Below are 227362 nucleotides of genomic sequence, written 5' to 3' on the forward strand. Positions count from 1 at the left end.
CACGGCCATGGCCGGTATCGATTCGCTGGGTCTCATCATGATGGCCATGGTCGTGCTCGCCGTGATGGTGATCATCACCTTGCTCGAACTTGAACATCTGCTCACCGCGCCAGGTACGCCACAGCATCCACAGAGCAATCACGATGATCAGTACCGACGATGCAAGCTGGAAATACGGCTCACTGGTTTGTGCGTCCAGGCCTTGGCCCAAGTACATGCCGCCGATGGCAGCCAACCACACCACGGCGGTGTGCGACAGCGTCGCGGCCAAGCCCAACAGTACGGCCTGTTTTACAGAGCCACGGATGGCCACAATGAAGGCCGCCATCATGGTTTTTGAATGGCCTGGTTCCAGTCCATGCAAGGCACCGAGCACAATAGCGCTCGGGAAATACAGCCAGGCATGAGCCCCGCCTTGTTGCAGCAGTTCAGCGAAGTTGGGCATGTCAGGCCTAGAGGTACTTGGTGATTTGTTTGAAGGCTTCCAGTGGTGCGCGCTCGCCATTGTTCAACGCCGAGACGGTGTCCTCCAGGCAATGATCAATGTGATCCTGGATGAGTGTGCGTTTGGCCTGACACACTGCCTTTTCAACTGCGTGCAGCTGCTGAGCAATGTCCACGCACTGACGACCCTCTTCGATCATGGTGATGATGCCGCGTAAATGGCCATCCGCCCGCTTGAGGCGCTTGATGATCGCCTCGTGACTTTGGTGGGTATGGGGATGGCTGTGTTCGTGTTCTTGCTCACTCATGACTTGAGCCTCGGGCCTCAATGAATTACGCTGGCATCCTATCCCCCCTAGGGGGATATGGTCAAACGTATCGCGCCCACAACGAACGATTTAGAAACTCCGGACACTATGCTCAGCAGATCCCTGACAACCACAGTGGTATTCGTACTTGTTCTCGCCATGTTTGTGGCTTGGGCCGGGCATACCTATACGTTGTCAGTGACATCGAAACAGCCAGCCTGGGAGATTGCGCAAGACGCCCATCACTCCCATGAAGAGCAAGCCGAGATGTCGTGTGCGAGCTGCTCAGATCACTATCACTCGCCGTTGACCCCTGATCATCAGCACGAAACGCCACAGCTCACGTCCGCGTTGAGTTTGGCCGAGCAGCCTAAGTTCGCTATGCGGGTCGATGCACCACGCTATTCCGTTCCCCGTCCGCCGATTTTCCTGATCGAGCGGCCACCCCGTCCAACGTTCGCATCCTGACCATGGCCGCACTGCGGCCTTTGATCCCTGCAACGTAGGATTGACCTATGCATTGGCACTCGATGAGCGGTGTTATCGCATTCACTGCGCCAACGCACCGCCCGCTATTGCTGTTGTTTTTACTTGTCGCTGCACTTTTCCTCGGGATGCCCGAGGCGATGGCTCACGCCGTCGCGGAAGGTGACAAGGGCTTTATCCAGGAAAGTTCCGGCGTCATGTTGCTGCCCTTCATCTACATGGGCGCTAAGCACATGATGACGGGCTACGACCACCTGCTGTTTCTGTTCGGGGTGATCTTCTTCCTCTACCGCCTGAAGGACGTGGGGCTCTACGTCACGCTATTCGCCGTAGGCCACTCGGTCACGCTGCTGCTGGGCGTGCTGACCGAGATCAGCATCAGCTCCTACATCATCGACGCCATCATCGGTTTCTCGGTGGTGTACAAGGCGCTCGATAACCTGGGTGCCTTCCAGCGCTGGTTCGGTTTCCAACCCAACACCAAAGTGGCCACGCTGATCTTCGGCCTGCTCCATGGTTTCGGTCTAGCCACCAAGATCCAGGAGTACGAAATCTCGCCTGATGGCCTGATTCCGAATCTGATCGCCTTCAACGTCGGCGTAGAGATCGGCCAATTGCTGGCCCTTAGCGCGATTCTCATTCTGATGGGGTATTGGCGGCGCACCGGCGGTTTCTGGCGCCACGCCTATACCGCCAACGTCGCCATGATGAGTGCCGGCTTCCTGCTGATGGGTTACCAGATCACCGGCCTGTTTGTCTCCGCGTAAGGAATTTTGACCATGTTTAATACTCCACTTCCAACTGTCAACGAATTGCCCAGCACCCGCAAACTGGTGCGCTCGACTGTCATTGCACTGCTGACTGCGGTTGGCCTGTTGGTGACTGTTGTCATGCCTTCAGAATATGCCGTTGATCCTACAGGTGTGGGCCGCGCACTGGGACTGACCCAGATGGGCGAATTGAAGATCACCCTTGCCCAAGAAGCGTTGGCGGACGCAGCCCCGCCGCAAGCAGCAGCTCCGGCTCCGCAGGTTGCAAAAGTCCAACCTATTGCGAAACCTGTTGCTCAACTTGTGACGACTCCTAACCCTGCCCTGAAAACGAATCAAATGACCGTCACGCTCAAGCCCGGTGAAGGGACAGAAATAAAACTGGAAGTGCTGAAGAACAAGACTGTTAGCTATGAATGGACAGCGGCTGGTGGGCCCGTGAACTACGACACCCATGGCGAGCCCTACAACGGTGAAAAGGGTTACTTCCACAGCTACAACAAGGGCAAGCAGGTCAAAAGTGATAAAGGTGAATTCACCGCCATTTTTGACGGCACCCATGGTTGGTTTTGGCGTAACCGCAGCAACAACGACGTGACCATCTCACTCAAAACAACTGGCGATTACTTGGGCGTCAAACAGTAGTCCGAAACAGCGATGGCTGTCCTGCCGCCGAAAATGCGCTGCTCAACCTGACCACAGACCATTTATTTCATCCATTTTTTGAAGAGTCTTCCCATGAAAACCCCTACAACTCTGATCCGTTCGATGATCTTGGTCTGCTTACTTGGCCTGATGACGGCATGCGGAGGCGGTGAAAAAGGCACCACCTCCGAAAGCGCTAAGCACGGGCATTCACACGAATAACCCCGTGTAAAAAAAGAGGCCGCAATCGCGGCCTCGTTTTTTGCATCATTGTTTACGCAACAAAACCCTCGTTACGCGGCGCTCTTCGACCTCGACAACGGTCATGCTCCACTCCTGCCAAGTAAGCTTGTCTCCAATGGTCGGCAGACGATCCAGCATGCTCATGACTAACCCCGCGAGCGTTTGATAGTCATCAGTCGCTTGCGCTTGGAAGCCGATGTGTTCGCGAATCTGGCTGAGATTCAGCGCACCGCTGACGAGGAAACCTCCATCTGTTGCCGCTGACCCAAAACTGACCTGTAACGGTTGAGTATACGTTTTAGACATCAAGAGGGGCTTTGCATAAGGCGGACACATGGCATGTTCCTTGCTCCAACAAACATGAAAGAAAATTCATCGTTTGTCTCTGAACGAGTCAGCGCGACAGCGCGTCTGCCGAGTGTTTCTACCCGCGAGACTTGGAAAGTAGGAGCTAGAAATGGATGCGTCTGCGAAGCTGGATCGAATCGATTTGAGTATTCTCGTGCAGTTGCAAAAGGACGGGAGGATGACCAACGTCAGCCTTGCCGAAGCCGTTGGCTTATCCCCCAGCCCCTGCCTGCAGCGGGTCAAGCGGTTGGAGACGGCAGGATACATCAGCGGGTATGAGGCCCATGTGGACCTAGCAAAATTTGCGAGCTCGGTGACGGTTTTCACCGAGATCACCTTGAACGACCACAAGCGTGCTGACTTCGTGAAATTCGAAGCCGCCATTCGAGGGTTAGATGAGGTGCTCGAGTGCCATCTCATCAGCGGCGGATATGACTACCTGGTGAGGTTCCTGACCAGCAGCATTCAGTCTTATCAAGAGTTGATGGAGAGCATTCTCGACAGGGAAATCGGCATCGAAAAGTATTTCAGCTACATCGTGATCAAGACTCCCGTGGTCAAGAGCGCTGCGCCGCTGCGCAGCTTGGTCAAGCTCTGACCTACCGATAGAGCACTGAGCGGGCGCGAGTCTCGCTGCTTTAATTCTCGTCATCCCCCACCGCAACGGCAGGGGGAGTGGACTTGCCCCTACCAAACCGGACACCAACTCCCCGTTAAATTGATGCTGCCGCTAAGCGCCTGAACTCCCTCGGTGAACGATATTTCAAGGCGCTGTGCGGATGCTGCTCGTTGTAATGCTCGAAGGCAATTGCCAGGTTGTGCAGCGCCGTTTCTCGATCCGGCTTGGGCATATGCGCCACATAATCGCGCTTGATCGTCTTCACGAAGCTCTCTGCCATACCATTGCTCTGAGGGCTGCGCACTGGAGTGGTCACCGGCTGCAAACCGATCTGTCGAGCAAACAGGCGTGTCTGTTCGGCGGTGTACGCCGAGCCGTTGTCGCTTAGCCATTGCACCGGCGTTGCAGGCAGTTGATCACCGAAGCGTTTCTCTACGCTCTCCAGCATCAAGTCGCGGATGTCATCGCCGCTGTACCCGGTCGGACTCGCGACCCAGCCGATGGCTTCGCGGTCACAGCAATCCAGGGCGAAGGTCACGCTCAGTTTGGCGCCGTCCTCACAGCGGAACTCAAAGCCGTCCGAGCACCAACGCGTATCACTGGTTTCCACGGCAATACGGCCTTCGTGCCGACGCGGCACGCCGGGCTGTTTGATCCGGCGTTCAAGCAAAAGGTTGTGGTCACGCATCACCCGGTAAACCCGCTTCACGTTGATCGCCGGCAGCGACCGCTTTTCACGGGCGCGACGCAGCAATCCCCAAACACGACGGTAGCCATAGCTGGGCAGCTCGCTGATCTGTTGCTGGATTTCAACCACCAGATCAGCGTCGTTCAGGGCCCTGCTTCGCCGGACTTTGGGCGATACCGATTGCTTGATTCGAACCGTTAATTGCGAGCGCGCCACACCGAGACATTCGCTGACCAGTTTCACTGGTCGTCCCCCGGCAACAAGGGTGAGTGCGCAATCCATTTTCGCGACCGGGCGATCTCCACCGCCTCTTTGAGGATTTCCGCTTCCATCGTCTTCTTGCCGAGCATCCGTTGCAGTTCACGGATCTGCTTGAGCGCATCGCTCAGCTCCGAGGCGGGCACAACGGCTTCACCGGCACTGACCGCCGACAGACTGCCGTCCTGATATAACTTGCGCCATAGGAACAGCTGGTTGGCATTGATGCCGTTGCGTCGAGCGACCACCGAAACGCTTTGCCCGGGCTCAAGGCTCTCGCGAACCATGGCCAGTTTTTGCTCCGGACTCCAGCGCCGTCGCCGCTCCTGGCCCAAAAGCTCCCCACTCTTGTCGTTGCTATTAGTCATAAACATAACCGTTTGCCTATCCCTTATCGTAAGGGGGAAACGGTGTCCTGTCTTCCATGGGGCTCGTTCAGGGAGCAACGTTTTCTCTCTTGCTCGCCCCCCACTGAATGCATTTTGCGCGTTATTTCTCACGTATCGACAGCTCGTTTTTCACCTGCCGTCTGCACCAAAACGAGTCGAGGCAGACAAAACCTGCTGTTATTGCTCCAGCCATGTGCAGGCGGCATAAAACACTGTCTCCCTCCTTAAAAAGACAGATTGTTACGCTGCGAAGTGCCATTTCAGCGAAAACGTCGCAACCGATGGTGCTGTAATTTCAACGGCCCTGACACAGCGTGAACCGCCGCAGAGTAATGCTTTGAGCAGCATGCTCACCGCTGTCAGCTATTTAAGAACGCGCAATGGCGCATCATCCAAACGTATGAAGTCTTAAGGAAGCCGTAATGAAGAAAGTAACCCAATTGGTAGCGGGCTCCGCTTTGATATTGGCCGCTGGCGTTACCCAAGCGCACCAGATTTGGTTTGAGCAGGCCCCTAACAGCAGTACCGTGACTTTCTATTATGGTGAGTACGACAACAATATGTTGGAAGTGACGCCAGGAGGCATGGACCGCTTTAAAGAGCTGCAGGGCGAGTGGTTGAAAAAATCCGGTGTCGCGCCGCTAACCATGAAGCTGAATCGTGACAACTTCTCCGTCGCAGAAAAGCCTGCCAAGGGCGACTCACTGTTGGCGGTAGATAAAAAGTACCCCATCTTCCAGGTCAAGGACGAGGGTAAGACAGTTGATGCTTACTGGACCCCGGCTACTCGTTGGGTCAGCGATTTTAGTGCACGTAAACCGGAACTCGATCTCGATCTCGTTCCAACCGGCGTGGTCAAGGGCGATCAAGTTGAGTTTCAAGTTTTGTACTTGAAAGATCCGCTCAGTAACGTACCTGTGACAATGTCTTCCGGTTCCGGCTGGGTACGCCTGGCGAAAACCGACGGTGAAGGAAAAGTGGCCTTCAAACTGCCATGGAAAGATACCTATGTACTGGGCATCGAATATCGCGAGCGTAATGGCGGTGGTGAGCGTGTAGACGTGAATGGCGCAAAAGAGAAATACGACATTCTTGCCTATAGCACTACGTTGTCGTTCCGCAAAGATTCCGGTGCCTCGCCGATGGTTCGTGCCGATTCCAGTCTGCCCGCCTCGGAAATCGCGCGTCTGAACAAGAAGTGATTCATTCCGCAGGACAACGCAGGAGAAACACCATGAAGACGATCACCCGAACTCTTTTGACCGCAGCTGTATTGCTGTTGGGGGCCAAGGCATCAGCGCATGGAATCCCTCAGCCTCAGCATGGCGGCCTGATTGACGATGCCGGCCTGGTGGCCATCGAGATGGTCACCAAAGGCAATACCGTTGAGCTGTACTTGACCGATGATGACCAGCCCGTGAGCGCGAGTAACGTCAAGGGTGTCCTCATTGTGACCTCCGGTGACGATCGCAAGCAACTGGATATCGTTCCCGTAACTGGCAATCAACTCAAGAGCAGCGGTATTACCGTGGCACCAGGTGCGCGCGTCAGTGCACTGCTGACGTTGGCTGACGGCCAGACTAAAGTCAGTGCTCGGTTTAAAATTCCGCAGTAACTTTCGTCACGTTCCTCGCCATCGTAGTGAACAACTCTTCTAGAGAGAGTCGTTCTCTACGATTGCGAGCATCTATTCGGAAACTATCATGAAAGACGGATTAACATCTGTTCTGCTGCGCGGAGCGCTTGCCCGCTGCTTGAAAGGGTTTTTGCTCGTAGTATGCGCTTTCGCCGCCGGCGGTGCTTATGCGCACGGGGTTTCAGAGGGCGACCAAAGCTTCGTCGAAAGTGCTCGGGGAGTAAATATAGTTCCCTATATGTACCTAGGCGCCAAGCACATGGTCACTGGGTATGATCACCTGCTGTTCCTGTTTGGGGTCATTTTTTTCCTGTATCGTCTGAAAGATGTAGGGAAGTATGTAACGTTGTTTGCAATTGGCCATAGCGTCACTTTGCTTGCCGGTGTAATGCTCGATATCAAGGCCAATGCCTTTATTATTGATGCGATTATTGGGCTCTCAGTAGTCTATAAAGCCCTCGATAACCTGGGCGCCTTCAAAACTGTACTTGGTTTCGAGCCGAATCCTAAAGTGGCCGTGCTGGTGTTTGGTTTCTTTCATGGTTTCGGATTGGCGACCAAGATTCAAGAGCTCAGTATTTCCAAAGATGGCCTGTTCACCAATCTGGTGTCATTCAACATCGGTGTTGAGTTCGGTCAATTGTTAGCGCTTAGCCTGATTTTACTGGTCATGACCCTGTGGCGGCAAACCGCAAGTTTTCAACGAAGTGCCATTTTCGCTAATGGCGTACTAATGACGGCTGGCTTAGTGCTCGCCGGGTGGCAATTGTCCGGGTACTTTTATCCAGGAGTGTGAATGATGGAAGCAACGTATCAAGTTTCTTCACAAACATTAACCAAAGCGACACTGTCAGCGGCCATTGCAGCTGCGGTCATTTTGGCTTTGTTTGTATTGCCAGCCGAGCGCGGTATCGATATCACCGGCCTTGGCAAAGCGATCGGCTTGACGCGTATGGCCCAACCGGCTGAGGAGCAGGTCACGGTTGCTAGCGCCAGTCCCACGGCAGCAAGTGACCTTCCCATCCCCGACAAACAGAGCATCGTCAAGACATCGGCATACCGTGCGGACGAAATGACGCTGGTGTTGCAACCTAATGCGGGTGTCGAGATCAAGGCACAAATGCTCGCGGGAGACCACTACGTCTTTCGCTGGGAGTCCTCGGGACCGCTGACGGTAGACATGCATGGCGAAAAACCTCACGCCGGCAAGGCTTTCACTCGTTATTGGAAGGAGGCAGATCAGACCTCCGCGCAGGGTTCTTTCACCGCACCTTTCGCTGGCACTCACGGCTGGTACTGGCGCAACCGCGGCGAAGAACCCGTGACCATTACTGTCAAGACCGACGGATTCTACGAGCGCCTGTTCAACCCAGGCGCTTGAGTTTACTGCTCGACACACCACTTCACACATCAGGGGATCTTTATGGCTAGCACGTCAGGCACGTCAGGCACGTTGCGGCAGGCGGGAGCAATTCCGGTTGCCGGGGCGGTCAGCGCGGTAAAAGCGCGGACCAGGATGTTGGCGATCGATGCATTGCGTGGCTTTGTCATGCTGTGCATGTTGGTCGACCATGTTCGAGAAACGTTTTATTTGCACCGTCAGGTATCGGATCCCATGGATCCCATGACCACACCGCCCGAGCTATTTTTCACTCGAATGGTCAGTGAAATCTGTGCCCCGGCGTTCATCTTCCTTACAGGTCTCTCCGCTTATCTGTACGGTCAATCCCACACCATGAAAGAGACTTCAGCGTTTCTGTTCAAACGTGGTCTGTTCTTGATCGTATTGGAAGTCACTGTGGTCTGCTTCGCGTGGACCTTTGAGTTTCCGCCCAGCACGCTGTGGCTGCAGGTTATCTGGTGCATAGGCATCTGTATGCTGTCCCTGGCCGTGTTGTTGCATCTGCCTCGGCGCTGGTTGGTGATTGGCGGAGTGGCCATTGTCGCGCTGCACAACCTCACTGATGGCATCGTTATCGGTCCGGATTCGCCATTGTTCGTGCCATGGTCAATTCTCCATCAACGAGTCTTTATTGACTTGGGCGGTATCACTCGCGCACGTACCACCTATCCGGTGTTGCCTTGGATCGGCGTCATCATGCTCGGTTATGCAATGGGGCCGTGGTTTTCCAAAGAAGTCGATTCGCCGACACGTATCAAGCGTCTGGTGCAAGTGGGTGGCGGCTTGATTGTCGGCTTCCTGATGATCCGCTACCTCAACTTCTACGGTGAAAAACCTTGGGTTCATACCGGGCAATCGCTGCAGACGTTCATGAGCTTCCTGTGCGCTCGCAAGTATCCCCCTTCGCTGATGTTCCTGATGCCAACCATCGGTCTGTCTATCTTGCTAATGGCGTTGTTCGAGAAGATCGAGGCGTCGAAGGCAACGGCGGCGTTGGCTGTACTGGGCGGGGCGCCGATGTTCTTTTACATCCTCCACCTGTACGTGCTGAAGATCATGTACCTGATCGCGTTGGCAGTATGGGGGCCTAACTATGGCCAGTTATACGGGTTCGACGGGTTGGCCGGAATCTGGATGTGGTGGCTGATTCTGGCTGTTACGCTGTATTTCCCGGCGGCCTGGTTCGCCCGCTTGAAGCAGCGTCGTCGTGACCTGACCTGGCTCAGGTATTTCTGAAGGCTTGCGCTTAGACATCAAACCCCGCCCGGCGAGAGCCTGGCGGGTAATGAGATGGTCTCCCCGACACCCTGCGAAGGCTACGCTTTCGCAGGGTGTTTTTAATTCGGAGACCATCACCATGAGCGATTTGGCATTGGTCGGTATCGACATCGGCAAACACACCTTCCATCTGCACGGCCAGGATAAAGCCGGCCGCGAGCTGTTTCGCAAGAAGCTCTCACGACAGCAGATGATGCGGTTCTTTGCCAACCTGCCTACCTGCACCGTGGTGATGGAGGCGTGCACCGGAGCGCATTTCGTCGCTCGCGAACTGACCGCCATGGGCCATCAGGCCAAGCTGATTTCCCCGCAATTCGTTAAGCCCTTCGTCAAAGCCAACAAAAACGACTTCATCGATGCGCAAGCTATCTGCGAGGCAGCTTCGCGCCCGACGATGCGCTTTGTGTCGCCCAAGACCGAAGCCCAGCAAACCCTTTAAGTATTGCATCGTATGCGCGAGTCGCTGATCCGCGACCGCACCAAGGCCGTCAATCAGATGCATGGCTTTTTAGTTCGGCATCAGCCTGCCGCAAGGACTGACAGTCATGAAGCGCCTGTCCACCGTTCTGGCGGAGTACGAGTTGCCTGTTCGGTTAACAGTGCTACTGCAGCGTTTGCACGATCATTTCGTTTATCTGGACGAGCAGATCAGGCGCTCGATAAAGAGCTGGCCGGCCAACTGGCCGACGATGATCTGGGTCGTCGTTTGCTGAGCATGCCTTGTGTGGGGCCGATCACCGCCAGCCTGTTGGCTGTAGAAATAGGCGATGGCCAGCAATACGGTTGCAGCCGCGATTTCTCGGCATCCGTCGGGCTGGTGCCCAGACAATACAGCACAGGTGAACGGGCGAATTTGTTGGGTATAAGCAAGCGGGGAGACAAGAATCTCAGGCGTCTGCTGGTGCAGTGCGCCAGGGTTTACATGCAACATTTGGAGCTGCAGAAAGGGGCCCTGACTGACTGGGTCCGGATGCTGTTGACGCGGCGCCACTCCAATGTGGTGGCCTGTGTCTTGGCGAACAAATTAGCTCGGATAGCCTGGGCGATTGCCGCACACCATACCCAATACGAGACAGGGCCAGGCGCCTTAAACGCCTGACCCTGCGGTTGTTGCTGTACCACGATTCACCTTTCAGGTTTGCGATAACTGAGCAACAGATGAAATGAACGGCCTACCGGCCTGACGATCCTTAAAAATCAGGCTCAAGAAACCGAGCGTTTTTTTAAGGATCGTCAGGCGCGACTCTCATCGTGGCGCGGGGCTTGCCCCAATTTGACGCCGGATAGATTTACGCAAGCCAACCACTTCATCCGTTAATCGGTATTGCAAAAAATGGGGTTACCATAGATTTTTATCGCCTGCGCAACGTGTATCCAGCATGCGTAAAAAAAGCCCCACACTCGGCGGGGCTCTGGCGTTAGCTGAGCTATCGAGCTACCACTTGCCACCCAGCGGGTATTCGATGGCAAGGCGGATCTGGTCGGCGTCCAGCTCGGCCTGCGCGGTATTGCCGCGATGCACCGCATGCCTCAGGGTTAAAGCGAGGTTCTTGAAGGTTCCGGATTGCACCACATACTTGCCCTGAATATCGCGTTCCCAGTGCTTGCCGTTGTCGCCATAGCCCAGCCACCCGTATCCGCCGCTGGCGTCCATATGGGTGCCGTCGATATCGCTGCCGCGCACATAAAGGGCCATGAAGGTCAATCCCGGCACGCCGTAGGGTGCCATGTTGAGGTCATAACGCAGTTGCCATGAGGCTTCTTCTGGCCCGTTGAAATCGGAAAGCGCGACGGCGTTGCTCAGGAATATTGCCCCCCGCGTGACGTAGTCGAAGGGAGTATCGCCATCAACCTTCTGGTAGCCCAGTCCCAAGCTATGAGCGCCGACGGTATAGGTCCCCATCAAGCTGAAAGTAGTATTGTCGATTCGGCCCGAAAGCGCTCGGCCGGTGTCTTGGGTGTGATACAGGTTGAGGTCGGCTATCAGCGATTGATTGTCCGATAGGGTCCAGGTATAGGTGCTACCTAGATATTGCTCACGCCAAGTATCTTCGTAGAGCGCCGAAAATAAGCTAATGCTTAGGTTTTTCAAACCGGTGTATTTGCCACCGACAAAGTCGAATGCGTTACCTTGCGTGGCGTTGGAATAATTGACCACAAACCCTCGATCATGGCTGGTAGCGTTGCGGTCGGTACTTTCGGTGAAGTGGCCCCCATAAAGGGTCGTACGACTGATTTCTCGGCTGGTGAGTAGCCATCCGGTAGCAGTCTCTGGCAGTAGCCGACTGTCAGAGGAACCAAATACCGGCGTCTTTACCCGTTGTTCGCCATAGCGCAGTTCAGTCGACGATACCCTTAACTTCAGTAGTGCCCCGCCGCGGCTGAACTGATCCTTGGGGTAACCCTCGTTATCGATCGGTAGCAACCGCGCCTTGCCTGCCCGTCCTCCACCACTGTCCAGTTGCTGTCCCGCGTAAACGTGCGCATCAGCTCCGACGCCCACCGTACCGGTGGTGTAACCCGAGACAAAGTCCGCCATCAGTCCGTAGGCATATTCCTCTGCCAAGTCACTACGCTGAACACGTGGTTTGTAAGCATTTCGTGCGCCATTACTCAGCGAACCATGTTGGTAGGCTCTGCGGTCGTATAGCACACGGTTGAAAAGTGTCCATTGGCTTCCTTCCAAGAAACCAGTTGCCGAATCCTGATCGCCAGCAGTTGCCATAAGGCATGTGCTGCCCAGCGTCAGTAATAGACTGCCTTTTGCTATTCTTTTCAAAATGATTGCCCCCAGTATTCGGCAGCCACGACCGAGCGCCACGTTGATAAACGCGTGGCTCTTGGAAGGGCAGTGATTCGGAAAGGTTGTAGTGCAAGAAGAATTACACCACTGCGATGGGTGCGGGATCTGTTGAAATCAAAGGGGGTAGGGAGATTTAAGTTGTTTTATGGAGATAAAACAGTGTGATCTGCTGAGTGCACTGCATAGGGCCTGCAACTTGGCCGATGACCATTTCCAGTGCGTTTCAGAGGCCATTCAGGGCGTTCCCGCCAGGAGTTTTTTCAGGGGTACGGCGTCTTTCATTACCGGTGATTTGATGACGATGTAGCTGAAGTACTTAACGATACCGGTGTTCTTGTCCAGGATGCTTTCCATGACTTCCTGGTAGTGCTGAATGCTGCGAGTCATGAAGCGTACCAGGTAGTCGTAGCCGCCACTGATAAGGTGACATTCGAGTACCTCGTCGACATTGCGAATGCTGGCCTCGAAATGGGCGAAGTCTTCCCGTCGATGATGCTCGAACGTCACTTCGGTAAAGACAGTGACCGACTCACTGATTTTGGAAAGATTGATCTGCGCTTTATAGCTCATGATGTAGCCCGATGCTTCGAGCCGCTTGACCCTCTGCAAGCAGGGGCTGGCAGAGAGCCCGACGGCATCGGCCAGGCTGACATTTGTCATGCGCCCGTCTTTCTGCAGTTCGCTGAGAATACGAATGTCTATTCGGTCCAGCTTTATTGTCTCTGCCATGCAACCTCCAGCGTTTTTGGTGACCAAATCAAGACTGGCGTAGCGAGCTCTGATGCTGACTCACCAAATCGGCGAGGCTGTCCGCGCATACGGGCGCGCTGCATTCCCAGAGCAGTCCTTCCTGTTCGCGGCGCAAATGGCAGAGATCGAAAGGTTCGCCCGGCTCTGCAGCTTTAGTACTCACCCTCAGCACTCTATGAGCTTGAATTTCACGCTCTGCCAGCCAGTCTGAAAGCTCCCCCTGATTGAACATGTCCTGTTCATCGAGGCCCAACTTTGTGGTCAGCTCAACACGGTCCTCCGTCCCTCGGTCACTGAGTACCGCAACCTGGTAGAACTTGCGCATGTACTGCACCGCTCCCGGCGCGTCTTCGAACAGTGGCCAATTTTGGGCCGTACGGGAGAACTCGAGGCTGTCGTCCCAACTCACTTCGAGCCCCAGAGCCTTCGACAAATTACGATGCGCAAAGCAAAGCCGCCCACTGAAGCCGAGGTCCTCGGGTGATGCCTCTAATCGTGTCTGTTCAGCGTAGAAGCGCGACAGCATGGTACTGCGATCAGGGGCGATATCGGCTTCGCCGAGCAGGGTCTGAAGGGTTGCCCAGAGCCCACTGTCGCTGTCCACCAATACCCCGTCGCATTCGAAGATCAATACCTGATAATCCGTCAGGGCCATGAGTCCTTCCTCTGGTTGTCTGTTAGGGGGGGGCATTCGGGAGATCCGCCATTCAATACGCTGCCGCGCGTTCTAGCGCCTGACCAAGAATATGCAGCGCTTCCTGGACCTGTGCCTGTGTGGTCACCAGTGGTGCCAGAAAGCGCACTACGTTACGTTGCACGCCGCATTTGATGACCAGCAGGCCGCCTTGGCGGCATTCGTTGATCACCCGTTGCGCCAGGTCAGCGTCGGGCATGGCGCCTTCACCGGCTGCGACCATTTCCATCGCCACCATGAAGCCGACCCCGCGCACGTCACCGATGCACTCATGTCGCCGTTGCAATTCCTGTAGCCCGGCCCTCAGTTGCTCGCCGAGGGCATTGGCCCGATCCAGCAGGTTCTCGCTCTCGAACAGATCGAGAATGGACAGGGCGGCTGCGCAGGCAAGGGCGTTGCCGCCATAGGTACCGCCAAGACCACCTGGTAACGGTGCATCCATCATCTCGCTGCGCCCGACCACGCCGGACAGCGGCAGGCCACCGGCAAGGCTCTTGGCGACGGTGACGAGATCTGGCTGGATACCCGAATGTTCGTAGCCGAACCACTTGCCGCTGCGTCCGAAGCCTGCCTGAATTTCGTCGAGGATCAGCACGATGCCGTACCGGTCGGCGAGGGCCCGTAGCGCTTGCAGGAACTCTGCTGGAGCGGAGAGAAAGCCGCCATCGCCCTGAATGGGTTCGATAATGATCGCTGCCACGCGGTCAGCACTGATACGGGTATCGAACAGTTCCTGCATGGCATTCAGCGCATCTTGCGAAGAAATGCCGCGGTAACTGTTCGGGTAGACACTGTGATAGACCTCGGGCGCGAAGGGGCCGAAGTTCTGCTTGTAGGGTTGGCTCATGCCGGTCAGCGTGGTACCGAGCAGCGTGCGCCCATGGAAGCCGCCTTGAAAACTGATGATTGCCGGGCGGCCGGTGTGGGCACGGGCAATCTTCACCGCGTTCTCTACTGCTTCGGCGCCGGAGGTGAAAAAGGCCGCTTTATAGGGGGTATCGGCCCCGATCCGTTGGCACAGGCGCTGAGCCAATTCCACATAGGGCGTATACGCCATTACCTGAAAGCAGGGATGGGCAATTTTTTCCAGTTGAGCGTGGACGGCTGCAACGACCTGCGGATGATTGTGACCGACGTTGAGTACGCCGATGCCACCGACGAAATCCAGATAGCGCTTGCCATCAACATCCCAGATCTCCGAGCCTTGCGCACGGTCAACCACCACTGGGTGAGCCGTGACGATGCCTTGTGCAACGTACTGTTCACGTTGCTTCAGAATACGAGCGGTCTCGTTGACCTTGCTGTTCATTAGTCCTCTCCAGAATCTTGCAACCCAGGCAGTGGTCGCGTCAGAAATAGAGTACGGCGTTCGCAAAAATGACGACGCCGAAGTTCCCCTTTCCTTTGAACGGATAAACTGTTTTGAGGTGCACAAACGGCAGAATCGACCTGTGGGTTTGACGCACCATGGGCAGGGTCAAATAACTGTGGGAGAGACGCCGGGTGGCCCTGCTTTACAAAGCCGATATGCAACGCGGGCGCGAGTGGCAGCGCCTTTTTCAAGCCCTGGCGGCGGACATAGAGGTACGCTTGTGGCCCGACATAGGTGATCCGGCACAGATACGGTACCTCGCTGCATGGGAAGCCCCCCATGCGCTGGATATTCTGTTGCCCAACGTGCAAGTGCTGTTCGCAACTTCTGCCGGGATCGACCATATGGCGTTGGAGCGGTTACCTGCCGAACTGCAAGTGGTGCGCATGCTGGACCCTGGCATCACCCGCGGCATGTGCGAGTTCGTTGCCATGCCGTACTCACGCTGCATCACGACAATGTTGCTGTATGGCGAACAACAGCGGGTACGCCTGTGGCAGGTTCACCCCGTGCACAGTGCGGCGAAACGCTGAGTCTGGGTCATGGGCCCGGGCGAGCAGGGAAAGCGGGTCCTGGCTGCCTTGAAGCCGTTCGGGTTTGAGTCGCTGGGCTGGGCGGGCAGCCGATACGAGATGGAGGGTGTGCAGTGCTATGCCGGGGAGCCCGAGCGGGAAATGTTCTTGCGCCAATGTGACATTCTGCTGCGCATGTTGCCGTTGACCCGGGTAACGCGTGGGATCTTGGATGAGAACCTGTTTGCCTGTCTTCCCCAAGGTGCCGCGCTGATCAACATGGGGCGTGGTGCCCACCTGGTGGAAGAGGATCTGATTCCGGCGCTCTACAGCGGCCAACTGGCCGGCGCAATTCTGGATGTACTGCAGGATGAACCGCCGGCGTCGGACTATCCCTTCTGGGACCATCCGCGCATCCGACTCACCCCGCACATCGCTGCCATGACCCAGACCGAGAGTGCATTCGAGGTGTTGCTGGCCAACATCCGGCGTCATCAACGTGGTGAGCCAATGAATGGCCTGGTCGATCGCCGCAGAGGCTATTGAAAAGGGCGCAGCGCGCTCCATTCCGTTACAGGCCACCCATGTGGAAGGCTTTGATTTCTAGATACTCATCGATGCCCTGGCTGGCGCCTTCACGGCCAAGCCCGGATTGCTTGATACCTCCAAACGGCGCCACCTCCATGGATACAGAACCGGTATTCAAACCCACCATGCCAAATTCTAGTGCCTCGCCCACTCGCCAGGCGCGGGCGATATCCGTAGTGAAGAAGTAGGCCGCCAAGCCATAAGGCGTAGCGTTGGCGATGTCCAGCGCCTGTTGCTCTGTGTCGAATTTGAACAGTGGCAATAGAGGCCCGAAAGTCTCTTCCTTGGCCAGGCGCATTTCGGTAGTGGCCCCGCCAACCACCGTGGGAGGCACGAACTGCGATCCCGGGGCTGCCTCTTGGCCAAACAGAACCTGCGCGCCTTTGGCAACGGCATCCTTCAGATGTGCAGTGACCTTCTGCGCCGCCGCAAGATTGATCAGTGGCCCGATCGTGGTGCCCTGTTCCAGCCCCGGACCGACCTTCAACGCTTGCACCCTTGGCAGCAGCGCCGCGATGAAGCGATCGTGGATCCCCGCCTGTACCAGCACGCGGTTGGCACACACGCACGTTTGCCCGGCGTTGCGGAACTTGCTCTGCATCACACCTTCGACTGCCAGATCGATATCGGCATCATCGAACACGATAAAGGGCGCGTTACCGCCCAGCTCCAGGCTCAGACGCTTGATATCGTCTGCCGATTGCTTCATGAGTAGGCGGCCTACGGCCGTCGACCCGGTAAACGAGATCTTGCGCACGGTCGGGTTGGCCGTCAGTTCGTCACCGATGGCTTTAGGCAAACCGGTCACAACGTTGAACACCCCGGCAGGTAAGCCAGCACGTTCGGCCAGTTCCGCCAATGCCAGCGCCGATAATGGCGTCAGCTCCGAAGGTTTGACGATGATGGTGCAGCCCGCAGCCAACGCCGGTGCGCATTTGCGCGTGATCATGGCGATCGGGAAGTTCCAGGGGGTAATCGCAGCGCACACGCCTACCGGCTGCTTTAGCGTGAGGATCCGGCGGTCGTTTGCAGGTGAAGGAATGGTCTGGCCATAAGTGCGACGGCCTTCCTCCGCGAACCATTTGATAAAGCCAGCGCCATAGCGCACCTCGCCTTTGGCTTCGGCTAGCGGCTTGCCTTGCTCGGCGGTCATGATCAGTGCGAGGTCGTCCTGGTGCTCGACGACCAGTTGATACCATCGCTCCAGGATTTCGCAACGGTTGGCAGCGGACATAGCGCGCCATGCTGGCCATGCACGGTCGGCGGCGGCGATGGCGCCACGTACCTCCGCCGTTTGCAGCAGCGGAATCGATGCTATGGCCAAGCCACTGGACGGGTCGGTCACGGCCAGAGTCTGACCATCGTCAGCCGCTATCCATTGGCCGTCGACGTAAGCCTGTTGGCGCAGCAGGGAAGGGTCTTTGAGCAGTTCTTTTAGCATGAACGGTGTCCTGTTTACAGCGCAAATATGGCTTAGCATAGCGACTGAGCAAGCTTGGCGAGAAAGTCCTCGCAAGCCTTCAGCTGGCTGATCTCTACGTATTCATCGGGTTTGTGTGCCTGTTCGATCGAGCCCGGCCCGCACACCACCACGGGTACGCCTAGCCGTTCGCTGATCATTCCGCCTTCGGTGCCGAAGGCGACCTTGATGCGCCGCGTGCTCGGAGGTACGAAGCGCTCCAGCAGCCGGACGGCGTCCAGCGTGGGTGAGGTATCCAGGCCAGGATAGTCGTTGAGCGTTTCGATATGCACGGCGGACACGGGAGAAAGCGTACGGGCCTCTTTGGCAATGGACTCGGCGAGGCTTTCCAGGTGGTCCAGTAAAGGTTGCGGGTCGTCCGCGGGCAGGTTGCGGATTTCAAAGTCCAACGTGCACAGGTTCGGTACGATGTTCAGAGCCTTGCCGCCGTTGATGGTGCCGACATGCAAAGTGGTGTAGGGTACGTCGTACTCGGCGTCTCGGGCCCCCGCGCTGGCTAGGCGCTGTTGTTCGCGGCGCAAACCACTGACGAAGTCGCTGGCCAGGTGAATGGCGTTGGTTGCCAAGGGCGACAACGACGAATGCGCCTCCTGCCCATGGCAATGCACGCGGCACGACGTCTTGCCTTTGTGCCCCACCGCGAACTGCATCATCGTCGGCTCACCGACTACGCAGAGAAATGGCTGCCTCGGGGATTTTTCCAGCAGGTCAAGCAGGCGTCGTACGCCCACACAGCCGATTTCCTCATCGTAGGACAGCGCCAACTGCAGAGGCCGCTTGAGTGGTAGGTTTTTAGCTGTGAGCAGGGTATCAATCGCCACGGCAATGAAACCCTTCATATCGCAAGTGCCCCGACCATAGATGCGTCCATCGGCCTGGGTTGCCTTGAAGGGGGCTACAGTCCATGCTTGGCCGGCCGCAGGGACCACGTCGGTATGTCCGGAAAGGAGAATGCCGGGAACCCCCTCAGGCCCAACGCTGGCGAACAGGTTGGCTTTACTGCCGGTTTCATCTTTGACCAAAGTCGACTCGATGCCGTGTGCCGACAGCATCAGGCGAACGTATTCGATCAGGTCAAGATTAGAGTTCACTGAGACGGTATCGAAGGCGATCAGTCGATCAAGCAGTTGCTGCACGCGGGTATTCATCACACCTGGCTCCATAGCGAGGGGGTGGGGGCAAATCTGCGGATGTGGAAGGGTTCGATCAAGGTCGAGGTGCTGCCGGTGCTGATCAGTTCTGCCATGACGTCACCCACTCCAGGCCCTAGCTGGAAGCCATGGCCGCAAAAGCCGAAGGCGTAGAAGAGCCCATCCGTGGTAAAGCTTGGCCCCATGATCGGCAGGGAATCGGGCAGGTAGCTTTCAATACCGCTCCACGCCCTGATGATGTTCAGATGGGCCAGCCCAGGGGCTAGCTCGCGCATCTGCTCGATCTGGTTAAGAATGCTGCGCGGCTCGACATGGGCGCGGCGGCGGTCCATATCCGGCTTGCTGCGATAGCCGCCGCCGATGACGATGTTGCCGCGGGCAATCTGGCGGAAGTAGATCACTTCCTCGGGGATCTTGGTGTAGACGCCGATCACGGTCTTGAGCGCATAGGGAACGGGCTCGGTGACCGCCATTTGCGGGCCGTGGGTGTCCAGGGGAACCGGTTCACCGAACTGCGCGGAAAGGCGATCACCCCAGGCCCCTGCGGTCACCAGCAGAGTGGCCGCGCGATAGACGGCGCCTGTGGTGGTGGTCACGCGAAAGCCGTCGCCGACCTTCTCCACGTGCTCGACTTCTATGTGCTCTTCGACCGACGCGCCGGCGCGTACGGCGGCGCGGGCGAAAGCGGGCGCGGCAAGGCGTGGGTTGGCATGGCCATCATGTGGCGCGTAAGACCCTCCCGTTACCCGAGGCCCCAGAAACGGAAAGCGCTCGTGCAGTTCGCGACCGGTGTAGATCTGTAGATCCAGTTCACGCGCCTCGGGGCGAGCGGCGTAGGCACGCAGCTCCTCGATCTCGTCTTCGCGGTAGCAAACGCGCATGTGGCCGCTAGGTAGAAACTCCAGGTCGTCGTCGATCAGCTCGGGCAGGCGTTTCCACAGGGCGAACGAGCGGTTGGCGAGCTCCAGCTGGCCGAGAAAGCGACCCTGGCGCCGAACATTGCCGAAATTCACACCGCTGGCGTACTGACCCACCAGATCGCGTTCCAGCAAGGTTACCGATTGGCCGCGCTGGCGCAGGAAGAAGGCTGAAGCGGCGCCCATCAGGCCGCCACCGATGATCAGTACGTCACTCTGACGCTCGTTCATTGGGGGCTCCGGATCAGGTCCATCGTCAGGGGTTTTACCGGGGCTTGGCCGCGCTGGCGGCCGACCTCGACGACATCGATCCCCGCGGCGTCGGCGATGATCTGCGCGCCCGCCTGGGAACAGTAGCGGCCTTGGCAGCGGCCCATGCCGACGCGGCTGAAGGCCTTGGCACGGTTGACTTCGCAGGCGCCTTTGGCGCGCACCGCATCGCGCAGCTCGCCGGCGCTGATCATTTCGCAGCGGCACACTATGGCATCGTCGGGTAGGGGGTCCAGCCGTTGTGCCGGCCAGGGAAAGGCCTGCGCCAGGCCTTCACGAAACCTGTCCATCTGCACCATTTCACCCAATAGCTGTGCTTTCAGCCCGGGATCATGGGGTTTGCGCAAATCCTCCAGCACCGCCAGCGCCGCGATTCGCCCAGCCCGCTGTGCACCGTCGGCGCCCCGGACGCGTGCGCCATCGCCGGCGGCATAGATGCCAGGCACCGAAGTACGGCCGTCGGCATCGAGTTCCAGCACCCACTGGCCCTGCACGGTGTCGAAGCTGAAGGCGCAGCCGGCGAGGTCGGCCAGCTGGGTTTCCGGCCGCAGGTGGTAGCCCATGGCGACGGCATCGCAGGTAATGGTCTGCACAGCGCCCTGGGCGGTCTTGAAGCGCACGGCGCTGACACCGGAAATCGGGTCGCCCTGCACCTCGTTCAGCTCCACCCCGAAATGCACGGGTACCCTGGCCGCATACAAGGCCGCCAACAACCCCATGCCGTTGGCCACCAGGGCCGGGCGTGCCAGCAACTTTGGCATGGCCCTGACACGGTTGAAGAACGGTGAAGTATCGAGTACCGTCGCGACCCGCGCGCCCGCCTTGACGTATTGGCTGGCCACCAGATAAAGCAGCGGCCCGGTCCCCATGAATACCACCGCGCGGCCAATGGACACTGCCTGGGCCTTGAGTGCAATCTGCGCGCCGCCCAGGCTGTAGCAGCCGGCGAGCTGCCAGCCTTTGACCGGCATCAGCCGATCCGTGGCGCCGGTACACAGCACCAGGCGGTCAAAGGCGATGCTGCTGTGCTGCCCGTCGCTCGCGCAATGCAGTTCGCCTTCGGCCAGGTTCCACACGGTAGTGTCGGGTCGGTAATCCACCCTTAGCCGCAGCGCATCGAAGCATTGGTGCAGCGCCTTGGCATTGTCCGCCTCGGCACCGTAGAGCTGCTCGTAGGAACGACGGAAATGCACCGGTTGGCGACGATAGATCTGCCCGCCATCACGGCTGCCCTCATTGACGAGCACCGGCTGGATGCCGTACTCCACCAGCATCTCGGCGCAACGTATACCCGCGGGGCCCGCGCCGACTATCACTACGCGTGGGTTGGCCATGTCAGCTCCGGTTGTGAAGTGATGATGTCCAGCCCGTCGCGCACTTCCACCGAGCAAGCGCGCAGCCGTTCGCCGCTGCGGGTCCACACCCAGCAGTCCTGGCAGGCAGCCATCAGACAGAAACCGGCGCGTTTGCCACTATCGAATTCGGAGGTGCGCAACGCGCTGCCTTGGGTCAGCAAGGCGACCATCAAGGTGTCGCCAGCTAGGCCCTGTACGTCTTGGCCGTCGACGGTAAACGCCACCGTTGGCCGGTCCAGTTCGGCAAGGCGGATAAATCTTGCGGTCATGCCGGTACTCCTTCTGTCGCTTGTGCTTTGGTCCGTTGTCCTTCGAGCAGTTGATCGCTGTCCAGATGGCATAGCACCTGGCTGCCGCCGGCGATAAAACGCAGCCCTGGGGCCGTGCGGTTGCACAATCCCTCGACGCGCATCGGGCAACGGTCAAGGAAGGTGCACAGCTCCCCATGGGTCGACGCCGCGGAAACGGTCGGCAAGGTCTGGACGATATCGGTGGCTTCCAGCCATCCCTGGCGCAATTGCGGCACCGAGTGCACCAGCAGGTGGGTGTAGGGGTGGAACGGTGATTGTGCCAACGCGGCCTTGGGACCGGACTCGACGCGATGGCCGCTGTACATCACCACCACCTCATCGCACAAAGCGCGGACGGTGGAGATGTCGTGGCTGATAAACAGATATGACACGCCAAGTTTCTTGCGCAGGTCCTCAAGTAACTCGAGAATCGCGGCGCCAACCACCGTATCCAGAGCGGAGGTCACTTCGTCGCAGAGGATGAGGTCTGGTTCTGCGGCGAGCGCGCGGGCGAGGTTGATCCGCTGTTTCTGGCCGCCGGACAGCTCGCTAGGCCGGCGCTCGGCCAAGGCCTGTGGCAGCTTGACCAGGTCCAGTAGCTCGTCGATTCGCTGTGCACGCGCACGGCCTTTTAGCCCGTGGTAAGCCTGCAAAGGACGGCCCAGGATGCGCGCGACGGTGTGCATGGGATTGAGCGCCGTATCGGCATTCTGAAACACCATCTGGATCCGCCGGAACTGGTCCGGCGTACGCTCTTCCAGCCTGCCGCTCAGGGGCGAACCTTGAAAAGTGACAGTGCCGCGGGCCGGTTCCAGCAGTCCGGAAACGACGCGGGCAAGGGTTGACTTGCCCGACCCAGACTCGCCAATTACACCGATTGCCTGGCCACGACCGATCACCAGGTCGACATCCTCCAGCACCCGTATCGAGGGCAAGCCCTTCATGTCTCGTGGGCCGTAGCCTGCAATCAAGCCTTCGATCTTCAGCAGGGGCGCGGTGTTATCGCCGGTAGCGATGTAGTCGTGATCGCCGGTTGCTTCGTGCCGTGCAGCGGCAATCAGGCTGCGGGTGTATTCATGGCTGGGGGCGTCGAGGATCTGTGCGGTGGTGCAGTGCTCCATGACCTGACCACCCTTAAGTACCACGATCTGATCAGCCATCTGCGCCACGACCGCCAAGTCATGGCTGACGTAGACCGCGGTAGCGCCGCGTTCTCGCACAACTTTCTTGAAGGCGATCAAGACGTCGATCTGAGTGGTAACGTCCAACGCAGTGGTGGGTTCGTCCAACACTACCAGCAGCGGATCGCTGATCAGCGCCATGGCCGCCATGACCCGCTGCAACTGCCCGCCAGACACCTGGTGCGGATAGCGCTGGCCGATATTCTCCGGATCGGGCAGCGCTAGGTCACGAAACAGCGCGATGGCCTTGGCTTCCAGCGCCTTGCGCGACCCCAACTGGTGGATCATTGCCCCTTCGACCACCTGGTCGATCAGGCGCTGTGCTGGATTGAACGCGGCCGCCGCGCTTTGGGCGATGTAGGACACGCGATTGCCACGCAGCATACGCAAGCCATCCTCACCGAGCGCGAGGAGATCTGTACCGTCGACCTTTACCTGGCCGCCAGCGATGCGGCACCCCTGGCGGGCATAGCCCAGCAACGAAAGGGCGATGGTTGTTTTGCCCGAACCCGACTCACCAATCAACGCCAACACTTCGCCTTTACGCAGGCTAAAACTGACGTTCTTGACGATTTCCACTTCACCGTCGTTTGTCGTCGCATTGACCCGTAGATGGCTAACCTGTATGAGCTCGCTCATTCAATGACCTCCGCCACGCTTGCCGCGCCGATTGGAAAGACTGTCGATCAGTAGGTTGATACCCACCGTCAGAGAACCGATGGCCAGCGCCGGAATCACCAATGCAGGAGCCCCTTGGCTCAGGCCGCCGATGTTTTCGCGCACCAGCGAGCCGAGGTCGGCATCCGGTGGTTGTACGCCCAGCCCCAGGAAGCTCAGGCCACTGAGCAGCAACACGATCAGACCAAAACGCACACCGAGGTCGGTGAGTACCGGGTTGAGCATGTTTGGCAGGATCTCGACCAGTGCGATATACAACCGGGGTTCGCCACGGGTCCTGGCGACTTGTACGTACTCCAGCGCTTCGATGTTGGCCGCTAGGCTGCGCGAGATGCGAAAGGCGCCCGGCGTGAAACTTAATACCGCCGTCGCAATCAACAAAGGCACTGAGGATCCGAACGCCGATACCAGCACCAGCGCAAGCATCTTGCTTGGAATTGAAATCAACGCGTCCATCAGACGGCTGACGACGTCATCCATCCAGCGCGGCGACACCACGGCAAACAAGGCAAGAGTGGCGCCTATGCTGCTGGCCAGCAATGCGGCGACTAGCGCCAGAGTCACGGTGAAGCGCGCGCCCACCAATACTCGGCTGAGCATGTCGCGGCCCAGATAATCCGTACCCAGCAGGTAGCTGACGCTGAGCCCGTCGAAGACATTGTCGGAGACCACGGCCCCCACTTGATGGGGCGCCAGCATGCTGCCAAACAAGGCGATGAACAGCCAGAACACGCAGAGCACTGCGCCGATCATGCCGGATACGGATAGCCCTAGACGCCAACGTGAGGCTCGGGGACGGGAGGCTGCCAGCACCGGCGGCGACTTTTCCATGATCTTGTTCATCGCAGTCTGAGCCTCGGGTTGGAAAGGATGGCGCAGAGATCGGCGACCAGCACCAATAGCAGATACGCCGCGCAGAACAGCATGGTGCAGGCCTGGACCAGTGCCATGTCGCGGTTGGTCACGGCATCGACCATCAGGCTGGCGATCCCTGGGTAATTGAAGATGGTCTCGACGATTACCACGCCACCCAGCAGGTACGACAAGCTCAACGCCACGGCGTTGGCAATCGGCCCGATGGCATTGGGCAGTGCATGGCGCAGCACGATCCGGCTCAGCGACACGCCCTTTAGGCGAGCCATTTCGACGTAGGGGCTGTCCAGTTGATCAATGATGGCTGAACGCGTCATCCGCGCCATTTGCGCGACGATCACGCAGCACAGGGTCATTACTGGCAGCGCGTAGATGCGCAGAAACTCAAGCGGCGTACTGACGCCGCTGGAGTATGACAACGCCGAAAGCCAGCCGAGCTTGACCGCGAAAACCAGCACCGCCAAGGTGGCGACCAGAAACTCCGGCACGGCGACCAGTGTCAGCGTCCCGACGTTGATGACCGCATCCAGTCGCCCGCCGCGGCGCATGGCCGACAGCGTAGCGAGCGTCAGCGCAACGGGCACCGAAACCGCCGCAGTTACTCCGGCGAGCATCAGTGTGTTAGGCATCCTGCCAGCCATCATCTCGCTGACCGGCATGGCGTTGGTCACCGAGTTGCCCAAGTGACCAGTGAACACGCCGAGCAGCCAATGGCCGTAACGCACTATCGCTGGCTGGTCCAGGCCCAGTTGGATACGCAAGGCCGCGACCTGTTCTGGCGTCGCAAACTGCCCGAGCACCTGCTGCGCAGCGTCGCCAGGTAGTACCGCGGTAATGGCGAAAACGACGATGGAGACGATCAACAGTGTCACCACCGAAGTCCCCAAGCGTTTGGCAATCAACCAAAACATCTTGTTATGCATCGAAGCTCTCCCGCCCTTGATACCAACGCGTCACGCATCCAGCCAGATTTTCTCGGCGAACATGTAGCCCATGAAACCGCCCAGCGGGTTGCTGCCGTAGCCCTTGATGCGCTGGTCGACGCCGTCGATATTGCTGATGAACACTGGCACGCCAATGCCCGAGTGCTCATGAACCAGGGTCTGCATGTCCGCGTACATTTTTGCGCGCTTGGCATCATCAGTCTCGCCACGGGCGAGCATCAGCAGTTGGTCGAACTGCTCGTTCTTCCAGGCCGATTCGTTCCAGGGCGCAGTGGACTGGAAAAATTGCGAGAAGACGATGTCGGCGTTCGGGCGCGGGTTGATGTTGCCGAAGCTGATCGGGTGCTTCATCCAGTGGTTGGACCAGTAGCCGTCGCTTGGCAGCCGGTTGACGGTAAGGTCCAGGCCGGCCTGCTTGGCCGATTGCTGCAGCAGTACAGCGATATCCACCGAGCCAGTGGCGGCGGGCGAGGCCACCAATGGCATCTTGATGTCGGACATCCCGGCCTTCTTCAGCAGGAACTTGGCTTTCTCCGGATCGTAGGCGCGCTGTGGCAGGTCGGCGTTGAAATAGCGTGAGCCAGGGGAAATCGGATGGTCGTTGCCGACCACCGCGAAGCCGCGGAATACCGCGGATTTCACCTGCTCGCGATCAAGCAGGTACTTCATGGCCATGCTGAAGTCGGCGTTCTGCCCGGGCATCTGATCTTGACGGATGATCAGGTCGGTGTAGTTGCCCGACGGCGCGTCGACGAAATAGTGCTTGGGGCTCGACTTGATGCGAGCGGTCGAGCGCGGGTTCACCTCGTTGATCAGATGCACGTCGCCCGACAGCAGGGCGTTGACGCGCGAGGGCTCATCGGAAATGGCGATGAACTCGATTTCATCGAGGTAGGGCAGGCCTGGCTTCCAGTAGCTCTCGTTGCGTGCCGAGATCGAGCGCACCCCCGGACGGAACTCCTTGACCTTGAATGGGCCGGTACCGATGCCTTGGCTGAAGTCGGTAGTCCCCTGGGGAACGATCATCAAATGCGACACCGCCAGGATGGAAGGCAGCTCGGCGTTGGGCGCGGTCAGGCGGATGGTGACCTCACTGGCCCCGGTAGCCTTGATTTCCGCGAACTGCGCCATCAGCGGCATGACCTTGGAGCCGGTGGCCGGGTCCTTGTGACGGCTCAGGGAGAACACCACATCGTCGGCGGTCAACGGCTTGCCGTTATGGAAGGTAACGCCTTTGCGCAAGGTGATAATCCACTGGCTGGCGTCGGTGTGCTCGATGCGCTCGGCCAGTTCGAGTTGCGGTACCAGGTGGCTGTCGAACTTGGTCAGGCCGTTGTAGAACATGAAATGGCGGACATAATCGGTCGACAGTGCGCCTTTGGCTGGGTCGAGCGTGTCAGCGGTCGATGAGGACATGCCGGCAACGCGAATTTTACCGCCGCGTTTGCCTACTACCGGGCCATCGCTTTCGGCGGCGAAGGCTGATGCACCACCGCCGAGCAGTGCGCCACTACTGGCCGCCACCACGCCAACTACCCCGAGCATGCGCAACGCATCGCGGCGCGACATGCCTTTGTTGAGGCCTTCGAACACGCGCATGCTTTCTTGACCGCTCACCAGCAAAGACTCGTCTCGTTTGTCCGTCATATCCATTCACCCGTCGATAATCATTGAAAGCCACCCCGTGGGCGAGGTGGCGTGAAAAGCAAAAAGGTGTTGCGGGCAGTTAATGAAGCAGGTCCTGCAGCCGGTACCAGGCACCTACCGCTGGGAGGAACCAGGGCTTGCCGAAGTGGCCGGGAATAGCGGGCCAGTCCAGGTCGCGCCAAGGGTTAAGTTGGCCCTGGCCGTCCATTACCTCGGCCATGACCTGGCCCATGTGCACGGACATCTGCACGCCGTGGCCGCTGTAACCCATGGAGTGGAAGATGTCGTCGTGTTCGCCAGCTCTGGGTAGGCGATCGGCGGTCATGTCGACCAGGCCGCCCCAGCAGTAGTCGATCTTGGCGTCGCGCAACTGCGGAAACATCTTTTCCAGGGCGGTTTGCAGGATCTTTCCGCTTTTCAGATCGCTGCGTCCATCCGACATGGCGAAACGCGCCCGCCCGCCAAACAGCAGGCGATTGTCCGGCGTTACGCGGAAGTAATTGCCGATGATCCGGCTCGTGACATAGGAGCGCTGGTGAGGGAATAGCTGGGCAACCTGCGCGGCTGTCAACGGCTCGGTGGCGATGATGAAGCTGCCCACTGGCACCATACGGCGACGATACCAATTGAGCGCACCTACCTGTGATGCACCGGACGCAAGGAGAACCTGCTTGGCCTGGATCACGCCACGCGAGGTTTCCACGCGATAGCCGGTGGCGTTGCGCCGCCAGGTGCTGACCGCAGCATTCTCAAAAATCAGTGCGCCATTGCGCGCAGCCACATGGGCAAGCCCGACGCCGAAACGCCCGACATGCATCTGAATGCCATTGCGCTGCAGCAGGCCGCCATGAAACTGGTCGGAACCGACCTCGCTTCGCACTTGCTGTCTGTCGAGTAGCTCGATGTCCGGGTCCACTTCGCGTTTAATCAACTCGTAGGACTTGGCCAGTCCGTCATAGTGCTGTGGTTTGGCCGCCAGCTTAAGCTTGCCATTGCGGGAGAAATCACAGGCAATACCCGTTGTCTCGATCAAGCGCTGCACCGTTCCGACCGCGGCCTCATAGGCCAGGTAGTACTTGCGCGCCTGTTCGGGACCAACCTTGTTCATCAATGCCGCATAATCCTGTGCGACCCCCGTATTGCATTGGCCTCCGTTGCGCCCGGATGCCTCACCGATAATACGGCTGGCCTCCAGCACGGCGACGCTTGCCCCTTTGGCGGAAAGCGCTTGCGCTGCGGATAGCCCGGTAAAGCCGCCGCCGACGATGGCGACATCGACCATGCCTTCGACCGGCCCGATCTGCGCCGTATCAAACGCAGGTGCCGTATCCAGCCAGTATGATTCGCTGTGCATGTTGCTCTCCACCCAAGGGCAATAGACCGTCATGGCCTACCGCAGATAGTTGTCTTACAGCCCGACCAGTGCTGGCAGGCCGCCGATATCGTCGATCTGCTGATAGCTGTACGACGGGTGAGCTGGTTGCTCATGGTTGCGGGCCACGAACGCCTTGTTCTTGATACCCATGTCGTGGGCCGAGAACAGGTCGTAGCGAAAGCTCGAAGACACGTGCAGGACGTCTTCCGGGCCGCAACCAAGGTTGTCCAGCATGAACTCGAAGGCGGCTAGGCGCGGCTTGTAGATCTGCGCTTGCTCGGCAGTGAAGACTTTGTGGAACGGTACGCCGAGCTTGTCGACGTTGGACATGATCTGTGAGTCGCTGGCGTTGGAGAAAATCACCAAGGGGATCTTGTCGGCAATCTTCGACAGGCCTGCGGTCACGTCCGGATGCGGCCCCCAGGTGGGAACGGCATCGTAGTACGCTTGGCCTTCCGCTTCCTTGAAGGCGATGCCCCAGCGTTTGCAGGTGCGCTCGAGGGCGTTCTTCAGAACCACATCGTAGGGCTGCCAGGCGCCCATGACTTCGTCCATGCGGTAGGCCGAGAAGTCCTTGACGAACTGGTCCATGCGATCAGCCGGAACGCGGTCGGCAAACATTTCACGGGTCATGGTGCCCATATGAAAGTTGGTGAGGGTGCCATAGCAGTCGAAGGTGATGTACTTGGGGCGAATAATGCTCATTGGGCGGTCCATGTGGGTCATTGAAGTCGTGCGGCGTCAACGATGCCGGGGTCGGATCTGCTCGGCGGATCCAGTCATTCAGCGAACTCATTACACCATCGATGCCTCAGCACATGACGTTTAAAGCGCGACCTTGAAGAAACAAAACGCTGTTTTGCGAGGGCGTCACAGCACAGATTGCGGAGTGCGCGTCTATGGGGCAAAGGCCCGGTTTCTGCGCCTTTTCCGCGCTGGAAATACATGTTTCCAGGAGGGCGGCCGCAACCGCGCGGAATATCTCGCTGGAACCTTTCATCAACGAAAACGGCGTCTGGAGGCGCCGTCGCAGACTGTGGTAGGCCTCAAAGTTCGAAGTCGATCAGCACTGACTTGAAGCGCATGTTGGCTTCGAATGCTTCGCGGCCGAGGTCCTTGCCGATGCCGGAGCGCTTGAATCCTCCGGTGGGCAGAATATTGTCGTTGCTTCGCCCATACCGGTTGACCCATACCGTGCCCACTTCCAAGCGACGTACCATTCGCAGCGCGCGGTTGATGTCGCGGGTATGCACCCCGGCGGCGAGTCCGTAGATCGAGTGATTGGCGAGTTGCAACGCTTCTTCCTCGTTATCGAAGGTTTGCACGGTCAGCACGGGGCCAAAGATCTCTTCAACCACGGCAGGATTATCCGCTGTGACGCCCATCAACAGCGTTGGCTGATAATAAGCACCGCCCAGGCCTTCTATCAGGGTGCCGCCGGTGATCACTTCGGCGCCGGCCTTGACACTGCGTTTCACGATACTGTCGATTCGCAGCGCCTGCTGCTGCGAAATGATCGGCGACAGTGTGGTCTCAGCGCGCCAGGTTGGCCCGGCCACCAGGTTGATGAAATACGCCTCCAATAGCTGCATGAAGGGTTCGAGGATCGTGCGCTCGATGATCAAGCGCGAGCCGGCTACACATACCTGCCCGCCGTTACCGGTAATCGCCATGGCCACAGTGCGCGCGGTACGTTCGATATCAGGAACGTCGGCGAACACGATCTGCGGGCTTTTACCGCCCAGCTCCAGTGTCACAGGCTTCGGGCCGGTGAGGGCACAGGTGGACATGATGCTGGAGCCGGTCGCGGTGGAGCCGGTGAAGGTAACCTTGCCGATGCCCGGATGGCGGCACAGGGCATCTCCTGTTTGCCTGCCGTCGCCCTGAATAACGTTGAACATGCCAGCGGGCAATCCCGCCTGCACGGCCAGTTCGGCGAGGCGCAGGCTGGAGTAGGGCGTCATCTCCGAGGGTTTAAGCACCACGGCATTGCCAGCCGCCAGAGCGGGCGCGACCTTCCAATGGCCCATGCTCAGGGGGAAGTTCCAGGGGGCGATCGCACCGACCACCCCGTAAGGTTCAGCAATCTGCATACCCAAGCGATCAGCCTGAGTAGCGGCGACCTGGCCGCCATGCTTGTCCGCGAGCTCGGCGAAGAAGCGAATCCCTTCAGCGACATAGGGAATGTCCCAGCCGCAGACATCGCGTACTGGCCGCGTCGAGCCCACCGCCTCCAGCGGCGCCAGGGTCGCCTGATCCGCTTCTACCAGGTCGGCCCAACGCCGCATTACCCGTGCACGCTCGCGCGGAGGCCGGCTTGCCCAATCGCTTTGCACGAACGCCATGCGTGCGTTTTCAACGGCTTCGTCAACCTTGGTGGCATCTGCGATCGGCAACTCGGCATAAGCCTGTCCGTCTGAAGGTCGCTGCACGGCCATCTCGGCTTTATCGTCGCGGTATTGTCCACCGATGAAGTGGGCGCAGCGCCCTTTGATCTGTTGTGGTTCGAAGCTGTCCATCAAGGCCTATCTCCCAGGCATGCCAAATCACGAATAGCCGTGTTTCCAGATCTTCTATGTTAGGAAAAAACGCCCAGCATTTGCTGCCAACCTTCCGTGATGCCAGAGCACTATCTTTGGTCTCGAAGCCCTGCACTTGAGGTTTGTGCCGAATTTATTGGCGGGTCTTGAAGTCTCAGGGGTGAAGGTGGGATATAGGTGCCCGATGGCGCGTTATCAGCGCGAATCCACTCCTCATCACACTCGCTAACGAGGCGCCCGATGAACGTTGAAACCACGGCAGGCGAATGCACCATAAGGCCCATGACCCTTGATGATCTGGGAGCCGCGCACGAGCTTTCGCTGAACTTGAAATGGCCCCATCGCCTGGACGATTGGGCAATGATGCTGCGCCTGAGTCGTGGCTTTGTCGCCGAAGAAAGCGGCCAGGTAATTGGTACCGCCTTCGCGTGCCCGCAGGGCGCGTATGCCTCGATTGGCCTGGTGATCGTCAGCGATCGACATCAAGGTCGAGGCCTTGGACGGCGTCTGATGGACAGCGTATTAGCCGCCGCCGAGCCGGCGATCCCGGTGTTGACCGCGACAGTAGCAGGCAAGCCTCTTTACGAAAAACTCGGCTTTGTCGTTTATTCCGCGATTCACCAGCACCAGGGCGTATCTGGCCCTGTGGTGCCGGTGGGGCGGCTTGCTCCTGGTGAAAAGTTGCGTGAATTGACCGGCGAAGATCAGTTCGAACTGATGGCCCTGACGTCAGCTGCCTGTGGGATGGACCGGACCTGGCCAATCAGAGAGGTATTCGCTGTCGCCCAGCAAGGGGCGGTGATCGAGCGTGATGGCCGCGCTTGCGCGTTCGCCGCCCTGCGGCCTTTTGGCCGTGGGCTCAGTATCGGCCCGGTGATCGCCGAGAGCGCCGAACAGGCCAAGCGGCTCATTTCGACCCTGTTGGCTTCGGTGCCGGATGCATTCGTGCGCTTGGATGTAACGGCCAGCTGCGGCTTGAGCGCCTGGCTCACCAGTCTGAATCTTGCGCAAGTCGATACCGTGCAGCAGATGGCGCGCGGAGAATCACCGGTGCCGGCGGCCGAAGCCCGACAGTTCGTGCTGGTGACACAGGCCATCGGTTAACCCCCTCAACCCCTCACAGGAAAACAATATGCAAGACTCATCCGTAATAGTGATTTGTCGTGCCAACGGCGAAAGCGCTTACCAGGATCTACCATTGGGGAGCATTGAGGGACCAGACCCGCTGACGGGTATGCGCCGCCTCGTTCACTACCAGGAAGGCAGCTACGTCGCCGGGCTCGCGGATTTGAACAGACACGTCACTGTAGCGAGTTACCCCTATTCCGAGCTATTGGTAGTACACCGCGGGCGGCTGACTTTGTATGACGGCGACGCATGCCTTGAATTGCGTGCGGGCGATAGCGTAGTCATCGGTAAAAACAGTAATATCCAGCTGATTCCTGACGCTACCGTGCGCTTTGCGTTCTTTGTCCTCCTGGCAGAAAAGGTTAATCAGGCAGGCATTCGCCGTATTGATCCCCTGCTCGTTCTTCAACCCTCCGCACCACCGGCGATTGAAGTGTTGACCGGCGACGTGCCGAATTGCCGAGCGAAGGGCATCTTCGAAGCTGCGCCTGCGGTCAAGATAGGCATCTGGGATTCGACGCCCTACAGCCGTGTTGTGCGGCCACACAAATGCCACGAATGGATGCATTTACTGGATGGAACCGTTGTGCTGGGCAACGGGACTGACGATCGCATCAGGGTAGAGAAGGGCGATACGGTATTAGTAGTCCAGGATGCACCGTCTCAATGGGGCAGCGAAGTTTATGTACGCAAGGTATACGCGGTCATCTGAGGCGGCTTGGAATGGGGGAAAGAACTTCAAAATTACCGTAATATTGCGGCCCACGCGGGTGATCAGAAAAATTAATCCGCAGGACGCCATTGATCTACTGGATTTTGTCACGGTGATTTGTGAGTACGTTTTTGTGCTTACAGAAAAATTTGAAAATTTCATGGCTCGTTCAATAAGTTAAATAACAACTTGTACACAGTTCGCAGCGGCAATATTAAAGTTTCGCGTGAGCGGTAGTCATATTTTTTATCAACGAGACACTGATTATCGAAATTGGGTTCCGAGACACGTAAAAAGTTAAATTATCGCGCTCCATGCGGTGACTGCTTCTGGCCCAAGCTGTGTGAAAACTCCCGCGAGTACTCGACTGATTAAAAATCGATCTGAAAAGCGCGTCCCTACGTAAATTTCAGGTTGGGCTAGCCGCACTTTTTTCAGAATTGACGTAGGAGCGCGCACGTCGATTTTTGATATGCATTTTTACGCACTCTGGACCGATTGCTGCCGTACACGACTGACCGCTTTAGACCGATTTTGTTGAAAAGTCGGTTTTCCCAATCTGCCGGAACATTGGCCGATGAAAACACCTTTTTAGCACGCTGCTATATAAAATCTCAGCCCGACGAACTTTGCGAAGATTCAGGATTTCAATCTCGGACGCGTACTTTCTGCCATGAACGCATAGGTATCTACACATCTCCCGATCTTGGTCTATAAAGGGACGGCATGGATATCAAATGACTGGGCTAGATGCCCGACTGACAAAACGATACGACGAGTTGGTTATGGGACACAGTAATGGACTACCGGCGTTGGCCGCCGGGATGAAGGCATTGCCGCGCAGCGACAAGGCTTTTGCACAGACGTAGGCACTTTGGCGATTATTGAGTAATGACCGGGTTAGGCCCGTTGATCTGGTCAAGCCATTGCTGGCGCTGGCCCATGAAGGGTGCCTAGAGGATTGCGATGACTACGCCCTGGTCATGCATGACTGGTCCCGGCTCAATTACATGCATCATCAAAGCAAGATTGATCGCCTGCAAATGACCCACCGTGGCGATATCGGCTACGAGCTGCAAAGCAGCCTGCTGGTCACCGACCGTGATGGCGTCTCGATTTGTACGCCCGCGCAAAACCTGGCCACTCGGGACGGTGTGCTCAGTACCCGCACCGAGCAAGTGCTGGCTCATGACAAGCATCTGCATGAACTGACGCAGCGTATTGCCTGGCTGGAGCAGCAGGGTTTTGGTAAGCCACTCTTCCACGTAGTGGATCGAGAGGCCGACTCGGTGGGGCATTTGAGGCAGTGGCAAGCCGGCGGCCATCTTTGGCTGGTACGGGTCAAAGCCAACTCTACGGCCCATTATGAAGGCCGACCCAGGTCCATGAGCGAGATCGGTAGTGGCTTGACGTTCAGCGCAGTGCGCACAGTCCAGCACAAGGGCAAGCCCGCCACGCAGTGGTTGTCTGAAACGGCGGTAGTACTGACCCGCACAGCCAAACCATCAGCCAAGAACCCGCAGGCGCGTCGAGCACTGCGTCAATCTGGGGAGCCTCTGCCGGCGAGGCTGATCATTAGCCAAATCAGGGACGCAGACGACCGTTTGTTGGCAGAGTGGTATTTACTTAGCAATCTTGAGGCGAGCGTGCGGGTGAACGGTTGGCGCTTTGGTATTACTGGCGCTGGCGTATCGAGTCCTACTTCAAACTGCTCAAAGAGGGCGCTCATCAGTTGGAAAGCTGGCAGCAGGAAATCGGTAACCCCGTGTTCAAACGGCTTCTGATTGCCAGCCAGGCGTGCGCGGTGAGCTGGCGTCTAATGCGGGCAGAGGGTGAGTTTGCCGAGCAGACCCGAAGCTTTTTGGTCCGTTTATCGGGTCGGCAGATGAAGCGTTCGCAGCCAGTGACCGCCTCTGCGCTGCTGGCCGGGCTGTACATGCTTTTAGCGATGTGCGAGACATTGGAGCAGTACAACCCGAAGGAACTGGCGGCTTTTGCGAAAGAATCCATCGGCTGGTTACCCAGCCGAAGACTTTAGAGATGTGTAGATACCTATGGCTATGAAAGCCAAGGCCTACTTTTTCAACACAATCGACCCTGAACGGACATTCGCCGTACCGTGCAGATGGTGTTTTAGGATGCTGGTGGTGCATCCCCCCTCCGGCGTACCATCAAGCCCTTGCCACACCTGGGTGATCTGGACATTAAGGCACGTGATGAGCGTGTACTGACAATGTTGCAACAACTGGACCTGCAGTAAGGACATGCCCTGGCCGCCCTTGCGCTCGCGGATGATCACTATGATTGGGATTTTCAGAAGACTAACATCCAGCAGCCACGAAGGAATTACAAGGATTAGAGCATCCATGACCAGCGTAAACCCACTATCAGGTGGTATTCTCAAAGGAGTTCCAAGGCAACGAAGCTATCATGCATTTAGCTACAATGCCGCCAGAGCCCTTTAACAAAAAATTGACGTACTAGTGTCCACTTGGGCATACCCAAAGCCTTTTTGGCCACAAATCACCTTAATCACGCTTTCATAGCTGCTATGGCACTTGGTGACGCAGTCACCGAATTTCCCATGCCTGTAGTCTTCCTGCGCGGCCATGAACTTGGCGTTGGAGTTCAGAAAGGCGGGCTTTAGCAACAACTGAAGCGCAGGCTCTACCGCTGTCTCATGGATCACTTCACTGTCCTTCGGTATAATCTTGGCCTGCTCGCGAAGCCTCATACCCTGGCGAGCGTACCCGTTGTCATCCTCTTCCCAATGCTCCCATACGGGTTTGATGATGAAGTACGGTAGGTCATAAACCCGCAAAAACTCGTTTAGTCGCTCGATCGCGATTTCCTGCCGGCCATTGAGGTACCGCCAGGGGATTCTCAGGAAGCGTTTGAGGCCGGGCTTCTGCTGCGCTTGCAGGAGACACTGATCATGCGGCGTGAAGCCGCCACCTCTCAATCAGCCAACTCTGATGCTTGAGGCTGTACTTGACGTTTGAGATTTGCTTTTCCCGCCAAACCCTCCGATCCAGCGATCTTTGATCGCACCGATCGGAGGGTTCACTCGCTTTTTCTCGAAGCCAGCTCATTCCGCCCTCCTATTTCAAATTTGATTAGCGTTCAACGCCGTTGTTTACATGCCATTAATTGCACCGCGATCTCTATCGAGCGCAGTGCCGTTTCATTGTCAGAGCAAATCTTTTCGTGGGGCCATGGATGGAGGAGTGGCGACAGTGGCGACAGTGGCGACAACCCATGCAGAACGGGGTCTGGAGCATGGCGACAAAAGTGGCGATAGTCGCCACTTTTTGCACGCTTTGGCCGTGACGCTTGACCGCCTTTTCGAGTGAGTATAAAAATTGGCGCACGGATCGCTGTCGTTGACAGCACCTGCCCAGGTAGCCAGAACCTTTAAGGCTACGCCACTTGCGTGGTGGTTCTTCCGAAGTGCGATTAGCGTCCGGTGGCTCGCACGGTCACTCCCCAAGAGTGATGGATGCCTACTCGACTGATCTGTCCATAGCGGCAGACGATGGGCCTACCTCGCTGCGTTGCAGCAACCTCACCTCTCGGCACATCTCGCTGCGCCAAACCGCGCCCGTCTCTTTCTTCTGGAAAGAGACGGGCGCTCGTATCACTGCTGCAAGCCACGTCTTACAAGGCATTGCCGCAACTCTCCTCGTGATAATCGGCGTGACAACTCCGATGTGTCGCCATCCGCAACGACACGGGCACCGGTGCCGCAGCCTATGGACAGGCTGCACCTGACTGACAGTCAGGCATGCGCCAGGTGTTCATGTCGTTGCCTTCTCCCGCTCAGGATCTCCAGGTGCCGATCTCGTCAGTCGGCACAGTCTCCACCCGCCCGCATCTTCGGATGCGTCTAAGGAGGCCAGATTCATGGGTTCATGCCCTCGCTCCCGGTCGTAAGGAGCTGTGCGTTCCGCGTCAGTGAACACCTCACAGGCCGCAGGGGCCTTGATCCCTGATAACACTCAACAGCCGTGGCGGGACTACGTGAGGACAACCAGCAATGAACGAGGAGAGGGCCCATGCAGCAGTTAGATCCGAAGCTTGAACTACCACGATCCCCTCGACCGTTAATCGAGTCGAATCCGGAGGCCGAACCTTATCCGGTGCAGGCGCTGGGTGGAATTCTTGGACCTGCGGTGGAGCGCATGGCCGAAGTGATTGGCGTGCCCCATGCACTGGCCGCTCAGTCGGTGTTGGCCGCCTCAGCGCTGGCCACTCAAGGTCATGCGGGCTTACACCTCGATGGGAGAAGTTATCCCCTGTCGTTGTACCTGATCACGGTGGCCGCGTCTGGTGATCGCAAGACGGCGGCAGATCGATGTGCATTACTGCCTGCACGACAATGGGAGCGTGAACAGGGGCAGCGCTACCGCGAACAGCTTGCTCGGCACCGTGTCGCGCAGCGGCAGGCGCAGCGTATTAATCCTGCAGATCCCGAATCCTCGAACGGAATGCAGCTCGAAGCGGAGCCCTCAGCCCCTAGGCTGATCACCACGGACCCGACTATCGAAGCCCTGATCAAGGGACTCTGTTATGACTTACCGAGCATGGGACTGTTCTGTGACGAGGGCGGACAATTCCTCGGTAGCAGCACCATGAGTCGGGATAACCGTTTGAAAGCGGTCACGACCTTGTCGTCACTCTGGGACGGCAGCCCGATTGATCGTGCTCGCTCCATGGTTGGTGAAAGCTTACGAGCCTATGATAGGCGCGTGAGCTTGCACCTGATGCTGCAACCGTATTTGGCCATGCAGTTACTCAGTGATCCGTTGCTACAGGGGTAAGGCATTCTCGGTCGCTGTCTGATGACCTGGCCCTCCAGCCTGGCAGGGCAACGTAGCTATCAGGCTGTCGACTTGTCCAAAGACGCCGCCCTAAAGCGCTATCACCATCGTCTCTCCGCCCTGTTTCATCAGCCTTGGTCACTGTCTACTGATGGTGCTTTGCAGCTATCACCGCTGGCACTCAGTCCGTTGGCGCGCCGCCGCTGGATTGATCTGCATGACGCCATCGAAGCCCAGTTGGGTGAGTTTGGCGAACTGGCCAGCGTACGGCCCAGCGGATCGAAGGCCGCCGACAACCTGCTGCGCGTCGCCGGCATCCTGGCAGTTGTGGAGGAGAGCAGCGTCGTGGAGGTCGACCATATCCAACGGGCTTCGGCCTTAGTTGGATACTACCTCACCGAGATCCAGCGTTTGACTGAGCAGGAGGCAGTGTGTCGAATTAAGGAGGAGGCTGACCGGCTGTTGCGCTGGCTGCAGGTCAAGGATTGGAAGCGCTTCAGTATTCGCGACCTGAACCGCAACGGTCCCCGCTTTGCCCGCAAGAGCAGCCGTCATGCAGCCAAGCTGCTGGTCGAGTTGCTTGATCATCAGTGGTTGATTACCGATGGCCACACCTTTGAGGTGCGCCATGTTCAATCTTGATGAAGCGCTACGCAACCATCTGGCTCAGCGCCAAAAGGAGCCAAAAACGCGATTTGTCGCCGCGAGTGTCGCCACTTTGTCGCCACGCTCAAAGCCAGGCAGGGCAAGGGTTGTCGCCAGTGTCGCCGCTGTCGCCACCCTCCGTAAAACTATGATCTCGACGACAGCCATCCTTCAGTGGTTGAAAGAGGAGGGCGCGCACCTTTACGTCATCGACAACACGCTGTGTTTTCGCCCGACGGATTGGGCTCAGTTCGCTATCGTGAGCGCGCACTGGCGAGCCCTCTTGCATGATCTCACGGCAGTCGATCAGGAGCAGAAAAATGGCTCGGGTCGGTAAGCGAGCGGGGCGTAATTTTGGTTTCGGTCGCCAGCTTAGCTATGCCGGACCGCAAGCCCTGAAAGATCTATTTGGCGATGGCCATTTTGCTACCGTCAAAGCACACAGCGATCGCTGGCAGGCCTTCGTAAATTGGTGTCGATCCGATGAAGGGCCGAGGATGAATGACGCGCGACAGATCGACCGTGACATCCTCATGCGGTACGCCACTTATGTGCGGGAGCAGGTTGATCAGGGTAACGTCGGCATCGCCACCGCGCAGAACCGACTGTCCACAGTGAACCGAACGATGGCTGCGCTGCGCGGTGATCAGTACGTCAAAATCCCCAGTCCGAGCAAGGCGCTGGGTTTGCAGCGCTCAAGCGTGCGCGGGGAGGCCCCGCAAGGCCAAGATCGTGCTCAGATCGAGTTGATCGCACGCGCACTGTCAGAGCGAGGTCAGCAGCGAGTGGCCGCAATTGTGCATCTGGCCCGGGAGACTGGTATGCGCCTGCGTGAAGCGATCTTGGCGGACCTGCCCCGACTGCAACGTGAGGCCGGGCAACTGGGCAAGATCAACATTCAGGACGGCACTAAAGGCGGTCGATCAGGCGCGTCAGCACCGCGTTGGATAGCGATCACTGATCAAGCCCGCGTTGCCCTAGATAGGGCCAGCGAGGCCTCACCCTCTGGCAGTCGGAATCTGTTAAAACCCGATGAAAGCTACAGAGACTTTATGCAATCAGTCGTGCGGCCGGCACGGGACCTCCTGCATGAGCAGGGATTGAAAGGCTTTCATGAGCTGCGGGCGGCTTACGCCTGTGAGCGTTATGAGCAACTGACTGGCTTGAATACACCCGTCAATGGCGGTCGTGTTCATCGAGAAGATCGAGAGCTTGATCAGCGTGCGCGACAGCAGATCAGCCACGAATTGGGACATAACCGAATCGATGTAGTGAGTGCCTACATCGGAGGTCGGCGATGACGGCCGAGTCCGATATGGCGTTATTTGTCGGGTAGTCAGACGCGGTTACCCGCGTCCAACCCCCTAAGAACCGTGCATGCGAGTTTCCCAGCACACGGCTCAAGCCTCTACAAAGGCACTGTTAAGTACCCGGTTATACCTCTTTAACATTGGCGTACTGCTGATCTCTGGGGCAACGCAGGTGATAGATCTCAAGATTGACTGCGGCGTCCGTTCCCCCGTCGGCCAACTTTACGATGTGGCGACTATGCCACGGCGTATCTTTGGTAACGGGCTTATGACAAACAGAACATAGACCGCCTTGCTGTCGCCAGACGCGATAAAGCTTCGCTCGTCCCTTCGTTGATTTGAGCATTTTCTTGTCCCATCGGAACTCGAAATACTCATCCCAATTGGGGTCATGCGGGTTGGCAGCAGACTTGATCTTGATGTGCCGCACTATCGGCGTGTCCGATTCCTTCAGTAAGGTGTATTCCCTTACCTTACCGTCTGCGGATTTTTCAACGGTGGTGAACACCCACCGGCGCGATCCTCGGACTTTGAAATACCTGTCCTTGACCCACCGTGTTCCTTTGCGCGGGTGTCGTCTCACCGCCCAGCGCCAGAGCATTATCCAGACCTCGCTATCCACCTGATTGAAGACTTTCTTGGCGACCACGTGGCTATGATAGTTCGCCCATCCCCGCAAAATCGGGTTGAGCAGCCCGATCAAATTGACCTGTTTGATCGCCTTGTTGGTCTTGATCACTTCCCGCAGCTTGGCGAGGTGAGCCCTGATGTTCGCTTTCGATGGCTTGATCAGGAGCTTGCCGTTGTACTTGCGCAAGTTCCATCCAAGGAAGTCGAACCCGTCCCCTATGTGCGTTACTTTGGTTTTTTCCGGAGAGAGGACAAGTCCACGCTCTGCCAGAAACTCAACCACGGCGGGCCTGACTTCATTCTCCAGCCACTCTTTCGAACAGCCAGTGATGATGAAGTCATCTGCATAACGCACCACGCGCATCTTTCGAGCTGTCCACTTTGCATTGGGAAACTTCTTCGCCAGCATCGCTTCCAAACCATCCAGCGTCATGTTGGCCAACACCGGAGAAATGATGCCTCCCTGCGGGGTTCCGGTGTGGCTAGGGAATAGCTCATTCTGGTAGACGTAACCGGCTTTGAGCCATTTCTGCAAAATCGCTTTATCCATGGGGATGTTGGCGATCAACCAGTCATGGCTGATATTGTCGAAACAGCCTTGAATGTCGCCCTCTAACACCCACTCCGCGTTTGCTTTTCGTGACAGCACACCAAAGCACTGTGCGGCGGCATCCGCAGTTGAGCGTTCCGGCCTGAACCCATAAGAGTTCGGGTCACCGGTAGTTTCCGCTATCGGTTCCAGAGCCAGCAAATGAAGCGCCTGCATGGCCCGGCATTTCATCGCGGGAATTCCGAGAGGTCTCGTCTTGCCGTTTTTCTTCGGAATAAGCACCGCTCCGAAGCGGAAGCGGCGAGTAGCCTCGCCGCTTCAATGACGCTATCGCACCGATCTTGGCCCCCGGTGTATTCCAAGTGACCTTGTCCACACCGGGGGTATTCTTGCCTTTGTTTTCAGAGACCCGTTTCACGGCTAAAGCTTTGCCGCTAAACGAGTGAGTCAGCAGCCATTGCAGGGCTTTCGCCTTGTTATGCCTGCCGTCTTGTAAAGCCTTCACAATACGCGCTTGCAGCCCTCTTACACGACGTTGAGCGTTGGCCCAGTTGATGCCGTCCCACGACGTGCCGGAAGGTGCACACGCCAATGCTGCTGCGTTCATTTGCTCTCCTTCCGTTGAAAGGGTTCTACCTACTCTCTTGTGAAGAGAGACCATGAGGACGTCTGCTCGCTTTCGCGTGAAGTGATGTTTCAACTTCTATCCAGCCCGTTACAGGATGGCGTTCGCTTTTTCCTCGTTCCTTCGCCCGCACCGCCATGGGCCATTCTTACAAATGGCTTTCCCTAGGGGAGCGATACGGGATTTCCACGTTCCGCTTACTGAAGTACGTCAGGTTAGGTGCCTGCTATCGACCGGGAGGCATGTGGGTCACGAACGCGCGTGCAGAAAAACGCTGTTCCCACCTCCATTACCATTTTGGTTCGAGCGTATAAGCCATTTCCGCTCGTTCAACTTAACGATCTTTACGCAGGTTCACATGTGTTCACCATACCGACTATCTAGCCCTTGTCCGGCCATGGCTGCCAGAAGGGTACGCCTCTCACGATTAGTACCCAGCACCTTGCGATGCCTCGTCACATTGTCGAAGGCGCTCTTGATTCAGCCTTCTAGATTCACCCGGTGACACGGGTGGTTCCCTCAAAGGGGAACAACTTCTGTAAGCGACTTCGTGTCGCACTTAAGCCCTGTTATTAAAGGTGCGCATGCAACGCGGCAGCGGCATATCAGACAGGCAGAAAGGATGCACGAGGCGATTTGTGAGCGCTGGGGTTGTGCGACCCCCTGGTCCTGGAAGGAAAAGCACACTAGATGGTTTTTAGAGCACTATCTGCGTGACTCAGCACCTGCGACCGTCTACTACTACGAATTAACAGCAGGGTTGATCCGCCGCAGAAACGCGAAATTCGTGGTTGCCTGATAGACCTTTTAAGCGTGAGCCCCTGAGTATGGGAATGCGGAGCCTTCCATACTCAGGGGCTTGGCCGAAGAAGCGCAGGCATGCGACAGATTTAGCGACAGTCGTCACTTCTGTCGCCCTGCTGCACGACACGGATTGTCGCCGGCGTCGCCAACCTTTGGATGCTCAGCGTATCGGCACGACGTTGCGGTCCCTGGTTTGATTGATGGCAGACGCCGACAGGCTGCCGGTCGCCGCCTTCTGGATGTACTCGCTCCACCACGCCATCATCGGGCGCCGGCGGTCGATGTAGTCCGCTCGGTTGTAAGCGCTCCGAACTTCGTCCTTATCGACATGCGCTAACGCGACCTCAACCAGCTCCGGGTCCCAGCCATGCTCATTCAGGATGGTGCTCGCCATCGAGCGCAAGCCGTGGCTGACGAGACGGTCCTGAAAGCCCATGCGTTTTAACGCCATGTTGGCGGTCTGGCTATTGGCATGGGTACTCGGGTTTCTATCTGACGGGAATACGTATTCTCTTTGGCCGCTGTGGGGCTTGAGCGTCTCCAGCAACGAAAGTGCCTGATCGGTAAGCGGGATTGTGTGCGGCCTGCGCTTTTTCATGCGTTCTGGCGGGATGGTCCAAAGACGCTTGTCGAAGTCGATATCTGCCCATCGAGTGGTCGCCGCCTCGGCTGGGCGGGTCATGGTGTGTAGCTGCCATTCGATCAGGCAGCGGGTCGTGCGCTTGATGCTGGCGTTCGCGATTTCCATCATGAGCTCGGGAAGCTCCTCAGGTGGTAGCGCAGCCATGTTCTCTTTCTTGGGTTTCTTGAACACCGCCCGAATTCCATTTAGGGGGTTCGCAAATATCAGCCCGGAGTTGACCCCGTAGGTCATGATCTCGTTGAGTCGTTGGCTCAATCGTTTCACGGTTTCGAGGCTCCCTTTGGCCTCGATTGGGCGAAGGATCTTGATAACCATCGGAGCAGTGATTTGAGAGAGCGGCGTTGTTTTCATGCTTGGGAAAACATGGAGCGTCAGCGATCTCCAAATGTCTTCGGCGTAGGCTTTGGTTACGGAGTCTTTCTTCAGCTCGAACCAGGCAGTGGCCACTTTCTCGAAAGTGTGTTCAGTCTCAGCAAGTTTGGCTTGCCTTACCTCATCACGCTGGGTTTTGGGATCAGTGCCCAAAGCGAGCAACTCACGCGCCTCTGCGGCTTTCTTCCGGGCGTTGGCTAGCGAGAGGTCGGGGTATGGACCAAGCGCCATGTTGATACGGCTTCTGGTCAACGGCTCGCGGTAATTGAAATTCCACATCATTGAGCCGCTGGCGCGTACTCGAAGCTGTAAGCCATCGCCGTCGCTGAGGACGAAGTCTTTACCAGTTGCCTTGACTGCCTTGAGCTGGCGATCGGAGAGGCGGGTTGCGTTAGTAGGCATGAGGGCTACCTCCAGCACCGTTTTGGTATCCTGAAAATAGCATTTGGCAGTCCGGGATACCACCTGGGATACCAAAGCGCCTGGAACTCAGAAACCCTGCAAAGCCCCCACAAGCGCTGAAACCCCTGTATTCACTGGATTTCAGGCACAAAAAAAGACGTCCGTGGACGTCTTTAGATGATGAAGTGGTGGAGCCGGGGGGATTTGAACCCCCGTCCGCCAGTACTCCGCTGTCGGTACTACATGCGTAGCCGTGTCTATTAAGTTAACCCTCAGCGACCCGACGGGCAGGGTGCTTTGGGCGAGTTGTGTAAGTTTTAGCCGCTTCGTCCACAACGTACTGCACGGCGATTCTGTTCTATATGACAATCACTTTGGGTTTACAGACATCCCCTGATGATTGCTGGACCCGAAGGTACCAGGAGGGAAGGGCTAAGGCTGCTTACGCAGCGAGAGCGTATTCCCCGTAGGTTTCGTCATTGGCAACTATAAGAAGTTGCAACAGTGGATTTACGAGTTCTGTTACCAACTCGGCATGCACCTAAAGTTTCGCAACCGGCGTCGAATCCTAAACGGCCCCGAGCCTGTTGCTCTGTGAATCCAAGTGAGCAACAAGCCTGTGCAGTGTACGCTAACGTGGCTCAGAAGGCCAACCCGAAGGTTGGCCACCACAGATTATGGGTTGGGTTCGTTGCGCTGTTTGTCAGCGAGTGCCGATGCCTGGGTGGCCTCGGTGATGCATTTTTTGTCGTCCCCGGAAGCTTGGGAAGCTTCGGCGCTGGACATCAGTCTTTTGATCTCCATTGCGGTGTTGCTGGCGCTCGCCGGCAGTGAACTCACCTTACTTTTGAGCTCTTGCAGCTTGCTCGTACAAAGGTTGTTGTCCGCGGCAAATACGGGAGAGGCCAACATTGCAGCAGAAATGAACAGACCAGCGAGCGCGGTACGTTTCATGGATATCTCCTTGAACTGATGGTCTCGGTGCTGCCGTATGAACGTGCGGCTCGGCCGAGGTCGGAAAATAAGCCACGATTGATGAGGCCTATTTAAAAGACTACGACGCTGCGCAGGAATTCGGTTTTTGCAAAAATAGCTATGGGGAAACTTTTTAATAGAAGCAATGGCAGTAAAAAGGGGCGAGATTACCCCTTTCGCTGTGGCCTCTTCGCGGCAAGTCAGATCGCCGCACCGCTCGCTCCTGCGGGCTTCGCTCCTTCCGCGGATTTGGGCAAGGTGTCGAGCTTTTTACTCAGTGACGCGGGCGGCTCACACATGACCAAAGCCAGATGCAGCAAAACCCGCACTTGGCGGGTTTTGGATTGCTTCATATTGGGTGGCGCCGGAGGGAGCAGAAGGCCAACCCGAAGGTTGGCATTGTGCCGGGTTACTTCCCACCTTTGTTCGCGTTCTTGATTTGCTGGATAGTTTGTTCGGTCTCCGCGATGCAATCATTAGTCCCTTCCTTGGTGCCTTTTGCCTGATCGGCTTGGGCTTTCTTGACGCTGTCCATTACCTGATCAGTCATCTCCGGAGGAGTTTGTGCCTTGGCATTTTCGATGGTTTTCAAGTTGACCGCACAGAGGTCTTCGGCGGCAAACGAGGTGGACGCCATCAGCGAGACAGTAACGAACAGACCTAACAGTACAGAACGTTTCATGTGTATCTCCTTGACCTGAGGGTCCAGGCATTCGCTGGCCATCAGGACGGGCTGCCGAGTTTGGGTAAGGCCCGGCAATGTCCGGGCTTAATCTGTGGACTGCGGTGGCGCGTCAGGGTTCTATTTTTCTTCAGAGGGCCCTCGGCTGTGTGACCCTGTCCACCAGATAGACCAACCCGTGGTAGTCGATTCCACCGTGTCGCGTCAGACCAATCTCACAGGTGCGACTGGTAGAGATCCCCTCGCTGCACTCCTGCACCGCGTCCTTGAGCGTGCGCAGGGAATGAGCATTCAATTCCGGCGTGGTAAAGCCCTTGTCGCCAGCAAACCCACAGCAGTGAATGCCTTCAGGAACAACCACGTTTTTGCTGCACTTGCGCGCCAGATCGATCAACGCCTGGCTTTCCCCCAGGTGCTGGGTGCTGCACGTGACATGCACCGCGATTGGCGCTTCCTGCGGTGTGAATTCAAGCCGATCCATCAAATGCGTACGGATGAAACGCACCGGGTCGTACAGGTCCAGTCGAACTTCGCCCAGGTCCTGAACCAGTCGCAAGGTGCAGGGGCTGGTGTCGCAGTAGATCGGGTCAAGCCCGCCGCGGCTGGCGTGCAGCAATGCGCCGATCAGTTCCTGGCGTTTGTGTTCGGCCTGCTCGGCGTAGCCCTTGGAAGCGAACGGCTGACCGCAGCAGAGGCTGTCCTGATTGTCTGGGAAGACGACCTGGTAACCGGCTTTTTCCAGCAGCCCACGGGTTTTGTCGTACAGCGACATTTGCTCTTTATCGCCCGCTGCCGGGCCCATGACCCGCGACACACACGCCGCCAGGTACACCACCCGAGGACGTTCGTCCGACACTACCGGGCTGAAGCGAATGGCTTTTTCCGGCTGCGGCATGGCGTTGGTCCATTGCGGGACCTGGCCTTTGGACACGCGCGTCAGCGTCGCCGACAACTTCGCCAGACGCGGTGCCCCCAGCAGCATCCGCGCGCCGTTGGCCACGTGCAGGGTGAAGCGCGCGCCTTGCAGTGCAGTAGCGAAATTGCCTTCCAGCCAGTTGGCGGTTTTCGTATGAGTTGCGTTACGGCTACGGAGCTTTTTCACCAGCTCACCGGTGTTGATTCCTACAGGGCAACGTTGTGCGCAGAGGCCAGTGGCGGCGCAGGTGTCGATGCCCTGGTATTCGTAAGCGGCTTCGAGTTCGGTGGTGTCCACGCCGGCACGTTTCTTCGCCTGAATGTCCCGCCAGATCACGATGCGCTGGCGCGGGCTCAGGGTCAGCCCTTTTGACGGGCAGACCGGTTCGCAGAAGCCGCACTCGATGCACTTATCCACAATCTCGTCAGCGGCCGGCAACGGTTTCAGATGCTTGAGGTGGATCTGCGGATCGTCGCTGAGCACCACGTCCGGATTGAGAATGCCGTTAGGGTCGAGCAGGCGTTTGAGCTGCCACATCAACTGGTAGGCATCGCTGCCCCATTCCAGTTCGACGAAGGGCGCCATGTTGCGGCCCGTGCCATGTTCGGCCTTCAGCGAGCCGCCGAACTCCACGGCCACCAGTTGCGCCACGTCGTCCATGAACGCCTGATAGCGTGCGACTTCTTCCGGGTTGTTGAAGCCTTGAGTGAAGACGAAGTGCAGATTGCCTTCCAGGGCGTGTCCGAAAAGGATCGCTTCGTCGTAGTGATGCTTGTCGAACAGCTCGATCAGGCGGTTCACGCCGATCGCCAGTTGTTCCACCGGGAAGGTTACGTCTTCAATGATCACCGTGGTGCCGGTTTTGCGCACCGCGCCGACGGCGGGGAAGGTGTCCTTGCGGATCGCCCAGAGCCGGGCGTTTTCCACCGGGTCTTCGGTGAAATCGACTTGTTTTTCCACCGGAAAGGAGGTCAACGACGCCATGATCTGCGCCAGTTGTTCATGCAGCAAAGTGGACGATGCGGCGCGGGATTCGATCAGCAATGCGCAGGCATTATTCGACAGGTGTTGTACGAAAGCCGGCATGCCGGGCTTGTCCTGCACCGAGCGCAGACTGCGGCGGTCCAGCAGTTCAACGGCTGACACCGGTTGGCTTTTTAGCACGGTGACCGCGTTGCAGCAGGTTTCCACGTCCGGGAACACGATCAGCGCCGACGCCTTGTTCGGGTGGTCGATCACCGTGTCGTAAGTCACCGCACTGATGAACCCGAGGGTGCCTTCGGAACCCACCAGCAAGTGGCTCAAGATATCCACAGGCTCGTCGAAATCCACCAGGGCGTTGAGTGACAGGCCGGTGGTATTTTTCAGACGATATTTGTGGCGAATTTTTGCAGCCAGTTCGGTGTTTGCGCGGGTCTCGCGACCCAAAGTCGCCAAGCGTTCAAGCAGCGAAGCGTGGCTCTTACGAAACGCTGCAACACTCGCCGCCTCTTCGGTATCGAGACGGCTGCCGTCGGCCAGCACCAGACGAATGCCGGCCAGTGTGTGGTAGGTGTTTTGCGCAGTGCCGCAGCACATGCCGCTGGCATTGTTGGCGACGATGCCGCCGATTTTGCAGGCGTTGATCGAGGCTGGATCCGGGCCGATCTTGCGTCCGAACGGTGCCAGCCAGGCGTTGGCCTGCGCGCCGATCACGCCCGGTTGCAAACGGATTTGCGTACCTTGACCGCGGATCTCGCGACCGTTCCAGTTGTCCCCCAGGACGATCAGCACCGAATCGCTGATGGCCTGGCCGGACAGGCTGGTGCCAGCGGCGCGGAAGGTCACCGGGACCTGATCCCGTTGCGCGAGTTTGAGCAGCGCCACCACTTCATCTTCGGATTCGACGCGGATCACCAGTTTCGGAATCAGCCGGTAGAAACTCGCGTCAGTGCCGAAGGCCAGGGTCGACAGTGGGTCGTCGAAACGTCGCTCCTGGGGAATCAATTGCTGCGCATCACGCAGGAAAGCCGTCGGTAGACTCATTGGTCCTCCAGGATCAGAACCACCAGGTCTTTCGGGCCGTGGGCGCCGTAAGCCAGAACCTGCTCGATGTCGGCCGTCTTCGACGGGCCGGACACCAGCAAGGCGTTGGTCGGCATGCCCTGGGCCCATTTGAATTCCTGCTGTACCTGATAGAAGTTGTCGCGGATTTCACTGGCCTTGAGCAGGGCGAAATGCACCGGTGGTACCAGGCTCATCAGGCGCGGTTCTTCTCGCGTCGGCCAGAGAATCAGGCTACCTGTCGCGGCGATTGCACCGAGGGTCGAGGTCAGGCTGGCCGGGGTGTCGTTGAACAACTCGGCTTTCCATTCCTCAACCGGACGTTCGTAGGTTTTAAGCGCCGGCAGGCCAGGATTTTTCGCCCAGTGCTGAGTGACGCGTTGACCGTGTGGCGTAGTCGGTGCGATCAATACGCTCGGCAACTGACGATCATGCAGTAACTGAGCAAGCAACTCGGGCCAATCTTCGTTGGAGGTCAGATGGATTTCGGTGTGTACCGCTTCCATCAGTTTGCGCAGCTGCGGGATGCGTTGTTCGGGTGTGTAGGTGTAGGGCTGAGTCACCAGTTCGACGTTGAAATCGTCAGGCACCGGCGTTGTGCCCGTCAGGCTTTTGTGCAATTTGGCGAGGATATTTTGCTTGGCGCTCATCAACGGTCTCCCTGTTTGGCCAGATGCTCGCGGGCCATGTCATGCAGTGAGCGGACAGCGGGTTTGGGTGCGCTGTGGTTTTGCGTCCAGGGGCCGACGTTGTTCGGGGCGAGGGCACGCAAGCGAGTGGCGAAGAAACCGAACAGACGATACAGCGTCGGCGAGCTGTTGAGCTTGGCCCAGGCGTTCCAGATAAACTGCTCTTTGCGCGAGTACTTGCTGCCCTGGCCGCGCATCACTTGATGAGGGCTGTCCGGCGCTTTGACGTTCTCTTCCCGTAGGCGACGCAGCAAGGCGGGAATAGGAATTTTTACCGGGCAGACTTCGCCGCAGGCACCACACAGCGACGAAGCGCTCGGGTGATCCGGGACTTTCGCCAGGCCGACCATGTGCGGCGTGATGATTTTTCCGATAGGCCCGGGGTAAACCTCCCCATAGGCGTGGCCGCCGATTCGGGTGTAGACCGGGCAATGATTCATACACGCGCCGCAGCGGATGCAGTTCAGGGTCTGGCGCAATTCGCTGTCGGCAAAGGCCTGGCTGCGACCGTTGTCCAGCAGTACCAGGTGCACTTCCTGCGGGCCGTCGAGTTCATGCTCCTTGCGCGGGCCGGAGATCATGTTGACGTAGGTGGTGATCGGCTGGCCGAGCGCCGAGCGGGTCAGTAGCGACAAAAGAGGCACCACGTCGCGCAGGTTTTCCACGACTTTTTCGATGCCGGTGACAGCAATGTGCACGGGTGGAACCGTGGTGGTCATGCGGCCGTTGCCTTCGTTTTCCACCAGCAGGAGGGTGCCGGTTTCGGCCACGGCGAAGTTGACGCCGGAGACGCCGATGTCCGCTTCGAAGAATTTCTGCCGCAAGACCTTGCGACCGATCTGAATGAGTTGGTCAACGTCCTTGGTGTATTCCACGCCAAGTTTGTCGTGGAACAAGGACGCGACCTGACCGGCATTCTTGTGGATCGCCGGCATAATGATGTGTGAAGGCTTCTCGTGATCGAGCTGGACAATGTACTCACCCATGTCCGACTCCAGGCATTCAATGCCTTGAGCCGCGAGGACATGGTTCATCTCCATCTCTTCGCTGACCATCGATTTGCCCTTGATCACTTGCCGCCCCTCGTGAGCGCGGATGATCGAGAAGACGATGCCATTGGCCTCGTCCACCGTTTCCGCCCAGTGCACTGTCACACCGTTGCGGGTCAGGTTCTGTTCAAGTTGCTCGAGTAAATCAGGCAACTTGGATAACGCACGGGCGCGGACAGCATTGCCCAGCACTCGCAAATGTTCTCTTTCATGGGCATCGCTGAAGGACGCTGCCCGTTTTGTCATCAGTGAATCCATCGCAGTGCGAAAGTTATTTCGCAGTTGCTTGTCACCCAACGCCTCGTGAGCCCGGGTGCGGAAATCTTCTTCTACGGCAACCGTAGGAATAATCGCGGAAGCATTCATTGGGCGCCTCCGGTTCGCTGCCAGAGGAAACTGGCCAGGTGTTGGCCGCGCAACGCTTCCTTCTGTTTCTCCAGCGAGCCATTGATGTTCATCAGGCAACCACAGTCGGCACTGAGTACCTTGTGCGCGCCGGATTCCCTCAACGACCGGGTCTTGTCAGCCACCATCGCGCCGGAAATGTCTGGCATACGGACGCTGAAAGTCCCACCGAAGCCACAGCATTCGCTTTCGTGACTGTGATCGACTCGCTCCACGTTGCTCAGCTGCGACAACAACTCGCGGCCGTGCAGGTGGGTGTTCATTTCACGGCGTGCCGAGCACGATGTGTGCAACGCCACTTTCACCGGTGCACCGCCGTCCTTGAGCTGCACCTTGCAGACAAACAGCAGGAACTCGGCCAGTTCATAGGTCCGGGCGGCCAGCGCCTCAACCTGTTTCAACGTTTGCGGCTCGTCCTTGAACAAGTCGGCATAGTGTTCGCGCAGCATGCCTGCACACGATCCCGACGGCACCACCACCGGATAATCTTCGGCAAACAGCGCCAGTTGCGAGCGCGCCACGGTCCGGGCCTGTTCGGTGTAACCGGAGGTGTAGGCCGGTTGCCCGCAGCAGCTCTGCCCTTGTGGGTACTCGACACGGATGCCTTCGCGTTCCAGCAGGTGGATCGCGTCCATCCCGGCTTCGGGGTAGAACAAATCCACCACGCAGGTCCCGAACAGGTAGACCCGTGACGGTTTTTCGCTGGGGTATTGCCGAGGCTTGGGCAGTGGTGGGGCGACACGTGTCGCATTCGGCACGGCGTTGTAAAAAAGCTCGCTCATCAGGCGTGTCTCTCGGCCGGTTATCCGTCCGCTAAGGCTGCTGAATATAGAGAGGGACGCTTTCAGCAGACTTACAGACCGGGTTGTGAATAGCTGACGCCGGAATCGTGGTCCGGCGTCGATTTTTCTTGTGGTTCTTAGTGCACCAACATGCCGGTGAACCAATAGGCCTGAGCCAGGGTGATCAGCCCGACGATCGTTGCAAAGAATAGGCTGTGCTTGAGGGTGAAGCGGAACAGATCCGATTCCTTGCCCACCAGTCCGGTCGCGGCGCAGGCCACGGCGATCGATTGGGGCGAGATCATCTTGCCGGTCACGCCGCCACTGGTGTTCGCCGCTACCAGCAACACATCGCTCACGCCGATCTGGTGCGCGGTAGTCGCTTGCAACGAACTGAACAGCGCGTTGGACGAGGTATCGGAACCGGTCAGGAACACGCCAAGCCAGCCGAGGAACGGTGAGAAGAACGGGAATGCTGCACCGGTGCCTGCCAATACCAGCGCCATGGTCGACGACATGCCCGAGTAGTTGGTGACGAAGGCAAACGCCAGCACCATACCGATGGACAGAATCGGCCAGCGCAGCTCGTAGAAGGTCTCTTTCAAAGTGGTCAGACCAGTTTTGAGATTGATCTTCAGGACCAGCATCGAGATCAGCGCGGAGAAGAAAATCGCCGTGCCGGTCGCGGAGATCGGGTCGAGTTTGAACACGGCAGGAAGGGCGGTCGGGGCAGTCACGATCGGTGCGACCTTGATCACCAACTGATCCAGGTGCGGGATCGCGAAGTTGAACACCCAGCTGTACATCGAGCCGCCGGCGGTAAACATCGCCTTGAACGGTTTCAGGGTCCAGATGGTGACCAGTACGGTGAGGATCAGGAACGGCGACCAGGCTTTGAAAATTTCTACGAGGCTATAAGGCGACGCCACGCTGCTGCGCGGCTGGCCGAAACCGCCGGCGCTGGCGGTCACGACGGAGGCCGAGACGGCACCGGCGATGTGCTGGCCTGCGGCGCGCTGGGGCTGCCAGACTTTCAGGAACAGGGTCAGGGAAATCAGACTGGCCAGGGCCGAGGTGATGTCGGGCAGTTCAGGGCCGATGAAGTTCGAGGTGAAGTACTGGGTGATGGCAAAGCTCAAACCGGCTACCAACGCTGCCGGCCAGGTTTCCCGAACGCCGCGCAGGCCGTCCATCATGAACACCAGCCAGAACGGCACGAACAGTGACAGCAGCGGCAGTTGACGGCCCGTCATGGCGCCAATCTTGAACGCGTCGATACCGGTGACTTGCCCGGCCACGATGATCGGAATCCCCAAGGCACCGAAGGCCACCGGTGCGGTGTTGGCGATCAGGCACAAGCCAGCGGCGTACAGCGGGTTGAAGCCCAGGCCTACAAGCAGTGCGGCGGTAATCGCTACCGGCGCGCCGAAACCGGCTGCACCTTCCAGGAAGGCGCCGAAGCAGAAGCCGATCAGCAGCACTTGCAGGCGCTGGTCGTCGGTGATCGACAGCACCGAGCTGCGGATCACTTCGAACTGGCCACTCTTGACCGTCAGTTTGTAGAGGAACACGGCCGCGACGATGATCCATGCAATCGGCCACAAGCCGTACGCGAAGCCATACCCGGCGGCGGCAAAAGCCATGTCGACCGGCATCTGGAACGCGAAGATGGCGACCGCAATGGACAAGGCCAGCGTGATGCTGCCGGCCACATGGCCTTTGAGGCGAAACACGGCCAAAGCCAGGAAGAAAAACACGATAGGGATAACGGCCGCGAGTGCGGACCAGCCAAGACTGCCGAGCGGGGTATAGAGCTGTTGCCAGGTTTGCATATGGGGTGGCCCCTAATTGTTGTTGGTAGGCACTGATCAGCGTTCTGGATAATTGGTAATACCAATTTACAATCGCTGTTGGCTAGGGTAAAAGCCTTACAGGTGGCGTGTCAATTTGCCGCCCTAAAACTTTTGTCGAATACGCGCCGCAGCGGTCATCTGGACCGCTCGATCAAATGCTGTCTGGTAGGTGCTGGCGCAGCGCCGATAGGCCAGAATAGAGAGCCCGGCGAGCCGTCGGGATCGTGGAGAAGTGAGTTATGGGGTTTGATCAAATTCGTCAGCGCCGTTTGTCTGACGATATTGTCGAGCAGCTCGAGGGGATGATTCTCGAGGGCACGTTGAGGGCGGGTGAGCGCTTGCCGGCCGAGCGCGCGCTGGCCGAGCAGTTCGGTGTGTCACGCCCTTCGTTGCGCGAAGCCATTCAAAAACTGGCAGCCAAGGGCTTGCTGGTCAGTCGTCAGGGCGGCGGCAATTATGTGGTGGAATCACTGGGCACGACCTTCAGTGATCCGCTGTTGCATCTGTTGGAAAGCAATCCCGAGGCCCAGCGCGATCTGCTGGAGTTTCGCCACACCCTGGAAGCGTCTTGCGCCTATTACGCGGCGTTGCGTGCCACGGATGTAGATCGCGAGCGACTCACCGCAGCCTTCAACGAGTTGCAGGACTGCTACACGCGTCACGATGAAGTGAGCCGCGCGGAAGAGGGCGCGGCGGATGCGAAATTTCACTTGGCGATCGCCGAGGCCAGTCACAACGCGGTGTTGCTGCACACCATTCGCGGGCTGTTCGATTTGCTCAAGCGCAACGTGGTGACCAACATCGGCGGCATGTACAAGCAACGCACCGAAACCCGCGACATGCTGATCACACAGCATCGAGAGTTGTACCTGGCGATTATCGAAGGAAGGGCGGAACAGGCGCGGGAAGTCTCCAGTCGACACATTTTGTATGTGCAGGAGGTGCTGGAAGAAGTGCGTCAGGAAGTACAGCGCATGGCCCGGGCGGAGCGGCGCAAGGGGATGTAATCGCGTTCAAGCGCAAAAGATCGCAGCCTTCGGCAGCTCCTACAGGAAAATACAAAACCTGTAGGAGCTGCCGAAGGCTGCGATCTTTTCGCTAGCGCCACAACACTCAGGCTAGAAGATTAATCTTCCTTGCCCTTGTTGCGCACCGCACGCTGCAACTCACGACCGGCGTCGCGTTCGCGTTCGGTATCGCGCTTGTCGTATTCCTTCTTGCCCTTGCCCAGAGCGATCTCGCACTTGACCATGTGCTTGCTCCAGTACCAGGACAGGCACACGCAGGCGTAACCTTTTTGCTGCACGGCAGCGGCGAGTTTTTCCAGTTCGCGCCGGTTGAGCAGCAATTTTCGGGTACGGGTCGGATCAGCAATGACGTGGGTGCTGGCGGTCGTCAGGGGCGTGATGTGGCTGCCGAGCAGCCAGGCTTCGCCATCCTTGAGCAGTACATAACTGTCAACCAGTTGTAACTTGCTTGCCCGCAGACTTTTTACTTCCCAGCCGGCCAGGACCAGACCAGCCTCGAACTTATGCTCGATGAAGTAATCGTGTCGCGCTTTTTTGTTTTGCGCGATGGTCCCTGTTGGGTGTTTCTTCTGTTTAGCCATAGGGGCGGCATTATAGGGAGTTGCAAGCGAGTCGGCTACGGTATCGCTACGTGCTTGAGCAGGTTGATTGAATCCCGGACAATGCGCCCTCTTTTTTGAACGCTTGGGCGTGATAACGATGTCGACAGACAAGGTTTCTGTCCACGGCAGTTGGGCTAGCCGCTGGGTCTTCATACTCGCCGCGACCGGTTCGGCCGTGGGCTTGGGTAGTATCTGGAAATTCCCGTACATGGTCGGTGTTTACGGCGGCGGCGCTTTCGTGCTGATGTTCCTGGCCTGTATCGCGCTGATCGGTGTGCCGGTCATGCTGGCGGAAACCCTGATTGGCCGTCGCGCCCGGCAGAGCCCGGCCAACGCCTTGAAAGTGCTGGCGCTGGAGGCGGGGCATTCGGCGAAGTGGTCATGGGGTGCATTCGCCGGGATGATCACGGCGTTGCTGATCCTGTCTTTCTATAGTGTGGTCGGTGGTTGGTCGCTGGATTACATCATCGATATGGGGCGCGGCGACTTCCAGGGCGTGACAGCCGACAAGGTCGGCGCGTACTTCGGCAATGTGATCGCCGATCCATGGCGCCTGACACTTTGGCACACGATTTTCATGCTGCTGTCGGCCGTCGTGATTGCCAAGGGCGTCGTCGCTGGTCTGGAGCGCAGCCTGCGGATCATGATGCCGCTGCTGTTCGTGATGGTGATTGTCCTGCTGGGCTACAGCATGACCACCGGCCATTTCATGGACGGCGTACATTTCATGTTCGATTTCCACCCGGAAAAAGTCCTCGACGGCTTGTTGCCGGCCATGGGGCACGCGTTTTTTTCCCTGAGCGTGGGGGTGGGTTCGATCATGATCTACGGCGCTTATATGCCGAAGAATGCGTCGATTTCCGGCACCATCGTCGGTGTGGCGCTGCTCGATACCTTCGTTTCTCTCGTGGCCGGTTTGGCATTGTTTCCGATTGTGTTCGCCGCCGGCCTGAACCCGAGCGAAGGCCCAGGGCTGATGTTTGTGAGTCTGCCCTTTGCCTTTGGTAACGTGGCGTTCGGACAATTGATGGGCGTAGTGTTCTTCGTGCTGGTAGCGGTTGCTGCGTGGAGTTCGGCTATTTCCCTGCTTGAGCCGATGGTGGCTTACCTGGTTGAGCGGACAAAAGTCAGTCGTGCCTGGGTGACTTTCTGGTTGGCCTTCATTTGCTGGTTTGTGGGTCTGGGCACGGTATTTTCCTTCAATATCTGGAAGGAAGCCAAGTTTTTCGTGAACGAAGGCGGGATGTTCCATCTCTATCAATGGGGGGCGGCCGGTGGCCTGGACTTCTTTGGTGTGATCGACTTCTTCACCTCGCGGATCATGCTGCCACTCGGTGGTTTGTGTTTCGTGGTGTTTGCGGGCTGGGTGATGGGGCGTGAAACGGTGCGCGACGAATTGTCGATCCGCAGCCCTGTGTTGTTCGCCCTGTCCCTGTTCTTGATGCGCTATGTGGCGCCCATCGGCATTCTTGTAGTGTTTGCCGCCCAGCTGTGGAAGTGACGCTGACATGACGACACACATTCAACGTTCGGCCCTGCTGCCGTACCCGGCACAAGCGCTGTATGACCTGGTCAACGACGTGGCGCGTTATCCGGAGTTCCTGCCGTGGTGCTCGTCCGCGGAAGTCCTGGAAAGCTCTCCCGAGCATATGCGCGCCAGCGTCGGCGTGGCCAAGGGTGGCCTCAGCCAGCATTTCGTGACGCGTAATACGCTGGTGCCCGGCCATTCCATCGAGATGAACCTCGAGGAAGGTCCGTTCACCCAACTGCACGGTATCTGGGTATTCAAACCGTTGGGCGAAAAGGCCTGCAAGATCAGTCTGGACCTGTCGTTTGATTACGCCGGGCCGATTGTTCGCGCGACCTTGGGGCCGTTGTTCAATCAGGCAGCCAATACGCTGGTCGATGCGTTCTGCCAGCGTGCCAAGCAGATGCAGGGTTAAGGCCGTGATTGAGGTCGAGGTGGTATATGCCGCCGTTGATCGTCAGGTGCTGCTCTGCGTGACGGTGCCGACAGGCACGACAGTGCGGGTAGCGTTGCTGAAGTCGGGTGTAGATAAAGAGTTTCCGGAGCTGGATCTGGCCGATTGCCCCGTGGGGATTTTCGGCAAAGTGATTGTCGATGCGGACAGTCGCCCGGTTCAGGCGGGGGATCGCATCGAGATTTACCGGCCATTGCTGGCCGATCCGAAAGAGGTTCGCCGGTTACGCGCCGCCAAGGCTGCCGAGGCCAAGGCGCGGAATCAATGATTCGCTAACGCCAGACAATAAAAAACCCGGACATGCCGGGTTTTTTATTGCGTCGCAAATTATTGCGGCGAGGTTTCCAGCGGTTCTGGCGTCGGGACTGGAACGGTTTCTACACCGTCCACGTCCTTCTGGATCTGATCCAGCAACGAACCTGGCTTGACCGGTTTTTCCGGTTTCGGCTTCTCGGCGTTTTCAGCAGGCGCGGTCACGCTAGTGCCGCTGTCCTTGCCGAGAATGGCTTCGTCTCGGCTCACGCCTGGCATGAAATCACCAGAGAGGCTGACAAGTTGGTCATTTGGGTTGAAGATAACGCTAATGCGTTCCTGTTGGCGTTCACCGCCACCCGGTTGCAGGCTGTACAGATAATCCCAGCGATCGGCATGGAACGTGTCGGTCAGCAGAGGGTTGCCCATGATAAACCGTACTTGCCGACGGGTCATTCCCGGGCGTAACTGGTCTATCATGTCCTGCGTGACGACATTGCCCTGCTGGATGTCGATTTTGTAAACCCCGGGGAATGAACAACCGGCGAGTGCGAGCAGTCCCACAAAGGTGAAACTGGTTAGCAAGAGCTTGGTGTTTTGCATCGGTGGGCGACTTCCACTATCTTGGCTGGGACAACGTAAACGCCGATCATACCCGCATTAAGAGAAGCTGCGAAGCAGCATCGCGAGAAAGCTGACCATGGTTGAAAATAGCGAACTACGCAAAGCCGGCCTCAAAGTGACCCTTCCACGGGTCAAAATTCTGCAAATGCTCGATTCCGCCGAGCAACGCCACATGAGTGCCGAGGATGTTTACAAGGCGCTGATGGAGGCTGGTGAGGACGTCGGTCTGGCCACGGTTTACCGTGTACTGACCCAGTTCGAGGCAGCTGGCCTTGTGGTGCGGCACAACTTCGACGGAGGCCATGCGGTCTTCGAGCTGGACGACGGCAAGCATCACGACCATATGGTCAACGTCGAAACCAGCGAAGTGATCGAATTCTTCGACGAAGAAATCGAGCGTCTGCAGAAGGCAATCGTCGACAAGTATGGCTTCGAGATGGTTGATCACAATCTTGTGCTGTACGTGCGCAAGAAAAAGTAAGCATGTCGCGCGAACATAAAGTTCGCGAAACGAGCGAAGGCGACCCCAAGGTCGCCTTCGTGCTTTCTGCTGTTCTTAAATTTTTGCGGTAACGACCATTTTCCTGGCGTGAGCTAAGGATTCCTTGGTCAGGTCGATGCCGCCCAGCATGCGCGCCACTTCTTCGACGCGATCATTCTTGCTCAGCTTGGAGACGGCCGTGTGAGTGGCATCGTCGCCGCGCACCTTATGCACAAATAGATGCTGATGCCCCTGCGCCGCCACTTGCGGCAAGTGAGTCACCGTCAGTACCTGCCCGCGCTCCCCCAGTCTGCGCAGCAACTGGCCTACAATTTCGGCCGTCGGGCCGCCGATGCCCACGTCCACTTCATCGAATACCAGGGTGGGGACGCGGGAAGTCTGCGCAGTGATCACCTGAATCGCCAGGCTGATCCGTGAAAGCTCACCGCCGGATGCCACCTTCGCCAGGGCTTTGAGGGGTTGTCCAGGGTTGGCGCTGACCAGCAGCTCTACCTGTTCGAGCCCGTTGGGCAGCAGTTCATCACTGCTGTTGGGGTGCAATTCGATGGTGAAGCGGCCACCGGGCATGCCCAGGCGCTGGATTTCCTGCTCCACGGCACCGGCCAGGCTGCCCGAGGCTTGATGGCGCAGATCACTCAGATCCCGAGCCTTCTCCTGATAGTGGCGGGCGTAGGACGCCAGCTCATCGCTCAGTCGCTCGATGGACTCGTCGTTGGCATTCAGGTTTTCGATTTCATCCAGCAGCTTCTGCTGCATCTCGGCGACCTGGGTCGGCTGGATGCGGTGTTTGCGTGCCATGGTGTAGATCGCATCAAGGCGTTCTTCGAGGTATTGAAGGCGCGCCGGATCGGCGTCGAAGTTGTCTAGGAAGCGGTTCAGCTCGCCTACGGCTTCTTCGACCTGGATCTGCGCGCTGGTTAACAGGCTGCTGGCCTCGCCCAGCGCGCCGATCGAGTTGTTCACGCTCGACAGGCGGTTGAGGCTGGCAGTGAGGGCGTTGAGCACATTGCCGGAATCACTTTCGCTGCATTGTTCGACCACTTGCCGGCAGATGCCCAGCAGGGTTTCGGCGTTGGTGAGGTTCTTGTGTTCCTGTTCCAGCTGCTCCAGCTCGTTTTCGCCGAGGCCGAGGTTTTCCAGCTCTTCGAGTTGATAGCTGAGCAACTGATGGCGGGCACGCTGCTCGTCGCCGGAGTTGGAGAGGCGCTCCAATTCCTGGCGGGTCTGGCGCCAGCGTTGGGCGGCCAGCTGTACCTGACGGGCAAGATCCGTAGCGCCGGCGTACTCGTCGAGCAGGCGGCGGTGGGTGTCGGTCTTGAGCAGGGATTGGTGTTCGTGCTGGCTGTGGATATCGATCAGCAACTCACCCAGGGCCTTGAGATCGCCGAGGGGGCAGGGCGTGCCGTTGATATAGCCGCGCGAACGACCTTCAGCGGTGATCACCCGGCGCAGGATGCACGGGCCGTCGCTCTCGAGGTCGCGCTCGGCCAGCCAGGCGCTGGCTTCCGGAATGTCGACGAGGTCGAAGGTTGCCAGGATATCGGCCTTGTCGGCCCCGGGACGGACCACGCCGCTGTCGGCGCGATCACCCAGGGTCAGGCCCAGGGCGTCGAGCATGATCGACTTGCCGGCGCCGGTTTCCCCTGTGATCACGCTCATCCCGCGATCGAGTTCGAGATCGAGATGTTCAACGATGGCGTAGTTATGTACGGACAGGTGCACCAGCATAAAGGCCGCTCCCAGGCTTTAGGTCTGGTTATTTATACAGTGTTTTGTTTCTGGCTGACAATGCCCTCCCTTAGCTCGATTTGCTTGATCCGACGAAATTCTTAGTGCGTCCGGGAATGACAATGCAGCTGTTTTTTGTAGGGTTAATCAAGAAACGCCCCTTGAAGCTGAATTTTGCGGCCCCATATAGCTGGGCAGAAGCGCGAGTTGAGCTCGCGGACGATATTGAAAGGAGAAATCTATGGCTGACGAACAGACAGTGGATACGCAAAATCTAGACGCCGATCAGGCTGCCCAGGATTCGGGTGATGAACTGGCGGCTCGTGTACAAGTGCTCGAAGAGCAATTGGCTGGCGCGCAGGATCAGGCTTTGCGTGTTGCCGCCGATCTGCAGAACGTCCGCCGTCGCGCCGAGCAGGATGTAGAGAAAGCTCACAAATTCGCGCTGGAAAAATTCGCCGGCGACCTGCTGCCGATTATCGACAGCCTGGAGCGTGGCCTGGAGTTGTCCAACCCGGATGACGAAAGCATCCGGCCGATGCGCGAAGGGATCGAACTGACCCTGAAAATGTTCCAGGACACCCTGAAGCGCTATCAGCTGGAAGTGATTGATCCGCACGGCGAACCCTTCAATGCCGTTCAGCATCAGGCGATGGCCATGCAAGAGAGCGCCGACGTCGAGCCGAACAGCGTGCTCAAGGTGTTCCAGAAGGGCTACCAGCTCAACGGTCGCCTGTTGCGCCCGGCCATGGTTGTGGTCAGCAAGGCCCCGGCGCCAGTTTCGCCTTCGATTGACGAGCAGGCTTGAAATTAGCCGCAAGGCCCCCATTTAGAAGTCAAGCGTTTAAGTGCTACCGCAGTTAGCCACCACTGCTGCGGCAACCAAATCCAAAGTTTCGGGAGAGTGAACATGGGCAAAATTATCGGTATCGACCTGGGGACTACCAACTCCTGCGTCTCCGTGCTTGAAAACGGCGTAGCCAAAGTTATTGAAAACGCTGAAGGCGCGCGTACCACGCCGTCGATCGTCGCGTATGCCAACGATGGCGAAATCCTCGTTGGCCAGTCGGCCAAGCGTCAGGCTGTGACCAATCCGCACAACACCCTGTATGCGGTGAAGCGTCTGATCGGTCGTAAGTTCGACGAAGAAGTCGTACAGAAAGACATCAAGATGGTCCCGTACAAAATCGCCAAGGCTGACAACGGTGACGCCTGGGTTGAAGTGAACGGCCAGAAAATGTCGCCGCCACAAATCTCGGCTGAAATTCTGAAGAAAATGAAGAAGACCGCCGAAGACTACCTCGGCGAGCCAGTGACCGAAGCGGTGATCACCGTTCCGGCCTACTTCAACGACAGCCAGCGTCAAGCGACCAAAGACGCCGGCCGCATCGCGGGCCTGGACGTTAAACGCATCATCAACGAACCAACCGCAGCCGCTCTGGCTTACGGTATGGACAAGGCGAAAGGCGATCACACCGTGATCGTTTACGACCTGGGCGGCGGTACTTTCGACGTTTCCGTGATCGAAATCGCTGAAGTCGATGGCGAGCACCAGTTCGAAGTATTGGCCACCAACGGTGACACGTTCCTGGGCGGTGAAGACTTTGACATTCGTCTGATCGACTATCTCGTCGACGAATTCAAGAAAGAAAGCGGCATGAACCTTAAAGGTGACCCGCTGGCCATGCAGCGCCTGAAAGAAGCCGCTGAAAAAGCCAAGATCGAACTGTCTTCGAGCAATTCGACCGACGTGAACCTGCCGTACATCACTGCAGACGCCACCGGTCCTAAACACTTGAACGTGAAAATCTCCCGCGCCAAGCTCGAAGCGCTGGTAGAAGACCTGGTTCAACGCACCATCGAACCTTGCCGCATCGCTCTGAAAGACTCCGGCATCGACGTTGGCGCCATCAACGACGTGATCCTGGTAGGCGGTCAGACCCGTATGCCACTGGTTCAGAAGCTGGTGACCGAATTCTTCGGTAAAGAAGCGCGTAAAGATGTGAACCCGGACGAAGCCGTTGCCATGGGTGCTGCTATCCAGGGCGCCGTATTGGCCGGTGACGTGAAAGACGTTCTGCTGCTCGACGTCAGCCCGCTGACCCTGGGTATCGAAACCATGGGCGGCGTGATGACCGCGCTGATCGAGAAAAACACCACGATTCCTACCAAGAAATCGCAAGTGTTCTCGACTGCCGATGACAACCAGGGCGCGGTGACCATTCACGTGCTGCAAGGTGAGCGTAAGCAAGCCGCACAGAACAAGTCCCTGGGCAAGTTCGACCTGGCCGAGATTCCACCAGCACCACGTGGCGTGCCACAAATCGAAGTGACCTTCGATATCGACGCCAACGGCATCCTGCACGTGGGCGCCAAAGACAAGGCCACCGGCAAGACTCAGTCGATCGTGATCAAGGCCAACTCCGGTCTGTCCGAGGAAGAGATTCAGCAGATGATTCGCGATGCTGAAACCAACGCCGACGCAGATCGCCAGTTCGAAGAGCTGGCAACGGCCCGTAACCAGGGCGACGCGCTGGTTCACTCGACGCGCAAAATGGTCGCTGACGCTGGCGATAAAATGACTGCTGAAGAGAAGACTGCGATCGAAGCTGCTGTTGTTGCTCTGGAAGCCGCTGTTAAAGGCGACGACAAAGCTGCAATCGAAGCCAAGGTTGAAGAGCTGTCGAAAGTATCCGCTCCAGTGGCACAGAAGATGTACGCCGAACAGGCCCAGCCTGCTGAAGGCGCGGCACCGCACGACGAAAAAGCTGAAAAAGCCGACGACGTCGTTGATGCCGAGTTCGAAGAAGTCAAAGACCACAAGTAAGTTGTTGGTCGCCCGGTTGACTGCCTTTAGGTGGTGACTGGTAGGATGTCGCCGCGCGGGAGCTTGCTCCCGCGTTGGCGTGTCTGGAGTTAGCGAATTTTTACAGCATGCGACAGCGTTCGGGTGCTGGCGGTATGGCCGGGAATGCTCCTGCTTTTCGAGCCAAAAGTACCGCAATGAATCAAAGACCAGGATCGTTGAATTGACGTGAGTTGGGTCCGGGCCTGTATTGGGGCTCAACGAGTTCGGCGAGGCTCAGGAGAGGTTTGTCGAGCGTCCTTAAGAGTGCAAAGACTTATGGCAAAGCGTGACTATTACGAAGTATTGGGTGTTGAGCGCAGCTCTAGCGAAGCGGACCTGAAAAAGGCCTACCGTCGCCTGGCGATGAAGCACCACCCGGACCGTAATCCCGATGACAAAGCGTCGGAAGAGATGTTCAAGGAGGCCAACGAGGCCTACGAAGTGCTGTCCGATTCCAGTAAGCGCGCGGCCTACGACCAGTACGGTCATGCCGGTGTCGACCCAAGCATGGGTGGCGGCGGTGCCGGTTTTGGCGGTCAGAATTTCTCCGACATCTTTGGCGATGTCTTCAGTGACTTCTTCGGTGGCGGTCGCGGCGGTGCTCGTGGCGGCGCTCAGCGCGGCAGCGACCTGCGTTACACCCTGGAGCTGAACCTGGAAGAAGCGGTGCGCGGCACGACCGTGAATATCCGCGTTCCGACGCTGGTCAACTGCAAGCCGTGCGACGGCTCGGGTGCCAAGAAAGGCTCCTCGCCGATCACCTGCCCGACGTGCGGCGGTATCGGTCAGGTGCGCATGCAGCAAGGCTTCTTCTCGGTGCAGCAGACCTGCCCGCGTTGCCATGGCCAGGGCAAGATCATTTCCGACCCGTGCAACTCCTGCAACGGCGAAGGCCGTGTCGAAGAATACAAAACCCTTTCGGTGAAAGTGCCGGCCGGTGTTGATACCGGTGATCGCATTCGTCTGTCCGGCGAAGGCGAGGCGGGTGCGCAGGGCGGTCCGACGGGCGATCTGTACGTGGTGATCAATGTGCGCGAGCACGCGATCTTCCAACGCGACGGCAAGCACCTGTTCTGCGAAGTGCCGATCAGTTTTGTCGACGCGGCGCTGGGTGGCGAACTGGAGATTCCGACCCTTGATGGTCGAGTCAAACTGAAGATCCCAGAGGGGACTCAGACCGGCAAGCAGTTCCGTGTTCGCGGCAAAGGCGTTGCGCCGGTTCGTGGCGGCGGTGCCGGTGACCTGATGTGTCGTGTGGCGGTCGAAACGCCGGTCAACCTGGGGCGTCGTCAGCGCGAATTGCTGGAAGAGTTCCGTAGTTCGCTGGCGGACGACAACAGCCATTCGCCGAAAACCACTGGTTGGTTCGAAGGCGTGAAGCGCTTCTTCGGCGATTTGTAAGGAGTCGGCATGCGACGTATAGCTGTGATGGGCGCTGCCGGGCGCATGGGCAAGATTCTGGTCGAAGCGGTGCAGCAACGCGCGCCGCTGACCGGCCTGACGGCGGCCGTCGTGCGGCCTGGCAGCACGCTGATAGGCGTGGATGCCGGTGAGCTGGCATCGCTGGGACGTATCGGTGTGCCGTTGTCCGGTAATCTGGACGCGGTAGCGGATGAGTTCGATGTGTTGATCGACTTTACGCTGCCGGAAGTCATGTTGAAAAACCTGGCATTCTGCCGTAAGGCGGGCAAGGCCATGGTGATTGGCACGACTGGATTGGACGCTGCGCAGAAGCACTTGCTGGCGGAGGCGGGAAAGGATATCCCTATCGTGTTCGCGGCCAATTTCAGTGTTGGCGTGAACCTGTCGTTGAAGCTGCTGGATATGGCGGCTCGTGTGCTCGGCGATGACGCGGATATCGAAATCATCGAGGCTCACCATCGGCACAAGATCGATGCGCCTTCAGGTACGGCGCTGCGCATGGGTGAAGTGATCGCCAGCGCACTGGGTCGTGATCTGCAGAAGGTCGCGGTGTATGGTCGTGAAGGGCACACTGGTGCACGCGAGCGTGAAACGATTGGCTTTGCCACTGTTCGCGGTGGTGATGTAGTCGGCGATCACACCGTGCTGTTCGCTTGTGAGGGTGAGCGCCTGGAAATCACGCACAAGGCCTCCAGTCGCATGACCTTCGCCAAGGGTGCCGTACGCGCAGCTTTGTGGCTGGATGGTCGTGAGGCAGGCCTCTACGACATGCAAGACGTGCTCGATCTGCGTTAAGATGCGCCCGAAATCGGGTTCAAACCCAGCGTTTGAGCCCGGTTTTACTCCGCCAAGCGACGTCCTGTCGCATTCCCCGGCCTTTAAGGCTCATTGGCGGTAGACCAAAAATGCCTTTTTCTGTAAGCTACAGCTTTAGTGTGTCCACTAAAAGCGCGCAGAATTATTCGGTGAAGAAGCGGGGTGACGTGTCCATACGTCACTCCGCTTTTTTACAACCTGCGATCGCCCTTTCAGGCTTTATTTACGGGAGGTCTTCTTGACTAAGCCAGCCATACTCGCCCTTGCTGATGGCAGCATTTTTCGCGGCGAAGCCATTGGAGCCGACGGTCAAACCGTTGGTGAGGTGGTGTTTAACACCGCAATGACCGGCTATCAGGAAATCCTTACCGATCCTTCCTACGCCCAACAGATCGTTACCTTGACTTACCCGCACATCGGCAACACCGGCACCACGCCGGAAGACGCCGAGTCCGACCGCGTCTGGTCCGCTGGCCTGGTCATCCGTGACCTGCCGTTGGTTGCGAGCAACTGGCGTAACACGATGTCCCTGTCCGACTACCTGAAAGCCAACAACGTTGTGGCAATCGCCGGTATCGACACCCGCCGCCTGACACGCATCCTGCGTGAAAAAGGCGCGCAGAACGGCTGCATCATGGCCGGTGACAACATTTCCGAAGAAGCCGCCATCGCTGCCGCTCAGGGTTTCCCTGGCCTCAAGGGCATGGACCTGGCGAAAGTCGTCAGCACCAAAGAACAGTACGAGTGGCGCTCGACTGTCTGGGATCTGAAAACCGACAGCCACGCGACCATCGACGCCTCCGAGCTGCCGTATCACGTGGTTGCCTACGACTATGGCGTCAAGCTGAACATCCTGCGCATGCTCGTCGAGCGCGGTTGCCGTGTGACGGTGGTGCCGGCTCAAACGCCAGCCGCCGACGTCCTGGCGATGAAGCCGGACGGCGTGTTCCTGTCCAACGGTCCTGGCGACCCGGAGCCTTGCGACTACGCGATTCAGGCGATCAAGGATGTGCTGGAAACCGAGATCCCGGTCTTCGGTATCTGCCTCGGCCACCAACTGCTGGCCCTGGCCTCCGGCGCCAAGACCCTGAAAATGGGTCACGGCCACCACGGTGCCAACCACCCGGTCCAGGATCTGGACAGCGGTGTGGTGATGATCACCAGCCAGAACCACGGTTTTGCGGTAGACGAAGCGACCTTGCCAGCCAACGTTCGTGCGATTCACAAATCGCTGTTCGACGGCACCCTGCAAGGTATCGAGCGTACCGACAAGAGCGCCTTCAGCTTCCAGGGTCACCCTGAAGCCAGCCCTGGCCCGAACGACGTAGCGCCATTGTTCGATCGCTTCATCAACGAAATGGCCAAGCGACGCTAATCGCTCGCCTTGATGTTGCAAAGCTTGAGGGCGGTCCCGACACCGGTGGCCCCCTCAAGGCTTCAGAGATTGAACAAGACGGCTTGCCGACTGACCTGCGGATTTGAGTGACAAACCCATGCCAAAACGTACAGACATAAAAAGCATCCTGATTCTCGGCGCTGGCCCGATCGTGATCGGCCAGGCCTGCGAATTCGACTACTCCGGCGCCCAGGCCTGCAAAGCCCTGCGCGAGGAGGGGTACCGTGTCATCCTGGTGAACTCCAACCCGGCGACCATCATGACCGACCCGGCCATGGCCGACGCTACCTACATCGAACCGATCAAATGGCAAACCGTTGCCAAGATCATCGAGAAAGAGCGTCCGGACGCACTGCTGCCGACCATGGGCGGCCAGACCGCTCTGAACTGCGCCCTGGACCTGGAGCGCGAAGGCGTTCTGGAGAAGTTCGGCGTAGAGATGATCGGCGCCAACGCCGACACCATCGACAAGGCTGAAGACCGTTCGCGCTTCGACAAAGCCATGAAGTCCATCGGTCTGGACTGCCCGCGTTCGGGTATCGCCCACAGCATGGAAGAGGCCAACGCGGTTCTCGAGCGTCTGGGCTTCCCATGCATTATCCGCCCGTCCTTCACCATGGGCGGCACGGGTGGCGGTATCGCTTACAACCGCGAAGAGTTCGAAGAAATCTGCGCCCGCGGTCTGGACCTGTCGCCGACCAAAGAGCTGCTGATCGACGAATCCCTGATCGGCTGGAAAGAGTACGAAATGGAGGTTGTCCGCGATAAGAAGGACAACTGCATCATCGTCTGCTCCATCGAAAACTTTGACCCGATGGGCGTGCACACCGGCGACTCGATCACCGTTGCTCCGGCACAGACCCTGACCGACAAGGAATACCAGATCCTGCGTAACGCCTCCCTGGCGGTACTGCGCGAGATCGGCGTGGAAACCGGTGGCTCCAACGTCCAGTTCGGCATCTGCCCGAACACTGGTCGCATGGTCGTCATCGAGATGAACCCGCGGGTTTCCCGTTCCTCGGCACTGGCGTCGAAAGCCACCGGTTTCCCGATTGCCAAAGTCGCGGCCAAACTGGCTGTGGGCTACACCCTCGACGAGCTGTCGAACGACATCACCGGCGGCAAGACCCCGGCGTCCTTCGAACCGTCGATCGACTATGTCGTCACCAAGCTGCCACGCTTCGCCTTCGAGAAATTCCCGAAAGCCGACGCACGCCTGACCACTCAGATGAAGTCGGTCGGTGAAGTCATGGCCATCGGCCGGACTTTCCAGGAATCCCTGCAGAAGGCCCTGCGCGGCCTTGAAGTGGGCGTTTGCGGTCTGGATGAGAAGCTCGACCTGAGCAACCCGGAAAGCATGAGCGTGCTCAAGCGCGAACTGACCGTGCCGGGCGCCGAGCGCATCTGGTACGTGGCTGACGCCTTCCGCGCCGGCCTGTCGGTCGAAGACATTTTCGGCATGAACATGATCGACCCGTGGTTCCTGGTGCAGATCGAAGATCTGATCAAGGAAGAAGAGAAGGTCAAGACCCTGGGTCTGGCCAGCATCGACCGCGACGTGATGTTCCGCCTCAAGCGTAAAGGCTTCTCCGACATGCGTCTGGCCAAGCTGCTGGGCGTGACCGAGAAGGCTCTGCGTCGCCATCGTCACAAGCTCGATGTTTACCCAGTCTACAAGCGCGTTGATACCTGCGCGGCCGAGTTCGCCACCGACACCGCTTACCTCTACTCGACTTACGAGGAAGAGTGCGAAGCCGCGCCGTCGGGCCGCGACAAGATCATGATCCTCGGCGGCGGTCCTAACCGTATCGGCCAGGGCATCGAGTTCGACTACTGCTGCGTACACGCGGCACTGGCCCTGCGCGAAGACGGTTACGAGACCATCATGGTCAACTGCAACCCGGAAACCGTTTCCACCGACTACGACACCTCCGATCGCCTGTACTTCGAGCCAGTGACCCTGGAAGACGTGCTGGAAATCTGCCGAGTCGAGAAGCCGAAAGGCGTGATCGTCCAGTACGGCGGCCAGACTCCGCTGAAACTGGCGCGTGCCCTGGAAGAAGCCGGCGTGCCGATCATCGGCACCAGCCCTGACGCCATCGACCGTGCCGAAGACCGTGAGCGCTTCCAGCAGATGGTTGAGCGTCTGAACCTGCGTCAGCCGCCAAACGCCACCGTGCGCAGCGAAGACGAAGCGATTCGTGCCGCTGCCAAGATCGGTTACCCGCTGGTGGTGCGTCCGTCCTACGTACTGGGCGGCCGTGCGATGGAAATCGTCTACGAAGAAGAAGAGCTCAAGCGCTACCTGCGTGATGCGGTGAAAGTGTCCAACGACAGCCCGGTGCTGCTCGACCACTTCCTCAACTGCGCCATCGAAATGGACGTGGATGCGGTCTGCGACGGCACCGACGTGGTGATTGGCGCGATCATGCAGCACATCGAGCAGGCCGGCGTTCACTCCGGTGACTCCGCATGCTCCCTGCCGCCGTACTCGCTGCCTGCACACATCCAGGACGAGATGCGCGAACAGGTCAAGAAAATGGCCCTGGAGCTGGGCGTAGTCGGCCTGATGAACGTTCAGTTGGCGTTGCAAGGCGAAGATATCTACGTCATCGAAGTCAATCCGCGCGCTTCCCGTACCGTACCGTTCGTGTCCAAGTGCATCGGTGTTTCCCTGGCGATGATCGCGGCTCGCGTGATGGCCGGTAAAACCTTGAAGGAAATCGGCTTCACCAAGGAAATCATTCCGAACTTCTACAGTGTGAAAGAGGCGGTGTTCCCCTTCGCCAAATTCCCTGGCGTGGACCCGATCCTGGGCCCAGAGATGAAGTCCACGGGTGAAGTGATGGGCGTGGGCGACACCTTCGGCGAAGCCTTCGCCAAGGCCCAGATGGGCGCCAGCGAGGTACTGCCGACCGGCGGTACTGCGTTCATCAGCGTGCGTGATGACGACAAGCCACTGGTTGCAGGCGTGGCCCGTGATCTGATCAACTTGGGCTTCGAAGTGGTCGCCACCGCCGGTACTGCCAAGCTGATCGAAGCCGCAGGCCTGAAAGTGCGTCGTGTGAACAAGGTGACCGAAGGTCGTCCGCACGTGGTCGACATGATCAAGAATGACGAAGTCACCCTGATCATCAACACCACCGAAGGTCGTCAGTCGATCGCTGATTCGTACTCCATTCGTCGTAATGCCCTGCAGCACAAGATCTACTGCACCACCACCATTGCTGCTGGCGAAGCTATCTGCGAAGCGCTGAAGTTCGGTCCCGAGAAGACCGTGCGCCGCTTGCAGGATCTACACGCAGGATTGAAGGCATGAGCATAACCAAGTACCCAATGACCGTTCAGGGCGCCAAAGCCCTGGAAGAAGAACACGCTCACCTGACCAAGGTCGTCCGTCCGAAGCTCAGCCAGGACATCGGTACGGCCCGCGAGTTGGGTGACTTGAAAGAAAACGCCGAATACCACGCTGCTCGCGAGCAGCAGGGTATGGTCGAGGCGCGGATCCGCGACATCGAAGGCCGCATGCAGAACGCGGTGATCATCGATGTCACGACCATTCCTCACACCGGCAAAGTGATTTTCGGCACCACCGTTGAAATCGCCAACGTCGAGACTGATGAAAGCGTCACTTACCACATCGTTGGTGAGGATGAGGCTGACTTCAAGCTTGGCAAGATTTCAGTGGGTTCGCCACTGGCCCGCGCCTTGATTGCCAAGGAAGAGGGTGATGTGGTCGCCGTGAAAACGCCAGGTGGCGTTATCGAGTACGAGATTGTCGAAGTACGCCACATCTAAAAACAGGCGCCCGCTCCGTGCGGGCGCCATGCTTTGGCAGCTGACTCAGATGTTGTGGGTTGGCGGCCTGTGGCTGTTGCACATCGGTCTGCTGCCGGTGCTGGGCCGAATTGGCCTGGCACCGCTGCTGATTGACGAAATTGCAGGCACGCTGAATGCGCTGATGGTGGGGTTCGCCGCAGCGTGTGTGATTTTTCAGGCTTTGGTGCTGGTTCAGGCCGAGGGCCTTGCCAGTCTATGGCGCGATATTCGTGGGCAACTGCTGCTGATGGCGCTGTATGCGTGTGCGATGTATGTCGCGGCGCGTGTCGGCTGGCCGGATGCGGTGCGTTGGCAGGTGTTCAGCTATCTTGTTCTGGGCTTTTCCGGGCTGGTGCTGGTGTTGCAACCGGTGCCTGGGTGGAGTGGCAGGGTGCGCGAAGCACACCCTTGACCCTTGCCATCACTTGAAGCGATGAACGTTCGACAGCTGCTTGTTGACGCTGAAGTTCTTGCGGTAAATCAGTGCCATCTTGCCGATGACCTGAACCAGATCCGCTTTGCCGGCCTTGCAGAGTTCTGCAATGGACGCCAGGCGCGATTCGCGATCGAGGATGTTGAGCTTGATTTTGATCAGCTCGTGATCCGCCAAAGCGCGTTCAAGTTCGGCTAACACACCTTCAGTCAAACCGTTGTCAGCCACAATCAAAACTGGTTTCAGATGGTGGCCAATGGATTTGTACTGTTTCTTCTGCTCTTGAGTGAGCGGCATAATCTGACCCCTGCGTCTGATCTTGTAAAAAGCGGCGGCCAGTTTACCCGAGCGAGTCCGGGACCGCCCAGTTAATCACGACCCGTTTTATTTTCGAGGTGGCCCGTGGCCCGTTCCAAGACAAGCCTTAAGTGGCTGCAAGAACACTTCAACGACCCATTCGTCAAAATGGCGCAAAAAGACGGGTATCGCTCCCGTGCCAGCTACAAATTGCTGGAGATTCAGGAACGGGATCGTTTGATCCGTCCGGGCATGAGCGTGATCGACCTCGGTGCGGCCCCGGGTGGCTGGTCCCAGGTGACCAGTCGTCTGATTGGCGGGCAGGGTACGCTGATTGCTTCCGACATCCTTGAAATGGACAGCATCCCCGATGTGACCTTCATTCAGGGTGACTTCACCGAGGACGCCGTATTGGCACAGATCCTTGAAGCGGTCGGAAATAAAGAAGTGGACCTTGTGATTTCCGATATGGCCCCCAATATGAGTGGACTGGCATCTGTTGATATGCCGAAATCGATGTTCCTGTGCGAGTTGGCGCTGGATCTTGCGACTCGGGTGCTGAAGCCAGGTGGTGATTTTTTGATCAAAATCTTCCAGGGTGAAGGTTTTGACGAATACCACAAGAGCGTTCGCAAGCAGTTCGAGAAGGTCACGACGCGTAAGCCGAAATCGTCGCGCGATCGCTCCCGTGAGCAGTACTTGCTGGGCCGTGGTTTCCGCGGACGCAGTGAGGAGTAAGAGGTTTTTCGACCGGGGTGATAGGTTTTTCGTATTTCGCCCCGTGAGCATTAGCGAATATTGTGTAGAAAGTGTTTCACAAAGGGTTACAGACGGCGCCTGCCAGAGCCGTAGGTAATGTAGTAAGTTAGGCCGGTGAATATCATGCGAAGCGCGCGCCATTAGCGGAGCTTGCTTCAGAGGGTAGTTAATTGAACGATATGGCAAAGAATCTGATCCTGTGGTTGATCATCGCGGCTGTCCTGGTGACAGTGATGAACAACTTCTCCAGCCCTAACGAGCCGCAGACCCTCAACTATTCCGACTTCATCCAGCAGGTCAAGGATGGCAAGGTCGAGCGCGTAGCAGTTGACGGCTATGTGATCACCGGCAAACGCAACGATGGCGACAGCTTCAAGACCATTCGTCCTGCAATCCAGGACAACGGTCTGATCGGCGACCTCGTGGATAACCACGTTGTGGTCGAAGGCAAGCAGCCTGAACAGCAAAGCATCTGGACTCAACTCCTGGTTGCAAGCTTCCCGATCCTGGTGATCATCGCCGTATTCATGTTTTTCATGCGGCAGATGCAGGGCGGTGCCGGTGGCAAGGGCGGGCCGATGAGCTTCGGCAAGAGCAAGGCGCGCCTGCTCTCTGAAGATCAGGTGAAAACCACCTTGGGTGACGTTGCCGGTTGCGACGAAGCCAAGGAAGAAGTCGGTGAACTGGTCGAGTTCCTGCGTGATCCGGGCAAGTTCCAGCGTCTGGGCGGTCGCATTCCACGCGGCGTGCTGATGGTGGGGCCTCCGGGTACCGGTAAAACCTTGCTGGCCAAGGCGATTGCCGGCGAAGCGAAAGTGCCGTTCTTCACCATTTCTGGTTCCGATTTCGTCGAAATGTTCGTCGGTGTTGGTGCCAGTCGTGTTCGCGACATGTTCGAGCAGGCCAAGAAACACGCGCCATGCATCATCTTCATCGATGAAATCGACGCCGTCGGTCGCCACCGTGGCGCCGGCATGGGTGGCGGACACGATGAACGTGAGCAGACTCTCAACCAGTTGCTGGTAGAGATGGATGGCTTCGAAATGAATGACGGCATCATCGTCATCGCTGCGACCAACCGTCCGGACGTACTGGACCCTGCGTTGCTGCGTCCGGGCCGTTTCGACCGTCAGGTCGTGGTCGGTCTGCCGGACATTCGTGGTCGCGAGCAGATTCTCAAGGTCCACATGCGCAAAGTGCCAATGGGTGACGACGTCGCCCCGGCCGTAATTGCTCGTGGTACCCCTGGTTTCTCCGGTGCCGACCTGGCCAACCTGGTGAACGAGGCGTCGTTGTTCGCGGCCCGTGCCGGCAAGCGCATCGTCGAAATGAAAGAGTTCGAGCTGGCCAAAGACAAGATCATGATGGGCGCCGAGCGCAAATCCATGGTCATGTCCGAGAAAGAGAAGCAGAACACCGCTTATCACGAAGCAGGCCATGCCATTGTGGGTCGCGTCGTGCCTGAGCATGACCCGGTCTACAAGGTGTCGATCATTCCACGCGGTCGTGCGCTGGGTGTGACCATGTTCCTGCCGGAAGAAGATCGTTACAGCTTGTCCAAGCGTGCGTTGATCAGCCAGATCTGCTCGCTGTATGGCGGTCGTATTGCTGAAGAAATGACCCTGGGCTTCGATGGCGTCACCACCGGTGCGTCCAACGACATCATGCGTGCCAGTCAGATTGCACGGAACATGGTGACCAAGTGGGGGTTGTCGGAAAAACTCGGCCCGTTGATGTATGCCGAAGAAGAGGGTGAAGTATTCCTCGGTCGCGGCGGCGGTGGTCAGGGTGCAAGCTTCTCTGGTGAGACAGCCAAGCTGATCGACTCCGAAGTGCGCAGCATCATTGATCAGTGCTATGGCACGGCCAAGCAGATCCTCACGGATAACCGTGACAAGCTCGACGCCATGGCCGATGCCCTGATGAAGTACGAAACGATCGATGCCGATCAGATCGACGACATCATGGCGGGTCGTACGCCTCGCGAACCTCGCGACTGGTCGGGCGGCACCGGTACTTCCGGAACCCCTCCGGCAGTGCAGGACGAGCGTCCGGAAACACCGATCGGCGGTCCGGCTGCCGACGTTTAAGGTTTGAAATGACTTCTGTTCAGTCCTCGACCCGGTTGCCTTGCGGCAACCGGGTTCTTGATTTGGCCCAGACGCATGTCATGGGTATTCTCAATGTCACTCCCGACTCCTTTTCCGATGGCGGCCAATACAGCCAGCTCGATGCGGCCCTGCGCCACGCTGAAGCCATGGTGGCGGCCGGCGCGACGCTGATCGATGTCGGTGGCGAGTCGACCCGGCCCGGCGCCAGGGCGGTTTCGCCGCTCGAAGAGCTGGAGCGCGTAGCGCCGATTGTTGAGCGCATCAATCGCGAGCTGGATGTGATCATCTCGGTCGATACGTCCACGCCTGCCGTCATGCGCGAAACCGCACGACTGGGGGCGGGGTTGATCAATGACGTGCGCGCGCTACGCCGCGATGGTGCTCTGGACGCGGCGGCGGCCACCGGCCTGCCGGTCTGCCTGATGCATATGCTCGGTGAGCCGGGTGACATGCAGGACAACCCCCAATATCAGGACGTGACCAAAGAGGTGGGTGAGTTCCTCGCCGAGCGCATGGTGCAGTGTGCGTCGGCAGGAATTCCGGCTGAGCGGATCATTCTTGATCCAGGCTTCGGTTTCGCCAAAACCTTGCAGCACAATCTAAGCTTGTTCAAACATATGGAAGCGCTGCATGCCTTGGGGCGGCCTCTGTTGGTCGGGGTTTCGCGAAAGAGCATGATAGGTCAGGCCTTGAATCGCCCGGTCGGAGAGCGGTTGCATGGTGGCCTGGCACTCGCGGCGCTGGCTTCGCTCAAGGGTGCGCGTATATTGCGCGTCCATGATGTGGCCGAAACCGTCGATGTGGTGCGGATGATCGCCGCAGTGGAATCAGCCGAATAAGAATGATGGAGCACTTATGACTAAGAAATACTTTGGCACCGACGGGATTCGTGGTCGGGTCGGCGAATACCCGATTACTCCTGAATTCATGCTCAAGCTCGGTTGGGCTGCGGGCATGGCGTTCCGCAAGATGGGCGCCTGCAAAGTATTGGTAGGCAAGGACACCCGGATTTCCGGATACATGTTCGAATCGGCACTCGAGGCCGGGCTTACTTCGGCAGGTGCCGATGTAATGCTCCTGGGCCCGATGCCGACGCCAGCCATTGCCTACCTGACGCGGACCTTTCATGCCGAAGCCGGAATAGTGATCAGTGCCTCGCACAATCCTCACGATGACAATGGCATCAAGTTTTTCTCCGGAAAGGGCACCAAGCTTCCGGATGAAGTCGAGCATATGATCGAAGAATTGCTCGATACCCCGATGACCGTGGTTGAGTCGAGCAAGATCGGCAAGGTGTCGCGAATCAACGATGCCTCGGGTCGTTATATCGAATTCTGCAAGAGTAGCGTCCCGACGGGCACCAGCTTCGCGGGCCTGAAGATCGTGATCGACTGCGCTCATGGTGCAACCTACAAAGTTGCTCCTAGCGTATTCCGTGAGCTGGGCGCTGATGTTGTTGTGCTTTCCGCTCAGCCGAACGGCCTGAACATCAATGACAATTGTGGTTCGACTCACATGGGGCAGCTGCAAGCCGCCGTATTGGCAGAACACGCCGATCTGGGGATTGCGTTTGACGGTGATGGCGACCGGGTTCTGATGGTCGATCACACCGGCGCAATCGTCGATGGTGACGAGCTGCTGTTCATCATTGCCCGCGATCTGCATGAGCGTGGCAAATTGCAGGGCGGCGTGGTCGGGACCTTGATGAGCAACCTGGGGCTGGAACTGGCCCTGGCGGATCTGTCGATTCCTTTTGTGCGTGCCAACGTTGGCGACCGTTACGTGATCGCCGACCTGCTGGAACGCAACTGGCTGGTAGGTGGTGAGAATTCAGGCCATATCGTCTGCTTCAATCACACGACTACCGGTGATGCAATCATCGCTGCGCTTCAGGTCCTGATGGCGCTGAAGACTCGCTCCGAAGGGCTGGCTCAGTCCCGTCAGGCATTGCGCAAGTGCCCTCAGGTGCTGATCAATGTGCGTTTCGGCGGCGGTGCGAGTCCTCTCGATCATCCGTCGGTCAAAGAGGCTAGCGAGCGTGTTACCAAGGCCATGGCGGGTCGTGGGCGCGTGCTGTTGCGCAAGTCCGGAACGGAGCCGCTGGTACGGGTCATGGTTGAAGGCGAGGACGAAACGCAGGTCCGCGGCTACGCCGAAGAGCTGGCAAAACTGGTTACTGAAGTTTCTGCCTGAATTCGGCTTGCCAGCCATGGTTGTGTTGGGTAACATCTGCGCCCACTTTGACCGACGAGGTACAGCATGCGTCGCCCTATGGTAGCTGGTAACTGGAAGATGCACGGTACCCGCGCCAGCGTCGCTGAGCTGATCAATGGCCTTCGTCATCTGGCCTTACCGAGCGGTGTTGATGTCGCGGTATTCCCGCCTTGCTTGCATATCAATCAAGTGATTGATGGCTTGAAAGGCAAGTCGATTTCGGTCGGCGCGCAGAACTCTGCGGTGGAATCCATGCAAGGTGCATTGACCGGTGAAATTGCGCCGAGTCAGTTGGTGGATGCAGGTTGTTCCTTCGTGCTTGTCGGGCACTCCGAACGCCGCCAGATAATGGGCGAGCGAGACGGTATGCTGAATCGCAAGTTCGCAGCGGCACAGGCATGTGGCTTGATTCCGGTGTTGTGCATAGGGGAAACCCTGGAGCAGCGTGAAGCCGGGAAAACTCTTGAGGTTGTCGGGCGTCAGCTTGGCAGTATCATAGAGGAGCTGGGTGTCGGTGCCTTTGCAAAGGCAGTAATCGCTTACGAGCCGGTCTGGGCTATTGGTACCGGGCTGACTGCTTCGCCGCAACAGGCGCAGGATGTGCACGCAGCCATTCGCGCTCAGTTGGCGGCAGAGAATTCTGAAGTCGCACGAGGTGTGCGGCTTCTATACGGCGGCAGCGTGAAGGCGGCCAATGCGGTCGAACTGTTCGGCATGCCGGATATCGATGGGGGGCTCATTGGTGGAGCGTCCCTGAATGCAGATGAGTTCGGTGCGATTTGTCGCGCCGCGGGAAACTGAAAAAATGCTGGAAACAGTCGTAGTCGTTTTTCATCTGCTGGGTGCATTGGGCGTAGTTGCTCTGGTATTGCTGCAGCAGGGTAAAGGTGCGGATGCTGGCGCGTCTTTCGGAGCAGGTGCTTCAAATACTGTGTTCGGAAGCCAAGGTTCCTCTACCTTTCTTAGTAAGTTTACTGCTATACTTGCCGCCGGTTTCTTCATAACCAGCTTGGGGTTAGGTTACTTTGCTAAAGAGAAAGCTCATCAGCTGACTCAAGTAGGTTTGCCAAACCCGGCAGTGTTGGAAGTTCCAAAGCAACAACCGGCTTCTGATGATGTACCGGTGCTTCAAGAGCAAAAGTCGGCTACTCCAGCGACTGACGTGCCTCCAGCTCAAGAGCAAAAGTAAGAAGGGTTTCAAACGTAGTATTGCCGAGGTGGTGGAATTGGTAGACACGCAACCTTGAGGTGGTTGTGCCCATAGGGTGTAGGGGTTCGAGTCCCCTTCTCGGTACCAATTATCAGGAGAGCCCGCTGTTGCGGGCTTTCTTGTAGGTGGAAGGTTACATTGACCCTGTTAGGGATCGGTCGTATACTTCCGCCCCAGCTTTGTCGCGGGGTGGAGCAGTCTGGTAGCTCGTCGGGCTCATAACCCGAAGGTCGTCGGTTCAAATCCGGCCCCCGCAACCAGTTTAAGGAGCCCCTTTTCAGGGGCTTTTTGTTAGCTGGACACTTTATAACGCCGCTGTTCGACGGCGTTTCAAGGATGGGCGTTTCGCCCATTTTTTTATTTTGCATAGCATGCACATACATGCACGAGGGGGTTCAGGTGTCGAGCAAGCTAGAAGAGTTGCAGGCCTTGCTGGCCCCGGTGGTCGTGGCCCTAGGCTATGAATGCTGGGGTATTGAGTTTTCGGCTCAAGGTCGCCACTCAATGTTGCGCGTTTATATCGATAAAGAGGGCGGTGTGCTGGTGGACGATTGTGCCATCGTCAGCCGTCAGATCAGCGGTGTTCTGGATGTTGAAGATCCAATCGCCGTTGAATACACCCTTGAAGTTTCCTCGCCTGGCATGGAACGCCCGCTGTTCACTATTGAGCAGTTTGCAAAATTTGCCGGTGAACAAGTGAAGATCAAGCTGCGCTCGCCTTTTGAAGGACGACGCAACTTTCAGGGCCTTCTGCGCGGTGTAGAAGAGCAGGACGTCGTGGTGCAGGTAGAAGACCATGAGTTCCTGTTGCCGATCGATATGATCGACAAGGCCAACATTATTCCCAGTTTTGACTGAGACGCGGATCCCGCGGATCCAATGGCTTGCGAAAGGCGAGGCGTACGATGAGCAAAGAAGTACTGCTGGTTGTTGAGTCGGTATCCAATGAAAAGGGCGTACCGGCAAACGTAATTTTTGAAGCGCTGGAGCTGGCTCTGGCCACTGCTACCAAAAAGCGTTTCGAGGACGAAGTCGATCTGCGTGTGGAAATCAATCGCCACACCGGTGCTTACGAGACATTCCGTCGCTGGACGGTTGTTGAAGAAGCAGACCTGGATGATCCGGCCATCGAAACCTGGCCGAGCAAGGTTGCAGAAACGCATCCTGGCGCCAAGGTGGGTGATGTAGTCGAAGAAAAGATCGAATCCATCGAGTTTGGCCGCATCGCTGCACAGACTGCCAAGCAAGTTATCGTGCAGAAAGTTCGCGAAGCCGAGCGCGCTCAAGTCGTTGATGCCTATCGCGAGCGCCTTGGGGAAATCATCTCCGGCACCGTGAAGAAAGTGACCCGTGACAACGTGATCGTCGACCTGGGCAACAACGCTGAAGCGTTGCTGGCTCGTGAAGACATCATCTCTCGCGAAACCTTCCGGGTTGGCGTGCGTCTGCGTGCGCTGCTCAAGGAAATCCGCACCGAGAACCGCGGCCCGCAGCTGATCCTGTCGCGTACCGCGCCGGAAATGCTGATCGAGTTGTTCCGCATCGAAGTGCCGGAAATCGCTGAAGGCCTGATCGAAGTAATGGCTGCCTCCCGTGACCCGGGTTCGCGTGCCAAGATCGCGGTTCGCTCCAAGGACAAACGCATTGACCCGCAAGGCGCTTGCATCGGTATGCGCGGTTCGCGCGTCCAGGCAGTGTCGGGTGAGTTGGGCGGTGAGCGCGTGGACATCGTCCTGTGGGACGACAACCCGGCTCAGTTCGTGATCAATGCAATGTCGCCAGCTGAAGTGGCGGCAATTATCGTTGACGAAGATGCCCATGCAATGGACATCGCCGTTGGCGCAGACAATCTGGCTCAGGCCATCGGTCGCGGTGGTCAGAACGTGCGTCTGGCCAGCCAGTTGACCGGCTGGACCCTGAACGTGATGACCGAATCGGACATCCAGGCTAAGCAGCAAGCAGAAACCGGCGACATCCTGCGCAACTTCATCGACGAGCTGGAAGTCGACGAAGACCTGGCACAGGTGCTGGTAGATGAAGGCTTCACCAGCCTGGAAGAGATTGCCTACGTACCGTTGGAAGAAATGCTCAACATCGACGGCTTTGACGAAGAAACCGTCAACGAGCTTCGTGCTCGCGCCAAGGATCGTTTGTTGACCAAAGCCATCGCTACTGAGGAAAAGCTGGCAGACGCCCATCCGGCCGAAGACCTGCTCTCACTTGAGGGTATGGACAAGGATTTGGCGATGGAACTGGCGGTGCGCGGCGTAATTACCCGCGAAGACCTGGCCGAGCAGTCTATTGACGACCTGCTCGACATCGACGGCATTGACGATGATCGTGCCGGCAAGTTGATCATGGCCGCCCGAGCCCACTGGTTCGAGTAATTAGGCGCGGCCTGAGGAGAGAAGTGCATGACGCAAGTCACGGTGAAACAACTGGCCGATGAGGTCAAAACACCGGTAGAGCGCCTGTTGCAGCAGATGCGTGAGGCAGGTCTGCCGCACACCGCCGCCGACGAAGGTGTGAGCGATAGTGAGAAGCAGTCTTTGCTGACTCACTTGAAGAGCAGCCACAAGGCGAAAGTGGAAGAACCGCGCAAGATTACATTGCAGCGCAAAACCACCAGTACCCTGCGTGTTGCTGGCAGCAAAAGCATCAGCGTTGAAGTACGTAAAAAGAAAGTTTTCGTACAGCGCAGCCCGGAAGAAATCGAAGCCGAGCGCAAACGCGAACTGGAAGAACGTCGCGCAGTAGAAAATGCTGCTCGTCAGAAGGCTGAAGAAGAAGCCAAGCGTCGCGCCGAAGAAGAAGCGCGTCGCCAGCCTGCTGCTGCGCAAACCGCTTCCAACGATGCTGTCGCAGCGCCGGCTGCAGTTGCCGAACCTGTACGCGAAAGCGCACCGGTCGTGGCTGCTGCTCCAGCGCCGTCTGCAGACGTTCGCAACAAGCAGAACGAACAGCGCCGTCCGGACAAACCACGTGCCGACGATAATAATCGTCGTGGCAGTGGCGATGGTGAGCGCAAAAACGCTCCGCATCGTGCTTCGGTCAAGGAAAAAGCGCCTGCTCCACGCGTTGCTCCACGTACTACCGACGAAGAAAGCGATGGCTTCCGTCGTGGTGGTCGCGGCAAGGCCAAGCTGAAGAAACGCAACGCTCACGGTTTCCAGAGCCCAACCGGCCCTGTAGTGCGCGAAGTGAAGATCGGCGAGACCATCACTGTTGGCGATCTCGCCCAGCAGATGTCGGTCAAGGCTGCTGAAATCATCAAGTTCATGTTCAAACTGGGTACCCCAGCGACCATCAACCAGGTACTGGATCAGGAAACTGCCCAACTGGTTGCCGAAGAGCTGGGCCACAAAGTGACCCTGGTCAGCGACACCGCCCTGGAAGATTCCCTGGCCGAGTCCCTGAAGTTTGAAGGTGAAGCGTTCTCCCGTGCACCGGTTGTGACCGTAATGGGCCACGTTGACCACGGTAAGACATCGCTGCTCGACTACATCCGTCGTGCCAAGGTAGCTGCAGGCGAAGCCGGCGGTATCACCCAGCACATCGGTGCGTACCACGTTGAAACTGATCGCGGCATGGTCACCTTCCTCGACACCCCGGGTCACGCTGCGTTTACCGCAATGCGTGCTCGTGGTGCCAAGGCAACTGACATCGTGATCCTGGTCGTTGCAGCGGACGATGGCGTAATGCCGCAGACCATTGAAGCGGTCCAGCACGCCAAGGCTGCCGGTGTTCCGCTGGTTGTTGCCGTGAACAAAATCGACAAGCCGGGCGCTGATCTCGATCGCATCCGTAGCGAACTGTCGGTTCACGGCGTGACGTCGGAAGAGTGGGGCGGCGACACCCCGTTCGTATCGGTTTCGGCGAAAGTCGGTACTGGCGTGGACGAGTTGCTTGAAGCTGTTCTGCTGCAAGCTGAAGTTCTGGAACTGAAAGCGACTCCTTCGGCTCCAGGCCGTGGCGTTGTGGTTGAATCGCGTCTCGACAAAGGTCGTGGCCCGGTTGCTACCGTTCTGGTTCAAGACGGTACCCTGCGCCAAGGCGACATGGTGCTGGTCGGTTCGAACTATGGCCGCGTTCGCGCCATGCTCGACGAGAACGGCAAGCCAATCAAGGAAGCGGGTCCTTCCATCCCTGTCGAGATCCTCGGCCTGGACGGTACCCCGGACGCTGGCGACGAGATGAGCGTGGTTGCCGACGAGAAGAAAGCCCGTGAAGTGGCTCTGTTCCGTCAAGGCAAGTTCCGCGAAGTCAAGCTGGCCCGTGCTCACGCCGGCAAGCTTGAAAACATCTTCGAGAACATGGGCCAGGAAGAGAAGAAGACGCTCAACATCGTCCTCAAATCCGACGTCCGTGGTTCGCTGGAAGCGTTGAACGGTGCCTTGAACGGCCTGGGTAACGACGAAGTGCAAGTGCGTGTTGTCGGTGGCGGTGTCGGTGGTATCACCGAATCCGACGCCAACCTGGCACTGGCCTCCAACGCTGTACTGTTCGGCTTCAACGTGCGTGCCGATGCTGGCGCTCGCAAGATCGTCGAGCAGGAAGGTCTGGATATGCGTTACTACAACGTGATCTACGACATCATCGAAGACGTCAAGAAAGCCCTCACCGGTATGCTGGGCAGCGATGTTCGCGAGAACATCCTGGGTACCGCTGAAGTGCGTGACGTGTTCCGTTCGCCGAAGTTTGGCGCGATCGCCGGTTGCATGGTTATCGAAGGTGTTGTTCACCGTAACCGTCCAATCCGCGTACTGCGTGAAGACATCGTTATCTTCGAAGGCGAGCTGGAATCCCTGCGCCGCTTCAAGGATGACGCTTCCGAAGTGCGTGCTGGCATGGAATGCGGTATCGGCGTTAAGAGCTACAACGACGTCAAAGTCGGTGACAAGATCGAAGTCTTCGAGAAGGTTCAGGTTGCTCGCAGCCTCTAACTCGCGCACTTCAAGGGCCACGCCGAGCCGTCGCATGCAAGTGCGCGGCACAGCGTCAGGACTCTAAACGCAACGCCCGGTCTGGCTTTTGTCAGGCCGGGCGTTTGCCGCTTTCAGACCCCACGGGTTTCACCGTGAGGCAGTAACAGGTAACAAGACATGGCAAAAGAATACAGCCGTACCCAACGTATCGGCGATCAGATGCAGCGTGAGCTGGCACAGCTGATCCGTCGTGAAGTCAAAGACCCGCGCGTAGGCCTGGTCACCATTACCGCTGTGGAAGTCAGCCGTGACGTCGGTCACGCCAAGATCTTCATCACCGTGATGGGCCAGGACAACGCCGAAGACATCGCGCAAAGCATCAAGGTGCTCAACTCCGCCGCCGGTTTCCTGCGCATGCAGTTGGCTCGCGAAATGAAGTTGCGTAGCGTTCCACAGCTGCACTTCCACTACGACGAAAGCGTCGTGCGTGGCGCGCACCTGTCGGCCCTGATCGAGCGCGCGGTGGCTGAAGACAATCAGCACCCGGTTGCGGCTGAAGCCGAAGACACCAAGGAGTAATCGGTGGCTCAGGTCAAACGTATCCGTCGTAACGTCAGCGGCATCATCCTGCTCGACAAGCCGCTGGGCTTCACCTCCAACGCGGCGTTGCAGAAGGTCCGCTGGTTGCTGAACGCCGAGAAGGCCGGACACACCGGCAGTCTCGATCCGCTGGCCACCGGCGTGCTGCCGTTGTGCTTCGGTGAGGCCACCAAGTTCTCGCAGTACCTGCTCGATTCCGACAAGGGTTACGAAACCCTGGCGCAACTGGGCAAAACCACCACCACGGCGGATGCCGAAGGTGAAGTTTTGCAGGAGCGCCCGGTGACCGTTGGTCGCTCCGATGTCGAGGTGGTACTGCCGAAATTTCGTGGGCAAATCAGTCAGATACCGCCGATGTACTCGGCGCTCAAGCGTCATGGCCAGCCGCTGTACAAGCTGGCGCGTGCAGGCGAAGTAGTGGAGCGCGAACCGCGTTCTGTTACTATTGCGCGCTTGGAATTGCTGGCCTTTGAAGGTGATACTGCGCGGCTTGCGGTGGATTGCAGCAAAGGCACCTATATCCGCACCCTGGTGGAGGATATCGGTGAGCAACTCGGTTGTGGCGCTTACGTGGCTGAACTGCGACGTACCCAGGCCGGGCCTTTCACGCTGGCGCAGACCGTCACGCTTGAAGAGTTGGAAGCGGTACATGCCGAAGGCGGCAACGAAGCGGTCGACCGCTTCCTGATGCCATCGGACAGCGGCCTGCTGGATTGGCCACTGTTGCAGTTCTCGGAGCACAGCTCGTTCTACTGGCTTAACGGCCAACCGGTACGCGCCCCGGATGCACCGAAGTTCGGCATGGTACGGGTACAGGATCACAACGGTCGCTTCATCGGTATCGGTGAAGTGAGCGAAGACGGGCGCATCGCGCCGCGTCGACTGATTCGGTCAGAATGACCGGACGAGGGTGGCTGTTAACAGGCACGGTCACTACTCATTTTTAGATACAGGGATTTGTCCCTGGCCTGTTGAAGCTGTTTCCTTGAAACAGCTTCCTGATAAAAGGATTGCCTCATGGCTCTCGACGTTCAAGAAAAAGCTCAAATCGTAGCTGACTACCAGCAAGCTGTTGGTGACACTGGTTCGCCAGAAGTGCAAGTTGCACTGCTGACCCACAACATCAACAAGCTGCAAGGTCACTTCAAGGCCAACGGTAAAGATCACCACTCCCGTCGTGGTCTGATCCGCATGGTAAACCAGCGTCGTAAGCTGCTGGACTACCTGAAAGGCAAGGATCTGGGCCGTTACCAGGCTCTGATCGGTCGCCTGGGTCTGCGTCGCTAATAAGCGATTGCGCTAGAGGTTGGTTGTCTGTCGTCCGTCAGTGGGTCTTCCACTGACGGATGGCAGGCTCCCAGCCTCAAGTTTTATCTGGATACACGTTTTACCCTGGACAGGCGTTGGGCCGATTCCCGACATTGCCCAAGAATTTCGCAAGAAGACAAGTTCCCCAAGAGCCACAAAAGAAGGTAGGACACCGTGAACCCGGTAATCAAAAAATTCCAGTTCGGTCAGTCGACCGTTACCCTCGAGACTGGCCGTATCGCCCGTCAGGCCTCCGGCGCAGTATTGGTCACCGTTGACGACGACGTCAGCGTATTGGTGACCGTAGTCGGTGCCAAACAAGCCGATCCAGGCAAGGGCTTCTTCCCTCTGTCTGTTCACTATCAGGAAAAGACTTACGCTGCCGGTAAGATCCCTGGCGGTTTCTTCAAGCGTGAAGGCCGTCCTTCCGAGAAAGAGACCCTGACTTCCCGACTGATCGACCGTCCGATCCGTCCGCTGTTCCCAGAAGGTTTCATGAACGAAGTGCAGGTCGTCTGCACCGTCGTTTCCACCAGCAAGAAGACCGATCCGGACATCGCTGCAATGATCGGTACCTCGGCTGCGCTGGCCATCTCCGGCATTCCTTTCGATGGCCCGATCGGCGCTGCCCGCGTTGCGTTCCACGAAAGCACCGGCTACCTGCTGAACCCGACTTACGAACAACTGAAAGCATCGAGCCTGGACATGGTCGTTGCCGGTACTTCGGAAGCCGTTCTGATGGTTGAATCGGAAGCCAAAGAGCTGACCGAAGACCAAATGCTGGGCGCGGTACTGTTTGCTCACGACGAGTTCCAGGTTGTGATCAACGCCGTCAAAGAACTGGCCGCTGAAGCTGCCAAACCAACCTGGACCTGGGCTCCACAGCCAGAAGCTACCGCTCTGCTGGGTGCTATTCGCGCCGAGTTCGGCGAGTCGATCTCCCAGGCTTACACCATCACCGTCAAAGCCGACCGTTATGCACGTCTGGGCGAGCTGAAAGATCAGGTAGTTGCGAAACTGTCCGGTGAAGAAGGTCAGCCGACTTCCGCTGAAGTCAAAGCTGCTTTCGGCGAAATCGAATACCGCACCGTTCGCGAAAACATCGTAAACGGCAAGCCACGTATCGACGGCCGCGACACCAAGACCGTACGTCCTTTGAACATCGAAGTCGGCGTTCTGCCAAAGACCCACGGTTCGGCGCTGTTCACCCGTGGCGAAACCCAGGCCCTGGTAGTTGCAACACTGGGTACTGCCCGTGACGCACAACTGCTGGACACCCTGGAAGGCGAGAAAAAAGACCCGTTCATGCTGCACTACAACTTCCCTCCGTTCTCGGTTGGTGAGTGTGGTCGCATGGGTGGCGCTGGTCGTCGCGAAATCGGTCACGGCCGTCTGGCCCGTCGTTCGGTTCAGGCCATGCTGCCTGCTGCCGACGTGTTCCCGTACACCATCCGTGTGGTGTCGGAAATCACCGAGTCCAACGGTTCGAGCTCCATGGCTTCGGTCTGCGGCGCTTCCCTGGCTCTGATGGATGCCGGCGTTCCGATGAAGGCACCGGTTGCCGGTATCGCCATGGGCCTGGTTAAAGAGGGCGAGAAATTCGCCGTCCTGACCGACATCCTGGGTGACGAAGACCACCTGGGCGACATGGACTTCAAGGTAGCCGGTACCGCCAAAGGTGTTACCGCGCTGCAGATGGACATCAAGATCAAAGGCATCACCGAAGAAATCATGGAGATCGCTCTGGGCCAAGCCCTCGAAGCGCGCCTGAACATCCTCGGTCAGATGAACCAGATCATTGGCCAGTCGCGTACCGAACTGTCGGAAAACGCTCCGACCATGATCGCGATGAAAATCGACACCGACAAAATCCGTGATGTCATCGGTAAAGGCGGCGCGACCATTCGTGCGATCTGTGAAGAGACCAAGGCTTCGATCGACATCGAAGACGACGGCTCGATCAAGATCTTCGGCGAAACCAAGGAAGCGGCTGAAGCTGCACGTCAGCGCGTTCTGGGCATCACCGCTGAAGCTGAAATCGGCAAGATCTACGTGGGTAAAGTTGAACGCATCGTCGACTTCGGCGCATTCGTCAACATCCTGCCGGGCAAGGACGGTCTGGTTCACATCTCGATGCTGAGCGACGCTCGCGTTGAGAAAGTGACCGACATCCTGAAAGAAGGCCAGGAAGTGGAAGTTCTGGTACTGGACGTGGACAACCGCGGCCGTATCAAGCTGTCCATCAAAGACGTGGCAGCTGCCAAGGCTTCGGGCGTTTAATTACCCCCACGCCTGACCGCTTCAACGTTATAAAAAATGCCCGGCAGTGAAAGCTGCGGGGCATTTTTTTGTCTGCGAAAAGTGGAAACGGTTTGTGGATTTGCCCGTCCTCAATCCCGGTGCTAGGTTTAGCTCACCGCCCGTGTAGCTCAGTCGGTAGAGCAGCGCACTCGTAACGCGAAGGTCGCAGGTTCGATTCCTGTCTCGGGCAAAAATTACTCCGTTATTTCACCTTGCTCCTCAGATCATCCACGGTGCGTTTCAGCTGATCCAGTTGACTGTCCTGATTGCTGACGTCCCGCTTGAGGCTGGACAGCTCACTCGAGCTCGAACTGGAACTTGATCCGGCGCTACGTTTGAGATCGTCTATCTGGCTGGCGAGATTCTTCAGGCCGGTTTCCTGTTCACTGACGGTACGCTTGAGGTTAGCCACTTCGCTGGAGTTGGAACTGGAATTCGAACCACTGTTGCGTTTGAGCTCCTCTAATTGCTTGGTGAGCTCTTTCAGGTCTTTGTCCTGTCCGCTGGCAGTCTGTTTGAGGTTGGCTATTTCACTGGCACTCGAACTGGAACTCGTTCCGTTGTTGCGCTTGAGTTCTTCAATGAAGCGCGCCTGCTCTTTGAGGTTTTCCTGTAGTTCTTTGATGTCATCTGTGTTGGTTTTAACGGTGCGCAGCAGTGTTTCCACCCCCTCAATACTGATATTGCTCCTGACCATGACGTCTTTACCGTACAGGTTGTGGAAGACGAGGAATTTGTCAGAGTAAGAAGGGTTGTCGGAGGTGAATTCCAGACTGGCTTGAGCCGTATTGGCCAGTGCCAGGTTGCCAAGCAGAAGGGCGGCCATGCCGGTTGCAAACAGGGTAGACGGAAGTTTCGAGAAAATGCGCATCACCTGAGATCCTTGTGAAGTGCCTAGATGGCACATCGCTATGACTTTGCCTTTTGAGGGTTGTTCCTGAATGGCGAGGGAATATTTTCAGAAAACCTGATCGACAGTTTTTTTGTAGATTTGATGTAAAAGTCCATATAAATCGTCGTTCAAACGTCCTATATTCGGACCTTGCATAAGCACCACCCTGCAGTTTTCAAATGATCCACGAATGGTTCTGAAGGCCAGACAAACCGGGCTTCAAACGGTTTTTCTGCGTCAGAGAGATCCTTGATGATCCAGATCCATCTTCCATTCCCCAGATCAGCGAGAACGACATGACCGTTAAAGAATTGAGTCAAGAAGCCAGACACGAAGAAGCGCTTAAAAAATACCTGCTTGAGTCGCCCCAGCTAGCCGAAGAGATCAAGGACTTGCCCGCCGACGATCAGAAGGACCAGGTTCAGTGGGCGTTCGAGGATGAGGCTGAATCCCAGGGCTTGCAGCCATGGGAGCTGACGCTCAAGTACACCTCGACCCCTGAAGAGTTCGAAGCTGCGCGCCTGGTACTGCACAAGGAGGCGGCCGAGGTTTTGGGCGTCGAGTGGGAAGAGTACTGCGAGATGAATAATCTGGTGGTCTGACCTGTGGAGCGACGATGCGGCGATCCGACCTGCTCGCGAAGAGGCCATGTCAGTCGACGTAATTGTCGCCTGGCCACCCCTTTCGCGAGCAGGCTCGCTCCCACCCCACATTTGGCACGGGCGTTTTCTCGATCAGAGGCTCAGTCGCATCGACAGGTCGACAGCCTTCACGTCCTTGGTCATCGCGCCAATCGAAATATAATCCACCCCTGTTTCCGCGATCGGCAGCAACGTGCTTTCGTTGATGCCGCCGCTGGCCTCCAGTTTTGCCTTGCCGCCGTTCAGGCGCACCGCTTCGCGCATGTCATCCAGGCTCAACTCATCGAGCATGATGATGTCGGCACCGGCCGCCAGGGCCTCTTTCAGCTCCGTCAGGCTTTCCACTTCGATCTCCACCGGTTTGCCCGGGGCGATCTTGTGCGCGGCGTTGATGGCCTCAGGGATGCCACCGCAGGCGGCGATGTGGTTTTCCTTGATCAGGAAGGCGTCGTACAGGCCGATGCGGTGGTTGTGGCAACCGCCGCAGGTCACGGCGTACTTTTGCGCCAGACGCAGCCCCGGCAGGGTTTTGCGGGTGTCGAGCAACTTCACCCGGGTCTCGGCAACGAAATCCGCCAGGTATTGCGCGCGGGTGGCCACGCCTGAAAGCAGTTGCAGGAAATTCAGCGCACAACGTTCGCCCGTGAGCAGCGAGCGCGCCGGGCCTTCGAGGTGGAACAGCGCCTGATTGGGTTTAACCCGTTCGCCGTCACGCACCTGCCAGTGCACGGCAACCCGCGGGTCCAGTTGCCGGAAAACCGCATCGACCCACGCAGTGCCGGCGATGACGGCGGCGTCGCGCGTGATGATGGTGGCTTTGGCCAGGCGTTCGGCCGGGATCAGCTGCGCGGTGATGTCGCCGCTGCCGATGTCTTCGAGCAACGCGCGGCGCACGTTGGCTTCGATTTCGGCGGTCAAATCGGCGAGACGTAGATTCGGCATAACGGACTCCACAAACAAAGTGGCCCGATTATAGGGCCATGGCGCGGGGCAACCCAAGGCGTTGGAGACCTTCCAGTCGCTCTGAAACCTGCATTTGGTCGATTCGCATGAGCAATCGGCGTTAAGCGAAGGTCTTTGAGAAACGTCTATTTCAATGGGAGGCGCAGAGTCTGCTGGTACTCGGGACATCTTTTGCAAGATAATGTGCCTTGCATTTGACGTCATAGCTTTGACGTACCTTTGGATCCCCGAATATTGAATGACAGCGGGTGGGCTTTGTTCCCCGTTGAGCGCGGCTGTGAGGCCTGCACACTCGATCTTTCTTACGGAACCGAAGAATCACCGTTTCAGGAGGGCTGGATGCACAACGACGGGAATGTAGTGCCTTTGCACAAGGCGGCTACCGATCAGGCGACTCCCTCGCCGCTCGCCCGCCTGCCTGTGATTCTGCTTCAGGTTCGAGACAAGGCTGCTCAACAGCTCAGGCAGGGTTTGCAGGAGTTGTTCGATAACGCCGATGACACCCTGTTCGAAATGGCCGACCGTGCCCGTAATGACGTCGGACAGAACCTCTTCTTTGAAGCCATGCGCGATTTGCGCCTCAAGCGCAAAAGTATCGAGCGCGGTTTTCTCGAACAATTCGTCGGAGCATTTGTCAGCCTCCCCCAATTCGACAGCACGCAGGCCTTGCCCCAGGCATTGGCCCACGACGCGTCGGTGACGCAGTCCAGTGATGACCTGGAACGTAGCGTGGCGGTGGACGCCATGGTCAATAAAGTGCTGAACCGCGACGGTTTCGCCCTCGACCAACTGACCGCCCGACTCAGCATGTTGCTGGGCAAGAAGCTGGTGGCTCAGCACAACCCGCTGGGTCCGGCGATGCTCTGTGAGTATTTCATGCAGGCCGGGCGTAACCTGGGGGTAGAGATCAAGGTCAAGTTGATCATCCTGAAACTGTTCGAACGCTACGTGCTCAGCGACGCCGATCAGCTCTATACCGAAACCAATCAACTGCTGATCGCTACTGGCATATTGCCCGACCTGAAACCCGCCCCGGCGCGGCGCGGCATCGATCGTGCGCAGGCCAGTGTCCATGCCGAATCCGTCGAAGTCGGCACCCGCTCCGGGAGCACGCAGATCGACGACAGCGTGCAGGAAGTCTTCGCGGCGTTGCAGGAGCTACTGTTCCACGTTCGCGGCAGTGTTGCGCCGACGCTGGAAGCCAGTACCCCGGCGCAGCCGATTTCCACCCGCGACCTGCTGCGCCTGCTCTCGCACTTGCAGCAATACGTGCCGGCGTCGAATGCTCAGGACGACTTCGACCTGCGAAATCAACTCGAACAATTGCTGACCCGGGTCAGCGTCAAAAGCGGCAAGTCACGCGTGGTCGGGGTGGCTGACGAGGACGTGATCAACCTGATCGCCATGCTCTTCGAATGCATCCTTGATGACCGCAACCTGCCGGATTCTCTCAAGGCGCTGATCGGCCGCTTGCAGATCCCGATGCTGAAAGTGGCGGTACTCGACAAGAGCTTCTTCAGCCGCAGCAGTCACCCGGCCCGGCGCCTGCTCAACGAAATCGCCGCCGCAGCCATGGGCTGGGGCGAGTGCGATGACCATCAGCGCGACAGCCTCTACCTGCGCATCGAGCAAGTGGTGCAGCGTTTGTTGAACGATTTTGTTGATGACCCGGCGATCTTTTCCGAACTGCTGGCGGACTTTCTTGCGTTCACCAGCGACGAACGCCGTCGCAGCGAATTGCTGGAGCAACGTACCCGTGACGCCGAAGAGGGCCGCGCCAGAACCGAACTGGCCCGCCAGCGCGTCGAACAGGCGCTGAATCAGGTCCTGCTGGGCAAAGTCCTGCCGCAACGGGTGGTGGTGTTTGTCCAGGAGGCCTGGAGCCAGGTACTGCTGCTGACCTGTCTCAAGCACGGCGATGAATCGGCCGAGTGGCACGCCGATGTGCAGACCATGGAGCAATTGGTCTGGAGCGTACAACGCCACGACGAGTCCGATGCGAGCCTGCGCCTGTTGGCGTTGGTGCCAGGGTTGCTCAAGTCTTTGCGTGACGGGTTGAGCAGTTCGGCGTTCGATCCGTTCGCCACCGGCGAGTTTTTCAGCGAGCTGGAAGGCTTGCATGTTCAACTGTTCGAGCGTCCGGGCCAGACGCTTGAGCCGCGTGCCGATGCTCCCGAATTGGTCCCAGTGTTGGAGGAAGTCGTTTTACGCACTGCCGACGAAGGGCCGGTCGAGACGACTTCAATACGTTTGCCCGCAGACGATGCGGGTCTGCTTGAAGTCGATCGGTTGCGCCTGGGTGGCTGGGTCGAGTTTCAGGAAGACGAGGAAAACGCCCTGCGCTGCAAGCTCGCGGCAATCATTGAAGCCACCGGCAGGTACATTTTTGTCGACCGTACCGGAATGAAGGTGCTGGAGCGCAGCCGCACCGGGCTGGCCCTGGAGTTTCGCCGTGGCGCGGTGCGAACCCTGGACGACACCTTGCTGTTCGACCGGGCCCTGGAGTCGGTGATCGGCAACCTGCGGCGTCTCAATCGCGGCAAGTGATCGCGCCCCGAGGGTCTATCGCGGCATACTGGGCGCCAACACAGTCGTCGTTGAAGGAACCTGTATGCAGTTGGACCCCGCGAGCGGTTGGTGCCAGGGTGTAAACATATGCCCCTCGCCCAACTTCAATGCGCGCCCCTCGGATGAAATTTCTCTGCTGGTGATCCACAACATCAGCTTGCCGCCGGCGCAGTTCGCCACCGGCAAGGTGCAGGAATTTTTCCAGAATCGTCTGGATGTCACGGAGCATCCCTACTTTGAAGGGATCGCTGACCTGCGGGTGTCTGCGCACTTTCTGATTGAGCGTGATGGCACTGTCACTCAGTTTGTCTCTTGTCTTGAACGCGCCTGGCATGCCGGTGTGTCGTGTTTCGATGGGCGGGAAACCTGTAACGATTTTTCCGTGGGCATCGAGCTTGAAGGTACGGATGATCTGCCATTCACCGATGCACAGTATCAAGCGTTGACGACCCTGACCCGACAGCTGCAAAACACGTTCACGGCCATCACCGCACAGCGCATCTGCGGGCATAGCGACATCGCACCCGGGCGCAAGACCGATCCGGGCCCCGCGTTCGACTGGGCACGCTATCGCGCTGCCCTGGCAAAAGAGGAAGGACAATGAGTTTTCTGGTGTTGCTGCTGGCGGTGTGGATCGAGAAGTTCTCGGCCCTGCGCCATCGGGTTCAATGTGACGGCGGTTGGATACGCGAGTTGCACAAGCTTGAATCCAGTCCGCGTCTGGCGAAAAGCCCATGGCTGGTTTTAGTGGTGCTGGTGTTGTTGCCGGTGGCGCTGCTGGGTTTGCTGCTGCTGGTGCTGGACCCGGTGGCCTACGGGCTGCTGGCGTTGCCGGTGCATTTGCTGGTGGTGATTTACAGTCTGGGCCGTGGCGATCTGCTGGCCGGTCTCGGGCCGTTTCGCGATGCCTGGCGCCGGGAAGACTTGCAAGCCGCCGCGCATGTGGCACAGCGTGACCTGGATATCTGCGCCGACAGCGGCGAGCAACTGCTGGAACGGGTCGAAGGGCATTTGCTGTGGGAGGCTTACCAGAGCTTTTTTGCGGTGATTTTCTGGTACTTCCTGTTGGGGCCGGTCGCAGCCCTGAGCTATCGACTGCTGGCCCTGGCCGAAGTGCACGGGCAGAACCCGGCCGTGGTCGAGCGCGCCGCACAACTGCGTCATGCGTTCGATTGGGTACCGGTGCGTCTGCTGGCGGCGAGTTTTGCGTTGGTCGGCAATTTTGTCGCGGTCAGCCGGGTCATGTTGCATGAGCTGCTGAACTGGAACATCAGCGCCGCCCAATTGATCGAGAAAGTCGGGTTGGTGGCGGGTGAAATCCCGGCACCGGTGGTCGGACCGGACGGCATCAACAGTCTCGACCGGATCTGGGAGTTGCTGTTGCGTGCGGCGGTGCTCTGGTACGCCGGTTTTGCGTTGTGGACGGTGTTGCCGTAATCCGAACCTATGGCGAACAACCTGTGGCGAGGGGGCTTGCCCCCGTTGGGTCGCGAAGCGGCCCCAGCGCCCGTTAAGCCAGACCGAGTTGTCTGGATTTGCGACTGCTTCGCAGCCGAACGGGGGCAAGCCCCCTCGCCACAGGGATATCACTCGTCTCAATGGACATCTTCTTCCTGAAGAAATGGCATCCCCCCCGTTAACCTTAAGTTACAAAAACTCCCGCCGATTTAAGCTATACAGAGATAGCGCTAAATAGTGGCTATCTGCCGTCGACCTGCGCCTGCCAATAAAAATAAGAAATCCAAGGGAGACTTCCAGTGAAGAGCTTGCTCTATCCCGCCGTCGCGCTAATGAATCGCCTGAGCTTCGGCATGAAGTTCAGCCTGATCAGCGTTCTGTTCCTGGTGCCGATGCTGGTGACCAACTTCTATCTGGTGCGCGATTCCTATCGTGAATTCCAGGGCACGCAGGTCGAACTGCAGAGCCTCGATTTGCTGGGTAGCAGCCTGACCCTGCGACGGGATCTGGAAACCCTGAACAACTTGGTGCAGATCAACGTCACCCTCGGTCAATCCGGCAAGGCCGGCAATGTCGAATCGCAGATCAGTACCCTAGAGCAGAGTGTTCTGGCCCGCCTGCAAGGGCTGGCGGCGATGACCACCGATCCGGAGCAGATCACGGTTTTCGATGGCAAACGCGATGAAATGATCGCCGCGTTCAAGGCCCAGCAAACGGAAAACTCCCTGCAAAGCAAAAGTGCGCTGATCGGCAAGTTGCTCGGCAACGCACAGATTTTCAGCCAGATCATCGCCAGCCAGGCCGGTTTGACTCGCGACAATCAGAGCGACATGCGTCAGCTCAGCGAACTCATCACCAACGTTACCCCACCCGTCACCCAGACGTTGGGTGATGGCCGGGCGATGGGCTCCTATTCGCTGGGGCAAGGGTTCCTCAATTCGTCTTCAAGCACGCGTTTCGATGAGTTGCTGGCGCAGATCGAAAAGCTGCAGGCCGAATACGGTCTGAAGTTGCAGGATGCGCTGGCCTCGAGCAAAGCGGCACGCGAAACCCTGGCGGTCCAGGCCGAGAGCAGTAAAGCGTCGCTGAAAAAGGCCAGCGAACTGTTCGAAGAACAGGTGGTGATGGCCGATACGCTCGATGCGCCGTGGCAGGCCTTTTACGATCAAGTCACCGGCCTGATGGACCAGACCTACCAGCTCAACGAAGCCACCCTGAAGTTTCTCGGCACCCAGTTGCAGCAGCGACTGGAGCAGAACCGCACCCACATGGTCTTGCAGGCCGTGGCGCTGTCGATGGTGTTTGTGTTGATCTTTTACCTCTATGGCGGCTTCTACGCCTCGACCCGCACCACCCTCAAGCGCCTTGGCGCGGTGATGGACAAGGTGGCGGCCGGCGACATGACGGTGACTTTCAGCGCCAACAGCCGTGATGAACTGGGCGAGTTGGGCGAGGTGTTCAACGGCACCGTGAAAAAAATCCATGACCTGATCGAGCGTGTCGGCCAGACCGTGAGTGAAGTCGAGCGTCAGGCCGGTCAGGTCGAAAGTGTTTCTGCCCAGAGTAACCACGCGGTGGCGGGGCAGCGTTCGCAGATCGAGCAGGTCGCCACGGCCATGAATCAGATGTCGGCCACCTCACTTGAAGTGGCGCGCAGTGCCGCCGCGGCGGTCAGCAGTGCGCACAGCGTTAACGACGAGACCATCAGCGGTCGCGGACTGGTGGAGTCCCAACAGGGCAGCATTGCGCAGTTGGCCAGCGAGATCGATCAATCGGTGCTGGTGATCAATCAACTGGCCAGCGACAGCCAGTCCATCAGCCGTGTGCTGGAAGTGATCAAAAGCATTGCCGAACAGACCAACCTGCTGGCTCTGAACGCGGCTATCGAGGCGGCGAGGGCGGGCGAGCAGGGCCGAGGTTTTGCGGTGGTGGCGGATGAGGTCCGGACCCTGGCCAAGCGCACCCAACAATCGACCGAAGAAATCGAGCAGATGATTGCCAAGCTCCACGGTGGCGTCGGCGCGGCGGTCAAGGCCATGGGTATCAGCCATCAGATGGCCAACGGCACCGTGGGGCAGTCGGAAAAGGTCCAGCGAGCCCTGGAAAACATCCTCGGTGCCGTCGGCATGATCGTCGACCAGAACCAGCAGATCGCCGCCGCGGTGGAGCAACAGACCGCTGTGGCGCACGACATCGACCAGAACATCGTTGAGATCAACCGCGCTGGCGAGCGTACGGCCGAAGGTGCACACCAGACCGAGGATGCCAGCCGTGCGTTGTCGGCTCAGGTGGTGGAGTTGAAGCAGTTGATCAGCGCGTTCCGGGTCTAGAGAACACACAGAAACCAATGTGGGAGCGAGCCTGCTCGCGATTGCGGACTGACATTCAACATCCATGTCGGCTCTTATGCCGCTATCGCGAGCAGGCTCGCTCCCACAGGGGATGTGTGCAACGGCTAACTACCAGTTGAACAGTTCACAGGCATTGGCGGTGCTGACGGCAGCCAATCGCTCCGGGCTGATCGCCATGATCCCGGCCAGTGCCGAGCAGATCGCCGGCAAGTGAGCCGGGCTGTTGCGTTGACCGGGAAACATGGCGGGCGCCATGTCCGGTGAGTCGGTTTCCAATACCACCGATTCAAGCGGCAGCTCGGCAAGCACGCGGTGCATGCGCAACGCCTGCGGCCAGGTCGCGGCGCCGCCCAGGCCCAGTTTGAAACCGAGCTTGATGTATTCGCGGGCCTCTTCCTTGCTGCCAGCGAAGGCGTGGATGATCCCCGCGCGTTTCAACCGATACCGTTTGAGCGTGGCAATCACCGCCGCATGGCTGCGTCGCACATGAATCAGCGCCGGCAGATTGAAGTCCGCCGCCAGTTGCAGTTGTGCATCGAACAGCGATTGCTGACGTTCACGGTCGAGGGTTTCGATGAAGTAGTCCAGACCGATCTCGCCCACCGCACATAACTGCCGATGACCGGCCAAGCGGGTCAGCCAGTCACCGAGTTCCGTCAGGTCTTCAGGGCGATGATCATCCAGATACACCGGGTGCAAGCCGAACGCCGCATGCAGGTCGGGATCGCTTTGCACCAGATCCCAGACCCGCTGCCAATTAGCCTGATAAACCCCCAGCACCACCATCCGCCGCACGCCGAGGGCGCGGCTTTCAGCCAGCAGCGCCGCGCGATCCTCGTCGAAGTCCGGAAAATCCAGATGAGTGTGGCTGTCGATCAGCTCCACGGTTCAGTCCTGGCGAATACGCTGCTTGAAGGTCCGCGCGATGGCCTGCACACCGGGCTGGTAATCCGATTGCTCGATGGCGGCCAGCGCCAGCGCCAGGGCCTTGTCGGCGATCAGCTGATGCTGCTGGGCCATGGCGTTGACCGGCAGCGGCAGGAAGTCCAGCAACTGTGTGTCGCCAAATGTCCCGAGGCGTAGCGGACGGGTTTTCAACGGGAAGTCGTGCAACGCGTCGAAGACGCCCTGAAGCAGCACGTAGGACGTGGTCACCAGCGCATCCGGCAAATGACCCAGACGCTGGAGCATTTCTTCCATCAACTGCTTGCCGCACTCGCGGCTGAATGATTCGCCGTGCTCGATCAGGATCTCGCCTTTGAACCCGGTCAATGCCTCTTTGAACCCGGCCGCTCGCTCCTGGCTGATGCTCAGTTCAGGGCGTGCGCCGATCAGCGCGATCTGCTTGGGCAACGGGTCCAGCAGACTGCGGGTCAGTTGCAGGCTGGCTTCACGGTCGTCACTGATGACCGAGCAAAAATGCTCAGGCTCCATGACCCGGTCGATCGCGATGATCGGAATGCCCTTGGCTTGCAACTGGCGATAGCTTTCATCGCCTGCGGGCAGACAACTGGCGACAATCAACGCGTCGCAGCGCCGGGCACGGAACAGCTGCAGCAATTGCCGCTCGCTGTCCGGCGCATCGTCGGAGCTGGCGATCAGCAACTGATAGCCGCGAGCGCGGGCGCCTTGTTCCAGCAGTTTGGCGATTCGCGCGTAACTGGGGTTTTCCAGGTCCGGCAGAATGAAACCCAGGGTGCGGGTGTGCCGACTGCGCAGCCCGGCCGCTTGAGGATTGGGTGTGAAGCCATGTTGTTCGACGACCGCGCGCACGCGTTCGACGGTGGCACTGCTGATGCGTTGCTGTTCGGCTTTGCCATTGATGACATAACTGGCGGTGGTAACGGACACACCGGCCAACTGGGCGATATCACTGAGTTTCAACTCGGGATTTCCTTGTTTGTTCGAGCTTGCCCCGACATTTTCGCCAATCCTACCCGATTCAGGCAGGCGACTATTGTCACAACGTATCCGACAAGTTGGACTTCAAGGATGGGACATTATCGAGTAACGTGCCAATCATTCTAGATTAAACGTTTCAGCAAGCGTATTTTCTACGTTATAGGTTCATTTGGCCGGTTCTGCCGCGAAACCGCCAAAAGTGATGACTAAGAGCTTAAGCTGATTCATTCAAAACAATACCTGGCACCTCAAGGTGCCAAAAAGGAGAAAGCATGCTCGAGCTCACCATAGAGCAGATATCCATGGGCCAATCGGCTGTGGATAAGTCCGCAGCGCTGCACTTGCTGGCCCAGCACCTGGTTGCGGATGGTCTGGTCGCCGAGGGTTATCTCGCCGGTTTGCAGGCGCGTGAAGCCCAGGGCTCGACCTTTCTCGGTCAAGGTATTGCCATCCCCCACGGGACGCCGGAAACCCGCGATCAGGTGTTTTCCACCGGCGTGCGGCTGATGCAGTTTCCTGAAGGCGTGGACTGGGGCGATGGTCAGATCGTCTACCTGGCGATTGGTATTGCAGCCAAATCCGACGAACACCTGCGTTTGTTGCAACTGCTGACCCGTGCCCTCGGCGAGACTGATCTGGGCCAGGCCCTGCGCCGCGCCAGTTCCGCCGAAGCCTTGTTGAAACTGTTGCAAGGCGCGCCGCAAGAGCTGGCGCTGGATGCACAGATGATCGGCCTCGGTGTGTCGGCCGACGATTTCGAAGAGCTGGTCTGGCGCGGTGCACGCTTGTTGCGTCAGGCCGATTGCGTCAGCAACGGTTTCTCCGCGGTGTTGCAACAGGTCGACGCGCTGCCCCTGGGCGATGGCTTGTGGTGGCTGCACAGCGAACAAACGGTGAAGCGCCCGGGCCTGGCCTTCGTCACCCCGGATAAACCGATGCGTTACCTCGGTCAGCCGTTGAGTGGCCTGTTCTGTCTGGCCAGCCTCGGTGAAGCACATCAAGCCTTGCTCGAACGCCTTTGCGCGTTGCTGATTGAAGGTCGTGGCCATGAACTGGGCCGCGCCACCAGCAGCCGCGCGGTGCTGGAAGTCCTCGGTGGTGAACTGCCGGCGGACTGGCCGAGCGCTCGCATTGCGTTGGCCAACGCCCACGGTTTGCACGCGCGCCCGGCGAAGATCCTCGCGCAACTGGCGAAAAGTTTTGAAGGCGAAATTCGCGTGCGCATCGTCGATGGACAGGACAGCGCCGTGTCGGTGAAGAGCTTGAGCAAACTGCTCAGCCTGGGTGCCCGTCGCGGTCAGGTGCTGGAATTCATCGCCGAGCCCGTCATCGCCGCCGATGCTTTGCCAGCCTTGCTGGCGGCCATCGAAGAAGGCCTGGGCGAAGAAGTCGAGCCGTTGCCGGCCGTGAGCCAACAGCGCGAAGTGCTCACCGAGGTGGCCGAAGTCCTGCTTGCGCCAACGTCCGGCAGTCTGGTTCAGGCCATCGCCGCCGCACCGGGCATCGCCATCGGCCCGGCGCATATTCAAGTGCTGCAAACCATCGATTACCCGCTGCGTGGTGAGTCCGCCGCCATCGAGCGCGAGCGTCTCAAGCAAGCGTTGGCGGACGTGCGTCGCGACATCGAAGGGCTGATCGAACGCAGCAAATCCAAGGCGATTCGCGAGATCTTCATCACCCATCAGGAAATGCTCGACGACCCGGAATTGACCGATGAAGTCGAGACCCGCCTCAAGCAGGGCGAAAGCGCCGAAGCTGCCTGGATGGCGGTGATTGAAGCAGCGGCCACACAACAGGAATCATTGCAGGACGCCTTGCTCGCCGAGCGCGCCGCCGACTTGCGCGACATCGGTCGTCGAGTGCTGGCGCAGTTGAGCGGCGTCGAAACCCCGAGCGAGCCTGATCAGCCGTACATTCTGGTGATGGACGAAGTCGGTCCGTCCGACGTTGCGCGTCTCGACCCGGCTCGCGTCGCCGGTATTCTCACCGCCCGTGGCGGCGCCACGGCTCACAGCGCTATCGTTGCCCGTGCCCTCGGCATTCCTGCATTGGTGGGCGCCGGTCCGGCCGTGTTGCTGCTGGCGCCGGGCACACCGTTGCTGATTGATGGTCAACGCGGTCGCCTGCACGTGGACGCCGATGCCGCGACGTTGCAGCGCGCCACCGAAGAGCGCGACACCCGCGAGCAACGCCTGAAAGCTGCTGCCGAACAACGCCATCAACCGGCGCTGACCACCGACGGCCACGCGGTGGAAGTGTTCGCCAACATCGGTGAAAGCGCCGGCGTCACCAGCGCAGTGGAGCAGGGCGCCGAAGGCATTGGTCTGCTGCGCACCGAACTGATTTTCATGGCCCACTCGCAAGCGCCGGACGAGGCGACCCAGGAAGTCGAGTACCGCCGCGTTCTCGATGGCCTGGCCGGCCGGCCGCTGGTGGTGCGCACCCTCGACGTCGGCGGCGACAAACCACTGCCGTACTGGCCGATCGCTAAAGAAGAAAACCCGTTCCTCGGCGTGCGCGGCATTCGCCTGACCCTGCAGCGTCCGCACATCATGGAAGCGCAATTGCGCGCCTTGTTGCGTGCCGCCGATAACCGTCCGTTGCGCATCATGTTTCCCATGGTCGGCAGCGTCGATGAGTGGCGTCAGGCGCGGGACATGACCGAGCGCCTGCGTCTGGAGATCCCGGTCGCCGACCTGCAACTGGGGATCATGATCGAAGTGCCGTCGGCCGCCTTGCTGGCGCCGGTGCTGGCTAAGGAAGTCGACTTCTTCAGCGTCGGCACCAACGACCTCACCCAATACACCCTGGCCATCGACCGTGGTCATCCGACGTTGTCGGCTCAGGCTGACGGCTTGCACCCGGCGGTGCTGCAATTGATCGACATCACCGTGCGCGCGGCCCATGCCCATGGCAAATGGGTCGGCGTGTGCGGCGAGTTGGCGGCCGATCCGCTGGCAGTGCCTGTTCTGGTCGGTCTTGGTGTGGATGAACTCAGCGTGTCGGGCCGCAGCATTGCCGAGGTCAAGGCGCGCATCCGCGAACTCAGCCTGAGCCAGTCTCAAACCCTTGCCCAACAGGCCCTGGCCGTGGGCAGCGCGAATGAAGTGCGCGCATTAGTGGAGGCCCTGTAATGGCCAAGATCCTGACCCTGACCCTCAACCCGGCGCTGGACCTGACGGTGCAATTGCCCGTACTTGCGCCGGGTCAAGTCAATCGCAGCGACGAGATGCACACCCACGCAGCCGGTAAAGGCGTGAACGTGGCGCAGGTGCTGGCGGATCTTGGGCATCAGCTCACCGTCAGCGGTTTCCTCGGGGAAGACAATCTTCAAGCGTTCGAAACGTTGTTCGCCACGCGCGGTTTTACCGATGCATTTATCCGCGTCGCCGGTGAAACGCGCAGCAACATCAAACTGGCGGAAAGCGATGGACGCATCACCGATATCAACGGCCCGGGGCCGATGGTCAGCGAGGCGGCGCAGCAGGCATTGCTTGATCGTCTCGACCAAATCGCACCGGGGCATGACGCGGTCGTCGTTGCCGGCAGCTTGCCTCAGGGTGTCAGTCCTGAGTGGTTGCGGGCGCTGGTCCTGCGCTTGAAAAATCTCGGTTTGAACGTTGCGCTGGACACCAGTGGCGAAGCGTTGCGGGCCGCGCTCAAGGCCGGTCCTTGGTTGATCAAACCCAACACCGAAGAGCTGGCCGAGGTGCTGGGCTGCGAAGTGATTTCAGTCGCCGCCCAGGCTGAAGCCGCAAGCCGTTTGCATGCCCAAGGCATCGAACACGTGGTGATCTCCCACGGTGCCGATGGCGTGAACTGGTTCAGTGTCGGCTCGGCGATGCATGCCACGCCGCCCAAGGTCAGTGTCGTCAGCACGGTGGGTGCAGGCGATTCGTTGCTGGCGGGGATGCTCCACGGTTTGCTCAGCGCCGACACCCCTGAACAGACCTTGCGCACCGCCACGGCGATTGCCGCGATGGCGGTCACCCAGATCGGTTTCGGCATGGGTGACGCCGCGCAATTGGCGCGGCTCGAACAGGGTGTGCGCATGCGTACCCTGACAGAACAATAAGAGGGTTTGTAATGAAGTTAGCCATTGTTACGGCCTGTCCGAACGGCATGGTCACCAGTGTGCTGTGCGCCCGGCTGCTCGATGCCGCGGCCCAGCGTCAGGGTTGGAGCACCAGCGTCGAAGTCACCGATGCCGCGCACCCGGAGCGTCAGCTGTCGGCGGCCATGATCGAGGCGGCCGAGTGGGTGTTGCTGGTGACCAGCGCGCCGGTGGATATGTCGCGATTCGTCGGTAAGCGCGTCTTCCAAAGCACCCCGGCTCAGGCCCTGCAAGACGTCGAAGCGGTGTTGCGGCGCGGTGCTGAAGAGGCTGAGATTTACGTCGCCCCCGAAGTCGTCGCCGAACCTGCCGTGGTCGTTAAAAACGCACCTCGATTGGTTGCCGTGACCGCATGCCCGACTGGCGTCGCTCACACCTTCATGGCCGCCGAAGCCTTGCAGCAAGCGGCCAAGCGATTGGGCTATGACCTGCAAGTGGAAACCCAGGGCTCGGTTGGCGCGCGTAATCCATTGAGCGCCGCAGCAATTGCCGATGCCGACGTGGTGTTGCTGGCGGCGGATATCGAAGTCGCCACCGAGCGTTTTGCCGGCAAGAAAATCTACCGTTGCGGCACCGGCATTGCGCTCAAGCAAGCCGAAGCCACGCTGAACAAAGCCCTGGCCGAAGGCCGGCAGGAAAGCGCTGCAACCGGTGGCAAAGGCCCGGTCAAGCAAGAGAAGACCGGTGCCTATAAACACCTGCTGACCGGTGTGTCGTTCATGTTGCCGATGGTGGTGGCGGGCGGTTTGATGATCGCCTTGTCGTTCGTGTTCGGCATCACCGCGTTCAAGGAAGAGGGCACGTTGGCGGCAGCCCTGATGCAGATCGGCGGCGAGACCGCGTTCAAGCTGATGGTGCCGCTGCTGGCGGGGTACATCGCCTACTCGATCGCTGACCGTCCGGGCCTGGCGCCGGGGATGATCGGTGGCTTGCTGGCGAGCACGTTGGGCGCCGGTTTTATCGGCGGGATCATTGCCGGTTTCATCGCCGGTTACGCGGCGCAGGCGATCAATCGTTATGCGCGCTTGCCGCAAAGTCTTGAGGCGCTGAAACCGATCCTGATCATCCCGTTGCTGGCGAGCCTGTTCACCGGTCTGGTAATGATTTACGTGGTCGGCAAACCGGTGGCGGGGATGCTCGCAGGGCTCACGCACTTCCTCGACAGCATGGGCACCACCAACGCGATTCTGCTCGGTGTGTTGCTGGGCGGCATGATGTGCGTCGACCTCGGTGGGCCGATCAACAAGGCCGCTTATGCGTTCTCGGTGGGGCTGCTGGCGTCGCAGAGTTATGCACCAATGGCGGCGACGATGGCGGCAGGAATGGTGCCGCCGATTGGCTTGGGCATCGCCACGTTTATCGCGCGTCGCAAGTTTGCCCAGACCGAACGCGAGGCGGGTAAAGCGGCGTTGGTGTTGGGGTTGTGCTTCATTTCGGAGGGCGCGATTCCGTTTGCTGCCAAGGACCCGTTGCGGGTGATTCCAGCGAGCGTTGCCGGCGGTGCACTGACCGGTGCGTTGTCGATGTATTTCGGCTGCAAACTCATGGCGCCGCATGGCGGGTTGTTTGTGCTGGCGATCCCGAATGCGATCAACCATGCGCTGCTTTATTTGCTGGCGATTGTGGCCGGGAGTCTGCTGACGGCGGTGGCGTATGCGCTGCTCAAGCGGCCGGAAGTGGCAGAGTTGGCCATAGAGCCCGTCAACGCCTGACACCCAACCCTGTGGGAGCGAGCCTGCTCGCGATGACGGACAGACATTCAACAGAAATGGTGACTGTTACACCGCTATCGCGAGCAGGCTCGCTCCCACAAGGGTCTGCGGCGTTGGCAGAAATGTGTGTCATTTATCCAGGCAAGTCCTGAGCTGCTTGCCGTTCTTTAAATGTGCAGGGGATGCCGAAGGCTCACATGTAGCTGCTGAGATACAGCATTAGCTTCCTGGGTAGTTTAATCATGGTGAGCCGTTCTATTGCCGTAACCTGCCAGGGGGTTAGACGATGGCTCGCCATGGCATCCTCTTCTTTATGCCAGGCCATTATCGGCATCAGGGCGTCCGTGGTAACGGTCGGGGGCAAATCGATCTCGAATTCAGCCAAGTCGCTGGTTTCATCTATTCCGTAAATCTGAAACTTCAATTCATATTTCATGGTTCAACCTTCCTGGTTCTGTTTGCTGGTTTTGTCTGCGCCCCGGTTTCCGAGTTGAACTTGTCGAGGTGTGATCCCCGGCAAGACGTTCAACAAAATGTCGATCGGCTCTACATCTGCTTCGACAGGAAATGAGCCGGAGGGAGCCTCGACACTACTTGGGTCGCTCAGGCGCTGACGTTAGGACGTTTCCCCAATGCGGCGCTGAAATTTCCTATTCTTTGATAGGACGGGGAGCCGCGACGTTTTGCATCAAAATCCCGATGCCCTGAGGGCTACACGACGTTGCGTCGTTGCCTACAACGGCGCCAGAATCCACCGGCTTGTATGCTTTGGGGGCCGTCGGTAACTTGGTTCGTGTTACTGATCCCCAGTGATCGGTTTTAGTCGCCCGCCGTAACTGAGTCGCGCAAGTGTTCATCGCTCGGAGAACTGGCGGTGAGTCGGGAACCTCGATCCACCCCGTTAGTCGTCATACACTGTGGGAGCGAGCCTGCTCGCGATGACGGCCTGACATTCAACAGAAATGGTGACTGTTACACCGCTATCGCGAGCAGGCTCGCTCCCACAGGGGCCGCGGCGTTGACGAGTTTTGTGTCATGCCTGAGTCACACGGGCATGCTTTAGTTTTCCTTTTTTCAGGGAGAACACCATGAGCGAATTCGATCTCGGCCGCCGTCGTGTCATGCAAGCCGTCGGTGCCGGGCTTCTGCTTCCAGGCCTCGCGCCGGCGGTGATCGCGTCGGTCAAGGATCGTCCGCAACTCACCGATGGCGTGCAGTCCGGCGATCTGTTGGGCGACCGGGCGATGGTCTGGAGCCGCAGCGACCGCCCGGCGCGGATGGTGGTGGAGTGGGACACTCGCAGCCTGTTCACCAACCCTCGTCGATTCGTCTCGCCGTTGGCCGATGCCCGCACCGATTTCACCGCTCGGATCGAACTCACCGGGCTACCCGCCGACCAGGCGATTTTCTATCGCGTGTATTTCGAAGGCGCCCAGAGCGGTGTCGCCAGTGAGCCCTGGTTCGGTCACCTGCGCAGCGTGCCGCAGATCCGGCGCGACATTCGCTTCGTCTGGAGCGGCGACACCGTCGGCCAGGGCTTCGGTATCAACCCGGACATCGGCGGGATGCGCATCTACGAAGCCATGCGTTTGCGCCTGCCGGACTTCTTTATCCACAGCGGCGACACCATCTACGCCGACGGCCCGGTGCCTGCACAACTGACCACCGAAAGTGGCCGTGTGTGGCGCAACGTCACCAGCGAAGCCAAGAGCAAAGTCGCGCAAACCCTCGACGACTATCGCGGCAACTACCGCTACAACCTGATGGACGAAAACATCCGTCGCTTCAACGCCGAAGTGCCGCAGATCTGGCAGTGGGACGACCACGAAGTGGTGAACAACTGGTCGCCGGGCAAGCCACTGGATGAGCGTTACAAGAGCAAAGATATCCACAGCCTGGTGGCGCGCGCACGTCAGGCCTGGCTCGAATACGCGCCGATGCGGTTGCAGAGCGCCGATGGTGGCGGGCGGATTTATCGCAAGCTCGGTTATGGCCCGTTGCTCGATGTGTTCGTGCTCGACATGCGCAGCTACCGCGAGGCCAATGATGACAATCTGGGAGCCACCAAACCGATCCTCGGTCGTGAACAACTGGACTGGCTCAAGCGTGAATTGAAGGGCTCCAGTGCTCAGTGGAAAGTCATCGCCGCCGACATGCCGATCGGCCTCGGCGTACCTGACGGTGAAGTCCGCTCCGGTGTGGCGCGCTGGGAAGCGGTGGCCAACGGCGATCCGGGAGCGGCGCAGGGACGTGAACTGGAAATCGCTGAGTTGTTGGGTTTTTTGCGGGCGCAACAGGTACGCAATTTCGTTTTCCTGACGGCGGATGTGCATTACTGCGCGGCGCATCACTACCATCCGGATCGTGCTGCGTTTCAGGATTTCGAACCGTTCTGGGAGTTTGTCGCCGGGCCGTTGAATGCGGGAAGCTTCGGGCCTAATCCGCTGGATAAAACCTTCGGCCCTGAAGTGGTGTTCGAGAAAGCACCACCGGCGCAGAACACCTCGCCGTTTGCCGGGTTTCAGTTTTTTGGTGAGGTGAATATCGAGGGGCAGACGGGGGAGATGAGTGTGGTGTTACGGGATCTGGATGGGGTCAGTGTGTTTGAGCAGAAGTTGTCGCCGATATAGTCCGGTTATCGCCAATCAATATAGTTGTCTGTCATTTCTTACAGGTGTTTTTTGCCGGGTTTTATTTAGGCTGAACCTAAAACCAACCGGGGTAACAGCTGATGAAACTCATAAACGGACAACTAAAGTCATCATGGAAGACAGTTTTATCCCTGATCTTCTTTACGTTTTTTCTCTCGGCCTGTAAAGAAACCAACGAAACCAATGCTGGTTTATGTAATGGGAACTGGGGGATGGTAGGCGCATACATGTGCGATTGGCTCCCGATCGGGAACCCGGTGTTCTGTGTGTTCTTCGGGAAGGACAATGATCGTAATGGCGTCTATCAAAGTGGCACCAGTGATCAATGCATCGTTGACGGCAACGAAGACATGGCGCCTATTGATTGCAACAAGATGTGCAGTATGAATAACAATTGTTCGAAGGTTGATTGCGGAAGCAAAGAGCGGGTAGACGAACTCGAAAAGCGTCTCAAAACTAAACGTCTGTTTCCGGCCAGCGATCCATTGAAGTCGTCTTGAGCCAACCCCTCATCAAACCTGACGTCATGTAGAGCGTGACGTCAGGTTTTTCATTGATGCTCCATGCTTTCAGTACACGTCCCGCCGGTATCGACCTTGTTCGATCAACCGATCAACCTCTTCAATCCCAAGCACTTCGTTAAGCACGTGATCTACGCCTGAAGCCATCCCCTGCAAGCTGCCGCAGATATAAATAACGGCGCCATCGGCCAACCATTTCTTCAGCTCACTGGCCGAATCACGCAGTCGATCCTGCACGTAGACCTTCTCGGCCTGATCCCGCGAAAACGCCAGGTCAAGACGCTCCAGATCCCCCGATATCAACCAGTCCTCAAGCTCATCGCGACACAGATAGTCATGCTCCCGATTGCGCTCGCCGAACAACAGCCAATGCCGTTGTTGCCCATCGGCAATCCGCGCCTTGAGCAAACTCCGTAGCCCGGCGAGCCCGGTGCCATTGCCCAGCAGGATCATCGGCACGGGTTCAACCGGTAGGTGGAAACCGCTGTTGCGCCGCACCCTCAGACTGATGGTGCTACCCACCGGTGCGTGTTCGGTCAGCCAACCGGAACCGATGCCGAGGCTGCCATCGGGATGCAGCTCCTGACGCACGATCAGTTCCAGCACACCGTCGGCGGCGATCGAGGCGATGGAGTATTCGCGCATGGCCAACGGCACCAGGGCATCCACCAATGCCTGCGCATGCAGACCGACGAGATGGGCTCGGTTCTCGGGCAATTGGCGACTGGCGAGGACTTGTTCCAGTGGTTGCGACAGGTCATCGAGTTTAACGGTGGCTCGACCATCGATCCCCAGGCCATCGAGGAAATGCTCGATCGCCCACGGGCAATTGCGCGGCAAGACTTCCACCAGATCACCGGCCAGCCAGCTACTGGTGGTGGGCGCGGTCAGGCCCAGCAAGTACACACCCGAAGCGCTGCTGTCCGGGTTGAGCAAATCCCGGCGGGTCAGGGTCCAGTTGTCGTAGCTCGGCGCTTGCCAGGTATCCACGGGCGCCTGACCGGTCAGCAGACCGAGTTGCTGCTGCCAGTGACGCAAGGCGTAAGGGTCGCCGTTGTCGACTTCCACCGGGGCGAACAGGGTCTTGCCGCCATGTTCGCCCAGCCAGGTGTGCAAGCGGCGGGCGAAGCCGCAGAAGTGCTGATACTGGCGATCACCGAGTCCGAGCACCGCGTAATTCAGGCTCTCCAGGCTCAACGCCCGCCCCAGCACTTTGCGCTCAAAACCCCGGGCGCTGTCCGGCGCTTCACCGTCGCCGAAGGTGCTGACCACGAACAGCGCGTTGCTCGAATCACGCAGGTCCTGCTCGCTGACGTTGGCCAACGGTTGAACCTTCACCGGCAGTCCCGCCGCCTGCAATTGCCCGGCGGTCTGCCACGCCAGTTGTTCGGCAAACCCGCTCTGGCTGGCGAAGCCGATCAACCACGCCGGCGCATCGCTGCCCGGTTGCGCGAGGCCTTTGCGAGCATCCTTGATCTGCTTTTTCTTGCGGCGACGGTCGAGGTACAGCAACCAGCCCGTGACGAAAAACAACGGCATGGTCAGCGCGCTGATCGTCAGGATGATCCGCCCGACGATGCCGAAGTAACTACCGACGTGCAGCGCATAGATGCTGGTCAGCAGTTGTGCCTTGAGGCTCTTGTCGCTGTAGCGATCATGCCGTTTGACGATGCCGGTGGCCGGGTCGAGGGTGATCTGGTTCAGCGCGCGGTCATGGGGCGAGGTGTTCAACAGGTAGAACACGGTGGCCGGTTGCCCTGCCACGGGCGGCATGCGGATGTTGTAGGCACTCAGTGCCGGACCGGCTGCGCTGTAGATACTGCTCCACATCGCGGCGTAATCGGCGGTCGGCGCCGGACCGCTTGGTGCGGGGCCGCGACCGCTGCGAACACGTTCGTTCTGCGGCGAGTCGGAGAGCAATTGAGTCAGGCCCTTGTTGTACCACTCATAGGACCAGGACAGCCCGGTCAGCGCCGCCAGGAGGTAAAACACCAGGCACCAGGTGCCGGCCACCGAGTGCAGGTCCCAGTTGAAGCTGCGACCCTTTTTCTTCCAGTCGAGGGTCAGCCAGGCGCGCCAGTTTTTCCACTGGCGCGGCCAGCGCAGGTACAGGCCGGACAGGCAGAAGAACACCAGGATCAGCGTGCACGCGCCGGTGATCTGCCGACCGGTGTCGCCCATGGCGAGGAAGCGGTGCAGTTGCAGCATGAAGCCGAAGAAGTCCTGGCCGACGGCATCGCCCATGAATTCGGCGGTGTACGGGTTGAAGTAGCGCATCTCGCCGCGGCGCTCACCCGGTGGCGGGGTAAAGGACACCCGCGCGGCGTTGCCGCTGTCGGTATCGACCCAGATCATCGCGACTTTCTTGCCCGAGGCGCCTTCGATTTTCTCCACCAGCTCCGCTGGCGGCAGCACACCGGCGACCTGTTTTTCGACCTGCAGCACCGAGGGGTTCAACGCCGCCAGGATTTCATCCTCAAACGATACCGTGGCCCCGGTAATGCCCATCAGGGCCAGGACCAGCCCGGCACTGATGCCGAAAAACCAGTGCAACTGGAACAGGGTTTTCTTCAACACGTCGCTCGCCTTGTTCGTTCAAAAATAATCATCACGGCGCGCATTATGCCGTGGCTTGTCGAGAAGCATTCTTTTTTACGCACAAAAGCCCCGTACACCTGGATGAACGGGGTCGGGCCTGATGCCGATTCTGTAGGAGCGAGCTTGCTCGCGATGGTCGTCAACGATAACGCGGCAAACCTGATACCCCGCGTTGTTTTCGAGTTCTTCGCGAGCAAGCTCGCTCCTACAGTGTTTGCCGGTCAGAAGTGGAAATTGGCGCTCAGCAGGGCGGTACGACCCGCCGCCACGTGGGCATAGTGCGTTTGGAACACCTGATCGAAGTAACGCTTGTCGGTCAGGTTCTGCACGTTGAGTTGCAGGTCGACGTTCTTGGTCAGGCGGTAGCTGGCCATCGCGTCGTAACGCCAGTAGGACGGGATCTCCACCGAGTTGGCGACGTTACCGAACTGCGAATCGACGAAGGTGGCACCCGCGCCAATGGTCAACTTTTCCGGTACCAGGTCATAGGTCGACCACAGGGTGAAGTTGTTTCGCGGTGTGCTCGGCATGTGATTGCCTTCATCGGCGGCGAGGGTGGTCTTGACCACTTCGCTTTCCATGTAGGTGTAGCCGCCGTAGACCTTCCAGTTGCGCGTCAGTTTGCCGGTGTAGGTCAGCTCCAGGCCATTGACCCGCTGCTCGCCATCCAGCACTTGAGTGGTGGCGCCATCCGGATCGTCGATACGGGCGTTGGTTTTTTCGGTGCGGAACAGCGCGGCGGTCAACGACAGGTCATCACCGAAGAAGTCCCACTTGGTGCCGATTTCGTAGTTGCGGTTCTTTTCCGGGTCCAGGTCGCTGTTGTTCGCCGCGAGTTCCAGATTGCCGTTACCGCTGGTTTCACCCGCCGGGTTGCTGGAGGTCGAGTAGGCTGCGTAGACGCTGCCGTTCGGCAACGGGTTGTAGACCACGCCGATCTGGTAGTTGACCAGGTCGCTGGTGTTCTCGCGGGAGAAGTTACCCGCCACCGAGCCTCGGCCACCGGTGCTGAAACCACTGGATTCGGTCTTGTAGTTGTCATAACGCAGGCCCAGGTTCAAGGACCATTGCTCGTTGAACTTCAGCGTATCGAACACGTAGGCCGCAGCGGTTTTGGTGTCGGTGTCGGTGAACGCGGCGCTGTCGGTGATCGTGCCGTTCCAGTTATCCCCAGGCGTCGGATTGTACAGGCTGGTGCAGTCGCCGGATCTGAAGAGGGCCGCGTTGCACGTGGTGCCGCTGGCGGCCGAGGTCAGGATGTACGGGCGGTTGTGGGTGTCTTGATAGGAAAACTCAAGGCCGGTGACCAGGCTGTGCTCGATGGCGCCCGTGTTGAACTTGGCGCTCAGGTCGGTCTGGTTGACCCAGCCGCTGGATGTGGAGTTACGATTCTTGGTGCCACGGTACACGCTGCCCCTGGCCACGTTGCCCTTGCTGTCGTCGGGGTTGGTAACGATGTAGTCGAGGGTCGAGCGCGACATGCGGAAGCTGTTGGACAGGGTCAGGTCATCATTCAGATCGTGCTCGATCTTGAAGGTGCCGCTGTCATTGGTGGTTTCGCGATAGTCGCGGTTGGTGACGCCGTAGAAGTTGTCGCGATCGACATTCACAGGTTTGTCGACGTTGTACTTGCTGCGGTTGGGGTTCAGGGTCAACGGAATGCCGTAGTCCGGCATGTCGTCGGTTTCGACGTGGTAGTAACCGACGGTCACTCGGGTATCGGTGCCCAGGCCGAAGGCAAAAGTCGGCGCCACACCCCAGCGGCTGACGTCTACGCCATCACGCCCGGCAACGTTGGCTTCGTGCTTCATCAAGTTCAGACGGAAGGCCGAGGTGTCGGTCATTTGCTGGTTCAGGTCGAGGGTGGTGCGCTTGGTCTGATCCGAGCCCCAGGTAAAACCGCCGTTGTAGAAGTTGCCCAGCTTGGCCGTCTTGCTCACCAGGTTCAGGCTGCCCCCGGTGGAACCCGCACCGGTGAAGGCCGAGCCCGGACCTTTGCTGACCTCGATCGATTCAACGTTGAAGATCTCGCGGCTTTGGGATGCCGGGTCGCGCATGCCGTCGACGAACGTATCGCTTTCAGCGTTGAAGCCACGAATGATCGGACGGTCGCCCGCCGGGTTACCGCCTTCACCGGCACCGAAGGTGATGCCCGGTGTCGTGCGCAAGGCGTCGACCAGGCTGGTGGCGCCCGTGTCGCGGATCACTTGTTGCGGAATGACGGTGACGCTTTTCGGCGTCTCGCGCAGCGGCGCGGTGTACTTCTTGGAAGTCGAGGTGTCGGTCTTGTAGGAGGTGTCGTCCTCCTCGCCAACAACGCTGGTAGCGTCCAGGGAAATCGCATTGCTTGGTGCTTTTTCGTCGGTCTTTTCGGCGGCGAAAACCATGTGGCCCGCGGAGCCTGCCGTGATTGCCACGCCAATCGCAGAGGCGAGCAAACGTGGTGAACTGACCGGTAATTGTGATTGTTGACGTGACATGCGAATTCCCCTCCCCAAGGATTTGAGGCCGCGGAATATAGGGTAGACGCGTATTTGTATCAATTGAGAAATGTTACTATTTGCATTGAATTTACATTCTTTACAATTTGCCCTTACGGTTTTTGATGATTCATTCGTCGCGCAGGTTTTACACTCGAAATAAGAATCAATACCATTTCCGCCCCTTTGCCTTCAGGTGTCTTCCTCATGCTGCTGCACATTCCTGGCTTGTTCGCGAAAGAAGAAGTGCAACGCATTCGCGAGGCTCTGGAACAGGCGGATTGGGCCGATGGCAAGATCACCGCCGGCTACCAGTCGGCCAAGGCCAAGCACAATCTGCAATTGCCGGAAGGGCATCCGCTGGCCAAGGAGGTTGGCGCGGCGATGCTTGAGCGGCTGTGGAAAAATCCGCTGTTCATGTCGGCGGCTTTACCGCACAAGGTCTTCCCTCCGTTGCTGAACTGTTACACGGCGGGCGGCAGTTTCGACTTTCATATCGACAACGCCGTACGCCAGCCAAAGAACAGCATCGAACGGGTTCGCACCGATCTGTCGGCGACGTTGTTCTTCAGCGAGCCGGACGACTACGACGGCGGCGAACTGGAAATCCAGGACACCTACGGCACCCAGCGTGTGAAGTTGCCCGCCGGCGACATGGTCCTGTACCCAGGCACCAGCCTGCACAAGGTCAACGCCGTCACCCGCGGTACACGGTTTGCCTCATTCTTCTGGACCCAAAGCCTGGTCCGCGAAGACAGCCAGCGCGCTTTACTGTTCGAGATGGACGGGGCGATTCAGCAATTGACGCAAGACATGCCCGACCATCCTTCGCTAATCCGCCTGACCGGCACCTATCACAACTTGTTGCGCCGCTGGGTCGAGGTGTAGGTAATGAGTTATCCATTGCGTCGGGAGGAAGTTCTCGATGGTGACCGGCTCAAAACCATGCTGGAAGAAAGTCCTGCGCGAGCGGCCCAGGTGATTCTGATCGCCGCCCGCGAAGGTGTCCTCGATGCTCAGGCCTTGCTCGGGCAGATACTGTTGGACGGGCGAGGGATCGAGCAGGATCAGTCGCTGGCCGTGCGCTGGTTCGAGATCGCCGCACAGCGTGGGCATCTGATGGCGCGCAACATGCTTGGCCGGTGTCATGAGCATGGTTGGGGTTGCACCGCTGACGCCGCAATTGCCGCAGGGCATTACCGCCAGGCCGCCGACGCCGGGCTGGATTGGGCGATGTACAACTACGCCAATCTGCTGGCGACCGGGCGTGGCGTTGTTGAGGATCAGGTTCAGGCGTTGGCACTTTATCGCCGTGCGGCCGAGCTGGGTCATGCCAAATCGATGAACTTGCTCGGTCGTTATCTTGAAGAGGGACGATGTTGCACTGCTGACCCTGCATCTGCCATGGCGTGGTATAGCCGTTCGGCGGAGGGCGGTGACTTTCGCGGGCAGTTTAGTTATGGCACTTGCCTGTTCGAACAAGGGAAGGCGGATCAGGCGTTGTTTTGGTTGAATAAGGCATTGTTGGCAGGTAATTCGAATTTTTTGTGGGTCAATGCCCAAACATTGCAAAAATTGGGTTTAGAGCAATTAGCCACAGATTATCGCGTCCAATCAACGTTATTACGCAATGCAGCGTTGAGCTAGATTTTTTGGTTTTAATGCTGATGAGTGTATTATTTTTTAATGGTTGATGCTGGCTGCTTGTTTGCAGAAATAAATGAATTGATTTAGCTTCTAATAAGGCTGTTGAGTTGGCCGTGTATATTGCTTGTCATGATGATGAGTTATTGTGGTTATTAATCAAAGGAATGATATATGAGTGATAGTAAGTTGTGGGGTGAGGCATTAAAGGGTGCCGATTACGAAAAAATTTCAGAGTTTGCAGTCGAAGTGCCGAAAGTCTTCGCTCAAGCCTCAACGGGTATTGACGACGAGGTTGTTCGCAGTACTGGCCTGATATTGACGAAAGAGCAAATCATCAGTATTAAAAAGTACGTGGCGATCGGTTTGGCCTTCCCGAATACTCTAAAAGGTGTGTCTGATTATTTGCGTTACGGCCCGGGGCAAGACGGCGGTCCCGGCTTGAAAGCGCAGGACTTTCTGGCAACGTTCACGCTCATTGCCAGGCATGCCAGCTCTTGGACTCCGCTGCGGCACCGAATCATGCTGACCGGCACCGACCTTAAACTGTTCGGGACCAAAATGCAGACGTGGGGAAGGGCGATGCAAAGGGTGTACGACAGTGACGAGGCCGTACAACTGATCAAGACGCACAAAATTAAAACCCTTGAAGATCTGAAGAAACTGAAACTCGGCTGGTCAGGTGTATTTCCCGGCATTGAGCTGGCGCTTGATACGGTCCCGGATCTGAATGAATACCTGCGAGAAATTAGTGACAGAATCAACGAATATCAAGTCAGGACCAATGGTATTAAAGTTGATCTGGATGCCTTTGGTGACGTCCTCGAGAATAAGGTTATTCCTGAAATCAAGCGCCGGTTAGCGCTTATCGGGAATAATAAATATACCGGTGAGGTGGCAGTTCTTAATAAGAAGATTACCGAGCGAGCTGTTCAGATTGAAGAATTGAACTCCAAGTACAAGGCACTGGTTGATAAAGCCTTGGGCGCAGCGGCTGGTATGAATATTGTTGGCTTGGGGATGGCGATTTATCATGGAGTCGAGGCGGAAAACGTACGGGCCGAAAGAAAGAAGATCAATGCTCAGCAGGATGCTGACATTCAGAGCCTTCATAGTAAGGAAATGACACTGGCTTCTTTGAAGCGGGTTGAACATGATCTGCAGAACACCAAAGTCGTTGCTATTGATGCGGAAGTGGCAACTAACAACCTCAGATATGTATGGAATGTTATTGGTACGTATGTCAATGACTCCCAAAGATCAATGAGCTCGATAAATGACGCGCTGAAGCTTCATCAGTTCATGTCAAAGTTTGAAGCGGTGGTCGACTCATGGAAGGACGTGGTTCGCGTGGCAGATCAATTGGTCGACGTCTTCGACCAGGCAGATAAGGAATATAAAGCAGAACATGGAGTGAAACGTATGGCGCAGGTTTCAAAACTGACGTTAGTTGGGCAGGCAGGTTCTCCACATGTTGATCATGAGATGCTGTTGAAAACCAAACAGCAGATGCGACATGATCGAGCCACCCTTGATGCCTTGTTTAAAATGTTGAAATATCTGCCAGGTGTGCATGACCGTTTCGCACGACTGGTGGATAACGTTTATTCAAGTGCTCGTGTACTTCAGGGCTCCACCTTCGACAGCAATCATGAACTTGTGCGATCAGTCCGGGCTATCAAGCGACTCAAGGTTCAACTTGAGCGAGAGTTGAACGGTAGTGCTGACGAGGAAACGATTAGCGAAATTATTGATGAGTGTCACGAAGAACTGACGAGCGCTTATCGTTCGGTTTCGAAAAACGCTTCGGCTATCGAGGCAGCCTATACTAGTATTTCAGCCAAGTTTGACAGGCAACAGACAACCGGTTTTATCGCTGGTCTGAATAAGGACGTAGAAACTGCCGAGCAGGCTAAAAAAACACTTGAGGAGGCGTTGACGCAACAACGCGCCGCTTTGAAAGTCGTTGCCGATGCCATCAGTGTCGTAGAGAAGAGCGGCCTCGATGACGTAAGCAAAGACATCAACCTGACCATCGACAAGCTCAAAGGCTTGGGTGTGGCACCTCCGCAAATTCAGGTGGTGATGCTGGCAGTCGAGCAATTACAGAAATCCATTGGCAATGTTACTAAAGGTATTTCGTTCTCGTTTATGATCGCTGAGAGCAAGAAACTTCGGGCGAAAGTGAACGGTACTCTTGAAAAGATAGCTCGTCAGGATGACATTGTTACCATATCAAAACAGAAAGTTCAGTTTGTTGAGACTGTTTATCTGATTGATGAGCAGAACACGTTGTATGGCGTTGAATTTAAGAAAGTGGTAGCGGCTTTCAGTCAGTTTATGTTGTCTGTTGAAGCTGGGCCCGACGCAATCGCTGAGCGCGTTGATCGTTTTTTATCCGAGGTGCCGAAGTTCCTGAAGTTTGTTGCGCCGTTGTCCCTGCCTAACGGCTAAATATCACTAAGTTACTTTCCACTGACGTCAACAAACCTTGAGCTTGTTGACGTCTTTAGGGTTGTGCAATAAAAGGATAATGAACGTTGCTTAACTACTTGTTGAATGAAGAGGATTTCCATTCTCTCAAAAAATATATTGATTTTTTAAGTGATCTTCCACCCGCATTGAAAGTTGTTGAAGGCTTTACCGAGAGTGTTCGTCGGCAAGGTCATAAAATGATTACACCGCCAAACGCCCAAATGCTTGCACAAGCCGCTATGGCAAATGCCTGCGCTTGGCGGGCAATCAAAATAGCCATGCCGATGATGGGTGTCGGCACCAGAGAAGTGCTGCGCGATACCCATATTTTTATCGATGAGTTTCGTGCCATTACCAAAGGCGTCGAGGATCGTCGATCCAAACTTATCAGCCTTGATATCAAGCGCTTCAGTCTGTCCAGTTCCCCACGTTGGGGAAGTTCACCGCCCCGGGACGTGATAGACCTGATGCGTGCTCTGTTTGACGGTCTGCGGCAATGCGAGCGTTCGATCCTGGAGTTCAGGGCTGCCGTAACGTCAATTGGCAACACACTTCACAGTATTTTCGTCAGGTTTATCGAGTCGCTGATGTTGGGCTTGTGCAGTTGTGATGGCCCGATACCGAAAATCGAAGCGTATTACACCCTTGGCAAATTTGGATTGCCGGGCATGCGATATGACCCCCAGCAACCCTATTCAGAAACTGAGAGGCTGGCAAAGGCTCGCGAGCATATTGCCCATTTAAGGAATATGCGCATCAGAGCATCCTGCGCTGTGGATAACCTCACCGACTTTTGCTATCGGCTCCAGTACCTTTTGGCAGATGCTCGGCGTGAACTGCAGACGAACCATCCGGCGCAGACTTTAGTCCGCTCGAACGTCACATTGATCCTTGTCAGCGAATCGCTCGTGGAGGTCAAGTACATGTCTGAAAGCTTGACGAAGATATCGAGCGGTCTCAGATAAAAAAAAGCCCATGACACGTCATGGGCTTTTTGTTTCCTGCGTGTAGCGCTTACACGTAAAACGACTTCAACGGCGGGAACCCATTGAACTCAACCGCGCTGTAACTGGTGGTGTAAGCACCGGTCGACAACCAGTACAAACGATCACCAATCGCCAGGTTCAGCGGCAGACCGTACTTGTAGTTTTCGTACATGATGTCGGCGCTGTCGCAGGTCGGGCCGGCGATGACCACTTCTTCCATCTCGCCTTTCTTCTCGGTCCAGATCGGGAACTTGATGGCTTCGTCCATGGTTTCGATCAGGCCGGAGAACTTGCCCACATCCGTGTACACCCATCGCTCGACGGCGGTACGGGATTTACGCGCAACCAGCACCACTTCACTGACCAGGATACCGGCGTTGGCGATCAACGAACGGCCCGGTTCCAGGATGATTTCCGGCAGGTCGTCACCGAAGTCTTCCTTGAGGAAGCGGATGATTTCTTCGGCGTAGGTTTCCAGGCTGTTGGTGCGGGTGATGTAGTTGGCCGGGAAGCCGCCGCCCATGTTGATCAGCTTCAGATGAATGCCGTCTTCTTCTTTCAAACGTTCGAAGATCACTTTGACCTTGGCGATCGCGGCGTCCCAGACGCTGATGTCGCGCTGTTGCGAGCCGACGTGGAACGAGATGCCGTAAGGCACCAGGCCCAGGTCGCGGGCAAGGATCAGCAGGTCCATGGCCATGTCGGTCTGGCAGCCGAATTTGCGCGACAACGGCCAGTCCGCGGTGGTCGAGCCTTCGGTGAGGATGCGCACGTAGACTTTGGAACCCGGTGCGGCCTTGGCGATGTTGCGCAGGTCGGCTTCGGAGTCGGTGGCATACAGACGCACGCCCTTCTCGTAGAAGTAGCGAATGTCCCTGGATTTCTTGATGGTGTTGCCGTAGCTGATGCGATCCGGGCCGACGCCCTGGTTCATCACTTTATCGAGCTCGTAGATCGAAGCGATGTCGAAGTTCGAGCCTTTCTCTTTGAGCAGGTCGATGATTTCGACGGCCGGGTTGGCCTTGACCGCGTAGTAGACCTTGGCGAATTCGAAACCGGCGCGCAGGTCGTCATAGGCCTGGCTGATCATCGCGGTGTCGATCACCACGAACGGGGTTTCTTGTTTGTCGGCGAAGGCCTTCATTTTGTTGAAGGTATCGCGCGCGAAATAGTCTTCGACGTTGATCGACATGCTGGGAACTCCTACTGGCAAACTAGATTGATCAATGGGTGCAAATGAACGTCCTCCGTATCCCCACTTTGGTTCGCCTACTTCCCAAGGCATGTCGCCGAAAGCAAAAAGGCCATGGGAAGCGGTGCTTTCCCTTGGCCTTGCTGTCTCGTCGTCAGTACTTGAGCCGGATGGATCGTTTCCAGCATGGACGTTCGGCGCGAACTTTAGGGCGTGAGGGGCTTGAGATCAACAAAAAATGTCGCGTTTTTGCACGCTTCCGTCGTGCGGTCCCGGACAGCTACTGATGTAACCGACCTGCATGACAGTGTGATGTTCCCGTTGCAGGGGTATTTGAGGGTATCAGGGGGATTGGTGTGAACTCCGATTCGCGAGCAGGCTCGCTTGTATGTTTAGACTTGAAGGGGTGGGCGGGACTAAAGGCTCGATTCCGACTCTTGCCAGTACGGACCGTGGGAGACTTCTCTCCCGCCCTTTCTACCCAAAGCGCCGATAAGGAATTCATCGGTAAAACCGACGATAGAGGCAAGCCAGCGCAACGGTAGACCCCGACAAGCTCTTAAACCCTAGCTCCGAGGATTCGTCATGACAATCCTTACTTCGCCGACGGTTGTTGGCATCGATATCGCCAAGGCCGAAATAGTTGTCTATCGCGCCGATCTGCAAACCACTGAAGCCATCAAAAACGACCGAGCAGCCCTCAAACGCTGGCTTAAAACATTGCCTGCCCGAAGTGCTATCGCCGTTGAAGCCACCAACATCTACCACCTGGACACCGTCGATCTGGCTCATGCGATGGGCCATCAGGTTTATGTCGTGGATGCTTATCGGGTCAGTAACTATCGCCGCGGCATCGGCCAACGCGCCAAGAATGATCCCTGCGATGCCCGGTTGCTGGCGCGCTATTTAACGAATGAACAAGACGGACTGCGGATCTGGAACCCGCCACCCAAGGCCTACACCTCACTGAAAAGCTTGCTCCACAGACGGGCAACGCTGATCCAGAACCACACCGGTCTGATGCTGAGCTGGGCCAATGAACCCTTGTTGAAGAAAGTGCAGGTCGCTCAGCAGAAGGCATTCAAGCAAGCGGATCAGGCCATTCAGAAACTGCTGCGTAAGGTCAGCAAAGAGGCGGGTATCGAAGCGAATATCGACCGTTGCAAAGCCATCGAAGGCGTTGGCGAACTAACCGCAACCGGGTTGGCAACCACCTTTATGCGCGGTGATTTCGCCAATAGCGACGCGTTCATCGCGTATCTGGGGATGGACCTGACGGTGGATGATTCCGGGAAGAAAAACTCTCCCCGGCACCTGACCAAAAAAGGCGACCCGGAAGTACGCCGGTTGGCGTACAACGCGGCAATGGCAGCCTGTCGCTCACCTAAATGGAAACCGTTTTATGAGGCGCACCTGGCAAGAGGCCTCTCAAAAACCCAGGCACTGGTGGCCCTTGCCCGGAAACTCTGCCGGGTGGCATTTGCCCTGATGAAAAATCAGGGTGAATACCAACCGGCCTGAAGTTGCAGGGTTGCCCTACAACATAGAATCTCCCACAGTAGATTTTTGTTGATGCACAGATTGCATGCAGATCACAGATCAAAATGTGGGAGCGAGCCTGCTCGCGAACGCGTCAGATCAAGCGACGGCAGTCTCGGCTGGCGAAATGATGCTGGTCTTGCCACCACGGGACTTACCCGAGCTCAGGTACTCGGCAATCGATTCCTGAGTCACTTCCCCCAGGAACACCCGCTCCGCATCCATTACCGGCAACCACGAACGGTTGAACTCGTACATGCGCGACAGCAGGATACGCAGATGCTCGTCGTACGCCGCGGTGGCGTTGAACTCGCGCAAGTACTGCGCGCAGGTGCCAGTCTGACGGTGCAGGTCGCGACGTCGTACATAACCGAGCGCCTTGTTCTCACCATCAGTGACCACCACATAACGACGGTCATGCTCGTCCATCAATTCCAGCGCATCGGCCACAGGAGTTTCCGGGCTCACCGACGGCGCGTTGTCCGCCGCGTCCTCGGCTTTTACCAGCAACAGACGCTTGAGCGTACTGTCCTGACCGACGAAGCTGCTGACGAACTCGTCTGCCGGGTGGGCTAGCAACGTGTCCGGGTGATCGACCTGAATCAACTTGCCACCACGGAAGATCGCAATCTTGTCGCCGAGTTTGATGGCTTCGTCGATGTCATGGCTGACCATGATCACGGTCTTGTTCAGCGCCCGCTGCATCTCGAAGAACTCGTTTTGGATCATTTCGCGGTTGATCGGGTCGACCGCGCCGAACGGTTCGTCCATCAACAGCAACGGTGCATCCGCCGCCAGCGCACGAATCACGCCGATTCGCTGTTGCTGGCCGCCCGACAGTTCACGCGGGTAGCGATTCAGGTATTGCTTGGGCTCAAGCTTGATCATGCTCATCAACTCGCGGGCGCGGTCATGACATTTCTGTTTGTCCCAGCCCAATAGGCGCGGAACGATGGTGATGTTTTCTTCAATGGTCATGTTCGGGAACAGACCAATCTGCTGGATCACATAACCGATGTTGCGACGCAAGGTCACGGCATCGAGGTCGGTGGTGTCTTCGCCGTTGATCAGGATCTTGCCCGAGGTCGGCTTGATCAGGCGGTTGATCATCTTCAGCGTGGTGCTTTTGCCGCAGCCCGATGGCCCGAGGAACACGCAAATCTCGCCTTCATTGACGGTCAGGCTTACCGAGTCCACGGCTTTGACATCTTTGCCGTTGCTTTGGAAGGTCTTGCTGAGGTTTTGAAGTTCGATCATTTGAGCAGTCCTTTTGGAGTCAGCGTGCGTTGCAGCCATTGCAGAAGCAGGTCGGCGAAGATGGCCAGGAGACTGACCAGCACGGCGCCGACGACCAGCATCGACATGTCGCTGCGGCTGATTGAAGCGAGAATGAGTACACCCAGGCCACCGGCGCCGATGGTGGCGGCGATGGTCATGACACCAATGTTCATGACCACGGCGGTGCGCACGCCAGCGAGAATCACCGGCACAGCAATCGGCAGTTCGACCATGCGCAGGCGCTGGCCGAAGGTCATGCCGATGCCGCGGGCGGCTTCGCGAATGCCCGGTTCGACACCGGTCAGCGCCAGGTAGGTGTTACGCATGATCGGCAGCAGCGAGTACAGAAATACCGCCGTGATCGCCGGCATCGGGCCCAGGCCCTGGCCGAATTTGGAGTAGAACGGCAGCAGCAGGCCGAACAGCGCAATCGACGGCACGGTCAGCAACACCGTGGCGCTGGCTTGCAAGGGCCCGGCAAGCGTCGGGAAGCGCGTCATCAGGATGCCCAGCGGCACGCCGACCACAATCGCCAGCGACACGGCGATGCCGACCAGGGTGATGTGCTGCCAGGTCAGTTGCAGCACCAGCGGCCAGTCGAGATGGGAAAAGGCGTTCAGAAATTCCATGTCTTTTCCTCTTTATTTGATTGGATGCTGGCGCAGGAAATCGGCGGCAACGGATGAAGGGCTTTCGTGATCGACATCGACCCGCGCGTTGAGCTGGCGCATGGTGGTGTCGTCGAACAGTTCGGCCAGAGGCTTGAGTTCTTCCGCGAGTTTCGGATGCGCGTCGAGATACGCCTGACGCACCACGGGCGCGGCGGTGTAGTCCGGGAAGTAATGCTTGTCGTCTTCGAGCAGTTTCAGTTTGAAAGCGTTCAAGCGACCGTCGGTGGTGTAGACCAGACCGGCAAACACCTGGCCATTGCGCAGGGCGGTGTAGACCAGCCCGGCGTCCATCTGGCGGATGTTTTTGCGGGTCAGGTTCATGCCGTAGAGGTCGACCATGCCGCCCAGACCGTCGGAGCGGTTAGCGAACTCGGTGTCCAGGGCGACGAGGTGATTGGTCTTCGCCTCAGCCTGCAGCACCGTGTTCAGTTCGCTGATGGTGTTGATCTGCGGGTAGGCCTTCGCGGTTTTTTCCGGCAGGGCCAAGGCGTAAGTGTTGCTGAATTTCGACGGTGTGAGCCAGACCAGGCCTTTTTTCGCGTCGAGTTCTTTCACCTTGGCGTAGGACTGAGCGCTGTCGAGTTTTTCGGTGACATGGTTGTAAGCCACCAGCGACACACCGGTGTATTCCCAGAGCATGTCCAGTTGACCACTCTCATGGGCACTGCGGGCCAGGTTACTGCCCAGACCACCGGTCACCTGGGTGTCGTAACCCTTGGTGCGCAGGTATTGGGAAGTGATTTCCGCGAGCAGGGTCTGCTCGGTGAACACCCGGGCGCCAATGCGGATCACGGGTTTTTCAGCGGCTTGGGCGATTCCTGCGAACAGCAGAACGCAGCCTAGTAATAAGCTACTGCCTTTTAAAAAAAGAGCTTTCATAAAAATTCCTTTGCCGAGGCTTAAGACGGGCGCAGGCCGCGTTCGAGCCAGAGGCGGCTGGCGAGTGTCACCAGACCGTCGAGCAGCAAGGCCAGCAGGGCGGTGCAAGCCGCGCCGAGCAGCAGTTGCGGCTGATTGTTCAGGGCGATGCCGGGAAAAATCAGGCTGCCCAGACTGTTGGCGCCGATCAGGAACGCCAGCGGTGCGGTACCGACGTTGATCGCCAGGGCCACGCGCACGCCACCGATGATGATCGGCACGGCGTTCGGCAATTCGACCCGCCACAGCACTTGAGTGGGCGTCATGCCGATGCCGACGGCGGCTTCCTTGAGCGAACCCTGGACGTTTTTCAGGCCTTCATAGGTGTTGCGCACGATCGGCAACAGCGAGGCGAGGAACAGGGCGAAAATCGCGGGGCCGCTGCCGATGCCGAGGATGCCCAGGGCAATGGCGAGTACGGCGAGAGGCGGCACGGTGTTGCCGATGTTGAAGATCTGCATGAAGCGTTCAGCGCGGCCCACCATGGTCGGGCGGCTGAGGAAGATACCGGCGGGTATGCCCACGACGAGGGCGGCCAGCATGGAGACAAGGACAAGAATCAGATGAGCTTGCAGGTAAAACAACAAATCGTCGCGGTAATGTTCGATCGTGTTGATGCCAATCCAGTGGACCAGCAGGGCCAGGAGAGCGACGACAACCGCACCTCCTATCAGCCCCTTGCCATAGCGAATAGCCACAGGCGGACTCCTTTTTTCTTTGTCGGCGAACGCAGTCCCGTGGGGCATGCCATTCCTGGCTGCCGGGATAAAAAGCGTTCGCGAGAAGCAGCTCTTCATGCCGAGCGCGTTCACCTGTAGGAGCGAGCTTGCTCGCGAAAAAAGTCCAGATAACGTGTTCATCCAGACAGCACGCGTTATCGTTGACGTCCATCGCGAGCAAGCTCGCTCCTACAGGGGAAGGCGTACGGCTTATCGAGCCATAAGCGCAGCCTCGTCAGGCCAACTTGCTGATTTTTCAGCCCCTGGTACGAGTGCCATAACAGGGGAGTGGACGCCTCCACCTTTTAAAAGGTTCAATAATTAACGACGTAGGCGCTGCCGAAGGCTGCGATCTTTTGATCTTGATTTTTTAAAGGCCATCGAAGATCAAGATCGAAAGATCGCAGCCTTCGGCAGCTCCTACAGGGGATACGGCGTTCGGCAGCGCCTACGGACGGTGGTCCGTAGATCACGTTTTAAGCTATACTCGCCGCCCTTTTTTGAATCACCGCCAGGCGATTTCCCATGACCAAACAGGCCGCCGAAGTCGCGAAACGCCGCACTTTCGCCATCATTTCCCACCCCGATGCCGGTAAAACCACCATCACCGAGAAGCTCTTGCTGATGGGCAAGGCGATTGCGATTGCGGGCACGGTGAAGTCTCGCAAGTCCGACCGCCATGCCACCTCCGACTGGATGGAAATGGAAAAACAGCGTGGTATCTCGATTACCACGTCGGTCATGCAGTTCCCGTATCGCGATCATATGATCAACCTGCTCGACACCCCGGGCCACGAAGACTTCTCCGAAGATACCTACCGCACCCTGACTGCAGTGGACTCGGCCTTGATGGTCCTCGATGGCGGTAAAGGTGTAGAGCCACGGACCATTGCGCTGATGGACGTCTGCCGTCTGCGTGACACGCCGATTGTCAGCTTCATCAACAAACTCGACCGCGACATCCGCGACCCGATCGAACTGCTCGACGAGATCGAAGCGGTCCTGAAGATCAAGGCGGCGCCGATCACCTGGCCGATCGGTTGCTACCGCGACTTCAAGGGTGTTTACCACCTCGCCGACGACTACATCATTGTCTACACCGCCGGTCATGGTCATGAGCGCACCGATGTGAAAATCATCGAGAAGCTCGACTCTGATGAAGCTCGCGCTCATTTGGGCGACGAGTACGATCGCTTCGTCGAACAGCTGGAACTGGTGCAGGGCGCCTGTCACGAATTCAATCAACAGGAATTCCTCGACGGCCAACTGACCCCGGTGTTCTTCGGTACTGCGCTGGGCAACTTCGGTGTCGATCACGTGCTCGACGCCGTGGTCAACTGGGCACCGAAGCCGCTGGCCCGTGTGGCCAACGAGCGTACCGTGGAGCCGGTTGAAGAGAAGTTTGCAGGCTTCGTGTTCAAGATCCAGGCGAACATGGACCCTAAACACCGCGACCGCATCGCCTTCATGCGTATCTGCTCCGGCAAGTACGAAAAAGGCATGAAGATGCGCCACGTGCGCACCGGCAAAGACGTGCGGATCGGCGATGCGCTGACGTTCTTCTCCTCCGAGCGTGAGCAGCTGGAAGAAGCGTTTGCCGGCGACATCATCGGCCTGCACAACCACGGCACCATCCAGATCGGCGACACTTTCACCGAAGGGGAAGTCCTGGGCTTCACCGGTATCCCGCACTTCGCTCCGGAACTGTTCCGTCGCGTACGTCTGCGTGACCCGCTCAAGTCCAAGCAACTGCGTCAGGGCTTGCAGCAATTGGCCGAAGAAGGCGCCACTCAGGTGTTCTTCCCCGAACGCAGTAACGACATCATCCTCGGTGCCGTCGGTGTGCTGCAGTTCGATGTGGTCGCCAGCCGCTTGAAAGAGGAATACAAGGTCGAGTGCTCGTATGAGCCGATTACCGTGTATTCCGCGCGCTGGATCGATTGCGACGATAAGAAGAAGCTCGAGGAGTTCCGGGTCAAGGCCGTGGAAAACCTCGCGGTCGATGGCGGTGGTCACCTGACCTACCTGGCCCCGACCCGGGTCAACCTGGCGCTGATGGAAGAGCGCTGGCCGGACGTGAAATTCCGTGCGACGCGTGAGCATCACTAAGCGTTAGCTGTTCGGTCACAGCAAAGGCGAAGCTTTCGGGCTTCGCTTTTTTTATGGAAGATCAAAAGATCGCAGCCTCGTTTCACTCGACAGCTCCTACAGGGGATCGCATTTCAATGTAGGAGCTGTCGAGTGAAACGAGGCTGCGATCTTTTGATCTTTTCGGAATAACCCCTATTCAAAACCAATCTCCCCGCCAACGGCATTCCGTCCATTCGTTAGGGTCCTATCTGGAGAACCCAGCCAGTCGGAACTAAATTTTACTGAGCGCCAGACAGGCACATCCATGCTTCACCAAGAAAGGATGGAATCGGCTATGAGCATTTTCCAACGCATTGTGTTGTTGCTGAAGGTTTTAGTAATGCTGTGCGCCGGCGTTTCGGCGGCGGCGTTGGCGGAATGCCCGGATCATGGTGAGCAGGCTTCGAGCGGGCAGGTGGCGCACAGTGCGCTGATGATCGCCGCATCCGAATCAGAGCCTGGTGATCAAGGGCAGGGTGGCAGCGCGGACGATGACGACTCGACGACCGACGAACCGGACACCGACGAAGATGACGGGGCTTAAGTAACAGGCAAAAGAAAACCCCTTCTTCTTCGATTGATGCACATCGAGGAAGAAAGGGTTTTAGAACAGGTCGAGTTTCCCATGTGGGAGCGAGCCTGCTCGCGAAGGCGGTGTGTCAGTAAAAGTGATGCTGACTGACCCTCCGCTTTCGCGAGCAGGCTCGCTCCCACAGGTTTTTTCACTCCACTGTTAGGCCGTACCGTCGAGGAATTGCTCGGCGTAGTGGCAAGCCACCTGGCGGCTGTCGAGCAGGCGCAGGGCCGGCTCTTCAGTGCTGCAGCGTGTGGTCGCGTACGGGCAGCGCTTGTGGAAAGCGCAGCCGGACGGCGGGTTCAGCGGGTTGGGCAGCTCGCCGACGATCTTGATTTTCGGCTTGTCCGGGTCCGGGTGGATGGTCGGCGTTGCCGACAGCAGTGCCTGGGTGTACGGGTGCAGAGGACGGGTGTAGATGTCTTCTTTCGGGCCCATTTCCACCGGGCGACCGAGGTACATCACCATCACGTGATCGGCAACGTGACGCACCACGGCCAGGTTGTGGGAGATGAACACGTAGGCGGTGTTGAACTCTTGCTGCAGATCCATGAACAGGTTCAGCACCTGCGCCTGAATCGACACGTCCAGTGCCGAGGTCGGTTCATCCGCCACCAGCACTTTCGGTTGCAGCATCATCGCCCGGGCCAGGGCGATCCGCTGGCGCTGACCGCCGGAGAACATGTGCGGATAACGCTGGTAGTGCTCGGGACGCAAACCCACCTGCTTCATCATCGCCTGGACTTTCTCGCGACGTTCCGAGGCACTCAGGTTGGTGTTGATCAGCAGCGGTTCGGCCAGTTGATCACCGACTTTCTGCCGTGGGTTCAACGAGGCATACGGGCTCTGGAACACCATCTGCACGTCTTTGCGCAGTTGTTTGCGCTGGGCCTTGTCGGCACCGGCGACTTCCTGGCCGGCGATTTTCAAGGAGCCCGAGGACGGCTCTTCGATCAGGGTCAGGGCGCGGGCCAGGGTGGATTTGCCGCAACCCGACTCGCCTACCACGGCGAGGGTCTTGCCGGCTTCGAGTTCGAACGACACACCGTTCAGGGCACGTACGGTCGCATGGCCCTTGAACAGGCCACGGGACACTTCGTAGTGACGGGTCAGGTCGCGGGCGGTAAGTACGACGGCCATTACGCCACCTCCTGATTCAGCGGGTAGAAGCAGCGGGCGAGGCTGTTGCTTTTCGGGTCGAGGGCCGGACGTTGAGTGCGGCAGTTTTCCTTCACGTACGGGCAGCGCGGCGACAGCAGGCAACCTTGCGGGCGGTCATAGCGACCGGGAACGATGCCCGGCAGTGTCGACAGACGCGACTCGCCCAGGCTGTGTTCCGGAATCGCCTTGAGCAGCGCTTCGCTGTACGGGTGCGCCGGAATGTCGAACAATTGTGGCACCTGACCGACTTCAACCGCTTGCCCGGCGTACATCACGCATACGCGCTGAGCGGTTTCGGCGACGACCGCGAGGTCGTGGGTAATCAGCACCAGGCCCATGTTCTGCTCTTTCTGCAGGGCCAGCAGCAGGTCCATGATCTGCGCCTGAATAGTCACGTCCAGCGCAGTGGTCGGTTCGTCGGCGATCAGCAGTTTCGGTTCGCCAGCAATCGCCATGGCGATTGCAACGCGTTGGCTCATACCACCGGACAGTTGATGCGGGTAAGCATCCATACGGCTGGAGGCGCCCGGGATTTCAACTTTTTCCAGCAGTTCGATGGCGCGCGCACGGGCTTGCTTGCCAGACATTTTCAGGTGCAGACGCAGCACTTCTTCGATCTGGAAGCCGACGGTGTAGCTCGGGTTCAGCGCGGTCATCGGGTCCTGGAAGACCATGGACAGGTCTTTGCCGACGATTTGCCGACGCTGACGGTTGCTGAGCTTGAGCATGTTCTTGCCGTCGAAATTCAGCGCGTCGGCCGTGACGATCCCCGGATGTTCGATCAGGCCCATCAGCGCCATCATGGTCACGGACTTGCCGGAGCCCGACTCGCCAACGATGGCCAGGACTTCGCCCTTGTCCACGGAGATGTCGAGACCGTCGACCACCGGAACGGCGTTCTTGTCGCCGAAGCGAACGTTGAGATTCTTGATTTCTAACAGTGACATTTGAATCTCCTCAGGCGGCGTTCTTGAGTTTCGGGTCCAGCGCATCGCGCAGGCCGTCGCCCATCAAGTTGATTGCCAGCACGCTGAGCAAAATGGTCAAGCCAGGCAGACTGACGACCCACCAGGCGCGTTCGATGTAGTCGCGAGCCGAAGCCAGCATGGTGCCCCACTCAGGGGTTGGCGGTTGTACGCCAAGGCCGAGGAAGCCCAGTGCCGCGGCATCGAGAATCGCCGAGGAGAAACTCAGGGTCGCTTGAACGATCAGCGGCGCCATGCAGTTGGGCAGCACGGTGATGAACATCAGGCGTGGCAGCGTGGCACCGGCCAGGCGCGCGGCGGTCACGTAGTCGCGGTTCAGCTCGCCCATCACCGCGGCGCGGGTCAGACGAACATAGGACGGCAGGGACACCACGGCGATCGCGATCACGGTGTTGATCAGGCCAGGGCCGAGGATGGCGACAATCGCCACGGCCAGCAGCAGGGACGGCAGGGCCAGCATGATGTCCATCAGACGCATGATGGTCGGGCCCAGCAGGCGCGGGAAGAACCCGGCGAACAAACCCAGCAGGATGCCTGGAATCAGCGACATCACCACCGACGACAAGCCGATCAGCAGCGACAGGCGCGAACCCTGGATCAGGCGCGACAGCAGGTCGCGCCCCAGTTCATCGGTACCGAGCAGGAATTGGATCTGCCCGCCTTCCAGCCAGGCCGGCGGGGTCAGCAGGAAGTCGCGGTATTGCTCGCTCGGGTTATGCGGGGCAACCCACGGGGCGAACAGGGCGCAGAAAATCACCAGCAGCATGAACATCAGGCCGGCGACGGCCCCTTTGTTCCTGGAAAACGCGTGCCAGAATTCTTTGTACGGGGACGGGTACAGCAGGCTTTGATCGACTGCTACCGATGGAATTGGAGTGGTCATGGTCATGATCTCAGCGCTGGTGACGAATGCGTGGGTTGGCAAAGCCGTAGAGGATGTCCACTACGAAGTTGACCAGAATCACCAGGCAGGCGATTAACAGGATGCCGTTTTGCACCACGGGATAATCCCGTGCGCCAATGGCTTCGATTAGCCATTTGCCGATGCCGGGCCAGGAGAAGATGGTTTCGGTCAGAACCGCACCGGCCAGCAATGTGCCGACTTGCAGGCCGACCACGGTCAGTACCGGAATCAGCGCGTTGCGCAGGCCGTGGACGAACACCACACGCGACGGCGACAGGCCTTTGGCGCGAGCGGTACGGATGTAGTCTTCACGCAGCACTTCGAGCATCGAAGAACGGGTCATCCGCGCGATCACCGCCAGCGGGATGGTGCCCAGCACGATGGCCGGCAGGATCAGGTGATGCAGGGCATCGAAGAACGCACCGACGTCATCGGCCAGCAGCGTATCGATGAGCATGAAGCCGGTTCGCGGCTCGATGTCGTAGAGCAGGTCGATCCGCCCGGACACCGGGGTCCAGCCCAGGGACACCGAGAAGAACATGATCAGGATCAGGCCCCACCAGAAGATCGGCATCGAATATCCCGCCAGGGAGACGCCCATCACCCCGTGGTCGAACAGGGATCCTCGCTTGAGTGCCGCGATCACCCCGGCCAGAAGGCCCAGAATGCCGGCGAACAACAGGGCGGCCATGGACAGTTCCAGGGTCGCGGGGAATAGAGAGGTGAACTCGGTCCATACGCTTTCACGGGTACGCAGTGATTCACCGAGATCGCCGTGGGCCAACTTGCCGATGTAGTCCAGGTATTGGGCATACAGCGGTTTGTTAAGGCCAAGGCGTTCCATTGCCTGAGCATGCATTTCGGGGTCGACTCGACGTTCGCCCATCATCACTTCCACGGGGTCGCCAGGAATCATGCGAATCAACGCGAAAGTCAGCAAGGTGATGCCGAAGAACGTGGGAATCAATAACCCCAGTCGGCGGGCAATAAAACTAAACATCTTGTGGTGTACCTCATCAGCCGGTTAGGCGTGCCCGGCATTCCTGGGTCAGGAATGCCGGTAGTTTCTTATCTACTTCACCTGGGTGGTGGCGAAGTTATTAGTGGTGAGGGGGCTAATGTGATAGCCCTCTACGTTGTTGCGCATTGCGGTGAACATTCTAGTGTGAGCGATGCTGATCCATGGCTGGTCCTGGTTAAAAATAACCTGGGCCTGTTCGTAGAGTGCTGCGCGCTCGGCCGGGTCGACTTTGGCGCGAGCCTGGTCGATCAGTGCCTGGAACTTTTCATTGCACCAACGCGCGTAGTTTTCGCCGTTCTTGGCCGCTTCGCAACTGAGCATAGGCGTCAGGAAGTTATCCGGGTCGCCGTTATCGCCCGCCCATCCGGCGGAAACCATGTCGTGCTCGCCGTTTTTCGCGCGTTTGAGCATTTCGCCCCATTCCATTACGCGGATGTCGATCTTGATCCCGACCTTGGCCAGGTCGGCCTGCATCATCTGCGCGCCGAGCATCGGGTTCGGGTTGGTCGCACCGCCGCCATTGCGGGTGAACAGGGTGAATACCGTGCCTTCCGGTACGCCTGCTTCCTTGAGCAGGGCGCGGGCCTTGTCCAGGTCGCGGGCCGGATTTTTCAGGGTGTGGTTGTAACCCAGCAGAGTGTCGGGGAACGGGTTGACCGCAGCGGTCGCATTGCCTTTGCCAAACAACGCGTTGACGGCCGCTTCCTTGTCGAAGGCGATGTCGATGGCTTTACGTACGCGCACGTCACTCAGGTATTTGTGCGTGGTGTTGATGGCGATGTACGCGACAGTCATCGCGTTCAGTTCGTCGACCTTCAGCTTGGTGTCGTTCTTGATGCTCGGGATGTCATCCGGCTTCGGGTACAGCGCGATCTGGCACTCGTTGGCCTTGAGCTTCTGCAGGCGCACGTTGTTGTCAGTGGCGATGGCCAGGATCAGCGCTTCAGCCGGTGGTTTGCCGCGGAAGTAGTCCGGGTTGGCCTTGAAGCGAACCTGGGCGTCCTTGGCGTAACGCTGGAAGATGAACGGGCCGGTACCGACCGGCTTGTTGTTCAGGTCGCCGGTCTTGTTGGCCTTGAGCAACTGATCCGCGTACTCGGCGGAGTAGATCGAGGAGAAGGCCATGGCGATGTCGGCCAGGAACGGCGCTTCGCGACGGGTCAGCGTGAATTTGACGGTGTTGTCGTCAACTTTCTCGACGCTTTTCAGGAGTTCTTTGAAGCCCATGCTTTCAAAGTACGGGAAGCCCACGCTCGACAGTTTGTGCCATGGGTGGTTCGGGTCCAGCTGACGCTGGAAGCTCCAGACCACATCGTCGGCGTTCATGTCGCGGGTCGGCTTGAAGTATTCGGTGGTGTGAAACTTGACGCCTTTACGCAGGTGGAACGTGTAGGTCAGACCGTCCTCGCTGATGTCCCAGGAGTCGGCCAGTGCCGGAATCACTTCAGTGGTGCCGGGCTTGAAATCCGCCAGACGATTGAAGATGGTTTCGGCCACCGCATCGGCTGTGACTGCAGTCGTGTACTGGACCATGTCGAAGCCTTCCGGACTGGCTTCGGTGCAAACCACCAGGGGTTTGGCCGAGACGCCAACGGCGACACTCAGCAACGCGGCAGCGATGGCCGCACGTAGGGGAAGCATTTTCATCAAGAGCCCTCTGCAATCGGTTAAAAGGACAAAAGCCGAACGGCCGATTCGTCACTGAATCAGCCGTTCGGCAGGTGCATTACAGGATGTTGAACGGGATGGTAGTCACGAGACGGAACTCGTTGAGGCTGCCATCGGCCTGGTTTTCGCTGGCGCGGTGAGTGGTGTAGGTCGCGCGAATAGCGGTGGCTTTAAGCGGGCCGCTCTGCACGGCGTACGCCGCACCGATGCCGTATTCATAGTGATGCTCGCCGTCCATCAACTGCACGCCGTCGTAGCCGCCGCCCTTGTACTTGGTGCCGTCGATGCCCCAGCCGCGAGCCTGGTAAATGTTGAACTTCAGGCCTGGAACGCCGTATTCGGCCATGTTCAGGCCGTAGGCGATCTGGAAGGATTTCTCGTTCGGGCCGTTGAAGTCCGACAGCAGGGAGTTGGCCAGGTAGATGCCGTTGGTTTCGTGCAGGTAATCGAAGTACTCGTTACCGTTCACTTCCTGGTAGGAGAAGGTCACGGTATGAGCCTGGTGGGTCAGGCCGAACGACAGGGAGTAGGTGTCGTTGTCGATGTCGCCCAGCAGTTTTTTGCCTTCGTCGACGGTCTTGTAGTAGTTCAGGCCGGTGGTCAGGCTCAGGATCGAGCTGTCGCCCAATACGTGACTGGCGCCGAAATAGTACTGGTTCCACAGGTCTTCAGCCTGGGTGCCCCAGAGGCTGGTGGTCAGGCTGGCGAACGGCTGGTAAGTGATACCGGCGGTGTTGACGTGATCGGCTTCGGCACTGCTGTCGCCGTATTCGGAGCGGAACTTGCGCTGGCTCTGTTCGGTACGCGGCGAGTTGCGGTCGAAGGTGCCCAGGTCGAAGGACAGGTTTTCCAGCTCTTCGCTGTGCAGCGTCACACCTTCGAAGCTCGAAGGCAGAGGACGGTTACCGATGACATCCACTTGCGGGCTGCTGAAGTTCTGGCGACCGGCCGTCAGTGTGGTGTTGGAGAAACGTGCCTTGACGTTGGCCAGGCCCAGTTTGCTCCACTGATCAACCGCGTCACCACCATTCTCGGTCAGGGTACGGTTGTTGCCAGGGCGTGCGCGGCCAGGTTCAGGCGCACCGCCATTGCCGGAAGCCAGATCCTTGCGATCACGATCCAGGGCGATGGCGTTGTAAGCCGCAACTTCGGTGCTGAAACCGACAGTCCCTTCAGTGAAGCCCGAGTTGTACTTGACGATGGTGCCCTGTACCCAGTTGATACGGCGATCCGTTTCTTTCAGTACGCCGTTGTCCCTGTAGCGGAGCGTCGCGCCGCGCTTGAACAGCTCATTTGCATACCAGTTACGCGTGGAGCCGGTGACCGATTGGCCTTCGACAAAACCAGTGGCTTCGCTCTGAGCACTTTTTTCTTTCACGGTAACCGGGGTGAATGCCTGGCTCTGGGATTCTGCGTACGCCGTGGCGGTAACGCTGCTGATGGCCAAGGCCAGTAACGCGGTGCTGCTCAGTTTCATGGGTGAAGCTCCTTACTTTCTTTTTTTAATGCCGGTCTTTTTTGGTGATCCGGCTATTTGGTTTACAACTCATTCAAGGCTTGGCAAACGTTTGCTGTAGGCCTGATCGGCGAATTACGGCAATACGCTTGCGTGAGGGCGGAAATCCGCCCTCCGGCGTTTCAGGCTAATCGGTTATTTTTCCAGGCTGACGCCCGAGAACACGTTGCGACCGAAGGGGCTGACCTTGAACCCTTCGACTTTGGCGCTCAACGGCTGGTTGACCGTCGAGTGGGCGACTGGCGTCATCGGCACCTGCTGCTTGAGGTACTGTTGCGCTTGTTTGTAAAGCACGGTGCGCTGGTCACGATCGGTGACGACCTTGGCCTGCTTGATGAACTTGTCGTAAGTCGGATCACACCACATGGAGTAGTTGTTGCCGCCAATGGCGTCGCAGCTGTAAAGCGTGCCGAGCCAGTTGTCCGGGTCCCCGTTGTCACCGGTCCAGCCAATCAGGCTGATGTCGTGCTCGCCATTCTTGGTGCGCTTGATGTACTCGCCCCATTCGTAGCTGACGATCTTGACCTTGAGGCCGATTTTCGCCCAGTCAGCCTGGAGCATCTCGGCCATCAACTTGGCGTTGGGGTTGTACGGACGCTGGACCGGCATGGCCCACAGGGTGATTTCGGTCCCTTCCTTCACACCGGCAGCCTTGAGCAGTTGCTTGGCTTTTTCCGGGTTGTAGGCAGCGTCTTTAATGGTGTCGTCGTAGGACCACTGGGTCGGTGGCATGGCGCCGACTGCCAATTGACCGGAGCCTTGGTACACGGCGTTGAGAATGCCTTGCTTGTTCACCGCCATGTCCAGCGCCTGGCGCACTTCGAGCTGGTCGAAAGGCTTGTGGCGGACGTTGTAGGCGATGTAGCCGAGGTTGAAACCGGGCTTTTCGATCAGTTGCAGTTTCGTGTCGTTCTTCAGTGCCGGTACGTCGGCCGGGCGCGGGCTCAGGGTCACCTGGCATTCGTTGGCCTTGAGTTTCTGTACCCGCACCGAAGCGTCGGTGTTGATCGAGAAAATCAGGTTGTCGAGCTTGACCCGGCTCGGATCCCAGTACTGCTTGTTGCCGCTGTAACGGATGTTCGAGTCTTTCTGGTAGCTCTTGAACACGAACGGCCCGGTACCGATCGGTTTCTGGTTGATGTCGCTCGGCTTGCCTTCGGCCAGCAGTTTGTCGGCGTATTCGGCGGACAGGATGGCGGCGAAGCTCATGGCGGTATTCTGGATGAACGCGGCGTCGACGCTGTTGAGTGTCATGACCACGGTCAGCGGCCCGGTCTTCTCGACCTTGGCGATGTTCTTGTTCAGGCTCATCCCGTTGAAATACGGGAACTCGGTTGGGTAAGCCTTACGGAAAGGTTGCTGCGGATCGAGCATGCGATTGAACGTGAACAGCACGTCATCGGCGTTGAAATCACGAGTAGGCGTGAAGTATTTGGTCGTGTGGAATTTCACCCCTTCGCGTAGGTGAAAGGTGTACTTGAGGCCGTCCTCGGAAATATCCCAGCTCGTTGCCAGGCCTGGTACGACGTTGGTGGCGCCTTTTTCGAACTCTGCGAGTCGGTTGTACAACGGTTCGGCGGCGTCGTTATCGGTCGACGTCGTGTACTGCGCGGTATCGAAACCGGCCGGGCTCCCTTCGGAGCAAAACACCAGGTTAGTCGCCGCTTGGGCGAAAGGTGCGCTAGCTAACAAGCCTGCGCCGACTAAAAACGGAATGACCGCGTGTTTAAGCATGGTGGCCTCATGATTTGTTGTCATTTTTTGATTTTGAGGACGACCTCGTGAGTCGTGCCTGCGGATACTTATGCAGGGGCCATACCCATTGCAAGATCTTGAGCGGCCACAAGCCTTAAACAGTGGCACGAACGTACCTTAATGTCGCATATGTATAAAATGGCGCGCATTTGACCGTTTGCGCATGGTTTTTTCGGTGCAAATGTCGCACCGGCAAGGGGCGACCGGGGTGCTTGGTGCACCCGGTTGGAGCGCGGTGTTACTTATTTATACCCACTCCGTAAAAGGGGGTGAGGCCGAACGGGCTGATCTTGAAATCGGTGACTTCCTTGCGCAGTGGCTGGAACACCGTGGAGTTCGCAATCGGTGTGATAGGTACTTGTTGTTTAAGGATTTGCTGGGCCTGTTGGTAGAGTTTGACCCGCTGCTGCCGGTCAGTGGATACCTTGGCCTGCTGGACCAGTTTGTCGTACGCCGGGTCGCACCACTTGGCGTAGTTGCTGCCTTTCACCGCGGCGCAGCTGTAGAGCACGCCGAGCCAGTTGTCCGGGTCACCGTTGTCGCCGGTCCAGCCGTAGATCATTGCGTCGTGTTCGCCGTTTTTGGCGCGCTTGATGTACTCGCCCCACTCATAGCTGACGATGTTGGCGTTGATCCCGACCTTGGCCCAATCCTGCTGGATCATCTGTGCCGACATCCGCGCGTTGGGGTTCGATGCGCGCTGCACGGTCATGGCCCACAAGTTGATGGTGGTACCGGGTGCAACCCCTGCTTCTTTCAGTAGCACCTTGGCTTTAGTTGGATCGTGGGGCGCGTCCTTGATGTTCGGATCAAATGACCATTGCGCCGGTGGCAGGGCGTTCTGGGCCAGTTGGCCGGCGCTCTGGTAGACCGCTTTGATAATGGCGGGCTTGTCGATGGCCATGTCCAGCGCCTGACGGACCTTGAGCTGATCCAGCGGCGGATGGGTGACGTTATAGGCCAGGAAGCCGAGGTTGAACCCGGCCTGCTTGAGCACCGTCAGGTTCGGGTCTTTTTCCATCACTTCGATGTCGGCCGGGCGCGGGTAGCCGCTGACCTGGCATTCGGCGGTCTTGAGTTTCTGCAAGCGCACGGCAGCGTCGGGGGTGATCGAAAACACCAGGTTGTCGAGTTTGACATCCTCGGGTTTCCAGTACGCCTTATTACCGGCGAAGCGGATTTGCGAGTCCTTCTGATAACGCTTGAATACGAACGGGCCGGTGCCAATGGGCTTCTGGTTAATGTCCGCGGCTTTGCCTTCTTTTAGCAGCTGGGCACCGTATTCGGCAGACTGCACCGAGGCGAAGCTCATGGCCAGGTTTTGCACGAACGCGGCGTCGATGTTGTTCAGGCTGAAGCGCACGGTGTGGTCGTCGATTTTGTCGACGCTCTTGATCGTTTTGTTCAGGTCCATGTCGGTGAAGTACGGCGATTCGGCGGGGTAGGCCTTGCGGAACGCGTTTTCGGGGTCGAGCAGGCGCTGGAAGGTGAACAACACGTCGTCGGCGTTGAAGTCGCGGGTCGGGGTGAAGTAGTCGGTGGTGTGGAATTTCACGCCGTCGCGCAGGTGGAAGGTGTAGGTGAGGCCGTCCGTGGACACGTCCCAGCGTGTGGCCAGCCCGGGTTCGACTTCGGTGCCGCCGCGTTTGAATTGGGTGAGACGGTTGAAGACGGTTTCGGCCGAGGCATCGAAGTCGGTGCCGCTGGTGTATTGGCTGGGGTCGAAGCCGGCGGGGCTGGCTTCGGAGCAGTAGACCAGGGTGGTGGCGGCTTGGGCCAATGGGGCGGTTGTTGCGAGGGCGAGAGCGAGCAGGAGTGGTTTGACGGTGGTTCTTTCCATGGAGTCCCCGAGGGTTTGGGTAGCGGTGTTTTCCTCAGGGTAGCGTTCTAGACCGGTTTGAAGGAAATATCGTTTTTTAAGTCAACCCCTCTATCTCAGTATAATCAGCCAGTTTAGGGGGGTAGAAGCGACCAGACTCCGCACCCGCCATATGGCTCCCCGGATAGTCAGGATAAGGTCTGTATAACGCTTTTTTTGTAGTTCGCGGCCAACAACTCGACCCATGGGTTCTTTTCATAAAAAACGCTATCGATGCCGCACAGCTCGGTGATTTCCATCGCCGTACCACATAAAAAGGCACCGTCGAACTGGCTTAGCTCCGAACTTGAAATATCTCGTCGTATGACTTGCAGGTCCAGTGCCGGGGCCAGTTCGTCAATGATGACGCGGCGGGTGATGCCTGCCAGTGCCATTTCGGTTGTCGGGGTAATGAGCTCGTTGCCCTTCACAAAAAAAATGTTGGAACCACTGGATTCGCAGACTGTGTCACTCGTCGAGAGAAACAGCACGTCGTCAAACGCCTCGCCTTTGTCACGAAAGCTCAAGAAACTAAGCGCATAGGTAGAAGAGGTTTTGGCTTGGTAGGGATGACAATCGGCGGGCGCGCGTCTCCAACTGGCGGTCGTGAGTCTATAAGGTGTGGTCGCTGCCTTCGGAGCGAATGGCAGGACAAATATCAACACTTTGCTGCAGCAACCTCGGCCCATGAAGCTGACGTCGGCTTCGTCATAAAACACGATTATTTTTATGTACGCGTCTTGCAGTTCGTTGCGCTTGAGCAGTTCATTGCACGCCTCAGTCAGCGTTGCATTGGTGTAATACAGGTCATGTTTGAACAAACGGGCTGACTGTTGTAACCGTTGTAAATGCTCCTCGCACTTGAATACCTTACCGCCATAACTGCGCATGCCTTCATAGACTGAGGATGCATAGGACAGCGAGTGTGTGACGGGCGACAAGTTTATCTGGTCGTGCTGGAGGTATTCGCCGTCCAGCCAGGCGAGGGCCGTGGTCATAATCTATTCCCTGATTGATGTTCTTATGATGTTTTAGGGCGAAGTGGGACATTAATTTTGTATGATTTCGCGCGCGGTCAGTGGGTTGTAGAACTCGCCCTTGATCAAGCCTTCACCTTCATAGCTATTAGGGCGTCCACCTTGGCGTTCGAGTTCCTTGATGATGGATTCGTAGTCGTCCACTGGGACGATCCTGAAGTCCATGCTGACTCGCGTCATGTTTTCCATGTTCTCTGCAGTCCCGTGCAGAATCCTGGGGTCAAACATCAAGCATTGACCGTAACGAAGATTGGTCGGCATGGCGTCCGTGCGCAGGTCGGCCATCAGTTGCGGACGTTGCTTCGCATAGTCAAAAAAAGCGACCCGACTTTCTTTGTATTCGTCGTAAGTATAGCCCTGCTCTTGGGCGAAGGCTTTAAGGGTGTTGATGCTGGAAGTTTTGGAGCAAACGCTGAGCGCGCCGGTATTTTTCACGTCACAAAATGGCAGCCACATGTTGATTTGTTGAAAATAATCGCCCAGTAGCGTGTCCGAGTGATGGGTGAAAAGTTCGCCATCCGGCAACCTATATCGATCATCCAGTTTGGTGGGGATGTGATAGCGGACCAATGGGTTGTGTTCGAACACGAAATCAAACCCCAGATGGTCGCTGAGCCAATGAACAAACTTGTAATACGCCTCGATCATCGGCGACCCGAGTGTTTGTAGAGGGTCATGCCAATGGCCGGAGTCTTCCAGATGATTGCTGATTTCTTCCCGGCTCAGGTATTCATGTATTTTGTTCAGTGCAAAGTCGGCTTTGAGGTTGTAGCGACTGGCCAAGGTTTTCTGGAGTGTCCCTGCCAAGTCAAAGTTCGACGTTGAGTAATCCAGGATAGAAACGCCGTTCTCTATCCTGTGAGCGCTGCAAAGTTGCTTGTTAATATTGAAAAAAGACATTTAAAACTCCTTGTTAGCTGTCTCTCGTACTTGAAAATTCATGCATCTGATGCGGATTGTTTGTTCGGATCGGAATCAGCCAGTTCTCCACGTCCATCACCCGGTTGGCGCCCATCCGTATCTTTATATCGATTGCTCCCCGCCCCAGGCAGTTGTTCTTGAAGCCGAGTGATTCTGCCACTTTGTACAGTTGGTAGTAGTCGCTGACGTACAGGTTCAGCCCCGCCGGAACCTGGCTTCGGTTTTGACCTTGAACAAGTTGCGAGAAAACTCCGCGTTGTTCATCGGCGTAACTGAGTGAGCCATAGACCGGTGCATGAGTAGTTTTGTCGTAGTTCATTTTAATGTAGTACTTTGAACCTTCCGTCGACCGTGCCAGTGCCTGTATTGCCTCCAGCGAATAGAGGTTTTTGACATGCTGGTATTTATCCACATTGAAGGATTGAAGAAGTGAAAACGCCGCCAGCTCCTCGCTGTTCTCGGACAATTCACCAAGACGATATACCTGTGTATGACAGAGGTCTTCGGTCCGGCGTGTCAGGCGTATCATTTCTTTGTAGTGTTTTCTGCCCATGGACGTGAGCAAACACTCATCCAGAGTCCCCTCAACTTGCAGGTAGGCGACTTGCATGAAGGGCACCGGAATAATTTCTTGTTCATATTGCTGCCGTATCGACTCTGTCGACTTTTCCAGGGACGGTACTAACAGCCAGTCGGCCGTGTGTGCCTCTTGTGCAAGCGTATTCAGATAATGCGGATCGGGGCGTTCGGAAACCGGTAGGTAAAAGAAGCCCGAGGCTACATAAGCCTGTTCCTCATGCAGGGCGTTGTGCTGGACCACCGTTCCTTTGAGTGTTGCTTCCCAATGGGCTATTCCACACAGGGGTAGTTGTGGGCGAGAGACACCATAGCTGATACAAAACGCATCTCGTTGCGCGTGCAACTCCATATTTACGATCCTTGTATAACCACTCGTGAGGATTTATTCGGGGGCTTTTTACGCCGTTTTTTCAACCAGCCGTTTTTCATGATTGAAATTGAAATTTCTGTTGCCGAGTGGGGAAAGCTCGGGGTTGTGAGTAATGATGAAGAACAGCGTATTTGGCAGCGCAGAAATCAGCTTGCGAATCAACTGAACTTCATCCTCGCTGTTCAACTCTGAAGTTGCTTCATCAAGGATGACAATCGCCGGGGTGTTGATGGTCAGGTCAAGCAATGCCAGTCGTTGCAGTTCTGACTTGCTCAGGTTTATTTCACCACTCCAGGGGATAAGTTGATTAAAGCCATCCTGCAATTGCTCGACAACATCCGAGAGCCCGAGATAGGCCGCGCGTTGATTGAGTTCTTCCAGTGACGGGTTGTTAAAGTGCTGCGCCAACGAACCTGGTTTAAACACGGGGTTGGAGGTCAGTAACTGGACGTCTTCCGCATGCTGGCGTGTCAGATACCTATCGGTGTCACCCAGTGTGGATATCTCCCCTTGGCTCGGGAGCAAACTACCCACTATCAGGTTGGCAAACGTGGATTTTCCGACGCCACTGGTACCCATGACCACAATGACTTCATTCTCATGGAACGATTGGTTGAACTGTTCGAGCACCGTTGAACCGCTACTCGGGTTTACGAACGTGACATCGGAAAAGGACACCAATGGGGTATTTGAACCGACCTTTGTCTGCTCCGACGAAGTTCGCGGTTGAAGGCTGGCAACCCCCAGACGATCAGCACTGTCCAGGACTTGTCTGAGTTCAACGAGGCATCTGCCAAGTCGTGAAAAAATCGCAATCAGGCTGTAGGAGAGACTGATCGCCAAAACGTTCGCCATACTGACCGTGCCCGTTGAGTGGAAGTAAATCGTTGACGCAACGATGCTCGACAGGAAAAAAACACCCATCAAATCTAGCTTGTAGCTATACCAGCGTCGCGTTGCAGCATTGTCCAACGAGGCGAATGCCCGAGTGGCCAAGCTGGGTGACAACCAATCCAGAATCATCGAATTGTCGTGTGCATTAATAAATCGACCACCCGCCCAATTCAGTGCCTGAACATTTGAAAACAAGGTGGACGTGGCGTCGATTTCCCCTGTGTTGAATCGCTGTAGTAGTTCGCCGGATTGTTTTGCGCCATACCAGTAGCAAAGACCGATGACAATGAACGGCAGCAGTACATAGAGGTTGTTCAGCATGACGTAGCCGATTGTTATCGACAGCAAGGTTGCAGCGCCAACTGTTTCCAGTAGCAACACCGGCAGAACCTCGTCGATGCGACGCTGATCCCAGGTCAGCTTGTTCTGGCTGTCACGATTAACTTCTTGAGCCAGAGTGTGGTCCAGGCCTGGATTCATCAAATTCGAGAAGTAATGAATGCATTGGGTTGAGGCTGCATCAATACTTTTCCTGACGGTATTCAGTGCCCCGAAAATCGACAGGACAGCACTCACCACTAAAACACTGCCCAGCCCGATCAAGGACAGCTGCAAGTGTGTCGCCAGGTAACCGCTGGCAATAATGTAATCACCCGCAATGGTAAACACTTCTTTAAAGGCGAATAGCACGAAGGCTACCAACGAGATTCTCCATAGGCCGAAATCCAGCAGGCTTCTTGTGATTGACCTTGAGCGTGTCGCAGCAGGTTCTGACTGCTCGGGTACAGAGAGAGACTCTGCTTCGTCTGCCGGAACAACCGGGGTGAGGTTCTCGGTGCGGGTGCCAACAGGTCTCGAACGCGCTGCAAGTTGATTGGTTTGCACGTGCGCAATGTTGCCGCCCGCCACTGTCCAGATTTCTTGCGCGGCCGCTTTCTCTTCCTGTTTGTCTGTGACGAAAATGACATTGGTATCGCGCCATGGACCTTGCAGAAGTGAAACAAGCAGGCCCTCCGTGAGGTTTTCGTCCAGACCTGAGGTGGGTTGGTCAATGAAGATCCACTGCGGCTGTGCGACCAAGGCTCTGGCCAACTCAAGGCGCTTTCCCTGGCCTCTGGAAACGTCCCAGTTGCCCTCTGCGCCATGGGTGAGCTCACTCAGGTAATCAACGTAGAAGTGCTCGGGCAAGCGAGACAGAGCGAGGGCACGGCAGGCCTCGCCGTTTGAAAAATCTCTGCGGTAAAGACTCAGGTTCTCGCGAAGCCCACCGGCAAATATCCACGGCTCGTCCGGAATGAAGATTGCTCGGCCGTCAGTGGCGTCAAGACATTGTGCTCGGTTTCGCAGCGCCGAGGTCTTGCCGCTGCTCGGGGTCCCGACAATCGCAATATGTTTAGCTTGGGTGGTCGGTAGCTGTACCGGTTCAAGGGGGGACGAGTCGGCGTGATTGGCACGAAGGAAATGCTCGATGTTTTTGTGCCCGACAAATCCTTGAGAGATGCTTTGCACAATATCCGGAATGTTATTGGCGACGGATCTCAAGCCGCCAATCAATGCAATGGCTGCCAATACTCCCGGCGCATCGACGTGACCCAAATAGACTAGCTGCAATAGTGCCGCACTCAGCAGCGCCGCAATGGGTGTCATCGTCGAGATCAAGCTGATCGCCGCCACCAGGCGGGCCGCTTTTTTCAGCGACGCAGCTTCGAGGTTTCGTTTGTCGGCGTAGTCGCTTATCAGTTTGGCATTCCAGTTCTTAAGCCAGGCCTGGCGTCGGTTTTTTGTAGCGAACACGCCTATCTCGATGCGTTGCGTGGCGTTCAGTGATAGTTGTGCATAGGTCATGCTTAGTCGTTGGGCCACCCAGAACACGACCAGTGAACTGACGGCAATGACTGCCAACGCGGCCAATGCACTGACACCTAAGGCAAAGAAGAAGAATGTTGAGGTAAAGATGACCGTGGCGAGTGCCAGCGAGATTGTTATAAGTCCCGACCATGAAGATTCGACACGTGCCGCTTCGCGGTCAAACAACGTATTGAGGCTGAGTGGAGACGAGCCACCCAGTGCACTGTTCTTTTTGAGCAGAAGGCGTTGTTCCACATAAGAGCGACCGCCGACACCCACCAGTTCAGCCAGAAAAAACGAGTGGTTGAGCGTCAGCCAGGCGCAGTAGGTCAGCGCCATGCAGGTGGCACCGAGTGCGATGTTCGACATTACCGCCAAGTCGTCTTGTATGAGCTGCGCCAGCAACGACTTGAGGGTAATGGCGGCGCCAAATGCCGCTGCGGTATGCACACCGATGGCCACAAACGCCAACACGATATCTTGTCTGAGGGCTGCAAAAATCCTGAGGTGAAGCCTGTCCTTCCCGTTTTCTTTCCCAGCATCCTGTATCGCAGCGCCACGCCAGCGCTGCCAGCGGGACGCGTGGACGGAACACGCGCCTCGATGGCGTCCGGGTTCAGGGATCTGAAACCATAAAATTGTGTTCAGGATTTCTGCAATCTTCATGAGGTCAGTTGTATGCCGGCTTGGTTGGAGGTGTTGTATCCATTGCACGATGCGGGTGATCAGCGCGGGCGATGTCGGCGAACCGGTCACAGAGCAGGGTGATCATGATCCAACCTTCGCTCAGGGTTTCACGCAGCTCTTCGATTTCCTTGGGTGATGCCTGATTCAACAGCTCTATGCCCATGCTGACGTGGCTGCCATCATCTTCACCGTGCTCTTGGAAGTGCGGCATGCTGGTAAACACGCGGGCCGCCTCGCTATGGAAAATCTCGCCGCTGCCTTCCAGCACGATGTGCATCAGCAATGTCTTGACCATGTCGTTTTTGTAGAGCATTTGATGCCTGAACCATTCCATGGTTGACAGGAATGCCGCGTCCCATATGGGCGAGTGAGTGGCATCGCGCTGATTGCGCAGGTTGTTGTTGTGTCCCAGTTCTTCCACCAGGTGTTCAAGCGCGATTTTCTTGTGTGCAGGATCAAGCGTCATCGCCACACGTATATGCAGCAGGTTCTGAAACATGTCTGACCAGGTCTGCAGGCAATCGAGAAGCCTTTCGCGTACTTCGGGCTGATCGATCGACGGCGAATTGATCAGTGAAAGCAGCCGACTGTTCCTGAAGCTCTCCAGATAACCCTCGTTATCTTTTAACAGCGCGTCGGCGGGCTTGGCATGGACTGTTTCTTGAGCCTTGAAGACGACATTCGGTTGAAGGGTGTCCTCGTACAGGGCCTTACCGTTGAACTGGATAGATAGTGCCCAGAAACCATCGTTGGTGCCTTTGAAACCATGCCGCGAGTGGGGCGGGACCAGCACCATATCGCCCGCCTCGATATTTCGTTCTGTATCGCCAAGGGTTTTCCCCGAGCCGTCACAAATCAGGATCAGGCTCGCCTCGGGGTGTTGGTGAACCGACAATTCCTGGTCCTTTTCGAGTCTGACCCAGCTAAGGGCCAGCTCGCTTTTGGACGGAATGAACTGGGCTAGTGCGGGATGTTGGGAAAATATTTTTACAACACCCAAGTCGTGTAAGGCGCCATTCACCACCACGCTGTTGAGGGGGGTGATGTCACTTCTAGAGATAACTTCCATATTGTCTATTCCTATTGTTGGTAATTAACTTTCGGAACTTAGTCTGTTCAGGTGGTCAATGGCGGTATAGAACTTTTTTCGATCATTACTGGCAATGACCACTAGGCCGATCTTGTCATCGTTGATGTGCGGTCTTCCCTGCGGGGGATTGGCTTCACCCATTACTAGCCTGATGATGTCCACTTCCTGCATGTAATCCCTGATAAGGTTCGGGTTCAGTGGTTCATAAAAAAGATGAGAACCCGCGAATTTGTAGTGTGTCAGTTGAGTGTTGGTCGTGTCTGATTCGGTTTGGTGGCTATAGACGCGTAGTGTTTCTCTAAAGAGATCTACACCTGTTGTCAGCTCAACCAGCAAGCCGATGTAATCTCCACCGACCCGGTTGTTGATCTCTATTAGGTAAAATTTTCCATCCGCTATTGTTACTTCAATATGGCAAGGACCATGTGTGTGATTGATCGCGGTTAGCAGACGCTCGCAATAACGACTCAACTGGCTGAGTGTGCCGCTGTCGAGATTGTCCGGCGATATGATGTGCTGCTCTTCTGCGAGCGATGTTTTGTATAGTTGTTTGTTGGTAACGGCGAGGACTCGGTGTCGTGAATTGATGGTCAGTGTTTCGACACTAACTTCCCGCCCGTTCAAAAAGACTTCCGCCAGCATGACGAAATTTTCCTGATTGAGTCTCTCCAACGTATCGAGCAGGGACACAGAGTCTTTGATGATGAAAACGTTTTCGCTACCGGAGCCCGTTGGGTCTTTTAAGACCATTCCGTTTGGGTAGCAGTTGAAAAACGTTTCGACGTCCCTTCTGGTCCTACAGATCTTGCTGGCAACGGCGAATTCGGTATGTTTCAGCCTAGATCGCATCAAAGGTTTACGTATGCATATTTCGCAGGTTTCGTAATCGATGCCCGGGATGGTGTAATGTTGACTGGCACGTGCGGCGGAAAGCAGCCCATCCTCTGTGAATGAAAAAATGAAATCGATAGGTTGTATTTTTAGTATTTCATTCATTTCTTCGATGATGGTGATTTCGGAGAAATCACTGACGAGATGAATATGGTTGGTAAGTTTTGCGAGGTTTTTACCCTGTAACTCAGGAAGTTGCAGCACGATGAAGTTAATGCCTAAACCTTCGAAATGCATGAAGGTTTCGTCATGTCCGCCTATCAGTACAATGTTTTTCATAGAGTTCCATTGATGGCGAGTGGGGTCGATTGTCAAGGTTGTTCATGCTTTTAGGTAAGGCATGAACTAGGTTTTAATGGGTTGAATTCAGTTGCATATAGTAAGTTGGTTGGGCTGTTGGTGTGCAACAAGAGCTATCTATAGCTGAATATTAGCTCGGTTAAAGTGGGTTGGAAATAGTGCGTAGCAAAAACAGATCCATCTTACAGTGCCTGAACGGCATGCTTTAATTTGTTGAGGGAAGTTTCCTAAAGGCGTGTAAGTTGTTTCCTTCAGAAGTGTTGGTGCGCGTATAGATTTGTTTTCTATAACTCAGCGATCGACCGTGAGATAACGTCGATCCGGCATAGACCGCGTTATCGTTCTTCGCGAGCAGGCTCGCTCCCACAGGGATTTAATGTGTACATGGATTTTGTGTGCAACACAGATCAAATGTGTGAGCGAGCCTGCTCGCGATGGCGGCGGATCAATCACCAAAAAATCATCAGACACGCCCACCCGGTTTCGGGCAGGCAATAAAAAACGGCGATCACTTCGGTGATCGCCGTTTCTGTGTGCCGGTTATCGAATCAAGGCATCAACACTTCAATCGACCCATCCGCCGTCATGCTGACCTGGCTGGTGCCGGCTTCCACTTCCGGCGTCACCGGTGCGCCGTCCATGCTGGCGGCTTTCATCATCATCGGCCCGCGCATGTACGGTTGTGGGTAACCGTTGCTGTTCAGGTTCAGGTTAACGATTTTGTAACCCTTGCCGCCGAGGGCGTCGGTGGCCAGTTGGGCGCGGGCGTTGAATGCGGTCACGGCGTCTTTGAGCAGGGCGTCTTCGCTGGCCTTGCGGGTCGGCGTTGCAATGGCGAAGTCCATGCCGCCCATTTTCAGGTCGGTGAGCAGTTCGCCGGTCAGCTTCGACAGTGCGGCGAAGTCCGAGCTTTCCAGGCGCAGTTCGGCGCGTTCGCGCCAGCCGGTGATTTTCTGGCCCTTGGTGTCGTAGATCGGGTAGCTGTTGCGGCTGCCCTGGCGCAGGGTGATGTCTTTGACTTGCTTGGCCTGGGCCAGCGCCTTGTTCATGGTGGTGCTGACGTCGGCGGCGAGTTTGGCCGGGTCGGTGTTTTGTTCTTCGGTGTAGAGGGTCACGATCATCAGGTCGCGAGCCACTTCCTGGCTGACTTCGGCGCGCAGGGAAATCTGGTTGTAATGAAGCTCGTCGGCGGCCAGGGCCGGAAGGCTGGCGACGGTGCCAACGCTAAGGGCAAGAAGGGCGGCGCTGCGGCGGAAAGTGTGCATGAAAACTCCTTGGACGATGCGCAGGGGTTAGGTCCGAGCCTGCGTGAAACCATCAGACTCTAGCTTTAATGATCCGGTTCGCACAGTTACAACTTCTATACAGATGGATTGCAGTGACCGCTGCGCGGTCAATCGCGAGCAGGCTCGCTCCCACAAGGTATGAGTTGTGTTTACAGATCGTGCGCACGACGCAGATTTAATGTGGGAGCGAGCCTGCTCGCGATGGCGGCCTTATAGACGCCACAATCCTTTCTGCCATGTGGCCGTTTGCCGCACTTTTGCCTGCCAGCCCCCGTGCTTGGTTATACTCCGTGCGATCCGCCTGGAGCGCTCATCAGGAGAGCTCATGCTCGCCCCCGTTCAAATCACTTCTGCAACCCGCCAGAATCTCTGGCGGCTGACGTTCATCCGCACGTTGGTGCTGGCCGCCCAGGCCGGTTCCGTGGGCCTGGCCTACTGGCTCGACTTGCTGCCGCTGCCCTGGTTTCAATTGGCCGCGACCCTCGGTTGCTCGATGCTGCTGTGCGCGTTCACGGCGATTCGCCTGCGCACCTCATGGCCCGTCACCGAACTCGAATACGCCGTGCAACTGGCCTGCGACCTGTTTATCCACAGTGCCTTGCTGTATTTCTCCGGCGGTTCGACCAACCCCTTCGTCTCTTATTACCTGGTGCCGCTGACCATCGCCGCTGTGACGCTGCCATGGCGTTATTCGGTGATTCTGTCCGGCATCGCGCTGACGATGTACACCTTGCTGCTGGCGCGCTTCTACCCGCTGCAAACCTTCCCGATCGCCCGGGAAAACCTGCAGGTCTACGGGATGTGGCTAAGTTTCGCCTTGGCCGCGGCGGTCATTACCTTCTTCGCCGCTCGCATGGCTGAAGAGCTGCGCCGTCAGGAAGAACTGCGTGCCATCCGTCGTGAAGAAGGTCTGCGCGATCAGCAATTGCTGGCCGTGGCGACCCAGGCGGCCGGCGCCGCCCATGAACTGGGCACGCCGCTGGCGACCATGAGCGTGTTGCTCAAGGAAATGCGCCAGGACCATCACGACCCGATGTTGCAGGACGACCTCAGCGTGCTGCAGGATCAGGTCAAACTCTGCAAAGAAACCTTGCAGCAACTGGTGCGCGCCGCCGAGGCCAATCGTCGTTTGGCAGTGGAGATGCAGGACGTCACTGATTGGCTCGACGAAGCGCTGAACCGCTGGCACCTGATGCGCCCGGAAGCCAGTTACCGCTTCCAGCGCCTGGGCCAAGGCACGGTACCGCGCATGGCGCCACCGCCGGACCTGACCCAGGCGCTATTGAATTTGCTCAACAACGCCGCCGATGCGTGCCCTGAAGGGCTGCAAGTGACGCTGGACTGGAATGCCGAGGATTTGACCATCAGCATTCGCGACCACGGCGCCGGTGTGCCGCTGGCCATTGCCGAACAGATCGGCAAACCGTTTTTTACCACCAAGGGCAAAGGTTTCGGCCTGGGCCTGTTTTTGAGCAAGGCCAGCGTGACACGCGCCGGCGGCTCAGTGAAACTCTACAGTCATGAGGAAGGCGGCACGCTCACCGAGCTGCGCCTGCCCCGTGTCGCCCGAGGAGACGAACATGAGTGACGATATCCAAGTCGAAGGCGAAGAACTGCCGCATTTGCTGCTGGTAGATGACGACGCCACGTTCACCCGCGTGATGGCTCGCGCCATGGCCCGCCGTGGTTTTCGCGTCAGTACCGCCGGTTCCGCCGAAGAAGGCCTGGCCATTGCTCAGGCCGACATCCCGGATTACGCCGCGCTGGACCTGAAAATGGACGGCGATTCGGGCCTGGTGTTGCTGCCCAAACTGCTTGAGCTCGACCCGGACATGCGCGTGGTGATCCTCACCGGTTACTCGAGCATCGCCACCGCCGTCGAGGCGATCAAGCGCGGCGCCTGCAATTACCTGTGCAAACCGGCGGACGCCGATGACGTATTGGCCGCGCTGCTTTCCGAGCACGCCGACCTCGACACCCTGGTGCCGGAAAACCCGATGTCCGTGGACCGCCTGCAGTGGGAACACATCCAGCGCGTGCTGACCGAACACGAGGGCAACATCTCCGCCACGGCCCGTGCGCTGGGCATGCACCGCCGTACGCTGCAGCGCAAACTGCAGAAGCGCCCCGTTCGTCGCTGAACCTGCGCTGAACGAATGCCGGCCGTGCCTCGCGATAACCCGAACCGATCATCTATGATCGGTTCGTGCGTGTTCTTTTCTTTATCGAGCCTTATCCATGAATCAGAACGCTGAGTATTCCGCGGTCAACGATGCTGTGCGCGGGCAGTTTTTTCGCAAAGTCTGGGCGATGACCACGCCTTACTGGCGCAGCGAAGAGAAGGGCAAGGCCTGGACGTTGCTGATCGCCGTGATCGCGCTGTCGCTGTTCAGCGTGGCGATTTCGGTGTGGATCAACAGTTGGTACAAGGATTTCTACAACGCCCTGCAAAAGAAGGACGAAGCGGCCTTCTGGCAGTTGATCCTGTATTTCTGCGGCATTGCAGCGGTGGCGATTCTCGGCGCGGTGTACCGGCTCTACCTGACCCAGATGCTGACCATTCGCTGGCGGGCCTGGCTCACCGAGCAGCACTTCTCCCGCTGGCTCGGCCACAAGAACTACTACCAGCTGGAGCAGGGCGGCTACACCGATAACCCGGACCAGCGGATTTCCGAAGACCTCAACAGCTTCACCTCCAACACTCTTGGCCTGGGGCTGGGCCTGATCCGCAACATCGTCAGCCTGGTGTCGTTCTCGATCATCCTGTGGGGCGTGTCGGGCAGCATCGAAGTGTTTGGCTTCACCATTCCTGGCTACATGTTCTGGTGCGCACTGGTTTATGCCGCCGTCGGCAGTTGGCTGACGCATGTGATCGGTCGTCGCCTGATCGGTCTCAACAACAATCAACAACGCTTCGAAGCCGACCTGCGTTTCTCTATGGTCCGGGTTCGCGAGAATGCCGAAAGCATCGCGCTGTATAACGGCGAGCCCAATGAAAACCGTCGATTGAGCGGCCGCTTCGGGCTGGTCTGGCACAACTTCTGGGACATCATGAAAGTGTCCAAGCGCCTGACCTTCTTTACGTCTGGTTATGGCCAGATCGCAATCATCTTTCCGTTCATGGTCGCTGCGCCGCGTTATTTCGCCGGCAAGATCGAGCTCGGCGAGCTGATGCAAATCAACTCCGCCTTCGGCAACGTCCAGGAGAACTTCAGCTGGTTCATCAGTGCGTATCAGGATCTCGCCGCGTGGCGCGCCACCTGTGATCGTCTGCTGAGTTTCCGCCAGGCCATGAGTGACAACGAAGAGCGAGTGCCGGCCATCGACGTGCAAAATTCTGGTTCAGCGTTGAAGGTGCACAACCTCGGCCTCGACCTGGCGGATGGTCGTCATCTGCTGACCAACGCCGACATGACTGTGGAGGAGGGCGAGCGCGTCATGCTCAGCGGCCGCTCCGGCAGCGGCAAGTCGACCTTGCTGCGGGCGATGGGGCATCTGTGGCCAGCGGGTCACGGCAGTATTCGCCTGCCGACGGCGCGTTACCTGTTCCTGCCGCAAAAGCCTTATTTGCCGATTGGCACGCTGCGTGAAGCGCTGAGTTATCCACAGTCCGGCGATACCTACCCGCACGAACGCTATGCGCATGTGCTGGAAGTTTGCCGCTTGCCGCACCTGGTTTCGCGTCTGGATGAAGCGAATCACTGGCAGCGCATGTTGTCGCCGGGTGAGCAACAGCGTCTGGCGTTTGCCCGCGCACTGCTTTTTGCGCCGCAATGGCTGTACATGGATGAAGCGACCTCGGCGATGGATGAAGAGGATGAGGCGTCGCTGTATCAGGCGTTGATCGATGAAATACCGGGGCTGAGCATTGTCAGCGTCGGGCATCGCAGCAGCCTGAAGCGTTTCCATCCACGGCATGTTCGTATCGAGAATGGGCATCTGGTGGACCAGACCGTGACCGCCTAGCAACGCTACCTTCTGTAGGAGCTGTCGAGTGAAACGAGGCTGCGATCTTCTGATCAAAAACCGAAGATCAAAAGATCGCAGCCTCGTTTCACTCGACAGCTCCTACAAGGTTTTCAGCGATCAGGCGATTTGATCCCACAGGTCGACGGGTGATCGTACAACCCGCTTGCGCTATGATGCGGTTTCAGCCGCAATTTCGAGAAAGACGTTCACCATGGAAAACCCGATCGACGCCCCACGCTTCCCTCGCAAGCGCCGCAGCCTCGCACAGGAACTGGTGACGGTGCTGTCCGAGCAGATCCGCGACGGTCACCTCAAGCGCGGCGATAAGTTGCCCACCGAGTCGGCGATCATGGATGCCCATGGCGTCAGCCGCACCGTGGTGCGCGAAGCGATTTCCCGTTTGCAGGCGGCCGGGCAGGTGGAAACCCGTCACGGCATCGGCACTTTCGTGCTCGATACCCCGAGCCCGAGCGGTTTTCGCATCGACCCGGCGACCGTGGTCACCTTGCGTGACGTGTTGGCGATTCTGGAACTGCGCATCAGCCTCGAAGTGGAATCCGCCGGCCTCGCCGCGCAACGCCGCAGCCCCGAGCAGTTGGCGTTGATGCGTGCGGCGCTGGATGCGCTGAGTGAAAGCGTCTCCCACGCCAGCGATGCCGTGGCGTCCGACTTCCAGTTCCACCTGCAAATCGCCCTGGCGACCGGCAACCGCTACTTCACGGACATCATGACCCACCTGGGCACCAGCATCATTCCGCGCACGCGCCTCAACTCCGCGCGCCTGGCCCATGACGACCAGCAGCACTACATGAATCGCCTGAGCCGTGAGCACGAAGAGATTTACGACGCGATTGCACGGCAGGATTCCGATGCGGCCCGCGCGGCCATGCGCCTGCATTTGACGAACAGCCGCGAGCGGTTGCGCCATGCGCATGAAGAAGCAGAGGCGCAGCGGGGGTAATTTCCAGGCTGGGCAATTTTATTGTCCTCTGGATTGCCATCGCGAGCAGGCTCGCTCCCACAGGGATCTGTAGTGAACACAGTATGGATGTTCACTCTCGATCAAATGTGGGAGCGAGACTGGCTTGCCGGCGATGGGGGCATTTGCCTCAGCCGGTTTTCAGAATCGAGCGATCCACTCTCACGGCCAACTTGGCAGCCGAAGATTTAACATCGAACGTCACCCTTTCGTTTTTATCCACAACGCCTCGCGCAATCGGCTTGCCATCAGCCAACAACTCCAACGGCGCACCCTCAAGCGATTGGCCCGAGGCCAGTTCCAGTTTCAGTTTGATAGTCATCTTCGATCTCCTTATCAGGCGACATTGCCAGTCGGGTTGTAGTCCTTGAGCAGCAGGTAAGTGCTCCAGCCCCACCAGTCATCAACGGTGGCGGTATCGTTCAGGTTGTTGACGTCCTTGCGCCGCAGCACCTTGCTGCCCTCGACCTTGAACAGCGGCGAGAAATTGCCCGTCGGGTTCAACACCGCTTGCAGATCAGGCAGCCATTTCAACGCAGCGAAGCTGGTGGGCGAGGGGGCGATGCCACTGAGATACGCTGCGAACACTTCATCCGCAGACACCTGAACCGCCTGATTAACCTGGACACGATTGGCGCTGTCGATCGCATCGAAGTAACGCTTGTCGCCGTAGGCGTGCCACTGATCGCCATTGCCGTTGCGCACATTGAGGCCGAACTTGCTGTCTTCGTCGTGCATGAAACGGGTGATCAACGAGCCCAGATCGCTGGGCGTAACGACCGCCGCTAGCTGCTTGCGTGGCACTCGCAGGTGACCGGCGGAAAACAGATCGGTCAGGTAATGATCGGCAAACGCGTTCATCGCATAGGCCAGCTCCAGCTGCTTTTCATCGCCGCTATGGTGGGCCAGCACCGCTTGTTGCAGCGCCGCGGTGTGACCGGCGACATAGGCCAGCAATGCCCATTCGCCAAAGTGGTCCGCGTTGTTCGCCGCGAGTTTCAGATAACGCCCCAACGGGAACAGCGCCGAAGCGAAACTGCCGCCGCCGGTGATCTTGTTCCACTCTTCCGATAACGTATCACCCAGGGCGTCATAGGCCTCGTGAGGTTGTTTGCCGTCCTTGATATCCTGTTTAACCGCAGCGATTTCCTTTTGCATGACACCCAGGATCAGCTTCGCCTCGGCATTGGACGCCGGCAGTACGGCCAGGGAGTTGAAGGCATTGGTAAACCGCTGAATTCGATCGGTGGGGGTCGCGCCTTCGCTGATCGGTTGATCGGGGATTCCATAGAAATCACCGCCTAGTGCAACGACTTGACCGTAGGTCAGCGCCAACCCGTTAGGTAAGTGCAACTCGACCTGTGAGGCCGGTATGGCGGGTGCATTCTTGACGAAGCCGAGCAGCGTAGTGTCGCCGATCGCGGTGTGTTCACCTCCCTCGAACCTCAGCTGCGGCTGGCCTTTCAAGGCTTTTCCGGGGACGGAGGCAGAGGGGTGAGGCGTCTCGGTACGAAGCTCGGCGAGGCGCAGAACCAGCGCATCGCCGTGAGTGATGGCAATGCCATCCTCGGTAAAAAGATCATCCAGCCCGGCAATGACCTGTTTCGGTTTTTCCAGCGGTTGCGTGTGTAGACCTGACATTTCTATCTCCTTGATATGTCGTCGGTACGATCTAAAAAATAACTGTATGTATATACAGCTATTCCGAGCATAGAGGAGATATTTCCTACGTCAAGAAATTACTTTTCTGATTCGAATTTCGAGGGCGGCGATGAAATGCAGTTGACGGTTATTATTTAAGTTGTACGATGACCTACAACTTCGGCGAAGGCTGAACGGTTTTCTCACACACATACGTCGCTACCCAGGGTGTTCGAATAATGAATCCACAAGAACTGAAGTCCATCCTCTCTTCCGGCCTGCTGTCTTTCCCGGTCACCGATTTCAATGCCCAGGGCGATTTCAACCGCGCTGGCTACATCAAGCGTCTCGAATGGCTGGCCCCATACGGCGCCTCGGCACTGTTCGCCGCGGGCGGCACCGGTGAGTTCTTCTCTCTGGCGGCCAGCGAATACTCGGAAATCATCAAGACTGCCGTCGACACCTGCGAAACCAGCGTGCCGATTCTGGCCGGTGTCGGCGGTTCGACTCGTCAAGCCATCGAATACGCACAGGAAGCCGAGCGTCTGGGCGCCAAAGGCCTGTTGCTGCTGCCGCACTACCTGACCGAAGCCAGCCAGGACGGCGTCGCCGCCCACGTTGAAGCCGTGTGCAAATCGGTGAAAATCGGCGTGGTGGTTTACAACCGCAACGTGTGCCGCCTGACCGCGCCGCTGCTGGAACGCCTGGCCGAGCGCTGCCCGAACCTGATCGGCTACAAGGATGGCCTGGGCGATATCGAGTTGATGGTGTCGATCCGTCGCCGCCTCGGCGATCGCTTCAGCTACCTGGGCGGTTTGCCGACCGCTGAAGTCTACGCCGCAGCCTACAAGGCGCTGGGCGTGCCGGTGTACTCCTCGGCGGTGTTCAACTTCATCCCGAAAACCGCGATGGATTTCTACCACGCCATTGCCCGTGAAGATCACGCCACCGTCGGCAAGATCATCGATGACTTCTTCCTGCCATACCTGGACATCCGTAACCGCAAGGCCGGTTACGCCGTGAGCATCGTCAAGGCCGGGGCAAAAATTGTCGGCTATGACGCAGGTCCTGTGCGTGCGCCGCTGACCGATCTGCTGCCGGAAGAGTACGAAGCTCTGGCCGCGCTGATTGACAAGCAAGGTGCACAGTAACAACCCGATTAAACAAGGCCGCTGAGCAATCAGCGGCCTTTTGTGTGAGGACTTCTTTTTAGGGGAAAGCGTTGTGGCTGATACAAAGCGTTTCGATAACTACATCAACGGCCAATGGGTCGCCGGTGCCGACTACTGCGCCAACATCAACCCGTCCGAACTGACCGATACCATCGGTGAATACGCCAAGGCCGATCTGGCTCAGGTTCACGCCGCCATCGACGCCGCTCGCGCCGCGTTCCCGGCGTGGTCGACTTCGGGCATTCAGGCTCGCCACGATTCACTGGATAAAGTCGGCAGCGAAATCCTCGCTCGTCGCGAAGAGCTCGGCACCTTGCTGGCCCGGGAAGAGGGCAAGACCCTGCCCGAAGCCATTGGCGAAGTGACCCGCGCCGGTAACATCTTCAAGTTCTTCGCCGGTGAATGCCTGCGCCTGTCCGGCGATTACCTGCCGTCGGTGCGTCCGGGCGTCAACGTTGAAGTCACTCGCGAAGCGCTGGGTGTCGTCGGTCTGATCACGCCGTGGAACTTCCCGATCGCGATCCCGGCGTGGAAAATCGCCCCGGCCCTGGCCTACGGCAACTGCGTCGTGCTGAAACCGGCCGATCTGGTGCCGGGTTGCGCCTGGGCGCTGGCAGAAATCATCTCCCGCGCAGGCTTCCCGGCCGGCGTGTTCAACCTGGTCATGGGCAGCGGTCGTGTGGTTGGCGATGCGCTGGTCCAGAGCCCGAAAGTCGACGGCATCAGCTTCACCGGCTCCGTTGGTGTCGGTCGTCAGATCGCCGTCAGCTGCGTGTCGCGCCAGGCCAAGGTTCAACTGGAGATGGGCGGCAAGAACCCGCAGATCATTCTCGACGACGCCGACCTCAAACAAGCGGTCGAACTGTCGGTACAGAGCGCGTTCTACTCCACCGGCCAGCGTTGCACCGCTTCGAGCCGCTTTATCGTCACCGCCGGGATTCACGACAAGTTTGTCGAAGCCGTGGCGGAGCGCATGAAGTCGATCAAGGTCGGTCACGCGCTGAAAACCGGCACCGACATCGGTCCGGTCGTGTCCCAGGCTCAGCTTGAGCAAGACCTGAAGTACATCGACATCGGCCAGTCCGAAGGTGCACGTCTGGTCAGCGGCGGCGGTCTGGTGACGTGCGACACCGAAGGCTACTTCCTCGCGCCAACCCTGTTTGCCGACAGCGAAGCCGCGATGCGTATCAGCCGCGAAGAAATCTTCGGTCCGGTGGCGAACGTCGTCCGCGTGGCCGATTACGAAGCCGCACTGGAAATGGCCAACGACACCGAGTTCGGTTTGTCGGCGGGCATTGCCACCACGTCGTTGAAGTACGCCAACCACTTCAAACGCCACTCCCAGGCCGGGATGGTGATGGTCAACCTGCCGACCGCTGGCGTGGATTACCACGTTCCATTTGGTGGCCGTAAAGGTTCATCCTATGGCTCACGTGAGCAAGGTCGCTACGCGCAAGAGTTCTACACGGTCGTGAAGACCAGCTACATCGGTTCCTGATTTATCGCTGTGTCTGGCGCTACCTCGGTGGCGCCGATACCGCAAACCCCTGTAGGAGCTGTCGAGTGAAACGAGGCTGCGATCTTTGCTGTTAAAGATCAAAAGATCGCAGCCTCGTTTCACTCGGCAGCTCCTACAGGGAACACACCCGTTCCACCCGCGCATAAAAATAATCAGTGGGAGTACATCTACATGCAAGCGACCAAGCCGACTCACGTCCGCTATTTGATTCTGCTCATGCTTTTCCTGGTGACCACGATCAACTACGCCGACCGGGCCACTATCGCCATCGCGGGCTCCAGCCTGCAAAAAGACCTCGGCATCGACGCGGTCACCCTCGGTTACATCTTCTCTGCATTCGGTTGGGCCTACGTGGCCGGGCAAATTCCCGGTGGCTGGCTGCTGGACCGTTTCGGCTCGAAAAAAATCTATGCGTTGAGCATTTTCACCTGGTCATTGTTCACCGTGCTGCAGGGTTATGTCGGCGAATTCGGCATGTCCACGGCGGTGGTTGCGCTGTTCATGCTGCGCTTCCTGGTGGGTCTGGCCGAAGCGCCATCCTTCCCCGGTAACGCACGCATTGTCGCGGCCTGGTTCCCGACCGCGGAGCGCGGTACGGCGTCTGCGATCTTCAACTCGGCGCAATACTTCGCCACGGTGTTGTTCGCGCCGCTGATGGGCTGGATCGTCTACAGCTTCGGCTGGCAGCACGTGTTCATCGTCATGGGCGTGATCGGCATCGTCTTCTCGGGGATCTGGCTGAAGGTGATCTACAGCCCGCGCCAACACCCGATGATCAACGACGCCGAGTTCAAACATATCGCCGACAACGGCGGCATGGTCGACATGGACCAGGACAAAGGCAAAGGCAAAAAGGTCGACGGGCCGAAGTGGGACTACATCCGCCAGTTGCTGACCAACCGCATGATGCTCGGCGTGTACCTCGGCCAATACTGCATCAACGGCATCACCTACTTCTTCCTGACCTGGTTCCCGGTGTACCTGGTGCAAGAACGCGGCATGACCATCCTCAAGGCCGGTTTCATTGCCTCGTTGCCGGCGATCTGCGGCTTCATCGGTGGCGTGCTCGGCGGCGTGATTTCCGATTACCTGCTGCGCAAGGGCCATTCCCTGACCTTCGCCCGCAAGGCGCCGATCATTGCGGGCCTGCTGGTCTCCAGCAGCATCGTGGCGTGTAACTACGTGGACGTTGAATGGATGGTCGTCGGCTTCATGGCCCTGGCATTCTTCGGCAAAGGCGTGGGTGCGTTGGGTTGGGCCGTGGTGTCCGACACGTCGCCGAAACAGATCGCCGGTCTCAGCGGTGGCCTGTTCAATACCTTCGGCAACATTGCTTCGATCACGACCCCGATCGTGATTGGCTACATCATCAGCTCCACCGGTTCATTCAAATGGGCCCTGGTGTTCGTCGGTTGCAACGCGCTGGTGGCTGTATTCAGTTACCTGGTTATCGTGGGCCCGATCAAACGCGTGGTGCTCAAAGAGCCGCCAAGCACCGGTCCTGAACTGACCAAATTATCTGAAGCGCATTCCTGAGGAGCGGCGTCATGCAGTTGATTGAACATTCCGACTCGCCGCGCTACATCCGCCTGCACGAGCGGGACAATGTGGTGATCGTGGTCAACGATCAGGGCGTACCGGCCGGCACCGAGTTTCCTGACGGTCTGGTGACCGTGGACTTTGTGCCGCAGAGCCACAAGGTCACCCTTGAGGATATCCCCGAGGGCGGGCAGGTGATTCGTTACGGCCAGACCATCGGCTACGCCTTGCAGCCGATTCCGCGCGGCAGCTGGGTCAAGGAAGATCAACTGCGCATGCCGACGGCGCCACCGCTGGACAGCTTGCCGCTGTCCACCGACGTGCCGGCCGCGCAAGCACCGCTGGAAGGCTTCACGTTCGAGGGGTATCGCAACGCCGACGGCACCGTCGGCACGCGCAACATTCTCGGGATTACCACCACGGTTCAGTGCGTCACCGGCGTGCTCGATCATGCGGTCAAACGCATCAAGGAAGAATTGCTGCCCAAGTACCCGAACGTCGATGATGTGGTGGCGCTGACCCACAGCTACGGCTGTGGCGTGGCGATCACCGCCACCGACGCGTACATCCCGATCCGCACCGTGCGCAACCTGGCGCGCAACCCGAACCTGGGAGGCGAAGCACTGGTCATCAGCCTGGGCTGCGAGAAATTGCAGGCCGGGCAGGTGATGCACGAGGACGACAGCTCGGTGGATTTGAGCGAGCCGTGGTTGTACCGCTTGCAGGATTCGAGTCACGGTTTCACCGAGATGATCGAGCAGATCATGGCGTTGGCCGAAACCCGTTTGAAGAAGCTCGATCAACGTCGCCGGGAAACCGTGCCGGCGTCTGAACTGATCCTGGGCATGCAGTGCGGCGGCAGTGATGCATTTTCCGGGATCACCGCCAACCCGGCCCTGGGCTACGCCTCGGACCTGTTGCTGCGGGCCGGCGCGACGGTGATGTTTTCCGAAGTCACCGAAGTGCGCGACGCGATTTACCTGCTGACTTCCCGAGCGGAAACCGAAGAAGTCGCCCAGGAACTGGTGCGGGAAATGGACTGGTACGACCGTTACCTGGCCAAGGGCGAAGCGGACCGCAGCGCCAACACCACGCCGGGGAACAAGAAGGGCGGGTTGTCGAACATTGTCGAGAAGTCCTTGGGCTCGATCGTCAAGTCCGGCAGCAGCGCGATCAATGGGGTGCTTGGCCCTGGCGAACGATTCAAGCGCAAAGGGCTGATCTTCTGCGCGACGCCGGCCAGTGACTTTGTCTGCGGGACGTTGCAGTTGGCGGCGGGGATGAACCTGCATGTGTTCACCACCGGGCGTGGCACGCCGTATGGCTTGGCGATGGCGCCGGTGGTGAAGGTGTCGACCCGGACTGAACTGGCGCAACGCTGGCCGGACCTGATTGACATCGATGCCGGGAGAATTGCGACCGGGCGGGCTTCAATCGAGGAGCTGGGCTGGGAGTTGTTTCACTACTACCTGGACGTGGCCAGCGGCAAGAAGCAGACGTGGGCGGAGCAGCACAAGCTGCATAACGACATCACCTTGTTCAACCCGGCGCCGATCACCTGAGACCGCGTCGACTGCATCGCGAGCAGGCTCGCTCCCACACTGATCTCATGAACACTGGAGATCAACTGTGGGAGCGAGCCTGCTCGCGATAGCGGTCTACCAGACACCAAGGTCCTGGGTGGCTTATCATTAGCCTCCTAACGACGCTCACCCAAGGTTGCCCCCGGCATGCTGGCTATTTTCCTCGAAACCCTGAACATCACCGCGCCGGTGTTTGCCATGCTGTTTCTGGGCGTGCTGCTCAAGCGCATCGACTGGATCAACGACAACTTCATCCACACCGCGTCGGCCCTGGTGTTCAACGTCACCATGCCGGCGTTGCTGTTTCTGGGCATCCTGCATGCCGACCTGCACGCGGCGTTGCAACCGGCGTTGCTGATCTATTTTTCGCTGGCCACGCTGGCGTGTTTTGCCATCGCCTGGGGCTGGGCTATCTGGAAGTGTCCGCGTGAAGACCGGGGGATTTACACCCAAGGCGCGTTTCGCGGCAACAACGGGGTCATCGGCCTGGCGCTCGCGGCGAGCATGTACGGCGATTACGGGATTTCCCTCGGGGCGATTCTCGCAGCGCTGGTCATCCTGTTTTACAACACGCTCTCGACCATCGTGCTGGCGGTGTACAGCCCGGTGATCAAGTCCGATCCGTGGAGCATCTGCAAAAGCGTGATGATCAACCCGTTGATCATCAGCGTCATTGCGGCGGCGCCGTTTGCCTACTTTCAGATCGGCTTGCCGGGCTGGCTGGAAACGTCCGGCCAGTATCTGGCGCAAACCACCTTGCCCCTGGCACTGATCTGCATCGGCGGCACGCTGTCGCTGGCGGCGTTGCGCAAAAGCGGCAATATGGCGCTGAGCTCAAGCCTGGTGAAGATGATCGGCCTGCCGGTGCTGGCGACGCTGGGTGCGTGGCTGTGGGGCTTTCGTGGGGCGGAGTTGGGGATTCTGTTCCTGTACTTCGGCAGCCCGACCGCAGCGGCCAGTTTTGTCATGGCCCGGGCGGCCAATGGCAATCATGAACTGGCGGCAGCGATCATCGTGATCACCACATTGATGGCGGCGATCACCACCAATATCGGGATCTTTTTGTTGCAGTGGGGTGGGTGGATTTAACCGAGAGTTTTGCGGTGTTCTTCAGGGCCTCTTCGCGAGCAGGCTCGCTCCCACATTTGGAATGCATTGCCAATGTGGGAGCGAGCCTGCTCGCGATAGCCATCTCACTGCCAATACAAATGTCTGCTTGTTACTCAGGCTTCTGATAGCTATCAATCACTTCCTGCGCCGCCCGAAACGCATCGACCGCCGCCGGCACACCGGCATACACCGCGCAATGCAGCAACGCTTCGCGAATCTCTTCCACGGTGCAGCCGTTGTTCAGCGCACCGTGCACGTGACCTTTCAATTCCTGCGGGCACTTCAATGCGGTCAGCACGGCGAGGGTGATCAGGCTGCGGGTTTTCAGCGGCAGGCCTTCGCGATTCCACACACCGCCCCAGGCGTGCTCGTTGACGAAATCCTGCAGCGGCTGGGTGAACTCGGTGGCATTGCCCAGCGCGCGGTCGACGAAGGCGTCACCCATCACTTGGCGGCGAACTTCAACGCCAGGCTTTTTGATATCGGTCATGGCAATTCCCTCTTGTGGTGTTGGCGATGCCAGGCGCGCAGCGACGTAAACAGCAAAAACGCCACCAGCGCCGGGAGCACAAAAAACAGCATCAGGTGTTCAAGCTTGCCGGCCAGCGGCATGCCGGTGGTGAACGACACCACGTGCAGACCGTAAGCCAGGTACAAACCCAAAAACAGCAGACCTTCGGCGCGGGTCACCCGGTAGCCGGTATAGAACATCGGCAGGCACAGCACGGCGACGCCGAGCATCACCGGCAAGTCGAATTCCAGGGCGTTGGGCGACACCGACAGCGGTGTCGGTGCGATCAGTGCAGTGAGCCCCAGCACGCCCAGGAGGTTGAACAGGTTGCTGCCGATCACGTTGCCCACGGCGATGTCCCGCTGACCGCGCAATGCGGCGATCAACGAGGTGGCCAGTTCCGGCAAGGACGTGCTGACGGCGACGATGGTCAGGCCGATGATCCGCTCCGACAGCCCCAGATCCGTCGCGACCGTCACCGCCGCGCCCAACAACAAGTGCCCGGCGTACACTAGCATCGCCAGCCCGCAGACGATCATCAGCAGGCTGCTGAACCAGAGGGTTTTTGGCGTTTCGTCATGATCCGATTGTGGACGCGTCGAGTGCCGCGACTGGCGCAGCAACAAACCCAGATACAACGCCAGGGCCGCCAGCAGCAGCATTCCGTCGGTTCGGTTCAGCTCTTTATTCCAGGCCAATACGAACACCAGCAGGCTGGCGCCAATCATCAGCGGAATGTCCAGGCGCACCAATTGCCGCGAGACCCGCAGCGGGATGATCAGCGCCGAAAGGCCGAGGGTGACGAGGATGTTGAAGATGCTGCTGCCGATCACGCTGCCGACGGCGATGTCGGCGTTTTGCGCCAGGGTCGCTTGCAGGCTGACCGCCATCTGCGGGGCGCTGCTGCCGAGGGCGACGACGGTCAGGCCGATGATCAATGGCCTGACATGCAGCCGCGCGGCCAGGCGCACGGCGGCGCGCACCATCAGCTCGGCGCCGGCGATCAGTAATACCAGGCCGCTGAGCAGTTCAATCACACTGAGCAGGGGTAAATCGGCAAGTCCGAAAATGGTCGGCGCTCCGTTTATCAGTCGAGTGCTTGTACGCGAACTCGCGCGGTGCCGCTGCGAAGCATGCCCAGCTGTTCGGCTGCTTCATGAGACAGATCAATCAGGCGCCCGCGAGTGTGCGGGCCGCGATCGTTGATGCGAACCACGCAGGACTTGTCGTTACTCAGGTTGGTGACCTTCACCCGCGTGCCGAACGGCAACTGGCGATGGGCGGCGGTCAATGAATTCTTGTCGAAACGCTCACCGCTGGCGGTGCGTTTACCTTGGTGTTTGGCGCCGTAATAGGACGCTACGCCTGTCTTGTCGTAGCCGTGTGGATCGACGACATCCGTACTGGCGCAACCGGCCAGCAGAGAGATCAGGGCGCAGGCACCAAGTAGACGTTTCATTCAAAGGTTTCCACATACAAATGTGGGAGCGAGCCTGCTCGCGAAGGGGGCGTCACATTCAACATTACTGTCGGCTGTGACACCGCTTTCGCGAGCAGGCTCGCTCCCACAGGGGTAGAGCCAGGCTTTGAATCTGGCTCCATTCTCATCAGCCTTCGAGCTTGCTTTTGAGCAGTTCGTTGACCTGTTGCGGGTTGGCCTTGCCTTTGGAGGCTTTCATGGCCTGGCCGACGAAGAAGCCGAACATCTTGCCGCGTTTGGCTTCGTCTGCCGCGCGGTATTGTTCGACCTGTTCGGCATTGGCGGCGAGCATTTCGTCGAGCACCGCCGAGATCGCGCCGGTGTCGGTCACTTGCTTGAGGCCGCGCTTGTCGATGATCTCGTCCGCACTGCCTTCGCCGTTGGCCATCGCTTCAAACACCACTTTGGCAATCTTACCGGAGATGGTGTTGTCCTTGATGCGCAGCAGCATGCCGCCCAGTTGTTCGGCCGAGACCGGTGACTGGTCGATGTCCACGCCTTGCTTGTTCAGCAGGCTGCCCAGTTCAACCATCACCCAGTTGGCCGCCAGCTTGGCGTCGCCGCTGATACTCACGACCTTCTCGAAGTAATCGGCTTGTTCGCGGCTGGTGGCCAGGACGCTGGCGTCGTAGACCGACAGACCGAACTGTTCCTGGAAACGCTCGCGTTTCTGCGGCGGCAATTCCGGCAGGGTGGCGCGTACGTCGTCGAGGAACGAGTTTTCGATGACCACGGGCAGCAGGTCCGGATCGGGGAAGTAACGGTAGTCGTTGGCTTCCTCTTTGCTGCGCATCGGACGGGTTTCGTCCTTGTTCGGATCGTACAGGCGGGTCTGCTGGATCACCTTGCCGCCGTCTTCGATCAGCTCGATCTGACGCTGCACTTCGGTGTTGATCGCCTTCTCGATAAAGCGGAACGAGTTGACGTTCTTGATCTCGCAGCGCGTGCCGAATTCGGCCTGGCCCTTCGGACGGATCGACACATTGCAGTCGCAACGCAGCGAGCCTTCGGCCATGTTGCCGTCGCAGATGCCCAGGTAACGCACCAGCGCGTGGACGGCCTTGACGTAAGCCACGGCTTCCTTGGCGCTGCGCATGTCCGGCTCGGAAACGATTTCCAGCAGCGGCGTGCCGGCGCGGTTCAGGTCGATGCCGGTGGCACCGTTGAACTCTTCGTGCAGGCTTTTACCGGCGTCTTCTTCCAGGTGCGCGCGGGTGATGCCGACGCGTTTGACCGTGCCGTCTTCCAGCGCGATGTCCAGGTGGCCCTTGCCGACGATCGGCAATTCCATCTGGCTGATCTGGTAGCCCTTGGGCAGGTCCGGGTAGAAATAGTTTTTACGGGCGAACACGTTGTGCTGGCCGATCTCGGCATCGATGGCCAGACCGAACATCACCGCCATGCGCACCGCTTCCTGGTTCAGCACCGGCAATACGCCGGGCATGCCGAGGTCTACCAGGCTGGCCTGGGTGTTCGGCTCGGAACCGAAGGTGGTGGAACTACCGGAAAAGATTTTCGACCGGGTGGTGAGCTGGGTATGAATCTCCAGCCCGATCACGACTTCCCATTGCATGTGTTTCTCCTCAGAAGCCGGTTGGGGTGCGGGTGTGCCAGTCAGTGTTCTGCTGATACTGATGGGCAACGTTCAACAGGCGACCTTCCTGGAAATACGGGGCGAGCAGTTGCACGCCGACGGGCAGGCCATCGACAAAACCTGCTGGCATGGACAAGCCCGGCAGGCCGGCGAGGTTGGCGGTAATGGTGTAGACGTCTTCCAGGTAGGCGGCGACCGGGTCGCTGTTCTTGGCGCCGAGCTTCCAAGCCGGGTTCGGCGTGGTCGGGCCGAGGATGATGTCGACCTCATTGAAGGCGGCCATGAAGTCGTTCTTGATCAGGCGACGGATCTTCTGCGCTTTCAGGTAGTAGGCGTCGTAATAACCGGCCGACAGCGCGTAGGCACCGACCATGATTCGGCGCTGCACTTCCGCGCCGAAACCTTCGCCACGGGAACGCTTGTACAGGTCGATCAGGTTTTTCGGGTCTTCGCAGCGGTAGCCGAAACGCACGCCGTCGAAACGCGACAGGTTGGAAGAGGCTTCTGCCGGGGCGATCACGTAGTACGCCGGGATCGCGTGCTGCATGTTCGGCAGGCTGATTTCCTTGACCACGGCGCCGAGTTTTTCCAGCTCCTTGACGCTGTTGTGAATCAGCTCGGCAATGCGCGGGTCGAGACCGGCGCTGAAGTATTCCTTCGGCACGCCGATGCGCAGGCCTTGCAGCGAGCCGTTCAGGCCGGCGCTGTAATCAGGCACGGGCTCGTCGATGCTGGTGGAGTCCTGCGGATCGAAACCGGCCATGCCTTGCAGCAGGATCGCGCAGTCTTCGGCAGTGCGCGCCAGAGGGCCGCCCTGGTCGAGGCTGGAGGCGTAGGCGATCATGCCCCAGCGCGAAACACGACCGTACGTCGGTTTCAGGCCGGTGAGGTTGGTCAGGGCGGCGGGCTGACGGATCGAACCGCCCGTGTCGGTGCCGGTGGCTGCAGGCAACAGGCGCGCGGCAACCGCAGCCGCGGAACCGCCGGACGAACCGCCCGGAACGTGTTCCAGGTTCCACGGGTTTTTCACCGGGCCGTAGTAGCTCGATTCGTTGGCCGAACCCATGGCGAATTCGTCCATGTTGGTCTTGCCCAGGGTCACGGCCCCGGCAGCAGCGAGCTTGGCGACGACGGTGGCGTCGTACGGAGCCTTGAAGTTGTCGAGCATCTTCGAGCCGCAGCTGGTGCGGATGCCTTGGGTGCAGAACAGGTCTTTGTGGGCGATCGGCGCGCCAAGCAGGGCGCCGCTCTCACCGTTGGCCCGGCGTGCGTCAGCGGCTTTCGCCTGCTGGAGCGCCAGGTCTTCGGTGAGGCTGATGAAACTGTTGAGCTGCGGATCGAGCTGCGCGATGCGCGCCAGCAGGACTTTGGTCAGCTCTTCGGAAGAAAAATTTTTATCGGCGAGTCCGCGGGCGATCTCGGCCAGAGTCAATTGATGCATTGCAGGCTCTTTCCCTTTAGTCGATGACTTTCGGAACCAGGTACAGGCCGTTTTCGACCGCTGGCGCGATGGACTGATAAGCCTCGCGATGATTGGTCTCGGTCACGACGTCTGCACGCAGGCGCTGGCTGGCTTCCAGTGGGTGGGCGAGCGGCTCGATACCGTCGGTATTGACCGCCTGCATTTCGTCGACCAGCCCGAGAATGCTGTTCAGGGCCGAAGTGATGTGTGGAAGATCGGCATCATTGAGGCCAAGACAGGCCAGATGAGCGATTTTTTCCACGTCGGAGCGTTCAAGCGCCATGGGATTCTCCAGTGGAAGGAAAACAGAACGGATGCTATCCGTGTGTTAGATTGTCGGAACACTACCGCATTTCTACGGTCATAAGGCCGCGATTGTGGGGGTTGGTGCACAGAAAAGCGGCCAATTTAACATATTGGCGCCTTGCCCAAAATCCCTGTCGTTGTTAGAGTTTGCCGCACTTTTTTACCCACGCGTTGCCTAGGGTCCCTTTCCCATGTTCAAGAAACTGCGTGGCATGTTTTCCAGCGATCTTTCCATTGACCTGGGCACTGCCAACACCCTTATTTACGTGCGCGAGCGCGGTATCGTCCTGAATGAGCCATCGGTTGTGGCTATTCGGACACACGGTAACCAGAAAAGTGTCGTTGCTGTCGGCACCGAGGCCAAGCGCATGCTCGGTCGTACGCCCGGCAACATCGCGGCGATTCGACCGATGAAGGATGGCGTGATCGCCGACTTCAGCGTCTGCGAAAAGATGCTGCAGTACTTCATCAACAAGGTGCACGAAAACAGCTTCCTGCAGCCTAGCCCTCGTGTGCTGATCTGCGTTCCGTGCAAATCGACCCAGGTCGAGCGTCGTGCCATCCGTGAATCGGCCCTTGGTGCCGGTGCCCGTGAAGTGTTCCTGATCGAAGAGCCAATGGCTGCTGCGATCGGTGCCGGCCTGCCGGTTGAAGAAGCGCGCGGCTCGATGGTTGTCGATATCGGTGGTGGTACCACTGAAATCGCGCTGATCTCCCTGAACGGTGTGGTTTACGCCGAATCGGTACGGGTTGGCGGCGACCGCTTCGACGAAGCGATCATCACCTACGTGCGTCGCAACTACGGCAGCCTGATCGGCGAATCCACCGCCGAGCGCATCAAGCAGGAAATCGGTACTGCCTACCCGGGCGGCGAAGTTCGCGAAGTCGACGTTCGTGGCCGTAACCTGGCCGAAGGCGTTCCACGTGCCTTCACCCTGAACTCCAATGAAGTGCTGGAAGCTCTGCAAGAGTCCCTGGCTACCATCGTTCAGGCCGTGAAAAGCGCGCTGGAGCAATCGCCTCCGGAACTGGCTTCCGATATCGCCGAGCGTGGCCTGGTGCTGACCGGTGGTGGCGCCTTGCTGCGTGACCTCGACAAGTTGCTGGCCCAGGAAACCGGTCTGCCGGTCATCGTTGCCGAAGACCCGCTGACCTGCGTTGCTCGCGGCGGTGGCCGTGCATTGGAAATGATGGATAAACACACCATGGACCTGCTGTCGAGCGAGTGATCTCGCCGGTTGCATCTATGCTGTTGGCGCGCAGGCAGCACTTTGCAGTGCTGCCTGTTGGCGTTTATCTTCTGTCAGTCTGCATCCAGGCCGGTTTGATGCCGTATGAATAAAGAGAACATTTGCCTGGGAGGAGCGGCTTATTAAACCGCTTTTCACCAAAGGCCCCTCACTGGGCGTGCGCTTGTTGGTGCTGGTCGTGCTATCGGTCGCGCTGATGGTGGTCGATGCCCGCTTCACACTGCTCAAGCCAGTGCGTAGCCAAATGTCGCTGGTGCTGATGCAGTCTTACTGGATCACCGACCTGCCGCAGCGGCTATGGCAAGGTGTGGCCAGCCAATTTGGCAGCCGTACCGAACTCGTCGCCGAAAACGAAAAACTCAAGACTGAAAACCTGCTGTTGCAGGGGCGCATGCAAAAGCTTGCCGCGCTCACCGAGCAGAACGTTCGGCTGCGCGAGTTGCTCAATTCTTCCGCGCTGGTCAACGAGAAGGTCGAAGTGGCCGAATTGATCGGCATGGACCCCAACCCCTTCACCCATCGCATCATCATCAATAAAGGTGAGCGCGACGGTGTGGTCCTCGGTCAGCCGGTGCTCGATGCCCGTGGCCTGATGGGCCAAGTGGTCGAGTTGATGCCGTACACCTCCCGCGTCCTGTTGCTCACCGACACCACTCACAGCATTCCGGTACAGGTGAACCGTAACGGCCTGCGGGCGATTGCCAGCGGCACCGGCAACCCGGAACGCCTGGAATTGCGTCACGTCGCAGACACGGCTGATATCAAGGAAGGCGATCTGCTGGTCAGCTCCGGTCTGGGGCAGCGATTCCCGGCGGGTTACCCGGTGGCCACAGTCAAAGAAGTGATTCACGATTCCGGCCAGCCGTTCGCCATTGTTCGCGCCGTGCCGACCGCCGCATTGAACCGCAGTCGTTACCTGCTGCTGGTGTTCAGCGACACCCGAACCCCGGAAGAACGTGCCAACGACGCCGCGCAGGCCCAGGAAAGCCTGGATGCGCAGGGTGGCGGCCCCATCATTCCAGCGACTGTGCCGAAACCTGCCGCCGTCATCGCCCCGGCAGCCGTTGCGGCTCCGGCCGTTCCGGTGGCTGCACCTGCTGCCACAACCCCGGCCAAGCCTGCCGCCGCACATCCCGCCGCCGCCAAGCCGCCCGCGACTGCACCGGCAGCCGCTAAACCACCGGCGACGCAACCCGCTGTCGTGAAACCTGCTGCCAAGCCGCCTGTCTCCGCGCCGGCCACCACTGGGGGAAGAGAATAATGGTCGGTGCTACTGCCTCCCGAAACGACTGGATGGTCTGGCTGACATTCGCCATCGGCATGCTGCTCAGCGTGTCGCCGCTGCCGCAATTCATGGAAATCCTCCGCCCGTTGTGGCTGGCCTTGCTGCTGGCGTTCTGGGCGTTGGCCCTGCCGCAGAAAGTCGGGATGGTCACCGCGTGGTGCCTGGGCCTGGCCGAAGACGTGCTCTACGGCACGCTGCTGGGGCAGAACGCATTGATCCTGACGCTCATTACGTTCCTGGTGCTGTCGCTGCAACAACGCCTGCGGATGTTCCCGATGTGGCAACAAAGCCTGGTGATCCTGGTGATCTTCGGCCTCGCACAGCTTGTACAACTATGGCTCAGCGCCCTGACCGGCAATCGTCAACCGACGCTGGCGCTGGTCTTGCCGGCACTGGTCAGTGCGTTGCTCTGGCCGTGGATCAGCTACGGTTTGCGCGGTTTGCGTCGACGCTACAAAATCAATTGATTCGGTCAGGCATTTGCCCGTATCTCGACAGGGAGATGTCTTGATGAAACAGCTGTATCTCGCCTCAGGCTCGCCACGTCGGCGTGAACTGCTCACGCAGATCGGCGTGCCGTTCCGCACCATCAGTGCGGACATCGATGAAACCCCTTTAAGTGATGAATCCCCGTCGGCCTATGTCGAGCGCCTGGCGCGCGGCAAGGCCGAGGCCGGGCGCGGGTCTGTCGTGCCCGACGCGGATTTTTGCGTGTTGGGCGCCGACACCGCCGTGGTGCTGGATGGAAAAATTCTCGGCAAGCCGGTTGATGAAGCGCAAGCGTGCGCCATGCTTATGATGTTGGCCGGGCAAGAGCATGAAGTGCTGACGGCCATTGCGGTGCTGGATGGTGAGCGTTGCGAGTCTCGGGTGGTGCGCAGTCTGGTGCGTTTTCGTCACATCGGTCGCGATGAAGCGGCGGCCTACTGGGCCAGCGGTGAACCGCGGGACAAGGCGGGCGGCTATGGCATTCAAGGACTGGGCGCGGTGTTTGTCGCCGGGCTCAATGGCAGTTACTCGGCGGTGGTCGGACTGCCGCTGTGCGAAACCGCTGAGCTGCTCGGCCATTTCGGCATACCCTGTTGGCAAACCCTTAACGCGCGCTAAGCGTCGTACTGACAAGATGCGGCCATTATCGTGAACATGCCTGAACGAGACCCTGCCATGAGTGAAGAGATCCTGATCAACATCACGCCGATGGAATCGCGCGTGGCGGTGGTCGAAAACGGTGTGCTGCAAGAGGTCCACGTCGAGCGCACGCAAAAGCGCGGGATCGTCGGCAACATCTATAAAGGCAAGGTCGTGCGGGTATTGCCAGGCATGCAGGCGGCCTTCGTCGACATCGGCCTGGACCGCGCCGCGTTTATTCACGCCTCGGAAATTTCCCTGCGCGAAGGCCCTGCGGTCGAGAGCATCAGCTCGCTGGTTCACGAAGGCCAGAGCCTGGTGGTGCAAGTCACCAAGGACCCGATCGGCTCCAAAGGTGCGCGGCTGACCACTCAGCTGTCGATTCCATCGCGTTATCTGGTGTACATGCCGCGCACCGCCCACGTCGGCATTTCGCTGAAAATCGAAGATGAAGCCGAGCGCGAACGTCTCAAACAAGTGGTCACCGATTGCGTGGCCAAAGAAGGCATCAAGGAAGCCGGTGGTTTCATTCTGCGTACTGCCGCCGAAGGGGCCGGCGCCGATGAAATCCTCATGGACATCCGCTACCTGCGCAGGCTCTGGGATCAGATCAACGAGCAGATCAAAACCATCAGCGCGCCGAGTGTGATTTACGAAGATCTCGGTCTGGCGTTGCGTACCTTGCGTGACCTGGTCAGTCCGAAGATCGAGAAGATCCGCATCGATTCCCGGGAAACCTTCCAGAAAACCACGCAGTTCGTCGCCGAACTGATGCCGGAAATCGCCGATCGTCTTGAGCATTATCCGGGCGAGCGGCCGATTTTCGACCTGTATGGCGTCGAAGACGAAATCCAGAAAGCCCTGGAGCGTAAAGTCCCGCTGAAGTCCGGCGGCTACCTGGTGGTGGACCCGGCGGAAGCCATGAGCACCATCGACGTCAACACCGGGGCGTTCGTCGGTCATCGCAACCTTGAAGAAACCATCTTCAAGACCAACCTCGAAGCCGCGACCGCCATTGCCCGTCAGTTGCGCCTGCGCAACCTGGGCGGGATCATCATCATCGACTTCATCGACATGGAAGATGAAGAGCACCAGCGTCAGGTGCTGCGAACGCTCGAGAAACAACTGGAACGCGATCACGCCAAGACCAACATCATCGGCATCACCGAGTTGGGCCTGGTGCAGATGACCCGCAAGCGCACCCGCGAAAGTCTCGAGCAAGTGCTATGCGAACCGTGCAGCAGTTGCCAGGGCCGCGGCAAGCTCAAGACCCCGGAAACAGTGTGCTACGAAATTTTCCGTGAAATCCTCCGTGAGGCTCGCGCCTATCAGGCGGAAGGCTATCGTGTATTGGCGAACCAGAAAGTCGTCGATCGTTTGCTCGATGAAGAGTCGGGCAACGTCGCCGAGCTGGAAGGTTTTATCGGACGCACCATTCGGTTCCAGGTGGAAACCATGTATTCCCAGGAACAATACGACGTGGTGCTGCTCTGAATCGCTGTGTTTCAACCCCACTAGAACAGCTGGCCTCAGCTTTTTGCAGTATTTTTGCCATGGGAGCCGACTGACATGGACCGTCTGACACGCATATTGGCCGCACTGACCCGTTGGGGTCTGGGCCTGTGCGCGTTGGTTTTGGTGCTGATGGCGCTTTACGTCAGCCTCGGCCGAGAGTTGACGCCGCTGGTGGCCGAGTACCGTGCCGAAGTCGAATCCAAAGCCGGTGCTGCTTTGGGTATGCCGCTGCATATCGGTGAACTGGAAGGTAACTGGAGCGGTTTTGCGCCGATCCTGCTGGCTCACGATGTGATGGTCGGCGAGGGCGTCAATGCCCTGCGCCTGGATCAGGTGCGCGCGGTGCCGGATCTTTGGGAGAGTCTGATGGCGCGCGAGGTGCGCATCGCTCACCTTGAGCTCAACGGCCTGAAAATCAGCCTCAAGGAAGGCGAGGACGGGCATTGGGCGCTGGAAGGTTTGCCGGTCCAGCAAGATCAGCCGCTGGATCCGGAGCAGTTGCTCAATCGCATGCAGAGGGTTCAGCAGCTGTCGGTGCTCGACAGCCAGGTGACCTTGCAGCCTCTGGATCAGCAACCCCTGACCCTGACCTACGTGGGTCTGAATCTGAAAACCGGCGCCTCTCGCCAGCGACTCGACGCCAGGCTGACCCTGCCCGACGGTCAGCCAGTGGCCATGAGCCTGCGCACCCGTATCCGCGCCAGTCAGTGGAAGGAAGGCGAGGCGGATGCCTACCTGAGCCTGCCGCAAAGCGATTGGTCGAAATGGTTGCCCGAGCGCCTGACCCGGCAGTGGAATTTCTCCGAGATCAAGGCCGGCGGCGAGCTCTGGGTCAACTGGAACAAGGGTGCCCTGCAAAGCGCCGCGATCCGCTTGAACGCGCCGCAACTCAAGGGCGCCTACGCCGAGCGCAAGCCGATCCAGATCAACAACCTCGCGCTCAACGGCTATTTCCAGCGCGGTGCCGAAGGCGTCCTGGTGACCCTGGATTCCCTGGCCATGAACCTCGGCGAGACTCGCTGGGAATCGCGTCTGCAACTCAAGCAAAGCGCGGCCACCGACAAGACCGAAGAGCTTTGGCATCTACAAGCCGACCGCCTCGACCTCACGCCGATCACGCCGCTGCTCAATGCCTTGGGCCCGCTGCCCGAAGGCGTTGCCAAGGCGGTCGAGCGGCTCAAGGTGACCGGTGGCTTGCGCAACGTGCTGGTCGACTTCAGGCCCAATGCCACTGACGACAGTAAATTCAGCTTTGCCGCCAACCTGGATCGGGTCGGCTTCGATGCCTATAGCGGCGCTCCGGCTGCGCGAAATGTCAGCGGCAGCATCAGCGGTGACCTGGGCCAAGGCGAGCTGCGCCTGGACAGCAAGGACTTTGTCCTGCACCTTGACCCGATTTTCGCCAAGCCATGGCAGTACATTCAAGCGAACGCCCGGTTGACCTGGAAGCTCGACAAAGAAGGCTTCACCCTGATCGCGCCGTACCTGAAGGTGCTGGGCGAAGAGGGCAAGATTGCCGGCGACTTCCTGATCCGCCTGCATTTCGATCACACCCAGGAAGATTACATGGACCTGCGGGTCGGCCTGGTCGATGGTGATGGTAAGTACACCGCCAAGTACTTGCCGGAGATGCTCAGCCCGGCGCTGGACGAATGGCTGCGTACGGCGATTCTCAAAGGTGCGGTGGACGAAGGTTTCTTCCAGTACCAGGGATCGCTGAACCACGGCGCCGCCGACACTGCCCGCAGCATCAGCCTGTTCTTCAAGGTCCACGATGCCGAGCTGGCGTTCCAGCCAGGCTGGCCGCCTGTCAGCAACGTCACGGGGGACGTGTTTGTCGAAGACAGCGGTGTGCGGATCCTGGCCAGCAAGGGCCAGTTGCTCGACACCCAGGTTCGCGACATTTACGTCAATATTCCCCATGTGCCTTCCGGGCAAACCGTCCACCTGTTCCTCGACGGCGCATTCGCTGGCGGGTTGGGCGACGGACTGAAAATTCTTCAGGAGGCGCCGATCGGCACCGCCGACACCTTTGCCAACTGGGAAGGCGAGGGCGATCTGCAGGGCAAGCTGAAACTGGACATCCCGCTGGTCAAAGGCGAGCAGCCCAAGATCCTGGTCGACTTCAAGACTGCCAAGGCCCGCCTGAAACTCGCTGAGCCAGCCCTTGAACTGACTCAGCTCAAAGGCGATTTCCGTTTCGACAGCTCCAAGGGGTTGAGCGGGCAGAACATCACCGCGCGCGCTTTCGATAAACCTGTCGCCGCGCAGATTTTCGCCGACGGCAGCCCGGGCAATCTCAAGACACGCGTTAACGCGTCCGGTCAGATCGAGGTCAAGAAACTCACTGATTGGTTGAGCGTTACCCAGCCGTTGCCCGTGTCCGGGTTGATCCCGTATCAGCTGCAACTGAACCTGGAGGGTGCCGACAGCCAGTTGATGGTCAGTTCCAGCCTCAAAGGCGTGGCGGTCGATTTGCCGGCGCCGTTCGGCATGGCGGCCGATGTGGGGCGCGACACGACGTTCCGCATGACCTTGCAAGGGCCGGAGCGGCGCTACTGGGTCAATTATGGTGAGCTGGCGAACTTTACGTTTGCAGCGCCGACCGGCAACTTTGCCGACGGTCGCGGTGAACTGTTCCTCGGCGGCGGCAATGCCGTGCTGCCCGGTGCCAAAGGCCTGCGGGTGCGCGGCGTGTTGTCGGAGCTGGATGTCGGACCGTGGAAGGATCTGGTGGACAAGTATGCCGGCCAGGATCCAGGCGGCAGTGCCAAACAGCTGCTCAGCAGTACGGACTTCAAGGTCGGCAAGCTCAGCGGCATCGGTACCACCCTCGATCAGGCTTCGGTGCAGTTGAACCGCAAACCGACTGGGTGGGCCTTGCAGCTCGACAGTCAGCAAGTCAAGGGCACCGCGAGCATCCCCGATGCGAAAGCCGCGCCGATTGCGGTCAATCTGCAATACGTGCGTTTGCCGGCGCCGGACCCGACGGTCCTGGCCGACGAAAACTCGCCGGATCCGCTGGCCTCGGTGGACCCGACGAAAATCCCGGCGCTGGATATCACCATCAATCAACTGTTCCAGGGGCAGGATCTGGTGGGCGGCTGGTCGCTGAAGGTTCGTCCGACCGCCAAGGGCATTGCGCTCAATGCGCTGGATCTGGGCCTCAAAGGCATTCTGTTGCAGGGCAGCGGCGGTTGGGAAGGTACCCCCGGTTCATCCACCAGTTGGTACAAGGGCCGGGTCAGCGGCAAGAACCTGGCCGATGTATTGAAGGGCTGGGGGTTTGCGCCGAGCGTCACCAGCGAAGAGTTTCACATGGACGTCGACGGTCGCTGGCCGGGCTCACCGGCGTGGTTGGCCACCAAGCGCTTCTCCGGAACCCTCGATGCCTCGTTGAATAAAGGCCAGTTTGTTGAAGTCGAGGGCAGCGCCCAGGCGTTGCGGGTCTTTGGCCTGCTCAACTTCAACTCCATCGGGCGTCGCCTGCGCCTGGATTTCTCGGACCTGTTTGGCAAAGGCTTGAGCTATGACCGGGTCAAAGGCCTGCTCGTTGCAACCAACGGGGTGTACGTGACCCGTGAGCCGATCCGGCTGACCGGTCCGTCAAGCAATCTTGAGCTTGATGGCACCCTGGATCTCGTTGGTGATCAGGTCGATGCCAAGTTGCTGGTGACTTTGCCGGTGACCAACAATCTGCCGATTGCCGCGCTGATTGTCGGCGCCCCGGCCATCGGCGGCGCGTTGTTCCTGATCGACAAGCTGATCGGTGACCGCGTGGCGCGTTTCGCCAGCGTGAAGTACACCGTCAAAGGGCCGTGGAAAGATCCGAAAATTACCTTTGATAAGCCTTTTTGAGCCCTTTTTGAAAAAGCACTCTCCAGGCCTATGGAGTAGCATGGCCGTAAGTCCCCGTAGGAGCTGCCGCAGGCTGCGATCTTTTGATCTTGCCTCTGATTTTGAAGAACCCAAAATCAAAAGATCGCAGCCTGCGGCAGCTCCTACAAGTATGTGTTGATTTCAGATAAGGAAATGGCCATGTCAGTCGCGGTGATTCAAATGGTCAGCCAGAGCGATGTGCTGGCCAATCTGGCCCAGGCCCGTCGGCTGCTCGAACAAGCAGCGGCCGCTGGCGCGAAGCTTGCCGTGCTGCCGGAAAACTTCGCCGCCATGGGCCGTCGTGACATTGCCGACATCGGCCGCGCCGAGGCGTTGGGCGAAGGTCCGATCCTGCCATGGTTGAAACAGACCGCACGCGACCTCAAGTTATGGATAGTGGCTGGCACGCTGCCGTTGCCGCCGGTGGATCAACCGACAACCAAAGTGCATGCCTGCTCGTTGCTGGTGAACGATCAGGGCGAGACAGTGGCGCGCTACGACAAGCTGCACCTGTTCGACGTGGACGTGGCGGACAATCGCGGACGTTATCGCGAGTCCGATGACTATGCTTATGGCAGCGGGGTGGTCGTGGCGGACACGCCTGTCGGTCGAGTCGGCCTGACGGTCTGTTATGACCTGCGCTTCCCCGAGCTGTACAGCGAATTGCGCGCTGCCGGGGCGGAGTTGATTACCGCACCGTCGGCCTTTACCGCGGTGACCGGTGCGGCGCATTGGGATGTGTTGATTCGCGCGCGGGCCATCGAGACTCAATGTTATGTGCTCGCGGCCGCCCAGGGTGGAACCCATCCGGGACCGCGTGAAACGTATGGTCATGCCGCGATCATCGACCCGTGGGGCCGTGTGCTGGCGCAACAGGATCAAGGCGAGGCCGTGCTGCTGGCCGAACGCGATAGCAGCGAACAGGCGTCCATCAGGGCGCGGATGCCGGTGTCCAGTCACCGGCGCTTTTTCTCGCAGGGCGCCCAGCGACCTGCCTCAGAACGACGAATTTAAGGCGTAAAGCATATGAGCGAGTTGTTGTCCTCAGTCAGTGAACACCTCCTGGCGCCCGGCGGCGTAACGATCGAGAGCCTGCAAGGTGTGCTCGGCGATCTGGCCGGCCCCGGCATCGATGCCGCCGACCTGTATTTCCAGGGGCAGATTTCCGAGTCCTGGGCGCTGGAAGACGGCATCGTCAAGGAGGGCAGCTTCAACCTCGACCAAGGTGTCGGCGTACGCGCGCAATCGGGTGAGAAAACCGGTTTTGCCTATAGCAATGCGATCACCCTGGAAGCCTTGGGGGCTGCGGCTCGCGCGGCACGTTCGATCTCCCGCGCCGGGCAGAACGGCACGGTGCAGGCGTTCACGACTCAGGATGTCGCCCAGTTGTACGGGCCGGATAACCCGCTGGAAGTGATGACGCGCGCCGAGAAAGTCGAACTGCTCAAACGCATCGATGTCGCGACTCGCGCGCTCGACCCGCGTATCCAGCAAGTCACCGTGAGCATGGCTGGCGTCTGGGAAAGAATCCTCGTGGCTTCTACCGACGGCAGTCTGGCAGCCGATGTTCGACCGCTGGTGCGCTTCAATGTCAGCGTAATCGTCGAGCAGAACGGTCGCCGCGAACGCGGTGGCCATGGCGGCGGCGGTCGTACCGATTACCGTTATTTCCTCAGTGATGACCGTGCCATGGGGTATGCCCGTGAAGCGTTGCGTCAGGCGCTGGTCAATCTTGAAGCCATTCCTGCGCCAGCCGGTACGTTGCCGGTGGTGTTGGGTTCCGGCTGGTCCGGCGTGCTGCTGCACGAAGCGGTCGGTCACGGCCTGGAAGGCGACTTCAACCGCAAGGGCAGCTCGGCGTACAGCGGGCGTATGGGCGAGATGGTTGCGTCCAAGCTCTGCACCATCGTCGATGACGGCACCCTGGCCGGGCGTCGTGGCTCTTTGAGCGTCGACGACGAAGGCACCCCGACCGAGTGCACCACGCTGATCGAAAACGGTGTGCTCAAAGGCTACATGCAGGACAAGCTCAACGCCCGCCTGATGGGCGTGGCCCGCACCGGTAACGGTCGTCGTGAATCCTACGCCCACCTGCCAATGCCGCGCATGACCAACACGTACATGCTGGCGGGCGAAAGCGACCCGGCGGAAATCATTGCTTCGGTGAAGCGCGGTATCTACTGCGCCAACCTTGGCGGCGGTCAGGTGGACATCACCAGCGGCAAGTTCGTGTTCTCCACCAGCGAGGCGTACCTGATCGAAGACGGCAAGATCACTGCCCCGGTCAAAGGAGCAACGTTGATCGGCAACGGTCCGGAGGCTATGAGCAAAGTGTCGATGGTGGGTAACGATCTGTCGCTGGACAGCGGCGTGGGGACGTGTGGCAAGGATGGGCAGTCGGTGCCGGTGGGTGTCGGCCAGCCAACGCTGAAAATCGATGCGATCACTGTGGGTGGCACAGGATCTTAAGGGATGGAGCTTCGGGTGAGTTGCCTGGCAACCCACCCGATACGAGGTTTAACGCAGACCGCGTTGAGTCTCGTCCAGCTCACGGATGTACTTGAAGATTTTACGGCTCGATGCTGGTGGCTTGTTGGTCGCCAGTTCGTGCTGGGCCTGACGGATCAGGGAGCGCAATTGCTGACGATCAGCCTCCGGGTAGTCGAGCACGAACTTCTCCAGGACGCCGTCGTCGCCCGCGATCAAGCGATCACGCCAGCGTTCCAGGCCATGGAAGCGTTCGTTGTACTGCCGGGTGGAGGCATCGAGTTGATCGAGCAGAGTCAGAATGGCGTCAGTGTCCTGATCGCGCATCAGTTTGCCGATGAACATGAGGTGCCGTTTACGCGCGATATTCGCGGTGTGCTTGGGCGCATCAGCCAGGGCCCGGCGCATAGCGTCGGTCAACGGCAGTTTTGCCAGCAAGTCAGGCTTGAGCGTTGTAAGGCGCTCGCCGAGGTCAACCAGAGCATGAAGCTCACGTTTGACCTGGGATTTGCTTTTTTCTCCCGTATCGAGGGAGTCGTCGTAAGAATCAACCATGGTGGCCGTCCGCAAAGAAACGCCGCCATGATAACCAGTCGGGGGCCGCTTGTCCGGCCCGGTCGCTCGAAGGCCCCAGCCGAAAGCAGAATTTGAGTGGAGAACAGCATGAGTGCAGTTGAAAGCGTCGGCCCACAAGCGTTGCCGGCACTGCAAGAACAAGTCGAGCAGATCATCGCTGAAGCCAAGCGTCAGGGTGCCAGTGCCTGTGAAGTGGCGGTATCCCTGGAGCAGGGCCTGTCGACCTCGGTGCGTCAGCGTGAAGTCGAAACCGTCGAATTCAACCGCGATCAGGGCTTTGGCATCACCTTGTACGTCGGCCAGCGCAAGGGCTCGGCCAGCACGTCGGCCAGTGGCCCTGAGGCGATTCGCGAAACCGTCGCGGCTGCACTGGCCATCGCCAAGCACACCTCGGAAGATGAAGCCGCCGGCCTGGCCGATGCCGCGTTGATGGCCAAGGACCTGCAGGATTTCGATCTGTTCCACCAATGGGACATCACCCCGGAACAAGCCATCGAAATGGCCCTGGCCTGTGAAGCGGCGGCGTTTGCCACCGACAGCCGGATCAAGAACGCCGATGGCACGACCCTCAGCACTCATCAGGGTTGCCGCGTCTACGGCAACAGCCACGGTTTTGTCGGCGGTTACGCGTCGACCCGGCACAGCCTGAGCTGCGTGATGATCGCCGAGGCCGACGGCCAGATGCAGCGTGATTACTGGTACGACGTCAACCGTCAGGGCAACTTGCTGGCCGACCCGGTGAGCATCGGCCAACGTGCCGCGCAACGGGCGGCGAGCCGTCTGGGCGCGCGTCCGGTGCCGACCTGTGAAGTGCCGGTGCTGTTTTCTGCAGAGCTGGCCGGTGGCCTGTTCGGCAGTTTCCTCTCGGCGATTTCCGGTGGCAGCCTGTATCGCAAGTCGTCGTTCCTTGAAGGCACGCTGGGTCAGAAACTGTTCCCGGAATGGCTGACGATCGATGAGCGTCCACATTTGATGCGTGCGATGGGCAGTTCGGCGTTCGATGGCGATGGTCTGGCAACTTATGCCAAACCGTTCGTCGAAAAAGGCGAACTGGTGTCCTACATCCTTGGCACCTATTCCGGTCGTAAACTCGGCATGCCGAGCACCGCCAACGCAGGCGGCGTGCACAACCTGTTTGTCACTCATGGCGACGAAGACCAGGCCGCCTTGCTGCGCCGCATGGGGCGCGGCCTGCTGGTGACCGAACTGATGGGCCAGGGCCTGAACATGGTCACCGGCGATTACTCCCGTGGCGCGGCGGGTTACTGGGTCGAGAACGGCGAAATCCAGTTCGCGGTCCAGGAAGTGACCATCGCCGGCAACATGCGCGACATGTTCAAGCAGATCGTTGCGGTGGGTAATGATCTGGAACTGCGCAGCAACATCCGCACCGGTTCGGTACTGATCGAGCGGATGACGGTGGCGGGCAGCTAACCCTTACCGCTCCACAAAAAGGCGCGTCACCCCATCGGGTGGCGCGCCTTTTTTTTGAGTCTGGCGTGGTCCCCTGTGGGAGCGAGCCTGCTCGCGAAGACGTCGTGTCAGTCGAAATCAATGTTGAATGTGCATCCGCCTTCGCGAGCAGGCTCGCTCCCACAATAGGTCTTGCATACACAGTCGGGGTTGTTTTGGTTCTCATTATCATCTAATAATAAATCTCATTACCGAATGAGCCCGGATCATGAGTTCTGCCTTGCACGAGCAGCCTTACCTCGAAAGCTGGCGCTGGATGAGTCGCCAGATCCGTTGCGCGATGGATCCCGACGAGCCGCGCCTGATCGAACATTACCTGGCTGAAGGCCGGTATCTGGCGTGTTGCACGGCGACCTCACCCTGGACCATCGCCGAAACTTCCTTCCGTTTGTTGCTCGACACTGCCGCCGACGTCGCCCTGCCCTGGCACTGGCGGACCTACTGCCTGGATCAGGCCTGGCGTCCGCTGCGAGAACTGGAACGCCTTTCCCTCTGCAAATGCCGCCTCAAGCGCTGGCAGAGCTACACCTGGCAACTGGCGACCTGCGAGTTGCAACCCTCGATTCCTCTCATAGAACTGGTGCAAGGATTTTCTGATGAACAAGACTCGTATTGAGCGCGACAGCATGGGCGAGCTTCAAGTCCCGGTGGACGCCCTCTACGGCGCACAGACCCAACGTGCGGTGGATAACTTCCCGATCAGCGGCAAACCGATGCCCGTGCAGTTCATTCGCGCGCTGATTCTGGCCAAGGCTGCCGCCGCCCGAGCCAACATCGAGCTCAAGCAAATCAGCGAATCCCAGGGCAATGCCATCGTCGATGTGGCGCTGGAGCTGCTCAAAGGCGACTTCATGCAACACTTCCCGGTGGATATTTTCCAGACCGGTTCCGGCACCAGTTCCAACATGAACGCCAACGAAGTGATCGCCACCCTGGCCAGCCGTCTGCTCGGCGAGCCGGTGAACCCCAACGATCACGTCAATTGCGGCCAAAGCAGCAACGACATTATCCCCACCACCATTCATGTCAGCGCCGCGCTGGCGTTGCACGAGCAACTGCTGCCGGCGCTGGTGCGTCTGGTGCAGGTCATTGAGCGCAAGGCGGAAGAGGTTCATCACCACGTCAAGACCGGTCGTACTCACTTGATGGATGCGATGCCGGTGCGCATGAGCCAGGTGCTGAACGGTTGGGCGCAACAGCTGAAAGCCAACATCGGTCATCTGCAGGATCTGCTGCCGAGCCTGCAATCTCTGGCTCAGGGCGGCACCGCGGTGGGCACCGGAATTAATGCCCATCCTGAGTTTGCGGCGCGTTTCAGCCAGCAACTCAGCAAGCTGACTGAGGTGCAGTTCACGCCGGGCGAGGACCTGTTTGCGCTGATCGGCTCTCAGGACACTGCGGTTGCTGTCTCCGGGCAGCTTAAAACCACGGCGGTCTCGCTGATGAAAATCGCCAACGACTTGCGCTGGATGAACTCCGGCCCCCTGGCCGGTCTCGGTGAAATCGAGCTCGAAGCCTTGCAGCCGGGTTCTTCGATCATGCCTGGCAAGGTCAACCCGGTGATCCCGGAAGCCACTGCCATGGTCGCCGCCCAAGTGATCGGCAACGACACGGTCATCACCATTGCCGGTCAGTCCGGCAATTTCGAACTGAACGTGATGCTGCCGATCATCGCTCAGAACCTGCTGAGCAGCATCGAGTTGCTGGCCAACTCCAGCCACCTGCTGGGTGAAAAAGCCATCGCCAGCTTCAAGGTCAACGAGGCCAGGCTCAAGGAAGCGCTGTCGCGCAATCCGATTCTGGTCACCGCACTCAACCCGATCATTGGTTACCAAAAAGCCGCCGAGATCGCCAAGAAGGCCTATCAGCAGGGCCGTCCGGTGATTGATGTCGCTCTGGAACACACCGACCTGTCGCGTAGCCAACTGGAAGAGTTACTCAACCCGGAAAAGCTCACCGCAGGCGGCGTGTAATCAACGCTACCGCTTTGGAGGTTCACCATGGAGCACTGGAAACGCACGATCGAAAGAGCCAATCGCTTTTTCATGCTGGGCGAACTGGTCGATGCCCGCGAGGCTTACTTGCAGGCATTGGCACTGGCCCAAGTGTTGTTCGAGCGCTGGGCGGATGCCGACGAAGCGGTGGCGGCCTGCGTGATTTCCCATCACAACCTGGCGGACCTGCATTTGCGTCTGAACCAGCCGGAGGAGAGCGCCGAGTACCTGTGCGCCATCCATCAGCGGTTGTTGCAGACCATGCAGGACCCGCGACTGGCGCCGGCCCTGCGTGAAGCGGCGCTGCGCCAGAGCAGCAAAACCTACGTCGAGCTGCTGAATTTCATCAGCGAACACGGCGAGTATCCGCGCACCCATCGGTTGCTGCGCATCGATGCCGCCTCGCCTGCACCCCTACATCATGGAGTCCATTGAAATGGCTTTTACCTTGCCTGCCTTGCCTTACGCCTACGATGCCCTGGAACCGCACATCGATGCGCAAACCATGGAAATCCACTACACCAAGCACCACCAGACCTACATCAACAACCTTAACGCCGCCGTCGAGGGCACCGAGTTTGCCGAATGGCCGGTGGAAAAACTGGTGGCCGCAGTGCAACAACTGCCAGAGAAACTCCGTGCTGCCGTGATCAATCAGGGCGGCGGTCACGCCAACCATTCGCTGTTCTGGGAAGTGATGGCGCCTCACGGTGGCGGCAGACCCGAGGGTGTGCTGGCCACGGCAATCGATGAGCAACTGGGCGGCTTGGACAGTTTCAAGGAAGCCTTCACCAAAGCGGCATTGACCCGTTTCGGCAGCGGCTGGGCCTGGCTAAGTGTGACCCCGCAAAAGACCCTGGTCGTTGAAAGCAGCGGTAATCAGGACAGTCCATTGATGAACGGCAATACGCCAATCCTCGGTCTGGATGTCTGGGAACACGCGTATTATCTGCAATACCAGAACCGTCGCCCTGAATACATCAACGCGTTTTACAACGTGATCAATTGGCCAGAAGTCACTGCGCGCTATCAGGCTGCACTGGTTTAAGTCTTCTATAAAAACAATCCAAGGCTGACTATGGGCACTGAAACACTGGCGATCGGAAGTGGACGAATGTTTCGTTACGCATTGGGATCGCTGCTGATGCTGGCGGGCATGACCTTGTTGGTTGCCCAAGGGCTGGCGTGGCTGGACCTTGAGCCGAAACTGCTGCGTGCGCTACAAGGCGGGGCGATCTGCGCCTTGGGTACGGCCTTGGGCGCGGTGCCGGTGTTGGTGATTCGGCGTATGCCTCAGGCGGTCAGCGATACGCTGCTTGGCTTCGGGGCCGGGGTGATGCTTGCGGCGACAGCGTTTTCGCTGATCGTTCCGGGTATCACCGCCGCTGAAAGCCTTGGGCTCACGCCCTGGGCGGCCAGTGGTCTGATCAGCTTTGGCATCATGCTCGGCGCGTTCGGGCTGTTTCTGGTGGATCGCAAGGTGTCCGGTGCTTCGCCAGAAATGCTGGTCGGGACGCTGGAACGGCCGGTCATTCCGCCACGGATCTGGCTGTTTGTGTTTGCCATCATCGCCCACAACATCCCTGAAGGCATGGCGGTGGGTGTCTCGGCGGGTGGCGGCATGCCTGATGCTGACAGCCTGGCCATGGGCATCGCCTTGCAGGATGTGCCTGAAGGATTGGTGATCGCGTTGGTGTTGGCCGGGGCAGGGATGTCGCGGGTCAAGGCGTTCCTGATCGGTGCTGCGTCAGGGTTGGTCGAGCCGGTCTTTGCGCTGCTGTGTGCCTGGCTGGTGAGCCTGGCCGAGTTGCTCTTGCCCTTGGGGCTCGCGCTGGCGGCCGGGGCAATGCTGTTGGTGGTCACCCACGAAGTCATCCCCGAGTCGCGCCGCAATGGTCACGACAAGCTTGCAAGTCTTGGGCTGCTGATCGGGTTTTGTTTGATGATGGTGATGGATACCGCGCTCGCCTGAAAAAAGATCAAAAGATCGCAGCCTCGTTTCACTCGACAGCTCCTACAGGTGTGTGCCGGTCCTGTAGGAGCTGTCGAGTGAAACGAGGCTGCGATCTTATGACTTTATTCGCCTTCGTCGAAGTAGTTGTTGATCAACTTCACCAACGCATCCAGCGCTTCCTGTTCCTGCTCGCCTTCGGTGCTCAGGTGGATTTTGGTGCCCTTGCCGGCAGCGAGCATCATCATGGCCATGATGCTTTTGCCATCGACCGTGGAATCCGGCGTGCGTCCTACCCTGATCGAGCAATCCTTGAACTGACCGGCGACGCCGACAAACTTGGCAGACGCACGGGCATGCAGGCCCAGCTTGTTGATGATTTCGATTTCCAGAGCAGGCATCGCGGTGTGAATCCTTTAGCTGAGGTCGCGGTGGCGAACCTGGACGTTCTTCAGGGATTTTTGCAGAGCCTGACCCAGACGTTCGGTCAGGTAGACGGAGCGGTGATGTCCGCCGGTGCACCCAATGGCAATGGTCACATAAGCGCGGTTGCTGGCGGCAAAGCGGGGCAGCCATTTGAGCAGGTACGAGGAAATGTCCTGGAACATCTCTTCGACGTCCGGCTGTGCCGCCAGGTACTCGGCAACCGGTTGATCAAGTCCGGACTGATCGCGCAACTCCGGCTTCCAGTACGGGTTGGGCAGGCAGCGCACATCGAACACCAGGTCGGCGTCCACCGGCATGCCACGCTTGAACCCGAAAGACTCCACCAGAAACGCAGTACCGGGCTCCGGCTGGTTCAGCAGGCGCAGCTTGATGGTGTCGCGCAGTTGGTACAGGTTCAGGTTGGTGGTGTTGACCTTGAGGTCGGCGAGGTCGGCAATCGGCCCGAGCAGGCTGGTTTCATCGTTGATCGCCTCGGCCAGCGAGCGATTGGCGCTGCTCAGTGGGTGACGGCGGCGGGTTTCCGAAAAACGTTTGAGCAGGGTTTCTTCATCGGCATCCAGGTACAAGACATCGCACTGGATATGCCGGCTGCGGACTTCTGCCAGCAGTTCCGGAAAGCGCGTCAGGTGACTCGGCAAATTGCGCGCATCGATGGAAACGGCAACCAGCGGCTGTGCCAGTTCGGTGTGAATCAGCGCGCGTTCAGCCAGTTCTGGCAGCAGGCCGGCGGGCAGGTTGTCGATGCAGTAGTAGCCGTTGTCCTCGAGAACATCGAGTGCGGTACTTTTACCTGAGCCGGAGCGGCCACTGACGATGATCAAACGCATGATTACTGCCCGTTTTGCTCGTCCAGGACAACCTGATACAAGGCTTCATTGCTCGGAGCGCTGCGCAGTTTTTCGCGCACTTCCTTGCGATCGAGCATGCTGGCGATCTGGCGCAGTAGCTCCAGGTGCGCATCGGTGGCGGCTTCCGGGACCAGCAGAACGAACAGCAGGTCAACCGGAGCACCGTCGATGGCGTCGAAATCGATGGGGGCGTCCAGGTGCATCAAGGCACTGATGGGCGAATTGCAGCCCTTGAGGCGGCAGTGAGGGATGGCGATGCCGTTGCCAAAACCGGTGGAACCGAGTTTTTCACGGGCAATCAGAGCCTCGAAGACATCTTGCATCTCCAGATCCGGCACTTCGCGATGGATTAGGTTGGCAATTTGCTCGAGGGCTTTCTTTTTACTGCCGCCCGGCACATTCACGAGGGAACGGCCGGGGGTCAGGATGCTTTCAAGTCGGATCATGGGTTGGGAGTGTTAACGACCGGTTGCACCCTGGAGGAGGCTCTGGGTCTTTTCCTTATGCTTTTTGAGTTGGCGATCCAGCTTGTCGGTCAGCAGGTCGATGGCGGCATACATGTCCGTATGCTCGGCATTGGCGACCACTTCTCCGCCGGGAATATGCAGCGTGGCTTCGATTTTCTGCAGCAGCTTCTCGACGTTCATCGTGACTTGCACGTTGGTGATCTTGTCGAAGTGCCTTTCCAATCGCTCGAGTTTTTCGCCGATGTAGGTGCGCAGGGGTTCGGTCACTTCCAGTTGGTGTCCACTGATGTTGACTTGCATACAGCTTCTCCTTCGTTGCCAGTGCATAAAGCGGCAGGCAGAAATGCCTGCCACTGGAACGCTGTGGCGTGGCCCGTTACATCAACCGCTTACGTTCGCTCGAAGGCGCGATCCCAAGGGATTCGCGGTACTTGGCGACGGTGCGGCGAGCCACCTGAATGCCTTGTGCCTCCAGTAAACCAGCGATCTTGCTGTCACTCAACGGCTTTTTCTGATTTTCCGCTGCAACCAGTTTTTTGATGATCGCGCGGATCGCCGTAGACGAGCATTCACCGCCTTCGGAGGTGCTGACGTGGCTGGAGAAAAAGTATTTCAGCTCATATATGCCCCGAGGGGTATGCATGAATTTTTGCGTGGTTACCCGGGAAATCGTCGATTCGTGCATGCCAACCGCCTCGGCGATGTCATGGAGGACCAACGGTTTCATGGCTTCGTCGCCGTACTCCAGGAAGCCGCGCTGATGCTCGACGATCTGGGTGGCTACTTTCATCAGGGTTTCGTTGCGGCTTTGCAGGCTCTTGATGAACCAGCGAGCCTCTTGCAGCTGATTGCGCATGAAGGTGTTGTCGGCGCTGGTGTCGGCGCGGCGCACGAAGCCGGCGTACTGGGCGTTGACCCGCAACCGTGGCACCGATTCCTGATTCAGCTCTACCAGCCAGCGTTCGTTGTCTTTGCGCACGATGACATCGGGAACGACGTATTCGGCTTCGCTGGACTCGATCTGTGAGCCTGGGCGCGGATTGAGGCTCTGCACCAGTTCGATCACCTGGCGCAGTTCATCTTCCTTGAGCTTCATGCGGCGCATCAACTGGCTGTAGTCGCGGCTGCCGAGCAGGTCGATGTAATCGGTGACCAGGCGTTTGGCTTCGGCCAGCCAAGGGGTCTTGGCGGGCAGCTGGCGCAGTTGCAGCAGCAGGCATTCACCCAGGTTGCGGGCGCCGATGCCGGCGGGCTCGAATTGCTGGATGCGGTGCAGGACGGCTTCGATTTCGTCCAGTTCGATGTCCAGTTCCGGATCGAAGGCTTCGAGGATTTCCTCGAGGGTTTCGTCCAGGTAGCCCTGATTGTTGATGCAGTCGATCAGGGTCACGGCGATCAGGCGATCGGTGTCGGACATCGGCGCCAGGTTCAGTTGCCACAGCAGGTGGCTTTGCAGGCTTTCGCCGGCCGATGTACGGGTGGTGAAGTCCCACTCGTCGTCATCGTTGCTTGGCAGGCTGCTGGCGCTGGTCTGGTAGACGTCTTCCCACGCGGTGTCGACGGGCAGCTCGTTGGGAATGCGTTCGTTCCAGTCACCTTCCTCGAGGTTATCCACCGTCGGGGCGGTTTCCTGGTAGGAGGGTTCCGAAACATCGGCGTTGGGTTGCTGTTCGGCTTTGTCGGCCAAGGGGTCGGCGTTATCGAAGTCGTCGCCTTCTTCCTGGCGTTCGAGCATCGGATTGGACTCCAGGGCCTCCTGGATTTCCTGTTGCAGGTCCAGGGTCGACAATTGGAGCAGGCGGATGGCCTGTTGCAGCTGAGGTGTCATCGTCAGCTGCTGGCCCATTCTCAAGACTAGCGATGGTTTCATGGCAGGGGCTTAACACCTTATTCGCCGGCGCACATGCGCCATCCACTACAGGGCGCCGGAGCGCCAAACATAAGCAAATTATATGCCTGAAACCACAACGTTTGCCTAGAGCGCTGTAACAATAAAAACGTTTAAAGTTTTATTGACGCATTGCCCTTGCTGGTAGCTGAACATCTTTGAGGCGCAACGTTTGCCTGGCGCGCTGTAACAATAAAAAACGGTTGATTTTTTTATCGAGACAAGCTCTCGGCGACTGGCCAGGCACCTGAGCGCTTACAGGCGGAACTCATGGCCCAGATACACTTCCTTGACCAGGTCGTTGGCCAGGATGGTGGCAGAGTCACCTTCTGCGATCAGTTGGCCATCGTTCACGATGTAGGCGGTTTCGCAGATATCCAGGGTTTCACGAACGTTGTGGTCGGTGATCAACACGCCAATGCCCTTGGCCTTGAGGTGATAGATGATCTGTTTGATGTCGCCCACCGAGATCGGGTCCACACCGGCGAAAGGTTCGTCCAGGAGGATGAACTTCGGGTTGGTGGCCAGTGCCCGGGCGATTTCCACGCGACGACGTTCGCCACCGGACAGGCTCATGCCGAGGTTGTCGCGGATGTGGTTGATGTGAAATTCCTGCAGCAGGCTTTCCAGTTCCTTGCGACGACCGGCCTTGTCGAGTTCTTTGCGGGTCTCGAGGATCGCCATGATGTTATCGGCAACTGAAAGTTTGCGGAAGATCGACGCTTCTTGCGGAAGATAGCCGATACCGGCCTTTGCGCGACCGTGCATCGGCTGGTGACTGACGTCCAGGTCATCGATCAGTACGCGGCCCTGATCGGCCTGCACCAATCCGACGATCATGTAGAAGCAAGTGGTTTTGCCGGCGCCGTTGGGACCCAGCAGGCCCACGATCTGACCGCTGTCGATGGACAGGCTTACGTCGCGCACGACCTGGCGGCTCTTGTAGCTCTTGGCCAGATGCTGAGCTTTCAGAGTTGCCATTACTGGGCCTTTTGCTCGTCGGTTTTCTTTTTCGGCTGGATCACCATGTCGATGCGCGGACGCGACTCGGTGACCTTGCTGCCTGTGGCGCGACCGGCGCTCGCAAGCTTTTTGTTGGTGTCGTAGACGATTTTCTCGCCTTGGGTAACGTTGCCATCCTTGTCGATGACCTTGGCGCGATCGATCAGCACGACGCGATCTTGCGAAGCGTGGTACTGGATAGTGATGCCGTACCCCTGAACCGGTTTGGTGTCGCCAGCAGTCTGCACCTGCTCGAAGTAGGCCAGATTGCCCACCGAGGTCACCACGTCGATATCGCCACTCGCGGTGCGGGTGATGGTCACGGTATTGCCGGTGACCTTCATCGAACCCTGGGTGATGATCACATCACCTTTATAGGTGGCAACACCGTTCTTGTCGTCCAGTTGGGCGTCGTCGGCCTGAATGCGGATAGGCTGATCTCTATCGGTCGGCAGAGCCCAGGCGCTCACGCTTCCCAGTGCTGCGCTCAGACCGAGCAAAATAGGGAGAGTTTTAACGAGCCTCATACTGTCCTCTTACGTTCGATAGCAGGTGTATCCTGCTTTCTTTCAAATACGCTTTCATTCCCTTGCCAGTCGACACACCACCAGCGCCGTCGATTCTAACGGGTTGATCGGTCTGCGCATATTGCTGCTGTGGGAACACTGTCATACGAGTGCTGGTAATCAGGGTGTCGCGGTTCTTTTCGTCGGTGCGCTTCACGCGCACCGAGTCGATCAGTTCAACTTCGGTGCCGCCGGAATTCACCTCGCCGCGCTCGCTGGTCACGTGCCACGGAAATTCAGTGCCGCGGAACATGTTGAGGTCTGGCTTGGTGACCAGGGTGACATCCGTTGCTTTCACGTGCTCGGCCTTGTCGGACGTCATTTCGTACTGCAATTTGCCGTCTTCAAGGTATTGCATCGTGTGTGTCTTGGTCGCGTACCAGTCGATCTTGGTCTCGTCGGCCTTGACTACGGGTTTATCGAGGAAGCGTTCAGGGCTGATGTTCCAGTAGCCGACCGCCGCAAAAATCGCTGCGATGCAACCGAACACCAGGATGTTGCGAATTTTCTTGCTCAGCATAGTTGGCTCACAGGTACGCGGCGTTGGCCGCATCGAGGCGGCCCTGGGCGCGCAGGATCAATTCGCAGAATTCGCGAGCGGCACCCTCGCCACCACGGGCCTGGGTGATGCCGTGGGCGTGTTCGCGCACGAAACTGGCGGCATTGGCTACCGCCATGCCCAGGCCGACGCGGCGAATCACCGGCAGGTCTGGCAAATCGTCGCCGAGGTAGGCGACTTGTTCATAGCTTAGGTTGAGTTGGGCAAGAAGCTCGTCGAGCACCACCAGTTTGTCTTCGCGACCCTGGTACAGGTGTGGAATGCCGAGGTTCTTTGCCCGTCGCTCGACCACCGGGGTCTTGCGGCCGCTGATGATAGCGGTCTGCACGCCGGCTGCCATCAACATCTTGATGCCTTGGCCGTCGAGCGTGTTGAATGTCTTGAATTCGCTGCCGTCTTCAAGGAAGTACAGGCGCCCGTCGGTCAGGACGCCGTCGACGTCGAATACCGCCAGTTTGATCTGTTTGCCGCGTTGCAGCAGGTCCGTGCTCATTACATTACTCCTGCGCGCAACAAGTCGTGCATGTTCAAGGCGCCGACCGGGTGGTCTTCGCTGTCAACCACGACCAGCGCGTTGATTTTATGGTCTTCCATGATTTTCAGGGCCTCGGCGGCGAGCATTTCGGCGCGGGCAGTCTTGCCGTGTGCGGTCATGACCTGGTCGATCGTCGCGCTGTGGATGTCGATGCTGCGGTCGAGGGTGCGACGCAAATCGCCGTCGGTGAAGATCCCGGCGAGTTTGCCGTCGGCTTCCAGGATGACGGTCATGCCCAGGCCCTTGCGGGTCATTTCCATCAGCGCGTCCTTGAGCAGGGTGCCGCGCTGAACCTGCGGCAGCTCTTGCCCGGCGTGCATGACGTTTTCCACTTTCAGCAGCAGGCGTCGGCCGAGCGCACCACCCGGGTGGGAAAAGGCAAAATCTTCAGCGGTAAAACCGCGGGCTTCCAGCAGTGCCACCGCCAGGGCGTCGCCCATGACCAGGGCGGCGGTGGTCGAAGACGTCGGCGCCAGGTTCAACGGGCAGGCTTCGTGCTCGACGTGAACGTTGAGGTTGACCTCGGCAGCCTTGGCCAGCGGCGAATCGGGATTGCCGGTCAGGCTGATCAATTTGATGCCCAGACGTTTGATCAGCGGCAGCAGGGTGACGATTTCGTTGGTGGAGCCGGAGTTTGACAGTGCCAGGATGATGTCATCGCGGGTGATCATCCCCATGTCGCCGTGACTGGCTTCGGCCGGGTGCACAAAAAAGGCCGTGGTGCCGGTGCTGGCCAGGGTCGCGGCGATCTTGTTGCCGATGTGCCCCGATTTGCCCATGCCGACTACTACCACGCGGCCTTTGCTGGCCAGAATCATCTCGCAAGCGCGTACGAAATCTGCGTCGATATGGGGCAGCAAGCCTTGTACGGCTTCCAGTTCGAGGCGGATGGTGCGTTGTGCTGATTGAATCAGGTCGCTGGATTGGCTCATGTCAGAAATCGTATAGCCTGATGAAAAGGCGGCGATTATAGCGGTAATGATCGAAACCCTCACGCAAGTTCGTCGCGCTTTGTCATTCCCTGTTACCAAATCCCTCTAAATGAAGCTTTTTGTCTGCCATGTTGCTGCATATGGCCCGGCTTCGGCCTTTGGCGCTTGGCCTGTGCGGTGATATAGTTCGCCGCCAGTTCGGCCTGCCCGGGAGGTTTGTGCTTTCGTCAGAAAGTCAGGCGTCCGAGTGAGAGGCTGCATCGCAAGGAGTTTAGATGAGTGCCGATAACGCCTACGCGGTCGAGCTGAAGGGACTGACCTTCAAGCGCGGTGCGCGCAGCATTTTCAATAACGTCGATATCCGTATTCCGCGCGGCAAGGTCACCGGCATCATGGGGCCTTCCGGGTGTGGCAAGACCACGCTGCTGCGTTTGATTGGCGCACAATTGCGGCCCACCAAGGGCGAAGTCTGGGTCAACGGTCAGAACCTGCCGAAGCTGTCGCGCAGCGATCTGTTCGATGCGCGCAAGCATATGGGCGTGCTGTTTCAGAGCGGCGCACTGTTTACCGATCTCGACGTGTTCGAGAACGTCGCCTTTCCGCTACGGGTCCATACCGAGCTTCCGGAAGAAATGATCCGGGACATCGTCCTGCTCAAATTGCAGGCCGTGGGCTTGCGTGGCGCCATCGATTTGATGCCTGACGAGCTGTCCGGCGGCATGAAGCGCCGTGTCGCGCTGGCCCGGGCGATTGCCCTCGATCCGCAGATCCTCATGTATGACGAGCCCTTTGTCGGCCAGGACCCGATCGCCATGGGCGTATTGGTGCGCCTGATCCGCCTGCTCAACGATGCACTGGGCATTACCAGCATCGTGGTTTCCCATGACCTGGCCGAGACCGCGAGCATCGCCGATTACATTTATGTGGTGGGCGACGGGCAGGTGCTGGGGCAGGGCACGCCTGACGAACTGATGAACTCGGACGAACCGCGTATCCGTCAATTCATGACAGGCGACCCCGATGGTCCGGTCGCCTATCACTTTCCAGCGACGGATTACCGCGCAGATCTTCTGGGGAAGCGCTGATGCGCAAGATTTCACTATTAGAACGAGTACGCCGGTTCGGCCACGCGGGCATTGATGTGCTGGCGGTGTTCGGCCGTTCGGCGATTTTCCTGTTTCATGCCTTGCTTGGCCGTGGCGGCATCGGCGGTGGTTTTGGCCTGTTGATCAAGCAGTTGCACTCGGTGGGCGTGATGTCCCTGGTGATCATCGTGGTCTCCGGGGTGTTCATCGGCATGGTGTTGGCGCTGCAAGGGTTCAACATCCTTTCCAGCTACGGTTCGGAGCAGGCGGTGGGGCAGATGGTTGCGCTGACGCTGCTGCGAGAGTTGGGCCCCGTGGTCACGGCGTTGTTGTTCGCCGGGCGCGCCGGTTCGGCCCTGACGGCTGAAATCGGCAACATGAAGTCCACCGAGCAGTTGTCCAGTCTGGAAATGATTGGTGTCGACCCGCTCAAGTACATCATTGCCCCGCGCCTGTGGGCCGGCTTCATTTCCCTGCCGGTGCTGGCGATGATCTTCAGCGTGGTGGGTATCTGGGGCGGTTCCTGGGTGGCCGTCGACTGGCTGGGTGTCTATGAAGGTTCCTATTGGTCCAACATGCAAAACAGCGTGACGTTTGCCGACGATGTGCTCAACGGCATCATCAAAAGCATCGTCTTTGCCTTTGTCGTGACCTGGATCGCCGTATTCCAAGGCTATGACTGCGAGCCCACTTCCGAGGGGATCAGTCGTGCCACTACCAAGACCGTGGTGTATGCCTCTTTGGCTGTGCTCGGCCTGGACTTTATTCTGACCGCCTTGATGTTTGGAGATTTCTGATGCAAAACCGCACCCTGGAAATCGGTGTCGGCCTTTTCTTGCTGGCTGGCATCCTGGCTTTGCTGTTGCTGGCGTTGCGGGTGAGTGGCCTGTCCCCGAGCGCAACCACCGATACGTATAAACTTTATGCCTATTTCGACAATATCGCCGGTTTGACGGTCAGAGCTAAAGTGACCATGGCCGGTGTGACTATCGGCAAGGTCACGGCGATCGATCTGGACCGCGACAGTTTCACCGGTCGAGTGACCATGCAGCTGGAAAAGCGCGTAGACAACCTGCCGACTGACTCCACTGCATCTATCCTGACCGCCGGCCTGTTGGGCGAGAAGTACATCGGTCTCAGCGTGGGCGGGGAAGAAGCCTTGCTCAAGGATGGTGGAACCATTCACGACACCCAGTCGTCGCTGGTGCTCGAGGACCTGATCGGTAAATTTCTGCTCAATACCGTTAGTAAAGACGCCAAATGAGGAGTTTTTGAATGATCTCTACCTTGCGACGTGGCCTGTTGGTATTACTCGCGGCCCTGCCGTTGATGGCTAACGCCGTGGCGGCGACTTCCGCGCACGGTCTGGTACAGGACACCACCAACCGGTTGCTGGCGGATCTGGCCGCCAACAAAGAAAAGTACAAACAGGATCCGCAGGACTTTTATACGGCGCTGGATAGCATCGTCGGCCCCGTTGTGGATGCCGAGGGCATTTCCAAGAGCATCATGACGGTCAAATACTCGCGCAAAGCCACGCCCGAGCAAATGAAGACGTTTCAGGAAAACTTCAAGAAGGGTCTGTTCCAGTTCTATGGCAATGCCTTGCTCGAGTACAACAATCAGGGCATCGTCGTCGACCCTGCCAAGGATGAGTCGGGAGACCGTACCAGCGTTGGCATGACGGTCAAAGGCAGCAACGGCGCAATCTATCCTGTGTCCTACACACTCGAAAAGATCAATGGCGAGTGGAAGCTGCGCAACGTGATCATCAACGGCATCAACATCGGCAAGCTGTTCCGTGATCAGTTCGCAGATGCGATGCAGCGCAATGGCAATGACCTGGACAAGACCATCAATGGTTGGGCCGGGGAAGTCGCCAAAGCCAAGGAAGCCACCGATAAACAAAGCACCGAGAAGCAAGCCCAATGAGTGTGTCGGCCATTCGCATGAGCGAATCCGGCGAGCTGATGCTCAGCGGCATGCTGGACTACCGCACCGGCCCTGGCCTGCGCAAGCAGGGCCAGGCGCTGATCAAGTCCAGCAAGGCGGCTGCATTGGTGGTTGATTGTTCGGCGGTGTTGAAGTCCAGCAGTGTCGGCTTGTCGCTGCTGCTGTGCTTCATGCGTGATGCAGAGGCGGCCGGCAAGCCGCTGAGCATCCGTGCGATGCCCGAAGACATGCGCGAAATCGCTCAGGTCAGCGAGTTGACCGAGCTGTTGGCGCATCCCTAACAGCATCTGCAAGGAAGCCCCCCGTCAGAGTCCTGCTTCGCGGGGTTCGCAGGCGCGGGGCTTTTTTGTATGATGTCCGACCCGCGCGCACAGGGCGCCGATTGAGGTTGAGCATGCAGGCCGTAGAAGTGAAGAGCTTCCTTGAAGGAAAGCTGCCGAACACACAGGTGGAAGTTGAAGGCGAAGGCTGCAACTTTCAGCTGAACGTGATTAGCGATGAACTGGCGGCGTTGAGCCCGGTGAAGCGTCAGCAGCAGGTCTATGCCCATTTGAACCCATGGATCACCGATGGCAGCATCCATGCGGTCACTATGAAATTTTTCAGCAGCGCGGCCTGGGCCGAGCGCACCTGAGCCCAAGGGCGTCGAGATTCTTATGGATAAATTGATTATTACCGGTGGCGTTCGCCTTGATGGCGAAATCCGCATTTCCGGGGCAAAGAACTCTGCCCTGCCGATCCTGGCTGCAACCTTGCTGTGCGATGGCCCGGTGACCGTGGCCAACCTGCCGCACCTGCACGACATCACCACCATGATCGAGCTGTTCGGTCGCATGGGTATCGAGCCGGTGATCGACGAGAAACTCAGCGTCGAAATCGACCCGCGCACCATCAAGACCCTGATCGCTCCGTACGAACTGGTTAAAACCATGCGTGCGTCGATCCTGGTGCTGGGCCCGATGGTTGCCCGTTTCGGTGAAGCCGAAGTCGCACTGCCTGGCGGTTGCGCCATCGGTTCGCGTCCGGTGGACCTGCACATCCGTGGTCTCGAAGCCATGGGCGCGGTCATCGACGTCGAAGGCGGCTACATCAAGGCCAAGGCGCCTGAAGGTGGCTTGCGCGGCGCGCACTTCTTCTTCGACACCGTCAGCGTGACCGGTACCGAAAACATCATGATGGCCGCCGCGCTGGCCAAGGGCCGCAGCGTTCTGGCAAACGCCGCGCGCGAGCCTGAAGTCATCGACCTGGCGAACTTCCTGATCGCCATGGGTGCCAAGATCACCGGCGCCGGCACCGACACCATCACCATCGATGGCGTTGAGCGCCTGCACCCGACCACTTACAAAGTGATGCCTGACCGTATCGAAACCGGGACCTACCTGGTTGCAGCTGCCGTGACCGGCGGTCGTGTGAAGGTCAAGGACACCGATCCGACGATCCTCGAAGCCGTTCTGGAAAAACTCCGTGAAGCCGGCGCCGAAATCACCTCGGGCGAAGACTGGATCGAGCTGAACATGCACGGCAAGCGGCCAAAAGCCGTCAACGTGCGGACCGCTCCGTACCCGGCGTTCCCGACCGACATGCAAGCGCAGTTCATCTCCCTCAACGCCATTGCCGAAGGCACCGGTGCCGTGATCGAGACGATCTTCGAAAACCGCTTCATGCACGTTTACGAACTGCACCGCATGGGCGCCAAGATCCAGGTCGAAGGCAACACCGCCATCGTCACCGGTACCGAAAAGCTCAAGGGCGCGCCAGTGATGGCTACCGACCTGCGTGCTTCGGCCAGCCTGGTGATCTCGGCGTTGATCGCCGAAGGCGACACCCTGATCGACCGCATCTACCACATCGACCGTGGTTATGAGTGCATCGAAGAGAAACTGCAGATGCTCGGCGCCAAGATCCGCCGCGTACCGGGCTAGTTTCTGCTTCATGGGCATACGGATGTGCCCACTGGTTTTGTTTCAAGTCGAGGGTGGTGACACCCTCGATGTGTGTCCGGCGCCATTTGCGACCGGGCATCAGTAGCCTGATAAGGACTGACGTTTCCCATGTTGACCATCGCACTGTCCAAGGGCCGCATCCTTGACGACACCCTGCCGCTTCTGGCTGAAGCGGGTATCGTGCCGACCGAGAATCCGGACAAGAGCCGCAAGCTGATCATCCCCACGACCCAGGCCGATGTGCGTCTGCTGATCGTGCGTGCCACCGATGTGCCGACTTATGTCGAGCATGGTGCCGCGGACCTGGGCGTCGCCGGTAAAGATGTGCTGATGGAATACGGTGGCCAGGGTTTGTACGAGCCTTTGGACCTGCGGATTGCCCTCTGCAAGCTGATGACCGCTGGCCGTGTCGGTGATGTCGAGCCCAAGGGCCGCTTGCGGGTGGCGACCAAGTTCGTCAACGTTGCCAAGCGCTACTACGCCGAGCAGGGTCGTCAGGTCGACATCATCAAGCTCTACGGCTCGATGGAACTGGCGCCGCTGATCGGTCTGGCAGACAAGATCATCGACGTGGTCGACACCGGTAACACGCTGCGGGCCAACGGCCTGGAGCCACAGGATTTCATTGCTGACATCAGTTCCCGTCTGATCGTGAACAAAGCTTCGATGAAAATGCAGCACGCCCGTATCCAGGCGTTGATCGACACCCTGCGCAAGGCAGTGGAGTCTCGACACCGCGGCTGATTCACCCGCGCGACGTTAAGTCGCGCCCGTCTATCCGCCTCATAGCCAGAATTCTCAGGTGCCCAAGCGGATCGATGGTAGCTTCGGGTACCTGAGTTTTCGCCATTCCTATGAGGCTCTCGCTATGACCGCACCGACTGCAATTCGCCGACTCAACGCTGCTGACCCGGATTTCGCACATCATCTGGATCATCTGCTGAGCTGGGAAAGTGTGTCTGACGACTCGGTCAATCAGCGAGTGCTGGACATCATCAAGGCTGTGCGCGAGCGCGGCGATGCGGCGCTGGTGGAATTCACCCAGAAGTTCGACGGCCTGCAAGTCGCCTCCATGGCGGACCTGATCCTGCCGCGCGAACGCCTGGAACTGGCCCTGACCCGGATCACCGTGCCCCAGCGTGAAGCCCTGGAAAAAGCCGCGGCCCGCGTGCGCAGCTACCACGAAAAACAGAAACAGGATTCCTGGACCTACACCGAAGCCGACGGCACCGTGCTGGGCCAGAAGGTCACGCCACTGGATCGTGCCGGCCTGTATGTGCCGGGCGGCAAGGCGTCGTACCCGTCTTCGGTGCTGATGAACGCGATTCCGGCCAAGGTGGCGGGCGTGACCGAAGTGGTCATGGTCGTGCCAACCCCGCGCGGTGAAATCAACGAACTGGTGCTGGCCGCGGCGTGCATCGCCGGCGTCGACCGCGTGTTCACCATCGGTGGCGCTCAAGCCGTTGCCGCGTTGGCTTATGGCACCGAAAGCGTGCCAAAGGTCGACAAAGTGGTCGGCCCGGGCAACATCTATGTCGCCACCGCCAAGCGCCACGTGTTTGGCCAGGTGGGTATCGACATGATCGCCGGCCCGTCGGAAATCCTCGTGGTGTGCGATGGTCAGACGGATCCGGACTGGATTGCCATGGACCTGTTTTCCCAGGCCGAGCACGACGAAGACGCCCAGGCGATTCTGGTCAGCCCGGACGCCGAGTTCCTCGACAAGGTCGCCGCCAGCATCGCCAAACTGCTGCCGACCCTGGAGCGTGCCGAGATCATCGAGACGTCGATCAATGGCCGCGGTGCGCTGATCAAGGTTCGCGACATGGAACAAGCCATCGAGGTGGCCAACCGCATCGCGCCGGAACACCTGGAGTTGTCGGTCGCCGATCCGCAGGCCTGGTTGCCGCTGATTCGTCACGCCGGTGCGATCTTCATGGGGCGTCACACCTCCGAAGCCTTGGGCGATTACTGCGCAGGCCCGAACCACGTGTTGCCGACTTCCGGTACCGCGCGGTTCTCGTCGCCGCTGGGTGTGTACGACTTCCAGAAACGCTCGTCGATCATCTTCTGCTCCGAGCAGGGTGCGTCCGAACTGGGCAAGACCGCTTCCGTGCTGGCTCGTGGCGAGTCGCTGACTGCCCACGCCCGCAGCGCCGAATACCGTATCGTCGACGAGCTCTTTAATGAAGGGCAGGGGGAGTGAACATGAGTAAATTCTGGAGCCCGTTCGTCAAGAATCTGGTGCCTTACGTGCCGGGCGAGCAGCCGAAACTGGCGAAACTGGTGAAGCTCAACACCAACGAAAATCCGTACGGCCCATCGCCTAAAGCTTTGGCGGCGATGCAGGCCGAACTCAATGACAATCTGCGTCTGTATCCGGATCCGAACAGTGATCTGCTGAAGAACGCCGTGGCTACTTACTACGGCGTGCAGGCAAATCAGGTTTTCCTCGGCAACGGCTCGGACGAAGTCCTGGCGCATATTTTCCACGGCTTGCTGCAACACGACAAAGCCGTGTTGTTCCCGGACATCAGCTACAGCTTCTATCCGGTTTACTGCGGGTTGTATGGCATCAACTTCGACGCGGTGCCGCTGGATGAGCAGTTCCAGATCAACCCGGCGGACTACGCCAAACCGAACGGCGGGATCATTTTCCCGAACCCGAACGCGCCGACCGGTCGCCTGTTGGCGCTGGACGCCGTCGAGCAAATGCTCAAGGCCAGCCCGGATTCGGTGGTCGTGGTGGATGAGGCTTACATCGATTTCGGCGGCGAGACGGCGATCACTTTAGTGGACCGTTATCCGAACCTGCTGGTGACTCAGACGCTGTCCAAGTCCCGTTCGCTGGCCGGTCTGCGGGTCGGTTTGGCGGTGGGGCACCCGGACCTGATCGAGGCGCTGGAGCGGATCAAGAACAGCTTCAACTCCTATCCGCTGGATCGTCTGGCGAATGTCGGGGCAGCGGCAGCGTTCGAAGATCGCGAGTACTTCGACAAGACCTGCCGCTTGGTGATCGAGCATCGCGAGAAGGTAGTCGGGCAGTTGGAAGAGAAGGGCTTTGAAGTGCTGCCGTCGGCGGCGAACTTCATCTTCGCCCGTCACCCGAAGCACGATGCAGCGGGGTTGGCGGCGAAGTTGCGCGAGCAGGGTGTGATCGTTCGGCACTTCAAGCAGGAGCGGATTGCGCAGTTCCTGCGGATTTCGATTGGCACGCCGGAGCAGAATCAGGCACTGATCGACGGCCTCGGCGACCTGTAAGTCAACACTGACCCTGTGGGAGCGAGCCTGCTCGCGATGGCGGTTTAACAGTCAACGATGATGTTGAATGTTGTGGCCTTATCGCGAGCAGGCTCGCTCCCACAGTGGTTTTGTGTTGGCGGCTTATTCTTCTTCTTTCTCCTTGACCGGTGCCGGCGGCGGACGCAAGCCGATTTCTGCCGTGAGCTTCAGCTCCTTGCCGTTGCGCATCACCTGAATCGTCACCTTGTCGGTCGGCTTGATCCGCGCGACCTGGTTCATCGAGCGGCGACCATCACCGGCCGGTTCGCCGTCGATGGCGAGAATCACGTCGCCCAGTTGCAGGCCGGCCTTCTGCGCCGGACCGTCACGGAAAATCCCCGCGACCACAATCCCCGGACGCCCTGACAGGCCAAACGATTCCGCCAGTTCCTGCGTCAACGGCTGTACTTCGATACCGAGCCAGCCGCGAATCACCTGGCCGTGTTCGATGATCGACTTCATCACTTCCATGGCCAGTTTGACCGGGATCGCGAAGCCGATGCCTTGCGAACCACCGGACTTGGAGAAGATCGCCGTGTTGATGCCGGTCAGGTTGCCGTTGGCGTCCACCAGCGCACCGCCGGAGTTACCGGGGTTGATCGCGGCGTCGGTCTGGATGAAATCTTCGTAGTTGTTCAGGCCCAACTGATTGCGCCCGGTGGCGCTGATGATGCCCATGGTCACGGTCTGCCCGACGCCGAACGGGTTGCCGATGGCCAGCGCCACGTCGCCGATGCGGATGTTGTCGGAGCGGCCGACGGTGATCGATGGCAGGTTTTTCAGATCGATCTTCAGGACCGCGAGGTCGGTTTCCGGGTCGCTGCCGATCACGCGGGCCAGGGTTTCGCGGCCATCCTTGAGCGCCACGACAATCTGGTCGGCACCGCTGGTCACGTGGTTATTGGTCAGCAGGTAGCCTTCCGGGCTCATGATCACGCCGGAGCCGAGGCTCGATTCCATGCGCTTCTGCTTGGGCGAGTTGTCGCCGAAGAAGCGGCGGAACTGCGGATCTTCGAACAGCGGGTGGGTCGGTTTGTTGATGACCTTGGTCGTGTACAGGTTCACCACCGACGGTGCCGCCGTAGTGACCGCGTCGGCATAGGACACCGGCCCCTGTTGCATGGTGGTGGTTTGCGGGGCTTGCTGCAGGTTGACGTCGAGGCTCGGGAGCCCGACCCACTGCGGGTAACGCTGGATTATCAACAGAGCGATAAGCACGCCGGCTAACAGCGGCCAGCCGGAAAAACGCAGCGCCTTGAGCATTAAGCACGTCCTGAGAGGTTGCAGGCGGTATGAGACCGCCCATAATGTCGCGCATTATACGAGGCCGCGCGCGCCTCTGAACGGGATATTTAGGAGTCTTTTATGGCCGTCGCCCTGAGCACCCTGGTCGAAGAAGCCGACCGTTACCTGAACAGTGCCAAAATTGCCGATTATTGCCCCAACGGGTTGCAGGTCGAAGGCCGGCCGCAGGTGATGCGCATCGTCAGTGGCGTCACCGCCAGCCAGGCTTTGCTGGACGCTGCCGTCGAAGCTCAGGCCGACCTGGTGCTGGTGCATCACGGCTACTTCTGGAAGGGCGAGAACCCGTGTATCACCGGCATGAAGCAGCGTCGACTGAAAACCCTGCTCAAGCACGATATCAGTCTGTTGTCCTATCACCTGCCGCTGGATCTGCACCCTGAAGTCGGCAACAACGTGCAGCTGGCGCGTCAGTTGGACATCACCGTAGAAGGGCCGCTCGATCCGGATAACCTTAAAGTCGTTGGCTTGGTTGGCTCCCTGAGCGAACCGGCAACGCCCCGTGATTTCGCCCGCCGCGTGCAGGAAGTCATGGGCCGCGAGCCGTTGCTGATCGAAGGCAGCGAGATGATTCGCCGGGTCGGCTGGTGCACCGGGGGTGGCCAGGGTTACATCGATCAGGCGGTTCTGGCCGGCGTCGATCTGTACCTCAGCGGCGAAGCGTCCGAACAAACCTTCCACAGCGCCCGGGAAAACGACATCAGCTTCATCGCCGCCGGCCATCACGCCACCGAACGCTATGGTATTCAGGCGTTGGGGGATTATCTGGCACGGCGTTTTGCGCTGGAGCACATCTTCATCGATTGCCCGAATCCGATTTGATGGTGTGCAGATGTTCATTGAACACCGCGATTCAACTGTGGGAGCGAGCCTGCTCGCGATTGCTGCGTTGCCTTCGACATTGAGGTGACTGACACACCGCTATCGCGAGCAGGCTCGCTCCCACAGGACCTCATACACCCGAACCCACAGGTATATTCATATACCCTTTCGATCTAGCCCGCGTCCTGATTAGAAGAGGTCGCTGTGCTAGGATTCCCCGCTCGAACACGGCCCGCTGGCCGTCCATAAGATCGTTTTCGTGAGTAGCCATGGTCGACAAACTGACGCATCTGAAACAGCTGGAGGCCGAAAGCATCCACATCATCCGCGAGGTCGCCGCCGAGTTCGATAACCCGGTGATGCTGTACTCCGTCGGTAAAGACTCCGCCGTGATGCTGCACCTTGCGCGCAAGGCATTCTTCCCGGGCAAGCTTCCGTTCCCGGTGATGCACGTCGACACCCAGTGGAAGTTCAAGGAAATGTACGCGTTCCGCGACCGCATGGTCGAAGAACTGGGCCTGGACCTGCTGGTGCACGTCAACCCCGATGGCGTCGCGCAGGGTATCAACCCGCTCACCCACGGTAGCGCCAAACACACCGACATCATGAAGACCGAAGGCCTCAAGCAGGCCCTCGACAAGTACGGTTTCGACGCCGCTTTCGGCGGTGCCCGTCGCGACGAAGAGAAGTCCCGCGCCAAAGAGCGCGTGTATTCCTTCCGCGATACCAAGCACCGCTGGGACCCGAAAAACCAGCGCCCCGAGTTGTGGAACGTCTACAACGGCAACGTCAACAAGGGCGAATCGATCCGCGTATTCCCGCTGTCGAACTGGACCGAACTGGACATCTGGCAGTACATCTACCTCGAAGGCATCCCGATCGTGCCGCTGTATTTCGCCGCCGAGCGCGACGTCATCGAGATGAATGGCACCTGGATCATGATCGACGACGAACGCCTGCTCAATCACCTGAGCGATGAAGACAAGGCGCGCATCGTCAAGAAGAAGGTGCGTTTCCGTACATTGGGCGACTACCCGTTGACCGGTGCGGTCGAGTCCGAGGCCACCAGCCTGACCGACATCATTCAGGAAATGCTCCTGACGCGAACTTCCGAGCGCCAGGGCCGAGTCATCGACCACGATGGCGCAGGCTCGATGGAAGAAAAGAAACGTCAGGGTTATTTCTAAGGGGTTGTCATGTCGCACGCATCTGATTTGATCAGCGAGGACATCCTCGCCTATCTGGGCCAGCACGAACGCAAGGAAATGCTGCGCTTTCTTACCTGTGGCAACGTCGATGACGGCAAGAGCACCCTGATCGGGCGCCTGCTGCACGACTCCAAGATGATCTACGAAGATCACCTGGAAGCCATTACCCGCGACTCGAAAAAAGTCGGCACCACGGGCGAAGACATCGACCTGGCATTGTTGGTCGACGGCCTGCAGGCCGAGCGGGAGCAGGGCATCACCATCGATGTCGCCTACCGCTATTTCTCCACCGCCAAGCGCAAATTCATCATCGCCGACACCCCTGGCCATGAGCAGTACACCCGCAACATGGCCACCGGTGCGTCCACCTGTGACCTGGCGATCATCCTGGTCGACGCCCGTTACGGCGTGCAGACCCAGACCCGTCGCCACAGCTTCATTGCCTCGTTGCTCGGCATCAAGCACATCGTTGTCGCGATCAACAAGATGGACCTCAACGGCTTCGACGAAAAAGTCTTCGAGTCGATCAAGGCCGATTACCTGAAGTTCGCCGAGGGCATCGCCTTCAAGCCGACCACCATGGCCTTCGTGCCGATGTCGGCACTGAAAGGCGACAACGTGGTGAACAAGTCCGAGCACTCGCCGTGGTACACCGGCCAGTCGCTGATGGAAATTCTCGAGACTGTCGAAATCGCCAGCGACCGCAACTACACCGACTTGCGTTTCCCGGTGCAGTACGTCAACCGTCCGAACCTGAACTTCCGTGGCTTCGCCGGCACCCTGGCCAGCGGCATCGTGCACAAGGGCGACGAAGTCGTTGTGCTGCCGTCGGGCAAGAGCAGCCGTGTGAAATCCATCGTCACTTTCGACGGTGAGCTGGAGCACGCAGGTCCTGGCCAGGCGGTCACGCTGACCATGGAAGACGAGATCGACATCTCCCGCGGCGACCTGCTGGTACACGCCGATAACCAGCCGCAAGTGACTGATGCCTTCGACGCCATGTTGGTGTGGATGGCCGAAGAGCCGATGCTGCCGGGCAAGAAATACGACATCAAGCGCGCCACGAGTTACGTGCCGGGTTCGATCACCAGCATCGTCAACCGCGTTGACGTGAACACGCTGGAAGAAGGTCCGGCCAGTTCGTTGCATCTGAACGAAATCGGTCGGGTCAAGGTCAGCCTCGACGCAGCTATCGCGCTGGACGGTTACGCGAGCAACCGCACCACCGGTTCGTTCATCGTCATCGACCGTTTGACCAATGGCACCGTCGCTGCCGGCATGATCATCGCTCAGCCGTTGGCGCATGGCACCAGTACGCACCACGGCAAACTGGCGCACGTCGCTACCGAAGAACGCGCTCAGCGCTTCGGCCAGCAGCCGGCCACCGTGCTGTTTAGCGGCTTGTCGGGCGCGGGCAAAAGCACGCTGGCCTACGCGGTTGAACGCAAACTGTTCGACATGGGCCGTGCGGTGTATGTACTCGATGGGCAAAACCTGCGTCACGACCTGAACAAAGGTCTGCCACAGGATCGCGCCGGGCGTACCGAGAACTGGCGTCGTGCGGCGCACGTTGCGCGTCAGTTCAACGAAGCCGGTCTGCTGACGCTGGCAGCCTTCGTTGCACCGAGTGCCGAAGGTCGTGAGCAGGCCAGGGACCTGATCGGCAAGGAGCGTCTGCTGACGGTCTATGTCCAGGCCTCTCCGACGGTCTGTGCCGAGCGTGACCCACAAGGCCTGTACGCGGCGGCCGGGGATAACATCCCGGGCGATTCCTTCCCGTACGACGTGCCGCTGGACGCCGACCTTGTGGTCGACACCCAGTCGCTGTCGCTGGAAGAAAGCGTCAAGCAAGTGCTGGATCTGCTGCGTAAGCGCGGCGCGATCTAAGCGTTAGCTGCAAACAAGAAACCCGCCGATGAGTGATCATCGGCGGGTTTTTTTGTGCTTTTGAGATCGCCAAGATCGCAGCCTTCGGCAGCTCCTACATGGGATTGGCGTACACCTGTAGGAGCTGCCGAAGGCTGCGATCTTTTGATCTTATTTCGCTGGATACTCGCGATGCATCTGCGTCAACAGCGCATCCTTGTCTTCCCAAAGCTGATTGATCCAGCCCTGAAACTGCAATCGGTATTCCCCATCCTGGTCGTAATTCTTGCCAATGAACTGCGGCGGAATCTTCAGCTCCTGAAAATGCACCACCACGTCCTTCACATTCCCGCAGAGCAGATCCCAGTAACCCGGACGCCCGGCCGGATAGTGGATAGTCACGTTGACGATGGCTTCCAGCTGCTCTCCCATCGCGTCCAGCACAAACGCAATGCCACCAGCCTTGGGTTTGAGCAGGTAGCGGAACGGTGATTGCTGCTGCGCATGCTTGCCTTTGGTGAAGCGTGTGCCTTCGACGAAATTGAAAATCCCCACCGGGTTGTTGCGAAACTTGTCGCAAGTCTTGCGGGTGGTTTCCAGGTCTTTGCCTTTCTTCTCCGGGTGCTTTTCCAGATAGGCCTTGGAATAGCGCTTCATGAACGGAAAACCCAGGGTCCACCAGGCCAGGCCAATCACCGGTACCCAGATCAACTCTTGCTTGAGAAAGAACTTCAGTGGCTGGATACGACGGTTAAGCACGTATTGCAGCACCATGATGTCGACCCAGCTCTGATGGTTACTGGTGATCAGGTAGGAGTGCTGATAATCCAGGCCTTCAAGGCCGCTGAGGTGCCAGCGGGTGCGGCAGACCAGATTCATCCAGGCTTTGTTGTTGCTGATCCAGGCTTCATGGGTATGGCTCATCAGCCAGCGCGTGAAACGCTGGGTGAGGGCGAATGGCAACACCTTGAAAATCGCCACGCAGAACAAAAAGGAGCAGAGCAAAAGGGTATTCAGTGCCAACAACAGCGAGGCGATCACGCCGCGCACGGGTGCAGGTAGAAAATCCAGCATTTAAAGATCCAAAGGTCGATTGGCAGCTTGAATCGCAGTCAGTGCGATGGTGTAGACGATGTCGTCGACTTGCGCGCCGCGCGGCAGGTCGTTCACCGGTTTGCGCAGGCCTTGCAGCATCGGCCCGAGACTGACGCAGTCGGCGCTGCGCTGCACGGCTTTGTGGGTGGTGTTGCCGGTGTTCAGATCGGGGAACACGAACACCGTGGCACGACCGGCCACCTGGCTGTTCGGCGCCAGTTGCCGGGCCACGGTTTCGTTGGCGGCGGCGTCGTATTGCAACGGACCGTCGATCAACAATGAGTTTTGCTGTTCATGCGCCAGCAACGTCGCTTCGCGAACCTTCTCGACTTCTTCACCGCTGGCCGATTCACCGCTGGAGTAGCTGATCATCGCCACGCGCGGGGTGATGCCGAATGCCGCTGCCGAGTCGGCGCTTTGCAGGGCGATCTCGGCCAGCTCGCTGGCGCTTGGGTGCGGGTTCATCACGCAGTCGCCGTAGACCAGCACTTCTTCGGGAAACAGCATGAAGAACACCGACGACACCAACGTGCAGCCCGGTGCAGTCTTGATCAGTTGCAGGGCCGGGCGGATGGTGTTGGCGGTGGAGTGAATGACCCCGGACACGAGGCCGTCGACTTCATCCAGCGCCAGCATCATGGTGCCGATCACCACCGTGTCTTCCAGTTGCTGCTCGGCCATCGGCGCGTTGAGGCTTTTGGTTTTGCGCAGGGCGACCATCGGCTCGACGTAGCGCTCGCGGATCAGGTCCGGGTCAAGAATCTCCAGCCCCGGCGGCAGCTCGATGCCTTGAGCGCGAGCGACGGCTTCGACATCCGCCGGTTTCGCCAGCAACACGCAACGGGCGATACCACGCGCCTGACAGATCGCCGCCGCCTGCACGGTCAACGGCTCGCTGCCTTCGGGCAGGACGATGCGTTTGTTGGCGGCCTGGGCGCGCTGGATCAATTGATAGCGGAACACCGCTGGCGACAGGCGCATTTCCCGTGGCGTGCCGCAGCGTTGGTGCAGCCAGTTGGCGTCCAGGTGGCTGGCGACGAAGTCGGTGATGATCTCCGCACGCTCACGGTCGTCGATCGGGATTTCCTTGTTCAGGCCGTTCAACTGGTTGGCGGTCTCGTAGGAGCCGGTGCTCACCGACAACACCGGCAAGCCTGCCTGCAACGCGCCGCGGCACAGGTCCATGATGCGCGGGTCGGGCAGGGTGTCGCTGGTCAGTAACAGCCCGGCCAGGGGCACGCCGTTCATGGCGGCGAGGCTGACGGCGAGGATGATGTCGTCGCGATCGCCGGGGGTCACCACCAGCACGCCAGGCTTGAGCAGCTCCACGGTGTTGCGCATGGTGCGGGCGCAGATGATGATTTTGGTCATGCGTCGGGTTTCGTAGTCGCCGGCATTGAGAATCTGCGCGCCCATCAGATCAGCGACGTCCCGGGTGCGCGGTGCATTCAGTTCCGGCTGGAACGGGATGCAGCCGAGCAAGCGAAAATCACCGCTGCGCAGCAAGGGCGAGTGTTCCTTCAGGCGCGAGGCGAAGGCGTCCATGCTTTCATCGGTCTTGACCTTGTTGAGGATCACGCCGAGGACTTTCGGGTCTTTCGGGCCGCCAAACAATTGCGCCTGCAATTCCACGCGGCCGGACAGTTCGGTCAGTACTTCGTTTTCCGGCGCCGAGACCAGAATCACATCGGCGTCGAGGCTCTTGGCCAAGTGCAGATTGACCCGCGCGGCGTAACTGGCGCTGCGGGTCGGGACCATGCCTTCGACGATCAGCACGTCCTTGCCGACAGCGGCTTGCTGGTAGAGGGTGATGATTTCTTCGAGCAGCTCATCGAGCTGACCGTCGCCGAGCATCCGTTCGACATGGGCCAGGCCCAGCGGTTGCGGTGGTTTCAGACCGTGGGTACGGGCCACCAGCTCGGTGGAGCGCTCAGGCCCGGTATCGCCCGGATGGGGCTGGGCAATCGGTTTGAAAAAGCCGACTTTCAGGCCGGCCCGCTCAAGGGTGCGTACCAGCCCGAGGCTGATGGAGGTCAGACCCACACCAAAATCGGTGGGCGCGATAAAAAAAGTTTGCATGCGGATTCTCTAGAGGTGCATGGCAATGGTGGCGGCCTATGATTGGCCGTCTACCGAAATTCAGTCGCCAAGGTTATCGCTAACCGAGCCTTGTGCGCACCAACCGCAATCAAAGGGCTGGCCTATTTTTTCATTCCGCAGCGAAGGGTCCATGACCCAGGCCCGGGATTGCCAGGGTGGCTGGTGACGCAGGTGCTGGGTGTGGCCGCAGGAAAGCTCGGCCACCCAATGCCCGTCCTCGTCCTGATGGAAGCCTGTGACCGTCGAGCCTTTTGTCGTACCCCGTCTGTCCGGGTTGTGTTCGCTTTCGGACGATTGCTTCGCTAAACTTGGCCTTTCTATATTCTTATGCAAAAGGTCTCGCCCCATGCTGATCGCCGCCAATAAGGCTGTCTCCATCGACTATACCCTGACCAACGACGCTGGTGAGGTCATCGACAGCTCCGCCGGCGGCGCGCCGCTGGTCTACCTGCAAGGCGCAGGTAACATCATCCCGGGCCTGGAAAAGGCGCTGGAAGGCAAAGCAGTCGGTGACGAACTGACTGTCGCCGTAGAACCTGAAGACGCCTACGGCGAATACGCTGCCGAACTGGTCAGCACCCTGAGCCGCAGCATGTTCGAAGGCGTCGACGAACTGGAAGTGGGCATGCAGTTCCACGCTTCCGCTCCGGACGGCCAGATGCAGATCGTCACCATTCGCGACCTGGACGGCGACGATGTCACCGTCGACGGCAACCACCCGTTGGCCGGTCAGCGCCTGAATTTCCAGGTCAAGATCATCGACATCCGTGATGCCAGCCAGGAAGAAATCGCTCATGGTCACGTCCATGGCGAAGGTGGCCATCACCACTGATTTTCTGCGCTAAGCTTTCGAGTACTGGAGAGGCGCCCGAGGGCGCCTTTTTAGTCCGCGGCTGTCCCTGGTGACGCCGCCAAGTGGCTGTTTCGAGAAGAACACGGGAATCTGGAGTTCGTCATGAGTGCTTTTCACGACCTTAAATTGACAGCCCTGGATGGTCAGGAGCTACCGCTGGCACCCTTCAAGGGGAACGTCGTGCTGGTGGTCAACGTGGCCTCCAAATGTGGTTTGACCCCACAGTACGCGGCGCTGGAAAACCTTTACCAGCAATACAAAGGTAAAGGTTTCAGCGTTCTCGGCCTACCGTGCAACCAGTTTGCCGGGCAGGAACCGGGTACCGAGCAAGAGATCCAGGAGTTTTGCAGCCTCAACTATGGCGTGACCTTTCCGTTGTCCAGCAAGCTGGAAGTCAACGGTCATGAACGTCATCAGTTGTACCGCCTGCTGGCAGGCGAGGGTGCGGAGTTTCCGGGTGACATTACCTGGAACTTCGAGAAATTCCTGCTGGGCAAGGATGGTCGCGTACTGGCGCGGTTCTCGCCGCGTACGGCGCCGGATGATCCTGCTGTCATCCAGGCGATTGAAAAAGCCCTGAGCTGATATCTCCCTCCTGTAGGAGCGAGCTTGCTCCGGGCGGCGTTCCGACGATGATCGTCAACGATAACGCTGCAAGCCTGACACCCCGCGGCGTTCTCAAATTCATCGCGAGCAAGTTCGCTCCCACAGGTGCCTCTATCTTTTGACCCTTAATCACCAAGATCAATAGTGCTGTGCATCGCTCGCCACTGCGCATATTATCGCCGTCATAAAATCTACATCCCGTCGATATCGTTTTCGTGGAGTGCCCCATGCCCGTCAAAGCCCTGTTCAAACCGTTCCACCTCGGCACCCTCGAACTGCCGACCCGCGTCGTCATGGCGCCGATGACCCGCTCGTTTTCGCCGGGTGGCGTACCCAATTCCAAAGTGATCGAGTACTACCGTCGCCGCGCCGCTGCCGGCGTTGGCTTGATCATCACTGAAGGCACCACCGTCGGCCACAAGGCCTCCAACGGTTACCCGAACGTACCGCATTTCTACGGTGAGGCCGCGCTGGCCGGCTGGAAAAAAGTCGTCGATGCGGTGCACGCCGAGGGTGGCAAGATCGTTCCTCAGCTGTGGCATGTCGGCAGCGTGCGCCGCATCGGCACCGAGCCCGATGCCAGCGTGCCGGGTTACGGCCCGTCGGAAAAACTGAAGGACGGTCAGGTCGTGGTTCACGGCATGACCAAACAAGATATTCAGGACGTGATCGCCGCGTTCGCCCAGGCCGCCAAAGATGCCCAGAGCATCGGCATGGACGGCGTGGAAATCCACGGCGCCCACGGCTACCTCGTGGACCAGTTCTTCTGGGAAGGCAGCAACCAGCGCACCGACGAATACGGTGGCAGCCTGGCCAACCGTTCGCGTTTCGCCATCGAGCTGATTCAGGCCGTGCGTGCAGCGGTCGGCGAAGGGTTCCCGATCATCTTCCGTTTCTCCCAGTGGAAGCAGCAGGATTACACCGCGCGTCTGGTGCAAACCCCGGAAGCGCTGGGCGAGTTCCTCAAGCCGTTGTCTGACGCAGGCGTGGACATTTTCCACTGCTCGACGCGCCGTTTCTGGGAGCCGGAGTTCGACGGTTCCGAACTGAACCTGGCCGGCTGGACCCGCAAACTGACCGGTAAGCCAACCATCACCGTGGGCAGCGTGGGTCTGGATGGCGAGTTCCTGCAGTTCATGGTCAACACCGACAAGATCGCGCAGCCGGCCAGCCTGGAAAAACTGCTGGAGCGTTTGAATAACGACGAGTTCGACCTGGTGGCGGTAGGTCGTGCGCTGCTGGTGGACCCGGACTGGGCGCAGAAAGTGCGTGACGGTCGTGAGGAAGACATTCTGCCGTTCAGCCGTGAGGCGTTGATGACGCTGGTTTAAGCGGCGACTGGACGGACGCTATCGCGAGCAGGCTCGCTCCCACATTCGACCGTATCTCTTTGAGAACTCGGTCACCTGTGGGAGCGAGCCTGCTCGCGATGGCAGTCTCAAGACCACCAAAGATTCAAGGCAAAGTCGGTGCATTCGGCACCACCTGCTCCCCAACACAAGCCCCCCGCAACTGCCCCTCGAACTGCTCGATAATCGCCGCCCAACCCTGCCGACTCGCATGTTGTCGCGCATTGAGCCGCACGCAACGCAAGGTTTCATCCTCTTCCAGCAGCCACGCCGCTGCATCGCAAAACGCTTCCTCATCCCCCGGCATCGCCAGTACGCCGTTGTAGCCATGGCGAATATGCTGGGCCGCTGCGGCCTGATCGTAGGCCACCACACCCAGCCCCGAGGCGAGTGCCTCAAGCACCACATTGCCAAACGTCTCGGTCAGGCTCGGAAACAGAAACACATCCCCCGACGCGTAGTGACTGGCCAGGGCTTCGCCGCGTTGTGAACCGCAGAAAATCGCTTCGGGCAATTCCTTCTCCAGTGCCCCGCGTTGCGGACCGTCGCCGATCACCACCAATTTCAGGTTTTTCTGTGGATAAGTCGCACGAAGTGTGTCGAAACAACGCTTGAGCAAGCCAAGATTTTTCTCGGGCGCCAGACGTCCTACGTGGATGACGGCGATGTCACTCTCGGCCATGCCCCACTGTTCGCGTAACGACTTCAACCGTTTGGTCGGGTGAAACAATTGGCTGTCGACCCCACGGGACAACAACGCCAGGCGCGCGAAATGCCGACGTTCCAGTTCCAGCCGCTGACTGACACTCGGCACCAATGTCAGGGTCGAGCGATTGTGAAACCAGCGCAGGTAGTGGGTCAGCAGGCGCGTGATCAATCCGAGTCCGTACTGGTTGGAATACTGCTGGAAATTGGTGTGAAAGCCGCTGACCACCGAAATCCCAAGACGCCGTGCCGCACGCAATGCCGACAACCCCAGCGGTCCCTCCGTGGCGATGTACAGCACGTCCGGGCGATGCCGCTTCCAGCGCCGCATCAGCTTGTGCATCGACGACTGACCCCATTGCAGACCTGGATAGCCCGGCAGCGGCCAGCCTCGACACAGCAACAACTCATCGTCGCTGACCCTCTGTTGATCGCAGCCTTGTCGTGGCCGCACCAGCTCGACCTGATGCCCGCGCGCGCGCAAGCCGTCGCACAAGCGGCCGAGGGTATTGGCCACGCCGTTGATTTCGGGAGGGAAGGTTTCGGTGATCAGGGTGATATGCAGAGCTGTCGTCATGGCCTCAGTGTCGGCTGAGGCCATGTCGTCATTGTGGCGTTTCGATGATGGATTTGTGACCGGCTCAGCGTTGGGTCACCAGGTTCTCTGCGCCGCGCTCCCTCACCCAGAACAGTGTCGCCCCCGCTACGGCGGCCGGCATCATCAGAATGTTGACCACGGGAATCAGCAACACCAGGTAAACACTCCCGCCGAAGCTCATGCTCTGCCAGCGCTTCTCGCGCAGCCAGGCGAGCATCTCGTTCCAGCCCAGTTTGTGGTTGTCCGCCGGGTAGTCGATGTACTGGATCGCCATCATCCACACCCCGAACAACAGCCAGAGCGGCGCGGCGATGATGTTCACCACCGGGATGAACGAAAGAATGAACAGCCCGATCGCCCGTGGCAGGAAGTAGCCGAGTTTGCGCATTTCCCGGGCCAGGGTGCGAGGGATCATGGCGATCAGTTCGCCCCAGCTGAAGGCCGGGAAGTCGTCGGTGCCGCGCACCACCACTTCTACTTTCTCCGCCAGGAAGCCGTTGAACGGCGCGGCGATGACGTTGGCGAGCATGGTGAAGGTGAAGAACACCATCAACACCACCAGCACCACGAAAATCGGCCAGAGGACATAACTGAGGAAACTCAGCCAGTCGGGCAGGGATGGCATCAGCGTATCGACCCACAGGCTGAATTGATGGCTGGCCAGATAAATCAATCCGACGAACAGCACCAGGTTGATCACCAGTGGCAACAACACGAACAAGCGAAGGCTTGGGCTCAGGACCAGCTTGAGGCCCTCGCGCAGGTATTGCGGGCCGGACAGAACAGGGGCGGGCATAACGTGCTCCAAGCAAAGGGGAAACGCGCCGACCTTACCTGCTTTGCCACAGGGGTGAAAGCGCGGCATCGGCATCGACATTAACTGTAACAAAGGCGTCTATATGTTCACCGTAACGGGATAGAGACCGCCTATGAGCTGGATTGTTAAACCGTATTTCCTTAATCTTCGCCCCCTCGATACGCTGCACCCAATCTTTTACAGGACTGTCGAGCTCAAGCCTTCCCCAAGTGCTTTCAACAGTCCTTTTTTATTCCCGCCGGCAACCCGGCGTTCCGCGCCAGGTGTTTCGGGCCGGTCAACAGGAGCAGGTCATGTCTGAAGTCCGTCATTCGCGAGTGATTATTCTCGGTTCCGGCCCTGCCGGTTACAGCGCCGCGGTCTATGCCGCCCGTGCCAACCTCAAGCCTCTGCTGATCACCGGCATGCAGGCCGGCGGTCAACTGACCACCACCACCGAAGTCGACAACTGGCCGGGCGACGTCCACGGCCTGACCGGCCCGGCGCTGATGGAACGCATGAAAGAACACGCCGAGCGCTTTGAAACCGAGATCGTCTTCGATCACATCAATGCCGTCGACTTCGCTGCCAAGCCGTACACCCTGACCGGCGACAGTGCGACCTACACCTGCGACGCACTGATCATCGCCACCGGTGCCAGCGCTCGTTACCTGGGCCTGCCGTCGGAAGAAGCATTCATGGGCAAAGGCGTTTCGGCCTGCGCGACCTGCGATGGTTTCTTCTACCGCAACAAGCCAGTGGCCGTGGTCGGTGGCGGTAATACTGCTGTCGAAGAAGCCCTGTACCTGGCCAACATCGCCAGCACTGTGACCTTGATCCACCGTCGCGAAACGTTCCGCGCCGAGAAGATCCTGATCGACAAGCTCAATGCCCGCGTTGCCGAAGGCAAGATCATCCTGAAGCTGAACGCGACCCTGGACGAAGTCCTGGGTGACAACATGGGCGTGACCGGTGCCCGCCTGAAGAACAACGACGGCAGCTTCGACGAACTGAAAGTCGACGGCGTGTTCATCGCCATCGGCCACACCCCGAACACTTCGTTGTTCGAAGGTCAACTGACCTTGAAAGACGGTTACCTGGTGGTGCAGGGCGGTCGTGACGGCAACGCGACGGCCACCAGCCTCGAAGGCATCTTCGCCGCCGGTGACGTGGCTGACCATGTTTACCGTCAGGCGATCACCTCGGCCGGCGCTGGCTGCATGGCAGCACTGGACGCCGAGCGTTACCTCGACGATCTGCAGAACGCCAAGTTCTGAAATCGTTGAAATGAAAAAAACCGGCCTCGGCCGGTTTTTTTTGTTCACGATTTAATGCCTGATCACATTCCGGTGTGGGAGCGAGCCTGCTCGCGATAGCGGTGTATCAGTCGACATCAATATTGAATGGTAGATCGCTATCGCGAGCAGGCTCGCTCCCACATGGGCTGTGTGGACTTTGGCTCAGGCCAGTTTCTTCAGGCAGGCTTCAAGAATATCCAGCCCTTCCTCCAACACTGTCGCTTCAGTGGTCAGCGGCGCCAGCAGCCGGATGATGTGGCGCGCCTTGCCGCTGGGCATCAGCAGCAAACCGGCGTCGCACGCCAGCGCCAGAAGTTGCGTCAACTGCGCCGAGGCCGGTGTGCCGTCGGCATTGATCAGCTCGATGCCGCGCATTGCCCCCACGCCGGTCAAGCGGCCCAGGTACGGCGACAGCTTGCTGGCGCGCCAGGAATCGTAGCGGCTGACAATCGCTTCTTCCTGTTGCGCACCCCAGGCCTGCAGATGGTCGTCAGTCATTTCGTCCAGGGTCGCCAACGCCGCGGCGCAGGCGATGGGGTTGCCCGAATAGGTGCCGCCCAGTCCGCCCTTGGGCAAGGTGTCGAGCAACGACTTGCGCCCGACCACAGCACCCAGCGGCACGCCGCCGGCAATGCTTTTGCCCAGCAGGATCAGGTCCGGCTCGATGCCCAGCCGCGAGAACGCAAAACGCTGGCCGGTGCGACCGAAGCCGGACTGGATTTCATCGGCGATCAGCAGGATGCCTTTGTCATCACAGAAACGCCGCAGCGCCTGGGCGAACTCCACGTCCATTGTCAGGAAACCCGCTTCGCCCTGTACCGGCTCGACGATAAAGCACGCCACGTCTTCGACATCAATCTCGACGCTGAACAGTCGATCCATCGCCTTCAGCGCCTCGGCACAGGTCACGCCGTTGTCCTTGCTCGGGAAGGGCAGGTGATACACCGGGCCCGGCAACACACCGACTTTTTGTTTGTAAGGCGCGACCTTGCCGTTGAGGTTGAGGGTGGCCAGGGTGCGGCCGTGGAAGGCACCGTCAAAGGCGATGACGGCCGTGCGGTCGGTGGCGCCACGAACGATCTTCAGGGCGTTTTCCGCAGCTTCCGCGCCGCTGTTGGTGAGCATGCCGCTGACCGGGTAGTCCACGGGTATAAACGCCGTCAGACGATCCATGAGTTCGATGTAGGGCGCATGGGGGGCGGCGTTGAACGCGTAGTGAGTCAGGCGGGTGGCTTGTTCACGAATGGCATCGACGATGCGCGGATGGCAATGGCCGAGGTTCAGCACCCCGATGCCGCCGACAAAGTCGATGTAGCGTTTGCCATCGGTGTCCCAGACCTCGGCATTTTTGCCGTGGCTGAGCGTGACGGGATGAACGATGTTGATCGACCGGCTGATGGTTTCGCTGCTCATGGATGACCGACTCTGAAGAAGGGATGCTTCTTTTATCTAAGCCGCGAGCAGTGGTGCCCGGCAAACGAAATAAAGTTGCCGGGTCAATCTTAAAAGTCGGGATGTGGCGTGGGGCTGAAATAGCAAAGATCAAAAGATCGCAGGCTTCGCCAGCTCCTACGCCGATCGTATTTCTCTGTAGGAGCTGCCGCAGGCTGCGATCTTTTGATCTTGATCGTCGCGAATCAGCGGCGAATCAGCGGTGGTTGGGTGAACTTCACGCCGGCCAATCCATGAGCGATCAATGCGCGGATATTGCCATGGTCGCTGCCTTCAGGCGTCGCAACCACCGAGCGGTAGTGCTCGCCAAACGCCAACAGTGCTTCTTCATCGCTCAGGCCTTCAAGCAGTGCCAGACCCAACGTCTTGCACGAGCCTTCGTTCTGCCCGGCGGCGTTTTCCACGCCGCCATTGTTGAAGGCCTGTGGCTGATAGTCGTAACCGGTGGCGATGAAGGCCAGTGTGTCGGCAAAAACGTGTTCGCCGCTCTTGAGGCTGGCGCGCAGGGTGTTCAGATCACTCATTGGGTTTTCCTTTGGCGAACGCCGCTTGTTGTTCGGCACTGGCTTCTTGCTGGTATTGGGCTTTCCACTCGGCGTACGGCATGCCGTAGACCACTTCGCGGGCGTCATCGAGGCTGACCTCGATCTGGCGTTCGTCGGCGGCGGCCTTGTACCACTTGGACAGGCAGTTGCGGCAGAAACCCGAGAGGTTCATCAGGTCGATGTTCTGCACATCCTTGCGACTGTCCAGGTGGGCGACCAGTCGGCGGAAGGCGGCGGCTTCAAGTTCGAGGCGTTGTTGCTCGGTCATGATGGACTCTGTGGAATCAATGTGTGGCGCGGATGATAAAAGTCTGGCGAACAATGCGCCAGACGCAGTCAGCGGCTCGCGGCCAGCGTGATCGATACCGACTCGGCGAATCGCAGGGCGTGGGGTTTGTCGACTTCGACCTCGGCATACAGCACCGATTCGTTGGCCATGACCAGATCGAGAATTTCCTGGGTCAGGCGTTCGAGCAGGGCGAATCGATTGCCCTCCACGTGAGCGATGATCGCCTTGGTGATGGTTCGGTAATTGAGCGCGTGATCGATGTCGTTGTCACGCACCGCTTCCTGGGCGGCATACAGGATGGTCAGGTTGATCAGCACATCCTGCTTGTTGAGGATTTCATCCTCGTTGATTCCGATGAAGGTCCGCAGGCACAGGTCCTTGACCCGGATGCGCGCCGTTCCTGGTTGAAGTTGTGGCATTGCTACTTGCTCCGTCCAATCAATTGCAGGAACTCCTGACGGGTGTTGCTCGACTCGCGGAAGGCGCCGAGCATCACCGAGGTGTTCATGGTCGAATTCTGTTTCTCGACGCCGCGCATCATCATGCACATGTGCTGGGCTTCGATAACGACTGCAACGCCCGCAGCGTTGGTCACCTGTTGCACTGCGTCGGCGATTTGCCGGGTGAGGTTTTCCTGGATTTGCAGGCGACGGGCGAACATGTCCACCAGCCGTGCAATCTTCGACAGACCCAGCACCTTGCCCGTTGGAATATAAGCCACATGCGCCTTGCCGATGAAGGGCAGCATGTGATGTTCGCAGAGCGAGTACAGCTCGATGTTGTCGACGATGATCATTTCATCGTTGTCGGAAGCAAACAGCGCACCGTTGACGATCTCTTCGACGCTCTGGTCGTAGCCATGGCACAGGTATCGCATGGCCTTGGCCGCACGCGCAGGGGTGTCGAGCAGGCCTTCGCGATCGGGGTTTTCACCGAGACCGATGAGAATCTCGCGATAGTTCTGGGGCAGGGATAAGGTCATGGAACATCCTCGCGGGGCAACTTATTTGACGTGCCGTCCGCCGTTGACGGTCAGGGTCGTGCCAGTGACATAAGGGTTGTCGAGCAAATAGCGCAGGCTTTGGTAGATCACTTCGCTACCGGGTTCGATGCCCAGCGCGGACTTGGCCAGGACCTTGGCGCGGTACGCCGCGTCGTCGTCAGGATTGAACAGTAGCAGGGCTGGCGCGATCCCGTTGACCTTGATGTCCGGCGCGTATTTGGCCGCAAAGGACAGGGTCAGGCTGTCGAGCCCGGCTTTGCTGGCGCAGTAGCCGATGTGCTGGCTGCTGCCCTTGCGGGTCACGTCATCGCTGATGTGCACGATGTCGGCCGGGCGTGAGCGTTGCAGCAAGTCGGCGCAGTGCAGGTTGATCAGGTAAGGCGCGAGCATGTGCACGTTGAACATGCGGGTGAACGCCGCGGCGTCGGTGTCCGGGGTTTCGGCCAGCCATTCGGAAGCGTTGTGGACAATCGCGCGCAGGCGGTCGGTGTGGGTTTTCAGTTCGCTGATGAAGGCGAAAATCCCGGCTTCAGTGGAAAAGTCCGCGAATACCGCGATCGCTCCCAGGTCGCGCAATGTTTGCACGCCGGGGCGTTCGCTGCGGTAGCTGAAGATTACCGGATGGCCGTCTTCGAGCAATCGCTGCGCGCAGTGGAGGCCGACACGCTGGCCGGCACCGGTGATGAGGATTGGGGCTGCGGAAGAGGTCATGAACGGCTCGCGTCGCGGTAAGAGCAAAACTATACCAGCGACGGGAGACGGATACCTATTGGTGGGGCATCCTCTGTGGGAGCGAGCCTGCTCGCGAAGGCGGTGTGTCAGTCAACAAAAGAGTTGAATGTTCCGGCGTCTTCGCGAGCAGGCTCGCTCCCACAAGGGTTATCAGCGGTTCTGGGTAGAGGATGTTGCGGGCAACGGTCGTTGCGGTGTGCCGTTCAACCAGTTGGCCAGCAGGCGGGTCGACAGGGGAATGAAGAAGTAGACCATCAACGGGGTCAAGCACAAGGTGCTGATGAATACTCGGCTCAACAGGCCCATATCGCTCAGCAAAGGCCCCAGGACAAAGTTGAACAGCAGGGAAACCGGAAAGAACGCCAGCCAGATCGCCACGGCCTGTTTCCAGCGCGGTGGACGTTGGCCGACAGCGCCGAACCAGCCTTCGATCCCGCTGACCCGATGTTCGGTAGGGTGGGCAAACAGGTCGCTGCCGCGTCCGAGCCAGGCCGTGCGCGAGGCGGAGTGCTCCCAGGCATGCAGCGTCTTGCCGTCGGCGAAGCGGAAAATAATCTGGAACTCGTCATCGTCGGGCGGCGGAGCGAGCACGCCAGAGCCGAGATAACCGGGAAAGTCGGTGGCCAGTTGTTCGCCTTCGCGCAACCAGGCGATCAGGTCCTGATAACGCCCATCGGCGACGCGGCGCGCAACCATCAGCGTGACGGGTGAGGTAGACATTGTGCATCTCCGTATAACAAACGCGTCGCTCCGGATAGGAGTTTCGCCAGGCGCAGCGCCGGGGTGATGGGCTGCGTCTTGGGATAAGCAAGGATTATTCCTGATTCTGCCAGTAACGTCAGCGATATTCGTCGCTCATCAATGCCTTGAATGGTTAGGGGGCAGGAGAGGTAGAATGGGATCCAATTAAAACAAGGACGTTGACCTCCCTATGCCTGTCTTGACTGACGCTGTCACGGGTTTGCAGCCCGGTCTTCCCCTCGAACGGGAAGAGCTGTTTCCGATTCGTGAGGTGGCACGCCTGACCGGTGTGAATCCAGTCACGCTACGAGCATGGGAACGACGTTATGGCCTGATTCAGCCTACGCGCACCGAAAGTGGGCATCGATTGTACTCAATGGGCGATATTGAACGAGTCCGCAGTATTCTTGGCTGGATCGAGCGCGGCGTTGCCGTCAGTAAAGTCGGCAAGATTCTGGCCAGGGTCGCACCGCTTCAGGCGCTGTCGCACATCATTCCGAATGAGCTCGTGCAAGCTGACTACGCGCAATGGCAACAGCAGGTTCAAGCGGCGGTGAGTGCCTTTGACGAAACCCTGTTGGAACAGGTCTATGGACAGATCTTTTCCAGTTACCCCCTGACGGTCGTGTTTCAGGACATTCTGATTCCGCTCTGGAAGCAATTGCTGCAGCGTCATGAAGCGTTCGGCCAGGCCAGCGAGTGGTTTTTCTTTGATGGTTTTTTGCGATCCCGAGTGTTGCAACGCCTGTTGCTGGTGCGTGTCATGCAGCCGCGACGGGTGATTGTCTGCGCCCTGAACGATCAGTGTCGTGAGCTCGAACTGTTGCTCACTGCGCTGTTTCTGAGCAGTGTCGATTCGGCTATTCAGGTGCTGGCTATCGGTCAGCCATTCGATGAATTGACCCTGGTCTGCGAAAGGATCAAGCCCCAGGCGCTGGTACTGCTTTCCAATCACTTGCCTGCCCTCGAGTTGCCTCGGCGTCTGAATCGCCTGGCCTTGAGCCTGGATTGTCAGTTGATGCTGGCAGGTGATGCGTCCGATCTGGCGCAGGAAAGCCTGGCCGGATCGTCGGTCGGGTGTCTGGGTAACGAGGGGATGGTGATGCGTCAGCGTTTGAAACAGTTCCTGGCCGGCAGCCTGGATACTTGAATCAGAGATGCAGGGCCGGATGCGTCAGCCGATGCTGCTGGAGAATGTACTGGCGCAGGCGCTCGGTTTCGTCCTTGTCGCTCTGACTCAGATGATAGGCGTAGAAGCCGTTCTCGGTTTCTTTCTCGAAGGTGCCGCGCAACGCGATCCGCTCATAACCTGAAGGGCTGAACCACAAGGCAAAATGTTTTGGCGGTTTGGTCTTGTTGCGAACTTCCAGCAAAACCCCTTTGAACGACACTTCGTGCACCCACATTGTGCAAGGTTGACCGCTGGCATTTTCCAGCGCGACCGGCTCTTCAAGCACCAAGCGCCATGGCCGGACCATCGGGCCATCTTCATAGATGCTGGGCACCCCCAGGCGTAAATGCAGCGCATGAAACTCGTCTTCCACCAAGTGCAGCGGGAACGTCATTTGCTGGTTTTCGAAGTTGGCCTGGATGGTGACTTGCTCATGAGCGGCAAGGCGCGTGAGCAAGTCACGGATCTGCGAACCACCGTTGACGAGCAGGCTCGACGTCGCATCCCGCACATTGAGCTGCGGGTTGTGTTGCATGGTCTGGATGAAATCCAGCTCATCCTGGGTCAGGAGTGCGTCGCGTTGCATGATCTGCTCGAAAGAAATAGTTACAAAGTCATCGGTGATTGTAGTTAATGACAATTAATTAGCAGGTTTGTTTTTGCCGTTCGTCGCTTTGAGTTTGGCAAGTTCGGCCTGGAGTTCAGCCACTTGCGCTTCGAGCTGCGTGACCCGCTGCTGCGCCTTGACCTGTACGGTGACGTCTTTCTGCACGCCGACAAAATAAGTCTGCCCGTCGCTCGGGTTTTTCACTGTCGAAAGCGACAGCTCATTCCAGAACGGCGTGCCGTCCTTGCGATAATTTCTGAGGATTTCCCGGCAGGACCCGCCGCCGCTCAACGCCTCGCGAATCAGCGGGAGCGCTTCCTGATCGCGGTCTCCGGACTGAAGAAAACGGCAATCCTGATAGAGGATTTCTTCGCTGGTGTAACCGGTCAGGCGTTCGAAGGCCGGGTTGACGTAAATCAGAATGTTGTCTTGCTCGCCTTCCTTTTCGGCAATCACGATGCCGTCGTTGGATGCGTTAATCACCATTTGCAGCAGTTGGGCGTTGATCATCGGAGAGTCCTTTCCAGATTGATTGAGCGCTGCATTCTAAAAGAACTCTACCGGCCATCAATGCTTAATGAGAGCCAATCGCAGCTTTTTTGCTGCGGCTGTTAATATCCCCCTCTTTTTACTCAGCTTCAGGATCAGATTGATGAAAGTCGCCATCCTTTCCGGCTCGGTGTACGGCACGGCTGTAGAAGTCGCCCGTCACGCCGCGAACATTTTGAAAAACGCGGGTTTCGAAACCTTCCATAACCCGCGCGCGAGCCTGGCCGATGTTCAGGCTTTTGGCCCTGAAGCCTTTCTGGCGGTGACCTCGACCACTGGCATGGGCGAGTTGCCGGACAACCTGCAACCGTTGTATTTCGCCATTCGCGACCAGTTGCCGGCGGCCTGGCGTGGTTTGCCAGGCGCGGTGATCGGCCTGGGCGACGCCAGTTACGGCGATACGTTTTGTGGCGGCGGTGAACTGATGCGTGAACTGTTCGGCGAATTGGGCATGCGTGAAGTGCTGCCGATGCTGCGCCTGGACGCCAGCGAAAGCGTGACGCCGGAAACCGATGCGGAGCCTTGGCTGGCCGAGTTGGTCACTGCTCTGCAGGGTTGACCGGACGCTCGCGCAGCAAGGCGAGCCAGGCTTGTGCCGCTTTTGACAGGTACGCGCCCTGACGCCAGATGAAGACAATATCCCAGCGCAGATAACTCGGCGCGTTCAAGGTCAGGCGTACCACGCCTGGCCGCTCCAGCCCGCGAGCCACCACACGCGGCAACAACACCACGCCTTGACCGGCCGCCACCAGCGCCGCGAGAAAATCCGCCTGGCCGCTACGACCGCCTTCTTTCGGCGTAAACCCCAGCTGCTGGCAGGCTTGCAGCAATCGGTCGTTGAGCACGAAGCTGCGCTGATACAGCAGAAACGGCGTATCGGCCAATTCCTCCAGCCCGATCACAGACTGCGTCGCCAGCGGATGATCGGCGGGCAGCAGGGCGTCCAGCGGTTCATCGCAGAACGGCTGAAAGGCAAACTGCGGGTCCTTGGTCAGCAGGCCTCCACCCAATTCCAACTCACCGCTCAACACGGCCTGTTCGATGTTCAGGCTGCCACCCTCCAGCAACTGAATGCTGATGTTGGGATAGCGTCGCCGGTATTCGGCGAACAGTCCGGCGAACAGCGCGTCGCTGCCCAGAAGCGGCAAGCCCAGGCGCAACTCCCCACGGGCCAGTTGGCTCAAATCATCCAGCTCACTGAGCAGTTCGTTGCGCAGCCTCAGCATGCCTTCGGCCCGTTGCAGGACCACGCTGCCGGCGGCCGTCAGGCGAAGTTGTGAACCCAGCCGTTCGAGCAGCGGTGTGCCGAGGCTCTGTTCCAGCTGAGCGACCTGCTTGCTCACTGCCGATTGGCTGATGTACAGGGTTTTGGCGGCCTGAGTAAAACCACCTTGGTGCATCACTTCGACGAAGCTGCGTAGCTGCTTGAATTCCATGGGCCTGATTCCATTTTGGAATGGCTTTGAGTCTAACAATTCGCTTCGGGGATAGCAGCCCGCTCCGTAACATGAGCACCTGTGAGGACCGAAACATGAACGCATCAACCCTGAAATACCTGGCTCGACTGGTGGCTGAATTGGCCGTGCTCCTGGCTATCTACCTGCTGGGCTGCCAAATGGCGGTGTGGTTTGGCTGGCCGATTCCCGGTGGTGTCATTGGCATGGTGCTGTTGCTGTTGGCATTCGCCCTGGGGTTGGTCAAACCGGCGGCACTGCAAATGGGCGCGGGACTGTTGATGGCCGAGATGCTGTTGTTCTTCATTCCGGCACTGATGAGCCTGCTCGACTACGGCAGCCTGCTGCGCAGCGACGGGTGGCGGATTCTGCTGGTGATCGGTGTCAGCACGCTGATGGTGATGTTGGTGACGGCCTTTACCGTGGAACTGGTAGTGCGGTTGAGGAGGTCCCATGAAGCTTGAACTGATGCCGATGTTCTGGCTGACCCTCACGCTGCTGGCCTACCTGTTCAGCCGCTGGATCTATCGGCGCACCGGTCGCTACCTGTTGTCGCCACTCATCCTTGTGCCGGCCCTGTTGCTGGCGCTCGCCGTGCCGCTGCACACCGCGTATGCCGAATACTCAAGCAATACCCATTGGCTGATGCTGGTGCTGGGGCCGGTCACCGTCGCCTTCGCCGTGCCGATCTGGCAGCAGCGGCAAATGCTGATGCGGAATTGGTCGGCGTTGTTGCTCGGGATGCTGGCGGGCAGCGCGGCGTCCATCGGCAGTTCGTTCGGTCTGGCCAGGGCGCTGGCGCTGGACAGCTCGGTGACGATGTCGCTGGTGCCGCGTTCGATCACCACACCCTTTGCCATGCCACTGGCTCACGATCTGGGCGGTGTGCCGGAACTGACCGCGGTATTTGTCATGTTCACCGGCGTTTTCGGCGCGATGCTCGGCGGCATTCTGCTCAAGTGGCTGCCCCTGCGCAGTGCCCTGGCCCGGGGTGCATTGTTTGGTGTCGGGGCGCACGGCGCCGGTGTCAGTCGGGCGCATGAAGTCGGGGGTGAAGAAGGCTCGGTGGCGGGGTTAGTCATGGTTCTGACGGGGCTGCTGAACCTGTTCGCTGCGCCGTTGCTGGCGGCGGTACTTTGACATGGATCCAGGCTTGTCGACGTACTGACTCGCTCGGCCATCAAGCTGGCTGCCAATGCAACTACACGAACTCTGGAGGCTGACTAGACTCGATAATCATTGGAAACAACCCATAATAAAAAAGCCGAGGTTCCTTGCCGTGAGCGTAACCCCCGTTCAATCGCCCAACAGTGTCAAAGACCAGGTCAGTGCCGCTGAATGGCAGACCCGCGTCGACCTGGCTGCCTGCTACCGTCTGGTCGCCCTGCATGGCTGGGATGATCTGATTTTCACGCACATTTCGGCCAAGGTGCCAGGCACTGAAGATTTCCTGATCAACCCGTTCGGGCTGATGTTCCACGAGATCACCGCGTCCAGCCTGGTCAAAGTCGATCAGGCCGGCAACAAGCTGATGGACAGCCCCTACGAGATCAACCCGGCGGGCTACACCATCCACAGCGCCGTGCACGAAGTTCGTCACGATGTCGTCTGCGTGCTCCACACTCACACGGCGGCGGGCGTCGCGGTGTCGGCGCAGAAGCAAGGCGTTCTACCGATCAGCCAGCAGTCATTGTTTGTCCTGTCCAGCCTGGCGTATCACGCCTACGAAGGCGTTGCGCTGAACCATGAAGAGAAGGCGCGGCTGCAAGCCGACCTCGGTGAAAACAATTTCCTGATGCTGCATAACCACGGCCTGCTGACCTGTGGCAGCACCATCGCCGACACATTCCTGATGATGTTTATCTTCCAGCGTGCCTGCGATATCCAGGTGCTGGCGCAAAACGGCGGTGCCGAGCTGATCGCGATCGAACCGCACATTCTGGCAGGCGCCAAAGCCATGATCGCCGGCGTCACCAAAAGTGCTCAAGGGATGGGCGGCGCGCTGGCCTGGCCGGCGCTGCTGCGCAAGCTCGATAAACAAGACCCGGGGTATAAACTCTAATGCCACTCACCGAGATCCCCCTGTGTGTTTGGCGCAAGCGCGGCCAGACGTTCGTGTTCCGTGGGCAGACCATCCGGTACTGGACGGCGGGGCAGGGTGAACCGCTGCTGCTCATTCATGGCTTCCCGACCGCCAGCTGGGACTGGCATTACTTGTGGCAGCCGCTGACCCAGCGCTATCGGGTGATTGCCTGCGACATGCTCGGTTTCGGTGATTCGGCCAAACCGGTGAACCACGACTACAGCCTGTTGGAGCAGGCCGATCTGCAACAGGCCTTGCTGGCGCACTTGAATGTCGAGCAGCCGGTGCACCTGCTGGCCCACGATTATGGCGACAGCGTGGCTCAGGAACTGTTGGCCCGGCATTACGAAACGCACATTCATATCGCCAGTTGCGTGTTTCTCAATGGCGGGTTGTTTCCCGAAACCCATCGTCCGGTACTGATGCAAAAACTGCTGCTCAGCCCTTTGGGCTGGATGATTGGGCGTGCCTTCAGTCGTGACGGTCTGGTGAAGAGTTTTCGGCAGATCTTCGGCCCGCAAAGCCGCCCCACCGAGAGCGAGATGGATGATTTCTGGAGCCTGGTCGAGAGCAATCACGGGCCACGGATCATGCATAAACTGATCGCCTATATCCCCGAGCGACGTGTCCAGCGCGAGCGTTGGGTCAGCGCGATGCAGCGCGGTGACGTGCAACTGCGGGTGATCGATGGCGAGGTCGACCCGATCTCCGGCGCGCACATGGTCGAGCGTTATCGGGAGCTGATCCCGAACCCGGACACGGTTCTGTTGCCCGGTATCGGCCATTACCCGCAGACCGAAGCGCCGGGGCAGGTGCTCAAGCACTATCTGGAGTTTCGCGACCGGCTGGTTTCGCCGCCGCGCAGGGTGGCCTGCTCCTGAGTCGCGCCGAGAAGATCGCAGCCTTCGGCAGCTCCTACAGGGTAAGCGTACGCCACAATGTCGCGGGTGTACTCGGTCGGTGTAGGAGCTGCCGAAGGCTGCGATCTTTTAACATTCCCGCCAAATTTCAACTCATCATCCCCCAGCCTTATCGCACACCATTCAGCCTCCCCCGGGTTCATTGTGACCAGCCGCGCCGTGCCTGACACTCGGACTCATTGTCCCTGGCCCGCTGGAGTTCCCCCCATGAATGAGTCTGTGCGCTTCGAAGATAAAGTCGTGATCGTCACGGGGGCCGGTGGCGGCCTCGGACGGGCGCATGCGCTGCTGTTCGCCAGACAGGGTGCCAAAGTGTTGGTTAACGATCTTGGCGGCTCGGCTCAGGGCGAAGGTGCAAACGCTTCAGCGGCAGACCGTGTGGTGGCGGAAATTCGCGAGGCCGGCGGCACCGCCGAGGCCAACCACGACTCCGTCACCGACGGCGACAAAATCGTGCAGCACGCCCTCGACGCCTTTGGCCGTGTCGATGTGGTGGTCAACAACGCCGGCATTCTGCGGGACAAGACCTTCCACAAAATGGAAGACGGCGACTGGGACCTGGTTTACCGCGTCCATGTCGAAGGCGCCTACAAAGTCACCCGCGCGGCCTGGCCGCACATGCGTGAGCAAAACTATGGCCGCGTAATCTTCACGGCATCGACCTCGGGCATTTACGGCAACTTCGGCCAGTCCAACTACGGCATGGCCAAACTCGGCCTCTACGGCCTGACCCGCACACTGGCCATCGAAGGCCGCAAAAACAACATCCTGGTCAACGCCATCGCCCCCACCGGCGGCACCCGCATGACCGAAGGCCTGATCCCGCCGCAAGTGTTCGAGCAACTCAAACCGGAACTGGTCAGCCCGTTGGTGGTGTACCTCGCCAGCGAAAATTGCCAGGAAACGTCCGGATTGTTTGAAGTGGGTGGCGGATGGATGGGCAAGGTGCGCTGGGAACGCAGCCTGGGCGCCGGGTTTGATCCGCGAGTGGGGTTCTCGCCGGAAGATGTGGCGGCGCATTGGCAGCAGATTTGTGATTTTGAAGGGGCGGCGCATCCCAAAGACAACATTGAGGCGCTGAAGGAAATGATGGCGAATCTGCAGAAGTATTCGCTGTAAGCGTTACGGGTGCTGCAAGCCACTGGGACGCGGCTTGCGGCGCCGTCGGAGGATCAGACGTATTTTTTGTTCGTGACGAATGTGGGCGCTTTCCAGTTCGGGCCTTTGATGGCGACCGCGCCGTCACCTTCGACCAGCACTCCTTCCTCGAAAAGCTGCTCGTAGGTATTCACCAGCTCACCATTGGCAATCACTTCAAATCGATATCGGCCGAACATTCTGTCAATAGAAGGAAAGGCCAGGCTGATTGCCACAACTGAAAGCAGGTCTCTCACGGATTCGCTCTTCACCGCCTGTTCGAGAGTAACTTGCAAAACTTTCGCTTCGCAGACGTTTTCAAAAGCTTGAATCTCTTGCCGTTTGCCGGCCTCTATCGCTTCGTCTGTGTAACGTAACGCTTCATCGTCGCTGAGCTGGAAGTCTTCCAGTGCAGCTGCGTGGGCATTGTTCCAGATCGAGGTGTCTTTCCTGGGAACAAAATTGTCATCGACGCCCATGGCTCGAAATCTCTCAAGCACCTGCAGCGTATGGGCGTAAAAAACGCTGGTCTGTGTCGGTGATTTCCAGTGTGCCTTGCAGGATGTTTTCGAGACGCTCGATCATGATGCTGTCGGCGTCAGAGCTGTCCGCTCGAAGAAGGTGAAACTTTAGTTGTTCGGTTTTTTCTTTATCGGTCATTGGCGTGCTCGCTTCCTGCGTGATTTCAATTTCGCGGGGGATCTTAGCGTTGATCGTATCGTGCTGGAATGACAGTAAGGAGGATCAGTACCAAGCCGTCAGGTTGCAACGGCTTGGTAGGTTCCAACCTTAGATGTATCTTTTTTCTATCACGAATTTAGGTGCTTTCCAGTTAGGTCCCTTGATTGCCAACCCTTTCTCGCCATTAGCCAGTACACCGGTAGCAAAAAGTCGTGTGTAAGCGTTTTCAAGGTCTCCATATTTAATCGCTTCGCGGTTATAACGCCTGATCATCATGTCCAAATGAGGTGTCGCTTTAAACAATGCGAAAACCGTGACAATGTCATCCAGAGATTCATTTTTGACGATTTGTTCAATGGTGTTCATTGCCACATCTCCTTCAGAAGACTTTCGTAGTAGTGCCTGTCCTGTTCCTCTGCCGCGGCTAACGCTTCTGCCGTGTAGAGAAGTGTCTCATCGTCTTTTAGCTTGTAGTCTTCTAGAGTCGCTGTGTGGACGTTGTTCCAAATGGGAGAGTTTTTGTCTGGCATCTCCGTGTCGCTGTATCCCAAGGCCCTGAATCTTTCGAGCTCTCTGATTTCATGAGTGTAGTAACGCTTCTCCGTATCAGTCATATCGAGCTCTCCTCTGAGAATCCTTTCCAGCCGATCAATCATCACCTTGTTGGCAGCAGAGGAAGGAAATCTAGATGTGTGCAGCTTGACCAAATCGACTCCTTCTTGAGAAGCGATTGCAGAGGTCCACTCCAAATCCATAGTCGGGCTACCCGTTTGCTCAGGATTAAAGTCACGCCCACTGTGTTCCCCTTTGACCACTGCACCCTCGTAGGGGCTGCTGAAAACGACATACAGGGGCGGCATGCCTGAATCTGCCGGGAATATATTGATAAACCCACCCAGGCTGTGGAGGTCCAGCTCCGGGTATGTATCTATCCTTCCTTCGATCGCGGTTAAGGTCGTGCCGTTGTAGACGGCAATGTTCGGTACGCTCGCTGGCAGTGTTGTTGACGCGTTGTCCGGCCTGACAATCGGCGTCCAGGTCATGCCGATGGACGGGGCTCCCGGGTTGTAGGACCTGTAAGCGTTGAGAACTGGATCGAAAGTGGCGAACCGCACCGGCACTTTGGCAGGCGCCGTCGCGCGGTTCGTGGCGGCAACAAAGTATTCCGTGGTGTTGTCCACAGTCCTGGAGCCAATAGCGACCGGCAGTTCGACTTCCCCACTGGCCTCGGCGACGGCGTACAAGTCCTGGAGATCCTCGGGTGTAAGATCCGAGAGCGGCACACTCAAGGCGTAGAGATCGCCATTACCCAGCTGTGAGGGAAATGCCAGCGCCGCAAACCCGGCAATAATTGCCCCTGCCGACGTAGCTGTTGCCGTAATGACAGCCGAGACGGCGGCTCGCAAAGTGGTCTGGATTGCCTGGGTGGTGGCCGTGTTTGTGGCGAGGCTTCCCGCCGCCCCGGTGAACACCGGACCTGCTGTGGCCACCGAGCCTGATACGGAAAATGGCCTGTTGGCTTGGGCAGCGTCTTCCCGTGCCTTTGCCTCTTGCGCGTGGGCCTCTTCAGCGGCAACACGTTGTGCTTCCTGCTC

General features: G+C 58.5%; 207 protein-coding genes, 3 tRNA genes, 1 other RNA gene and 4 pseudogenes (2 of these 215 running past the window's edge). 112 read left to right on the top strand and 103 right to left on the bottom strand.

Features of this window, described 5'->3' with window-relative positions:
* Positions 1-445 carry the beginning of a nickel/cobalt efflux protein RcnA gene (locus ACYZUD_RS27475; protein ID WP_462021016.1) on the bottom strand. The gene continues 692 nt to the left of window position 1, outside the view, so only the first 445 of its 1137 coding nucleotides appear in the window; the start codon lies at positions 443-445; its stop codon lies off the left edge, out of view.
* A 7-nt stretch (positions 446-452) separates the two neighbouring features.
* Positions 453-752: a metal-sensing transcriptional repressor gene (locus tag ACYZUD_RS27480; protein WP_048377475.1), complete on the bottom strand. Its 300-nt coding sequence runs from the start codon at positions 750-752 to the stop codon at positions 453-455.
* 515 nt (positions 753-1267) lie between these two features.
* Here ACYZUD_RS27480 and ACYZUD_RS27485 point away from each other — a divergent pair.
* Both ACYZUD_RS27485 and ACYZUD_RS27490 read left to right on the top strand, forming a co-directional pair.
* The gene (locus ACYZUD_RS27485) at positions 1268-2005 is read left to right on the top strand and encodes a HupE/UreJ family protein (protein WP_462021017.1); all 738 of its coding nucleotides are present in this window, start codon (positions 1268-1270) and stop codon (positions 2003-2005) included.
* Positions 2006-2017: 12 nt separating this feature from the next.
* A complete protein-coding gene (locus tag ACYZUD_RS27490; RefSeq protein ID WP_462021018.1) occupies positions 2018-2653 on the top strand; it encodes a transmembrane anchor protein in 636 nt (211 codons plus the stop codon).
* Positions 2654-2920: 267 nt separating this feature from the next.
* Here the strand turns inward: ACYZUD_RS27490 and ACYZUD_RS27495 are convergent.
* A pseudogene (locus ACYZUD_RS27495) lies at positions 2921-3142 on the bottom strand (transporter associated domain-containing protein); the annotation flags it as partial.
* A gap of 211 nt (positions 3143-3353) precedes the next feature.
* On the opposite strand from ACYZUD_RS27495, the gene ACYZUD_RS27500 reads away from it, so the two are divergent.
* Positions 3354-3842 (top strand): Lrp/AsnC family transcriptional regulator, encoded by a 489-nt coding sequence (locus ACYZUD_RS27500; RefSeq protein WP_462021019.1) that lies wholly within the window; start codon positions 3354-3356, stop codon positions 3840-3842.
* 115 nt (positions 3843-3957) lie between these two features.
* On the opposite strand, the gene ACYZUD_RS27505 is transcribed toward ACYZUD_RS27500, so the two are convergent.
* Positions 3958-5177, bottom strand: a protein-coding gene (locus tag ACYZUD_RS27505) for an IS3 family transposase (RefSeq protein ID WP_462021020.1) whose coding sequence is annotated in 2 segments (ribosomal slippage) — positions 3958-4832 and positions 4832-5177 — 1221 coding nt in all. Because the reading frame shifts where the segments join, the coding sequence is not laid out codon by codon here.
* A gap of 443 nt (positions 5178-5620) precedes the next feature.
* Here ACYZUD_RS27505 and ACYZUD_RS27510 point away from each other — a divergent pair.
* From ACYZUD_RS27510 to ACYZUD_RS27540, 7 genes are all read left to right on the top strand, one after another.
* Positions 5621-6400 carry a DUF4198 domain-containing protein gene (locus tag ACYZUD_RS27510; protein ID WP_462021021.1) on the top strand — a complete coding sequence of 260 codons (780 nt, stop codon included), beginning with the start codon at positions 5621-5623 and terminating at the stop codon, positions 6398-6400.
* 32 nt (positions 6401-6432) lie between these two features.
* On the top strand, positions 6433-6813 hold the full coding sequence (locus ACYZUD_RS27515) for a hypothetical protein (protein WP_462021022.1): 381 nt from the start codon (positions 6433-6435) through the stop codon (positions 6811-6813).
* Between the two features lie 88 nt (positions 6814-6901).
* Positions 6902-7630 (top strand): HupE/UreJ family protein, encoded by a 729-nt coding sequence (locus tag ACYZUD_RS27520; protein WP_462021023.1) that lies wholly within the window; start codon positions 6902-6904, stop codon positions 7628-7630.
* On the top strand, positions 7631-8215 hold the full coding sequence (locus ACYZUD_RS27525) for a hypothetical protein (RefSeq protein ID WP_462021024.1): 585 nt from the start codon (positions 7631-7633) through the stop codon (positions 8213-8215).
* A 42-nt stretch (positions 8216-8257) separates the two neighbouring features.
* Positions 8258-9472, top strand: coding sequence for a DUF1624 domain-containing protein (locus ACYZUD_RS27530; protein WP_462021025.1), 1215 nt, complete (start codon positions 8258-8260; stop codon positions 9470-9472).
* 121 nt (positions 9473-9593) lie between these two features.
* Entirely contained in the window at positions 9594-9953 is a 360-nt protein-coding gene (locus ACYZUD_RS27535) for an IS110 family transposase (protein ID WP_462021026.1), read from the top strand.
* Positions 9954-9965: 12 nt separating this feature from the next.
* Positions 9966-10613 (top strand): IS110 family RNA-guided transposase, encoded by a 648-nt coding sequence (locus ACYZUD_RS27540; RefSeq protein WP_462021027.1) that lies wholly within the window; start codon positions 9966-9968, stop codon positions 10611-10613.
* Positions 10614-10949: 336 nt separating this feature from the next.
* Here the strand turns inward: ACYZUD_RS27540 and ACYZUD_RS27545 are convergent, their stop codons facing one another.
* The 4 genes from ACYZUD_RS27545 to gabT all read right to left on the bottom strand — a co-directional run bounded on the left by ACYZUD_RS27545 (position 10950) and on the right by gabT (position 15070).
* Positions 10950-12239 (bottom strand): OprD family porin, encoded by a 1290-nt coding sequence (locus tag ACYZUD_RS27545; protein ID WP_462021028.1) that lies wholly within the window; start codon positions 12237-12239, stop codon positions 10950-10952.
* Between the two features lie 312 nt (positions 12240-12551).
* Positions 12552-13046 (bottom strand): Lrp/AsnC family transcriptional regulator, encoded by a 495-nt coding sequence (locus tag ACYZUD_RS27550; RefSeq protein ID WP_462021029.1) that lies wholly within the window; start codon positions 13044-13046, stop codon positions 12552-12554.
* 28 nt (positions 13047-13074) lie between these two features.
* Positions 13075-13722, bottom strand: a complete 648-nt coding sequence (locus ACYZUD_RS27555; RefSeq protein WP_462021030.1) for an HAD family hydrolase — start codon at positions 13720-13722, stop codon at positions 13075-13077.
* Positions 13723-13774: 52 nt separating this feature from the next.
* Entirely contained in the window at positions 13775-15070 is a 1296-nt protein-coding gene (gabT, locus tag ACYZUD_RS27560; protein WP_462021031.1) for a 4-aminobutyrate--2-oxoglutarate transaminase, read from the bottom strand.
* 218 nt (positions 15071-15288) lie between these two features.
* Between gabT and ACYZUD_RS27565 the strand changes: the two are divergent.
* Positions 15289-16191 (top strand): annotated as a pseudogene (locus ACYZUD_RS27565) (2-hydroxyacid dehydrogenase).
* 25 nt (positions 16192-16216) lie between these two features.
* Here ACYZUD_RS27565 and ACYZUD_RS27570 read toward each other — a convergent pair.
* The 12 genes from ACYZUD_RS27570 to ACYZUD_RS27625 form a co-directional block, all read right to left on the bottom strand.
* A complete protein-coding gene (locus ACYZUD_RS27570; protein WP_462021032.1) occupies positions 16217-17674 on the bottom strand; it encodes an NAD-dependent succinate-semialdehyde dehydrogenase in 1458 nt (485 codons plus the stop codon).
* A 32-nt stretch (positions 17675-17706) separates the two neighbouring features.
* Entirely contained in the window at positions 17707-18861 is a 1155-nt protein-coding gene (gene argE, locus ACYZUD_RS27575; RefSeq protein WP_462021033.1) for an acetylornithine deacetylase, read from the bottom strand.
* Positions 18861-20012, bottom strand: coding sequence for an NAD(P)/FAD-dependent oxidoreductase (locus ACYZUD_RS27580; RefSeq protein WP_462021034.1), 1152 nt, complete (start codon positions 20010-20012; stop codon positions 18861-18863). Before ACYZUD_RS27580 ends, argE begins: the two co-directional genes overlap by 1 nt.
* Positions 20009-21385: an FAD/NAD(P)-dependent oxidoreductase gene (locus ACYZUD_RS27585; RefSeq protein ID WP_462021035.1), complete on the bottom strand. Its 1377-nt coding sequence runs from the start codon at positions 21383-21385 to the stop codon at positions 20009-20011. The genes ACYZUD_RS27580 and ACYZUD_RS27585 overlap by 4 nt, the downstream gene beginning before the upstream one ends.
* Positions 21367-21675 carry a (2Fe-2S)-binding protein gene (locus ACYZUD_RS27590; protein ID WP_462021036.1) on the bottom strand — a complete coding sequence of 103 codons (309 nt, stop codon included), beginning with the start codon at positions 21673-21675 and terminating at the stop codon, positions 21367-21369. The genes ACYZUD_RS27585 and ACYZUD_RS27590 overlap by 19 nt, the downstream gene beginning before the upstream one ends.
* Complete coding sequence (locus ACYZUD_RS27595; protein ID WP_462021037.1) at positions 21672-23516, bottom strand: ABC transporter ATP-binding protein; 1845 nt, start codon at positions 23514-23516, stop codon at positions 21672-21674. The genes ACYZUD_RS27590 and ACYZUD_RS27595 overlap by 4 nt, the downstream gene beginning before the upstream one ends.
* Positions 23517-24398 (bottom strand): ABC transporter permease, encoded by an 882-nt coding sequence (locus tag ACYZUD_RS27600; RefSeq protein ID WP_462021038.1) that lies wholly within the window; start codon positions 24396-24398, stop codon positions 23517-23519.
* Positions 24395-25351, bottom strand: a complete 957-nt coding sequence (locus ACYZUD_RS27605; protein WP_462021039.1) for an ABC transporter permease — start codon at positions 25349-25351, stop codon at positions 24395-24397. Before ACYZUD_RS27605 ends, ACYZUD_RS27600 begins: the two co-directional genes overlap by 4 nt.
* Positions 25352-25381: 30 nt before the next feature.
* Complete coding sequence (locus ACYZUD_RS27610; RefSeq protein ID WP_462021040.1) at positions 25382-27019, bottom strand: ABC transporter substrate-binding protein; 1638 nt, start codon at positions 27017-27019, stop codon at positions 25382-25384.
* Between the two features lie 79 nt (positions 27020-27098).
* Positions 27099-28373: an NAD(P)/FAD-dependent oxidoreductase gene (locus ACYZUD_RS27615; RefSeq protein ID WP_462021041.1), complete on the bottom strand. Its 1275-nt coding sequence runs from the start codon at positions 28371-28373 to the stop codon at positions 27099-27101.
* Positions 28374-28427: 54 nt separating this feature from the next.
* The gene (locus ACYZUD_RS27620) at positions 28428-29099 is read right to left on the bottom strand and encodes a haloacid dehalogenase type II (RefSeq protein WP_462021042.1); all 672 of its coding nucleotides are present in this window, start codon (positions 29097-29099) and stop codon (positions 28428-28430) included.
* A gap of 341 nt (positions 29100-29440) precedes the next feature.
* A complete protein-coding gene (locus tag ACYZUD_RS27625; protein WP_462021043.1) occupies positions 29441-30913 on the bottom strand; it encodes an aldehyde dehydrogenase family protein in 1473 nt (490 codons plus the stop codon).
* Between the two features lie 261 nt (positions 30914-31174).
* Here ACYZUD_RS27625 and ACYZUD_RS27630 point away from each other — a divergent pair, with 261 nt between their 5' ends.
* The 4 genes from ACYZUD_RS27630 (at position 31175) to ACYZUD_RS27645 (ending at position 34812) form a co-directional block, all read left to right on the top strand.
* The gene (locus ACYZUD_RS27630; protein WP_462021044.1) at positions 31175-32038 is read left to right on the top strand and encodes a GNAT family N-acetyltransferase; all 864 of its coding nucleotides are present in this window, start codon (positions 31175-31177) and stop codon (positions 32036-32038) included.
* Positions 32039-32066: 28 nt separating this feature from the next.
* A complete protein-coding gene (locus ACYZUD_RS27635) occupies positions 32067-32774 on the top strand; it encodes a cupin domain-containing protein (protein ID WP_462021045.1) in 708 nt (235 codons plus the stop codon).
* Positions 32775-33700: 926 nt separating this feature from the next.
* The gene (locus ACYZUD_RS27640) at positions 33701-34558 is read left to right on the top strand and encodes a hypothetical protein (RefSeq protein ID WP_462021046.1); all 858 of its coding nucleotides are present in this window, start codon (positions 33701-33703) and stop codon (positions 34556-34558) included.
* Positions 34540-34812 (top strand): hypothetical protein, encoded by a 273-nt coding sequence (locus ACYZUD_RS27645; RefSeq protein ID WP_462021047.1) that lies wholly within the window; start codon positions 34540-34542, stop codon positions 34810-34812. Before ACYZUD_RS27640 ends, ACYZUD_RS27645 begins: the two co-directional genes overlap by 19 nt.
* 36 nt (positions 34813-34848) lie before the next feature.
* On the opposite strand, the gene ACYZUD_RS27650 is transcribed toward ACYZUD_RS27645, so the two are convergent.
* Together ACYZUD_RS27650 and ACYZUD_RS27655 are read right to left on the bottom strand one after the other, a co-directional pair.
* Positions 34849-35142, bottom strand: a complete 294-nt coding sequence (locus ACYZUD_RS27650) for a hypothetical protein (RefSeq protein ID WP_462021048.1) — start codon at positions 35140-35142, stop codon at positions 34849-34851.
* Positions 35143-35235: 93 nt separating this feature from the next.
* Entirely contained in the window at positions 35236-35736 is a 501-nt protein-coding gene (locus ACYZUD_RS27655) for a DUF7014 domain-containing protein (protein WP_462021049.1), read from the bottom strand.
* A gap of 1093 nt (positions 35737-36829) precedes the next feature.
* On the opposite strand from ACYZUD_RS27655, the pseudogene ACYZUD_RS27660 reads away from it, so the two are divergent.
* The 3 genes and pseudogenes from ACYZUD_RS27660 to ACYZUD_RS27670 all read left to right on the top strand — a co-directional run bounded on the left by ACYZUD_RS27660 (position 36830) and on the right by ACYZUD_RS27670 (position 39540).
* Positions 36830-38236 (top strand): annotated as a pseudogene (locus ACYZUD_RS27660) (YfjI family protein).
* Positions 38223-38576, top strand: a complete 354-nt coding sequence (locus tag ACYZUD_RS27665) for a hypothetical protein (RefSeq protein WP_462021050.1) — start codon at positions 38223-38225, stop codon at positions 38574-38576. Before ACYZUD_RS27660 ends, ACYZUD_RS27665 begins: the two are co-directional and overlap by 14 nt.
* Positions 38560-39540, top strand: coding sequence for an integrase domain-containing protein (locus tag ACYZUD_RS27670; RefSeq protein ID WP_462025125.1), 981 nt, complete (start codon positions 38560-38562; stop codon positions 39538-39540). The genes ACYZUD_RS27665 and ACYZUD_RS27670 overlap by 17 nt, the downstream gene beginning before the upstream one ends.
* A gap of 133 nt (positions 39541-39673) precedes the next feature.
* On the opposite strand, the gene ACYZUD_RS27675 is transcribed toward ACYZUD_RS27670, so the two are convergent.
* Together ACYZUD_RS27675 and ACYZUD_RS27680 are read right to left on the bottom strand one after the other, a co-directional pair.
* A complete protein-coding gene (locus ACYZUD_RS27675; protein WP_462021051.1) occupies positions 39674-40960 on the bottom strand; it encodes a reverse transcriptase domain-containing protein in 1287 nt (428 codons plus the stop codon).
* Entirely contained in the window at positions 40893-41336 is a 444-nt protein-coding gene (locus ACYZUD_RS27680) for a reverse transcriptase N-terminal domain-containing protein (protein ID WP_462021052.1), read from the bottom strand. The genes ACYZUD_RS27675 and ACYZUD_RS27680 overlap by 68 nt, the downstream gene beginning before the upstream one ends.
* Positions 41337-41904: 568 nt before the next feature.
* On the opposite strand from ACYZUD_RS27680, the gene ACYZUD_RS27685 reads away from it, so the two are divergent.
* Positions 41905-42153, top strand: a complete 249-nt coding sequence (locus ACYZUD_RS27685; protein WP_462021053.1) for a hypothetical protein — start codon at positions 41905-41907, stop codon at positions 42151-42153.
* Between the two features lie 165 nt (positions 42154-42318).
* Here the strand turns inward: ACYZUD_RS27685 and ACYZUD_RS27690 are convergent, their stop codons facing one another.
* The 9 genes from ACYZUD_RS27690 to ACYZUD_RS27730 all read right to left on the bottom strand — a co-directional run bounded on the left by ACYZUD_RS27690 (position 42319) and on the right by ACYZUD_RS27730 (position 52948).
* Positions 42319-43575: an integrase domain-containing protein gene (locus tag ACYZUD_RS27690; RefSeq protein ID WP_462021054.1), complete on the bottom strand. Its 1257-nt coding sequence runs from the start codon at positions 43573-43575 to the stop codon at positions 42319-42321.
* A gap of 186 nt (positions 43576-43761) precedes the next feature.
* Positions 43762-44155: a transfer-messenger RNA gene (gene ssrA, locus ACYZUD_RS27695) on the bottom strand.
* A 95-nt stretch (positions 44156-44250) separates the two neighbouring features.
* Positions 44251-44529 carry a hypothetical protein gene (locus ACYZUD_RS27700; protein WP_462021055.1) on the bottom strand — a complete coding sequence of 93 codons (279 nt, stop codon included), beginning with the start codon at positions 44527-44529 and terminating at the stop codon, positions 44251-44253.
* A gap of 430 nt (positions 44530-44959) precedes the next feature.
* Positions 44960-45232, bottom strand: coding sequence for a hypothetical protein (locus ACYZUD_RS27705; protein ID WP_462021056.1), 273 nt, complete (start codon positions 45230-45232; stop codon positions 44960-44962).
* 130 nt (positions 45233-45362) lie between these two features.
* Entirely contained in the window at positions 45363-48173 is a 2811-nt protein-coding gene (locus ACYZUD_RS27710) for an FAD-binding and (Fe-S)-binding domain-containing protein (RefSeq protein ID WP_462021057.1), read from the bottom strand.
* On the bottom strand, positions 48170-48841 hold the full coding sequence (locus tag ACYZUD_RS27715; protein ID WP_462021058.1) for a LutC/YkgG family protein: 672 nt from the start codon (positions 48839-48841) through the stop codon (positions 48170-48172). Before ACYZUD_RS27715 ends, ACYZUD_RS27710 begins: the two co-directional genes overlap by 4 nt.
* Positions 48841-50295 (bottom strand): LutB/LldF family L-lactate oxidation iron-sulfur protein, encoded by a 1455-nt coding sequence (locus ACYZUD_RS27720; protein ID WP_462021059.1) that lies wholly within the window; start codon positions 50293-50295, stop codon positions 48841-48843. Before ACYZUD_RS27720 ends, ACYZUD_RS27715 begins: the two co-directional genes overlap by 1 nt.
* Positions 50292-51116, bottom strand: a complete 825-nt coding sequence (locus tag ACYZUD_RS27725; protein WP_462021060.1) for a (Fe-S)-binding protein — start codon at positions 51114-51116, stop codon at positions 50292-50294. The genes ACYZUD_RS27720 and ACYZUD_RS27725 overlap by 4 nt, the downstream gene beginning before the upstream one ends.
* 137 nt (positions 51117-51253) lie before the next feature.
* A complete protein-coding gene (locus tag ACYZUD_RS27730) occupies positions 51254-52948 on the bottom strand; it encodes a lactate permease LctP family transporter (RefSeq protein ID WP_462021061.1) in 1695 nt (564 codons plus the stop codon).
* Between the two features lie 260 nt (positions 52949-53208).
* On the opposite strand from ACYZUD_RS27730, the gene ACYZUD_RS27735 reads away from it, so the two are divergent.
* A complete protein-coding gene (locus tag ACYZUD_RS27735; RefSeq protein WP_462021062.1) occupies positions 53209-53976 on the top strand; it encodes a GntR family transcriptional regulator in 768 nt (255 codons plus the stop codon).
* A 119-nt stretch (positions 53977-54095) separates the two neighbouring features.
* On the opposite strand, the gene smpB is transcribed toward ACYZUD_RS27735, so the two are convergent.
* Positions 54096-54578: an SsrA-binding protein SmpB gene (gene smpB / locus ACYZUD_RS27740; RefSeq protein ID WP_095055592.1), complete on the bottom strand. Its 483-nt coding sequence runs from the start codon at positions 54576-54578 to the stop codon at positions 54096-54098.
* Between the two features lie 118 nt (positions 54579-54696).
* Here smpB and ACYZUD_RS27745 point away from each other — a divergent pair, with 118 nt between their 5' ends.
* From ACYZUD_RS27745 to ACYZUD_RS27755, 3 genes are read left to right on the top strand one after another with little or no spacing between them, the layout of a single operon-like run.
* A complete protein-coding gene (locus tag ACYZUD_RS27745) occupies positions 54697-56100 on the top strand; it encodes a sodium-dependent transporter (RefSeq protein WP_462021063.1) in 1404 nt (467 codons plus the stop codon).
* Positions 56101-56107: 7 nt separating this feature from the next.
* Entirely contained in the window at positions 56108-56542 is a 435-nt protein-coding gene (locus ACYZUD_RS27750; protein ID WP_462021064.1) for a type II toxin-antitoxin system RatA family toxin, read from the top strand.
* Complete coding sequence (locus tag ACYZUD_RS27755) at positions 56505-56849, top strand: RnfH family protein (protein WP_462021065.1); 345 nt, start codon at positions 56505-56507, stop codon at positions 56847-56849. Before ACYZUD_RS27750 ends, ACYZUD_RS27755 begins: the two co-directional genes overlap by 38 nt.
* Positions 56850-56908: 59 nt before the next feature.
* On the opposite strand, the gene ACYZUD_RS27760 is transcribed toward ACYZUD_RS27755, so the two are convergent.
* Positions 56909-57436 (bottom strand): outer membrane protein assembly factor BamE, encoded by a 528-nt coding sequence (locus ACYZUD_RS27760; protein WP_462021066.1) that lies wholly within the window; start codon positions 57434-57436, stop codon positions 56909-56911.
* 97 nt (positions 57437-57533) lie between these two features.
* On the opposite strand from ACYZUD_RS27760, the gene fur reads away from it, so the two are divergent.
* Complete coding sequence (gene fur, locus ACYZUD_RS27765) at positions 57534-57938, top strand: ferric iron uptake transcriptional regulator (RefSeq protein WP_003197684.1); 405 nt, start codon at positions 57534-57536, stop codon at positions 57936-57938.
* A gap of 75 nt (positions 57939-58013) precedes the next feature.
* Here the strand turns inward: fur and recN are convergent, their stop codons facing one another.
* Positions 58014-59687, bottom strand: coding sequence for a DNA repair protein RecN (recN, locus tag ACYZUD_RS27770; RefSeq protein WP_462021067.1), 1674 nt, complete (start codon positions 59685-59687; stop codon positions 58014-58016).
* A 241-nt stretch (positions 59688-59928) separates the two neighbouring features.
* On the opposite strand from recN, the gene grpE reads away from it, so the two are divergent.
* From grpE to ACYZUD_RS27810, 8 genes are all read left to right on the top strand, one after another.
* Positions 59929-60495, top strand: coding sequence for a nucleotide exchange factor GrpE (gene grpE / locus ACYZUD_RS27775; protein WP_462021068.1), 567 nt, complete (start codon positions 59929-59931; stop codon positions 60493-60495).
* A gap of 102 nt (positions 60496-60597) precedes the next feature.
* Complete coding sequence (gene dnaK, locus ACYZUD_RS27780; protein ID WP_462021069.1) at positions 60598-62514, top strand: molecular chaperone DnaK; 1917 nt, start codon at positions 60598-60600, stop codon at positions 62512-62514.
* 297 nt (positions 62515-62811) lie between these two features.
* Complete coding sequence (gene dnaJ, locus ACYZUD_RS27785) at positions 62812-63936, top strand: molecular chaperone DnaJ (RefSeq protein ID WP_462021070.1); 1125 nt, start codon at positions 62812-62814, stop codon at positions 63934-63936.
* Positions 63937-63945: 9 nt separating this feature from the next.
* The gene (gene dapB, locus ACYZUD_RS27790) at positions 63946-64752 is read left to right on the top strand and encodes a 4-hydroxy-tetrahydrodipicolinate reductase (protein ID WP_462021071.1); all 807 of its coding nucleotides are present in this window, start codon (positions 63946-63948) and stop codon (positions 64750-64752) included.
* Between the two features lie 259 nt (positions 64753-65011).
* Positions 65012-66148, top strand: coding sequence for a glutamine-hydrolyzing carbamoyl-phosphate synthase small subunit (gene carA, locus ACYZUD_RS27795; RefSeq protein WP_045060050.1), 1137 nt, complete (start codon positions 65012-65014; stop codon positions 66146-66148).
* Between the two features lie 118 nt (positions 66149-66266).
* Entirely contained in the window at positions 66267-69488 is a 3222-nt protein-coding gene (gene carB / locus ACYZUD_RS27800; protein WP_462021072.1) for a carbamoyl-phosphate synthase large subunit, read from the top strand.
* Positions 69489-69490: 2 nt separating this feature from the next.
* On the top strand, positions 69491-69967 hold the full coding sequence (gene greA / locus ACYZUD_RS27805) for a transcription elongation factor GreA (RefSeq protein WP_033058235.1): 477 nt from the start codon (positions 69491-69493) through the stop codon (positions 69965-69967).
* Between the two features lie 28 nt (positions 69968-69995).
* The gene (locus ACYZUD_RS27810) at positions 69996-70400 is read left to right on the top strand and encodes an MFS transporter (RefSeq protein ID WP_462021073.1); all 405 of its coding nucleotides are present in this window, start codon (positions 69996-69998) and stop codon (positions 70398-70400) included.
* A 9-nt stretch (positions 70401-70409) separates the two neighbouring features.
* Here the strand turns inward: ACYZUD_RS27810 and ACYZUD_RS27815 are convergent, their stop codons facing one another.
* Entirely contained in the window at positions 70410-70718 is a 309-nt protein-coding gene (locus tag ACYZUD_RS27815; protein ID WP_017336468.1) for a YhbY family RNA-binding protein, read from the bottom strand.
* A 105-nt stretch (positions 70719-70823) separates the two neighbouring features.
* Here ACYZUD_RS27815 and rlmE point away from each other — a divergent pair, with 105 nt between their 5' ends.
* The 16 genes from rlmE to ACYZUD_RS27895 all read left to right on the top strand — a co-directional run bounded on the left by rlmE (position 70824) and on the right by ACYZUD_RS27895 (position 86336).
* A complete protein-coding gene (gene rlmE, locus ACYZUD_RS27820) occupies positions 70824-71456 on the top strand; it encodes a 23S rRNA (uridine(2552)-2'-O)-methyltransferase RlmE (RefSeq protein WP_223516380.1) in 633 nt (210 codons plus the stop codon).
* A 200-nt stretch (positions 71457-71656) separates the two neighbouring features.
* Positions 71657-73567 (top strand): ATP-dependent zinc metalloprotease FtsH, encoded by a 1911-nt coding sequence (gene ftsH, locus ACYZUD_RS27825; RefSeq protein WP_462025126.1) that lies wholly within the window; start codon positions 71657-71659, stop codon positions 73565-73567.
* 8 nt (positions 73568-73575) lie between these two features.
* A complete protein-coding gene (gene folP / locus ACYZUD_RS27830) occupies positions 73576-74427 on the top strand; it encodes a dihydropteroate synthase (RefSeq protein ID WP_462021074.1) in 852 nt (283 codons plus the stop codon).
* Positions 74428-74443: 16 nt separating this feature from the next.
* Positions 74444-75781: a phosphoglucosamine mutase gene (gene glmM, locus ACYZUD_RS27835; RefSeq protein ID WP_462021075.1), complete on the top strand. Its 1338-nt coding sequence runs from the start codon at positions 74444-74446 to the stop codon at positions 75779-75781.
* A gap of 66 nt (positions 75782-75847) precedes the next feature.
* Positions 75848-76603 carry a triose-phosphate isomerase gene (gene tpiA, locus ACYZUD_RS27840; RefSeq protein WP_462021076.1) on the top strand — a complete coding sequence of 252 codons (756 nt, stop codon included), beginning with the start codon at positions 75848-75850 and terminating at the stop codon, positions 76601-76603.
* A 4-nt stretch (positions 76604-76607) separates the two neighbouring features.
* Entirely contained in the window at positions 76608-76991 is a 384-nt protein-coding gene (gene secG, locus ACYZUD_RS27845; RefSeq protein ID WP_017336473.1) for a preprotein translocase subunit SecG, read from the top strand.
* Positions 76992-77013: 22 nt separating this feature from the next.
* Positions 77014-77099: transfer RNA gene (locus tag ACYZUD_RS27850), tRNA-Leu, on the top strand.
* A gap of 96 nt (positions 77100-77195) precedes the next feature.
* Positions 77196-77272, top strand: a tRNA-Met gene (locus ACYZUD_RS27855).
* A 139-nt stretch (positions 77273-77411) separates the two neighbouring features.
* Positions 77412-77870: a ribosome maturation factor RimP gene (gene rimP / locus ACYZUD_RS27860; RefSeq protein WP_010463487.1), complete on the top strand. Its 459-nt coding sequence runs from the start codon at positions 77412-77414 to the stop codon at positions 77868-77870.
* Between the two features lie 47 nt (positions 77871-77917).
* Entirely contained in the window at positions 77918-79399 is a 1482-nt protein-coding gene (gene nusA / locus ACYZUD_RS27865) for a transcription termination factor NusA (RefSeq protein ID WP_007900474.1), read from the top strand.
* A gap of 27 nt (positions 79400-79426) precedes the next feature.
* Positions 79427-81955 carry a translation initiation factor IF-2 gene (gene infB, locus ACYZUD_RS27870; protein WP_462021077.1) on the top strand — a complete coding sequence of 843 codons (2529 nt, stop codon included), beginning with the start codon at positions 79427-79429 and terminating at the stop codon, positions 81953-81955.
* A gap of 159 nt (positions 81956-82114) precedes the next feature.
* The gene (rbfA, locus tag ACYZUD_RS27875) at positions 82115-82516 is read left to right on the top strand and encodes a 30S ribosome-binding factor RbfA (protein WP_008149016.1); all 402 of its coding nucleotides are present in this window, start codon (positions 82115-82117) and stop codon (positions 82514-82516) included.
* Between the two features lie 3 nt (positions 82517-82519).
* Positions 82520-83437: a tRNA pseudouridine(55) synthase TruB gene (truB, locus tag ACYZUD_RS27880; protein WP_462021078.1), complete on the top strand. Its 918-nt coding sequence runs from the start codon at positions 82520-82522 to the stop codon at positions 83435-83437.
* 117 nt (positions 83438-83554) lie between these two features.
* Entirely contained in the window at positions 83555-83824 is a 270-nt protein-coding gene (gene rpsO / locus ACYZUD_RS27885) for a 30S ribosomal protein S15 (protein ID WP_003176135.1), read from the top strand.
* 195 nt (positions 83825-84019) lie between these two features.
* On the top strand, positions 84020-86125 hold the full coding sequence (gene pnp / locus ACYZUD_RS27890) for a polyribonucleotide nucleotidyltransferase (RefSeq protein WP_462021079.1): 2106 nt from the start codon (positions 84020-84022) through the stop codon (positions 86123-86125).
* Positions 86126-86263: 138 nt separating this feature from the next.
* A tRNA-Thr gene (locus ACYZUD_RS27895) sits at positions 86264-86336 on the top strand.
* Between the two features lie 12 nt (positions 86337-86348).
* On the opposite strand, the gene ACYZUD_RS27900 is transcribed toward ACYZUD_RS27895, so the two are convergent.
* Positions 86349-87017, bottom strand: a complete 669-nt coding sequence (locus tag ACYZUD_RS27900; RefSeq protein WP_462021080.1) for a hypothetical protein — start codon at positions 87015-87017, stop codon at positions 86349-86351.
* A gap of 317 nt (positions 87018-87334) precedes the next feature.
* Between ACYZUD_RS27900 and ACYZUD_RS27905 the strand changes: the two genes are divergently transcribed.
* The gene (locus ACYZUD_RS27905) at positions 87335-87640 is read left to right on the top strand and encodes a DUF6388 family protein (protein ID WP_462021081.1); all 306 of its coding nucleotides are present in this window, start codon (positions 87335-87337) and stop codon (positions 87638-87640) included.
* 132 nt (positions 87641-87772) lie between these two features.
* Here the strand turns inward: ACYZUD_RS27905 and nadC are convergent, their stop codons facing one another.
* Positions 87773-88621, bottom strand: coding sequence for a carboxylating nicotinate-nucleotide diphosphorylase (gene nadC, locus ACYZUD_RS27910; protein ID WP_462021082.1), 849 nt, complete (start codon positions 88619-88621; stop codon positions 87773-87775).
* A 360-nt stretch (positions 88622-88981) separates the two neighbouring features.
* Between nadC and ACYZUD_RS27915 the strand changes: the two genes are divergently transcribed.
* The 4 genes from ACYZUD_RS27915 (at position 88982) to ACYZUD_RS27930 (ending at position 94998) form a co-directional block, all read left to right on the top strand.
* Entirely contained in the window at positions 88982-91189 is a 2208-nt protein-coding gene (locus ACYZUD_RS27915) for a DUF1631 domain-containing protein (protein ID WP_462021083.1), read from the top strand.
* A gap of 64 nt (positions 91190-91253) precedes the next feature.
* Positions 91254-91814, top strand: a complete 561-nt coding sequence (gene ampD, locus ACYZUD_RS27920; RefSeq protein ID WP_462021084.1) for a 1,6-anhydro-N-acetylmuramyl-L-alanine amidase AmpD — start codon at positions 91254-91256, stop codon at positions 91812-91814.
* Positions 91811-92647 carry a regulatory signaling modulator protein AmpE gene (ampE, locus tag ACYZUD_RS27925; RefSeq protein ID WP_462021085.1) on the top strand — a complete coding sequence of 279 codons (837 nt, stop codon included), beginning with the start codon at positions 91811-91813 and terminating at the stop codon, positions 92645-92647. The genes ampD and ampE overlap by 4 nt, the downstream gene beginning before the upstream one ends.
* A 1646-nt stretch (positions 92648-94293) precedes the next feature.
* Positions 94294-94998 (top strand): methyl-accepting chemotaxis protein, encoded by a 705-nt coding sequence (locus ACYZUD_RS27930; RefSeq protein ID WP_462025127.1) that lies wholly within the window; start codon positions 94294-94296, stop codon positions 94996-94998.
* Positions 94999-95127: 129 nt separating this feature from the next.
* Here the strand turns inward: ACYZUD_RS27930 and ACYZUD_RS27935 are convergent, their stop codons facing one another.
* Together ACYZUD_RS27935 and cra are read right to left on the bottom strand one after the other, a co-directional pair.
* The gene (locus ACYZUD_RS27935; RefSeq protein ID WP_462021086.1) at positions 95128-95904 is read right to left on the bottom strand and encodes a TatD family hydrolase; all 777 of its coding nucleotides are present in this window, start codon (positions 95902-95904) and stop codon (positions 95128-95130) included.
* 3 nt (positions 95905-95907) lie between these two features.
* Positions 95908-96903, bottom strand: coding sequence for a catabolite repressor/activator (gene cra / locus ACYZUD_RS27940; RefSeq protein WP_462021087.1), 996 nt, complete (start codon positions 96901-96903; stop codon positions 95908-95910).
* A gap of 290 nt (positions 96904-97193) precedes the next feature.
* Here cra and ptsP point away from each other — a divergent pair, with 290 nt between their 5' ends.
* From ptsP to ACYZUD_RS27955, 3 genes are read left to right on the top strand one after another with little or no spacing between them, the layout of a single operon-like run.
* Positions 97194-100055: a phosphoenolpyruvate--protein phosphotransferase gene (gene ptsP / locus ACYZUD_RS27945; RefSeq protein WP_462021088.1), complete on the top strand. Its 2862-nt coding sequence runs from the start codon at positions 97194-97196 to the stop codon at positions 100053-100055.
* Entirely contained in the window at positions 100055-100996 is a 942-nt protein-coding gene (pfkB, locus tag ACYZUD_RS27950; RefSeq protein ID WP_462021089.1) for a 1-phosphofructokinase, read from the top strand. The genes ptsP and pfkB overlap by 1 nt, the downstream gene beginning before the upstream one ends.
* Before the next feature lie 11 nt (positions 100997-101007).
* Positions 101008-102747 (top strand): PTS fructose-like transporter subunit IIB, encoded by a 1740-nt coding sequence (locus tag ACYZUD_RS27955; RefSeq protein WP_462021090.1) that lies wholly within the window; start codon positions 101008-101010, stop codon positions 102745-102747.
* 193 nt (positions 102748-102940) lie between these two features.
* Here the strand turns inward: ACYZUD_RS27955 and ACYZUD_RS27960 are convergent, their stop codons facing one another.
* A complete protein-coding gene (locus tag ACYZUD_RS27960) occupies positions 102941-103183 on the bottom strand; it encodes a pyocin S6 family toxin immunity protein (RefSeq protein WP_462021091.1) in 243 nt (80 codons plus the stop codon).
* A gap of 652 nt (positions 103184-103835) precedes the next feature.
* Here ACYZUD_RS27960 and ACYZUD_RS27965 point away from each other — a divergent pair.
* Together ACYZUD_RS27965 and ACYZUD_RS27970 are read left to right on the top strand one after the other, a co-directional pair.
* The gene (locus ACYZUD_RS27965) at positions 103836-105377 is read left to right on the top strand and encodes an alkaline phosphatase D family protein (RefSeq protein ID WP_462021092.1); all 1542 of its coding nucleotides are present in this window, start codon (positions 103836-103838) and stop codon (positions 105375-105377) included.
* Between the two features lie 101 nt (positions 105378-105478).
* Entirely contained in the window at positions 105479-105898 is a 420-nt protein-coding gene (locus ACYZUD_RS27970) for a hypothetical protein (RefSeq protein WP_462021093.1), read from the top strand.
* 69 nt (positions 105899-105967) lie between these two features.
* On the opposite strand, the gene ACYZUD_RS27975 is transcribed toward ACYZUD_RS27970, so the two are convergent.
* Both ACYZUD_RS27975 and ACYZUD_RS27980 read right to left on the bottom strand, forming a co-directional pair.
* Positions 105968-108496: a PepSY domain-containing protein gene (locus ACYZUD_RS27975; protein ID WP_462021094.1), complete on the bottom strand. Its 2529-nt coding sequence runs from the start codon at positions 108494-108496 to the stop codon at positions 105968-105970.
* A gap of 242 nt (positions 108497-108738) precedes the next feature.
* Positions 108739-110997: a TonB-dependent receptor gene (locus ACYZUD_RS27980; RefSeq protein ID WP_462021095.1), complete on the bottom strand. Its 2259-nt coding sequence runs from the start codon at positions 110995-110997 to the stop codon at positions 108739-108741.
* Between the two features lie 207 nt (positions 110998-111204).
* Between ACYZUD_RS27980 and ACYZUD_RS27985 the strand changes: the two genes are divergently transcribed.
* The 4 genes from ACYZUD_RS27985 (at position 111205) to ACYZUD_RS28000 (ending at position 116081) form a co-directional block, all read left to right on the top strand.
* A complete protein-coding gene (locus ACYZUD_RS27985) occupies positions 111205-111885 on the top strand; it encodes a Fe2+-dependent dioxygenase (RefSeq protein WP_462021096.1) in 681 nt (226 codons plus the stop codon).
* 3 nt (positions 111886-111888) lie between these two features.
* Complete coding sequence (locus ACYZUD_RS27990; RefSeq protein ID WP_462021097.1) at positions 111889-112644, top strand: tetratricopeptide repeat protein; 756 nt, start codon at positions 111889-111891, stop codon at positions 112642-112644.
* Positions 112645-112815: 171 nt separating this feature from the next.
* The gene (locus ACYZUD_RS27995) at positions 112816-115095 is read left to right on the top strand and encodes an alpha-xenorhabdolysin family binary toxin subunit A (protein ID WP_462021098.1); all 2280 of its coding nucleotides are present in this window, start codon (positions 112816-112818) and stop codon (positions 115093-115095) included.
* Positions 115096-115181: 86 nt separating this feature from the next.
* Positions 115182-116081, top strand: coding sequence for a hypothetical protein (locus ACYZUD_RS28000; protein WP_462021099.1), 900 nt, complete (start codon positions 115182-115184; stop codon positions 116079-116081).
* Between the two features lie 49 nt (positions 116082-116130).
* Here ACYZUD_RS28000 and ACYZUD_RS28005 read toward each other — a convergent pair whose 3' ends face one another.
* On the bottom strand, positions 116131-117294 hold the full coding sequence (locus ACYZUD_RS28005) for a type III PLP-dependent enzyme (protein WP_462021100.1): 1164 nt from the start codon (positions 117292-117294) through the stop codon (positions 116131-116133).
* Positions 117295-117879: 585 nt separating this feature from the next.
* Between ACYZUD_RS28005 and ACYZUD_RS28010 the strand changes: the two are divergent.
* Positions 117880-118841: pseudogene (locus tag ACYZUD_RS28010) on the top strand (IS110 family transposase).
* A gap of 91 nt (positions 118842-118932) precedes the next feature.
* Here the strand turns inward: ACYZUD_RS28010 and ACYZUD_RS28015 are convergent.
* Genes ACYZUD_RS28015 through ACYZUD_RS28030 form a run of 4 tightly spaced genes read right to left on the bottom strand, consistent with a single transcriptional unit; the run spans position 118933 to position 122398 of the window.
* Positions 118933-120090, bottom strand: coding sequence for an osmoprotectant ABC transporter ATP-binding protein OsmV (locus tag ACYZUD_RS28015; RefSeq protein ID WP_462021101.1), 1158 nt, complete (start codon positions 120088-120090; stop codon positions 118933-118935).
* Positions 120087-120740: an ABC transporter permease gene (locus ACYZUD_RS28020; protein WP_462021102.1), complete on the bottom strand. Its 654-nt coding sequence runs from the start codon at positions 120738-120740 to the stop codon at positions 120087-120089. The genes ACYZUD_RS28015 and ACYZUD_RS28020 overlap by 4 nt, the downstream gene beginning before the upstream one ends.
* Before the next feature lie 12 nt (positions 120741-120752).
* Positions 120753-121661 (bottom strand): glycine betaine ABC transporter substrate-binding protein, encoded by a 909-nt coding sequence (locus tag ACYZUD_RS28025; RefSeq protein ID WP_462021103.1) that lies wholly within the window; start codon positions 121659-121661, stop codon positions 120753-120755.
* Positions 121662-121681: 20 nt separating this feature from the next.
* Entirely contained in the window at positions 121682-122398 is a 717-nt protein-coding gene (locus ACYZUD_RS28030) for an ABC transporter permease (RefSeq protein ID WP_054049992.1), read from the bottom strand.
* 546 nt (positions 122399-122944) lie between these two features.
* Between ACYZUD_RS28030 and ACYZUD_RS28035 the strand changes: the two genes are divergently transcribed.
* On the top strand, positions 122945-124528 hold the full coding sequence (locus ACYZUD_RS28035) for a peptide chain release factor 3 (RefSeq protein ID WP_462021104.1): 1584 nt from the start codon (positions 122945-122947) through the stop codon (positions 124526-124528).
* Between the two features lie 316 nt (positions 124529-124844).
* Entirely contained in the window at positions 124845-125093 is a 249-nt protein-coding gene (locus ACYZUD_RS28040) for a hypothetical protein (protein WP_462021105.1), read from the top strand.
* 189 nt (positions 125094-125282) lie between these two features.
* Here ACYZUD_RS28040 and ACYZUD_RS28045 read toward each other — a convergent pair whose 3' ends face one another.
* The 15 genes from ACYZUD_RS28045 to ACYZUD_RS28115 form a co-directional block, all read right to left on the bottom strand.
* A complete protein-coding gene (locus ACYZUD_RS28045; protein WP_462021106.1) occupies positions 125283-126263 on the bottom strand; it encodes a peptide ABC transporter ATP-binding protein in 981 nt (326 codons plus the stop codon).
* Positions 126263-127231 carry an ABC transporter ATP-binding protein gene (locus ACYZUD_RS28050; RefSeq protein ID WP_462021107.1) on the bottom strand — a complete coding sequence of 323 codons (969 nt, stop codon included), beginning with the start codon at positions 127229-127231 and terminating at the stop codon, positions 126263-126265. Before ACYZUD_RS28050 ends, ACYZUD_RS28045 begins: the two co-directional genes overlap by 1 nt.
* A gap of 10 nt (positions 127232-127241) precedes the next feature.
* On the bottom strand, positions 127242-128153 hold the full coding sequence (locus ACYZUD_RS28055; RefSeq protein WP_462021108.1) for an ABC transporter permease subunit: 912 nt from the start codon (positions 128151-128153) through the stop codon (positions 127242-127244).
* A gap of 10 nt (positions 128154-128163) precedes the next feature.
* The gene (locus ACYZUD_RS28060) at positions 128164-129174 is read right to left on the bottom strand and encodes an ABC transporter permease subunit (RefSeq protein WP_056854996.1); all 1011 of its coding nucleotides are present in this window, start codon (positions 129172-129174) and stop codon (positions 128164-128166) included.
* Between the two features lie 72 nt (positions 129175-129246).
* Positions 129247-130842: an ABC transporter substrate-binding protein gene (locus ACYZUD_RS28065; RefSeq protein ID WP_462021109.1), complete on the bottom strand. Its 1596-nt coding sequence runs from the start codon at positions 130840-130842 to the stop codon at positions 129247-129249.
* Positions 130843-130921: 79 nt separating this feature from the next.
* On the bottom strand, positions 130922-132340 hold the full coding sequence (locus ACYZUD_RS28070) for an OprD family porin (protein WP_462021110.1): 1419 nt from the start codon (positions 132338-132340) through the stop codon (positions 130922-130924).
* A gap of 174 nt (positions 132341-132514) precedes the next feature.
* Positions 132515-134113: an ABC transporter substrate-binding protein gene (locus ACYZUD_RS28075; protein ID WP_462021111.1), complete on the bottom strand. Its 1599-nt coding sequence runs from the start codon at positions 134111-134113 to the stop codon at positions 132515-132517.
* A 259-nt stretch (positions 134114-134372) separates the two neighbouring features.
* Complete coding sequence (locus ACYZUD_RS28080; protein ID WP_462021112.1) at positions 134373-135974, bottom strand: ABC transporter substrate-binding protein; 1602 nt, start codon at positions 135972-135974, stop codon at positions 134373-134375.
* 167 nt (positions 135975-136141) lie between these two features.
* The gene (locus ACYZUD_RS28085) at positions 136142-136990 is read right to left on the bottom strand and encodes an aminotransferase class IV (protein WP_462021113.1); all 849 of its coding nucleotides are present in this window, start codon (positions 136988-136990) and stop codon (positions 136142-136144) included.
* A 51-nt stretch (positions 136991-137041) separates the two neighbouring features.
* On the bottom strand, positions 137042-137929 hold the full coding sequence (locus tag ACYZUD_RS28090) for a phytanoyl-CoA dioxygenase family protein (RefSeq protein ID WP_462021114.1): 888 nt from the start codon (positions 137927-137929) through the stop codon (positions 137042-137044).
* Between the two features lie 13 nt (positions 137930-137942).
* Positions 137943-138878, bottom strand: coding sequence for a hypothetical protein (locus tag ACYZUD_RS28095; RefSeq protein ID WP_462021115.1), 936 nt, complete (start codon positions 138876-138878; stop codon positions 137943-137945).
* A 48-nt stretch (positions 138879-138926) separates the two neighbouring features.
* The gene (locus ACYZUD_RS28100; RefSeq protein WP_462021116.1) at positions 138927-142307 is read right to left on the bottom strand and encodes an ATP-binding cassette domain-containing protein; all 3381 of its coding nucleotides are present in this window, start codon (positions 142305-142307) and stop codon (positions 138927-138929) included.
* 4 nt (positions 142308-142311) lie between these two features.
* Positions 142312-143397 (bottom strand): cupin domain-containing protein, encoded by a 1086-nt coding sequence (locus ACYZUD_RS28105; RefSeq protein WP_462021117.1) that lies wholly within the window; start codon positions 143395-143397, stop codon positions 142312-142314.
* A 24-nt stretch (positions 143398-143421) separates the two neighbouring features.
* Positions 143422-144588 (bottom strand): ATP-grasp domain-containing protein, encoded by a 1167-nt coding sequence (locus ACYZUD_RS28110; RefSeq protein ID WP_462021118.1) that lies wholly within the window; start codon positions 144586-144588, stop codon positions 143422-143424.
* A gap of 569 nt (positions 144589-145157) precedes the next feature.
* Positions 145158-145874: an SIMPL domain-containing protein gene (locus ACYZUD_RS28115; RefSeq protein WP_462021119.1), complete on the bottom strand. Its 717-nt coding sequence runs from the start codon at positions 145872-145874 to the stop codon at positions 145158-145160.
* A 346-nt stretch (positions 145875-146220) separates the two neighbouring features.
* Here ACYZUD_RS28115 and ACYZUD_RS28120 point away from each other — a divergent pair, with 346 nt between their 5' ends.
* The 4 genes from ACYZUD_RS28120 (at position 146221) to ACYZUD_RS28135 (ending at position 150825) form a co-directional block, all read left to right on the top strand.
* Positions 146221-147483 (top strand): ATP-binding protein, encoded by a 1263-nt coding sequence (locus tag ACYZUD_RS28120; RefSeq protein WP_095129467.1) that lies wholly within the window; start codon positions 146221-146223, stop codon positions 147481-147483.
* The gene (locus ACYZUD_RS28125) at positions 147476-148036 is read left to right on the top strand and encodes a response regulator transcription factor (protein ID WP_462021120.1); all 561 of its coding nucleotides are present in this window, start codon (positions 147476-147478) and stop codon (positions 148034-148036) included. The genes ACYZUD_RS28120 and ACYZUD_RS28125 overlap by 8 nt, the downstream gene beginning before the upstream one ends.
* 97 nt (positions 148037-148133) lie before the next feature.
* On the top strand, positions 148134-149861 hold the full coding sequence (locus ACYZUD_RS28130; RefSeq protein ID WP_462021121.1) for an ABC transporter ATP-binding protein/permease: 1728 nt from the start codon (positions 148134-148136) through the stop codon (positions 149859-149861).
* 214 nt (positions 149862-150075) lie between these two features.
* Positions 150076-150825, top strand: a complete 750-nt coding sequence (locus tag ACYZUD_RS28135) for a FadR/GntR family transcriptional regulator (RefSeq protein ID WP_462021122.1) — start codon at positions 150076-150078, stop codon at positions 150823-150825.
* A 148-nt stretch (positions 150826-150973) separates the two neighbouring features.
* On the opposite strand, the gene ACYZUD_RS28140 is transcribed toward ACYZUD_RS28135, so the two are convergent.
* Positions 150974-151165 carry a hypothetical protein gene (locus tag ACYZUD_RS28140; RefSeq protein ID WP_462021123.1) on the bottom strand — a complete coding sequence of 64 codons (192 nt, stop codon included), beginning with the start codon at positions 151163-151165 and terminating at the stop codon, positions 150974-150976.
* 14 nt (positions 151166-151179) lie between these two features.
* Positions 151180-152484: a phospholipase gene (locus ACYZUD_RS28145; protein ID WP_462021124.1), complete on the bottom strand. Its 1305-nt coding sequence runs from the start codon at positions 152482-152484 to the stop codon at positions 151180-151182.
* A 239-nt stretch (positions 152485-152723) separates the two neighbouring features.
* On the opposite strand from ACYZUD_RS28145, the gene kdgD reads away from it, so the two are divergent.
* The 5 genes from kdgD to ACYZUD_RS28170 all read left to right on the top strand — a co-directional run bounded on the left by kdgD (position 152724) and on the right by ACYZUD_RS28170 (position 159386).
* On the top strand, positions 152724-153635 hold the full coding sequence (gene kdgD / locus ACYZUD_RS28150; protein ID WP_462021125.1) for a 5-dehydro-4-deoxyglucarate dehydratase: 912 nt from the start codon (positions 152724-152726) through the stop codon (positions 153633-153635).
* 73 nt (positions 153636-153708) lie between these two features.
* Positions 153709-155154, top strand: coding sequence for an aldehyde dehydrogenase family protein (locus ACYZUD_RS28155; protein ID WP_462021126.1), 1446 nt, complete (start codon positions 153709-153711; stop codon positions 155152-155154).
* Positions 155155-155346: 192 nt separating this feature from the next.
* Positions 155347-156711, top strand: a complete 1365-nt coding sequence (locus tag ACYZUD_RS28160) for an MFS transporter (protein WP_462021127.1) — start codon at positions 155347-155349, stop codon at positions 156709-156711.
* A gap of 11 nt (positions 156712-156722) precedes the next feature.
* A complete protein-coding gene (garD, locus tag ACYZUD_RS28165) occupies positions 156723-158276 on the top strand; it encodes a galactarate dehydratase (protein ID WP_462021128.1) in 1554 nt (517 codons plus the stop codon).
* A 168-nt stretch (positions 158277-158444) separates the two neighbouring features.
* Entirely contained in the window at positions 158445-159386 is a 942-nt protein-coding gene (locus ACYZUD_RS28170; RefSeq protein ID WP_462021129.1) for an AEC family transporter, read from the top strand.
* 130 nt (positions 159387-159516) lie between these two features.
* Here the strand turns inward: ACYZUD_RS28170 and ACYZUD_RS28175 are convergent, their stop codons facing one another.
* The 6 genes from ACYZUD_RS28175 to gatC all read right to left on the bottom strand — a co-directional run bounded on the left by ACYZUD_RS28175 (position 159517) and on the right by gatC (position 164737).
* Complete coding sequence (locus tag ACYZUD_RS28175; RefSeq protein WP_462021130.1) at positions 159517-159897, bottom strand: carboxymuconolactone decarboxylase family protein; 381 nt, start codon at positions 159895-159897, stop codon at positions 159517-159519.
* Positions 159894-160955, bottom strand: coding sequence for a calcium/sodium antiporter (locus ACYZUD_RS28180; RefSeq protein ID WP_462021131.1), 1062 nt, complete (start codon positions 160953-160955; stop codon positions 159894-159896). The genes ACYZUD_RS28175 and ACYZUD_RS28180 overlap by 4 nt, the downstream gene beginning before the upstream one ends.
* Positions 160956-161005: 50 nt before the next feature.
* Positions 161006-161377: a septal ring lytic transglycosylase RlpA family protein gene (locus ACYZUD_RS28185; protein ID WP_462021132.1), complete on the bottom strand. Its 372-nt coding sequence runs from the start codon at positions 161375-161377 to the stop codon at positions 161006-161008.
* Between the two features lie 148 nt (positions 161378-161525).
* Positions 161526-162971, bottom strand: coding sequence for an Asp-tRNA(Asn)/Glu-tRNA(Gln) amidotransferase subunit GatB (gatB, locus tag ACYZUD_RS28190; protein ID WP_462021133.1), 1446 nt, complete (start codon positions 162969-162971; stop codon positions 161526-161528).
* Positions 162972-162981: 10 nt separating this feature from the next.
* Complete coding sequence (gene gatA / locus ACYZUD_RS28195) at positions 162982-164433, bottom strand: Asp-tRNA(Asn)/Glu-tRNA(Gln) amidotransferase subunit GatA (protein WP_462021134.1); 1452 nt, start codon at positions 164431-164433, stop codon at positions 162982-162984.
* A 16-nt stretch (positions 164434-164449) separates the two neighbouring features.
* Positions 164450-164737 carry an Asp-tRNA(Asn)/Glu-tRNA(Gln) amidotransferase subunit GatC gene (gene gatC / locus ACYZUD_RS28200; protein WP_007901429.1) on the bottom strand — a complete coding sequence of 96 codons (288 nt, stop codon included), beginning with the start codon at positions 164735-164737 and terminating at the stop codon, positions 164450-164452.
* A gap of 214 nt (positions 164738-164951) precedes the next feature.
* Here gatC and mreB point away from each other — a divergent pair, with 214 nt between their 5' ends.
* The 8 genes from mreB (at position 164952) to tldD (ending at position 176286) form a co-directional block, all read left to right on the top strand.
* On the top strand, positions 164952-165989 hold the full coding sequence (gene mreB, locus ACYZUD_RS28205) for a rod shape-determining protein MreB (RefSeq protein WP_002555108.1): 1038 nt from the start codon (positions 164952-164954) through the stop codon (positions 165987-165989).
* Positions 165990-166167: 178 nt separating this feature from the next.
* Positions 166168-167271: a rod shape-determining protein MreC gene (gene mreC, locus ACYZUD_RS28210; protein ID WP_462021135.1), complete on the top strand. Its 1104-nt coding sequence runs from the start codon at positions 166168-166170 to the stop codon at positions 167269-167271.
* Complete coding sequence (gene mreD / locus ACYZUD_RS28215) at positions 167271-167762, top strand: rod shape-determining protein MreD (protein ID WP_462021136.1); 492 nt, start codon at positions 167271-167273, stop codon at positions 167760-167762. The genes mreC and mreD overlap by 1 nt, the downstream gene beginning before the upstream one ends.
* Before the next feature lie 43 nt (positions 167763-167805).
* Positions 167806-168402, top strand: a complete 597-nt coding sequence (locus ACYZUD_RS28220; protein ID WP_462021137.1) for a Maf family protein — start codon at positions 167806-167808, stop codon at positions 168400-168402.
* A gap of 57 nt (positions 168403-168459) precedes the next feature.
* On the top strand, positions 168460-169917 hold the full coding sequence (gene rng / locus ACYZUD_RS28225) for a ribonuclease G (protein ID WP_059403239.1): 1458 nt from the start codon (positions 168460-168462) through the stop codon (positions 169915-169917).
* 75 nt (positions 169918-169992) lie between these two features.
* Positions 169993-173796: a YhdP family protein gene (locus ACYZUD_RS28230; protein ID WP_462021138.1), complete on the top strand. Its 3804-nt coding sequence runs from the start codon at positions 169993-169995 to the stop codon at positions 173794-173796.
* Between the two features lie 180 nt (positions 173797-173976).
* Complete coding sequence (locus ACYZUD_RS28235) at positions 173977-174831, top strand: carbon-nitrogen hydrolase family protein (RefSeq protein WP_462021139.1); 855 nt, start codon at positions 173977-173979, stop codon at positions 174829-174831.
* Between the two features lie 12 nt (positions 174832-174843).
* The gene (gene tldD, locus ACYZUD_RS28240; RefSeq protein ID WP_008026890.1) at positions 174844-176286 is read left to right on the top strand and encodes a metalloprotease TldD; all 1443 of its coding nucleotides are present in this window, start codon (positions 174844-174846) and stop codon (positions 176284-176286) included.
* 48 nt (positions 176287-176334) lie between these two features.
* Here tldD and yjgA read toward each other — a convergent pair whose 3' ends face one another.
* Positions 176335-176859 (bottom strand): ribosome biogenesis factor YjgA, encoded by a 525-nt coding sequence (gene yjgA, locus ACYZUD_RS28245; RefSeq protein WP_064679728.1) that lies wholly within the window; start codon positions 176857-176859, stop codon positions 176335-176337.
* A 108-nt stretch (positions 176860-176967) separates the two neighbouring features.
* Between yjgA and pmbA the strand changes: the two genes are divergently transcribed.
* From pmbA to ACYZUD_RS28275, 6 genes are all read left to right on the top strand, one after another.
* Positions 176968-178314 (top strand): metalloprotease PmbA, encoded by a 1347-nt coding sequence (gene pmbA / locus ACYZUD_RS28250; RefSeq protein WP_462021140.1) that lies wholly within the window; start codon positions 176968-176970, stop codon positions 178312-178314.
* 247 nt (positions 178315-178561) lie between these two features.
* Positions 178562-178969 (top strand): FagA protein, encoded by a 408-nt coding sequence (locus ACYZUD_RS28255; protein WP_462021141.1) that lies wholly within the window; start codon positions 178562-178564, stop codon positions 178967-178969.
* Entirely contained in the window at positions 178950-180326 is a 1377-nt protein-coding gene (locus ACYZUD_RS28260; protein ID WP_462021142.1) for a class II fumarate hydratase, read from the top strand. The genes ACYZUD_RS28255 and ACYZUD_RS28260 overlap by 20 nt, the downstream gene beginning before the upstream one ends.
* Before the next feature lie 27 nt (positions 180327-180353).
* A complete protein-coding gene (locus ACYZUD_RS28265) occupies positions 180354-180782 on the top strand; it encodes a hypothetical protein (RefSeq protein WP_462021143.1) in 429 nt (142 codons plus the stop codon).
* 1 nt (position 180783) lies between these two features.
* A complete protein-coding gene (locus ACYZUD_RS28270; protein ID WP_462021144.1) occupies positions 180784-181395 on the top strand; it encodes a superoxide dismutase in 612 nt (203 codons plus the stop codon).
* 30 nt (positions 181396-181425) lie between these two features.
* The gene (locus tag ACYZUD_RS28275; RefSeq protein WP_462021145.1) at positions 181426-182319 is read left to right on the top strand and encodes a ZIP family metal transporter; all 894 of its coding nucleotides are present in this window, start codon (positions 181426-181428) and stop codon (positions 182317-182319) included.
* Between the two features lie 104 nt (positions 182320-182423).
* Here the strand turns inward: ACYZUD_RS28275 and ACYZUD_RS28280 are convergent, their stop codons facing one another.
* From ACYZUD_RS28280 to ACYZUD_RS28325, 10 genes are all read right to left on the bottom strand, one after another.
* Positions 182424-182699, bottom strand: a complete 276-nt coding sequence (locus tag ACYZUD_RS28280; RefSeq protein ID WP_462021146.1) for an HPr family phosphocarrier protein — start codon at positions 182697-182699, stop codon at positions 182424-182426.
* 15 nt (positions 182700-182714) lie between these two features.
* A complete protein-coding gene (rapZ, locus tag ACYZUD_RS28285) occupies positions 182715-183572 on the bottom strand; it encodes an RNase adapter RapZ (RefSeq protein ID WP_462021147.1) in 858 nt (285 codons plus the stop codon).
* Between the two features lie 2 nt (positions 183573-183574).
* Positions 183575-184039, bottom strand: a complete 465-nt coding sequence (gene ptsN / locus ACYZUD_RS28290) for a PTS IIA-like nitrogen regulatory protein PtsN (RefSeq protein WP_462021148.1) — start codon at positions 184037-184039, stop codon at positions 183575-183577.
* A gap of 12 nt (positions 184040-184051) precedes the next feature.
* Complete coding sequence (gene hpf / locus ACYZUD_RS28295) at positions 184052-184360, bottom strand: ribosome hibernation-promoting factor, HPF/YfiA family (RefSeq protein ID WP_039010540.1); 309 nt, start codon at positions 184358-184360, stop codon at positions 184052-184054.
* 76 nt (positions 184361-184436) lie between these two features.
* A complete protein-coding gene (locus ACYZUD_RS28300; protein WP_032828652.1) occupies positions 184437-185930 on the bottom strand; it encodes an RNA polymerase factor sigma-54 in 1494 nt (497 codons plus the stop codon).
* Positions 185931-186203: 273 nt separating this feature from the next.
* Positions 186204-186929 carry an LPS export ABC transporter ATP-binding protein gene (gene lptB / locus ACYZUD_RS28305; RefSeq protein WP_462021149.1) on the bottom strand — a complete coding sequence of 242 codons (726 nt, stop codon included), beginning with the start codon at positions 186927-186929 and terminating at the stop codon, positions 186204-186206.
* The gene (gene lptA / locus ACYZUD_RS28310) at positions 186929-187477 is read right to left on the bottom strand and encodes a lipopolysaccharide transport periplasmic protein LptA (protein ID WP_462021150.1); all 549 of its coding nucleotides are present in this window, start codon (positions 187475-187477) and stop codon (positions 186929-186931) included. Before lptA ends, lptB begins: the two co-directional genes overlap by 1 nt.
* On the bottom strand, positions 187464-188036 hold the full coding sequence (lptC, locus tag ACYZUD_RS28315) for an LPS export ABC transporter periplasmic protein LptC (RefSeq protein ID WP_462021151.1): 573 nt from the start codon (positions 188034-188036) through the stop codon (positions 187464-187466). Before lptC ends, lptA begins: the two co-directional genes overlap by 14 nt.
* 7 nt (positions 188037-188043) lie before the next feature.
* Positions 188044-188568: a KdsC family phosphatase gene (locus ACYZUD_RS28320; protein WP_008037377.1), complete on the bottom strand. Its 525-nt coding sequence runs from the start codon at positions 188566-188568 to the stop codon at positions 188044-188046.
* A complete protein-coding gene (locus ACYZUD_RS28325) occupies positions 188568-189542 on the bottom strand; it encodes a KpsF/GutQ family sugar-phosphate isomerase (protein WP_462021152.1) in 975 nt (324 codons plus the stop codon). Before ACYZUD_RS28325 ends, ACYZUD_RS28320 begins: the two co-directional genes overlap by 1 nt.
* Before the next feature lie 275 nt (positions 189543-189817).
* Here ACYZUD_RS28325 and ACYZUD_RS28330 point away from each other — a divergent pair, with 275 nt between their 5' ends.
* The 10 genes from ACYZUD_RS28330 to hisC all read left to right on the top strand — a co-directional run bounded on the left by ACYZUD_RS28330 (position 189818) and on the right by hisC (position 197784).
* On the top strand, positions 189818-190627 hold the full coding sequence (locus ACYZUD_RS28330) for an ATP-binding cassette domain-containing protein (RefSeq protein WP_462021153.1): 810 nt from the start codon (positions 189818-189820) through the stop codon (positions 190625-190627).
* The gene (gene mlaE / locus ACYZUD_RS28335; RefSeq protein WP_131061202.1) at positions 190627-191424 is read left to right on the top strand and encodes a lipid asymmetry maintenance ABC transporter permease subunit MlaE; all 798 of its coding nucleotides are present in this window, start codon (positions 190627-190629) and stop codon (positions 191422-191424) included. The genes ACYZUD_RS28330 and mlaE overlap by 1 nt, the downstream gene beginning before the upstream one ends.
* The gene (gene mlaD, locus ACYZUD_RS28340) at positions 191424-191891 is read left to right on the top strand and encodes an outer membrane lipid asymmetry maintenance protein MlaD (RefSeq protein ID WP_462021154.1); all 468 of its coding nucleotides are present in this window, start codon (positions 191424-191426) and stop codon (positions 191889-191891) included. Before mlaE ends, mlaD begins: the two co-directional genes overlap by 1 nt.
* Positions 191892-191902: 11 nt before the next feature.
* Positions 191903-192559, top strand: a complete 657-nt coding sequence (locus ACYZUD_RS28345) for an MlaC/ttg2D family ABC transporter substrate-binding protein (protein ID WP_462021155.1) — start codon at positions 191903-191905, stop codon at positions 192557-192559.
* Positions 192556-192861, top strand: a complete 306-nt coding sequence (locus ACYZUD_RS28350) for an STAS domain-containing protein (RefSeq protein ID WP_462021156.1) — start codon at positions 192556-192558, stop codon at positions 192859-192861. Before ACYZUD_RS28345 ends, ACYZUD_RS28350 begins: the two co-directional genes overlap by 4 nt.
* 113 nt (positions 192862-192974) lie before the next feature.
* Complete coding sequence (locus tag ACYZUD_RS28355; protein ID WP_150710210.1) at positions 192975-193214, top strand: BolA family protein; 240 nt, start codon at positions 192975-192977, stop codon at positions 193212-193214.
* A gap of 22 nt (positions 193215-193236) precedes the next feature.
* The gene (murA, locus tag ACYZUD_RS28360; protein WP_462021157.1) at positions 193237-194502 is read left to right on the top strand and encodes a UDP-N-acetylglucosamine 1-carboxyvinyltransferase; all 1266 of its coding nucleotides are present in this window, start codon (positions 193237-193239) and stop codon (positions 194500-194502) included.
* Between the two features lie 129 nt (positions 194503-194631).
* Positions 194632-195267: an ATP phosphoribosyltransferase gene (hisG, locus tag ACYZUD_RS28365; protein WP_007901570.1), complete on the top strand. Its 636-nt coding sequence runs from the start codon at positions 194632-194634 to the stop codon at positions 195265-195267.
* A gap of 124 nt (positions 195268-195391) precedes the next feature.
* On the top strand, positions 195392-196729 hold the full coding sequence (gene hisD / locus ACYZUD_RS28370) for a histidinol dehydrogenase (RefSeq protein WP_462021158.1): 1338 nt from the start codon (positions 195392-195394) through the stop codon (positions 196727-196729).
* Positions 196730-196731: 2 nt separating this feature from the next.
* Positions 196732-197784, top strand: a complete 1053-nt coding sequence (gene hisC / locus ACYZUD_RS28375) for a histidinol-phosphate transaminase (protein ID WP_462021159.1) — start codon at positions 196732-196734, stop codon at positions 197782-197784.
* Between the two features lie 123 nt (positions 197785-197907).
* Here hisC and algW read toward each other — a convergent pair whose 3' ends face one another.
* Positions 197908-199068, bottom strand: coding sequence for a Do family serine endopeptidase AlgW (gene algW / locus ACYZUD_RS28380; protein WP_462021160.1), 1161 nt, complete (start codon positions 199066-199068; stop codon positions 197908-197910).
* A 102-nt stretch (positions 199069-199170) separates the two neighbouring features.
* On the opposite strand from algW, the gene ACYZUD_RS28385 reads away from it, so the two are divergent.
* The 3 genes from ACYZUD_RS28385 to cysN all read left to right on the top strand — a co-directional run bounded on the left by ACYZUD_RS28385 (position 199171) and on the right by cysN (position 203024).
* Positions 199171-199929 carry a Nif3-like dinuclear metal center hexameric protein gene (locus ACYZUD_RS28385; RefSeq protein WP_462021161.1) on the top strand — a complete coding sequence of 253 codons (759 nt, stop codon included), beginning with the start codon at positions 199171-199173 and terminating at the stop codon, positions 199927-199929.
* A 269-nt stretch (positions 199930-200198) separates the two neighbouring features.
* Positions 200199-201116: a sulfate adenylyltransferase subunit CysD gene (gene cysD, locus ACYZUD_RS28390; RefSeq protein ID WP_007942729.1), complete on the top strand. Its 918-nt coding sequence runs from the start codon at positions 200199-200201 to the stop codon at positions 201114-201116.
* Between the two features lie 9 nt (positions 201117-201125).
* A complete protein-coding gene (gene cysN, locus ACYZUD_RS28395; protein ID WP_462021162.1) occupies positions 201126-203024 on the top strand; it encodes a sulfate adenylyltransferase subunit CysN in 1899 nt (632 codons plus the stop codon).
* Positions 203025-203174: 150 nt separating this feature from the next.
* Here cysN and ACYZUD_RS28400 read toward each other — a convergent pair whose 3' ends face one another.
* The 3 genes from ACYZUD_RS28400 to ACYZUD_RS28410 are packed head-to-tail and all read right to left on the bottom strand — an operon-like array spanning position 203175 to position 206576.
* Complete coding sequence (locus tag ACYZUD_RS28400) at positions 203175-204077, bottom strand: acyltransferase (RefSeq protein WP_462021163.1); 903 nt, start codon at positions 204075-204077, stop codon at positions 203175-203177.
* The gene (gene pta / locus ACYZUD_RS28405) at positions 204078-206177 is read right to left on the bottom strand and encodes a phosphate acetyltransferase (protein WP_462021164.1); all 2100 of its coding nucleotides are present in this window, start codon (positions 206175-206177) and stop codon (positions 204078-204080) included.
* A 60-nt stretch (positions 206178-206237) separates the two neighbouring features.
* Positions 206238-206576 (bottom strand): DUF3565 domain-containing protein, encoded by a 339-nt coding sequence (locus ACYZUD_RS28410; RefSeq protein ID WP_462021165.1) that lies wholly within the window; start codon positions 206574-206576, stop codon positions 206238-206240.
* On the opposite strand from ACYZUD_RS28410, the gene ACYZUD_RS28415 reads away from it, so the two are divergent.
* From ACYZUD_RS28415 to ACYZUD_RS28425, 3 genes are all read left to right on the top strand, one after another.
* The gene (locus tag ACYZUD_RS28415) at positions 206545-207030 is read left to right on the top strand and encodes an FKBP-type peptidyl-prolyl cis-trans isomerase (RefSeq protein ID WP_007901600.1); all 486 of its coding nucleotides are present in this window, start codon (positions 206545-206547) and stop codon (positions 207028-207030) included. The genes ACYZUD_RS28410 and ACYZUD_RS28415 overlap by 32 nt on opposite strands.
* A 123-nt stretch (positions 207031-207153) precedes the next feature.
* Entirely contained in the window at positions 207154-207636 is a 483-nt protein-coding gene (locus ACYZUD_RS28420) for a glutathione peroxidase (protein ID WP_462021166.1), read from the top strand.
* A 248-nt stretch (positions 207637-207884) separates the two neighbouring features.
* Positions 207885-208988 (top strand): NADH:flavin oxidoreductase, encoded by a 1104-nt coding sequence (locus ACYZUD_RS28425; RefSeq protein ID WP_084318130.1) that lies wholly within the window; start codon positions 207885-207887, stop codon positions 208986-208988.
* A 124-nt stretch (positions 208989-209112) separates the two neighbouring features.
* Here ACYZUD_RS28425 and ACYZUD_RS28430 read toward each other — a convergent pair whose 3' ends face one another.
* Together ACYZUD_RS28430 and cysZ are read right to left on the bottom strand one after the other, a co-directional pair.
* Positions 209113-210312 (bottom strand): glycosyltransferase family 4 protein, encoded by a 1200-nt coding sequence (locus ACYZUD_RS28430; protein ID WP_462021167.1) that lies wholly within the window; start codon positions 210310-210312, stop codon positions 209113-209115.
* 40 nt (positions 210313-210352) lie between these two features.
* Positions 210353-211105, bottom strand: a complete 753-nt coding sequence (gene cysZ / locus ACYZUD_RS28435) for a sulfate transporter CysZ (protein ID WP_462021168.1) — start codon at positions 211103-211105, stop codon at positions 210353-210355.
* A gap of 314 nt (positions 211106-211419) precedes the next feature.
* Between cysZ and trxB the strand changes: the two genes are divergently transcribed.
* The gene (gene trxB / locus ACYZUD_RS28440) at positions 211420-212382 is read left to right on the top strand and encodes a thioredoxin-disulfide reductase (RefSeq protein WP_462021169.1); all 963 of its coding nucleotides are present in this window, start codon (positions 211420-211422) and stop codon (positions 212380-212382) included.
* 183 nt (positions 212383-212565) lie between these two features.
* Here trxB and ACYZUD_RS28445 read toward each other — a convergent pair whose 3' ends face one another.
* The 7 genes from ACYZUD_RS28445 to ACYZUD_RS28475 all read right to left on the bottom strand — a co-directional run bounded on the left by ACYZUD_RS28445 (position 212566) and on the right by ACYZUD_RS28475 (position 217144).
* Positions 212566-213816: a 2-aminoadipate transaminase gene (locus tag ACYZUD_RS28445; RefSeq protein ID WP_462021170.1), complete on the bottom strand. Its 1251-nt coding sequence runs from the start codon at positions 213814-213816 to the stop codon at positions 212566-212568.
* 224 nt (positions 213817-214040) lie between these two features.
* Positions 214041-214379 carry a HopJ type III effector protein gene (locus ACYZUD_RS28450; RefSeq protein ID WP_462021171.1) on the bottom strand — a complete coding sequence of 113 codons (339 nt, stop codon included), beginning with the start codon at positions 214377-214379 and terminating at the stop codon, positions 214041-214043.
* Positions 214372-214668 carry a DUF1244 domain-containing protein gene (locus tag ACYZUD_RS28455; protein WP_085711760.1) on the bottom strand — a complete coding sequence of 99 codons (297 nt, stop codon included), beginning with the start codon at positions 214666-214668 and terminating at the stop codon, positions 214372-214374. Before ACYZUD_RS28455 ends, ACYZUD_RS28450 begins: the two co-directional genes overlap by 8 nt.
* A gap of 68 nt (positions 214669-214736) precedes the next feature.
* Positions 214737-215108 carry a dihydroneopterin triphosphate 2'-epimerase gene (gene folX / locus ACYZUD_RS28460; RefSeq protein ID WP_129438421.1) on the bottom strand — a complete coding sequence of 124 codons (372 nt, stop codon included), beginning with the start codon at positions 215106-215108 and terminating at the stop codon, positions 214737-214739.
* Between the two features lie 2 nt (positions 215109-215110).
* The gene (gene folE, locus ACYZUD_RS28465) at positions 215111-215671 is read right to left on the bottom strand and encodes a GTP cyclohydrolase I FolE (RefSeq protein ID WP_462021172.1); all 561 of its coding nucleotides are present in this window, start codon (positions 215669-215671) and stop codon (positions 215111-215113) included.
* 21 nt (positions 215672-215692) lie between these two features.
* Positions 215693-216403, bottom strand: a complete 711-nt coding sequence (gene folM / locus ACYZUD_RS28470; RefSeq protein ID WP_462021173.1) for a dihydromonapterin reductase — start codon at positions 216401-216403, stop codon at positions 215693-215695.
* A gap of 171 nt (positions 216404-216574) precedes the next feature.
* Positions 216575-217144 carry an antibiotic biosynthesis monooxygenase gene (locus tag ACYZUD_RS28475; RefSeq protein WP_462021174.1) on the bottom strand — a complete coding sequence of 190 codons (570 nt, stop codon included), beginning with the start codon at positions 217142-217144 and terminating at the stop codon, positions 216575-216577.
* Positions 217145-217355: 211 nt separating this feature from the next.
* Between ACYZUD_RS28475 and ACYZUD_RS28480 the strand changes: the two genes are divergently transcribed.
* Positions 217356-218315, top strand: coding sequence for a MerR family transcriptional regulator (locus tag ACYZUD_RS28480; RefSeq protein WP_462021175.1), 960 nt, complete (start codon positions 217356-217358; stop codon positions 218313-218315).
* Position 218316: 1 nt separating this feature from the next.
* Here the strand turns inward: ACYZUD_RS28480 and ACYZUD_RS28485 are convergent, their stop codons facing one another.
* Together ACYZUD_RS28485 and ACYZUD_RS28490 are read right to left on the bottom strand one after the other, a co-directional pair.
* Positions 218317-218922, bottom strand: coding sequence for a hypothetical protein (locus tag ACYZUD_RS28485; RefSeq protein ID WP_462021176.1), 606 nt, complete (start codon positions 218920-218922; stop codon positions 218317-218319).
* A gap of 54 nt (positions 218923-218976) precedes the next feature.
* The gene (locus tag ACYZUD_RS28490; protein ID WP_462021177.1) at positions 218977-219453 is read right to left on the bottom strand and encodes a PAS domain-containing protein; all 477 of its coding nucleotides are present in this window, start codon (positions 219451-219453) and stop codon (positions 218977-218979) included.
* 142 nt (positions 219454-219595) lie between these two features.
* Between ACYZUD_RS28490 and ACYZUD_RS28495 the strand changes: the two genes are divergently transcribed.
* The gene (locus tag ACYZUD_RS28495; protein WP_462021178.1) at positions 219596-220051 is read left to right on the top strand and encodes a flavodoxin; all 456 of its coding nucleotides are present in this window, start codon (positions 219596-219598) and stop codon (positions 220049-220051) included.
* Here the strand turns inward: ACYZUD_RS28495 and ACYZUD_RS28500 are convergent.
* Positions 220032-220928, bottom strand: coding sequence for a LysR family transcriptional regulator (locus ACYZUD_RS28500; protein ID WP_462021179.1), 897 nt, complete (start codon positions 220926-220928; stop codon positions 220032-220034). The genes ACYZUD_RS28495 and ACYZUD_RS28500 overlap by 20 nt on opposite strands.
* A 95-nt stretch (positions 220929-221023) precedes the next feature.
* On the opposite strand from ACYZUD_RS28500, the gene ACYZUD_RS28505 reads away from it, so the two are divergent.
* From ACYZUD_RS28505 to ACYZUD_RS28525, 5 genes are all read left to right on the top strand, one after another.
* Complete coding sequence (locus ACYZUD_RS28505) at positions 221024-221410, top strand: CidA/LrgA family protein (protein WP_462021180.1); 387 nt, start codon at positions 221024-221026, stop codon at positions 221408-221410.
* Positions 221400-222086 carry an LrgB family protein gene (locus ACYZUD_RS28510; RefSeq protein WP_462021181.1) on the top strand — a complete coding sequence of 229 codons (687 nt, stop codon included), beginning with the start codon at positions 221400-221402 and terminating at the stop codon, positions 222084-222086. Before ACYZUD_RS28505 ends, ACYZUD_RS28510 begins: the two co-directional genes overlap by 11 nt.
* A gap of 139 nt (positions 222087-222225) precedes the next feature.
* Complete coding sequence (locus tag ACYZUD_RS28515) at positions 222226-223008, top strand: class II aldolase/adducin family protein (RefSeq protein WP_462021182.1); 783 nt, start codon at positions 222226-222228, stop codon at positions 223006-223008.
* Positions 223008-223910, top strand: coding sequence for an alpha/beta fold hydrolase (locus tag ACYZUD_RS28520; protein WP_462021183.1), 903 nt, complete (start codon positions 223008-223010; stop codon positions 223908-223910). Before ACYZUD_RS28515 ends, ACYZUD_RS28520 begins: the two co-directional genes overlap by 1 nt.
* 246 nt (positions 223911-224156) lie before the next feature.
* Positions 224157-225068, top strand: a complete 912-nt coding sequence (locus ACYZUD_RS28525; protein ID WP_462021184.1) for an SDR family oxidoreductase — start codon at positions 224157-224159, stop codon at positions 225066-225068.
* A 53-nt stretch (positions 225069-225121) separates the two neighbouring features.
* On the opposite strand, the gene ACYZUD_RS28530 is transcribed toward ACYZUD_RS28525, so the two are convergent.
* From ACYZUD_RS28530 to ACYZUD_RS28545, 4 genes are all read right to left on the bottom strand, one after another.
* Complete coding sequence (locus ACYZUD_RS28530; RefSeq protein WP_462021185.1) at positions 225122-225565, bottom strand: hypothetical protein; 444 nt, start codon at positions 225563-225565, stop codon at positions 225122-225124.
* Between the two features lie 13 nt (positions 225566-225578).
* A complete protein-coding gene (locus ACYZUD_RS28535) occupies positions 225579-225746 on the bottom strand; it encodes a hypothetical protein (protein ID WP_462021186.1) in 168 nt (55 codons plus the stop codon).
* A 129-nt stretch (positions 225747-225875) separates the two neighbouring features.
* Entirely contained in the window at positions 225876-226133 is a 258-nt protein-coding gene (locus tag ACYZUD_RS28540; protein ID WP_462021187.1) for a hypothetical protein, read from the bottom strand.
* Positions 226130-227362, bottom strand: the 3' portion of a protein-coding gene (locus ACYZUD_RS28545) for an S-type pyocin domain-containing protein (RefSeq protein WP_462021188.1). It continues 669 nt past the right edge of the window; the window shows 1233 of its 1902 coding nt (coding positions 670-1902); the start codon falls outside the window, past its right edge; it ends in the stop codon at positions 226130-226132. The genes ACYZUD_RS28540 and ACYZUD_RS28545 overlap by 4 nt, the downstream gene beginning before the upstream one ends.

The organism is Pseudomonas sp. XS1P51, assembly GCF_054897845.1.

Excerpts from the sequence above, each read along its gene's own strand:
- ACYZUD_RS27480 (WP_048377475.1), bottom strand. The coding sequence starts at position 752 with ATGAGTGAGCAAGAACACGAACACAGCCATCCCCATACCCACCAAAGT.
- ACYZUD_RS27485 (WP_462021017.1), top strand. The coding sequence starts at position 1,268 with ATGCATTGGCACTCGATGAGCGGTGTTATCGCATTCACTGCGCCAACG.
- ACYZUD_RS27490 (WP_462021018.1), top strand. The coding sequence starts at position 2,018 with ATGTTTAATACTCCACTTCCAACTGTCAACGAATTGCCCAGCACCCGC.
- ACYZUD_RS27500 (WP_462021019.1), top strand. The coding sequence starts at position 3,354 with ATGGATGCGTCTGCGAAGCTGGATCGAATCGATTTGAGTATTCTCGTG.
- ACYZUD_RS27510 (WP_462021021.1), top strand. The coding sequence starts at position 5,621 with ATGAAGAAAGTAACCCAATTGGTAGCGGGCTCCGCTTTGATATTGGCC.
- ACYZUD_RS27515 (WP_462021022.1), top strand. The coding sequence starts at position 6,433 with ATGAAGACGATCACCCGAACTCTTTTGACCGCAGCTGTATTGCTGTTG.
- ACYZUD_RS27520 (WP_462021023.1), top strand. The coding sequence starts at position 6,902 with ATGAAAGACGGATTAACATCTGTTCTGCTGCGCGGAGCGCTTGCCCGC.
- ACYZUD_RS27525 (WP_462021024.1), top strand. The coding sequence starts at position 7,631 with ATGATGGAAGCAACGTATCAAGTTTCTTCACAAACATTAACCAAAGCG.
- ACYZUD_RS27530 (WP_462021025.1), top strand. The coding sequence starts at position 8,258 with ATGGCTAGCACGTCAGGCACGTCAGGCACGTTGCGGCAGGCGGGAGCA.
- ACYZUD_RS27535 (WP_462021026.1), top strand. The coding sequence starts at position 9,594 with ATGAGCGATTTGGCATTGGTCGGTATCGACATCGGCAAACACACCTTC.
- ACYZUD_RS27540 (WP_462021027.1), top strand. The coding sequence starts at position 9,966 with ATGCGCGAGTCGCTGATCCGCGACCGCACCAAGGCCGTCAATCAGATG.
- ACYZUD_RS27545 (WP_462021028.1), bottom strand. The coding sequence starts at position 12,239 with ATGGCAACTGCTGGCGATCAGGATTCGGCAACTGGTTTCTTGGAAGGA.
- ACYZUD_RS27550 (WP_462021029.1), bottom strand. The coding sequence starts at position 13,046 with ATGGCAGAGACAATAAAGCTGGACCGAATAGACATTCGTATTCTCAGC.
- ACYZUD_RS27555 (WP_462021030.1), bottom strand. The coding sequence starts at position 13,722 with ATGGCCCTGACGGATTATCAGGTATTGATCTTCGAATGCGACGGGGTA.
- gabT (WP_462021031.1), bottom strand. The coding sequence starts at position 15,070 with ATGAACAGCAAGGTCAACGAGACCGCTCGTATTCTGAAGCAACGTGAA.
- ACYZUD_RS27570 (WP_462021032.1), bottom strand. The coding sequence starts at position 17,674 with ATGCTAAAAGAACTGCTCAAAGACCCTTCCCTGCTGCGCCAACAGGCT.
- argE (WP_462021033.1), bottom strand. The coding sequence starts at position 18,861 with ATGAATACCCGCGTGCAGCAACTGCTTGATCGACTGATCGCCTTCGAT.
- ACYZUD_RS27580 (WP_462021034.1), bottom strand. The coding sequence starts at position 20,012 with ATGAACGAGCGTCAGAGTGACGTACTGATCATCGGTGGCGGCCTGATG.
- ACYZUD_RS27585 (WP_462021035.1), bottom strand. The coding sequence starts at position 21,385 with ATGGCCAACCCACGCGTAGTGATAGTCGGCGCGGGCCCCGCGGGTATA.
- ACYZUD_RS27590 (WP_462021036.1), bottom strand. The coding sequence starts at position 21,675 with ATGACCGCAAGATTTATCCGCCTTGCCGAACTGGACCGGCCAACGGTG.
- ACYZUD_RS27595 (WP_462021037.1), bottom strand. The coding sequence starts at position 23,516 with ATGAGCGAGCTCATACAGGTTAGCCATCTACGGGTCAATGCGACGACA.
- ACYZUD_RS27600 (WP_462021038.1), bottom strand. The coding sequence starts at position 24,398 with ATGAACAAGATCATGGAAAAGTCGCCGCCGGTGCTGGCAGCCTCCCGT.
- ACYZUD_RS27605 (WP_462021039.1), bottom strand. The coding sequence starts at position 25,351 with ATGCATAACAAGATGTTTTGGTTGATTGCCAAACGCTTGGGGACTTCG.
- ACYZUD_RS27610 (WP_462021040.1), bottom strand. The coding sequence starts at position 27,019 with ATGACGGACAAACGAGACGAGTCTTTGCTGGTGAGCGGTCAAGAAAGC.
- ACYZUD_RS27615 (WP_462021041.1), bottom strand. The coding sequence starts at position 28,373 with ATGCACAGCGAATCATACTGGCTGGATACGGCACCTGCGTTTGATACG.
- ACYZUD_RS27620 (WP_462021042.1), bottom strand. The coding sequence starts at position 29,099 with ATGAGCATTATTCGCCCCAAGTACATCACCTTCGACTGCTATGGCACC.
- ACYZUD_RS27625 (WP_462021043.1), bottom strand. The coding sequence starts at position 30,913 with ATGGACAGCTTCGAACCACAACAGATCAAAGGGCGCTGCGCCCACTTC.
- ACYZUD_RS27630 (WP_462021044.1), top strand. The coding sequence starts at position 31,175 with ATGAACGTTGAAACCACGGCAGGCGAATGCACCATAAGGCCCATGACC.
- ACYZUD_RS27635 (WP_462021045.1), top strand. The coding sequence starts at position 32,067 with ATGCAAGACTCATCCGTAATAGTGATTTGTCGTGCCAACGGCGAAAGC.
- ACYZUD_RS27650 (WP_462021048.1), bottom strand. The coding sequence starts at position 35,142 with ATGGATGCTCTAATCCTTGTAATTCCTTCGTGGCTGCTGGATGTTAGT.
- ACYZUD_RS27665 (WP_462021050.1), top strand. The coding sequence starts at position 38,223 with ATGTTCAATCTTGATGAAGCGCTACGCAACCATCTGGCTCAGCGCCAA.
- ACYZUD_RS27670 (WP_462025125.1), top strand. The coding sequence starts at position 38,560 with ATGGCTCGGGTCGGTAAGCGAGCGGGGCGTAATTTTGGTTTCGGTCGC.
- ACYZUD_RS27675 (WP_462021051.1), bottom strand. The coding sequence starts at position 40,960 with ATGAAATGCCGGGCCATGCAGGCGCTTCATTTGCTGGCTCTGGAACCG.
- ACYZUD_RS27680 (WP_462021052.1), bottom strand. The coding sequence starts at position 41,336 with ATGAACGCAGCAGCATTGGCGTGTGCACCTTCCGGCACGTCGTGGGAC.
- ACYZUD_RS27690 (WP_462021054.1), bottom strand. The coding sequence starts at position 43,575 with ATGCCTACTAACGCAACCCGCCTCTCCGATCGCCAGCTCAAGGCAGTC.
- ACYZUD_RS27700 (WP_462021055.1), bottom strand. The coding sequence starts at position 44,529 with ATGAAACGTACCGCGCTCGCTGGTCTGTTCATTTCTGCTGCAATGTTG.
- ACYZUD_RS27705 (WP_462021056.1), bottom strand. The coding sequence starts at position 45,232 with ATGAAACGTTCTGTACTGTTAGGTCTGTTCGTTACTGTCTCGCTGATG.
- ACYZUD_RS27710 (WP_462021057.1), bottom strand. The coding sequence starts at position 48,173 with ATGAGTCTACCGACGGCTTTCCTGCGTGATGCGCAGCAATTGATTCCC.
- ACYZUD_RS27715 (WP_462021058.1), bottom strand. The coding sequence starts at position 48,841 with ATGAGCGCCAAGCAAAATATCCTCGCCAAATTGCACAAAAGCCTGACG.
- ACYZUD_RS27720 (WP_462021059.1), bottom strand. The coding sequence starts at position 50,295 with ATGAATGCTTCCGCGATTATTCCTACGGTTGCCGTAGAAGAAGATTTC.
- ACYZUD_RS27725 (WP_462021060.1), bottom strand. The coding sequence starts at position 51,116 with ATGAGCGAGCTTTTTTACAACGCCGTGCCGAATGCGACACGTGTCGCC.
- ACYZUD_RS27730 (WP_462021061.1), bottom strand. The coding sequence starts at position 52,948 with ATGCAAACCTGGCAACAGCTCTATACCCCGCTCGGCAGTCTTGGCTGG.
- ACYZUD_RS27735 (WP_462021062.1), top strand. The coding sequence starts at position 53,209 with ATGGGGTTTGATCAAATTCGTCAGCGCCGTTTGTCTGACGATATTGTC.
- smpB (WP_095055592.1), bottom strand. The coding sequence starts at position 54,578 with ATGGCTAAACAGAAGAAACACCCAACAGGGACCATCGCGCAAAACAAA.
- ACYZUD_RS27745 (WP_462021063.1), top strand. The coding sequence starts at position 54,697 with ATGTCGACAGACAAGGTTTCTGTCCACGGCAGTTGGGCTAGCCGCTGG.
- ACYZUD_RS27750 (WP_462021064.1), top strand. The coding sequence starts at position 56,108 with ATGACGACACACATTCAACGTTCGGCCCTGCTGCCGTACCCGGCACAA.
- ACYZUD_RS27755 (WP_462021065.1), top strand. The coding sequence starts at position 56,505 with ATGCGTTCTGCCAGCGTGCCAAGCAGATGCAGGGTTAAGGCCGTGATT.
- ACYZUD_RS27760 (WP_462021066.1), bottom strand. The coding sequence starts at position 57,436 with ATGCAAAACACCAAGCTCTTGCTAACCAGTTTCACCTTTGTGGGACTG.
- fur (WP_003197684.1), top strand. The coding sequence starts at position 57,534 with ATGGTTGAAAATAGCGAACTACGCAAAGCCGGCCTCAAAGTGACCCTT.
- recN (WP_462021067.1), bottom strand. The coding sequence starts at position 59,687 with ATGCTGGTGCACCTGTCCGTACATAACTACGCCATCGTTGAACATCTC.
- grpE (WP_462021068.1), top strand. The coding sequence starts at position 59,929 with ATGGCTGACGAACAGACAGTGGATACGCAAAATCTAGACGCCGATCAG.
- dnaK (WP_462021069.1), top strand. The coding sequence starts at position 60,598 with ATGGGCAAAATTATCGGTATCGACCTGGGGACTACCAACTCCTGCGTC.
- dnaJ (WP_462021070.1), top strand. The coding sequence starts at position 62,812 with ATGGCAAAGCGTGACTATTACGAAGTATTGGGTGTTGAGCGCAGCTCT.
- dapB (WP_462021071.1), top strand. The coding sequence starts at position 63,946 with ATGCGACGTATAGCTGTGATGGGCGCTGCCGGGCGCATGGGCAAGATT.
- carB (WP_462021072.1), top strand. The coding sequence starts at position 66,267 with ATGCCAAAACGTACAGACATAAAAAGCATCCTGATTCTCGGCGCTGGC.
- ACYZUD_RS27810 (WP_462021073.1), top strand. The coding sequence starts at position 69,996 with ATGCTTTGGCAGCTGACTCAGATGTTGTGGGTTGGCGGCCTGTGGCTG.
- ACYZUD_RS27815 (WP_017336468.1), bottom strand. The coding sequence starts at position 70,718 with ATGCCGCTCACTCAAGAGCAGAAGAAACAGTACAAATCCATTGGCCAC.
- ftsH (WP_462025126.1), top strand. The coding sequence starts at position 71,657 with ATGGCAAAGAATCTGATCCTGTGGTTGATCATCGCGGCTGTCCTGGTG.
- folP (WP_462021074.1), top strand. The coding sequence starts at position 73,576 with ATGACTTCTGTTCAGTCCTCGACCCGGTTGCCTTGCGGCAACCGGGTT.
- glmM (WP_462021075.1), top strand. The coding sequence starts at position 74,444 with ATGACTAAGAAATACTTTGGCACCGACGGGATTCGTGGTCGGGTCGGC.
- tpiA (WP_462021076.1), top strand. The coding sequence starts at position 75,848 with ATGCGTCGCCCTATGGTAGCTGGTAACTGGAAGATGCACGGTACCCGC.
- secG (WP_017336473.1), top strand. The coding sequence starts at position 76,608 with ATGCTGGAAACAGTCGTAGTCGTTTTTCATCTGCTGGGTGCATTGGGC.
- nusA (WP_007900474.1), top strand. The coding sequence starts at position 77,918 with ATGAGCAAAGAAGTACTGCTGGTTGTTGAGTCGGTATCCAATGAAAAG.
- infB (WP_462021077.1), top strand. The coding sequence starts at position 79,427 with ATGACGCAAGTCACGGTGAAACAACTGGCCGATGAGGTCAAAACACCG.
- rbfA (WP_008149016.1), top strand. The coding sequence starts at position 82,115 with ATGGCAAAAGAATACAGCCGTACCCAACGTATCGGCGATCAGATGCAG.
- rpsO (WP_003176135.1), top strand. The coding sequence starts at position 83,555 with ATGGCTCTCGACGTTCAAGAAAAAGCTCAAATCGTAGCTGACTACCAG.
- ACYZUD_RS27900 (WP_462021080.1), bottom strand. The coding sequence starts at position 87,017 with ATGCGCATTTTCTCGAAACTTCCGTCTACCCTGTTTGCAACCGGCATG.
- ACYZUD_RS27905 (WP_462021081.1), top strand. The coding sequence starts at position 87,335 with ATGACCGTTAAAGAATTGAGTCAAGAAGCCAGACACGAAGAAGCGCTT.
- nadC (WP_462021082.1), bottom strand. The coding sequence starts at position 88,621 with ATGCCGAATCTACGTCTCGCCGATTTGACCGCCGAAATCGAAGCCAAC.
- ACYZUD_RS27915 (WP_462021083.1), top strand. The coding sequence starts at position 88,982 with ATGCACAACGACGGGAATGTAGTGCCTTTGCACAAGGCGGCTACCGAT.
- ampD (WP_462021084.1), top strand. The coding sequence starts at position 91,254 with ATGCAGTTGGACCCCGCGAGCGGTTGGTGCCAGGGTGTAAACATATGC.
- ampE (WP_462021085.1), top strand. The coding sequence starts at position 91,811 with ATGAGTTTTCTGGTGTTGCTGCTGGCGGTGTGGATCGAGAAGTTCTCG.
- ACYZUD_RS27930 (WP_462025127.1), top strand. The coding sequence starts at position 94,294 with ATGTCGGCCACCTCACTTGAAGTGGCGCGCAGTGCCGCCGCGGCGGTC.
- ptsP (WP_462021088.1), top strand. The coding sequence starts at position 97,194 with ATGCTCGAGCTCACCATAGAGCAGATATCCATGGGCCAATCGGCTGTG.
- pfkB (WP_462021089.1), top strand. The coding sequence starts at position 100,055 with ATGGCCAAGATCCTGACCCTGACCCTCAACCCGGCGCTGGACCTGACG.
- ACYZUD_RS27955 (WP_462021090.1), top strand. The coding sequence starts at position 101,008 with ATGAAGTTAGCCATTGTTACGGCCTGTCCGAACGGCATGGTCACCAGT.
- ACYZUD_RS27960 (WP_462021091.1), bottom strand. The coding sequence starts at position 103,183 with ATGAAATATGAATTGAAGTTTCAGATTTACGGAATAGATGAAACCAGC.
- ACYZUD_RS27965 (WP_462021092.1), top strand. The coding sequence starts at position 103,836 with ATGAGCGAATTCGATCTCGGCCGCCGTCGTGTCATGCAAGCCGTCGGT.
- ACYZUD_RS27970 (WP_462021093.1), top strand. The coding sequence starts at position 105,479 with ATGAAACTCATAAACGGACAACTAAAGTCATCATGGAAGACAGTTTTA.
- ACYZUD_RS27980 (WP_462021095.1), bottom strand. The coding sequence starts at position 110,997 with ATGTCACGTCAACAATCACAATTACCGGTCAGTTCACCACGTTTGCTC.
- ACYZUD_RS27985 (WP_462021096.1), top strand. The coding sequence starts at position 111,205 with ATGCTGCTGCACATTCCTGGCTTGTTCGCGAAAGAAGAAGTGCAACGC.
- ACYZUD_RS27990 (WP_462021097.1), top strand. The coding sequence starts at position 111,889 with ATGAGTTATCCATTGCGTCGGGAGGAAGTTCTCGATGGTGACCGGCTC.
- ACYZUD_RS27995 (WP_462021098.1), top strand. The coding sequence starts at position 112,816 with ATGAGTGATAGTAAGTTGTGGGGTGAGGCATTAAAGGGTGCCGATTAC.
- ACYZUD_RS28005 (WP_462021100.1), bottom strand. The coding sequence starts at position 117,294 with ATGTCGATCAACGTCGAAGACTATTTCGCGCGCGATACCTTCAACAAA.
- ACYZUD_RS28015 (WP_462021101.1), bottom strand. The coding sequence starts at position 120,090 with ATGATCGAACTTCAAAACCTCAGCAAGACCTTCCAAAGCAACGGCAAA.
- ACYZUD_RS28020 (WP_462021102.1), bottom strand. The coding sequence starts at position 120,740 with ATGGAATTTCTGAACGCCTTTTCCCATCTCGACTGGCCGCTGGTGCTG.
- ACYZUD_RS28025 (WP_462021103.1), bottom strand. The coding sequence starts at position 121,661 with ATGAAAGCTCTTTTTTTAAAAGGCAGTAGCTTATTACTAGGCTGCGTT.
- ACYZUD_RS28035 (WP_462021104.1), top strand. The coding sequence starts at position 122,945 with ATGACCAAACAGGCCGCCGAAGTCGCGAAACGCCGCACTTTCGCCATC.
- ACYZUD_RS28040 (WP_462021105.1), top strand. The coding sequence starts at position 124,845 with ATGAGCATTTTCCAACGCATTGTGTTGTTGCTGAAGGTTTTAGTAATG.
- ACYZUD_RS28045 (WP_462021106.1), bottom strand. The coding sequence starts at position 126,263 with ATGGCCGTCGTACTTACCGCCCGCGACCTGACCCGTCACTACGAAGTG.
- ACYZUD_RS28050 (WP_462021107.1), bottom strand. The coding sequence starts at position 127,231 with ATGTCACTGTTAGAAATCAAGAATCTCAACGTTCGCTTCGGCGACAAG.
- ACYZUD_RS28055 (WP_462021108.1), bottom strand. The coding sequence starts at position 128,153 with ATGACCACTCCAATTCCATCGGTAGCAGTCGATCAAAGCCTGCTGTAC.
- ACYZUD_RS28060 (WP_056854996.1), bottom strand. The coding sequence starts at position 129,174 with ATGTTTAGTTTTATTGCCCGCCGACTGGGGTTATTGATTCCCACGTTC.
- ACYZUD_RS28065 (WP_462021109.1), bottom strand. The coding sequence starts at position 130,842 with ATGAAAATGCTTCCCCTACGTGCGGCCATCGCTGCCGCGTTGCTGAGT.
- ACYZUD_RS28070 (WP_462021110.1), bottom strand. The coding sequence starts at position 132,340 with ATGAAACTGAGCAGCACCGCGTTACTGGCCTTGGCCATCAGCAGCGTT.
- ACYZUD_RS28075 (WP_462021111.1), bottom strand. The coding sequence starts at position 134,113 with ATGCTTAAACACGCGGTCATTCCGTTTTTAGTCGGCGCAGGCTTGTTA.
- ACYZUD_RS28080 (WP_462021112.1), bottom strand. The coding sequence starts at position 135,974 with ATGGAAAGAACCACCGTCAAACCACTCCTGCTCGCTCTCGCCCTCGCA.
- ACYZUD_RS28085 (WP_462021113.1), bottom strand. The coding sequence starts at position 136,990 with ATGACCACGGCCCTCGCCTGGCTGGACGGCGAATACCTCCAGCACGAC.
- ACYZUD_RS28090 (WP_462021114.1), bottom strand. The coding sequence starts at position 137,929 with ATGTCTTTTTTCAATATTAACAAGCAACTTTGCAGCGCTCACAGGATA.
- ACYZUD_RS28095 (WP_462021115.1), bottom strand. The coding sequence starts at position 138,878 with ATGGAGTTGCACGCGCAACGAGATGCGTTTTGTATCAGCTATGGTGTC.
- ACYZUD_RS28100 (WP_462021116.1), bottom strand. The coding sequence starts at position 142,307 with ATGAAGATTGCAGAAATCCTGAACACAATTTTATGGTTTCAGATCCCT.
- ACYZUD_RS28105 (WP_462021117.1), bottom strand. The coding sequence starts at position 143,397 with ATGGAAGTTATCTCTAGAAGTGACATCACCCCCCTCAACAGCGTGGTG.
- ACYZUD_RS28110 (WP_462021118.1), bottom strand. The coding sequence starts at position 144,588 with ATGAAAAACATTGTACTGATAGGCGGACATGACGAAACCTTCATGCAT.
- ACYZUD_RS28115 (WP_462021119.1), bottom strand. The coding sequence starts at position 145,874 with ATGCACACTTTCCGCCGCAGCGCCGCCCTTCTTGCCCTTAGCGTTGGC.
- ACYZUD_RS28120 (WP_095129467.1), top strand. The coding sequence starts at position 146,221 with ATGCTCGCCCCCGTTCAAATCACTTCTGCAACCCGCCAGAATCTCTGG.
- ACYZUD_RS28125 (WP_462021120.1), top strand. The coding sequence starts at position 147,476 with ATGAGTGACGATATCCAAGTCGAAGGCGAAGAACTGCCGCATTTGCTG.
- ACYZUD_RS28130 (WP_462021121.1), top strand. The coding sequence starts at position 148,134 with ATGAATCAGAACGCTGAGTATTCCGCGGTCAACGATGCTGTGCGCGGG.
- ACYZUD_RS28135 (WP_462021122.1), top strand. The coding sequence starts at position 150,076 with ATGGAAAACCCGATCGACGCCCCACGCTTCCCTCGCAAGCGCCGCAGC.
- ACYZUD_RS28140 (WP_462021123.1), bottom strand. The coding sequence starts at position 151,165 with ATGACTATCAAACTGAAACTGGAACTGGCCTCGGGCCAATCGCTTGAG.
- ACYZUD_RS28145 (WP_462021124.1), bottom strand. The coding sequence starts at position 152,484 with ATGTCAGGTCTACACACGCAACCGCTGGAAAAACCGAAACAGGTCATT.
- kdgD (WP_462021125.1), top strand. The coding sequence starts at position 152,724 with ATGAATCCACAAGAACTGAAGTCCATCCTCTCTTCCGGCCTGCTGTCT.
- ACYZUD_RS28160 (WP_462021127.1), top strand. The coding sequence starts at position 155,347 with ATGCAAGCGACCAAGCCGACTCACGTCCGCTATTTGATTCTGCTCATG.
- garD (WP_462021128.1), top strand. The coding sequence starts at position 156,723 with ATGCAGTTGATTGAACATTCCGACTCGCCGCGCTACATCCGCCTGCAC.
- ACYZUD_RS28170 (WP_462021129.1), top strand. The coding sequence starts at position 158,445 with ATGCTGGCTATTTTCCTCGAAACCCTGAACATCACCGCGCCGGTGTTT.
- ACYZUD_RS28175 (WP_462021130.1), bottom strand. The coding sequence starts at position 159,897 with ATGACCGATATCAAAAAGCCTGGCGTTGAAGTTCGCCGCCAAGTGATG.
- ACYZUD_RS28185 (WP_462021132.1), bottom strand. The coding sequence starts at position 161,377 with ATGAAACGTCTACTTGGTGCCTGCGCCCTGATCTCTCTGCTGGCCGGT.
- gatB (WP_462021133.1), bottom strand. The coding sequence starts at position 162,971 with ATGCAATGGGAAGTCGTGATCGGGCTGGAGATTCATACCCAGCTCACC.
- gatA (WP_462021134.1), bottom strand. The coding sequence starts at position 164,433 with ATGCATCAATTGACTCTGGCCGAGATCGCCCGCGGACTCGCCGATAAA.
- gatC (WP_007901429.1), bottom strand. The coding sequence starts at position 164,737 with ATGGCGCTTGAACGCTCCGACGTGGAAAAAATCGCTCATCTGGCCTGT.
- mreB (WP_002555108.1), top strand. The coding sequence starts at position 164,952 with ATGTTCAAGAAACTGCGTGGCATGTTTTCCAGCGATCTTTCCATTGAC.
- mreD (WP_462021136.1), top strand. The coding sequence starts at position 167,271 with ATGGTCGGTGCTACTGCCTCCCGAAACGACTGGATGGTCTGGCTGACA.
- ACYZUD_RS28220 (WP_462021137.1), top strand. The coding sequence starts at position 167,806 with ATGAAACAGCTGTATCTCGCCTCAGGCTCGCCACGTCGGCGTGAACTG.
- rng (WP_059403239.1), top strand. The coding sequence starts at position 168,460 with ATGAGTGAAGAGATCCTGATCAACATCACGCCGATGGAATCGCGCGTG.
- ACYZUD_RS28230 (WP_462021138.1), top strand. The coding sequence starts at position 169,993 with ATGGACCGTCTGACACGCATATTGGCCGCACTGACCCGTTGGGGTCTG.
- ACYZUD_RS28235 (WP_462021139.1), top strand. The coding sequence starts at position 173,977 with ATGTCAGTCGCGGTGATTCAAATGGTCAGCCAGAGCGATGTGCTGGCC.
- tldD (WP_008026890.1), top strand. The coding sequence starts at position 174,844 with ATGAGCGAGTTGTTGTCCTCAGTCAGTGAACACCTCCTGGCGCCCGGC.
- yjgA (WP_064679728.1), bottom strand. The coding sequence starts at position 176,859 with ATGGTTGATTCTTACGACGACTCCCTCGATACGGGAGAAAAAAGCAAA.
- pmbA (WP_462021140.1), top strand. The coding sequence starts at position 176,968 with ATGAGTGCAGTTGAAAGCGTCGGCCCACAAGCGTTGCCGGCACTGCAA.
- ACYZUD_RS28255 (WP_462021141.1), top strand. The coding sequence starts at position 178,562 with ATGAGTTCTGCCTTGCACGAGCAGCCTTACCTCGAAAGCTGGCGCTGG.
- ACYZUD_RS28260 (WP_462021142.1), top strand. The coding sequence starts at position 178,950 with ATGAACAAGACTCGTATTGAGCGCGACAGCATGGGCGAGCTTCAAGTC.
- ACYZUD_RS28265 (WP_462021143.1), top strand. The coding sequence starts at position 180,354 with ATGGAGCACTGGAAACGCACGATCGAAAGAGCCAATCGCTTTTTCATG.
- ACYZUD_RS28270 (WP_462021144.1), top strand. The coding sequence starts at position 180,784 with ATGGCTTTTACCTTGCCTGCCTTGCCTTACGCCTACGATGCCCTGGAA.
- ACYZUD_RS28275 (WP_462021145.1), top strand. The coding sequence starts at position 181,426 with ATGGGCACTGAAACACTGGCGATCGGAAGTGGACGAATGTTTCGTTAC.
- ACYZUD_RS28280 (WP_462021146.1), bottom strand. The coding sequence starts at position 182,699 with ATGCCTGCTCTGGAAATCGAAATCATCAACAAGCTGGGCCTGCATGCC.
- rapZ (WP_462021147.1), bottom strand. The coding sequence starts at position 183,572 with ATGCGTTTGATCATCGTCAGTGGCCGCTCCGGCTCAGGTAAAAGTACC.
- ptsN (WP_462021148.1), bottom strand. The coding sequence starts at position 184,039 with ATGATCCGACTTGAAAGCATCCTGACCCCCGGCCGTTCCCTCGTGAAT.
- hpf (WP_039010540.1), bottom strand. The coding sequence starts at position 184,360 with ATGCAAGTCAACATCAGTGGACACCAACTGGAAGTGACCGAACCCCTG.
- ACYZUD_RS28300 (WP_032828652.1), bottom strand. The coding sequence starts at position 185,930 with ATGAAACCATCGCTAGTCTTGAGAATGGGCCAGCAGCTGACGATGACA.
- lptB (WP_462021149.1), bottom strand. The coding sequence starts at position 186,929 with ATGGCAACTCTGAAAGCTCAGCATCTGGCCAAGAGCTACAAGAGCCGC.
- lptA (WP_462021150.1), bottom strand. The coding sequence starts at position 187,477 with ATGAGGCTCGTTAAAACTCTCCCTATTTTGCTCGGTCTGAGCGCAGCA.
- lptC (WP_462021151.1), bottom strand. The coding sequence starts at position 188,036 with ATGCTGAGCAAGAAAATTCGCAACATCCTGGTGTTCGGTTGCATCGCA.
- ACYZUD_RS28320 (WP_008037377.1), bottom strand. The coding sequence starts at position 188,568 with ATGAGCACGGACCTGCTGCAACGCGGCAAACAGATCAAACTGGCGGTA.
- ACYZUD_RS28325 (WP_462021152.1), bottom strand. The coding sequence starts at position 189,542 with ATGAGCCAATCCAGCGACCTGATTCAATCAGCACAACGCACCATCCGC.
- ACYZUD_RS28330 (WP_462021153.1), top strand. The coding sequence starts at position 189,818 with ATGAGTGCCGATAACGCCTACGCGGTCGAGCTGAAGGGACTGACCTTC.
- mlaE (WP_131061202.1), top strand. The coding sequence starts at position 190,627 with ATGCGCAAGATTTCACTATTAGAACGAGTACGCCGGTTCGGCCACGCG.
- mlaD (WP_462021154.1), top strand. The coding sequence starts at position 191,424 with ATGCAAAACCGCACCCTGGAAATCGGTGTCGGCCTTTTCTTGCTGGCT.
- ACYZUD_RS28345 (WP_462021155.1), top strand. The coding sequence starts at position 191,903 with ATGATCTCTACCTTGCGACGTGGCCTGTTGGTATTACTCGCGGCCCTG.
- ACYZUD_RS28350 (WP_462021156.1), top strand. The coding sequence starts at position 192,556 with ATGAGTGTGTCGGCCATTCGCATGAGCGAATCCGGCGAGCTGATGCTC.
- ACYZUD_RS28355 (WP_150710210.1), top strand. The coding sequence starts at position 192,975 with ATGCAGGCCGTAGAAGTGAAGAGCTTCCTTGAAGGAAAGCTGCCGAAC.
- murA (WP_462021157.1), top strand. The coding sequence starts at position 193,237 with ATGGATAAATTGATTATTACCGGTGGCGTTCGCCTTGATGGCGAAATC.
- hisG (WP_007901570.1), top strand. The coding sequence starts at position 194,632 with ATGTTGACCATCGCACTGTCCAAGGGCCGCATCCTTGACGACACCCTG.
- hisD (WP_462021158.1), top strand. The coding sequence starts at position 195,392 with ATGACCGCACCGACTGCAATTCGCCGACTCAACGCTGCTGACCCGGAT.
- hisC (WP_462021159.1), top strand. The coding sequence starts at position 196,732 with ATGAGTAAATTCTGGAGCCCGTTCGTCAAGAATCTGGTGCCTTACGTG.
- algW (WP_462021160.1), bottom strand. The coding sequence starts at position 199,068 with ATGCTCAAGGCGCTGCGTTTTTCCGGCTGGCCGCTGTTAGCCGGCGTG.
- ACYZUD_RS28385 (WP_462021161.1), top strand. The coding sequence starts at position 199,171 with ATGGCCGTCGCCCTGAGCACCCTGGTCGAAGAAGCCGACCGTTACCTG.
- cysD (WP_007942729.1), top strand. The coding sequence starts at position 200,199 with ATGGTCGACAAACTGACGCATCTGAAACAGCTGGAGGCCGAAAGCATC.
- cysN (WP_462021162.1), top strand. The coding sequence starts at position 201,126 with ATGTCGCACGCATCTGATTTGATCAGCGAGGACATCCTCGCCTATCTG.
- ACYZUD_RS28400 (WP_462021163.1), bottom strand. The coding sequence starts at position 204,077 with ATGCTGGATTTTCTACCTGCACCCGTGCGCGGCGTGATCGCCTCGCTG.
- pta (WP_462021164.1), bottom strand. The coding sequence starts at position 206,177 with ATGCAAACTTTTTTTATCGCGCCCACCGATTTTGGTGTGGGTCTGACC.
- ACYZUD_RS28415 (WP_007901600.1), top strand. The coding sequence starts at position 206,545 with ATGCTGATCGCCGCCAATAAGGCTGTCTCCATCGACTATACCCTGACC.
- ACYZUD_RS28410 (WP_462021165.1), bottom strand. The coding sequence starts at position 206,576 with ATGGAGACAGCCTTATTGGCGGCGATCAGCATGGGGCGAGACCTTTTG.
- ACYZUD_RS28420 (WP_462021166.1), top strand. The coding sequence starts at position 207,154 with ATGAGTGCTTTTCACGACCTTAAATTGACAGCCCTGGATGGTCAGGAG.
- ACYZUD_RS28425 (WP_084318130.1), top strand. The coding sequence starts at position 207,885 with ATGCCCGTCAAAGCCCTGTTCAAACCGTTCCACCTCGGCACCCTCGAA.
- ACYZUD_RS28430 (WP_462021167.1), bottom strand. The coding sequence starts at position 210,312 with ATGGCCTCAGCCGACACTGAGGCCATGACGACAGCTCTGCATATCACC.
- cysZ (WP_462021168.1), bottom strand. The coding sequence starts at position 211,105 with ATGCCCGCCCCTGTTCTGTCCGGCCCGCAATACCTGCGCGAGGGCCTC.
- trxB (WP_462021169.1), top strand. The coding sequence starts at position 211,420 with ATGTCTGAAGTCCGTCATTCGCGAGTGATTATTCTCGGTTCCGGCCCT.
- ACYZUD_RS28445 (WP_462021170.1), bottom strand. The coding sequence starts at position 213,816 with ATGAGCAGCGAAACCATCAGCCGGTCGATCAACATCGTTCATCCCGTC.
- ACYZUD_RS28450 (WP_462021171.1), bottom strand. The coding sequence starts at position 214,379 with ATGAGTGATCTGAACACCCTGCGCGCCAGCCTCAAGAGCGGCGAACAC.
- ACYZUD_RS28455 (WP_085711760.1), bottom strand. The coding sequence starts at position 214,668 with ATGACCGAGCAACAACGCCTCGAACTTGAAGCCGCCGCCTTCCGCCGA.
- folX (WP_129438421.1), bottom strand. The coding sequence starts at position 215,108 with ATGCCACAACTTCAACCAGGAACGGCGCGCATCCGGGTCAAGGACCTG.
- folE (WP_462021172.1), bottom strand. The coding sequence starts at position 215,671 with ATGACCTTATCCCTGCCCCAGAACTATCGCGAGATTCTCATCGGTCTC.
- folM (WP_462021173.1), bottom strand. The coding sequence starts at position 216,403 with ATGACCTCTTCCGCAGCCCCAATCCTCATCACCGGTGCCGGCCAGCGT.
- ACYZUD_RS28475 (WP_462021174.1), bottom strand. The coding sequence starts at position 217,144 with ATGTCTACCTCACCCGTCACGCTGATGGTTGCGCGCCGCGTCGCCGAT.
- ACYZUD_RS28480 (WP_462021175.1), top strand. The coding sequence starts at position 217,356 with ATGCCTGTCTTGACTGACGCTGTCACGGGTTTGCAGCCCGGTCTTCCC.
- ACYZUD_RS28485 (WP_462021176.1), bottom strand. The coding sequence starts at position 218,922 with ATGCAACGCGACGCACTCCTGACCCAGGATGAGCTGGATTTCATCCAG.
- ACYZUD_RS28490 (WP_462021177.1), bottom strand. The coding sequence starts at position 219,453 with ATGATCAACGCCCAACTGCTGCAAATGGTGATTAACGCATCCAACGAC.
- ACYZUD_RS28495 (WP_462021178.1), top strand. The coding sequence starts at position 219,596 with ATGAAAGTCGCCATCCTTTCCGGCTCGGTGTACGGCACGGCTGTAGAA.
- ACYZUD_RS28500 (WP_462021179.1), bottom strand. The coding sequence starts at position 220,928 with ATGGAATTCAAGCAGCTACGCAGCTTCGTCGAAGTGATGCACCAAGGT.
- ACYZUD_RS28505 (WP_462021180.1), top strand. The coding sequence starts at position 221,024 with ATGAACGCATCAACCCTGAAATACCTGGCTCGACTGGTGGCTGAATTG.
- ACYZUD_RS28510 (WP_462021181.1), top strand. The coding sequence starts at position 221,400 with ATGAAGCTTGAACTGATGCCGATGTTCTGGCTGACCCTCACGCTGCTG.
- ACYZUD_RS28520 (WP_462021183.1), top strand. The coding sequence starts at position 223,008 with ATGCCACTCACCGAGATCCCCCTGTGTGTTTGGCGCAAGCGCGGCCAG.
- ACYZUD_RS28525 (WP_462021184.1), top strand. The coding sequence starts at position 224,157 with ATGAATGAGTCTGTGCGCTTCGAAGATAAAGTCGTGATCGTCACGGGG.
- ACYZUD_RS28530 (WP_462021185.1), bottom strand. The coding sequence starts at position 225,565 with ATGGGCGTCGATGACAATTTTGTTCCCAGGAAAGACACCTCGATCTGG.
- ACYZUD_RS28535 (WP_462021186.1), bottom strand. The coding sequence starts at position 225,746 with ATGACCGATAAAGAAAAAACCGAACAACTAAAGTTTCACCTTCTTCGA.
- ACYZUD_RS28540 (WP_462021187.1), bottom strand. The coding sequence starts at position 226,133 with ATGAACACCATTGAACAAATCGTCAAAAATGAATCTCTGGATGACATT.